The sequence below is a fragment of the Kiloniellales bacterium genome, assembly GCA_030066685.1.
In the GTDB taxonomy this organism is placed as follows: domain Bacteria; phylum Pseudomonadota; class Alphaproteobacteria; order Kiloniellales; family JAKSBE01; genus JAKSBE01.
Genome location: JASJBF010000003.1, coordinates 1 through 225,145, shown reverse-complemented (window position 1 = coordinate 225,145; position 225,145 = coordinate 1). Strand labels below are relative to the sequence as shown.

At 68.9% G+C, this 225,145-nt stretch carries 211 protein-coding genes, 1 tRNA gene, 2 pseudogenes and 1 riboswitch (1 of these 215 cut by a window edge); of the genes and pseudogenes, 118 read left to right on the top strand and 96 right to left on the bottom strand.

Annotated elements, in window-relative coordinates; genetic code table 11:
• On the top strand, positions 1-261 hold the end of the coding sequence (locus QNJ30_04815; protein ID MDJ0942758.1) for a helix-turn-helix domain-containing protein. It extends 678 nt beyond the left edge of the window; 261 of the gene's 939 nt are visible here — the last part of the coding sequence; the start codon falls outside the window, past its left edge; its stop codon occupies positions 259-261.
• A gap of 11 nt (positions 262-272) precedes the next feature.
• The gene (locus QNJ30_04810) at positions 273-683 is read left to right on the top strand and encodes a VOC family protein (protein ID MDJ0942757.1); all 411 of its coding nucleotides are present in this window, start codon (positions 273-275) and stop codon (positions 681-683) included.
• 28 nt (positions 684-711) lie between these two features.
• Here the strand turns inward: QNJ30_04810 and QNJ30_04805 are convergent, their stop codons facing one another.
• On the bottom strand, positions 712-1,533 hold the full coding sequence (locus QNJ30_04805; protein MDJ0942756.1) for an IclR family transcriptional regulator: 822 nt from the start codon (positions 1,531-1,533) through the stop codon (positions 712-714).
• 182 nt (positions 1,534-1,715) lie between these two features.
• On the opposite strand from QNJ30_04805, the gene gcl reads away from it, so the two are divergent.
• The 5 genes from gcl to QNJ30_04780 all read left to right on the top strand — a co-directional run bounded on the left by gcl (position 1,716) and on the right by QNJ30_04780 (position 7,629).
• Entirely contained in the window at positions 1,716-3,548 is a 1,833-nt protein-coding gene (gcl, locus tag QNJ30_04800; GenBank protein ID MDJ0942755.1) for a glyoxylate carboligase, read from the top strand.
• A 61-nt stretch (positions 3,549-3,609) separates the two neighbouring features.
• On the top strand, positions 3,610-4,407 hold the full coding sequence (gene hyi / locus QNJ30_04795; protein MDJ0942754.1) for a hydroxypyruvate isomerase: 798 nt from the start codon (positions 3,610-3,612) through the stop codon (positions 4,405-4,407).
• A 29-nt stretch (positions 4,408-4,436) separates the two neighbouring features.
• Positions 4,437-5,339, top strand: a complete 903-nt coding sequence (locus tag QNJ30_04790; protein MDJ0942753.1) for a 2-hydroxy-3-oxopropionate reductase — start codon at positions 4,437-4,439, stop codon at positions 5,337-5,339.
• Between the two features lie 72 nt (positions 5,340-5,411).
• Positions 5,412-6,311 carry a LysR substrate-binding domain-containing protein gene (locus tag QNJ30_04785; GenBank protein ID MDJ0942752.1) on the top strand — a complete coding sequence of 300 codons (900 nt, stop codon included), beginning with the start codon at positions 5,412-5,414 and terminating at the stop codon, positions 6,309-6,311.
• A gap of 289 nt (positions 6,312-6,600) precedes the next feature.
• Positions 6,601-7,629, top strand: coding sequence for a hypothetical protein (locus QNJ30_04780; protein MDJ0942751.1), 1,029 nt, complete (start codon positions 6,601-6,603; stop codon positions 7,627-7,629).
• A 61-nt stretch (positions 7,630-7,690) separates the two neighbouring features.
• On the opposite strand, the gene QNJ30_04775 is transcribed toward QNJ30_04780, so the two are convergent.
• The 6 genes from QNJ30_04775 to QNJ30_04750 form a co-directional block, all read right to left on the bottom strand.
• Positions 7,691-9,148, bottom strand: a complete 1,458-nt coding sequence (locus tag QNJ30_04775; GenBank protein ID MDJ0942750.1) for a methyl-accepting chemotaxis protein — start codon at positions 9,146-9,148, stop codon at positions 7,691-7,693.
• On the bottom strand, positions 9,145-9,537 hold the full coding sequence (locus QNJ30_04770) for a hypothetical protein (GenBank protein ID MDJ0942749.1): 393 nt from the start codon (positions 9,535-9,537) through the stop codon (positions 9,145-9,147). Before QNJ30_04770 ends, QNJ30_04775 begins: the two co-directional genes overlap by 4 nt.
• Positions 9,538-9,623: 86 nt before the next feature.
• Positions 9,624-10,646: a D-cysteine desulfhydrase family protein gene (locus QNJ30_04765; GenBank protein ID MDJ0942748.1), complete on the bottom strand. Its 1,023-nt coding sequence runs from the start codon at positions 10,644-10,646 to the stop codon at positions 9,624-9,626.
• Between the two features lies 1 nt (position 10,647).
• Positions 10,648-12,885 (bottom strand): TRAP transporter fused permease subunit, encoded by a 2,238-nt coding sequence (locus QNJ30_04760; protein MDJ0942747.1) that lies wholly within the window; start codon positions 12,883-12,885, stop codon positions 10,648-10,650.
• A 79-nt stretch (positions 12,886-12,964) separates the two neighbouring features.
• Positions 12,965-13,978 (bottom strand): TAXI family TRAP transporter solute-binding subunit, encoded by a 1,014-nt coding sequence (locus QNJ30_04755; GenBank protein MDJ0942746.1) that lies wholly within the window; start codon positions 13,976-13,978, stop codon positions 12,965-12,967.
• 264 nt (positions 13,979-14,242) lie between these two features.
• Positions 14,243-14,839, bottom strand: coding sequence for a hypothetical protein (locus QNJ30_04750; protein ID MDJ0942745.1), 597 nt, complete (start codon positions 14,837-14,839; stop codon positions 14,243-14,245).
• 162 nt (positions 14,840-15,001) lie between these two features.
• Here QNJ30_04750 and QNJ30_04745 point away from each other — a divergent pair, with 162 nt between their 5' ends.
• The 3 genes and pseudogenes from QNJ30_04745 (at position 15,002) to QNJ30_04735 (ending at position 18,136) form a co-directional block, all read left to right on the top strand.
• Positions 15,002-15,268, top strand: a complete 267-nt coding sequence (locus QNJ30_04745; GenBank protein MDJ0942744.1) for a hypothetical protein — start codon at positions 15,002-15,004, stop codon at positions 15,266-15,268.
• 86 nt (positions 15,269-15,354) lie between these two features.
• A pseudogene (locus tag QNJ30_04740) lies at positions 15,355-15,918 on the top strand (TRAP transporter large permease subunit).
• 16 nt (positions 15,919-15,934) lie between these two features.
• Positions 15,935-18,136, top strand: a complete 2,202-nt coding sequence (locus QNJ30_04735; protein ID MDJ0942743.1) for a N,N-dimethylformamidase large subunit — start codon at positions 15,935-15,937, stop codon at positions 18,134-18,136.
• 21 nt (positions 18,137-18,157) lie between these two features.
• Here the strand turns inward: QNJ30_04735 and QNJ30_04730 are convergent, their stop codons facing one another.
• The 3 genes from QNJ30_04730 to QNJ30_04720 form a co-directional block, all read right to left on the bottom strand.
• Positions 18,158-19,324 carry a glycerate kinase gene (locus QNJ30_04730; protein MDJ0942742.1) on the bottom strand — a complete coding sequence of 389 codons (1,167 nt, stop codon included), beginning with the start codon at positions 19,322-19,324 and terminating at the stop codon, positions 18,158-18,160.
• A 212-nt stretch (positions 19,325-19,536) separates the two neighbouring features.
• A complete protein-coding gene (locus QNJ30_04725) occupies positions 19,537-20,313 on the bottom strand; it encodes a hypothetical protein (GenBank protein MDJ0942741.1) in 777 nt (258 codons plus the stop codon).
• Positions 20,313-20,834 carry an RNA polymerase sigma factor gene (locus tag QNJ30_04720; GenBank protein ID MDJ0942740.1) on the bottom strand — a complete coding sequence of 174 codons (522 nt, stop codon included), beginning with the start codon at positions 20,832-20,834 and terminating at the stop codon, positions 20,313-20,315. Before QNJ30_04720 ends, QNJ30_04725 begins: the two co-directional genes overlap by 1 nt.
• A gap of 187 nt (positions 20,835-21,021) precedes the next feature.
• On the opposite strand from QNJ30_04720, the gene QNJ30_04715 reads away from it, so the two are divergent.
• From QNJ30_04715 to QNJ30_04700, 4 genes are all read left to right on the top strand, one after another.
• On the top strand, positions 21,022-22,845 hold the full coding sequence (locus QNJ30_04715) for a hypothetical protein (GenBank protein MDJ0942739.1): 1,824 nt from the start codon (positions 21,022-21,024) through the stop codon (positions 22,843-22,845).
• Between the two features lie 102 nt (positions 22,846-22,947).
• Entirely contained in the window at positions 22,948-24,483 is a 1,536-nt protein-coding gene (locus QNJ30_04710; GenBank protein ID MDJ0942738.1) for a S8 family serine peptidase, read from the top strand.
• Between the two features lie 499 nt (positions 24,484-24,982).
• Positions 24,983-26,419 (top strand): aldehyde dehydrogenase family protein, encoded by a 1,437-nt coding sequence (locus tag QNJ30_04705; GenBank protein MDJ0942737.1) that lies wholly within the window; start codon positions 24,983-24,985, stop codon positions 26,417-26,419.
• Entirely contained in the window at positions 26,416-27,969 is a 1,554-nt protein-coding gene (locus QNJ30_04700; protein ID MDJ0942736.1) for an AMP-binding protein, read from the top strand. The genes QNJ30_04705 and QNJ30_04700 overlap by 4 nt, the downstream gene beginning before the upstream one ends.
• Before the next feature lie 75 nt (positions 27,970-28,044).
• On the opposite strand, the gene QNJ30_04695 is transcribed toward QNJ30_04700, so the two are convergent.
• The 3 genes from QNJ30_04695 to QNJ30_04685 form a co-directional block, all read right to left on the bottom strand.
• Positions 28,045-30,672: a response regulator gene (locus QNJ30_04695; protein MDJ0942735.1), complete on the bottom strand. Its 2,628-nt coding sequence runs from the start codon at positions 30,670-30,672 to the stop codon at positions 28,045-28,047.
• 57 nt (positions 30,673-30,729) lie between these two features.
• A complete protein-coding gene (locus QNJ30_04690; GenBank protein MDJ0942734.1) occupies positions 30,730-32,454 on the bottom strand; it encodes an ATP-binding protein in 1,725 nt (574 codons plus the stop codon).
• Positions 32,455-32,825: 371 nt separating this feature from the next.
• Positions 32,826-33,686: a type IV pili methyl-accepting chemotaxis transducer N-terminal domain-containing protein gene (locus QNJ30_04685; protein ID MDJ0942733.1), complete on the bottom strand. Its 861-nt coding sequence runs from the start codon at positions 33,684-33,686 to the stop codon at positions 32,826-32,828.
• A gap of 401 nt (positions 33,687-34,087) precedes the next feature.
• Between QNJ30_04685 and QNJ30_04680 the strand changes: the two genes are divergently transcribed.
• The 10 genes from QNJ30_04680 to QNJ30_04635 all read left to right on the top strand — a co-directional run bounded on the left by QNJ30_04680 (position 34,088) and on the right by QNJ30_04635 (position 43,922).
• Positions 34,088-34,855, top strand: a complete 768-nt coding sequence (locus tag QNJ30_04680; GenBank protein ID MDJ0942732.1) for a protein-L-isoaspartate(D-aspartate) O-methyltransferase — start codon at positions 34,088-34,090, stop codon at positions 34,853-34,855.
• Positions 34,856-34,925: 70 nt separating this feature from the next.
• Positions 34,926-35,711: an SDR family oxidoreductase gene (locus QNJ30_04675; GenBank protein ID MDJ0942731.1), complete on the top strand. Its 786-nt coding sequence runs from the start codon at positions 34,926-34,928 to the stop codon at positions 35,709-35,711.
• Complete coding sequence (locus QNJ30_04670) at positions 35,708-36,130, top strand: dihydroneopterin aldolase (GenBank protein MDJ0942730.1); 423 nt, start codon at positions 35,708-35,710, stop codon at positions 36,128-36,130. Before QNJ30_04675 ends, QNJ30_04670 begins: the two co-directional genes overlap by 4 nt.
• Before the next feature lie 523 nt (positions 36,131-36,653).
• The gene (gene uvrC / locus QNJ30_04665) at positions 36,654-38,549 is read left to right on the top strand and encodes an excinuclease ABC subunit UvrC (protein MDJ0942729.1); all 1,896 of its coding nucleotides are present in this window, start codon (positions 36,654-36,656) and stop codon (positions 38,547-38,549) included.
• A gap of 92 nt (positions 38,550-38,641) precedes the next feature.
• On the top strand, positions 38,642-39,199 hold the full coding sequence (pgsA, locus tag QNJ30_04660) for a CDP-diacylglycerol--glycerol-3-phosphate 3-phosphatidyltransferase (protein ID MDJ0942728.1): 558 nt from the start codon (positions 38,642-38,644) through the stop codon (positions 39,197-39,199).
• A gap of 124 nt (positions 39,200-39,323) precedes the next feature.
• Positions 39,324-39,833 (top strand): molybdopterin-guanine dinucleotide biosynthesis protein B, encoded by a 510-nt coding sequence (gene mobB, locus QNJ30_04655; GenBank protein ID MDJ0942727.1) that lies wholly within the window; start codon positions 39,324-39,326, stop codon positions 39,831-39,833.
• 10 nt (positions 39,834-39,843) lie between these two features.
• Positions 39,844-41,097: a molybdopterin molybdotransferase MoeA gene (locus QNJ30_04650; protein ID MDJ0942726.1), complete on the top strand. Its 1,254-nt coding sequence runs from the start codon at positions 39,844-39,846 to the stop codon at positions 41,095-41,097.
• Positions 41,097-41,348 carry a molybdopterin converting factor subunit 1 gene (gene moaD / locus QNJ30_04645; protein MDJ0942725.1) on the top strand — a complete coding sequence of 84 codons (252 nt, stop codon included), beginning with the start codon at positions 41,097-41,099 and terminating at the stop codon, positions 41,346-41,348. Before QNJ30_04650 ends, moaD begins: the two co-directional genes overlap by 1 nt.
• A 4-nt stretch (positions 41,349-41,352) precedes the next feature.
• Positions 41,353-41,823 (top strand): molybdopterin synthase catalytic subunit MoaE, encoded by a 471-nt coding sequence (gene moaE / locus QNJ30_04640; GenBank protein ID MDJ0942724.1) that lies wholly within the window; start codon positions 41,353-41,355, stop codon positions 41,821-41,823.
• Between the two features lie 365 nt (positions 41,824-42,188).
• Positions 42,189-43,922, top strand: coding sequence for an EAL domain-containing protein (locus QNJ30_04635; GenBank protein MDJ0942723.1), 1,734 nt, complete (start codon positions 42,189-42,191; stop codon positions 43,920-43,922).
• Positions 43,923-43,985: 63 nt separating this feature from the next.
• Here the strand turns inward: QNJ30_04635 and QNJ30_04630 are convergent, their stop codons facing one another.
• A complete protein-coding gene (locus QNJ30_04630) occupies positions 43,986-44,882 on the bottom strand; it encodes a branched-chain amino acid aminotransferase (protein MDJ0942722.1) in 897 nt (298 codons plus the stop codon).
• A 154-nt stretch (positions 44,883-45,036) separates the two neighbouring features.
• On the opposite strand from QNJ30_04630, the gene QNJ30_04625 reads away from it, so the two are divergent.
• From QNJ30_04625 to QNJ30_04600, 6 genes are all read left to right on the top strand, one after another.
• Positions 45,037-45,570, top strand: a complete 534-nt coding sequence (locus tag QNJ30_04625; GenBank protein ID MDJ0942721.1) for a MarR family transcriptional regulator — start codon at positions 45,037-45,039, stop codon at positions 45,568-45,570.
• Positions 45,571-45,651: 81 nt separating this feature from the next.
• Complete coding sequence (locus QNJ30_04620) at positions 45,652-46,338, top strand: response regulator (GenBank protein MDJ0942720.1); 687 nt, start codon at positions 45,652-45,654, stop codon at positions 46,336-46,338.
• A gap of 1 nt (position 46,339) precedes the next feature.
• The gene (locus QNJ30_04615; GenBank protein ID MDJ0942719.1) at positions 46,340-47,686 is read left to right on the top strand and encodes an ATP-binding protein; all 1,347 of its coding nucleotides are present in this window, start codon (positions 46,340-46,342) and stop codon (positions 47,684-47,686) included.
• A 118-nt stretch (positions 47,687-47,804) separates the two neighbouring features.
• A complete protein-coding gene (locus QNJ30_04610; protein ID MDJ0942718.1) occupies positions 47,805-48,401 on the top strand; it encodes a LysE family translocator in 597 nt (198 codons plus the stop codon).
• Positions 48,402-48,485: 84 nt separating this feature from the next.
• Positions 48,486-49,292, top strand: a complete 807-nt coding sequence (locus tag QNJ30_04605; protein ID MDJ0942717.1) for an N-acyl homoserine lactonase family protein — start codon at positions 48,486-48,488, stop codon at positions 49,290-49,292.
• Complete coding sequence (locus QNJ30_04600; GenBank protein ID MDJ0942716.1) at positions 49,289-50,203, top strand: NAD(P)-dependent oxidoreductase; 915 nt, start codon at positions 49,289-49,291, stop codon at positions 50,201-50,203. Before QNJ30_04605 ends, QNJ30_04600 begins: the two co-directional genes overlap by 4 nt.
• Positions 50,204-50,218: 15 nt before the next feature.
• On the opposite strand, the gene QNJ30_04595 is transcribed toward QNJ30_04600, so the two are convergent.
• The 7 genes from QNJ30_04595 to QNJ30_04565 form a co-directional block, all read right to left on the bottom strand.
• Positions 50,219-50,572, bottom strand: coding sequence for a tRNA-binding protein (locus tag QNJ30_04595; protein MDJ0942715.1), 354 nt, complete (start codon positions 50,570-50,572; stop codon positions 50,219-50,221).
• 133 nt (positions 50,573-50,705) lie between these two features.
• Complete coding sequence (phaP, locus tag QNJ30_04590; GenBank protein MDJ0942714.1) at positions 50,706-51,179, bottom strand: TIGR01841 family phasin; 474 nt, start codon at positions 51,177-51,179, stop codon at positions 50,706-50,708.
• 126 nt (positions 51,180-51,305) lie between these two features.
• A complete protein-coding gene (locus tag QNJ30_04585; GenBank protein MDJ0942713.1) occupies positions 51,306-52,019 on the bottom strand; it encodes a helix-turn-helix domain-containing protein in 714 nt (237 codons plus the stop codon).
• Positions 52,020-52,122: 103 nt separating this feature from the next.
• Positions 52,123-52,614, bottom strand: coding sequence for a YbaK/EbsC family protein (locus QNJ30_04580; GenBank protein ID MDJ0942712.1), 492 nt, complete (start codon positions 52,612-52,614; stop codon positions 52,123-52,125).
• Positions 52,615-52,616: 2 nt separating this feature from the next.
• Entirely contained in the window at positions 52,617-53,435 is an 819-nt protein-coding gene (gene proC / locus QNJ30_04575) for a pyrroline-5-carboxylate reductase (GenBank protein ID MDJ0942711.1), read from the bottom strand.
• A 1-nt stretch (position 53,436) separates the two neighbouring features.
• A complete protein-coding gene (locus QNJ30_04570; protein ID MDJ0942710.1) occupies positions 53,437-53,943 on the bottom strand; it encodes a YbjN domain-containing protein in 507 nt (168 codons plus the stop codon).
• Between the two features lie 334 nt (positions 53,944-54,277).
• Positions 54,278-54,583 carry an accessory factor UbiK family protein gene (locus QNJ30_04565; GenBank protein ID MDJ0942709.1) on the bottom strand — a complete coding sequence of 102 codons (306 nt, stop codon included), beginning with the start codon at positions 54,581-54,583 and terminating at the stop codon, positions 54,278-54,280.
• 254 nt (positions 54,584-54,837) lie between these two features.
• On the opposite strand from QNJ30_04565, the gene lgt reads away from it, so the two are divergent.
• From lgt to ychF, 9 genes are all read left to right on the top strand, one after another.
• On the top strand, positions 54,838-55,701 hold the full coding sequence (gene lgt, locus QNJ30_04560) for a prolipoprotein diacylglyceryl transferase (GenBank protein MDJ0942708.1): 864 nt from the start codon (positions 54,838-54,840) through the stop codon (positions 55,699-55,701).
• Positions 55,673-56,761: an SAM-dependent methyltransferase gene (locus QNJ30_04555; GenBank protein ID MDJ0942707.1), complete on the top strand. Its 1,089-nt coding sequence runs from the start codon at positions 55,673-55,675 to the stop codon at positions 56,759-56,761. The genes lgt and QNJ30_04555 overlap by 29 nt, the downstream gene beginning before the upstream one ends.
• Positions 56,762-56,821: 60 nt before the next feature.
• The gene (pgeF, locus tag QNJ30_04550; protein MDJ0942706.1) at positions 56,822-57,589 is read left to right on the top strand and encodes a peptidoglycan editing factor PgeF; all 768 of its coding nucleotides are present in this window, start codon (positions 56,822-56,824) and stop codon (positions 57,587-57,589) included.
• A gap of 20 nt (positions 57,590-57,609) precedes the next feature.
• On the top strand, positions 57,610-58,761 hold the full coding sequence (locus QNJ30_04545; GenBank protein ID MDJ0942705.1) for a Xaa-Pro peptidase family protein: 1,152 nt from the start codon (positions 57,610-57,612) through the stop codon (positions 58,759-58,761).
• Between the two features lie 95 nt (positions 58,762-58,856).
• Entirely contained in the window at positions 58,857-59,768 is a 912-nt protein-coding gene (locus QNJ30_04540) for a hypothetical protein (GenBank protein MDJ0942704.1), read from the top strand.
• Positions 59,769-59,938: 170 nt separating this feature from the next.
• Complete coding sequence (locus QNJ30_04535; protein ID MDJ0942703.1) at positions 59,939-60,871, top strand: ribose-phosphate pyrophosphokinase; 933 nt, start codon at positions 59,939-59,941, stop codon at positions 60,869-60,871.
• Between the two features lie 119 nt (positions 60,872-60,990).
• Entirely contained in the window at positions 60,991-61,674 is a 684-nt protein-coding gene (locus QNJ30_04530) for a 50S ribosomal protein L25/general stress protein Ctc (protein ID MDJ0942702.1), read from the top strand.
• Between the two features lie 24 nt (positions 61,675-61,698).
• Positions 61,699-62,358: an aminoacyl-tRNA hydrolase gene (gene pth / locus QNJ30_04525; GenBank protein ID MDJ0942701.1), complete on the top strand. Its 660-nt coding sequence runs from the start codon at positions 61,699-61,701 to the stop codon at positions 62,356-62,358.
• A complete protein-coding gene (gene ychF / locus QNJ30_04520; GenBank protein MDJ0942700.1) occupies positions 62,348-63,442 on the top strand; it encodes a redox-regulated ATPase YchF in 1,095 nt (364 codons plus the stop codon). The genes pth and ychF overlap by 11 nt, the downstream gene beginning before the upstream one ends.
• A 130-nt stretch (positions 63,443-63,572) precedes the next feature.
• Here ychF and QNJ30_04515 read toward each other — a convergent pair whose 3' ends face one another.
• The 7 genes from QNJ30_04515 to QNJ30_04485 all read right to left on the bottom strand — a co-directional run bounded on the left by QNJ30_04515 (position 63,573) and on the right by QNJ30_04485 (position 69,732).
• Positions 63,573-64,925, bottom strand: a complete 1,353-nt coding sequence (locus QNJ30_04515; protein MDJ0942699.1) for a hypothetical protein — start codon at positions 64,923-64,925, stop codon at positions 63,573-63,575.
• A gap of 128 nt (positions 64,926-65,053) precedes the next feature.
• Positions 65,054-66,496 carry a hypothetical protein gene (locus QNJ30_04510; GenBank protein ID MDJ0942698.1) on the bottom strand — a complete coding sequence of 481 codons (1,443 nt, stop codon included), beginning with the start codon at positions 66,494-66,496 and terminating at the stop codon, positions 65,054-65,056.
• Positions 66,497-66,684: 188 nt separating this feature from the next.
• Positions 66,685-67,110, bottom strand: coding sequence for a DUF2852 domain-containing protein (locus QNJ30_04505; protein ID MDJ0942697.1), 426 nt, complete (start codon positions 67,108-67,110; stop codon positions 66,685-66,687).
• 99 nt (positions 67,111-67,209) lie between these two features.
• On the bottom strand, positions 67,210-67,845 hold the full coding sequence (locus tag QNJ30_04500) for a TetR/AcrR family transcriptional regulator (GenBank protein MDJ0942696.1): 636 nt from the start codon (positions 67,843-67,845) through the stop codon (positions 67,210-67,212).
• Positions 67,846-67,896: 51 nt separating this feature from the next.
• Positions 67,897-68,298 carry a DUF2177 family protein gene (locus tag QNJ30_04495; protein MDJ0942695.1) on the bottom strand — a complete coding sequence of 134 codons (402 nt, stop codon included), beginning with the start codon at positions 68,296-68,298 and terminating at the stop codon, positions 67,897-67,899.
• Between the two features lie 97 nt (positions 68,299-68,395).
• Positions 68,396-69,133, bottom strand: coding sequence for an SDR family oxidoreductase (locus QNJ30_04490; protein ID MDJ0942694.1), 738 nt, complete (start codon positions 69,131-69,133; stop codon positions 68,396-68,398).
• A gap of 44 nt (positions 69,134-69,177) precedes the next feature.
• Complete coding sequence (locus QNJ30_04485; GenBank protein ID MDJ0942693.1) at positions 69,178-69,732, bottom strand: hypothetical protein; 555 nt, start codon at positions 69,730-69,732, stop codon at positions 69,178-69,180.
• Between the two features lie 338 nt (positions 69,733-70,070).
• On the opposite strand from QNJ30_04485, the gene QNJ30_04480 reads away from it, so the two are divergent.
• Complete coding sequence (locus tag QNJ30_04480) at positions 70,071-70,856, top strand: hypothetical protein (protein MDJ0942692.1); 786 nt, start codon at positions 70,071-70,073, stop codon at positions 70,854-70,856.
• Positions 70,857-70,891: 35 nt separating this feature from the next.
• On the opposite strand, the gene QNJ30_04475 is transcribed toward QNJ30_04480, so the two are convergent.
• Together QNJ30_04475 and QNJ30_04470 are read right to left on the bottom strand one after the other, a co-directional pair.
• On the bottom strand, positions 70,892-73,819 hold the full coding sequence (locus tag QNJ30_04475) for a M28 family peptidase (GenBank protein ID MDJ0942691.1): 2,928 nt from the start codon (positions 73,817-73,819) through the stop codon (positions 70,892-70,894).
• A gap of 2 nt (positions 73,820-73,821) precedes the next feature.
• A complete protein-coding gene (locus tag QNJ30_04470) occupies positions 73,822-73,986 on the bottom strand; it encodes a hypothetical protein (GenBank protein ID MDJ0942690.1) in 165 nt (54 codons plus the stop codon).
• 177 nt (positions 73,987-74,163) lie between these two features.
• On the opposite strand from QNJ30_04470, the gene QNJ30_04465 reads away from it, so the two are divergent.
• Positions 74,164-74,844 (top strand): dienelactone hydrolase family protein, encoded by a 681-nt coding sequence (locus QNJ30_04465; GenBank protein ID MDJ0942689.1) that lies wholly within the window; start codon positions 74,164-74,166, stop codon positions 74,842-74,844.
• A gap of 97 nt (positions 74,845-74,941) precedes the next feature.
• Complete coding sequence (locus tag QNJ30_04460) at positions 74,942-76,090, top strand: PQQ-dependent sugar dehydrogenase (GenBank protein MDJ0942688.1); 1,149 nt, start codon at positions 74,942-74,944, stop codon at positions 76,088-76,090.
• 178 nt (positions 76,091-76,268) lie between these two features.
• Here the strand turns inward: QNJ30_04460 and QNJ30_04455 are convergent, their stop codons facing one another.
• The 4 genes from QNJ30_04455 to QNJ30_04440 all read right to left on the bottom strand — a co-directional run bounded on the left by QNJ30_04455 (position 76,269) and on the right by QNJ30_04440 (position 80,998).
• The gene (locus tag QNJ30_04455; protein MDJ0942687.1) at positions 76,269-78,326 is read right to left on the bottom strand and encodes an NAD(P)/FAD-dependent oxidoreductase; all 2,058 of its coding nucleotides are present in this window, start codon (positions 78,324-78,326) and stop codon (positions 76,269-76,271) included.
• A 462-nt stretch (positions 78,327-78,788) separates the two neighbouring features.
• Positions 78,789-79,505 carry a haloacid dehalogenase type II gene (locus tag QNJ30_04450; GenBank protein ID MDJ0942686.1) on the bottom strand — a complete coding sequence of 239 codons (717 nt, stop codon included), beginning with the start codon at positions 79,503-79,505 and terminating at the stop codon, positions 78,789-78,791.
• A gap of 67 nt (positions 79,506-79,572) precedes the next feature.
• Positions 79,573-80,361: an AraC family transcriptional regulator gene (locus tag QNJ30_04445; GenBank protein MDJ0942685.1), complete on the bottom strand. Its 789-nt coding sequence runs from the start codon at positions 80,359-80,361 to the stop codon at positions 79,573-79,575.
• A gap of 145 nt (positions 80,362-80,506) precedes the next feature.
• Positions 80,507-80,998 carry a DUF695 domain-containing protein gene (locus QNJ30_04440; protein ID MDJ0942684.1) on the bottom strand — a complete coding sequence of 164 codons (492 nt, stop codon included), beginning with the start codon at positions 80,996-80,998 and terminating at the stop codon, positions 80,507-80,509.
• Positions 80,999-81,220: 222 nt separating this feature from the next.
• On the opposite strand from QNJ30_04440, the gene QNJ30_04435 reads away from it, so the two are divergent.
• Together QNJ30_04435 and QNJ30_04430 are read left to right on the top strand one after the other, a co-directional pair.
• Positions 81,221-81,637, top strand: a complete 417-nt coding sequence (locus QNJ30_04435; protein ID MDJ0942683.1) for a RidA family protein — start codon at positions 81,221-81,223, stop codon at positions 81,635-81,637.
• Between the two features lie 10 nt (positions 81,638-81,647).
• The gene (locus QNJ30_04430; GenBank protein ID MDJ0942682.1) at positions 81,648-82,139 is read left to right on the top strand and encodes a pyridoxamine 5'-phosphate oxidase family protein; all 492 of its coding nucleotides are present in this window, start codon (positions 81,648-81,650) and stop codon (positions 82,137-82,139) included.
• A gap of 72 nt (positions 82,140-82,211) precedes the next feature.
• On the opposite strand, the gene QNJ30_04425 is transcribed toward QNJ30_04430, so the two are convergent.
• The 4 genes from QNJ30_04425 to QNJ30_04410 all read right to left on the bottom strand — a co-directional run bounded on the left by QNJ30_04425 (position 82,212) and on the right by QNJ30_04410 (position 84,122).
• Positions 82,212-82,736 carry a hypothetical protein gene (locus QNJ30_04425; GenBank protein MDJ0942681.1) on the bottom strand — a complete coding sequence of 175 codons (525 nt, stop codon included), beginning with the start codon at positions 82,734-82,736 and terminating at the stop codon, positions 82,212-82,214.
• Complete coding sequence (locus QNJ30_04420; GenBank protein MDJ0942680.1) at positions 82,733-83,362, bottom strand: pyridoxamine 5'-phosphate oxidase family protein; 630 nt, start codon at positions 83,360-83,362, stop codon at positions 82,733-82,735. Before QNJ30_04420 ends, QNJ30_04425 begins: the two co-directional genes overlap by 4 nt.
• The gene (locus QNJ30_04415) at positions 83,359-83,508 is read right to left on the bottom strand and encodes a hypothetical protein (protein ID MDJ0942679.1); all 150 of its coding nucleotides are present in this window, start codon (positions 83,506-83,508) and stop codon (positions 83,359-83,361) included. Before QNJ30_04415 ends, QNJ30_04420 begins: the two co-directional genes overlap by 4 nt.
• A 62-nt stretch (positions 83,509-83,570) precedes the next feature.
• Positions 83,571-84,122 (bottom strand): carboxymuconolactone decarboxylase family protein, encoded by a 552-nt coding sequence (locus QNJ30_04410; protein MDJ0942678.1) that lies wholly within the window; start codon positions 84,120-84,122, stop codon positions 83,571-83,573.
• Between the two features lie 265 nt (positions 84,123-84,387).
• Here QNJ30_04410 and QNJ30_04405 point away from each other — a divergent pair, with 265 nt between their 5' ends.
• From QNJ30_04405 to QNJ30_04395, 3 genes are all read left to right on the top strand, one after another.
• On the top strand, positions 84,388-84,951 hold the full coding sequence (locus QNJ30_04405; protein MDJ0942677.1) for a TetR family transcriptional regulator: 564 nt from the start codon (positions 84,388-84,390) through the stop codon (positions 84,949-84,951).
• A 189-nt stretch (positions 84,952-85,140) separates the two neighbouring features.
• The gene (locus QNJ30_04400; GenBank protein ID MDJ0942676.1) at positions 85,141-86,391 is read left to right on the top strand and encodes an aconitase X catalytic domain-containing protein; all 1,251 of its coding nucleotides are present in this window, start codon (positions 85,141-85,143) and stop codon (positions 86,389-86,391) included.
• The gene (locus QNJ30_04395; protein ID MDJ0942675.1) at positions 86,388-86,831 is read left to right on the top strand and encodes a DUF126 domain-containing protein; all 444 of its coding nucleotides are present in this window, start codon (positions 86,388-86,390) and stop codon (positions 86,829-86,831) included. Before QNJ30_04400 ends, QNJ30_04395 begins: the two co-directional genes overlap by 4 nt.
• Here QNJ30_04395 and QNJ30_04390 read toward each other — a convergent pair.
• The 9 genes from QNJ30_04390 to petA form a co-directional block, all read right to left on the bottom strand.
• A complete protein-coding gene (locus tag QNJ30_04390; protein MDJ0942674.1) occupies positions 86,758-87,396 on the bottom strand; it encodes a hypothetical protein in 639 nt (212 codons plus the stop codon). The two genes, QNJ30_04395 and QNJ30_04390, sit on opposite strands and share 74 nt — an antisense overlap.
• Positions 87,393-88,508, bottom strand: a complete 1,116-nt coding sequence (locus QNJ30_04385; GenBank protein ID MDJ0942673.1) for a hypothetical protein — start codon at positions 88,506-88,508, stop codon at positions 87,393-87,395. The genes QNJ30_04390 and QNJ30_04385 overlap by 4 nt, the downstream gene beginning before the upstream one ends.
• Before the next feature lie 96 nt (positions 88,509-88,604).
• Complete coding sequence (locus tag QNJ30_04380) at positions 88,605-88,895, bottom strand: hypothetical protein (protein ID MDJ0942672.1); 291 nt, start codon at positions 88,893-88,895, stop codon at positions 88,605-88,607.
• An 83-nt stretch (positions 88,896-88,978) separates the two neighbouring features.
• Positions 88,979-89,815 carry a VOC family protein gene (locus QNJ30_04375; protein MDJ0942671.1) on the bottom strand — a complete coding sequence of 279 codons (837 nt, stop codon included), beginning with the start codon at positions 89,813-89,815 and terminating at the stop codon, positions 88,979-88,981.
• A gap of 16 nt (positions 89,816-89,831) precedes the next feature.
• The gene (locus QNJ30_04370; GenBank protein ID MDJ0942670.1) at positions 89,832-92,015 is read right to left on the bottom strand and encodes a bifunctional aldolase/short-chain dehydrogenase; all 2,184 of its coding nucleotides are present in this window, start codon (positions 92,013-92,015) and stop codon (positions 89,832-89,834) included.
• A 25-nt stretch (positions 92,016-92,040) separates the two neighbouring features.
• On the bottom strand, positions 92,041-92,955 hold the full coding sequence (locus QNJ30_04365; GenBank protein MDJ0942669.1) for an S-methyl-5'-thioadenosine phosphorylase: 915 nt from the start codon (positions 92,953-92,955) through the stop codon (positions 92,041-92,043).
• Between the two features lie 165 nt (positions 92,956-93,120).
• On the bottom strand, positions 93,121-93,882 hold the full coding sequence (locus QNJ30_04360) for a cytochrome c1 (GenBank protein ID MDJ0942668.1): 762 nt from the start codon (positions 93,880-93,882) through the stop codon (positions 93,121-93,123).
• On the bottom strand, positions 93,882-95,180 hold the full coding sequence (locus QNJ30_04355; GenBank protein ID MDJ0942667.1) for a cytochrome b N-terminal domain-containing protein: 1,299 nt from the start codon (positions 95,178-95,180) through the stop codon (positions 93,882-93,884). Before QNJ30_04355 ends, QNJ30_04360 begins: the two co-directional genes overlap by 1 nt.
• 15 nt (positions 95,181-95,195) lie before the next feature.
• Positions 95,196-95,744: a ubiquinol-cytochrome c reductase iron-sulfur subunit gene (gene petA, locus QNJ30_04350; protein ID MDJ0942666.1), complete on the bottom strand. Its 549-nt coding sequence runs from the start codon at positions 95,742-95,744 to the stop codon at positions 95,196-95,198.
• 244 nt (positions 95,745-95,988) lie between these two features.
• On the opposite strand from petA, the gene QNJ30_04345 reads away from it, so the two are divergent.
• A complete protein-coding gene (locus tag QNJ30_04345) occupies positions 95,989-96,447 on the top strand; it encodes a TrmH family RNA methyltransferase (protein ID MDJ0942665.1) in 459 nt (152 codons plus the stop codon).
• Positions 96,444-97,310 (top strand): oxygen-dependent coproporphyrinogen oxidase, encoded by an 867-nt coding sequence (gene hemF, locus QNJ30_04340; protein MDJ0942664.1) that lies wholly within the window; start codon positions 96,444-96,446, stop codon positions 97,308-97,310. The genes QNJ30_04345 and hemF overlap by 4 nt, the downstream gene beginning before the upstream one ends.
• A 9-nt stretch (positions 97,311-97,319) precedes the next feature.
• Here hemF and QNJ30_04335 read toward each other — a convergent pair whose 3' ends face one another.
• Complete coding sequence (locus tag QNJ30_04335; protein MDJ0942663.1) at positions 97,320-99,272, bottom strand: PAS domain S-box protein; 1,953 nt, start codon at positions 99,270-99,272, stop codon at positions 97,320-97,322.
• A gap of 164 nt (positions 99,273-99,436) precedes the next feature.
• On the opposite strand from QNJ30_04335, the gene QNJ30_04330 reads away from it, so the two are divergent.
• A complete protein-coding gene (locus QNJ30_04330; protein MDJ0942662.1) occupies positions 99,437-99,733 on the top strand; it encodes a cupin domain-containing protein in 297 nt (98 codons plus the stop codon).
• 262 nt (positions 99,734-99,995) lie between these two features.
• Here the strand turns inward: QNJ30_04330 and QNJ30_04325 are convergent, their stop codons facing one another.
• A complete protein-coding gene (locus QNJ30_04325) occupies positions 99,996-100,346 on the bottom strand; it encodes a RidA family protein (GenBank protein ID MDJ0942661.1) in 351 nt (116 codons plus the stop codon).
• A gap of 198 nt (positions 100,347-100,544) precedes the next feature.
• On the opposite strand from QNJ30_04325, the gene QNJ30_04320 reads away from it, so the two are divergent.
• Complete coding sequence (locus tag QNJ30_04320; GenBank protein ID MDJ0942660.1) at positions 100,545-102,191, top strand: polyphosphate kinase; 1,647 nt, start codon at positions 100,545-100,547, stop codon at positions 102,189-102,191.
• 240 nt (positions 102,192-102,431) lie between these two features.
• Here QNJ30_04320 and QNJ30_04315 read toward each other — a convergent pair whose 3' ends face one another.
• Genes QNJ30_04315 through QNJ30_04300 form a run of 4 tightly spaced genes read right to left on the bottom strand, consistent with a single transcriptional unit; the run spans position 102,432 to position 105,234 of the window.
• Entirely contained in the window at positions 102,432-103,724 is a 1,293-nt protein-coding gene (locus tag QNJ30_04315; GenBank protein MDJ0942659.1) for a CCA tRNA nucleotidyltransferase, read from the bottom strand.
• Between the two features lie 18 nt (positions 103,725-103,742).
• Positions 103,743-104,027 carry a hypothetical protein gene (locus QNJ30_04310; protein MDJ0942658.1) on the bottom strand — a complete coding sequence of 95 codons (285 nt, stop codon included), beginning with the start codon at positions 104,025-104,027 and terminating at the stop codon, positions 103,743-103,745.
• Complete coding sequence (locus QNJ30_04305; protein ID MDJ0942657.1) at positions 104,024-104,707, bottom strand: CoA pyrophosphatase; 684 nt, start codon at positions 104,705-104,707, stop codon at positions 104,024-104,026. Before QNJ30_04305 ends, QNJ30_04310 begins: the two co-directional genes overlap by 4 nt.
• Positions 104,659-105,234, bottom strand: coding sequence for a DUF1285 domain-containing protein (locus tag QNJ30_04300; GenBank protein MDJ0942656.1), 576 nt, complete (start codon positions 105,232-105,234; stop codon positions 104,659-104,661). Before QNJ30_04300 ends, QNJ30_04305 begins: the two co-directional genes overlap by 49 nt.
• Before the next feature lie 33 nt (positions 105,235-105,267).
• Here QNJ30_04300 and QNJ30_04295 point away from each other — a divergent pair, with 33 nt between their 5' ends.
• From QNJ30_04295 to QNJ30_04275, 5 genes are read left to right on the top strand one after another with little or no spacing between them, the layout of a single operon-like run.
• Positions 105,268-106,284 (top strand): MoxR family ATPase, encoded by a 1,017-nt coding sequence (locus tag QNJ30_04295; GenBank protein ID MDJ0942655.1) that lies wholly within the window; start codon positions 105,268-105,270, stop codon positions 106,282-106,284.
• A 25-nt stretch (positions 106,285-106,309) separates the two neighbouring features.
• Positions 106,310-107,191, top strand: coding sequence for a DUF58 domain-containing protein (locus QNJ30_04290; protein MDJ0942654.1), 882 nt, complete (start codon positions 106,310-106,312; stop codon positions 107,189-107,191).
• Between the two features lie 4 nt (positions 107,192-107,195).
• Positions 107,196-109,934, top strand: a complete 2,739-nt coding sequence (locus QNJ30_04285) for a DUF4159 domain-containing protein (protein ID MDJ0942653.1) — start codon at positions 107,196-107,198, stop codon at positions 109,932-109,934.
• Positions 109,931-112,018, top strand: a complete 2,088-nt coding sequence (locus tag QNJ30_04280) for a hypothetical protein (GenBank protein MDJ0942652.1) — start codon at positions 109,931-109,933, stop codon at positions 112,016-112,018. The genes QNJ30_04285 and QNJ30_04280 overlap by 4 nt, the downstream gene beginning before the upstream one ends.
• A 30-nt stretch (positions 112,019-112,048) precedes the next feature.
• Positions 112,049-112,339 carry a DUF3303 family protein gene (locus QNJ30_04275; GenBank protein ID MDJ0942651.1) on the top strand — a complete coding sequence of 97 codons (291 nt, stop codon included), beginning with the start codon at positions 112,049-112,051 and terminating at the stop codon, positions 112,337-112,339.
• A gap of 27 nt (positions 112,340-112,366) precedes the next feature.
• On the opposite strand, the gene QNJ30_04270 is transcribed toward QNJ30_04275, so the two are convergent.
• The 3 genes from QNJ30_04270 to QNJ30_04260 form a co-directional block, all read right to left on the bottom strand.
• Entirely contained in the window at positions 112,367-113,599 is a 1,233-nt protein-coding gene (locus tag QNJ30_04270) for a crosslink repair DNA glycosylase YcaQ family protein (GenBank protein MDJ0942650.1), read from the bottom strand.
• 142 nt (positions 113,600-113,741) lie between these two features.
• A complete protein-coding gene (locus QNJ30_04265; protein MDJ0942649.1) occupies positions 113,742-114,296 on the bottom strand; it encodes an RNA 2'-phosphotransferase in 555 nt (184 codons plus the stop codon).
• Positions 114,297-114,298: 2 nt separating this feature from the next.
• Positions 114,299-115,174 (bottom strand): LysR family transcriptional regulator, encoded by an 876-nt coding sequence (locus QNJ30_04260; protein ID MDJ0942648.1) that lies wholly within the window; start codon positions 115,172-115,174, stop codon positions 114,299-114,301.
• A gap of 125 nt (positions 115,175-115,299) precedes the next feature.
• Between QNJ30_04260 and QNJ30_04255 the strand changes: the two genes are divergently transcribed.
• Both QNJ30_04255 and QNJ30_04250 read left to right on the top strand, forming a co-directional pair.
• The gene (locus QNJ30_04255) at positions 115,300-115,827 is read left to right on the top strand and encodes a hypothetical protein (GenBank protein MDJ0942647.1); all 528 of its coding nucleotides are present in this window, start codon (positions 115,300-115,302) and stop codon (positions 115,825-115,827) included.
• Positions 115,828-115,961: 134 nt separating this feature from the next.
• Positions 115,962-116,270: a hypothetical protein gene (locus tag QNJ30_04250; GenBank protein ID MDJ0942646.1), complete on the top strand. Its 309-nt coding sequence runs from the start codon at positions 115,962-115,964 to the stop codon at positions 116,268-116,270.
• Here the strand turns inward: QNJ30_04250 and QNJ30_04245 are convergent.
• The gene (locus tag QNJ30_04245) at positions 116,231-116,974 is read right to left on the bottom strand and encodes a helix-turn-helix domain-containing protein (protein ID MDJ0942645.1); all 744 of its coding nucleotides are present in this window, start codon (positions 116,972-116,974) and stop codon (positions 116,231-116,233) included. The two genes, QNJ30_04250 and QNJ30_04245, sit on opposite strands and share 40 nt — an antisense overlap.
• A 92-nt stretch (positions 116,975-117,066) precedes the next feature.
• Between QNJ30_04245 and QNJ30_04240 the strand changes: the two genes are divergently transcribed.
• From QNJ30_04240 to QNJ30_04230, 3 genes and pseudogenes are all read left to right on the top strand, one after another.
• Entirely contained in the window at positions 117,067-117,903 is an 837-nt protein-coding gene (locus QNJ30_04240) for an isocitrate lyase/phosphoenolpyruvate mutase family protein (GenBank protein MDJ0942644.1), read from the top strand.
• 108 nt (positions 117,904-118,011) lie between these two features.
• A pseudogene (locus QNJ30_04235) lies at positions 118,012-118,269 on the top strand (NADH-quinone oxidoreductase subunit B).
• Positions 118,270-118,535: 266 nt separating this feature from the next.
• Positions 118,536-119,162: a hypothetical protein gene (locus QNJ30_04230; protein ID MDJ0942643.1), complete on the top strand. Its 627-nt coding sequence runs from the start codon at positions 118,536-118,538 to the stop codon at positions 119,160-119,162.
• A gap of 125 nt (positions 119,163-119,287) precedes the next feature.
• Here QNJ30_04230 and QNJ30_04225 read toward each other — a convergent pair whose 3' ends face one another.
• The gene (locus QNJ30_04225) at positions 119,288-119,818 is read right to left on the bottom strand and encodes an N-acetyltransferase (GenBank protein MDJ0942642.1); all 531 of its coding nucleotides are present in this window, start codon (positions 119,816-119,818) and stop codon (positions 119,288-119,290) included.
• A 481-nt stretch (positions 119,819-120,299) separates the two neighbouring features.
• Between QNJ30_04225 and QNJ30_04220 the strand changes: the two genes are divergently transcribed.
• The 6 genes from QNJ30_04220 to QNJ30_04195 all read left to right on the top strand — a co-directional run bounded on the left by QNJ30_04220 (position 120,300) and on the right by QNJ30_04195 (position 127,731).
• Entirely contained in the window at positions 120,300-122,672 is a 2,373-nt protein-coding gene (locus QNJ30_04220; protein MDJ0942641.1) for a PAS domain S-box protein, read from the top strand.
• Between the two features lie 572 nt (positions 122,673-123,244).
• On the top strand, positions 123,245-123,625 hold the full coding sequence (locus tag QNJ30_04215; protein ID MDJ0942640.1) for a hypothetical protein: 381 nt from the start codon (positions 123,245-123,247) through the stop codon (positions 123,623-123,625).
• Positions 123,626-123,656: 31 nt separating this feature from the next.
• On the top strand, positions 123,657-125,213 hold the full coding sequence (locus QNJ30_04210; GenBank protein ID MDJ0942639.1) for an FAD-binding protein: 1,557 nt from the start codon (positions 123,657-123,659) through the stop codon (positions 125,211-125,213).
• 98 nt (positions 125,214-125,311) lie between these two features.
• Positions 125,312-125,902: an ankyrin repeat domain-containing protein gene (locus QNJ30_04205; GenBank protein ID MDJ0942638.1), complete on the top strand. Its 591-nt coding sequence runs from the start codon at positions 125,312-125,314 to the stop codon at positions 125,900-125,902.
• A gap of 64 nt (positions 125,903-125,966) precedes the next feature.
• Entirely contained in the window at positions 125,967-126,488 is a 522-nt protein-coding gene (locus tag QNJ30_04200; protein ID MDJ0942637.1) for a YHS domain-containing (seleno)protein, read from the top strand.
• A 124-nt stretch (positions 126,489-126,612) separates the two neighbouring features.
• Entirely contained in the window at positions 126,613-127,731 is a 1,119-nt protein-coding gene (locus QNJ30_04195; GenBank protein MDJ0942636.1) for a mandelate racemase/muconate lactonizing enzyme family protein, read from the top strand.
• An 83-nt stretch (positions 127,732-127,814) separates the two neighbouring features.
• Here QNJ30_04195 and QNJ30_04190 read toward each other — a convergent pair whose 3' ends face one another.
• Both QNJ30_04190 and QNJ30_04185 read right to left on the bottom strand, forming a co-directional pair.
• Complete coding sequence (locus tag QNJ30_04190; GenBank protein MDJ0942635.1) at positions 127,815-130,070, bottom strand: adenylate/guanylate cyclase domain-containing protein; 2,256 nt, start codon at positions 130,068-130,070, stop codon at positions 127,815-127,817.
• Between the two features lie 393 nt (positions 130,071-130,463).
• Positions 130,464-131,987 carry a phospholipase D-like domain-containing protein gene (locus tag QNJ30_04185; GenBank protein ID MDJ0942634.1) on the bottom strand — a complete coding sequence of 508 codons (1,524 nt, stop codon included), beginning with the start codon at positions 131,985-131,987 and terminating at the stop codon, positions 130,464-130,466.
• Between the two features lie 64 nt (positions 131,988-132,051).
• On the opposite strand from QNJ30_04185, the gene QNJ30_04180 reads away from it, so the two are divergent.
• The gene (locus QNJ30_04180; GenBank protein MDJ0942633.1) at positions 132,052-133,320 is read left to right on the top strand and encodes a hypothetical protein; all 1,269 of its coding nucleotides are present in this window, start codon (positions 132,052-132,054) and stop codon (positions 133,318-133,320) included.
• Between the two features lie 184 nt (positions 133,321-133,504).
• Here QNJ30_04180 and QNJ30_04175 read toward each other — a convergent pair whose 3' ends face one another.
• Complete coding sequence (locus QNJ30_04175) at positions 133,505-134,701, bottom strand: MFS transporter (protein ID MDJ0942632.1); 1,197 nt, start codon at positions 134,699-134,701, stop codon at positions 133,505-133,507.
• Between the two features lie 48 nt (positions 134,702-134,749).
• Here QNJ30_04175 and QNJ30_04170 point away from each other — a divergent pair, with 48 nt between their 5' ends.
• Together QNJ30_04170 and QNJ30_04165 are read left to right on the top strand one after the other, a co-directional pair.
• Positions 134,750-135,280 carry an Lrp/AsnC family transcriptional regulator gene (locus QNJ30_04170; GenBank protein ID MDJ0942631.1) on the top strand — a complete coding sequence of 177 codons (531 nt, stop codon included), beginning with the start codon at positions 134,750-134,752 and terminating at the stop codon, positions 135,278-135,280.
• An 81-nt stretch (positions 135,281-135,361) separates the two neighbouring features.
• On the top strand, positions 135,362-135,757 hold the full coding sequence (locus QNJ30_04165) for a cupin domain-containing protein (GenBank protein MDJ0942630.1): 396 nt from the start codon (positions 135,362-135,364) through the stop codon (positions 135,755-135,757).
• Positions 135,758-135,902: 145 nt separating this feature from the next.
• On the opposite strand, the gene QNJ30_04160 is transcribed toward QNJ30_04165, so the two are convergent.
• Positions 135,903-137,342, bottom strand: coding sequence for a hypothetical protein (locus QNJ30_04160; GenBank protein ID MDJ0942629.1), 1,440 nt, complete (start codon positions 137,340-137,342; stop codon positions 135,903-135,905).
• 212 nt (positions 137,343-137,554) lie between these two features.
• Here QNJ30_04160 and QNJ30_04155 point away from each other — a divergent pair, with 212 nt between their 5' ends.
• Entirely contained in the window at positions 137,555-138,490 is a 936-nt protein-coding gene (locus QNJ30_04155; protein MDJ0942628.1) for a L,D-transpeptidase family protein, read from the top strand.
• Positions 138,491-138,498: 8 nt separating this feature from the next.
• Here QNJ30_04155 and QNJ30_04150 read toward each other — a convergent pair whose 3' ends face one another.
• Complete coding sequence (locus QNJ30_04150; GenBank protein MDJ0942627.1) at positions 138,499-138,777, bottom strand: Lpp/OprI family alanine-zipper lipoprotein; 279 nt, start codon at positions 138,775-138,777, stop codon at positions 138,499-138,501.
• 274 nt (positions 138,778-139,051) lie between these two features.
• On the opposite strand from QNJ30_04150, the gene QNJ30_04145 reads away from it, so the two are divergent.
• Positions 139,052-141,994 carry a hypothetical protein gene (locus tag QNJ30_04145; GenBank protein MDJ0942626.1) on the top strand — a complete coding sequence of 981 codons (2,943 nt, stop codon included), beginning with the start codon at positions 139,052-139,054 and terminating at the stop codon, positions 141,992-141,994.
• 28 nt (positions 141,995-142,022) lie between these two features.
• Here the strand turns inward: QNJ30_04145 and QNJ30_04140 are convergent, their stop codons facing one another.
• Entirely contained in the window at positions 142,023-142,976 is a 954-nt protein-coding gene (locus QNJ30_04140; GenBank protein ID MDJ0942625.1) for a DMT family transporter, read from the bottom strand.
• On the bottom strand, positions 142,973-143,890 hold the full coding sequence (locus QNJ30_04135; protein MDJ0942624.1) for a LysR family transcriptional regulator: 918 nt from the start codon (positions 143,888-143,890) through the stop codon (positions 142,973-142,975). Before QNJ30_04135 ends, QNJ30_04140 begins: the two co-directional genes overlap by 4 nt.
• A 134-nt stretch (positions 143,891-144,024) precedes the next feature.
• Here QNJ30_04135 and QNJ30_04130 point away from each other — a divergent pair, with 134 nt between their 5' ends.
• From QNJ30_04130 to QNJ30_04120, 3 genes are all read left to right on the top strand, one after another.
• Positions 144,025-144,738, top strand: coding sequence for a pirin family protein (locus QNJ30_04130; protein MDJ0942623.1), 714 nt, complete (start codon positions 144,025-144,027; stop codon positions 144,736-144,738).
• 170 nt (positions 144,739-144,908) lie between these two features.
• The gene (locus QNJ30_04125; GenBank protein ID MDJ0942622.1) at positions 144,909-145,388 is read left to right on the top strand and encodes a DoxX family protein; all 480 of its coding nucleotides are present in this window, start codon (positions 144,909-144,911) and stop codon (positions 145,386-145,388) included.
• 36 nt (positions 145,389-145,424) lie between these two features.
• Positions 145,425-145,769: a DOPA 4,5-dioxygenase family protein gene (locus tag QNJ30_04120; GenBank protein ID MDJ0942621.1), complete on the top strand. Its 345-nt coding sequence runs from the start codon at positions 145,425-145,427 to the stop codon at positions 145,767-145,769.
• Positions 145,770-145,882: 113 nt separating this feature from the next.
• Here the strand turns inward: QNJ30_04120 and QNJ30_04115 are convergent, their stop codons facing one another.
• Entirely contained in the window at positions 145,883-147,190 is a 1,308-nt protein-coding gene (locus QNJ30_04115; protein ID MDJ0942620.1) for an MFS transporter, read from the bottom strand.
• A 125-nt stretch (positions 147,191-147,315) separates the two neighbouring features.
• Here QNJ30_04115 and QNJ30_04110 point away from each other — a divergent pair, with 125 nt between their 5' ends.
• Both QNJ30_04110 and QNJ30_04105 read left to right on the top strand, forming a co-directional pair.
• Complete coding sequence (locus QNJ30_04110) at positions 147,316-148,278, top strand: glutathione S-transferase family protein (GenBank protein ID MDJ0942619.1); 963 nt, start codon at positions 147,316-147,318, stop codon at positions 148,276-148,278.
• A gap of 151 nt (positions 148,279-148,429) precedes the next feature.
• Positions 148,430-150,994, top strand: a complete 2,565-nt coding sequence (locus QNJ30_04105; GenBank protein ID MDJ0942618.1) for a mechanosensitive ion channel — start codon at positions 148,430-148,432, stop codon at positions 150,992-150,994.
• Here QNJ30_04105 and QNJ30_04100 read toward each other — a convergent pair.
• Together QNJ30_04100 and QNJ30_04095 are read right to left on the bottom strand one after the other, a co-directional pair.
• The gene (locus tag QNJ30_04100; GenBank protein ID MDJ0942617.1) at positions 150,991-151,536 is read right to left on the bottom strand and encodes a DUF924 family protein; all 546 of its coding nucleotides are present in this window, start codon (positions 151,534-151,536) and stop codon (positions 150,991-150,993) included. The two genes, QNJ30_04105 and QNJ30_04100, sit on opposite strands and share 4 nt — an antisense overlap.
• 500 nt (positions 151,537-152,036) lie before the next feature.
• Positions 152,037-152,639: a TetR/AcrR family transcriptional regulator gene (locus tag QNJ30_04095; GenBank protein ID MDJ0942616.1), complete on the bottom strand. Its 603-nt coding sequence runs from the start codon at positions 152,637-152,639 to the stop codon at positions 152,037-152,039.
• A gap of 148 nt (positions 152,640-152,787) precedes the next feature.
• On the opposite strand from QNJ30_04095, the gene QNJ30_04090 reads away from it, so the two are divergent.
• A complete protein-coding gene (locus QNJ30_04090) occupies positions 152,788-153,672 on the top strand; it encodes a sterol desaturase family protein (GenBank protein ID MDJ0942615.1) in 885 nt (294 codons plus the stop codon).
• Positions 153,673-153,695: 23 nt separating this feature from the next.
• On the opposite strand, the gene QNJ30_04085 is transcribed toward QNJ30_04090, so the two are convergent.
• The 4 genes from QNJ30_04085 to QNJ30_04070 form a co-directional block, all read right to left on the bottom strand.
• Positions 153,696-153,769 (bottom strand) — tRNA-Gln (locus QNJ30_04085).
• 78 nt (positions 153,770-153,847) lie between these two features.
• Entirely contained in the window at positions 153,848-154,741 is an 894-nt protein-coding gene (locus QNJ30_04080; GenBank protein ID MDJ0942614.1) for a 4-(cytidine 5'-diphospho)-2-C-methyl-D-erythritol kinase, read from the bottom strand.
• A 7-nt stretch (positions 154,742-154,748) separates the two neighbouring features.
• On the bottom strand, positions 154,749-156,530 hold the full coding sequence (locus tag QNJ30_04075; protein MDJ0942613.1) for a tetratricopeptide repeat protein: 1,782 nt from the start codon (positions 156,528-156,530) through the stop codon (positions 154,749-154,751).
• A gap of 149 nt (positions 156,531-156,679) precedes the next feature.
• Entirely contained in the window at positions 156,680-158,332 is a 1,653-nt protein-coding gene (locus QNJ30_04070; GenBank protein MDJ0942612.1) for an electron transfer flavoprotein-ubiquinone oxidoreductase, read from the bottom strand.
• A gap of 253 nt (positions 158,333-158,585) precedes the next feature.
• Between QNJ30_04070 and QNJ30_04065 the strand changes: the two genes are divergently transcribed.
• The 4 genes from QNJ30_04065 (at position 158,586) to moaB (ending at position 162,816) form a co-directional block, all read left to right on the top strand.
• A complete protein-coding gene (locus tag QNJ30_04065) occupies positions 158,586-159,146 on the top strand; it encodes a hypothetical protein (GenBank protein MDJ0942611.1) in 561 nt (186 codons plus the stop codon).
• A gap of 171 nt (positions 159,147-159,317) precedes the next feature.
• Complete coding sequence (locus QNJ30_04060) at positions 159,318-160,196, top strand: uracil-DNA glycosylase (protein ID MDJ0942610.1); 879 nt, start codon at positions 159,318-159,320, stop codon at positions 160,194-160,196.
• A gap of 108 nt (positions 160,197-160,304) precedes the next feature.
• Positions 160,305-162,287, top strand: coding sequence for a lytic transglycosylase domain-containing protein (locus tag QNJ30_04055; GenBank protein ID MDJ0942609.1), 1,983 nt, complete (start codon positions 160,305-160,307; stop codon positions 162,285-162,287).
• The gene (gene moaB / locus QNJ30_04050) at positions 162,271-162,816 is read left to right on the top strand and encodes a molybdenum cofactor biosynthesis protein B (GenBank protein ID MDJ0942608.1); all 546 of its coding nucleotides are present in this window, start codon (positions 162,271-162,273) and stop codon (positions 162,814-162,816) included. Before QNJ30_04055 ends, moaB begins: the two co-directional genes overlap by 17 nt.
• Here moaB and QNJ30_04045 read toward each other — a convergent pair.
• The 4 genes from QNJ30_04045 to QNJ30_04030 form a co-directional block, all read right to left on the bottom strand.
• Positions 162,788-163,438, bottom strand: coding sequence for a TIGR04282 family arsenosugar biosynthesis glycosyltransferase (locus QNJ30_04045; protein ID MDJ0942607.1), 651 nt, complete (start codon positions 163,436-163,438; stop codon positions 162,788-162,790). The two genes, moaB and QNJ30_04045, sit on opposite strands and share 29 nt — an antisense overlap.
• 10 nt (positions 163,439-163,448) lie before the next feature.
• On the bottom strand, positions 163,449-164,138 hold the full coding sequence (locus QNJ30_04040) for a glycosyl transferase family 2 (protein MDJ0942606.1): 690 nt from the start codon (positions 164,136-164,138) through the stop codon (positions 163,449-163,451).
• Positions 164,139-164,189: 51 nt separating this feature from the next.
• Complete coding sequence (locus QNJ30_04035) at positions 164,190-164,657, bottom strand: VOC family protein (GenBank protein MDJ0942605.1); 468 nt, start codon at positions 164,655-164,657, stop codon at positions 164,190-164,192.
• 94 nt (positions 164,658-164,751) lie between these two features.
• Positions 164,752-165,084: a hypothetical protein gene (locus tag QNJ30_04030; protein MDJ0942604.1), complete on the bottom strand. Its 333-nt coding sequence runs from the start codon at positions 165,082-165,084 to the stop codon at positions 164,752-164,754.
• A gap of 233 nt (positions 165,085-165,317) precedes the next feature.
• On the opposite strand from QNJ30_04030, the gene QNJ30_04025 reads away from it, so the two are divergent.
• A complete protein-coding gene (locus tag QNJ30_04025) occupies positions 165,318-165,959 on the top strand; it encodes a LysE family transporter (GenBank protein ID MDJ0942603.1) in 642 nt (213 codons plus the stop codon).
• On the opposite strand, the gene QNJ30_04020 is transcribed toward QNJ30_04025, so the two are convergent.
• The gene (locus QNJ30_04020; protein ID MDJ0942602.1) at positions 165,956-168,286 is read right to left on the bottom strand and encodes a mechanosensitive ion channel family protein; all 2,331 of its coding nucleotides are present in this window, start codon (positions 168,284-168,286) and stop codon (positions 165,956-165,958) included. The two genes, QNJ30_04025 and QNJ30_04020, sit on opposite strands and share 4 nt — an antisense overlap.
• Positions 168,287-168,450: 164 nt before the next feature.
• On the opposite strand from QNJ30_04020, the gene QNJ30_04015 reads away from it, so the two are divergent.
• From QNJ30_04015 to QNJ30_03985, 7 genes are all read left to right on the top strand, one after another.
• Positions 168,451-169,539 carry a phosphotransferase gene (locus QNJ30_04015; protein MDJ0942601.1) on the top strand — a complete coding sequence of 363 codons (1,089 nt, stop codon included), beginning with the start codon at positions 168,451-168,453 and terminating at the stop codon, positions 169,537-169,539.
• Positions 169,540-169,579: 40 nt separating this feature from the next.
• Positions 169,580-169,987: a hypothetical protein gene (locus QNJ30_04010; GenBank protein MDJ0942600.1), complete on the top strand. Its 408-nt coding sequence runs from the start codon at positions 169,580-169,582 to the stop codon at positions 169,985-169,987.
• Between the two features lie 106 nt (positions 169,988-170,093).
• Positions 170,094-171,197, top strand: a complete 1,104-nt coding sequence (locus QNJ30_04005) for a PA0069 family radical SAM protein (GenBank protein ID MDJ0942599.1) — start codon at positions 170,094-170,096, stop codon at positions 171,195-171,197.
• Between the two features lie 152 nt (positions 171,198-171,349).
• Positions 171,350-171,637, top strand: a complete 288-nt coding sequence (locus tag QNJ30_04000) for a GIY-YIG nuclease family protein (GenBank protein ID MDJ0942598.1) — start codon at positions 171,350-171,352, stop codon at positions 171,635-171,637.
• Positions 171,638-171,927: 290 nt separating this feature from the next.
• Positions 171,928-173,358 (top strand): cation:proton antiporter, encoded by a 1,431-nt coding sequence (locus tag QNJ30_03995; GenBank protein ID MDJ0942597.1) that lies wholly within the window; start codon positions 171,928-171,930, stop codon positions 173,356-173,358.
• The gene (locus tag QNJ30_03990) at positions 173,358-173,993 is read left to right on the top strand and encodes a ribonuclease HII (GenBank protein ID MDJ0942596.1); all 636 of its coding nucleotides are present in this window, start codon (positions 173,358-173,360) and stop codon (positions 173,991-173,993) included. The genes QNJ30_03995 and QNJ30_03990 overlap by 1 nt, the downstream gene beginning before the upstream one ends.
• Before the next feature lie 111 nt (positions 173,994-174,104).
• Positions 174,105-175,172: a site-specific DNA-methyltransferase gene (locus tag QNJ30_03985; protein ID MDJ0942595.1), complete on the top strand. Its 1,068-nt coding sequence runs from the start codon at positions 174,105-174,107 to the stop codon at positions 175,170-175,172.
• Here the strand turns inward: QNJ30_03985 and QNJ30_03980 are convergent.
• Positions 175,165-176,523 (bottom strand): adenylate/guanylate cyclase domain-containing protein, encoded by a 1,359-nt coding sequence (locus QNJ30_03980; protein MDJ0942594.1) that lies wholly within the window; start codon positions 176,521-176,523, stop codon positions 175,165-175,167. The genes QNJ30_03985 and QNJ30_03980 overlap by 8 nt on opposite strands.
• A 163-nt stretch (positions 176,524-176,686) precedes the next feature.
• Here QNJ30_03980 and QNJ30_03975 point away from each other — a divergent pair, with 163 nt between their 5' ends.
• Both QNJ30_03975 and QNJ30_03970 read left to right on the top strand, forming a co-directional pair.
• Positions 176,687-178,000: an ammonium transporter gene (locus QNJ30_03975; protein MDJ0942593.1), complete on the top strand. Its 1,314-nt coding sequence runs from the start codon at positions 176,687-176,689 to the stop codon at positions 177,998-178,000.
• Positions 178,001-178,026: 26 nt separating this feature from the next.
• On the top strand, positions 178,027-178,365 hold the full coding sequence (locus QNJ30_03970; protein ID MDJ0942592.1) for a P-II family nitrogen regulator: 339 nt from the start codon (positions 178,027-178,029) through the stop codon (positions 178,363-178,365).
• Positions 178,366-178,413: 48 nt separating this feature from the next.
• Here the strand turns inward: QNJ30_03970 and QNJ30_03965 are convergent, their stop codons facing one another.
• Positions 178,414-179,754, bottom strand: coding sequence for a hypothetical protein (locus tag QNJ30_03965; GenBank protein ID MDJ0942591.1), 1,341 nt, complete (start codon positions 179,752-179,754; stop codon positions 178,414-178,416).
• A 320-nt stretch (positions 179,755-180,074) separates the two neighbouring features.
• On the opposite strand from QNJ30_03965, the gene QNJ30_03960 reads away from it, so the two are divergent.
• The gene (locus QNJ30_03960; protein ID MDJ0942590.1) at positions 180,075-181,577 is read left to right on the top strand and encodes a peroxidase family protein; all 1,503 of its coding nucleotides are present in this window, start codon (positions 180,075-180,077) and stop codon (positions 181,575-181,577) included.
• 97 nt (positions 181,578-181,674) lie between these two features.
• On the opposite strand, the gene QNJ30_03955 is transcribed toward QNJ30_03960, so the two are convergent.
• On the bottom strand, positions 181,675-182,484 hold the full coding sequence (locus tag QNJ30_03955) for a hypothetical protein (GenBank protein ID MDJ0942589.1): 810 nt from the start codon (positions 182,482-182,484) through the stop codon (positions 181,675-181,677).
• 39 nt (positions 182,485-182,523) lie between these two features.
• Entirely contained in the window at positions 182,524-183,588 is a 1,065-nt protein-coding gene (mutY, locus tag QNJ30_03950; protein ID MDJ0942588.1) for an A/G-specific adenine glycosylase, read from the bottom strand.
• Positions 183,589-183,643: 55 nt separating this feature from the next.
• Here mutY and QNJ30_03945 point away from each other — a divergent pair, with 55 nt between their 5' ends.
• The 10 genes from QNJ30_03945 (at position 183,644) to QNJ30_03900 (ending at position 192,460) form a co-directional block, all read left to right on the top strand.
• The gene (locus tag QNJ30_03945) at positions 183,644-184,168 is read left to right on the top strand and encodes a DUF721 domain-containing protein (GenBank protein MDJ0942587.1); all 525 of its coding nucleotides are present in this window, start codon (positions 183,644-183,646) and stop codon (positions 184,166-184,168) included.
• A gap of 124 nt (positions 184,169-184,292) precedes the next feature.
• Positions 184,293-184,940 (top strand): DsbA family protein, encoded by a 648-nt coding sequence (locus QNJ30_03940; protein ID MDJ0942586.1) that lies wholly within the window; start codon positions 184,293-184,295, stop codon positions 184,938-184,940.
• 44 nt (positions 184,941-184,984) lie between these two features.
• Positions 184,985-188,449 (top strand): chromosome segregation protein SMC, encoded by a 3,465-nt coding sequence (gene smc, locus QNJ30_03935; GenBank protein MDJ0942585.1) that lies wholly within the window; start codon positions 184,985-184,987, stop codon positions 188,447-188,449.
• 170 nt (positions 188,450-188,619) lie between these two features.
• Entirely contained in the window at positions 188,620-188,967 is a 348-nt protein-coding gene (locus QNJ30_03930) for an AtpZ/AtpI family protein (protein ID MDJ0942584.1), read from the top strand.
• Positions 188,968-188,988: 21 nt separating this feature from the next.
• Positions 188,989-189,780, top strand: a complete 792-nt coding sequence (locus QNJ30_03925; protein ID MDJ0942583.1) for a F0F1 ATP synthase subunit A — start codon at positions 188,989-188,991, stop codon at positions 189,778-189,780.
• A 47-nt stretch (positions 189,781-189,827) separates the two neighbouring features.
• Complete coding sequence (locus tag QNJ30_03920; GenBank protein MDJ0942582.1) at positions 189,828-190,055, top strand: F0F1 ATP synthase subunit C; 228 nt, start codon at positions 189,828-189,830, stop codon at positions 190,053-190,055.
• A gap of 22 nt (positions 190,056-190,077) precedes the next feature.
• On the top strand, positions 190,078-190,563 hold the full coding sequence (locus QNJ30_03915; protein ID MDJ0942581.1) for a hypothetical protein: 486 nt from the start codon (positions 190,078-190,080) through the stop codon (positions 190,561-190,563).
• Positions 190,564-190,567: 4 nt separating this feature from the next.
• The gene (locus QNJ30_03910; GenBank protein MDJ0942580.1) at positions 190,568-191,050 is read left to right on the top strand and encodes a F0F1 ATP synthase subunit B; all 483 of its coding nucleotides are present in this window, start codon (positions 190,568-190,570) and stop codon (positions 191,048-191,050) included.
• 429 nt (positions 191,051-191,479) lie between these two features.
• Complete coding sequence (locus tag QNJ30_03905) at positions 191,480-191,764, top strand: hypothetical protein (GenBank protein ID MDJ0942579.1); 285 nt, start codon at positions 191,480-191,482, stop codon at positions 191,762-191,764.
• 210 nt (positions 191,765-191,974) lie between these two features.
• On the top strand, positions 191,975-192,460 hold the full coding sequence (locus QNJ30_03900) for a hypothetical protein (protein MDJ0942578.1): 486 nt from the start codon (positions 191,975-191,977) through the stop codon (positions 192,458-192,460).
• Between the two features lie 16 nt (positions 192,461-192,476).
• Here QNJ30_03900 and QNJ30_03895 read toward each other — a convergent pair whose 3' ends face one another.
• From QNJ30_03895 to gcvT (QNJ30_03860), 8 genes are all read right to left on the bottom strand, one after another.
• Positions 192,477-193,085 (bottom strand): methyltransferase domain-containing protein, encoded by a 609-nt coding sequence (locus QNJ30_03895; protein ID MDJ0942577.1) that lies wholly within the window; start codon positions 193,083-193,085, stop codon positions 192,477-192,479.
• A 360-nt stretch (positions 193,086-193,445) separates the two neighbouring features.
• Entirely contained in the window at positions 193,446-193,583 is a 138-nt protein-coding gene (locus QNJ30_03890; GenBank protein ID MDJ0942576.1) for a hypothetical protein, read from the bottom strand.
• Between the two features lie 100 nt (positions 193,584-193,683).
• Positions 193,684-194,325 (bottom strand): YcxB family protein, encoded by a 642-nt coding sequence (locus QNJ30_03885; GenBank protein MDJ0942575.1) that lies wholly within the window; start codon positions 194,323-194,325, stop codon positions 193,684-193,686.
• Entirely contained in the window at positions 194,322-194,912 is a 591-nt protein-coding gene (locus tag QNJ30_03880; protein MDJ0942574.1) for a YcxB family protein, read from the bottom strand. The genes QNJ30_03885 and QNJ30_03880 overlap by 4 nt, the downstream gene beginning before the upstream one ends.
• A 160-nt stretch (positions 194,913-195,072) precedes the next feature.
• Positions 195,073-195,414 (bottom strand): hypothetical protein, encoded by a 342-nt coding sequence (locus QNJ30_03875; protein MDJ0942573.1) that lies wholly within the window; start codon positions 195,412-195,414, stop codon positions 195,073-195,075.
• 305 nt (positions 195,415-195,719) lie between these two features.
• Positions 195,720-198,629, bottom strand: coding sequence for an aminomethyl-transferring glycine dehydrogenase (gene gcvP / locus QNJ30_03870; GenBank protein ID MDJ0942572.1), 2,910 nt, complete (start codon positions 198,627-198,629; stop codon positions 195,720-195,722).
• Positions 198,630-198,859: 230 nt separating this feature from the next.
• The gene (gcvH, locus tag QNJ30_03865) at positions 198,860-199,234 is read right to left on the bottom strand and encodes a glycine cleavage system protein GcvH (protein MDJ0942571.1); all 375 of its coding nucleotides are present in this window, start codon (positions 199,232-199,234) and stop codon (positions 198,860-198,862) included.
• Between the two features lie 22 nt (positions 199,235-199,256).
• Entirely contained in the window at positions 199,257-200,381 is a 1,125-nt protein-coding gene (gcvT, locus tag QNJ30_03860) for a glycine cleavage system aminomethyltransferase GcvT (protein ID MDJ0942570.1), read from the bottom strand.
• A gap of 167 nt (positions 200,382-200,548) precedes the next feature.
• Positions 200,549-200,646, bottom strand: a riboswitch (glycine riboswitch).
• Between the two features lie 204 nt (positions 200,647-200,850).
• On the opposite strand from gcvT (QNJ30_03860), the gene QNJ30_03855 reads away from it, so the two are divergent.
• From QNJ30_03855 to QNJ30_03835, 5 genes are all read left to right on the top strand, one after another.
• Positions 200,851-201,678 carry a methyltransferase domain-containing protein gene (locus QNJ30_03855; protein MDJ0942569.1) on the top strand — a complete coding sequence of 276 codons (828 nt, stop codon included), beginning with the start codon at positions 200,851-200,853 and terminating at the stop codon, positions 201,676-201,678.
• Between the two features lie 114 nt (positions 201,679-201,792).
• Positions 201,793-202,245 carry a DUF2141 domain-containing protein gene (locus tag QNJ30_03850; protein ID MDJ0942568.1) on the top strand — a complete coding sequence of 151 codons (453 nt, stop codon included), beginning with the start codon at positions 201,793-201,795 and terminating at the stop codon, positions 202,243-202,245.
• The gene (locus QNJ30_03845; GenBank protein MDJ0942567.1) at positions 202,242-203,078 is read left to right on the top strand and encodes an SDR family NAD(P)-dependent oxidoreductase; all 837 of its coding nucleotides are present in this window, start codon (positions 202,242-202,244) and stop codon (positions 203,076-203,078) included. The genes QNJ30_03850 and QNJ30_03845 overlap by 4 nt, the downstream gene beginning before the upstream one ends.
• A gap of 10 nt (positions 203,079-203,088) precedes the next feature.
• Positions 203,089-203,571, top strand: a complete 483-nt coding sequence (locus QNJ30_03840) for an antibiotic biosynthesis monooxygenase (GenBank protein MDJ0942566.1) — start codon at positions 203,089-203,091, stop codon at positions 203,569-203,571.
• A gap of 55 nt (positions 203,572-203,626) precedes the next feature.
• A complete protein-coding gene (locus tag QNJ30_03835; protein ID MDJ0942565.1) occupies positions 203,627-204,244 on the top strand; it encodes a TetR/AcrR family transcriptional regulator in 618 nt (205 codons plus the stop codon).
• 10 nt (positions 204,245-204,254) lie between these two features.
• On the opposite strand, the gene QNJ30_03830 is transcribed toward QNJ30_03835, so the two are convergent.
• Positions 204,255-205,517 carry an MFS transporter gene (locus tag QNJ30_03830; GenBank protein MDJ0942564.1) on the bottom strand — a complete coding sequence of 421 codons (1,263 nt, stop codon included), beginning with the start codon at positions 205,515-205,517 and terminating at the stop codon, positions 204,255-204,257.
• 110 nt (positions 205,518-205,627) lie between these two features.
• Between QNJ30_03830 and QNJ30_03825 the strand changes: the two genes are divergently transcribed.
• Positions 205,628-206,485 carry a helix-turn-helix transcriptional regulator gene (locus QNJ30_03825; protein MDJ0942563.1) on the top strand — a complete coding sequence of 286 codons (858 nt, stop codon included), beginning with the start codon at positions 205,628-205,630 and terminating at the stop codon, positions 206,483-206,485.
• On the opposite strand, the gene QNJ30_03820 is transcribed toward QNJ30_03825, so the two are convergent.
• Complete coding sequence (locus QNJ30_03820) at positions 206,462-207,445, bottom strand: LysR family transcriptional regulator (protein MDJ0942562.1); 984 nt, start codon at positions 207,443-207,445, stop codon at positions 206,462-206,464. The two genes, QNJ30_03825 and QNJ30_03820, sit on opposite strands and share 24 nt — an antisense overlap.
• Before the next feature lie 23 nt (positions 207,446-207,468).
• Between QNJ30_03820 and QNJ30_03815 the strand changes: the two genes are divergently transcribed.
• Positions 207,469-208,248, top strand: coding sequence for an NAD(P)H-dependent oxidoreductase (locus QNJ30_03815; GenBank protein ID MDJ0942561.1), 780 nt, complete (start codon positions 207,469-207,471; stop codon positions 208,246-208,248).
• Between the two features lie 145 nt (positions 208,249-208,393).
• Here QNJ30_03815 and QNJ30_03810 read toward each other — a convergent pair whose 3' ends face one another.
• The 4 genes from QNJ30_03810 to QNJ30_03795 form a co-directional block, all read right to left on the bottom strand.
• Complete coding sequence (locus QNJ30_03810; GenBank protein MDJ0942560.1) at positions 208,394-210,562, bottom strand: PBP1A family penicillin-binding protein; 2,169 nt, start codon at positions 210,560-210,562, stop codon at positions 208,394-208,396.
• Between the two features lie 188 nt (positions 210,563-210,750).
• Positions 210,751-211,731, bottom strand: a complete 981-nt coding sequence (locus QNJ30_03805; GenBank protein MDJ0942559.1) for a hypothetical protein — start codon at positions 211,729-211,731, stop codon at positions 210,751-210,753.
• 431 nt (positions 211,732-212,162) lie between these two features.
• Complete coding sequence (locus tag QNJ30_03800; GenBank protein ID MDJ0942558.1) at positions 212,163-212,708, bottom strand: hypothetical protein; 546 nt, start codon at positions 212,706-212,708, stop codon at positions 212,163-212,165.
• Between the two features lie 25 nt (positions 212,709-212,733).
• On the bottom strand, positions 212,734-212,973 hold the full coding sequence (locus QNJ30_03795) for a CDGSH iron-sulfur domain-containing protein (protein ID MDJ0942557.1): 240 nt from the start codon (positions 212,971-212,973) through the stop codon (positions 212,734-212,736).
• 130 nt (positions 212,974-213,103) lie between these two features.
• On the opposite strand from QNJ30_03795, the gene ispH reads away from it, so the two are divergent.
• From ispH to gcvT (QNJ30_03760), 7 genes are all read left to right on the top strand, one after another.
• Entirely contained in the window at positions 213,104-214,072 is a 969-nt protein-coding gene (ispH, locus tag QNJ30_03790; protein MDJ0942556.1) for a 4-hydroxy-3-methylbut-2-enyl diphosphate reductase, read from the top strand.
• A gap of 59 nt (positions 214,073-214,131) precedes the next feature.
• On the top strand, positions 214,132-215,094 hold the full coding sequence (locus QNJ30_03785) for a homoserine kinase (protein ID MDJ0942555.1): 963 nt from the start codon (positions 214,132-214,134) through the stop codon (positions 215,092-215,094).
• Between the two features lie 14 nt (positions 215,095-215,108).
• Positions 215,109-215,555, top strand: coding sequence for a ribonuclease HI (gene rnhA / locus QNJ30_03780; protein ID MDJ0942554.1), 447 nt, complete (start codon positions 215,109-215,111; stop codon positions 215,553-215,555).
• 374 nt (positions 215,556-215,929) lie between these two features.
• A complete protein-coding gene (gene egtB, locus QNJ30_03775; GenBank protein MDJ0942553.1) occupies positions 215,930-217,228 on the top strand; it encodes an ergothioneine biosynthesis protein EgtB in 1,299 nt (432 codons plus the stop codon).
• Positions 217,228-218,208: an L-histidine N(alpha)-methyltransferase gene (gene egtD / locus QNJ30_03770; protein ID MDJ0942552.1), complete on the top strand. Its 981-nt coding sequence runs from the start codon at positions 217,228-217,230 to the stop codon at positions 218,206-218,208. The genes egtB and egtD overlap by 1 nt, the downstream gene beginning before the upstream one ends.
• A gap of 108 nt (positions 218,209-218,316) precedes the next feature.
• Positions 218,317-218,871 carry a nucleoside deaminase gene (locus tag QNJ30_03765; GenBank protein ID MDJ0942551.1) on the top strand — a complete coding sequence of 185 codons (555 nt, stop codon included), beginning with the start codon at positions 218,317-218,319 and terminating at the stop codon, positions 218,869-218,871.
• 187 nt (positions 218,872-219,058) lie between these two features.
• Positions 219,059-221,725: a glycine cleavage system aminomethyltransferase GcvT gene (gene gcvT / locus QNJ30_03760; GenBank protein MDJ0942550.1), complete on the top strand. Its 2,667-nt coding sequence runs from the start codon at positions 219,059-219,061 to the stop codon at positions 221,723-221,725.
• A 19-nt stretch (positions 221,726-221,744) separates the two neighbouring features.
• Here gcvT (QNJ30_03760) and QNJ30_03755 read toward each other — a convergent pair whose 3' ends face one another.
• Positions 221,745-223,481, bottom strand: a complete 1,737-nt coding sequence (locus QNJ30_03755) for an HDOD domain-containing protein (protein ID MDJ0942549.1) — start codon at positions 223,479-223,481, stop codon at positions 221,745-221,747.
• 267 nt (positions 223,482-223,748) lie between these two features.
• Here QNJ30_03755 and QNJ30_03750 point away from each other — a divergent pair.
• Positions 223,749-225,145 (top strand): PAS domain S-box protein (locus QNJ30_03750; GenBank protein ID MDJ0942548.1); only part of this gene is annotated, 1,397 nt, incomplete at its 3' end.

Below are 225,145 nucleotides of genomic sequence, written 5' to 3'. Positions count from 1 at the left end.
GTGCTGCGCTTCGAATGCGCCTTGCGGACGCTGCGCGCCGGCCGGGCGCCGTCCTTGGCCGCCCTTGCGGCAGACTGCGGCTATGCCGATCAGGCGCACTTCAACAGGGACTTCCGCGCCTTCGCCGGTGAAAGCCCCAGGGCCCTCCTCGCGCGCTGCCTTACCGACGGCACCGGCATCCTGGCCGATCGGAGATGGGCCGGGTCGGTAACAGAAGTTCAAGACCGCCCCCCGCGGCAGCGTGCAAGCTCAAGGCGATGAAGGAGGCCACGATGAGCAGCACCATCATTCCCACCCTGCGCTACCGGAACGCCCCGCAGATGATCGACTGGCTGTGCGAGACCTTCGGCTTCGCCCGGCACCTGGTCGTCGAGGACGGTGCCGGCGGCATCGCCCACGCCCAGCTCACCCTGGGCGCCGGTATGATCATGCTGGGTTCGGCGCGCGATGACGCCTTCGGCGAGTTCCAGCGAACGCCCGCTGCGCTCGGCGCAACCACCCAGAGCCCCTACGTCGTCGTGCCGGATGCCGACGCGGTCTACGAAAAGGCCAGGGCCGCCGGGGCCGAGATCGTCATGGAGATCCGGGACGAGGACTACGGCGGGCGCCACTTTTCCTGCCGTGATTCCGAAGGCCACCTTTGGAACTTCGGCAGCTACGATCCCTGGGCGAAGGGCAACTGACGGCTCAGGCCCTCGCTCTCGCGCCGCTTTAGCTTCGCTCGGGCGCCCGTCCGCCAATCGATTCGGTGATTTCGGCTGCCGCGGCCACCACGGCACGGCCCAGCGCGTCCAGGCGGTCGTCGGGGATGCGCACGCTGGGCCCGGAGACCGATACGCCCGCGATGGGTTCGCCGTACTCGTCGTGGATGGCGGCGGCGATGCAGCGCATGCCCAGGGTGTGCTCTTGATCGTCGAGAGACCAGCCGCGCTGCCGGATCGCCGCCAGTTCCTCCAGGAAGCCCTGGAGGCTGGTGATGGTGCTGCCGGTGAAGCGGGCCAGCTCGCGGTCCCGGAACAGGGCCCTAACCTCCTCATCGGGACACGAGGCCAGGATCGCCTTGCCCAGGCCCGAGGCGTGGATCGGCCCGCGCCGGCCCGGGCGGAAGAAGGCCCGCATCGGCGAGTGGCTTTCGAACTGCGAGATGAAGACCACCTCCGCGCCGTCGGCGATGCCCAGGTTGACCGTCTCCTCAGTGTCTTCCATCAGGCTGCGCATCACCGCCCGCCCCATGGTCACGACCTTGCGGTTGCGCAGGAACGCGGAGCCGACCCGGAAGGCGCCGACGCCGATCCGCCAGCTGCCCTGCTCGCGGTCGTGATCGGCGAAGCCGCGGCCCTCGAGGGTGGTCAGGAGGCGGTGCGCGGTCGAGGGTGCCATCTCCGCCTTCTGCGCCAGCTCGGTCAGGGTCAGGCCGTCGGCGTCGGCCAGCAGCTCCAGGAGCGAGAGCGCCCGGTCCAGGGCCTGAACCGAGCCCGCCGGCTCGCTGCCGCGCGGCCGGCCGCGCGGCCGGCTCGGCGCTTCCTTCGTCACAATGGCCAAGATTCTGCCCTCGCTTCAGCTGCCGGAATGCCTGCGCGACCAATGCCTTGCCCGGTCACGCCAAAGGATTATCCCACTATATGGAATATTTTTCCATATTTCCTTGACTCTTTCCATATCCCGATATATTTTCCCATCATACGGAAATCAACGGCCCGACAGGGAGGTGTGTCATGGCACGGATGAGAGCGATCGACGCGGCGGTCCGCGTTCTCCAGAAGGAGGGGGTCACCCGCGCCTTCGGCGTCCCCGGCGCGGCGATCAACCCGCTCTATTCGGCGCTGAAGGCCCAGAGGGCGATCGATCACATCATCGCCCGGCACGTCGAAGGCGCCTCGCACATGGCCGAGGGCTACACCCGCGCCAAGCCGGGCAACATCGGCGTCTGCATCGGCACCTCCGGCCCAGCCGGGACCGACATGATCACCGGGCTCTACTCGGCCGCGGCGGATTCCATCCCGATCCTCTGCATCACGGGCCAGGCGCCGCGCGCCAAGCTGCACAAGGAGGACTTCCAGGCGGTCGACATCGAATCCATCGCCAAGCCCGTGACCAAGTGGGCGGTCACCGTACAGGAGCCAGCGCTGGTGCCGCGGGTCTTCCAGCAGGCCTTCCACGTCATGCGCTCCGGCCGGCCCGGCCCGGTGCTGATCGACCTGCCGCTCGACGTCCAGCTGGCCGAGATCGAGTTCGACGACGAGACCTACGAGCCCCTGCCCGTCTACAAGCCCTCGGCGAGCCGGCGCCAGATCGAGAAGGCGCTGGGCATGATCAACGAGGCCGAACGGCCGCTGATCGTCGCCGGCGGCGGGGTCATCAACGCCGATGCCTCGGATCTGCTGGTCGAGTTCGCCGAGGTCACCGGCATCCCGGTGATCCCGACCCTCATGGGATGGGGCGCGATTCCCGACGATCATCCCCTGATGGCCGGCATGGTCGGCCTACAGACCAGCCACCGCTACGGCAACGCGACCTTTCTCAGGTCGGACTTCGTGCTCGGCATCGGCAACCGCTGGGCCAACCGACACACCGGCTCGGTCGAGGTCTATACCAAGGGCCGCAAGTTCGTGCACGTCGACATCGAGCCGACCCAGATCGGCCGGGTCTTCGGCCCCGACTACGGCATCGTCTCCGACGCCAAGGCGGCGCTGGCGCTCTTCATCGAGGTCGCCAAGGAATGGAAGGCTGAAGGCAAGCTCAAGGACCGCAGCGAATGGGCCGGACGATGCGAGCATCGCAAGCACCACATGCTGCGCAAGACCCACTACGATCAGGTGCCGCTGAAGCCGCAGCGGGTCTACGAGGAGATGAACACCGCCTTCGGCCGCGACACCTGCTACGTCAGCACCATCGGACTGTCGCAAATCGCCGCCGCCCAGTTCCTCCACGTCTACGGGGCGCGGAACTGGATCAACTGCGGCCAGGCCGGCCCGCTCGGCTGGACCATCCCGGCCGCCCTGGGCGTGCGCGCCGCCGATCCGGAGCGCGAGATCGTCGCCATCTCGGGTGACTACGACTTCCAGTTCATGATCGAGGAGCTGGCGGTCGGCGCCCAGTTCAAGCTGCCTTACCTGCACGTCGTGGTGAACAACTCCTACCTTGGCCTGATCCGTCAGGCGCAGCGCAACTTCGATATGGACTTCCAGGTCCAGCTCGCCTTCGACAACATCAACAACCCAGAGCTGGAGGGCTATGGCGTCGACCACGTCGCGGTCGCCGAGGGTCTGGGCTGCAAGGCGATCCGGGTGCGCAGCCCCAACGAGTTCCAGGAAGCCTTCGCGACCGCCCGCGAGCTCATGGCCGAGCACCAGGTGCCGGTGGTCATCGAGTTCATCCTGGAGCGGGTCACCAACATCTCCATGGGCACCGAGATCGACAAGGTGACCGAGTTTGAGGAGATCCTTTGCCTGGACCCGACCCTGGCCATGAACGACATCCCCGAGACCCCCGCCGAGGTCGGCCTGGACGAGGTCGAGGCCAAGCAGGACGAGCTCGAGCCGGCTTGAGGATTGACACTGGCCCCGGGCCCGCAAGAAGCTGATCGCCCAGCAGAGGAGGAAGAGGCAGATGCCCAAGTTCGCGGCCAACCTGTCGATGATGTTCAACGAGGTCGATTTCCTCGACCGCTTCGCCGCCGCCGCCGAGGCCGGCTTCACCGGGGTCGAGTACCTTTTCCCTTACGCCTGGGACAAGGCGGAGCTGGCCGAGCGGCTGTCCCAGGCCGATGTGAAACAGGTGCTGTTCAACATGCCGCCGGGCGATTGGGACGCCGGCGAGCGGGGCATCGCCATCCTGCCCGAACGCGTGGCCGAGTTCCGCGCCGGCGTCGAGACCGCCATCGACTATGCCAAGGCGCTGGGCTGCGAACAGCTCCACTGCATGGCCGGCCTCGCCCCGGAGGGTGTCGATCCGGCCGTCCTGCGCAAGACCTACGTCGAGAACCTACGCTTTGCGGCGGACAGGACCGGCGGGGCCGGTATCAGGCTGCTGATCGAGGCGATCAACACCCGGGACATCCCCGGCTTCTACCTCAACACATCGCGCCAGGCATTGGAAATCATCGAAGAGGTCGGTGCGGACAACCTCTTTTTCCAGTACGACATCTATCACATGCAGATCATGGAGGGCGACCTGGCCCCGACCATCGAGGCCAACCTGGACAAGATCGCGCACCTGCAGCTGGCCGACACGCCGGGCCGCCACGAGCCGGGCACTGGGGAGATCAACTATCCCTTCCTTTTCGGTCACCTGGACCGGATCGGCTATGCCGGTTGGATCGGCTGCGAGTACAAGCCTGCGGCCACCACCGTCGAGGGGCTCGGCTGGTTCGCGCCCTACAAGAACAACGGCCAGGCTGTGGCCTGAGCCCGGCGACAGGAAAGGGATAAGGAAACATGGCGAAGATCGGATTCATCGGGCTCGGCATCATGGGCCGGCCCATGGCAGGGCACCTGATGGATGGCGGGCACGAGGTGGTCACGGCGAGCCATCGGACTCCGCCGGCGCAGGAGCTGCTCGACAAGGGCTTGGCCCTGGTCGATTCGGCCAAGGAAGTCGCGGCCGCGGCAGAGGTCATCATCATCATGGTCCCGGACACGCCGCAGGTCGACGCCGTGCTCTTCGGCGAGCAGGGCGTCGCCGAGGGCCTGTCGAGCGGCAAGATGGTGATCGACATGAGCTCGATCTCGCCGATCGCGACTAAGGACTTTGCAGCAAGGATCGAGGCCCTTGGCTGCGACTACCTCGACGCCCCGGTCTCCGGCGGCGAGGTCGGCGCCAAGGCGGCCTCGCTGACCATCATGGTTGGCGGCAAGCCAGAGGCCTTCGAGCGCGCCACCCCGATCTTCGAGCTGATGGGCAAGAACATCACCCTGGTCGGCGGCAGCGGGGTCGGCCAGACCACCAAGGTCGCCAACCAGATCGTCGTCGCGCTGACCATCGAGGCGGTAGCCGAGGCCATGGTCTTCGCCTCCAAGGCCGGCGCCGACCCGGCCAAGGTGCGCCAGGCCCTGATGGGCGGGCTCGCCTCCTCGCGGATCCTCGAGGTCCACGGCGAGCGCATGTACAAGCGCACCTTCGACCCGGGCTTCCGCATCGAGCTGCACCAGAAGGACCTGAACCTGGCGCTCCAGGGCGCCAAGTCCCTGGGGGTCAGCCTGCCCAACACTGCCAACGCCCAGGAGCTCTTCAACGCCTGCGCGGCCAACGGCGGCGCCGGCTGGGACCACTCCGCCATCGTCCGGGCCCTGGAGATCCTGGCCAACCACGAGGTCGCCTCGGACAGCGACGGCGGCTGACCGGCGCCGCGGCGGGGCCGCTCACGGCCCCGTCAATTCCCGCGGGCTCGGGCCTGCTCTATACCTGCAGGCATGCGCCGCCTGCCGCCTCTCAACACCCTGCGCGCCTTCGAGGCCGCCGCCCGTCACTTAAGCTTCAAGCGGGCCGCGGCGGAGCTGGCGGTGACGCCAACCGCGGTCAGCCACCAGATCCGCCTGCTGGAGCAGATCTGCGGCCAATCGCTGTTCCGGCGCCGGCCCCGGCCGATCGCCCTCACCACTGCCGGCGCTCGCCTCTACCCTGTGCTGCGCGACGGCTTCGACGCCTTCGCCGCGGCCCTGCAGGAGGTCGAGGCGGACGCCGTCGCACCGCCGCTTCGGGTCTCAGCGACTACCGCCTTCGCCAGCCGGCTGCTGGTCCCGAGGCTGGCCGACTGGCGGCAGAAGCATCCGAAGATCGAGCTCGACCTCCACAGCTCCGAGGCGCTGGTCGATCTCCACGGCGGCGCGGCCGACGTCGCCCTGCGTTATGCCGCGGCGCCCTGCCCCGGCCTGATCTGGCAGGAGCTCTTCCAGGACGGCTTCCTGCCGATGGCCAGCCCGGCCTTGCTGGAGAGCCACGGCCCGCTGGCACGGCCGTCGGGCCTCGCCGGCCTTCCTTTGCTGCACTACACCTGGATGAGGAGCGCCCCCGAAGAGCCGACCGGGGAGAAGTGGATCGCCCTGGCGCGACACCGCGATCCCGGCGTCTCAAGCCTCGATTCGAGCGCCGGTCTCCGCTTCAGCGCCGAGGCCAACGCCATCGAGGCCGCGGTCGGCGGCCAGGGCGTCGCGCTCCTAAGCCGGGTGTTGCTGTCGCGCGAGCTGGAGGACGGGCGCCTGATCGCACCCTTCGCCATCGCCCTGCCGGGGCTTCGCTACTTCGCCGTCCATCTGCCGAAGGCACCGCGGCTCGCGGCCATCCAAAGCTTCATCGACTGGCTGAAGACCTAATACCAATGAGCGTCGGCGCCGACGGGCGGGACATCACAATCCTGCGAGCGCCGGGTCGCGGCGGCGACCGATCCCTTCGGCGGCGTCGAGCGTCCTTCGAGCGCAGAGTTCCGGCTCGCCTGGCCGCGGACCCGGTGGACCGGCCCGGCGCCGCCGTGGTGAAGCTCAGCTCATCTGGGAGCTGAGGAATCGCCCTTTGCGATTTGCCAGGGCGCAGCGCAGATCACGGCCAGCCGGCGCCGCAGAGCGGCCGCCGGGTCCATGAACCGGGAGACCTGGAGATCCGAAAATGACTCGAGCCCTGACCCTACCCACCGCCTTCGCCGCTGGCGCCCTGGTCCTGACGTCGAGCCTCGCGACGGCCGACGCCGGCAACGGCCTCCGCCTGTCGGAGGCGCCCCGCCCCGCCGTCTCCGTCGAGGTGCCGGCGCTCTACCCGGAGGGCATCGAAGCCAACCCGCTCACCGGCAACTTCCTGCTCGGCTCGATCCGGCAGGGCACAGTCTACGAGGTCAGCCCCGAGGGCGAGGCCCGCAAGCTGGTCGAAGACCGGCGGCTGAAGTCGGTGGTCGGCATCCGCGTCGACCCGGCGCGGGGCCGCCTGCTGGTCAACAGCTCCGACTACGGCGTCGCGGAACGCAGCCGCCCGGAGGACAAGCTTGCCGCCGTGGCCCTGGGCATTTACGACCTGAAGAGCGGCGCTCCGCTTCATTTCATCGAGCTGTCGCAGCTGCGGCCCGGCGAGAAGAAGTTCGCCAACGACCTGACCCTGGATGCGGCCGGCAACGCCTACGTCACCGACAGCCTGGCCGCCGCGATCTACAAGGTGACCCCCGAGGGCGAGGCCGAGGTCTTCCTGGCGAACGACCGCTTTCGCGGCGAGGGCTTCAACCTGAACGGCATCGTCACCCATCCGGACGGCTACCTGCTGGTCGCCAAGAAGAGCGAAGGCCTGCTCTTCAAGGTGCCGCTGGACGACCCGGAGGCCTTCACGGAGGTCAAGCTGCCGCGTGCCTTCGTCGGGACCGACGGCCTGGTGCTGGCCAAGCCGGAGGAGCTGGTGGTGATCACCAACCAGGCCTCCGGCATCGCCTCCGACACCGTCTTCACTCTGAAGAGCGAGGACGCCTGGGCCTCGGCCGAAGTCACCGGCTCGCTCGCGACCGGCGACGTCTATGCGACCACAGGCGTCGTCAAGGACGGACGCGTCTTCGTCAACTACGGGCGCCTCAACACCCTGCCCGCGTCACTCAAGTCGCCGGAGACCAGCCCGCTGCTCGAGCGCTTCGAGATTCGCGAGATCGGCGAGGTCCGCTGACCCGCCGCAGCCGCTTGGCCGCTGCGGCCGGCAAGGTTACGGATCGCGACCGGGGCCACGGTCAAGAGGTGCGGACCTGGGTCAGGAAGTCGGCGACCTCGCCGTTGAGGCCCTCGACGTCCCGATGGACACTGTCGGCCGCATCGGCGATGTCCTGGGCCGCGGCCTCCGTCGTCGCGACGCTGTCGCCGAGCGCCTTGACCTCGCGACCGGCTTGCCTGGTCCTCTCCGCGGCGAGGTTCGTGCTTCGCTCGATCTCGCGCACCGCGGCCGACTGCTCGTCGACCGCCACGGCGATCGTGGTCGAGACCTCGCGCATCTCCTCGATCGTCGTCACGATTTCGCCGATCGCCCTTGCAGCGCCCGAGGAGACAGACTGCATGTTGGTGATCTCCTGCGAGATCTCGTCCGTGGCCTTGGCGGTCTGGTTGGCCAGCGACTTGACCTCCGAGGCGACCACGGCGAAGCCCTTGCCGGCCTCGCCGGCGCGGGCCGCCTCGATCGTCGCGTTCAGGGCCAGAAGGTTGGTCTGTTCGGCGATCTCGGAGATGAGCCCGGTGACCTGGCCGATCTTCTCGGCGGCGGCAACCAGGTCGTGAACCGTCGCGTCGGTCGTCTCCGCCGTCCGCACCGCCGCCTCCGAGACCTTGCGGGAATGCGCCATCTGCTTGGCAATCTCGGCGATCGAGGCGCTGAGCTCCAGGGTGGCGGAGGCGACCGTCTCCGTGTTGCCGGTCGCCTCGTCCGTGCACACGCCCGCCGTCTCGCTCTGGGCCCGGGACCGCTGGGCCGACTCCGACATGCCCTTGGCCCGCTGCCTGAGCTGTGCGACCCGCTGCGTGATCGCGGCCACCGCCTGCCCGACCTCGCCTTCGAGGTTCTCGGCCAGGGTCGCCAGGCTGCGCCGCTTGTCCTCGGCGGCCCGGCGCTCGGCCTGCTGTTGCTCTTCGCCGAGACGGGCGGTCTCCCGCTCGGCCCGGCGCGCCGTCTCGACCGCCGCCTCGGATTCGCAGAAGGCCGCGACCAGCTTGCTGGACAACCAGATCAGCGTCGCCGCCTCGAGGACCACGATGACGGCATGGAGTACGACCCGGAAGATGTCGGCGCCGCCCGGGAAGACCGCCGCCGGCAGCAGGAAGTTCAGGACCAGGTGATGCAGTGCCACCGTGGCCGTGGCCAGGGCGATCGCCCGCCAATCGCAGAAGGCCGCAAGGATCGCGAGGCAGGCGAAGAAATACATATGGACGTCGATTTGCCAAGGGTGCCCACGGAAGAGGTAGACCAGCAAGCCCACGGCCAGCATCAGGGCGACGGCGGCGACGTAGCGGCTCTGCTGGCCGCCCCGGTCGAATCGCCAGGCCGCGAAGGTCGCCCCGGCGAGCGCGGCCGCACCGAGGGTCGGGAGCATCCAGTCGACGCCCAGAAGCAGGGCGACGCCGGCAACGATGAAAACGTGGAGGCCGATGAAGACCGCCATGTAGCCGGCGACGCTGCGCCGTATCTGGTCCAGGATTGTCATCTCTTACGGTCCTGTGTTTCTTCGTCCGGCGGCGGCACCTTGAAAAGGAGCGTACAGGCGCCCGCAAGGATCGGGTCCAGGACGAGCCAAGCGCCGTGCCGACGGAGTTCCGCATAGGTGGTCTCGCGGTCGAAGCTGACCACCACCAGGTTGCCGAGCCCGCCGCCGCGCACCACGCGCGCTTCCATGGCCGCCACCGCCGCCATGATCTCGGTCGAGCTCGCCTGCGGTGAGAAGACCAAGGCCAGTTGCCCGCGCCAATCCTTGGGCGCGGCCGTGAGCCCGGCCAGGAAAAGGATCCCAAGCGCCAGGACCCCGGCGGCCGGCACCAAGCTACGCCGGCAGGCCGAATGCGGGTCGCGGGCGCGCCGTACCGTCGAAGCCCTCATGGCGCGGAATATAACTATTAGGAATTAACCGAAAATAACTATCCGACGAAAACAGCTTGCCGGACCGTTCGGCCGCCGAGCCGTCCTCAGCCAGCGCCGCCGAAGTCCTCCTGGTAGGCGAAGAGCGCCGGCGTGCCACCGGTGTGGACGAAGAGCAGTCTGGCGCCCTCTGCCAGAGCTTCCGCCCGCCGCAGCAGCCCGGCCAGGGTCCGACCGGTGTAGACGGGATCCAGCAGCAGGCCTTCCCGCCGCGCCGCCAGGTCGACCGCCTCGCGCACCGCGGGATTGAGCCGGCCGTAGCCGGGCGCCAGGTCGCGGTCGTCGACCAGGACATCGGCGTCCGCCACAGGGTTCGGCGCTTCGATCAACTCGGCGATCTCCCGGCAGCGCCTGACGATGCGCGGGTGCTGCAGCCCAGCGGCACGGCGCACGCAGATGCCGGTGACCGGAAGGTCACAGCCCAAGGCGCGCAGCCCGAAGAGCAGGCCGGCGTGGGTGTGGCCGCTGCCCGAGGCGACCACGATCTCGTCGAAGCCGAGCCCCGCCGCCCCGCACTGCGCCAGCAGCTCCTGCGCCGCCGCGACGTAGCCCAGGGCGCCCAGCGGCGGATGCCCGGGCGCGAGCGGGATCACGTAGGGGCGCCGGCCCTCGGCCTTCAGCGCCTCTGCGATCTCCTTGATTCGGCGGTCGGCGCCGGCTTCGTCCTCTCCGTCGGGATAGTGATGGATCACGGCCCCGAAGAGCCGATCCAGCAGGGCGTTGCCCGAGCGGCGGTAGGTCTCGCCCTTGCCCGGCACCCGGTCCTCCAGCTGGACCTCGCAGGCCAGGCCCAGCTTGCAGGCCGCCGCCGCGGCCAGGCGTACGAAATTGGACTGCACGGCCCCGGTGATCAGGACCGTGTCGGCCCGCTGCGCCAGGGCCTCGCCCAGGTAGAACTCGAGCTGGCGGACCTTGTTGCCGCCCAAGGCCAGGCCCGTGCAGTCGTCGCGCTTGACGAAGAGCCGCCGTCCGATGCTCGCGCTCAAGTTGGGCAGTGGCTCCAGCGGGGTCGGCAGATGCCCGAGCGCGGCGCGGGGAAAGCTGTCCAGCCTGCCGAGCGGCGCGCCCACCTCAGTCGGCCGCCGCCGCTTCCGGCGCCGCGCGGCGCAGGGCCAGGACCTGAAGCAGCACCACGGGGGCCGCGACCAGCAGGGCCAGGAGGTCGGAGTTCAGGCTGGGCGCAACCAAGAAGAGCCCGGCCACCCCCATGACGATACGGCCGACCGCGCCCATGTTGGTCAGGAAGAAGCCGGTCACTGCGGTGGCGATGGCGAAGATCCCGAAGGCGCAGGTCAGGGCGACCTGCAGGAAGCTGACCAGGGTGAAGTGCTCGGGCAGCACGATCAGCATGGTCGGCGCGTAGACGAAGACCATGGGCACCATCAGCTTGCCGATGCCCAGGGTGAAGGCCGAGATGCCGGTGCGGAAGGGATTGGCCCCGGCGATGCCGGCGGCGGCATAGGCCGAGGCGCAGACCGGCGGCGTGATCTCGGAGATGACCCCGTAGTAGAGAACGAACATGTGCGAGGCCAGGGCGGGCACGCCGAGCTGCGCCAGGGCCGGCTGCGCGACCGAGGCCAGCATGATGTAGAGCGCCGTCGTCGGCAGGCCGGCGCCCATCAGGATGCAGGCCATGGCGACCAGGACCAGCGACAGGAAGAGCTGGATCGACTCCAGGGAGAAGGCCTCGCTGGGGATCAGGGAAAAGAGCGGCGCCACGGCCTCGGCCATCTCCTTGGCGCCGTTGGTGACCATGAAGCCGAGGCGGAAGCCGATGCCGGTGGTGTTGATCACGCCGACCACGATGCCGACGGCGGCAGCCGCGGCGCCGACGGCGAGGGCGTACTGCACGCCGACGTTCATGCTCGCGGTCAGCTCGCGGAAGGACTGCCGCGGCCGCTTGTTGAGCACGCCGATCACGATGCAGGCGATCAGCAGCGCGCAGAGCAACGGCGAGAAGACCCCGCTCAGGGTCTTCCAGAGCACGAAGGCCAGCGCCGCCCCAGGGATGGCCAGGGTCAGCGGCCGGTCGAGGCTGGTGAAGCCGACGATGATGCAGAGCGTGATCCCGGTGAAGGCCGCCATATAGGGCGTGTAGCCGCTGAACAGGACGTAGATCAGCGCGACCAGCGGCAGCACCGTCGGCCAGCCCTCGCGCCAGACCTGCTTGAACATAGGCAGCTTGTCCGGGCTGTAGCCCTTGAGGCCCAGGCGCTTGGCCTGGAAGTGGACGATCGAGATCACGCCGACGTAGTGCATGAGGGCCGGCACCACCGCCGCCGCCACGATCTGGGTGTAGGGCATCTCCAGGAACTCGGCCATGATGAAGGCGGCCGCGCCCATGATCGGCGGCGTGATCTGGCCGCCGGCGCTGGCCGCCGCCTCGACCCCGCCGGCGAAGTGCCCGGGATAGCCCAGGCGCTTCATGTTGGGGATGGTCAGCGAGCCGGTCGAGACCGTGTTGGCGATGGAGGAGCCGGAGATGGTCCCGAAGAAGGCCGAGGAGATGACGCTGACCTTGGCCGGCCCGCCGGTGTAGCGCCCAGCCAGGATCATGGCGTTGTCGATGAAGAACTGGCCCAGGCCCATGCGCTGGGCAATCACCCCGAAAAGCACGAAGTGGAAGACGATGGTCGAGACCACCCAGAGGGTGACCCCGAAGATGCCTTCCTGGGGGAAGTACATGTTGTTGATGAACTGCCGCCAGTCGACCCCGGGATGCTTGAGAATCTGGACCGGCAGGTGCGGCCCCAGCAGGGCGTAGGCGACAAAGACCAGGATGATCAGCGGCAGCACGATGCCGAGGGCCCGGCGAGCGATCTCGAGGACCAGCACCACCAGGATGGTGCCGAAGAAGATGTCCGAGGCCGCGGGATCGCCCTGGCGCAGCGCCTGCTCGTTGAGCTGGAAGCGCCAGCCCAGGACCTCGAAGTCCAGGCCATACCAGGAGAAGCCGAGGTAGAGCGCGGCCAGAACGCCGAGGACGGCGAAGAGCCAGTCGTAGAGCGGCACGTTGCCGGGCCGCCAGAAGCTGCGCGGCTTCAGGTCCTTGGCGCCCTGGAGGGCCAGGATCGGGAAGCCGGTGAAGATCAGGATGAAGAGCCCGGCCAGGTGCAGCCCCATGTGCCAGAAGTCGACCGGCAGGCCGAAGCCCGCAGTCAAGTAGTGGTAGAGGGCATAGACGATCGAGAGGATGAAGAGCGCCTTGCCCAGCAGCGGTCCGCGGGCCCGCAAAGCGAGGCCGCTGTCATAGCGCCGCTCCAGCTTCTCAGCCGCCGCGACGTCGAGTTTTTCGCTGCTGTCCGCCATCTCAGCCGAGCGGCGCAGGAAGAGCGGGCCGGCGGCGGAGCCCGCCGCCGGCCGCGCGAGTCCTGCGGCCGCCTGCGGCCTACTTCAGCAGGCCGGCCTCCTTGTAGAACCTTTCGGCGCCCGGATGCAGCGGCACCTCCAGCCCGGCGATGCCCTTAAGGGCGGTCTCCGGCCGGATCACCTTGCCCTTGGCATGACCGTTGTCCAGGAGCTTGCGCGAATTGTCGTTCCACAGCGCCTTGGTGATCTCGTAGATCAGGTCGTCGGACTGCTCCGCCGAGGTCACCAGGATGCCCTGCACCGCCACGGTGTTGACGTCGTAGCCGATGCCCTCGTAGGTACCGGCCGCGATCTTGGAGGGGACGTAGTAGGGCAGGATCTTGTTGACCGCCTTCACCTCTTCGTCCGAGAAGGAGTAGAGGTCCATGCCCTTGGTCGTGGAAAGCTGCACCATGGCCGCGACCGGCGTGCCGGCGGCATAGAAGTAGGCGTCGAGCTGTCCGTCGGCGATGCGCTCGGCGCTCTGCGAGTTGTTGAGCTCGGCCTCTTCGATGTCGTCCCGGGTGATGCCCTGGTCGTTCAGGATCATCATGACCGCGATCTGGGTGCCGGAGCCGGCCTGGGCGATGCCGACCCGCTTGCCCTTGAGGTCCTTGAGCGAGGCGAGCTTGCCGCCCTTGGGCAGCACCAAGTGCATGTCCTCGGGGAAGAGGTTGGCGATGACCCGCAGGTTGCCCTTCTTCTTGCCCTCGAACTTGCCGACGCCGTGATAGGCCTGGAAGAGCGTGGCCGCGCCGGTAAGCCCGGCTTCCATCTGGCCGGCCTCGATCGCCGTGACGTTGTGCGCCGAGGCGTTGGTCGACTGGGCGATGGCGACCAGGCCCGGCACACCGCAGCTGCCGCCCTTGTCGCAGGGCCGCGAGCCCGGCGGGTTGGAGATGGCGTTGGCGATCACGCCGCCGATCGGGAAGTAGGTCCCGCCGGCGCTGCCGGTGCCGATCCGCCAGAAGATCATGTCTTGGGCCTGCGCCGCGGCGCCGGCCAGCAGGGTGCCGACGGCGGCGGCCGCGAAAAGTTTGCTGTTGAGCTTCATTGCTTGCCTCCCAGTCCTGCGATCGTTCTTGTTGATTGCGCTTCCGCCCAGGATCGCGGACGACATCGCGAGATCCCAGCAGCCGCCCGCTGCGGGCGGCCCGTCGCGGCAGGGTTGGCCGCAACGATCGCCGGCGCCGAAGAGAGCGACCGCCGGACAGTATGTTGGGCCGAAGGTCTCGTTGAAAGAGGTTTTGATCGCTCGCGCCGATCGAGGACGCTCGGCCCGGGGGCCCGATCCGTCATGGAGCCGCCGGAATCCGCCCTATTGAGGGTCCGGGCCGCGCCAGGCTAGTTCGTGCGAGCCGTCTGTTTCGAAGCGGTAGACCTCGCCCTCCCAGGCACCGAAGTCGATCCAGACCCCCTCGGTGATCCGTCCGAACTGCCTGTGGCCTTCGCTGGTCGTGAAGTTCTGCGTCTGGGCGGAGGCGAAGAGCCGCACCCCTGCGCCGACGGACAGCTGGCTGCACATGCGACGGCCGCTCTCGGTCTCCGCAGCGGCGCAGCCGAGCACCCTGATCTTGTCCAAGACGCAGCCCCGGATCGTCTGGCCGAAGCGCAGGGCGTTGCCCTCGTGGATGTACTCCGAGCCGATCTCCAGTGCCGTGTCCGTGCCGCTGGGATCGTCGGTGACCCGCACGCCATGGGCCATGAGCGTCAGCACCGGAAAGGGATCCCGGCCGTAGCGGCCGGTCCTGATGTGCGTCATCACCGCCTCGGGCGCCGTGGCCAGGTCGCGGATGCGCCGGGTGACGGTGGAAAGGGGCGTGCGCGCATCGGTTCCGATGATCGCGACCCCCTCGCGCGGAAAGACGCGGCCGACCAGGCGGGCATCGTGGACGATGACGTGGCTGCAGCTCATGCCGGCCAGCTTATACCAAGGAGCGGCAGGCAGGCCGATTGATTCAAGTCAGCGCCTCTGCGCTCGCGAAGCGCTAGGTTTCCGCTCATGGCCGACATCTTCTGCCGCCTTGCCCCGAGGCCGGGCTCGAGTCGCTGCCCGGCGCACTTCGAAAGGACCGCCATGAACCACCGCCACCGCAAGGTCTTGCACGCCCTCTTCGCGCATCCGATCAGCGCCAACCTCCACTTTCGGGACATCGAGAGCGTGTTTAAGGAACTCGGCGGAGAGCTCGGCCATTCCGGCAGCGGGCGGCTCAGCGTGCGCCTCGCCGGCCACAGCGCGGCCTTTCATGCCAGCGGCCACAGCGTGCCCAAGGAAGAAGTGATCCAGATCCGGAAGTTCCTGGAGACCTGCGGGATCGATCCCGCCCGCGACTATCCGCTTTGAGCTCTGCCCAGGGCTTGCGGCCGTGAAGCGGCCGGCGGACGGGCGACGTAGTCCGTGACGAAGTCGATGAAGCGGCGGCCGGGGTCGCGGTCTTCTACGGCCTGATCGTGGGCCTCTTCGTCTACCGCAAGCTCACCTTCCGCCGCGTCGCCGAGGCCCTGCGCTTCACCGCGATCACCATCGGCACCGTGCTCTTCATCCTCGGCTCGACCAAGGCCTTCGGCCAGCTGGTGACCATCTTCGACATCCCGCAGGCGATCCTCGAGCTCTTCGCGACCGCCGCGGCCTACCCCTGGCTGGTGATGCTCCTGATCGGGATCTTCTACATCTTCATCGGGATGTGGCTGGAATCGATCCCCCAGATCATCATCTTCACCGCGGTCTTCCTGCCCCTGGTGTCGAGCCTGGGGATCGACCCGATACTCTTCGGGATCTTCACGGTGATGACCTGCGAGGTCGGCTTCCTGACCCCGCCCATCGGCGCCAACCTCTTCGTCGCCGCCAGGATCACCAACATCTCGATCGAGGACATCTCGGTCGGGGTCCTGCCCTTGCTGGTCCCCTACGTTTTCATGATCCTGCTCTTGGCGTTCTTTTCGGATTGGGTGCTCTATTTGCCCAACCTGGTCTACGGCGTCAGGGCCTTTTGAGGGAGCGCGCCCGGTCATGATCCCGCTCATCGGCTACGCCGACCGGCTTTCCGCCCGTCCCGGCGAAACAATCGGCTTCAAGGTCTCCAGCGCCGGGCCGGAAGACTACGAGGCCCGCCTTGTCCGGGTCTTCAACGCCGATCCCAACCCGGCCGGACCCGGACTCCTGGAAGAGCCGGTCGCGGCGGCCTTCGACGGCCGCTACCCCTCGCGGCTGCAGCCGCTCCGGCTCGGCTCCTACGCCCGGATCGCCGAGCCGACGCCGCTGGACGGCCTCGGCGGCTTCCACTTGACGGCGCAGGTCTGGCCGACCCTGCCCGAGGCCGGGCGGCAGGCGATCCTCGCCCGCTTCGACGCGGCGACCGGCCGCGGCTTCGCCCTGCTCCTCGAGCCGGGCTTGGGCGCGACGCTCCGGATCGGCCTCGGTGCTGGGAATATCACGACCCTGTCGGCGGGCCGGCCGATGAAAGCGCGGAGCTGGTACCGGGTCTGGGCCGGCTTCGATGCGCAGACCGGGCAGCTTCGGATCGGCCAGGCACCCTCGGGTCCGGCCGCCCGCTTCGAGGGCCAGGCCAGCGCCGCGCTTCGCCTCGAGGCGCCGCCCGAGCTCGCCGGGGCCGGCGACCTGCTGATCGCAGCCCTGGACGGCGATCCGCCCTCGGACCACTTCAACGGCAAGATCGAGGCCCCGGCCATCTACGGCCGGACATCCGCCGAGGATCCCAGCGCCGGCGCAACGCCGACCCCGACCGCGGAGCCGGTCGCGCGCTGGGACTTCGCGCTCGACACCCAGACGACGCGGATCGTCGACCTCGGCCGCCACGGCCTGCACGGCGAGCTGGTCAACCTGCCGGCCCGCGCCATGACCGGATCGACCTGGCGCGGCGCCGAGCACTGCTGGCGCCACGCGCCGGAGGACTACGGGGCGATCCATTTCCATGCGGACGACGTCTACGACGCCGGCTGGGAGACCGACTTCTCTTTCACCCTGCCGGCGGCGCTGCCGAGCGGCGTCTATGCGGTCCGCCTGGCCTGCGGCGGCGAAGAGGACACGATCCCTTTCTTCGTCTGCCCGCCCAAGGGCCGGACCACGGCGCGGCTCTGCCTGGTCGTCCCGACCTTCACCTACGCGATCTACGGCAACCACGCCCGCCTGGACTTCTCCGACGCCTGGCGCGAGCGGGCGGCCGAGTGGTCGGCCTATCCTCACAACCCGGCCGACCATCCCGAGTACGGGCTGTCGACCTACAACGTCCACGCCGACGGCAGCGGCATCTGCCACGCCTCGCACCTGCGGCCGCTGATGACCCTGAAGCAGGGCTTCCTGACCTTCGCCGAGCCGGAGGGGCGCTCTGGGCTGCGCCACTACCAGGCGGACTGCCACCTCGTCGCCTGGCTGCGGGCCAAGGGCCTCGACTGCGACATCCTGACCGACCTCGAGCTGCACAAGGAGGGCGCCGAGGTCCTGCGCCCTTACAAGGCTGTGCTGACCGGAACCCATCCCGAGTACCACACCGCGGAGACCCTCGACGCCCTGGAGGGCTACCGCGACGGCGGCGGCCGTCTGGCCTATCTCGGCGGCAACGGCTTCTACTGGCGGATCGCGCTGCACCGGGCGCTGCCGGGCGCTATCGAGATCCGCCGCGGCGAAGGCGGCATCCGGGCCTGGGCGGCCGAGCCGGGCGAGTACTACAACGCCTTCGACGGCGCCTATGGCGGATTGTGGCGGCGCAACGGCCGGCCGCCGCAACGGCTTGCCGGGGTCGGCTTCTCGGCCCAGGGCACCTTCGAGGGCAGCCACTACCGGCGCCGGCCGGCCTCCTACGAAGCGGACTTCGCCTGGGTCTTCGCCGGAATCGACGACGAGGTCCTCGGCGACTTCGGGCTCTGCGGCGGCGGCGCGGCGGGCTTCGAGCTGGATCGCGTCGACCGGCGCCTGGGCAGCCCCGAAGGCACGGTCGTCCTGGCCAGCTCCGAGGGTCACAGCGGCAATTTCGTCCTGGTGCCCGAAGAGATCCTGACCCACAGGGCCAACTGGCCCGGCGAGGCGGCCGAGGACCTGATCCGCGCCGACATGACCTACGTCGAGCTGCCCGGCGGCGGCGCCGTCTTCTCGGTCGGCTCGATCACCTTCTGCGGCAGCCTGCTGTGCAACAGGGCCGAGAACAACATCTCGAGGCTCTTGGAGAATGTCTTGAAAAGATTCCTCAAAGACTGAGCGTTCGACGCTGGGACGGTCCTAGAGGCCGGCGCCGGGCGCCTTGCCCTCCCGCGCGAAGCGACCCGTCCGAGCCAGGCGCATCGCCTCTTCGGCCGCGCGCACCAGGCACTTGGACGAGATCATGCCGGCTCGGCCGTTTTCGGACCGGAGCGGCTCGACGCGCAGAAAGAGGTCGGCCGCCAAACCCGGTCCGTCACGGACTTCGGGCGCGGCGCCGAGCGCGAAGACCGGAACGCCTTGCAGCTTGGCCTCCCGCGAGACCTTGGCGAGCGCCGAGGCCTCGGGAGACCGCGGCGAGGCTTCGCCGTCGACCAGGAGCACCAGGTCGGTCGACTCCAGCGATTTCTTGAGCCCCAGGTAGTCGGACAGCACGTCGAAGACAGGGCGCAGGCTGGCCCCCAAGAGGGCCTGAAGCGTGGCGCCCAAGCCGCCTGCGGCACCGCTGCCGGCGACGTGACCGACCTCGCCGCCGGAGGCGCGGGCGAGCGCCGAGGCTAGAACGGCGAAGGCGTCTTCAAGGCGAGCCGCCGAAGCCTCGTCGACGGAGGCGAGATTCCGGGCCACGCCCCCAGGGCCGAGCAGGACGCTCCGCCAGTCGACCGCCGCATCGATCCGGACGTCGCCGAGACGCGGGTCACGGCGGCTGTCATCGATCCGCGCGAGACGTCGGAGCTCATCCACGCCATCGCCGATCTCCTCGTCTTCGCCGTCGAGAAAGCGGAAGCCCAGGGCCCTGGCCATGCCGACACCGCCGTCCAGGAGCAGGGTATCGCCGCAGCCGAGCAGGATCCGCTCGGCGCCGGCGCTGAGGGCGATCTGAATGAGCTGTCCGACCCCGAAGCTGCTACCGGGCCCGGGCGCGCGTTCCCCGGGAGCCAGGAGGCTCGTTCCTGCCGCGGCCGCCGCTTCGATCGCCACCGTCCGCGGCCGCTCGTCCGTCAGCAGGCCGAAGAACGACCGCAGGGGCGCACCCCAGGGGCCGGTGATGGTGGCCGGGTGCATGGCGCCGCCGGTGGCGTCGACCAGGGCCGCCGTGAACCCTTCCCCACCCTCCACAAAGGGCAGCTTGACCGCTTCAACGTCCGGCTCGACACGGCGCAGACCGGCGACCACGGCGTTGGCGGCCTCGCGCACCGTCAGCTCGCGCCGGAACCCGGCCACGGCGATCATGATCTTGAAACCCATCACTTCGCTCCGTTCGGGCCAACCTGCCCGTCTCTTGGCTCGCATGCCGACACAACGAAGCCGGAGCGTGGTTATTCCCGGGCAGCCTCTCGAAAAGTTTAGGCAATGTGCGCTTTTCAGCCGGACTCGCGCGAAGCCCCCCTCGCCCTTGGCAAGGGGGGCTTTCGTTTCGTCGGAAGGCCTCGGGAGCGGCGCTAGGCCCGGCCGCCCGCTCAGCGCCAAGCCTTCTCCAGAAGGCGCGCTTCCTCGTCCGGCGACAGCGGTTGCCCGGCTCCGATCGAGTCGAGGACAGCTTCGACGGTCTTGGCCTCCGGCCCCTTGACCGGCCTGAAGACATCGCCGTCTCGCACCGACTCGACCGCGACCTCGGCGGCGCCTTCCATGGTCCAGATGCCGCCGCCGTCGCGACAGGCGATCCCGACTTCGGCCGGGAGGTCGGTCAGGTCGGCGGGAAGCATCTCGACCTCGCGGCAGGGGCGCCCGGCGGCATCCCGGAAGGTGAGGACCGTCACCATCTTCTGCCCGCCGCTTCCGAGGGTCAGAGCGTCGCCACTGGCGCGGGTCTCGAGCACCTGGTGCAGGACGCTGTCCTGCGGCACCGGCCCGAGGGCGAGGTAGGAATTGCCCTGCAGGCCCGAACCGGGCCCCAGAACCCAGGAGCCGATCCCGATGCCGACGGCCAGCGCGATCGAGGCCGCAATCGAGAGGCCGCCCCATTCGCGCCAGACACTGCGGCCCTCCCGGCGCCGGCCCAGCGAAACGACGTTGCTGTCCGCGCCCAGGATGGTGTCGATCAGCGCCTGAGGCGGGGCCTCCTTCATCGGCGCGTCGTAGGCCTCGGCCAGAAGCTCCGCGGAGCGCCGCATGCGCTCGACGAGGTCGCGCAGCTCCGGGCTCTCGGCCAAGCGGGCCTCGACCGCCTCACGGGACTCCGCGTCGAGCGTGCCGTCAGCGTAGGCCATCAGGACTTCGTCGTTGATCTCGGTCATCACAGCGATCCTCCGGAAGTCGCCGCCCGCGGGGCCTCGATCGCGTCGGCCAAGCGCCGGCGGGCCCGGGACAGGCGGCTCATGACGGTTCCAATAGGGATTCCCAGGCTCTCGGCCGCCTGCCTGTAGCTGAGGCCGTCGACCACGACCAGGCCGAGCAGGACGCGCTGGTCTTCGGGCAGGCCACCCATCGCCTCACGCACCTTGTCCAGGGCGACCCGTGCCATGGTGCGCTCCTCGATGGGGTCCGTCGCCACCGCCTGATCCAGCGCGTCGGGATCGGCCACGGTTCGTCGCACCGGCGCCGAGCGGACGTGATCGAGCCAGGTCGTCTGAATGATCCGGAACATCCAGCTGTCCAGACGCGTTCCCGGCTTGAACTGGTCGAGACGGCTGAGAGCCTTGACGCAAGCGGTCTGAACCATGTCGTCGGCCTCCTCCATAGAACCTGTCAACGAGTAGGCGAAGCGCCTGAGCCGAGGCAGCAGCTCGACCATCTCGCGCCTGACATCGTCACTCATACCTTCGCCCCTCCGTCTGCATGCGAGGACAACGGGCAGGCCGTGACCCTATTCCGCCCACATTCTGACATTTTTTCCCTTCGCCGCCGCGCCCAGAGGCCCCTGAAAATAGGAGGGAATAGTTCCGCCGCCAGCACCGTTATGCCAAGCACACGCCAAACCCGCTCACGAGCAAAGGACGCCAGTCATGAGAGAGCCGAACCCCAGTTCTACGCTTCAAAGGTTGTTGTCAACCACAGCCCTGGCGCTGTGCCTGACCCTTGCCTTGCCGGCCGGGCCGGAACTCGAGACGCCCGGCAAGCTCGCTTGGGCGGACGACAACGACGACGGCGGCAACGACAGTGACGATGGCGGCGACGACAACGATGGCGACGACGACGGGGGTGATGACGGCGGTGATGACGGCGGTGACGACGGCGGCGACGACGGGGGCGATGGCGGCGACGACGGGGGCGATGGCGGCGACGACGGGGACGATGGCGGCGACGACGGGGACGATGGCGGCGACGACGGCGGTGACGACAATGACGAGGCAGCCGGGCTGAATGACAACGACCTCGACGACGACGAAGACGTCAAGCTCGAGCCCAACGCCGGCGAGGCGCTGGCCGCGGGCATAGAGAACGCCTTCGCGGAGGCTTTCGACGGTCTGGTATCGCTGTTCTCGGAGTCCGAGGACGACGACCTCGGGACTGACCTCGCGGAGGCCGAGGCGGACGAGGGCCAGGCCGCAGCGTCGGACGAGGACGAGGCGGAGGAGGACGTTCCGGCCGGCGCCGAGGCGCGCGATGGCGAGAACGCCGAAGACGACAGTTCCGCCGACGATTTGGGCAGCGGCGATCTTCAGGTCGTCGAAGCGGCGGCGCCGGACGACGCGGCGACCGGAACCGAGGAGTTCGAGGCGGATGGCGGAGAGGCGCAAGCCGAGCAAGCCTTGAGCGGCAACACTTCGGCCACCGTGAAGATCACGGAGGCGCCGCCCGAGGATGGCGAGGCGATCGCCGTCGACGAGGGCGCGAATCAGGCCGAGAGCGAGGCCAACGTGGACGTCGCCACCCCGGGCCAAAAGCCCGCGCAGGTGGTGGCCGCCGGGCTCGCCCCCACCAAGGGCGATACGGAAGCCGAGGGGCCCGGCGCGGCGGCGGAGGCCGAAGATGCCGCGGCCGAGCCATCCGAGACCGCGCTGCAGGAACCGGCCGGCCAGGGCGCCGAAGCGGCCACGGCCGGGCCGACCGAAGGCGAAGGTGCCGACACGGCGCCCGAGGCGGCAGCGGCCACGCCCGCCGTAGCGGCAGCGCCGGAAACCGCCGACGCCGAGACGCAAACCGAGGAGCCCTCGGCCGAGGCCGCCGCGACCGCAGAGGCCGATCCCGAGAAGGACGACGTCGGGGTAGCGACCGCGCAAACGGCTGCGGAGGTCCCGGTCGCCAAAGCGGAGGCCGCAGCTACGGCGGGCGACGCGGCGGAGACCGTCGCATCCGGAGACGATCCTCAGGCGCCGGAAGCGGCCGACGTGAGCGCAACGGCGGCCCCAACCGAGGCGCCCGAAACCCCGACGGCAGAGAACGCGGCCGCCGAGACCGAAGCCGCCGAGACCGAAGCCGACGGCGACACCGCGGAAGCGATCTCGGCCGAGGCCGAGCCGGCCGAGAGCGAGGATCCCGGCCCGGCCCAGGAGGTCGCCGCGGTCCCAGCCGGCACGGAGGCCTCCGCAAAAACGCAGCCCGCAGGAGCCCTGTCGGAGATCGAGCAGCCCGGAAGCGAAGCCCCCGACGAAGCTCTCGACGAGACCCCCGGCTCGGCGCCGGAAACGGCCGAGGCCGAGGCGCTCGCAGAGTCGGCCGCCGAGCCGTCCGAGACGCAGGAAGCGGCCGTCGAGGCCGACGGAAGCCTCGACGCGGCTGCCGCGGAGCCCGAAGAGCAGAGCTTCGGCGCCCGTCTCCAGGCGGCGATCTCCAGAACGATAGACCGGGTCGTCGCCCTCTTCTCCAGTTCGGAAGAAGAGCGCTAGACTGAGGATCGGTCGAAGACCGAGACTCCACCGAGGCGAAGCTTGGCCCCTCGCCCCAGCCGGGGCGGGGGGCCGCTCCCAAGAGCGCCGGGGACGAGAGCCATGAATCAGCTGAAACGAAAGCGACGCAGCGGCATCTTTCAGGCGCTGGCCATCGTCCTGCTGCTGTCGCTCGCCGCCGCCGGCCCGAGCCTGCTGATCTCGCTGCACGTCGTTGCGGACGACGGGGACGGGGACGGCGACGGCGACGGTGACGGCGGCGATAGCGACGGCGGCGATGGCGACGGCGGGGACAGCGACGGCGGGGACAGCGATGGCGGCGATGACGGCGGCGGTGACGATGGCGGTGACGACGGCGGCGATGACGGCGGCGACGATGGCGGCGACGACGGTGAAGACGGCGACGACGGCAGCGACGGCGACGACGACGGTGGTGACGACGACGATGGCGGCGACGACGACGACGGCGACGACGATGGCGACGATGACGATGGCGACGATGACGGCGACGACGACGATGTATCTTCCTTCGGCACCACAGGGGACGATCCGGCCGGAAGCCGTGACTTCGAGCTGCGCGAAATCGTCGCCCTGGACCTCGACGCCGTCGCGATCCGCGATCTTGAGAGGTTGGGCTTCGGCGTCATCGAAGGCGCGGACCTGACCGCCCTGACCGGGCGCATAGACCGCCTCAGGCTCCCTCCGGGACTCAGCGAGACGCAGGCGCTGCAGCTCGCCGAGCAGACTGCACCGGCGGCCAGCTTCGACCTCAACACCCTGTACAGCCCGCGGAACCAGCCGAGCTGCGACAGCAACTGCCTGGCGCAGGAATTGATGAGCTGGAACCGCGCGGCCGCCAAGTGCGGCGAGGGCCTGCGCGTCGGCATGATCGACACGGCGGTCGCGCCGGAACATCCCTCCTTACGCGAGACCGGCCTAACGGCGCGCAGCTTTCGCGGCCGCGACCGCCGCCCCTCTGCCGCCGAGCACGGAACCGCCGTCGCCAGCCTGCTGGTCGGCGACCCGAACGGCGGCGTCCCCGGCCTCCTGCCGCAGGCCCTGCTGTTCGCCGCGGACGCCTTCCACGCCCGCGAAGACGGCGACCGGGCAGATACCCTCGATCTGGTCCGCGCCCTGGACTGGCTGCTCGCCGAGGAGGTCACGGTGGTCAACATGAGCTTCTCCGGCGGCGGCAACAAGCTGCTCGCCACGGCGATCGAGGAAAGCGCCCGGCGAGGCGTCATCCTGGTCGGTGCGGCCGGCGAGCAGCACGACGGCAAGGCCGAGAGCTTCCCGGCGGCCTACGAGGCGGTCGTCGCGGTGACCGCGGTCGACAGCCGCCTGCGCCCCTACCGGGCCGCGGCCCGGGGTCCCTACCTGGCCTTCGCCGCGCCGGGCGTCGAGGTGCCCTTGGCCAAGGCCGGCGGCGGCACGGTCTCCCAGACCGGCACCTCCTTCGCCGCGCCCTTCGTCAGCGCGGCCTTCGCGCTGCTGCGCGGCGCCGACCGCAAGGGCGACAGCGAGGCGGCCCACGCCCTGCTCCGCGCCAGCGCGCGCGACCTGGGACCGCCGGGCCGGGATCCGATCTTCGGCTGGGGCTTGGTGCGCCTGCCGGACTCCCTGAGCTGCGGCGGCTGACGCCTCGGGCAGCGCCGAAAGAGAGAAATCGCGGAGCTCCAAAGAGCCGGTCCGGGACCCATCGGGCCACAATGAAGCGGGGCCGCACCGCCAGATCCTCTCCCCCCGGACGGATCTGCGGCGCGGCCCCCCATGCCCCCGGTGTCGCAAGGGTTGGTCAGGCAGGCCCTTGGTGTGGCTCGCCGCCCACACTTCGGTGGACGGAAACCGGAAGTCTGCAGGCGGATGCGCGCTGCGATCCGCCGGAGCCAGGAAAGCAGCTGGCTGCAACCGCGGCGGTGAGTTTTGCCACAGCCAAGCGATCTTTGCCGCAGTGACACGCGACGGCTTGTCACTTCACAATGCCGCGAACGCGCCTTTGCCGAGCGATTTCGGGTGAAACACGCTAGACTCGGGCTGCGGTCACCCCAGGCCAACGGTCCGGTCGCCAGCCGGGCACGTCGGGCCGTCGGGCCCGCTCCAAGGGACCTCACCTTCGACGGCTTGGCCGGAGGACGCAATGGCGGAGCGTGACGCCGAGAGGCCGGGGGCCGGCCCAGACGACACCGCGGTCGAGGACGTGGTCACCCGCGCCCGGCGGGCCCAGCAGGGCTTTGCGGCGGACGCGGATCAGCGGCGGCTCGACCGGGCCGCCAAGGCCGCCGCCTGGGCCGTGATGGAGCCGGCCCGCAACCGCGAGCTCGCGGAGCTGGCCGTCGCGACCACGGGCCTCGGCAAGGTCGAGGACAAGGTCCGCAAGAACCACCGCAAGACCCTCGGCCTGCTGCGCGACCTCCAGGGCCTGCCGACCTGCGGGGTGATCCGCGAGATTCCCGAGCGCGGCTTGACCGAGATCGCCCGGCCGATCGGGGTGGTCGGCGCCGTGGTGCCCTCGACCAACCCGGTCGCGACGCCGGTCAACAACGTTGTCAACGCGCTCAAATGCGGCAACGCCATGGTGCTGGCCCCGAGCCCCAAGGGAACCGAGGTCTGCGCACGGCTGCTCGGCTACATTCGGGCCGAGCTGGAAAAGGCCGGACTCCCGCACGACCTGGTCCAGATGCTGCCGCCGCCGGCGAGCAAGGCCAAGAGCCAGCGCCTGATGGAGGCCGCCGACCTGGTGATCGTCACCGGCTCCCAGGCCAACGTGCGCGCGGCCTACCGCTCGGGCACGCCGGCCATCGGGGTCGGCGCCGGCAACGCCACGGTCATCGTCGACGAGACCGCCGATCTCGCGGCCGCGGCCGCCGGCATCGCGGCTTCCAAGACCTTCGACAACGCGACCTCCTGCTCCTCGGAGAACGCCGTCATCGTGCACGACGCGGTGCGCGCACCCTTCCTGGAGGCGCTGGCAGCGGAGGGCGGCGCCCTGCTGGACGCGGCGGAGCGCCGGAGGCTGGTCGCCGCGCTCTGGCCGGAGGGCGGCAGGCTGAGCCACAAGCTGCTGGCCAAGGACATCGACGCCGTGATCCGCGAGGCCGGACTGAGCCGCCTGGACCCGGCGGCGACCCGCTTCGTGGTCGCCGAGGAGCGCACGGTGGGCCCGGAGAACCCGATGTCCGGAGAGAAGCTGTCCCTGGCTCTGGCGCTCTACGGCGCCGCGGACTTCGCGGCCGCCAAGGCGCTGGCCGGGAAGATCCTGGCTCACCAGGGCAGCGGCCACTCGCTCGGGCTCTACAGCGCGAAGGCGGAGCGGGCCCTCGAGCTCGGCCTCGAGCTGCCGACCTGCCGGGTGATCGTCAACCAGGCCCATTGCTTCGCGACCGGTGGCGCCTTCGACAACGGCCTGCCCTTCTCGCTCTCCATGGGTTGCGGCAGCTGGGGCGGCAACTCGATCGACGAGAACCTGAACTGGCGCCATTTCCTCAACATCACCCGCGTGGTCCGCCGCATCCCGGCGGAGGAACCGGCGCTGGAGGACATCTTCGGCGACTACTGGCGCGAGGTCGGGCGGTGAGCCAGGGGCCGGGCGCCGCGGCCACACTGCGCGCCTTGCTCGATTTCAGGGCCACGGAGAGCCCGGACGCCTGCTTCCTCGTGTGTCCGGAGAGCGAGCGGCGGGTCGGCTTCGCCGATCTGCGCGATGCCGCCGCCGACACCGCCCGGCGCCTGGCCGCCCTGGGCGTCTTGCCCGGCGAGAGCGTCGCCTTCGCCCTCGACAACGGCTACGCCGCCGTGGTCGCGGTCCTGGGCTGCCTCTACGGCGGCTATCGCACGACCCCGGTCAACCTGGTCGCCGGCCCGGGGACGCTGCGCTTCGTTCTGGCCCATTCGGAGGCGCGGGTGGTTCTGCTCGGCGCCGCGCAGGAAGCCCTGATCCGGTCGGCATTGGCCGGCGCCTCGAACCCGCCGCGGCTGGTTCCCTGCGATCCCGACCGGGGACCGCTCTGGCCCGGGGCGCTGCCGGCGGGCCCCCTGCCGCCGGCACCGGAGGCCGGAGCCGACGGCCTGCTGATCTACACCTCGGGAACGACCGGCCGGCCCAAGGGCGTGTTGCTGACCCAGCGCAGCCTCCTGGCCGGGGGGCGCAACGTCGCCGAAGCGCATGGCCTGAGCGCGACCGACCGGGCGCTCTGCGTCTTGCCGCTCTACCACATCAACGGCCTCTCGGTGACCGTGATGGGGCCGCTGGTCTCGGGCGGCTCGGTGGTGATGCCTCGGCGTTTCTCCACGACCCAATTCTGGGTGCAGGCCTGCGCGCAGGACTGCACCTGGGTCAGCCTAGTGCCGACCCTGATCGCCTATCTGCTCAGCCAGCCCGAGGCCGAGAATCCGCCGCGAGAAAAGCTGGCGCGGCTGCGCTTCGCGCGCTCGGCCTCGGCCCCTTTGGCGCCGGAGATGCAGGCCGCCTTCGAAAGCCGCTTCGGCCTGCCGGTGATCGAGACCCTGGGCCTGACCGAGACCGCGGCCCAGGTGCTCTCGAACCCCTTGCCGCCCGGCCGCCGCCAGCCCGGCTCGCCCGGACGCGCCTGGGGGAACGAGGTGCGAATCGTCGATTCGCAGCTGCGCGACCTGCCGCCGGGTTCGTCGGGCGAGATCCTGGTCAGGGGGGCCAACGTCATGAAGGGCTACTTCAAGGACCCGGCGGCCAGCGCCGAGGCGCTGACCGAGGACGGCTGGCTGAGGACGGGGGATCAGGGCCGCGTGGACGAAGCCGGTTACGTCTTTGTCACCGGCCGGCTGAAAGAGCTGATCATCAAGGGCGGCGAGAACATCGCCCCGAGGGAGATCGACGAGGCGCTGATCGCCCAGCCGGCGGTCCTGGAAGCCGCCGCCTTCGGCCGCCCCTGCCAGGACTACGGTCAGAGGGTCGAGGCCTGCGTCACCCTGAAGCCTGGAGCCGCGGCCTCCGAGGCCGAGCTGATTGCCGGCTGCGTCGCGCGGGTCGGACACTTCAAGGCGCCGGACCGCGTGCATGTCCTGGCTGAGCTGCCGAAGGGCCCCTCCGGCAAGATCCAGCGGCTCAAGCTCCTGTCCCTGGTCGCCGACGCGGCAGAGGTCTCGTGAGACTCCGGTCCCAAACGCCGGAGGCGCCGACAGGCTCTGCCGGCGCCTCCGCGCGTCGTCGGTCGTGTCGGGTCGTCAGGCGACCTGGCCCTCGGCCTCCGGCTGGGCCTGGACATCGTCCCGCGGCTGGGTGATCCGGGAGGCGGGCAGGGTCACGCTGGCGATGAAGGGCTGGCCGTTGCCGCCGTGCAGCCGCAGCGCCCCGTCGTGGGCCTTGGCCAGGGCCGCGGCCAGCGGCAGGCGCATCGGGTTGCGGTTGCCCTCGGCCTTGATCTTCCCCACCACCTCGGAGGCGCCGAAGGGCTGGAGCAGCTTCGTCAGGTCCTCGGCATCGAGTTCGACCTCGGCTCCCTTGACGATCATAAGCAGCCCGCCGTCGTCGGCAGGCTTGAGGCCAAGCAGCAGCTCTTCCTCTCCGCCCATGTCGCTCGCCTGGGCGAGCATGTTGACCAGCATCTCCAGGATCTGATGCTCGCGGCCCCAGATGACCGGCCGGTCTGCGGGCAGGCTGACCGCGATCTTCGGCGCGTCTTCCCCGTAGAGCTTCTGGATCTCCTCGACCGCGTGCTCCGCGATCCCGCAGATGTCGAGCCGCTGCTCCTTGCCGTCGCTCCGGCCGGAGCTGGCCTGGACGTAGGCGTTCGAGCATTCGATCAGGTCGTAGAGGCGGCCGACCTGATCGCGCACCATCTTGGCCGGCGAGCCATCCTCGTCGTCGGTGGCGCTGTCGTCGGCCATGACCAGCGGCGAGATTCGGTTGTTCACCTCGTCGACCAGCTGGCGCAACTCTTCGCTATAGCGGGCGAAGAAGGTGGTTGCCTCCTGGCTTTGCTGGTCGGCCACGTTCTTGGCGTCTTGCAGCTCCTCGAAGGCGGCCTGGAGGCGCTGCCGAAGGTCGAACTTGCCCAGGCAGCGGTCGAGGACGGCAAAAAGCTTGTCCAGCGCCAGCGGCTTGGTCAGATAGTCGAAGGCGCCGGAACGCAGGGCCGTGATCGCCGATTCCTTGTCGGCGTTGCCAGTGATCACGACGCAATAAATCTCCGGACGATACTCCTTGAGGTAAGGAATCAGATCCAGACCGTTGGTCCGGCCAAGACGGATGTCCAGCAGCGCCACCTGGGCGTCGAAGGTCTGAATGATCTGCTGGGCTTCCTGCTCATTCTTCGCGGTCTCGACCTCGTAACCGGTCGCTCGCAGCACCTCGGCGATGCCCTCGACCAGGTCGACGTCGTCATCGACCGCCAGGATGCGGCCGGTCCGCTGGTGCGCCTTGAAGCCGCCGGCCGGCGGCTGCTCCGGCGCCGGGACCCCGGCCGAAGCGGGCGTCTCCGCCTGGGCGACCGGCACGGGAGCCTCGACAGGGGCAGAGGCAGGTGCAGGAGCGGGGAGGGGCGCAACGGAGGGGGCCTCCGTCGCCGGAGCCGCTACGCCCTCGTCCTCCGCCGGGACCGGCGACTCGGGCCCGTCGGGCTCGTGCGACGGCGACATCTCGGGTGCGGCCGCCTCCGGCTCGGCCATCGGCGGCACGCCATAGGGCTCGGCCGGGGCCGAAGCCACCGGCTCTTCCTCGGCGAGCATGAAGGGCTCGGCCTCCTGGCCCGCGTCCGGCGCGGACAGAGGTTCGGCCTGTGCCGGCGCCTCGAACATGGCCGGCTCCGCCTCGGCGTCCGTCTGCGGCTCTGCCGCGTCGCCGGCTCCGACCGCCGCCATCGGCGCCTCGGGTTCAGCCATGGGATCCATCGGCAGACCTATGGGCGCGTCCATCGGCGCTTCGAGCTGCGCCGGACCGTCGGCCGGCGATTCGGCCAGGCCTTGCTCGTCCGCCATCAGGGCTTCGTCCGCGGCGGAGGCCTCCGGCGTGTAGCCGCTGCGCTCGATGTTGAAGCGCGGCCGGTCCTCGGAGCGCTCCGGCTTGGCCATGAACAGGTCCTCGGCCGTATCCTGCTGCGGCTGCGGCTCGACATCGAGCCCATGGGACATCTGGTCCAGATGCTGCAGCAGCGAGACGGTGTCGAAGGGCTTGGTCAGGATCCCCGTGACCTCCATCGACCGGAAAGCGTCCAGAGCCTCGGCGTTCTCCGTGGCCTGGCCGGTAACGATGACCGTCGGGATGTCGTGGCCGCGGTTGCGAAGCTGGAGATAGACCTCCAGACCGCTGATGACCGGCAGCTTGAGGTCGAGCACCAGGTAGTCGACGCCGCCGCTCATCACGGTCTTCAGGGCCTCGCCGCCGGTCCGGGCGACGCAGACCTTGTAGCCGTCGTCCATCAGCACGTCCTTGATCGCGCCGCTGAACTCGGGATCGTCGTCGGCGATGAGGACCATGCCCTTGGAGTGGATTCGGTCCATGGCTTCCAGCACGTCGTCGATGTTGATCGGCTTGTGCAGGATGCCGCAGGCGCCCTCCTGGACCGCCTGGTCGAGCAGCTGCTCGACGCTGTAGCCGGTCATCATGATGACCTTGGCCGCCGGGCGGATCTTGCGGATCTCCATGAAGCTCTCGACGCCGTTCATGCCCGGCATCATCACGTCCATGAAGGAGATGTCGAACTCCTTCTCACGGAAGATGCGGATCGCCTGCTGGCCGTTGTAGGCGACCTCGACCTCGTGTCCCTTCATCCGAAGGACGTCGGCGAGGCCGTCGGCGATGTCCTTGTGATCGTCGACGACAAAGATCCGGAGGGGCTTTGTCTGGGTGCTCATCATCCAGCCCTTTCGTGTTCGTAACGCTCTTTGCTCCAGGAACCGCCGCGCCGACGTCTAGGCGGCCTGCTCCTGGACCTGCTTGATCGGCATCCAGAGACGCACCTGCGTGCCGCTGCCCTGGGTGCTGGTGACTTCGACGCCACCGCCGTGCTGTTCCATGATCTGCTTGACGGTTGGTAAGCCGAGGCCGACGGCGCCGCTCTTGGTGCTGAACAGCGGCTCGAAGACCTGGGACAGGGTTTCCGGCGCAATGCCGGGTCCGTTGTCCAAGACGAGGATCTCGAAGTGGTCCTCGCCAGCCCGCGTCCTGATCTCGATCGCCCCCGCCGGCTCGCCGCCCTCGGCTGCCTCGACCATGGCCTCGTGGGCGTTGTTCACGAGGTTGGTCAGCGCCCGGCGCAGGCGGTCCTGGTCGAAGGCGGTGACCAGACCGCTCGTGCCCGACAGCAGCTTGACGCTGATCGCGGGCGGCAGGTCCTGCTCGCCGAGGAACGCCTGAAGCCATTCGTCGAGCGGCTGGTTCTCGAGTTTCAGCGCGGTCGAACGGGTGTAGTCCAGCAGCTCGTTGATGATGTTGTCACAGCGGCTGACGCTGCGGTCCACGCGCTCCAGAGCGCTCTCGACTCCCAGGTCGTGGCCCTCGGTCCGGCCGCGGACCAGGTAGATGGCGGTGCGGATCGCCCCCAGGGGATTGCGCAGCTCGTGGCTGACCGTCGCGGTCAAGTGGCCGATCGCCGCCAGGCGCTCCTGGCGCATCAATTCGGACTGCGCCGCCTGCAGCTCTGCGGTGCGTTGCTCGACACGGCGTTCCAGGTCCTGGTTCAGCTCGAGGATATCGGCGTTGGCGCGTTGCAGCTCGGCGGTCCGTTCCTGGATCCGCTGTTCCAAGGTCTCGTTCATTCTGGCCATGCCATCGTTCGCTGCATGGACCTGATCGATCACCTTCGACAACTGCGCCGTGCGCTCCTCGACCCGTTGCTCCAGCTCCTGGTTCAAACGGGCTATGTTCTCGTTGACCTGCGACAGCTTGTCGTTGGCCGCATTCAGTTCCAGGGTGCGCTCCTCGACCCGGCGCTCGAGCTGGGCGTTAAGCTGGGCAACCTCAGCCTCGGCCTGGGCCAGCGACTGGTGAGCGCGCTGCAGATTGTCGATCTGGCTGTTGCGTTCCCTGATGTCCTGTCGGACGAAGACGCCAAGGACCAAGGTGATCAGGACCAAGCCGACCAGGAGCGCCTTTTCGCCGTTGTCCAGGAAAGCCTTGATGCCGTTCCGGATCTCGGTGAAGTCGGCTTCGATCTCGACCGCCCCCTGGAAGATGCCGTTCTTCATGAAGGGCTGGTAGATCCGGCCCAGGGAACGGTTGCGCCCGGCAGCATCGACGCTGTCCATGAGAATCGTGACGGGCTGGCCGCGACGAACATCGCGCAGGAAGAAGTCGGTGTCGAAGGTCAGTCCCAGGTCCTGGGGCCGGGCCGCCAGAGCGACCACGCCGTCCTGATCGAACATGCGGAAGTTCTGAACCTGATCGCTGCCGGTGATGAAGGCGATCACCTGCTCGTCGCGGGCGGAGACAGATCCCTGGTTCAGCAGAGCGTCGACGTCGTCGATATGGCTGTTCAGGTAGTCGCCCCAGAAGGCCGCCTGGTGGTCGGCCTGGCTCTGCAAGAGCTGCTGGATCAAGAACTGCTCGCCGCGGCTCAGGCCGATCGCCGCAAGAACGCCGACGACGATGAAAAGCACCGCCAGCCTGACGTCCTTCAATCTGAGCTTAGCGAACATGGCCCGGACTTTCTCGATCGCGACGCGGAAGCGGCCTTGCGGCAGGTCCCATATGAAACGGGAGGCGACCTCCGGGAGCCCTCGCCTTCCAACGCCTTGCGCCCGAAAAGTCATCCACGTGAATTACCCGACTAAAAGTAAAGTTAGTGTTTATTCGAAAACAAAATGCTAAACAGAAAGTTGCCAACAGGACCATCTGCCTGCTCTTTCATACAGCTACAAAGTTGATTTTTGGTTGTTGGCAAAGGGTACAGTAATCTTAACCGTGGAATCTGCCCCTCCGGCCCCGTGGCGGGGCCGGGCGCGGAGGATCGGAGGCAGATGCCGAGGGGCGCGGATCTGCCGAGGAGACCGGGGGCCGTCGACCGGATCTAGAGGGCCTCGAAGAGCTGGGTGGCGCTGTCGATGGTCTCCAGCAGCGTGAGGTTGAGATCGGAAATCTGTCCGAGCTGGCCATCGTTGACCTGCTCCCCGTTCGCCACGCCCTCGACGATCGGCACCACGTCGGTCCAGATCTGCATGGCTTTCTGCAGCTCGATCCGAATCGCCGGCGTCGGCGCCTGGCGCAGTCTGAGCTGCAGGTCTCCGTCCAGGAGGCCCTTGAGGACGCGGTCGAAGTGGCTGCTGCTGCGCGCCAGCGCCTTGCGGTTCTTCTCGACCGAATGACCGTAGGCCACCAGCAAGAACTCCTTCGCCAGCTTCTGCGACAGCATGCTCTGGCGGGTCGAATAGTCGATCGCCAGAAGATTGATCGAGAACACGACCATGCCCTTCTGCGCCTCCTGGCGGAGCGCCTTCACCAATTCGTCGACGACGCTGTACAGGGGCTCGGTCATCTCCGCCACGGCAACCACTTCCTCGGCGGTCATCTCGTCGCCCGCCACGCCCCGGGCCAGCAACTGATTGACCGAGGCCCATATCTGCTCGACACGGTCTACGTGCCTGATCAGCTCAGGGTCGGACAGCGCCTTGAGGCCGAGTTCGGCGTCGCCGTTCCTCAGGCCTTGAGAGATCCGCCCGAACATGGCGTGGCTGTCCTGCAGGCGCTGCAGATTGGTCTCTTTGTCGATGCCCATGGCGACGAGGATCGCTTCCTTGCCGATCTGCTGGGCCAGCGTTCGCTGGTGGCCGGCCATGTTGACGGCCTTCTCGAAGTCGATCCTGCCTTTCGCCAGTGACGTGCTTGTGCCGGCCACAGCCGTTAAGGCGAGGATAGCGGTGAGCAGGGTCAAAGCGAGAAGGCGGAACTTCCCATTCCGCGTGAGCTCAAACAACATGGTGTCCGTCCCCGTAGCGTCGACGGGCGGACCGGAGCAGAAACGGCAGTCGTCAGTCGGGCTCAGCGGTGGCGAACTCCGGATGGAGCCGCCGCTGGGACGCCAGTCCTTGCGATGAGCCTCGGAACTGCCGCACTTCCGGCTCGCCTCAAGTGCCTCTGTTGATAGCCTAATCTATATGAAGCGACTATTAATAAGTGTATTTATTTGTAACAAATATTTACCTTGCTTTACATCCGGTCTTTACTTGCGAATTGGGCGCGAGCTCCCTGGAACGGGCCGTTCCGCCACGGCGGGACTCCCCTGGTGGCCCGGCCTATGGCAAAGACCCGGTCCTATGCCTTAGAGTCCGTGACATGAAAACCGCCGCCATACGCACCCTCGCGGCCGCCAGTCTCGGCTACGCCTTGGCACTGGGCCTGGGGCCGGCCACGGTCGCCATGGCCGAGGAGCCAGTCGATGCCGACCACCAGCGCCAGGAGATGGTCCGAATTATCGAGGCCGAGACCCGCGCGACCGCTCCCGAGACCGGCATATCCCAACTTCACCCGAAGGTGCTCGAGGCCATGGCGCGGGTGCCGCGCCACGCCTTCCTGCCCGACGAGCTGCGTCCCTTCGCCTATCTGCCGACACCCCTGCCGGTCACCGAGGACCAGAACATCGCCGCCCCCTTCCTGGTCGCCCTGATGACCCACCTTGCGGACATTCAACCGGACGACCGGGTCTTCGAGACCGGGACCGGTGCGGGCTACCACGCCGCCGTCCTGGCCGAGCTGGCCTCCGAGGTCTTCAGCGTGGAGGTGATCGAGTTCCTGGCGCGGCGCGCGGACGGCATTCTCGAGGACCTCGGCTACGGCCGCGTTCAGGTCCGTGCCGGCGACGGCTATTACGGCTGGTCGGAGGCCGCACCCTTCGACGTCATCATCGTCAAGGAGGCCCTGAACCACCTCCCGGACCCCCTGCTCCGGCAGCTGCGGCCCGGAGGCCGCATGATCGTCCCGCTCGGTCCCCTCGACAGAAGCCAGGTCCTCACCCTGGTCGAGAAATCCAGCGAGGGACGGCTGCGGTCCCGCGGAATTCTGGCCGTGAAGTTCTCGCCACTGCAGGGCGGGGAGCGCTTGTAGCCCGCTCCTGCAACGGGCGCCGACGCGGAGCCGCTTGCCGCAGCGCCCGACCTTCTGCCATCTTGCAGCAATGACGGCATCGGAACTTCCTCGACATCCCGACAGCTACCCGCGGGCGGCCCTCGTCACCGGCGGCGCGCAAAGGATCGGTCTGGCGATCTGTCGGAGTCTGGCGGCAGACGGCTGGGCCTTGGCCGTGCACCACAATCGATCCGAGGCGGCGGCCCAAGCCTTGGTTGCGGAGATCGAGGCCGCCGGAGGGCGCGCCACCGCCCTGGCGGCCGATCTGGCCGAGGAGGCGGAGACTGCAGACCTGGTGCCGCGCGCGGTCCGGGCCCTCGGACCGTTGGGCCTGCTGGTCAACAACGCCGCGGTCTACGAGTCCGACCGCATCGGTTCTGCGACGCGCGCCAACTGGGACTTCCACATGGAGATCAACCTGCGCGCACCCTTCCGTCTGACCCAGGCCTTCGCCGACGCGCTGCCGGAGGACGCCGGCGGCTTGGTGATCAACATCCTGGACGAACGAGTCCTCAACCTGACCCCGAACTTCGCGACCTATACCCTGTCGAAGAGCGGGCTCTGGACCCTCACGCGCTCGCTCGCCCTCGCCCTGGCGCCCAGGATCCGGATCAACGGCATCGGCCCGGGCTACGCCATGCCCGAACGCGGCCAGAGCCAAGAGAGCTTCGAGCGCGCCGCGGCCAAGATGCCGCTCGGCCGCGGCACCGATCCCGAGGAAATCTGCACGGCGCTGCAGTTCCTGATCGCCGCCAAGTCGGTCACCGGCCAGATGATCGCGCTCGACGGCGGACAGCACCTGGGCTGGATGGTTCCCGGAATTTCTTCCTCATGAGTCAAAGCAAGAACGGCGCGTCGCTCGAAGCGCCGGCTGAGCCGCAGGCCCGGGCCGGCGGCCAGCGCATCTTCATCCGGGACCTGCAGCTGCCGTGCCGTATCGGCCTCACCAAGGCGGAACGGCGCAACCGTCAGCGTCTGGCGATCAACCTCGACATGGAGATCGAGCCGCGGCGGGTGAAGAAGGACCGGATCACCGAAGTCGTCGACTATACCGAGATCGTGGCCGAGGTCCGGCGCCTTTCCCTGGAGAGCGAGTTCCGTCTCCTGGAATCCCTCGCGGAACGGCTGGCGCAGGCCTGCTTCGTGCACCCGCGCATCCTCGCCGTCCGGGTCCGCATCGAGAAGCTGGATCTGGTTTCCGAGGCGGCCGGGGTCGGGATCGAGATCGAAAGGCGCCATCCCGCCAAGGGCTAGTGTGGTGGATCCTAAGTTCGTTGTATCTAGGATCCACCACACTAGAGCTTAGGGAAGGCTGGCTATGCCCCCCGGCGTCATCGCGTATAGCCTGTGGTTAAGCCGAAGTGAACAGCCGAAAGTAGAGAAGTTGTGCACAGCCGACAGTCGGCTTTCGGGAGCGAGTCAAAAAAAGGGGTGAAAAGCGTCCTGTAACAGAACGTTAAGACTTGACAGCCCTAAAATCCAGAAGAGTCAATTGCTTACCTGAAATGCCCAAAAAATGTGCAATTCGTTGAAAGGCTTGGTTTAGCTGGGAAGCGCTAGGCTGCCCAACAACTTAGGCACAGTTTTATCCACAGTTTCCGTGGATGGCTGTTCCGGGGGTGGCGGGAACCGTGCCCGGACGGACGCCGCCGCCCTTCGGCGGATACCGCGAGGGGCCGTTGACGCCTTCGACGACGCTTGCCAGAACAGGATTGTGGCCGGTTTGAAAGCACAGCGACGGATCAAGGACCCCACGGCGGGCGGCAAGCGCGCCGCCATGGGGCCTGACGAGGAGCCTTTGGCAGAGGACCTCGGCGGCGAGGCGCAATCCCTGGGCCGCGGGATCGAAGCCATCTCGGCCGCGGTCAAGACCCTGCCGAACGGTCCCGGCGTCTATCGCATGCTTGATCGCCGCGGCAAGGCGCTCTACGTCGGCAAGGCGCGCAACCTCAAAAAGCGCGTAACCACCTACACCCAGATCAACAAACTGCCCTACCGGCTGCAGCGCATGGTCGCCGAGACCGCCCTCCTGGAGGTCGTGACGACCGACAGCGAGGTCGAGGCGCTGCTGCTGGAGAGCAACCTGATCAAGCGGCTGATGCCGCGCTACAACGTCCTGCTGCGCGACGACAAGTCCTTCCCCTACATCCTGATCACCGGCGACAACCAGGTGCCGCAGATCACCAAGCACCGGGGCGCCCACAACCGGCCCGGCGCCTATTTCGGCCCCTTCGCCTCGGCGGGCGCGGTCAATCGCACCATCACCGCGCTGGAAAAGGCTTTCCTGCTGCGATCCTGCTCCGATGCCGTCTACGCGGCCCGCAGCCGGCCCTGCCTGATGTTCCAGATCAAGCGTTGCGCCGCGCCCTGCGTGGGCCGCATCGGGCCCGAGGACTACGGGCGGCTGGTCGCCCAGGCCAAGGACTTCCTCACCGGGCGCAGCCGCGAGGTGCAGACCAAGCTCGCGGCCGAGATGCAGGAGGCCTCGGACCGGTTGGACTTCGAGAGCGCGGCCCTGATCCGCGATCGGATCCGGGCGCTGTCCCACATCCAGTCGCACCAGGACATCAACGTGCCCGGAGTCGACGACGCCGACGTCATCGCCGCCCGCCAGGAGGCCGGCCGGACCTGCGTCCAGGTCTTCTTCTTCCGGGCCGGCCGCAACTACGGCAACCGCGCCTATTTCCCCAGCCACGACCGCAAGCTGGGCCTCGAGGCCGTGCTGTCGTCCTTCGTCGCCCAGTTCTACGACAACAAGCCGACGCCCCCGCTGGTCCTCCTGAGCCACGCACCGGACGACCGGCCACTCCTCGCCGAGGCGCTGAGCCAGCGCGCGGACCGAAAGGTGAGCCTGCTGGTGCCGCAGCGCGGGGCCAAGCGCAAGCTGATCGAGCACGCCCTGAGCAACGCCCGCGACGCCCTGGACCGACGCCTGGCGGAGAGCGCCAGCCAGCGCGAGCTGCTCGAGAAGCTGGCCGCGACCCTGAGCCTGGAGGCCCTGCCGGAGCGGATCGAGGTCTACGACAACAGCCACCTCGGCGGGACCAAGCCCTACGGCGCGATGATCGTCGCCGGCACCGAGGGCCTGATCAAGGCGAGCTACCGCAAGTTCCGGATCAAAGACGATCCGGTGCCGGGCGACGACTACGCCATGATGCGCGAGGTCCTGCGCCGGCGTTTCGAGCGCGCGATGAAGGAGGACCCGGACCGCAGCGGCGCGCTGTGGCCCGACCTGGTGATCCTGGACGGCGGCCGGGGCCAGCTCAACGCCGGGTGTGAGGTCTTTGCTGACCTCGGGGTCACCGACGTCGCCCTGGTCGCCGTCGCCAAGGGACCGGAGCGCAACGCCGGGCGCGAGCGGATCTTCCTTCCGGAGCAGCCGCCCCTGCTGCTGGAGCCGCGAGATCCTGTGCTCTACTTCATCCAGCGCCTGCGCGACGAGGCCCATCGCTTCGCCATCGGCAGCCATCGGGCCGGACGCGCCAAGGCGATCAGCCAGTCGCCCCTTGACGAGATCCCCGGCATCGGCGCCAAGCGCAAGAAGGCGCTGCTGCTGCATTTCGGCTCGGCGAAGGCAGTGTCCCGGGCCGGACTGGCCGATCTCGAGGCGGTCTCGGGGATCTCCGCCGCGGTGGCGCGACGAATCTACGATTTCTTCAGGAATTCCTCCTGACGGTTACGCCAGAGCCCTGGCTTTGTGCTAGAAGAACGCCAGGGGATGGCAAGCGAACCGAAACTTGAGGAGCAAAGGCGCAGGATAAGGCCATGACCAGCCTGCCGAACATGCTGACCCTGTCGCGGATCGGCATCATCCCGCTTCTGATCCTGCTGTTCTACCTGGACCGGCCGCTGGCCTCCTGGGGCGCGCTCGCGCTCTTCGCGATCGCCGGGATCACCGACTACTTCGACGGCTACTTCGCCCGGCACCGCAAGCAGGTCTCGGCCTTCGGGCGCTTCCTCGATCCGATCGCCGACAAGCTGCTGGTCGCCGCGGTGCTGCTGATGCTGGTCGCCACGCAGCGGGTCGAGGGGCTGGTGGTGCTGCCGGCCCTGGTCATCCTCTGCCGCGAGATCCTGGTCTCGGGCCTGCGCGAATACCTCGCCGAGATCAAGGTCTCGGTGCCGGTCAGCCGCCTCGCCAAGTGGAAGACCGGGATCCAGATGCTCGCCCTGGGCTTTCTTATCGTCGGCACCGACGGCCCCGATGTCCTGCCGACTCAGGCCATCGGCGAGTGGGGCCTCTGGATCGCCGCCGCCCTGACCCTGATCACCGGCTACGATTACCTGCGCCACGGCCTGAAGCACATGCCATTGGAAGACTAGGGCACCGGCCAGGCGGCCGCGCCGACGCCTCCGCATCTCGCGGAACCCGGCGCGCGGCGATTGACACCCGGGCCCCGCCTGGCCTTCTCTGAGGGCCGGATCTCGGTCGGTTCGGGAGTTTGGCATGAAGGTCTTCGGCCTGGCGGGCTGGAGCGGCAGCGGCAAGACCACCCTGGTGGTGCGCCTGATTCCGGCGCTGGTCCGGCGCGGCCTGCGGGTCTCGACCATGAAGCACGCCCACCATACTTTCGACGTCGACAAGCCTGGAAAGGATTCCTATGAACATCGGGCGGCGGGGGCCAGCGAGGTTTTGGTCACCTCGGGCCGGCGCTGGGCCCTGATGCACGAGTTGCGCGAGGCGCCCGAGCCCAGCGTCGATGAGCTGATCGGCCACATGACCGCGGTCGACCTGCTGCTGATCGAGGGCTTCAAGCGCCAGAGCCACGACAAGCTGGAGGTCCACCGGCCCGCCCTCGGCAAGCCCCTGCTCTGCACCGGGGACCCGCACATCGTCGCGGTGGCCAGCGATGCGCACCTGCCGGAGGCCGGCCGGCCGCTGCTGAACCTGAACGACGTCGAGGCGATCGCGGACTTCGTGATCCGCCATTGCGGCCTGGCCGGATCCGGCACCTGAGGGGAAAGGCATGGCCCAGTTGAGCGACGATTGCTTCGCCCACGGCGACCGGCTGATGACCACGGCCGAGGCGCTGGCGCTGCTGGCCAAGAAGGCCGGCGCGGTGACCGCGCCGCGCCGGCTGCCTCTGGGCGAGGCCCTGGGCCGGATCCTGGCCGAGGACATCTTCGCCAGCCACGACCTGCCGCCCACGGACAACTCGGCCGTCGACGGTTATGCGGTCCACTTCGACGACCTAAAGGCCGAGGCCGAGACCCGGCTGCCGATCGCCGGGCGGATCACCGCGGGTCATCCGCCCGAGGCACCTCTGGCCCGCGGCCGGGCGGCGCGGATCTTCACCGGGGCCCAGATGCCGCCCGGCCCCGACACCGTGATGATGCAGGAGGACTGCCGCGAGGAGGACGGCACGGTGGTCATCCGTCCGGGCATCAAGCCGGGCGCCAACCGGCGGCTGCGCGGCGAGGACTTCAAGGCCGGTGACCGGGTCCTGGCCATGGGCGCGCGCCTGCGGGCACAGGATCTCGGCCAGGCGGCGGCGGCCGGACGCCGGGAGGTCCTGGTCTACGCGCCGCTACGTGTGGCGCTGTTCTCGACCGGCGACGAGCTGCGCGAGCCGGGCGCTGCCCTCGACCCCGGGGCCATCTACGACTCCAATCGCTTTGCGTTGCTCGGCCTGCTCAAGGGCCTGGGCTGCGAGGTCCGGGACCTCGGCATACTCGAGGACCGCCCCGCCGTGGTCGAGGCGGCCCTCGCCGAGGCGGCGGCCGACCACGATCTCCTCATCACCTCCGGCGGCGTCTCGGTCGGCGAGGAAGACCACGTCAAGCGGGCGGTCGAGGCGCTGGGCCACCTGCACCTCTGGCGCCTGGCGATCAAGCCGGGCCGCCCGATCGCCTTCGGCCAGGTCGGGCAGGTGCCCTTCGTCGGGCTGCCCGGCAACCCGGTCGCCGTGATGGTCACCTTCATGAACGTGGTCCGGCCCATGGTCCTGCGCCTGATGGGGGCCAGCGAGGTCGCGCCGCGCCGCTTCCCGGTCCGCGCCGGCTTCCACCACCGCAAGAAGAAGGCCCGCCGGGAATGGCTGCGGGTGCGCCTCGAGGCCGACGGCGCGGGCGGCTGGGTGGCGCGGAAGTTCCCGCGGGAGGGTGCGGGGATCCTGTCCTCCATGGTAGAGTCGCACGGTCTGGTCGAGCTGCCCGAGGACTTGACGGATCTCGCCCCCGGAGACAGCGTCGAGTTCCTGCCGTTCAACGAGGTGTCGTGATGAAGCTGTTGTATTTCGCCTGGCTCAAGACCAGGACGGGGGTCGGCGAGGAGGAGGTCTCGCCCCCGCCCGAGGTCACCACGGTCCGGGAGCTGCTCGACTGGATCAGGTCGCGCGGCGGCGGCTATGCCGAGGCCCTCTCGGACCTCTCGGTCATCAAGGTCGCGATCAACCAGGAGTTCGCCCGTCCGGACGACCCGGTGTCCCCGGGCGACGAGGTCGCACTGTTCCCGCCGGTGACCGGGGGCTGAGGCCATGATCCGGGTCCAGCGCGAAGACTTCGATCTGGGCGCCGAACTGGCCGCCCTGACCGCCGGCAACCCCAAGGTCGGCGGCCTGGCGGTCTTCGTCGGCCTGGTCCGCGACCTCTCCAGCGGCAGCGAGGTCGGAGCGATGACCCTGGAGCACTATCCCGGGATGACGGAGCGGATGCTGGCAGAGATCGAGGCCGAGGCCCGGGATCGCTGGCCCCTGGAGGCCAGCCTGGTGGTCCACCGCTACGGCCGTCTGGAGCCGGGAGACCAGATCGTCCTGGTCGCGACCGCAAGCGCCCACCGGGAAGCCGCCTTCGAGGCCTGCCAATTCCTGATCGACTGGCTGAAGACCAAGGCGCCCTTCTGGAAGCTGGAGGAGACCGCCGAAGGCAGCCGGTGGGTCGAAGCCCGGGACAGCGACGACCGGGCGGCGCGGCGCTGGGCGGCACCAAAGACCGATGCGGCGGAATAGGGCCTCGCACCATCGTGACCTCGGCGAATTGCCGCAGATCCTTGAGTCTTCACGGGATTCAAGGATTGGTAAGCTCCTTACTATAGCAATAGCTTTAACCCCAAGGTGGTGCCTCTGAGGGCGGCACCGGCGGGCTTTGTTTGGAGGCGGATGATCGCCGCCGGACCTCGGGGGGAGGGCCCGCGCCTTACACGGCCGCAGCGTCTCCCCGACACCGCCGGCCTTCCTTCGCCGCACGAGACGAGGACAGCGATGCCTGGCACTTCCAGGTTCAGAGCCCATCCGGCCGGGCCAAGCCGACGCGGCGCGCCGGCGCGCCCCGGACTTCGCGTGCCCTCTTGCCGGCCTTGGTGGGCGTGCCGGACATGACCGCGCAGACCATCGATGTCCTGCTGATCGAGGACAATCCTGCGGACGCCCGTCTGCTTGAGGTTGCCCTGGAGGGCAGCCGGTTCCAGACCCACAAGGCCCGGAACCTGGAAAGCGCGCTCAACCACCTCTTCGCCTCTCCGGTCGACGTGGTGCTCTCGGACCTGTCGCTGCCCGATGCCTCGGGGCTCGAGTGCATCCATCTCCTGACGGCGGCGGCGCCGACCGTCCCGATCGTCGTGGTCACCGGATCCAAGGACGAGGAGACCGGCCTGTCGGCGCTGCGCGCGGGCGCCCAGGACTACATCTTCAAGGACCACGCCAAGGGCGCGCTCTTGCCGCGCGCCCTGCGCTACGCGATCGAGCGCAAGCAGGCCGAGCAGCGGATGATCGAGCTGGCCCAGCAGGACTCGCTCACCGGCCTGGCCAACCGGGTCCAGTTCCGAGCCTTTCTCGACAAGGCGGTGGCGCGGGCGGCGCGCCAAGACCGCTCGGTCGCCCTGATGTTCGTCGACCTCGACCGCTTCAAGATGGTGAACGACACCCACGGCCAAGAGACCGGCGATCAGGTCCTCAAGACAGTCGCCGAGCGCCTGAACGAGTGCTTGCGGAAGAGCGATCTGGCGGCGCGGTTCGGCGCCGACGAGTTCGCCATCGTTATGGAATCCCTCGAAAGCCCGCAGACCGTCAGCGCCGCAGCCCAGCGGATCCTGGACGCCGTGTCCCAGCCCTTCGACCTGGGCGCCAAGCAGATCCATGCAACCACCAGCATCGGCATCGCGATCTATCCGTCGGACGCGGAGACCCCGGAAAGCCTGATGTCGAGTGCCCACACCGCGATGGCCCAGGCCAAGGAGCGCGGCAAGAACACCTGTCAGTTCTACACCCGTGAGATGCACCTGCGCGCGCGCAAGCAGCTCGAGCTCGAGCGGACCCTGCGGGGCGCTTTGGAGCGGCGCGAGTTCCTGCTCCACTACCAGCCGCAGGTCGACATGCGCCAAGGCCGGATCATCGGCTTCGAGGCCCTGCTGCGTTGGCAGCACCCCGAACGCGGGCTGGTGCCGCCGGGCGAATTCATCGATTTCTGCGAGGAGTCGGGCCTCATCGTACCCTTGGGCAAATGGGTGCTGCGCAGCGCCTGCGAGCAGCAGCGACGCTGGCAGGCGCTCGGTCAAAGGCCCGTGCACATCGCGTTCAACGTCTCGGCGCGCCAGCTTCAGGACAGCGACCTGGTCCAGGCCTTCAAGGAAATCATCCAGGACACCGGGGCCGATCCTCAACTGCTAGACGTCGAGCTGACTGAGAGCGCCATGCTTAAGGATCCGGAGTCGGTCGGCCGGCTTCTGCAGGGCTTCGCGGACATGGGCATGGGTATCGCGCTCGACGACTTCGGCACAGGCTATTCGTCGCTGAACCACTTGCGGCGCTTTCCGGTGACGACCATCAAGATCGACCGCGCCTTCGTCGCCAACCTCGCCGCGTCCCAGGACGACGCCGCAATCGTCAGCGCCATCGTCGGCATGGGCCGCAGCCTGCGGCTGAACACCCTGGCCGAGGGCATCGAGACCTCCGAGCAGCTCGCCTTCCTGCGGCAGCTCAACTGCGACTTCATGCAGGGCTACTACTTCAGCAAGCCGCTGCCGGTCGAAGCGATCACCAGCGACCTCTTCGAGCGCAACCTCTACGACCTAGAGCCGGCACCGGCGGCCTCGGTCGCCGGCGGCGACTGACGCCGCCAGGCAGCCGGGGCCCGCGAGGGATCCTGAGCACGTCTCATAGAAAAAGCGAAGGGATCAGACGGCGGCCAGCGCCGGCTCGCGCCGGTTGACCAGGTCGTCGTAAGCCATCAAAAGCTCGCGCGTGATCTCTCCGACCTGGAAACGATAAGGCCCGACCTCCCGGACCGGGGTCACTTCGACCGCAGTGCCGGTCAGGAAGAGCTCCTGAGTCCGGGCCAGCTCCTCGGGCAGGATCGTCCGCTCGACCACCTCATAGCCCCGCGCCTGCGCCAGCTCGATCACCGTGCGCCGGGTGATCCCGTCCAGGAAGCAGTCCGGCGTCGGCGTGTGCAGCACCCCGTCCTGGACCAGGAAGACGTTCGCCCCCGTGGCCTCGGCGAGCCGGCCGCGGTAGTCCAGCATCAGGGCGTCGTCGTAGCCGCGCGCCTCGGCATCGTGCTTGGACAGCGTGCAGATCATGTAGAGCCCGGCTGCCTTGGCGTGCACCGGCGCGGTCTCCGGGGCCGGGCGCCGGTAGAGGGCGAAGTCCATGCGGATGCCCTCGAGGCGCGCCTCCGGGGTGAAGTAGGCCGGCCATTCCCAGGCCGCCACCGCGACGTGGATTCGGGACTTCTGGGCCGAGACGCCCATCATCTCGCTGCCGCGCCAGGCGATCGGGCGCACGTAGCCGTCGCGGATCCGGTTCGCCGCGATGACCTGCATGGTCGCCGCATTGATCTCGGCGACGCTGTAGGGCAGCTTCATGTCCATGAGCTCGGCGGAGTTACGCAGGCGCTCGTGGTGCTCGGTCATCTTGAAGACCTCGCCGCCGTAGACGCGCTCGCCTTCGAAGACGCTGCTGCCATAGTGCAAAGCGTGGGTCAGGAGGTGCTGTTTGCAGTCACGCCATGGCACCAGCTCGCCGTCGAGCCAGATCACCCCGTCACGGTCGTCGAAAGGTTGCATGGACATTGCTCTTGAGCCTCGCTACCACTGGCCTGGCGCAGAGATACGGCGGCGTCCTTCGCCCGGTTCCGTCACAATCTGAGCCCTCGACCGAGGTTATGGTTACTTTCTGTCAAACTCACGATCGAAAACGTAACATTCTTATCCCATATATGTCAACATGGCTGACATAAAAACCGGATTCAACCCACTTTTCCTTCGGGAAGAAGAGCTTCGCCAGGCGATGGAGCTGCTGTTCTTCGCCTACCGGGACTTCACCGGTGAGCCGGATCAGATCCTGGCCGAGTACGGCTTCGGGCGGGCCCATCACCGGGTGATCTATTTCATCGGCCGGCATCCCGCGATCACCGTGAGCGAGCTCCTGGCGATCCTGCGCATCACCAAGCAGTCGCTGTCGCGGGTCCTCGGCCAGCTGGTGCGCGAGGGCTTCGTGGTCCAGCGCCCGGGCGTGCGCGACCGGCGGCAACGCCTGCTGGAGCTGACCGAAAAGGGCTGGGAGCTGGAGCAGCGGCTGAGCGAGCGGCAGCGGAGCAGAATCGCCCGGGCCTATCGCGAAGCCGGGGTCGAGGCCGTCGAGGGCTTCCGCCAGGTCCTGCTGGGCATGATCGACGCACCGGACCGCAAACGCTTCGAGCGGCAGGGCGAGAAGCCGCCCAGCTCGACGCGCGGCCAGATGAAGGTGGGCTCGGATTGAGCCGGGTTCCCGCGTCACGGCCGCGCGGCATCACGCGGCCAAACCCTAGGCGACCCCGGGAGGCAATCCTATAATCGCGCCATGCAGGACGAGGCTCCCCACATCCTGGTCGTCGACGACGACGACCGCCTGCGCAACCTCCTGCGACGCTATCTGACTGAGCAGGGTTTCCGCGTCACCACTGCCGGCGATGTCGCGGCGGCACGGAACAAGCTGCGCGCCTTGGCCTTCGACCTCCTTGTCCTGGACATCATGATGCCGGGCGAGAGCGGCCTGGACCTGACCCGGTCCCTGCGCCGCGAGAGCAACGTGCCGATCCTGTTGCTCACCGCGATGGGCGAGAGCGTCGACCGGATCGACGGCCTGGAGTCCGGAGCCGACGACTACCTGACCAAGCCCTTCGAGCCGCGCGAGCTCGTGCTGAGGATCAAGGCGGTGCTGCGCCGCGTGCCCCAGGACAGTGAGGCGCTCCAGAAAGAGATTCACTTCGGCGGCTACTCCTTCGACCTGGAGCGCGAGGAGCTGCGTCGGGGCGAGGCTCTCGTGCGCCTGACCGCGGCCGAGACCGGGCTGCTCCTGGCCCTGGCCCGGCGGCCCGGGGTTCCGGTCAGCCGGGACGACCTGACGGCGGGCGAGGCCGCGCCCGGCGGCACCCGTGCCGTCGACGTGCAGATGACCCGCCTGCGCCGCAAGATCGAATCCAACCCACGCTTCCCGCGCTACCTGCAGACGGTGCGCGGCACCGGCTACGTCCTGGTTCCCGACTGAGATGGCCCTCTCCGGCACCACAGCCCCGCGCCGCTTCTGGCTCAAGCGCCTGTTCCTGCCCCGCTCCCTCTTGGGTCGGGTCCTGCTGATCATGGTCACGCCGGTGATCCTGATGCAGGCGATCACGGTCTGGGTCTTCTACGACCGCCACTGGGACACCATCACCCGGCGCCTGGCGCTGGGCATCGCCGGGGACATCGTGACCGCGGTCGAGTTGCTGCAACGCAGCGAGACCCAGGATCAGATCGAGGACGTGTTTCGCCTGGCCCGCTGGTCGATGAAGCTCGATCTGGCCCTCCTGGGCGACCGGCCCCTGCCGACGCCCCCAGAGCCCTGGGTGATTTCGCTGCTGGACCGCAAGCTGACCTGGGCACTGGAGGACCGCCTCTCCTATCCCTTCGCGGTCGACAGCGACGCCGGCCCCGACTTGGTCGAGATCCACGTCAAGCTGGCCGACGACCTGCTGCGGGTCCGGGTCGACCGCGGCCGGCTGTTCAGCTCCACCACCTACCTCTTCATCGCCTGGATGATCGGCACCTCGGTGCTGCTGTTCGGCGTCGCGATCGTCTTCATGCGCGGCGAGGTCCATCCGATCCGGCGCCTGGCCCTGGCGGCCGACAGCTTCGGCAAGGGCCGCGACGTCCCCAACTTCCGTCCCGAGGGCGCCAAGGAGGTTCGCCTCGCCGCCGCCGCCTTCCTGCAGATGCGCGCCCGGATCAAGCGGCAGATGCGCCAGCGCACCGAGATGCTGGCCGGGGTCAGCCACGACCTGCGGACCCCGATCACCCGCATGAAACTGGAGCTGGCGATGCTAGGCGACAGCCCCGAGGCCGAGAACCTGACCTCCGACCTGGTCGAGATGGAGCGCATGGTCGAGGGCTACCTCGCCTTCGCCCGCGGCGAAGGCACCGAGGAGGCCCGGGAGACCGATCTTTCGGAGCTGCTGCGCGACATCGTCGCCCAGGCCCAGCGCGCCGGCAGCCGGATCGAGACCGAGATCACCGACGGTCTGGTCCTGCCCTTGCGGCCCGAAGCGATGCGCCGCTGCTTCAGCAACCTGATCAACAACGCACAGCGCTACGCCGAAAAGGTGAGGGTCTCCGCCGCGCCCGGGTTCCAGGCGATCGAGATAACCATCGACGACGATGGCCCGGGGATCCCCGAGGCCGAGCGCGAGGATGTCTTCAAGCCCTTCTACAGGCGGGAGGCTTCGCGCAACCCGACGACCGGCGGCGTCGGCCTCGGCCTGACCATCGCCCGCGACGTGGTGCGCAGCCATGGCGGCGAGCTGAGCCTGGGCGACAGCGAGCTCGGCGGCCTGCGCGCCTACGTCCGCCTGCCGGTCTGATACCAAGAAGCGTCGATAGTGACTCATTTGACTGGGGCCAGGGCCGCAGGATCGTTCAAGACCCTGGCCGGCCGATCCGCTGGCATAGCGGGTCGAGGTCCCAGCCCGGACGAGGCCCATGACGCCCGAGCAAGCCTTCGCCTTTATCGTCTTCGCCTTCGTCGCCGCCGTCACGCCGGGGCCCAGCAACGTGCTCCTGACCGCGACCGGCGCCAACGTCGGCCTGCTGCGCGGCCTGCCCTGTCTCTTCGGGGTCGCGCTGGGCATGGGCCTGATGATGTCGATCGTGGCCTTCGGACTGGGGGGCCTGGTGCTCGGCTCGCCGCAGGTCCTGCAGGCCCTGAACTGGGTCGGTGCCGCCTTCCTGCTTTGGCTATCGTGGCGGATCGCGTCCGCCAAGGGCGGCACCGCCGGAGCCGAGCAGAGACCTGTCGGATTTCTCGGTGCCGCGGGGTTTCAATGGGTCAATCCGAAGTCCTGGCTGGTCAGCGCCAGCGCCGCCGGCACCTACCTGCAGGCCGAGGCCGGCAGCGCCCTGATCCAGGCCTTGTCCTTCGGCACGCTTTTCGTCCTCGCGGCCCTGCCCAGCTGCCTCGCCTGGCTCGCCTTCGGCGTCGTGATGCAACGCTTCCTGCGCTCCGAGCGGGCCTTCCGGACATTCAACCTGGTCATGGGCGCGCTGCTCGCCGGATCGGTGGTGATGATCCTTTGGTGACCGGAGGATTTCTTCTCTGGCCGCCGGCCGCGCCGAGCCCCTAGTCTGGGTCAGGGAAAGCAAGGATGCAGGGGAGGATCGGCCTTGTCGGATCAGGATGTCTACGAAGTCTTCGCGTTGAAGTACGCCGAGCGCAGCGACCGCACGCGCAACGAATCTTTCGTCTTCGCGGATGCGCACGACGCGCCGCACCCCATCGACTACTACATCTGGGTCGCGCGCAGCGAGGATCGCCTGCTGGTGATCGACACCGGCTTCGATCCCGAGGAGGCGGCGCGGCGCGACCGCAAGCTCACCCGGAGGCCGCGCGAGGCGCTGGCCTTGCTGGACATCGACGCGGCAACGGTCAGTGACGTGATCGTCACGCACATGCATTACGACCATGCCGGCTCGCTCGCGGACTTCCCCGCCGCCCGCTTCCACCTGCAGCGGGACGAGATGGCCTATGTAACCGGTCCCTGCATGTGCCACGACGATCTGAAGCATCCCTTCACCGTCGACCACGTCTGCGAGATGGTCCGCAACGTCTATTCGGGCCGTGTCGCCTTCGCCGAAGGCGACGCCGAGATCGCTCCCAACCTCAGCGTCCACAAGATCGGCGGCCATACCGCCGGCCTGCAATGCGTGCGGGTCCTGACCCGCCGGGGCTGGGTGGTGCTGGCCTCCGACGCCTCGCACTTCTACGAGAACTTCGAGCGGCGCAAGCTCTTCCCGATCGTGCTCGACGCCGAGGCCATGATCCGCGGCTTCGAGCGCCTGGAAGAGCTGGCCGAGAGCCGTGATCACGTCGTCCCCGGCCACGATCCCCTGGTCGCGCAGCGCTATCCGGCCCTGGACGACCGCTTCGACGGCCGGATCCACCGGCTCGACGTCGCGCCGGCCGCGCGATGACCGCGGCCCGGCGCATCGGCTTCGTCGGCCTCGGCAACATGGGCGCGCCCATGGCGCGGCGCCTCGCACAGGGCGGCTTCAGCGTCCTGGCCTACGATATCCGCGACGGGATCGCGGAGTCGCTCTGCCAGGCGGAACCCGGGATCGAGGCGGCCATCGCCCCGGGCGCGCTCGGCGAGCTCTGCGAGACCGTGATCACCATGCTCCCCGACGCCTCGGCGGTGCGCCAGGCCGTGCTCGGCGGGTCCGATCGTGCCGGGCTGGCCCGGTACCTGGCCCGCGGCAGCGTCGTCGTCGACATGAGCTCTTCCGCGCCCGCCGCCACCGTCGCGCTGGGCGAAGCCCTACAGGCCCTGGGACTCTACCTGGTCGACGCCCCCGTCTCCGGCGGCGTGCCCCGCGCCACGGACGGCAGCTTGACGATCATGGCCGGCGGCACGGCCGAGCACATCGACAAGCTCGCACCTGTCTTCGCCTGCCTGGGCCGGGTGCAGCGGACCGGGGCCTTGGGCTCGGGCCATGCCATGAAGGCGCTCAACAACTACGTCTCCGCGGCCGGCCTGCTCGCCGTCTGCGAGGCGCTGATCGTCGCCCGGCGCTTCGGCCTGGATCCAAAGGTCGCCAACGACGTGCTGAACTCCTCGACCGGGCGGAACAACACGACCGACCGCAAGGTCGAGCCCTTCATGCTGAGCCGGTCCTTCGACTCCGGCTTCTCCCTCGCCCTGCTGCGCAAGGATGTCGGCATGGCGCAGGATCTCGCCGCCGGGTTGGAGCTGGACGCGCCCTGGCTGCAAGCCTGCCAAGGCTTGCTGGACGAGGCCGCCGCGGCCCTGGGCGAGTCCGCGGACCACACCGAGGCCTTCGTCTTCCTGGAGCGCCGCCTGGCCGGCGAGGCGGAGTCGCCCTGACCGGTCGGAGCCCGGTCAGAACAGCTTGCCGCCGTCGGGGACCTTCAGGTCGGGCGCGATCATGACCACGGCGCCCTGGGCGTCGGGAAAGCCCAGGACCAGGATCTCGGACATGAACTTGCCGATCTGCTTGGGTGGGAAGTTGACGACGGCGGCCACCTGCCGTCCCGGCAGCTCTTCGATCCGGTAGTGATCGGTGATCTGGGCCGAGGTCTTCTTGGTGCCGAGCTCGGGGCCGAAGTCGACCCAGAGCTTGATCGCCGGACGCCGTGCCTCGGGAAAGGGCTCGGCCCGAACGATCGTGCCGACCCGGATGTCGACCCGTGCGAAGTCCTCGAAGCCGATCCGGTCGTCGTCCCTGTCGTCCATCCCGCCCTCCCCTCACAGGCGGGGGGACGCTAGCACCGCGCCTGAAGTCGGGGCAAGGCACCACGCCGCAAACGGAAAAGGCCGCCTCCGAGGAGGCGGCCCGATCCCGAGAAACGCGTTTGCGTTCGAAGCGTTACTTCTTCTTCGCGGTCGCGCCGTTCATCGCGGCCTTGTACTCGTCCAGGGCGGCGGTGATCCGGCTGTTGACCAGATCCAGGGCCTCCTGGTTCGCCTTGGTCGCGATCTCGCTGAGCTCGCGGACGTTGGCGAGCAGGTGCTCGTAGCCTTCCTTGGCGAGCTCGGCCTGCTTGGCCATGCGCTGCTCCGGCGCGGCCTCGGCCAGCTCCTTGATCGCCTTGAGAGTCTCGTCGACCGCCTCGCGGACGATCTCGGTCTGGCGCTGGGCAATGGCCTGGCCGCCCTCGTAGGCGACCCGGTTGAAGGCGGTCACCGCTTCGACGGTCTTGCGCTGGCTGTCGGCCATCGCCTTGGCGTCGAAGCCGGGAAGCTTGAACATGTCAGCCATCTTGCCGGCATCCATGAACTTGGACATGTCGGCGTACTTGGTGAAGTCGGTGTCGAAAAGATTGAAGGTGTTCTGAGCCATGGGTTGTCCCCTACAAGGCCTGCAATGCTGCAGCGCACAAAAATGAACCTGGACAAGATATATGTGCGAGCCGCCGCTCGGGTCAAGAACTTTTTTTGTGCAGCGCACAAAAAAGCTGAAGCACAGCTATTCTGCGGTTTTTGGATCGCCGATGTTGCGGCGCGGCAGCCGCCGCAGCAGGCCTTCCAGGCGCCTGAGGTAGCCGTCCAGGGCGGCCATAGTCCTGGCGAGATCGAGGGAGTCGTCGCGCAGCCAGGTGCGTAGCGTCGCGAGATAGAGCAGGGTCAGTCCTTTGGTCCGGGCCAGGCCCCTGAGCCCGTCGGCTTCCAGGCCCGCCGCCTCCAGCATCCAGGTCATGGAGCGCTGCAGCGCCGCCAGGCCGGCCAGGGCCCCGGCCGGGTCCCGGGTCTGGGCCAGCAGGATCGAGGCCAGCGCCTTGCGATGGGGCTGCAGGGCATCGAATCGGCGCATCAGTATGTCGAAGACCCGATCGCGGGCGCTGCCCTCTTCTTCCTCCACCGCCCCCTCCGACAGGACAAGGGCATCGGTCCGGCGCAGGAAGGCTTCGAGGATCGCCTGCTTCGAGGCGGCGCAGCGGTAGGCCTCGGCCAGGGGCAGCCCTGAAGCCTCTGCGATCTCTCGCAACGAGATCTCGTGCCAGGGCCGTTCGGCCGCAAGCGCCAGGGCGGCGTCGACCATGCGATCCTGCGGCGCCGGCTCGGCCTTGGCGGCGCCGTTGGCCTTGGCCCCGCCTTTGGACGGGCCTTTGGGCGCGGCCTTGGCGGCCGCCGACTTGGACCTGGCGGCCTTGGGCTTGGAGTTCTTCGGGGTCTCGGCCATGGCGGCGATCCTTATCGCGCGGGACTGTGCCTATTCCAAGGCCCAGAAGGAACCAGAGCCCGGGCCTCCCCGTCAATGCCCGCTCGCCGATACTTACGCGCGCTCAGTCTTGGCGGATCTCGGCGACCGGCCCGCCGGTCAGGGCTTCCAGGTCCCGCGGCGCGAGCTCGAAGACCGCGTTGGGCGCGCCGGCGGCCGCCCAGATCCGGTCGTGGGCCAGGAGATCGCGGTCGATCACGACCAGGGGCGGCTCCTTGTGGGCCACCGGCGCGACACCGCCGATGGCGAAGCCGGTACGCGCCCGGACGAAGTCGGCGTCGGCGCGGGCGATCTTCTCGCCCAGGACCGCGGCGACCTTGCCGGTGTCGACCCGGTTGTCGCCGCTGGCGATCACCAGGACCGGCCGGTCGCTCTCGCGGCCCCGGAAGACCAGCGATTTGGCGATCTGCCCGACGCTGCAGCCGATCGCCGCCGCGGCCTCGGCCGAGGTCCGCGTGCTCTCGGGGAAGGTCGTCACCGCGGTCTCGAGGCCCTTGGCCGCCAGGGCCTCCTGGACCCGGCGCAGCGAGCCCTTGGGCGGAGGCGTCTCGGGCATGGTCAGGCGCCCAGCTCGCGGCCGCGCCGCGCCGCCGCGGCGACCGCCCGCTTCATCAGTTCCGGCAGGCCGCCCTCGGCCATCAGGACCTCGAGCGCCGCCGCCGTGGTGCCGCCCGGGCTGGTGACGTTGCGGCGCAGCTGCGCGGCCGTCTCCTCGGACTGCCGGGCCAGCTCGCCCGCGCCGGCGACCGTGGCCTGCGCCAGCTGGGTCGCGAGCTCGCGCGGCAAGCCGGCTTCGACGCCGGCCTCGGCGAGGGATTCGATCATCAGGAAGACGTAGGCCGGGCCGCTGCCGGAGACGCCGGTGACCGCGTCCATCAGGGCCTCGTCCTCGATCCAGGCGACCTCGCCGACCGCGGCCATCAGCGCGCCGGCGACGACTTTCTGGGCATCGTCGACCCGGGCGTTGGCGCAGAGCACCGACATGCCCCGGCCGACCGCCGCCGGCGTGTTGGGCATGACCCGGATCACCGCGGCTTCGTCCCCGAGCGCGGCCTCGAAGGCCCCGAGGGTGGTCCCGGCCGCGATTGACAGGACGGCCGTCCCCGGCGCCGCGAAGCGCCGGCAGTCCGGCAGGATCGCGTCCATCATCTGCGGTTTGACCGCCAGCACCACGAAGGCCGGCTGCAACGCGGCCTCGACCTGGTCCAGACCGGCCACGGCCTCGACCCCCAGCGCGGCCACGTCGTTGCGCGCCTCGGCGCCGGGCTCGACCACGGTAACCACAGACGGATCGAGCCCGCGCTCGACCCAGCCGCACAGCAGGGCGCCACCCATCTTGCCGCAGCCGACGAGCAGAAGCCGGCCGTCGAGTTCCATGTCAGGCCTCGCCGTGGGTATCCATGATCGCCGTCGCGATGGCGTCGGCGACGCTGCGTCCACCCCAGACGACCAGCTGCAGGGCCGGATAAAAACGCTCGCACTCCATGGCCGCCGTGTCCATCAGGTCTTCCAGCTGCTCGGCGCTGGCCCCGAAGGTGCCGCGCAGCGGCAGGGTGTGGCGGAAGAGCGGCGCCCCTTCCTCGGCGCCCAGCTCGAAGTGTCCGATCCAGAGCCGCTCGTTGACCGCGCCCATCAGCTCGTGGACCCGGGCCCGGTGCAACGGCGGCACGCGGGTATCGAGGAAGGAGGAGAAATGCACCGACTGCGAGGCCTCGTCCCAGAGGAAGCAGAGCTGGTAGCTGCACCAGCGCCCGCTGACCTCGACCGCCAGCTCGATGTCGTTGCTCCGGGTGAAGGGCCAGTCATTGGAGAGGACTAGCTCTTCCAGGATATCGATCGGGTTGCCGGGCAGCCGGCGCTCCCGCACCAGGGTCTTGATGGTCATTGGCAGCCTGTCCTTGCTCCCGCGCAGGACCCCTCGCCGAGTCGCGAGGCCCCACTAAATGTGGCGGACCGAAACCCCCGAACCACGAAATCTAGGGTGCCAAAAGGCCGGGAGCCTGGCAAGAGCGGATCTGGCCCCGCACAGGGCCCGGCGCCAGAAAGCTGTGGCTATGTGTCGAGGGCCGCGCGTCTACATTCTCGGAACCAGGGGCGCTCGGTCGGCCGCGGGCAACCAGATCAAACTGCGCTCAATTGGAATCAATTGAGCGCAGATAATTTGGTCTATTCCATATAGATAGAGCAGCTTATCTGCGTTCGAATGAACGCGGGCTGCTCTAGTCGGCGGACTTGGGCGCCTTCGGCTTGGCCGCTTTGCCCTTCGCTGCCTCGGCCTTGCCGGCGAGTTGACCCTCCAGGGCCACGAGGCGCGCCTCCAGCGCCTCCTGCTCGGCGCGCGCCTTGGCGGCCATGGCCTTGACCGCGTCGAACTCCTCGCGGGTCACCAGATCCATCTGGCCGAGGACCCGCTCCAGGCGCTGGCGGACCTGCGCCTCGACCTCCTCGCGCACGCCCGAGAGGGTGCCCATCGCGCTGGTCGCCACCTTGGCCAGATCGTCGAGAAGCCTGTTCTGTGACTGCACGGGTCCACTCCCTTGTCGCTGCGCCCGATCGCCCCACGGCAGCGACATCAAACGCCAAAGCGGCGGCGCCGGCAAGCACCGCCCGACAGAACGGCCAGGCCGACGCCGCACCGCGGGCGCCGAGATATCACAGGCTCGTGCAGGCGGCCCGGCGGCGGCCGCCCTTGCCCCCCGCCAGCGCGGGCTCTACAACAAGCCCCAGAAAGGCAAGCCAAGGCCATGACAGCTCGACATCGACAGGCGCGCAGCCGGCGATGACCGCATCCCTCCCCCTGCTCGCCCTGAGCTTCCCGGAGATCGATCCGGTCCTGATTCAGATCGGGCCGATCGCGATCCGCTGGTACGCGCTGGCCTATATCGCCGGCTTGTTCCTCGGCTGGCGCTACTGCCTGCGACTGGGCACGCGCTATTCGCCGGCCAAGCTCGGCCCGGACTTCTTCGACGACCTGCTGCTCTGGGCCACCCTCGGCGTGGTGCTGGGCGGCCGAATCGGCTACGTGCTGTTCTACAAGCCGATGTACTTCCTGACCGATCCGATCCAGATCGTGAAGGTCTGGGAAGGCGGCATGAGCTTCCACGGCGGCCTGCTCGGCGTGACCTTGGCGATCGTGCTCTTCGCCCGCCGTCGCCAGGTCGACATGATCGCGGTCGGAGACGTGGTCGCCGCAGCCACCCCCATCGGCCTGTTCTTCGGGCGCCTGGCGAACTTCATCAACGGCGAGCTCTTCGGCCGGGTCACGGACGCACCCTGGGGCATGGTCTTCCCGCAGGGAGGGCCCGAGCCGCGCCATCCGAGCCAGCTCTACGAGGCCGTCCTCGAGGGCCTGGTCCTTTTCGTCGTGCTCTACGTTCTGGTTCGCCTGGGCGGCCTGCGCCACAGGGGCATGATGATCGGCATCTTCCTGAGCGGCTATGGGCTGTCGCGCTTCCTGGTCGAGTTCGTCCGCGAGCCGGACGCCCATCTCGGCGTGCTGTTCCAGTTCGTCACCATGGGCCAGATCCTTTCGCTGCCAATGATCCTGCTGGGGGGCTTCGTGATCTTCTGGTCGCTGCGCGCCGGCCGCAGCGACTCCGCCGCCAGCGCCCAGCATGAGCGAGCTGGCAGCCCGTCTTCTTAAGCGGATCGCGCGCCAGGGGCCGATCACCCTCGCCGAGTACCTGGCCGAGGCCCTGACCCACCCGCGTCAGGGCTACTACATGACCGGCGACCCCTTCGGCGCGCGCGGCGACTTCGTCACCGCGCCGGAGATCAGCCAGATGTTCGGCGAGCTGATCGGCCTGTGGTGCGCCGAGACCTGGCAGCGCCTCGGCGCACCGGAGGCGCTGACCCTGGTCGAGCTCGGCCCCGGCCGCGGTACCTTGCTGGCCGACCTGCTCCGGGCCGCCAAGGTGGTGCCGGGCTTCCGCGAGGCCCTGGATCTGCACATCGTCGAGGTCAGCCCGACCCTGCGCGAACTTCAGGCACGCAGCCTTGCGGGCGTCGCGACTGCCTGGCACGAGTCGCTCGCCGAAGTGCCGCAGGGCCGGCCCCTGCTGGTCATCGCCAACGAGTTCTTCGACGCCCTGCCGATCCGCCAGTTCGAGCGCACGCCGGAGGGCTGGCGCGAGCGCCTGGTCGGCCTGGCACCCGAGGGCGATGCCCTGGCCTTCGGCCTCTCGCCGCCAGCACCCTACGCCGAGGCCCTGCTGCCCGACGCGCTGCGCGATGCCACGCCCGGCGCCGTGGCCGAGGTTTCGCCCGCGGCCCTCTCCCTGACCGCCGAGATCGGCCGGCGCCTCGCCGAAGACGGCGGCGCCGCCTTGATCGTCGACTACGGCCATGCGGCGCCCGACGGCCGCCCGACCCTCCAGGCGCTGCGCCGGCATGCGCGCGAGGACGTCCTGGCTTCGCCGGGCCAGGCCGACCTGACCGCCCACGTCGACTTCGGCGCCCTGGCTCGTGCCGCCCGCGCGGCCGGCGCGGAAGCCTGGGGACCGACCCCGCAGGGCGCCTTCCTCGAGGCCCTTGGCATCGCGACCCGTGCCGAGCGCCTGGCCGCCGGCGCCAGCCCCGAGCAGGCGGCCGAGATCCGAACGGCGCTGCATCGCCTGACCGCGCCGGAGGAGATGGGCACGCTCTTCAAGGTCCTCGTCCTGAGCGCACCCGGCCTCGGCCCCCTTGCCGGCTGCGCAGCTTAGGTCTATCCAGTCTCCACCGGAGCCGCCGCGCCAAGCGGCGCTCAGCCGAAGAGACGGACCATGCTGACGCTCGGACCACTCAACGACCTCCAGGGCGTGCGCCACGCCTTCTTCGGCCGCGAAGGCGGGGTCAGCACCGGCCTCTACGCTTCGCTTAACTGCGGCCAGGGCTCCCAGGACGACAAGACCAAGATCGACCGCAACCGGGCCCGGGCGATGGAAATGCTCGACCTGCCCGCTGAGCGCCTGGTCACGCTCTACCAGATCCATTCCCCCGAGGTGGTCGAGGTCGAGACGCCTTGGGCCGACGACGCCCGGCCCCGGGCCGATGCCCTGGTGACCGCGAAGCCCGGCCTGGCCCTGGGCGTGATCACTGCCGACTGCGCGCCGGTGCTGCTCGCCGATGACGGGGCCCGGGTCGTCGGCGCCGCCCATGCCGGCTGGCGCGGCGCGCTGGGCGGCGTGCTCGAGGCCGTCGTCGCGGCCATGGAACGCCTGGGCGCAAGGCGCGAGGCGATCCACGCCGGGATCGGCCCCTGTATCGGCAAGGCCTCCTACGAGGTCGGAGCCGAGTTCCCCGAGCCTTTCCTGGACCAGGACCCCTCCAACATGGACTTCTTCCTACCGGCCCCGCGGGAGGGGCATTTCCTCTTCGACCTCAAGGGCTATGCAACCCGCCGCCTCGGGCGCCTGGGCCTGAAGAGCGTCCAGGCCCTGCCCTGCGACACCCTGGTCGAGGAGGAGCGCTTCTTCAGCTATCGCCGCGCCTGCCTGCGCGGCGAGCCGGACTACGGCCGCGAGCTCTCCGCCATCGCCCTCGAAGCCTGAGCCACGAAAGGCGCGACGTCATGCCCCTGCACTTCCCGCCCGAGGACTACGCCGAACGCCGCCGCCGGGTCTGCGCCGACCTGGCAGAGGCGGGGCTGCAGGGCTTGCTGATGTTCCGGCAGGAGAGCATGTACTACCTGACCGGCTACGACACCTTCGGCTACGTCTTCTTCCAATGCCTCTACCTGGGCGCCGACGGCCGCCTGGTCCTGCTGACCCGCGCGCCCGACCTGCGCCAGGCGCAGCACACCTCGACCATCGAGGACGTCCGGATCTGGGTCGACGGTCCAGAGGCCGAGCCGGCGCGCGACCTGCGAGCCATCCTGGAGGCCGAGGGCTGCGCCGGGAAAAGGCTCGGGGTCGAGTACGAGGCCTATGGCCTGACCGCCGCCAACGGCAGGCGCCTGGAGGCGGCCCTGGAAGGTTTCGCGACCCTGGAGGACGCCTCGCTGCTGGTCAGCCGCCACCGCGCCGTCAAGAGCGCGGCCGAGGTCGCCTACGTTCGGCGCGCCGCCGAGCTGGCCGACGACGCCTACGACGCCGCGGTCGAGACCGCCGGGGCCGGCGCCTTCGAGGGCGACATCCTGGCCGCCATGCAGGGCGCGATCTTCCGCGGCGGCGGCGACTATCCCGGCAACGAGTTCATCATCGGCTCCGGTCCCGAGGCCCTGCTCTGCCGCTATTTCAGCGGCCGCCGCAACCTGGACGCAGAGGACCAGCTGACCCTGGAATGGGCCGGCGCCTATCGCCACTACCACGCCGCCATGATGCGGACCTTCCGCGTCGGCAAGGCGCCGGCGCGGCAGGCCGAGATGTACGACGTGGCCCGCGAGGCCCTGCTGGCGGTGGAGGCCGAGCTCAAGCCCGGGCGGACCTTCGGCGACGCCTTCGACGCCCACGCCCGGACCCTGGACGCCGCCGGCTACCAGGCGCACCGCCTCAACGCCTGCGGCTATTCCCTGGGCAGCTGCTTCTCGCCGAACTGGATGGACTGGCCCATGCTCTACCACGGCAATCCGATTGAGATTGCCCCGGGAATGACCATTTTCGTCCATATCATCGTCTTCGACAGCGAGCGCGGCCTCGCCGCCAGCGTCGGGCGGACCAGCCTGGTCATCGAGTCCGGATCCGAGAGCCTGTCGCGCGCCCCGCTCGACCTCGTCACCTTGTGAGGGAATGAACGGGAGAACTGCACCTTGCCCTACCTGGCAATCTTCATGATCGCGTTGCTCCTCGGCCTGCTTGCGACCTGCGTGATCATGTAGCGATGCCGACGCGGCGGTGGAGACTCGCAACCCTATGCCTCCTGGCGGCCCTGCTGGCTGCCGCCTGCGGCCCGGTGCCGCGCCCCTTCCGACCGGACAGCAGCGGCCAGGGTGAAGACGACCTGCTCCTGCTGCGCAACGGCGGCAGCTTGAAGGTGCTCCCTTTGCAGCAGGGCGGCCCCGGCGGGCCCGACACGCCCGGCGCGCCCGCCGCCCCCCGCGCAATGGCGGAGTACCTGGCCGCCGCCCTGCGCGCCGATGGCTTCGCGGCCACGACCCGGGCGGAGCAACCGACCCAGTTCACCCTGCGCGGCCGCGGCGTCGTGCAACCCCTGCCGGGCGGCCGCGAGGAAGTCCTGACCCTCTGGGAGCTGGTCGATGCCGGCGGCAAGCGGCTGGGCCAGCGGGGCGCGCGCAGCGAACTGGCTGCCGGCGCCTGGCGGCGCGCCGAGCCACAGGCCATGAAGCAGGTGGCCCGGCAGGCCTCCCGGACCCTGCTCTCCCTGGTCCGCGATCCGGAGCCGACGGAGGGCGACGGCCTGACCCTGGCCGAAGACCGGGTCCTGCTGGCCCCGATCGAGGACGCGCCGGGGGATTCCGGCCGCCTGCTGCCCAAGGCCCTGCTGGCGGCGCTGCGCCGCCTGGAGCCGGAGCTCCTCGCCAACCGCGGCGGGCCGGCCGTGATCATCGTCGGGGAAGTCGGGCTGGGGGACCCCGTGCAAGGCTGGCAGAGCGTCGCCGTGACCTGGCGGGTCCTGGAGGCGGTCACCGGCGAAGAGCTGGGCCGCGTCGATCAGCGCAACCAAGTCCCGGCCGGCAGCCTGGACCGGAGCTGGGCCGGGGTGGTCCTGCCGATCGCCGAGGGCGCCGCCGCCGGGATCGCCGACCTGCTGGCCAAGGCGAAGAAAAGCTGAGGCTTTCCTGGCGCCCGAAGGAATCTCGCCGGATATGATGACAGGACGTTTACAGGGCGGGGGGCTGTTGATAAGGTCCCGCCGCCCGGCCAGCGGGGGTCCCTTCGAGCAGGGGCGTGGAGTCGGGCGAGCGAGGAAAGCGTCTACATCTGCCTAGCCAGGGCTGCGGAATGAAAATCCTGACGGGGAACAGCAACCGGCCCTTGGCAGAGGCCATTTCGGCATACCTGAACCTGCCTCTGACCAAGGCCAGCGTTCGACGATTCTCCGACCTGGAGGTCTTCGTCGAGATCCAGGAGAACGTCCGCGGCGAGGACGTCTACGTTATCCAGTCGACCTCCTACCCGGCCAACGACAACATGATGGAGCTGCTGGTCGCGATTGACGCGCTGAAGCGCGGCTCCGCGAACCGGATCACCGCCGTGATTCCCTACTACGGCTATGCACGACAGGACCGCAAGTCCGGACCGCGGACGCCGATCTCGGCCAAGCTGGTGGCCAACCTGATCACGGTGGCCGGCGCCGACCGGGTCCTGACCCTGGACCTGCACGCCGGGCAGATCCAGGGCTTCTTCGACATCCCGACCGACAACCTCTACGGCGCCCCGGTCTTCACCAAGGACATCGTCGAGCGCTTCGACGGCGAGCCGCTGACCATCGTCTCGCCCGACGTCGGCGGCGTGATCCGGGCCCGGGCCATCGCCAAGCGCCTTGACGCCGATCTGGCGATCATAGACAAACGCCGCGAACGGGCCGGCGTCTCCGAGGTGATGAACATCATCGGCGATGTCGACAACCGGGTCTGCATCCTGGTCGACGACATCGTTGATTCGGCCGGCACCCTCTGCAACGCAGCCGAGGCGCTGATGGAGGCCGGGGCCAAGGCGGTCTCCGCCTACGTCACCCACGGCGTGCTGTCCGGCGGCGCGGTCGCGCGGGTCAGCGCCTCGCCCTTGCAGGAGCTGGTCACGACCGACAGCATTCAGGCGACCGAGGCGGTCCGGGTGGCGCAGAACATGCGGCAGATCTCGATTGCGCCGCTGCTCGGCGAGGCCATGGCCCGCATCGCCGAGGCGCGCTCGGTTTCGAGCCTGTTCAACTAGAGACGTCCGAGCCAGTTCGGACGCAGATTCGAGTTTCGGTGCCGGCACCCCTGGAGGCCGGGCCAAGATACGGCGGGGCGATGGCGATCGCCTGCCGAGAAGACGAGGAGTGAAAGCAGATGAGCGAAACCATCGCACTGCCCGCGGAGCTGCGGGAGCGGGTCGGGAAGGGGGCCGCCCGTGCCGTGCGTCGCGCCGGACGCGTGCCGGCCGTGATCTACGGCGACCGCAAGGACCCCCTGACGATCAGCCTGGACCCCCGCGACGTCGACCGGGAGCTCCACAGGCCCGGCTTCTTCGCCACCCTCTTCGACGTCGAGGTCGGCGGCAAGAAACACCGGGTCCTGCCCCGCGACGTACAGCTCGACCCGGTCTCCGATCGCACGGTCCACGTCGACTTCCTCAGGGTCGCGCAGGACACCGAGGTCACCGTCAACGTCCCGGTGAACTTCATGAACGACGAGGAGTCGCCGGGCCTGAAGCGCGGCGGGGTGCTCAACATCGTGCGCCACGAGATCGAGTTCAGCTGCCGCGCCGACGCCATCCCGCAGCAGATCGATCTCGACCTCACCGGGCTGGAGATCGGCGATTCCGTGCACATCAGCATGATCCGGCTGCCCGAGGGCGTGACCCCGACCATCACCGACCGTGACTTCACCATCGCCACGGTGGCCGCGCCCAGCGCGGTCAAGGCCGAGGCCGCCGAGGAGCAGGCCGCGGCCGCCGAAGGCGAGGAAGGCGAAGTGCCGGAAGGCGAGGAGCCCGCGGCCGAGGGCGAGAGCGAGGAGCCCAAGGAGGAGTAGTCCGCTCTTCCCGGACGCACGCCCATGCTGCTCCTGGTCGGTCTCGGCAATCCGGGCCCGAAGCACGCCTGGAACCGCCACAACATCGGATTCCTGGCGGTGGACGAGATCGTCCGCCGCCACGGATTCGGTCCCTGGCGCGCGCGCTTCCAGGGCCGGGTCTCCGAGGGCCGCATGGGCACCGAGAAGATCCTGGTCCTCAAGCCCGAGACCTACATGAACGAGTCCGGCCGCGCGGTCGGCGAGGCGCTGCGCTTCTACAAGCTGGAGCCGGACGAGATCTTCGTCTTCTACGACGAGATCGACCTGGCGCCCGCCAAGCTGCGGGTCAAGCTGGGCGGCGGCACCGCGGGCCACAACGGCCTGCGCAGCCTCAACGCCCACATCGGCCCCGACTTCTGGCGGATCCGCCTGGGCGTCGGCCATCCCGGCCGCAAGGAGCTGGTCCACCGCCACGTGCTCTCGGACTTCGCCAAGGCGGAATGGCCGGCCATGGAGAAGCTGATCGACGCGGTCGCGGCGGAGCTGCCCAAGCTGCTGGGCGGCGACGAGGGCAGCTTCATGTCCCGCGTCGCCCACCTCACCGCGCCGCCCAAGCCGAAGCCCAAGCCCGAAAAGACGGAGGGCAAGGCCGAGGAGGGCAAGCCGCGCTCCGAGGAATCGGAGGCGGCCGATGGGCTTTAACTGCGGCATCGTCGGCCTGCCCAACGTCGGCAAGTCGACCCTGTTCAACGCCCTGACCGAGACCACCGCGGCCGAGGCGGCGAACTATCCCTTCTGCACCATCGAGCCCAACGTCGGCCGGGTCCCCCTGCCCGACCCGCGGCTCGACAAGATCGCCGCCATCGCCAAGCCGGCCGAGGTCATCCCGACCTTTCTGGAGTTCGTTGACATCGCCGGGCTGGTCAAGGGCGCGTCGAAGGGCGAGGGCCTGGGCAACCAGTTCCTGGGCAAGATCCGCGAGGTGGACGCCATCGTCCAGGTGCTGCGCTGCTTCGAGGGCGATGTCACCCACGTCGACGGCTCGGTCGATCCGATCCGCGACGCCGAGACCGTCGAGACCGAGCTAATGCTGGCCGACCTGGAGAGCGTCGAGCGCCAGACCGAGGCGGCGACCAAGAAGGCCCGCGGCGGCGACAAGGAGGCCAAGCGGCGCCTCGAGGTCCTGGAGCTGGCCGCCGCCGCCCTGCGCGACGGCAAGCCCGCGCGCAAGATCGCGATGACGGCAGAGCAACGGCCGGTCTTCCGCCAGCTCCAGCTGCTGACCGCCAAGCCGCTGCTCTACGTCGCCAACGTCGACGAGGGCTCGGCCGCCGAGGGCAACGATCTCTCGGCCCGGGTCGCCGACTACGCCGCGAAGGAAGGTGCGGGCTGCGTCGTCATCTCGGCCGCCATCGAGGCCGAGGTCGCGGCGCTGGACAAGGCCGAGCGTCAGGATTTTCTCGAGTCCCTCGGCTTGGCGGAGACCGGCCTGGCCCGGGTCACCCGCGCCGGCTACGCCCTGCTCGATCTGATCACCTTCTTCACCGCCGGGCCCAAGGAGGCCCGAGCCTGGACTGTGCGCCGCGGCGCCAAAGCGCCGGAGGCCGCCGGGGTGATCCACAGCGACTTCGAGAAGGGCTTCATCCGCGCCGAGACCATCGCCTACGACGATTTTCTCGCCTGCAACGGCGAGCAGGGCGCCAAGGAAGCCGGCAAGCTGCGCCTGGAAGGCCGCGACTACGTCGTCCAGGACGGCGACGTCTTCCACTTCCGGTTCAACGTGTGAACACGACAAGCCAAGCGGGCCGGATCAGTTGGCGCGGCAACGCCCTGTAAAGAACGACTCACCACTACATGAAGGGCGCCAGCGTAAATCCGTCAGGCGTCCATGGCCGCTCGCTCCGGAATGGCGCGTACTAGGGCCGTGGTTCCTCGAGCCGCGCCAAGATCTTGTAACCCACCACTCTCATGCCACCGAGAAGTTCGGCTTCTGTCACCAGAGTGTCTAGAGACCGATAGGATAACACTTCAGGCGGTACTATTTCCCAACAATCGGGACGCATTTCGGTTCCTTCCCAGAACAAGAAGGCGTCTTGAAGAATTCGGTTCCACTTGCGACGGGCATGCACCGAAAACTCCCAGGGAGCAGAGGCTTGGTAGTCGAACAAAATGCTCGGATACTGCCGCGCGATCGACACCTCCTCGACGAGGATCTTCTCTCGATCCGTCGAGCCACCTTTGCATTGATAGAGAACTCTACGGTCACTGGTAGCAGCTTCTGGAAAGCTCTTGGCGGCCTCCATGAACCACACTCCACACAGTCCAGTCATGTTCGATTCGAGCAGCACAAATCGGACGCGGGCGCCAATCGGTAGATCCCCCACCCAGGGCTCTCTGGCGAAGCTAAACTCCGCACGGAACGGAAAGAGAATTCGGGAGTCATCGAGGCTCCGCAGTTGCGGGATAGCGCCATCGATCGCTATGCACCTGGAATCTAAAGGCAGTCGAAAGCGCTGCATATCCCGTACTACGGGATCAAAGTACTCATCAGCGAGATCGTCGGGATTCGGAGCAGACCACTTACGTTTGAGGAGCAGTTCTTCCGCCTCCGACAGGATTCTCATATCCCTCCAGCGAGAGAGGTCCAGATCCTTTGATTTTCTGATGCTGACTGGATCCAAAAAGACCCAAGGAGATGGAGGAGCCGCATCCGTAGGCATCAGATTGGAAAGCGGCAAAATCGACTTCCTACCTGTGGCCTCAAGCTTCCTCAGCCAATGGGGCAATCCGAGGCCAGCCGTACATACGCGCAGAAACTCTGGCCGCCAAGTGCCATTGCACCAGCCACCAAGAAGTCCGACCACGCCCTTCTTTTGCGGCCTTCGCCGGCGCGGGCTACCCGACGAGTCCTCTGAGAATTCTTCGAGGATCCCCGGCCAGCACCAGATTGCGTCCAGGATGCAGTCATCGACCCGAACCCAGGTGCCGTAGGGCGGGTGGAGTTTGTTGCTGTTGCTTTCCTTCCGCCAAAGCGCGGCCGAAGCCAGGTAGTCCACCACGATATACCCCTGCTCCGGCATCCAGCAGGCCAGAACTGGAAACTCCAGGTCATCGTGCAAGTAGTCGAGCCTGATCCAGCGCTGACCGGGCCGCTTGCCGCGAACGCAGACCTCCTCGCCCATGCGCACCCGCTCGGCGCTTTCTCGGTTGATCAGCGTCGGACGGTCGCTGGCGTCGTAGTCCCACCAGCCGATGGCTGTGCCGTACATCGGGGCCTCTTCTCCCGACAAAGTCCATCGGATCGGTAAGGATTCCGTTGCCTGAAGGCTACGTATGGCTCGCCCAAGACAGTGACGCCGTCCGTTTCAGGCCTGACGTTTCCGGCTCGCAGCGCTGGCTACAGGAAGCGGGCGAACTTGAAACCTTCCCGTGTCCATGGCCGCTCGCTCCGGAATTGGGCGTACCAGGGCCGCGGTTCCTCGAGCCGCGCCAGGATCTCGTAGCCCAGCCTCATGCCGCCGAGGAGGTCCGGCCTGATCCTCACCGCCGCCGGCGGTCGATAGGACAGGATTTCCGGGTTGATGGATCCCCAATACGCCGGACGCTCCTCGGTTCCCTGCCAAAACAAATAGGCGTCCTGCAACAACCGCGCGACCCGTCGCCGCGCGTAGGCAGAGAGGCTCCACGGGCCAGGCGTTTGATAGGTAAAGCGCTGTTCCCGGTCGCTCCAAGCGACTTCGACATGATCGAGGAATCGAAACTCATGCGCCTCCGCGTTGAGGCGCATGGGTGAGGCGATCCGCCCAAGGGCCCTGATCTCTTCAGCGTGGACTGCTCTTTCCTTCTCGTCGGAAGGAATCCGGCCGTCGAGGTTTCTGTATTCTATACTGGCTTCCCTTCGCTTGCTGTCGAACGCGTCCGGATCTGATCGCGACAGGCCCCAGCCGCAGAACACGCCGGTGAGCCCAGGCTCCAAAAGTAGGAAGCTTATCCCGCCCCACGTAGGTTCCAGGGCTTCCCGTCCGAAGGAGATGCGCGCAGCCACCGGAAACAGCACCCGGGTTCCGTCCGCCGACCGCATCTGAGGAACCACACCCTTGATCGCCACACTCCTTGCACCCGTCGGAAGCTGATAGCCTTCCCTGCCGTGGAGCAGAAGGGGTCCATCTTCGCGCAGCAGCGGCTCGCCCTCGAAGTGCGTGTACCCGAGTCTCTCATGTTCGCGGGGGTCGGCCGCATCGACGTAGACCCAGGGCGAAGGCGCAGGTTCCTCCAGGCCTGTGAGACGGGTCAGGGGAATCCTTATCTTCGGATCCAAAGTGCCATGTTTGCGGTCGAGTCCGTACTCACTGACAGTGTCGCGGAGATTTGAGTTGCTTCCGAGCGACACGCGCCGGAGCCCTCGGTGCCATGAACCGTTGCACCACCCACCGATCAAGGCCACGACCCCCGGGCGGCGACCGGGATAGCGTCGGGTATCTGGACAAAGTTGGGCAAGAACGCCCGGCCAGCACCAGATTGCGTCCAGGAGGCAGTCGTCGACCCGGACCCAGGTCCCATAGGGTGGATGGCGGAGCTTGCTGTTGCGCGCTTTCCGCCAGAGCGCGGCAGAGGCCAGGTAGTCCACCACGATGTAGCCCCGCTCCGGCATCCAACAGACCAGCACTGGGAATTCCAGGTCGTCGTGCAGGTAGTCGAGCCGGGCCCAACGTTGACCGAGCCGCTTGCCGCTGAACAGGACCCTTCTTCCCAGGCGCACCCGCTCGCCGCTGTAACGGTTGATCATCGTCGGACGGCCGCCGGCGTCGTAGTCCCAACAGCCGATGGCTTCGCTGTCCATGTAGCGCCTCCTCACCCGCAGGTTGTGCCGGATTGGTGAGGATTTCCTTAGCCGCGCGGCCGGGCTCTATTGCTTGTGGCGCCGCGTCAAGGCCGATGCAGGCTTCCTGAGTTTCGGAACAGCTCCAGAAACGACCAGCGCCGGGCATAGCCGCCCGGCGCCGGCAAGTCTTTCGGTCTTGGCAGAACTCAGCCCTGAGGCTGGGGGGCCGGGCCTTCAGGGGCCTCGGGTGGGGTGTCGGGGCGGCGCTTGCGTTCGGCCATGAACTGGTCGAACTCGGCCTTGTCCTTGGCGTGGCGCAGACGCTCGAGGAACTCGAAGAACTCCTTCTGCTCCTCCTCGAGTCGGCGGAGCGTCTCCTCGCGGTACTCGTCGAAGGCGCTGTTGCCGCTGGATTCGGCCTGACGGCCGGCGAACCAGTCCTGGTTCGGCCTGCGCCCGTTACGATTGTGCCAGCGGCCCGGGCCGCGGTTCGTCCAACATGCCATGCGTCCACTCCAGAACAGATAGATCAGCAACGCCAGGCCCAGGGGCCAAAAGATGATGAAGGCCAGGACCGTCACAGCGATCCAGGCGGGCTTTCCGTAGTCGTCCAATTTCGCTGCAAGTTCCATCGGACCCTCATGTAAATGTTTTTTACATTCACATAATTGGGCCCGGACTCGCAGGATGTCAAGGACCGCTGACGGATTTTTGGGGATAAGTCGACTGACCTAATCCCGGCCGAGGCCGAGCCCCTCCAGGTAGATCAGGAGGCCGGCCTCCAGCAGGTCCTCCGGCGCCATGGGCAGCTTGCGCCGGCCGGCGTCGCCGCGGGCGAAAAGCGCGGCGATGCCGTGGGCCAGGGACCAGAGGTGCAGGCTGACCATGGCGGCCGGCGGGCGGCCCGCCTCGGGCAGGGTCCCGCAGAGCGCCTCGGCGGCCTGGCGCAGGATCGCCTGGGCCTGCTCGGCGGCCCGGGCCAGCTCCGGATCCAGGTCTGGCGGCAGCTGGGATTCGAACATGGCCACGAAGGAGGCCGGCTCGGACCGGGCGAAGTCCAGGTAGGCCCGGCCGAGGTTCTCGAAGGCCTTGCGCGGTTCGGGCTTGCCGTTGTCCCAGGCCCGGACCAGCGCGACGGTGAAGGCCTCGAAGCCGCGCCGCGCGACCTCGGCGAGCAGGGCCTCGCGATCGCGGAAGTGGCGGTAGGGCGCCGCCGGGCTGACCCCGGCCGCCCGCGCCGCCTCGGCGAAGGTGAAGCCGGCGGGCCCCTTCTCGGCGATCAGCTCCAGCGCCGCCGCGACCAGCGCCTCGCGCAGGTTGCCGTGGTGATAGCCGCGCCGCTCCCGGCCCCGTTTCGACCAAGCCATGTGAAGAGCTTTTACATCATTGCCCCGGCAAAGCCAGCGCGGAAACGCCGGTCAGGAGAAGCGCCGGGTGATCAGGAAGCCGAGCGTCGCGGTCGAGCCGGTCAGGACGGCGCCCCAGACCATGTCGACCAGGACGACCGAAAGCGGCCAGCCGGGCAGGATCGCCAGGTTGGTCAGCTCGAAGGTCGCATAGGCGATCAGGCCGAAGAGCGCGCCTCGGAAGGCCGCCGTCGTCCAGGCGCCGGTCTCGAGGGCCGGCGCGATCGCGAAGACCACGATGCCGACCACGTAGAGCAGGTAGAAGGCGACCGCGGCCTCGACCCTGACCGGCCCGGTCATGAAGGGCGCGAGGCGCTCGGCGTAGAAGTCCGCGGCGATCCACCCGAACCAGGGCAAATCGATCACCAGGAACACGACCAGGGCCGCAGCATAGGCGATCAGGTTGCGACGCAAGGTGGCGCCTCCGGGTTCACGCGGGCCGGGATCGCGGCCCGACGCCGGATGCCGGCGTGCGGCCAGGCGTTCGAAGGGCCGCATCGGACGGCGCCCCTCATGCCCAGCCGCCGGCTACCGGCGCAACGTGCCCGGTCATGAAGCCGGCTTTTTCGGAGAGCAGGAAGGCGACGACGTCGGAAACCTCCTCCGGCTTGCCGATCCGGCCCAAGGGGATCTGCGCGACGATCTTCGCCATCGCCGCCTCGTCGCTCAGCAGCGCTTCCGAGAAGTAGGAGGGGCTCTTGACGAAGTTCGGCGCCACGGCGTTGATCGCGACGCCGCAGCGCGCCAGCTCGCGAGACAGGGTCAGGACCATGGCGTTCTGCGCGCCTCGGGCGGTGACGTACATCCCGTAGTTCGGCAGGCCCCGGTAGGGCGCGGCAGAGGTCGCAACCACGATCCGCCCCCCGCCCTGGCGCTTCATCTGCGGCACCGCCGCGCCGATCAGGCGGAAGGGCTCGACCACCATGGCCTCCAGCCCGGCGCGCATGTCCGCCGGATCGGCCTCCTCGACCTTGGCCCGGATCGCCGGAAAGCCGTCGTTCGGGACCAGCCCGTCGAGGCGCCCCCGTTCGGCGACGACCTCTTCGACCAAGGCCTTCGCGTCGTTCTCAGCCAAGGTGGCGACCCCGGGATGAGCCGCCGCGAAGTCTGCCTGCCGCGCCGGATCGGCGAAGCCCGGATCCTGGGCGATCACGATCGCGCCCTCCGCGCGGCAGCTGTCGCAGACCGCGGCCCCGACGAACTCGGTGGCCTTGGTGACCAGCACAACCTTGTTCTCGAGAATTCCCACGTAGAGCCTCCTCCCCCAAGAGGTCGGGTCCAGTCGGGCCGACTTCAATCCACCTTAACCACGCGGTCCCCGACCGCCACCCGGCCGTCCTCCACGACCCGGGCGTAGACCCCGCGCAGGCGCAGCGCACGTCCCTTCGGCCCGTTGACGAAGACCACGGCGGACTGGCCGAAGCGCTCGGCGAACTTCTTGCAGCCGCCGTGGTGGACCTCGGTGATCTCGATGGTCGCGCTGCCGATCTGCAGGCGCTGGCCCGGCGGCAGGTTCTCGGGGCTCAGATCCAGGTCGATGAAGAGGTTGTCGCCGGCCAAGGGCCAGCGCGCGCGCTCCCCCGCGACCAGGGCGATGCAGCGGGCGTTCATGATACAGACCTGGACGTCGGGATGGGGCCGGCCCGCCTCGGTCGACATCCAGCAGCCCGCGGCCCAGTGATCGCCGTGGACGCCGCCCTCCAGACTGATCTCGCAGCTTTCCAGGTCCAGGCGCTCGCCCGACGCCGGGCGGACCACGATGGCCTCCAGCACGCCGTCGTCCTTTGGCGACTCGAGGATCCGGGGGAGCCCGGCCTGCAGCTCGGCACGCGTGAGATGTTCGGTCATGACGAACCTCAACAAATCGGCCCCGACGGGACCGCTGACGGGTCGCGCAACGATCGCAGTCTAGAGGAACCCGGCAGCGCCTTGAACCGGGATACGCGGATTTCCACCAGGTGGCTGGTCTCCGACATCTGGAGCGGTACCACGAGGCTTTGCCCAACAAGGCTCCTGGCGCGCAGAACTGCAATTGAGTGCGCGGCTTTCAGATCAAGACTCCGCCGCCTGCCCGATGCTAAGGCAGTTTCTCTGGTCGCAATAAGTCTCGTGGTCTGGCCATTTGACCCAGTAACTCGCAAGGAATAAGCTTATATCGCCTGGCGTACTTAACTAGGAGAAGGTCTATGTGTGCGCGACAGGCAAAGGCGTGCGGACCGCGCGTCTTTACATATGGTTTTCTGGCAATTCTGCTCGCTGCTGCTGGCCCTGCCGCGGCAGACGATGACGAAGATGACGACGACTTCGGCATAAGAATTGCCTCGATCCTCAGCAAACCCGGCGGTCAGACCTATGGCCGTTGGGCCGTCGAGTGGTGGCAATGGGGGCTGGGCGTACCGGCAGCAGCCAATCCAATCGCGGACGAGACAGGGGCGAACTGTGCCCAGCGCCAGGTGGACGACACCTGGTTCCTCGCCGGATCCTTCGGAACCGACCCAATCGTTCGAGAGTGCACCGTACCCAAAGGAAAGGCGCTTTTCTTCCCCCTCATAAACAACGCCCTCTTTGCCTTCTTGAACGACCCGCCGGAAGAACGCACTGAAGAGTTCCTAAGGGCGCAAGCGAAATGCACGGAGCCACTCGTAGGCTTTGCAGAGATCGACAATGTGAAACTGACTGCGCGCCAGCTCCGCCGGTTCACGACCGGCCCGTCCGGCAGTCAATCGCCCCTGTTTAACGTTCAGTTGCCCCCAGGAAACGTCGCCGGCGCAGGCGAAGACGATATACCCGAGTTGGTGTTGAGCCCTTCGGCGGAAGACGGCTTCTACCTTTACATCGAACCGCTCTCGCCGGGCGAACACAGGATCCGTTGGTTTGTCAAAGGCTGCAGGCCGGGTCGTCTGCAGGACATCACCTATCACCTGACCGTCGCAGCATCGGACAGCGATCACGACGACGACGATGATGACTGAACTCAGAGGGAAACGTCGGATCCCTCGGTCGCGGCCTACTCCCGCGCGCCCGGCGTGATGCTGAGCTCGACCCGCTTGCCGTCGCGGAGCACCACGAAGGCGGCCGGCTCGCCGACCTTGAGCGCGTCGAGGGCGGAGGCGTAGTCGTAGATGTTGGCGATGGCCTGGCCGGCCATCTCGACCACGATGTCGCCGTCCTCCAACCCGCCGGCCTCCGCCGGGCCGCCCTTCGCGACCCCGGAGATCCGCGTGCCCTTGCCGTCGCCCTCGGTATAGTCGGGGATCGTGCCCAGGTAGACCCGCGAGGTCCGGCGGCGCGGCGAGCCGCCCTCCTGGCGGACGTAGTCCGGTGCCGCCTCGGCGGCGGCGAGGCCGCGCGCGACTAGGGCCATGAAGCGCGCGACCTTCTGAAGGCCCTCGTAGTTGAGCGTATCCGCGGTGTCGCGCGGCGTGCTGTATTCGCCGTGCGGCCCGGTGAAGGCGTTCAGCACCGGCACCCCGGCCAGGTAGAAGGCGGTGGCGTCGGTGGCCAGGAAGGCGCTGTCGCTGGTCGAGATGCTGAGCCCGACCGGCGCGTTGCGGCGCTCGATCTCGCGCGGCCAGACTGAGCTGGAGCCGACGCCCTGCAGGATCAGCGGGCCGTCCAGGCGGCCGATCATGTCCATGTTGAGATAGGCGGCGACCTTGCCGCTGACCTCCTTGTCCTTTCCCTTCAGGCTGCGAACGTAGTGGCTGGAGCCGAGCAGACCGAGCTCCTCGCCCGACCAGGCGGCGAAGACGACGTCGCGGGTCAGGGCCAGCTTGCCGCGGGCCTTGAGGTCGCTCAGGTACTCGGCGATCTCCAGTAGGGCGGCCACGCCCGAGGCGTTGTCGTCGGCACCGTAGTGGACCTGCCCGGCCTCCTCCGGCCGCGCCAGGGACTTGCCCTCGACGCCCCGGCCCAGGTGGTCGACGTGGGCGCCGATCACGACGGCCGACTCTCTCGAGGCTTCGCCCCCGGCAGCCAGCCGGGCCAGCACGTTGCGGCCCTGCCGGGTCTCCGGCACCAGGTCGATCTCGGCGGCGATCCGGACGCCGGGCAGGGCAAAGCCCTCGACGGCCTCGCCTGCGTCCAGTGTCTTCTGGACCTGACCCAGCGTCTTGTCGGCGGAAGCGAGCAGCGCCGCGGCCAGATCGTCGGTGACGGAAACCGCTGCCAAAGTTGCCCCCGCCGCCGCCGCCTCGAAGGACAACGGCACCAGTTGCGCCTTGACCTTGGCCCGCGGCCCGCTGGCCACGATGATGCCGCGCGCGCCCTTGCGCCGCGCGACCGCGGCCTTGTAGCTCAGCTCGGCGTAGCGGTAGAGCTGCTGGCGCCGGTCCTGGTCGATGTCCTCCGGCATATAGCGCAGGACCAGGACCCACTTGTCCTTCACCTCCAGCTCCCCGTAGGAATCGTAGGCCTTCCGCCCGGCCTCCGCCGGGGCGACGATGCCGTAGCCGGCAAAGACCACCTCCGCCGCCGCCGCCGCCTTGCCGCTCGCCGAGAGGCCCAGCGGGCGCCAGTCCTCGTCCAGCACGGCGGCACTCTCGACGCCCTCGAGCGTCAGTCGGTTCCCGGCGCCGAGCTTGACCGCGGCCGTGAAGTCGAAGGCCTGGAAGTAGCCGCCGCCGTCGCCGGCCGGCGCCAGGCCCAGGGTCTCGAAGGCCGCGGCGACGTAGGCGGTGGCCTTGCGCTCCCCGGCGGTGCCGGTCAGACGGCCCTCGAAATCCTCGGAGGCCAGGATCCCGACGTGGCCGCGCAGGTCTTCGGCATCGACCGCCGCTTTGGTCGCCGGGACCGAAGGCACCTCCACCGGCGCCTCGCTTCGCTGGCCGGCGGCGTCCAGGCCGAGCAGCTTGCGCGCCTCGGCGTCGTTCCAGGAGGCCATGAAGATCTGCGGCTTCTTGTCGCCGGTTCGGCTGCTCGACCAGGACAGCCGGGTGCCGTCCGGCGAGAAGACCGGCAGGCCGTCGAAGCCCTCGCTGTGGGTGACCCGGACCGGCTCGCCCCTGCCCTCGGCGTCGACCAGGTAGAGCTCGAAGTTGCGGAAGCCCTGGACGCTGGTCGCGAAGATCACGTAGTCGCCGGAGGGATGGAAATAGGGCGCCCAGGACATGGCGCCCAGCCGGGTGATGGCCTTTTCGCCCGTGCCGTCGACGTTCATGACGTGGACCTCGGCGCTGCCGCCGTCCTTGGTGAAGCGGCGCCAGACGATCTTCTTGCCGTCCTGGCTGAAGAAGGGCCCGCCGTCGTAGCCCGGCTGGTCGGTCAGCCGCCGCAACTCCGAGCCGTCGGCCTTCATGATGTAGAGCTCCATGAAGTAGGAGGCGTCCTTTTTCAGGATCTCCTGCTCCTCGGCGCTCAGCTCGGTCTCGTAGGCGTGGCGGTTTGAGGCGAAGAGGATGTGCTCGCCGTCGGGCGACCAGGAGCCTTCGGCGTCATAGCCCAGGGCCTCGGTCAGATTGACCGCTTCGCCGCCCTCGGTCGACACCTCGAAGATGTCGTAGTACTCGTCGAAGCTCCAGGAGTAGCTGCGGGTCTTGCCGGCCGCGCGCTTCTCCAGCTCCGCCTTTTGCTTTTCGCGCGCCGCCGGGTCGAGGTGGCTGGAGGCGAAGAGCAGCTTCTCTCCCGAAGGATGAATCCAGGCGCAGGTGGTCTTGCCCACCCCCGGCGACACCCGCCGGGTGTCGCCGGTCTCCAGGTCCATCAGGTAGATCTGGTAGAAGGGGTTCTCCGGCTCGCGCTCGCTCTGGAAGATCAGCTGGGTGCCGTCGCTGCTGAAGTAGCCCTCGCCGGCCCGGCGGCCCTCGAAAGTCAGCTGCCGGACGTCGCTCAGCAAGCGTGCCTCTTCGGGATCGGCGGCCAAGCTGGGGCCGGAGGTGTGGGGCAGCACGGCCAGCACAGCCGCGGCGAGAATACTGTGTCTTAGATCCGAACCCATCGTCACCCTTTGCCCAATTCCATGCCGTGCACTTTCGCCGTTTCGATTCCCGGCACGTGGTACACTTCCTTGTCGTAGCCGGGCTTGACCCGGCTATCCATGGCGCCCTTTGCTCGATGGATGCCCGGATCAAGTCCGGGCATGACAGCTAGTTCGAGTGTCGCCATCGCGCAAGCCTTGGCAGTTGCGAACGCCTCGCAACATCCAGTATGGCAGATGTGGCAAGCGGCGGTCATCCGGCGCAAGGCCTTGTCACAGATTTTTCCCGCCGGAGGCCACGGCGCCTGGCACGGCACCCGCCGCCGTCGTAGAAAGGCGCGCAGGACAGAGGAGGAGACGGCGGGATGAGCGACGACGTGCGAGGCAGGATGATCGAGCTGACGGCAGGCGACGGCCATCGCCTGAGCGCCTACCGGGCCAGGCCCGCGGGCGTGCCCAAGGCCGGCCTGGTCATCGTGCAGGAGATCTTCGGTGTCAACCGGCACATCCGCGCGGTGACCGAGGGCTTCGCCCGCGACGGCTATATGGCCGTCGCCCCGGCGCTCTTCGACCGGCGCGAGCGCGGTCTGGAGCTGGGCTACGAGGCCGAGGACGTCGCCCACGGCCGCGAGCTCAAGGCCGCGACCTCCTGGGAGGAGGCGGCCGAGGACACTGCCGCCGCCATCGCCGTCGCGGCCGAGGCCGGCAAGGTCGGCGTCGTCGGCTACTGCTGGGGCGGCTCGATCGCCTGGCTCGCGGCCTGCCGCCTGCCGGTGGCCGCCGCGGTCGGCTACTACGGCGGCCAGGTCCGCGAGCTGAGCGGTGAGACGCCGCGCTGCCCGGTCATGCTGCACTTCGGCGAGCAGGACTCGGCGATCCCGCTGGAGGACGTCGAGGCGGTCCGCAGCCGGCACCCAAAGGTGCCGATCCACCTCTACCCGGCCGGCCACGGCTTCAACTGCGATCTGCGCGGCAGCTACCACGCCGAGAGCGCCGCCCTGGCCCAGGAGCGCAGCCTGGCCTTCCTGGCCGAGCACCTGGGCTGACCCGGGCCCGACCCCGGGCGTACTTCCGCCCTGGCCAGCGCCGCCAAAGATCCCCATATCCCGCCCAACACGGCGACGACATCAGGGAGTTTCGGCCATGCGGCACGCCAGCATCAGACCTAGGACCCTTGCGGCCGGGCTCTCGCTCGCGGCGCTCTTCTTGCTTTCGGTCACCTTCGTGGCCCGGGCTGCCGAGACCCAGGACAGCGAGCGCCATGCCTTCAAGCTGGTCGAGGTGGCCGGCGGGCTCGACAGCCCCTGGGGCCTGGCCTTCCTGCCGGAGGGCGACATCCTGGTGACCGAGAAGCCCGGGCGTCTGCGCCTGATCCGCGACGGCATGCTGCGCCCCGAGCCCATCGAGGGCCTGCCGGAGATCGAGGAGGTCGGCCAGGGCGGCCTGCTCGACATCGCCCTGCATCCGGACTTTGCCGAGAACCGCATCCTCTACATCTCCTACGCCGGCAAGCAGGGCGGCCACTACGGCACCGAGGTCGCGCGCCTGCGCTTCGTTGAGGACCGCCTGGAGGGCCTCGACGTGCTCCTAGTGCTCCAGCCCAAGAGCGGCGGCGGCCGCCACTTCGGCTCGCGCCTGGTCTTCGACCGCCAGGGCCTGCTCTATGTCACCTCCGGCGACCGGGGCGATCCGGACAAGGCCCAGGACCGCGGCAACATGTACGGCTCGGTCCTGCGCATTCGCGACGACGGCGAGGTGCCCGAGGACAACCCCTTCGTCGGCCAGGCCGGCGTACGGCCGGAGATCTATTCCTACGGCCACCGCAATCCCCAGGGCATGACCCGGCGCCCGGGTACCGACCAGATCTGGGCGGTCGAGCACGGCCCGCGCGGCGGCGACGAACTGAACCTGGTTCGCGCCGGGGTCAACTACGGCTGGCCGGTCATTACCTACGGCCGCAGCTACGCCGGCTTCTCGATCGGCGAAGGCAGCGAGAAGGAGGGCATGGCCCAACCCGCCAAGTACTGGGTCCCCTCGATCTCGCCCTCGGGCCTGACCTTCTACGACGGCGCGGCCTTCCCCCAGTGGCGGGGCAACCTTTTCCTCGGCGCGCTCTCCGGCGAGATCCTGGTGCGCCTGGAGCTCGACGGCGACAGGGTCGCCCACGAGGAACGCCTGCTCGAGGACTTCGGCGAGCGCATCCGCGACGTTCGCCAGGGCCCCGACGGCTTCCTCTACATCCTGACCGACAGCGGCGACGGCCAGCTGCTCCGCCTCGAGCCGGCGGGGTGAGCGGGCGGCAGTCGCAATGCCCGGAGGATTGATATCCGACTGTCATCGCCGGAGCGCGTACGCGCGGCGCTTCGCGCGATCCGGCGATCCATCGAGCAAGCGGCACCATGGATGCCCGGATCAAGTCCGGGCATGACATCAGGTCTGGTGCTGGCGACTGAGCTTACCCGCACCCGCCTCACCCCTCGCTGCCGGTGATCAGGCGGGTGCCGCGGCGGAAGGTCAGGTAGGCCCAGAACCACTCCAGCATGACCGACATGCGGTTGCGGGTGCCGATCAGAAAGAAGACGTGGACCAGGCCCCAGAACCACCAGGCCAGGGCGCCCTTGAGCCGGAAGCGGCCGAAGTCGACCACGGCGGCCTGGCGCCCGATGGTGGCCAGGCTGCCCTGGTGCTGGTAGCGGAAGGGCGGCGGCGCCGCGCGCCCGACGATACGGTTGTGGATCACGCGAGCCACGTAGGCCCCGCCCTGCTTGGCCGCCGGCGCCAGGCCCGGCACCGGGTCGCCGTTCCAGGCGGTGCTGAGGCAGGTGTCGCCGATCACGAAAACCTCGGGCGCGCCCGGCACCGAGAGGTCCGGCCCGACCACCACCCGGCCGGCCCGGTCGTGCTCGGCGCCGAGCCACTTGTGCGCGGCCGAGGCGATGACTCCGGCGCCCCAGACCACGGTGCGGGCCGCAATCCGCTCGCCGCCGGCGACCACGCCGGTCTCGTCGATCTCCTCGACCCGGGTGCCGACCCGGACCTCGACGCCGAGGTCCTCCAGCGCCCGCCTGCTGTACTCCGAGAGGCTCTCGGTGAAGGCACCCAGGGGCCGCGGCCCGCCCTCGACCAGGATCACCCGCGCCCGGGTCGGGTCGGCGCGGCGGAAGTCGCCGGCCATGCCGTGGTGGGCCAGCTCGACCAGGGCGCCGGCGATCTCGACCCCGGTCGGGCCGCCGCCGATGACCACGAAGGTCAACCAGGCGGCCCGCTCCTCCGGGTCGTCGCAGTCCTCGGCCCGCTCGAAGGCCAGGAGGATGCGGCGCCGGATCGAGGTCGCGTCGTCGATCTTCTTGAGGCCGGGGGCCAGGGGCTCCCAGGCGTCCTTGCCGAAATAGCTGTGCCGGGCGCCGGTCGCCAGGATCAGGTAGTCGTAAGGCACCTCCCGCTCGCCGATCAGCACCCGCCGCGCGGCGCGGTCGACGCCGGTGACCCGGCCGAGCAACACCCGCACGTTGGCCTGGTCGCGGAAGACCGCGCGCACCGGCATGGCGATGTCGGCCGGCGAGAGCCCGGCCGTGGCGACCTGGTAGAGCAGCGGCTGGAAGAGGTGGTAGTTGCGGCGGTCGATCAGGGTCACCCGGCAGGGCGACTGCCGGAAGGCCTTGGCCGCCGCCAGGCCGCCGAACCCGGCGCCGACGATGACCACGTGGGGCAGCCGAGAGTCGTCCCAGTCCGGCGGGGCAAAGAGATGCGGATAGCGCGCGGCGACTCGCCCGGCGATCCAGCCGTCGAGGGTCAGACGCCCGCCGCCGCGGAAGGCCAAGACCGCGAGCAGCAGGATCGGGCCCGCCGCTGCCAGCCCGCCCAGCGCCAGCAGCGTCAGGCCGGCGGCCAGGGCGGCCACGCGGGTCAGGAAACCAAGCGCGAGCAGGGCCGCGACGACGTAGATCAGGCCCTGCAGAGCGGCCGGCCCGATCTCGATGCGCCAGCCGCTGAGCAGGAAGAAACGCCAGCCGCCGAGATCGCTGCCCAGGATCGCGAGCAGGATCAGCGCCGCGAGCAGGCGCATGAGGAGCAGCAGGACCGGCTCGCCCAGCTCGGCAAGCCGACGGCCCCAGCCGCTGACCCGGTCGACGCCGGGCAGCGCGATGCTGCGCGCGCCGGCGGCGAAGGCCCAGTCGAGGGAGATGTAGGAGGCGCCGGCGACGGTCAGCCAGACCAGGAGGGCGATCTCGGCCGCGTGGCCGGCGAAGCCGATCGCGGCGGTGACGCAATACCAGATGGTGACGGCGGCGACCGGCTGGGTCAGAAAGCCGAAGGCGAGCAGGAGGCCCAGCAGCGGCCCCACGGGCATCATCATGTCGACGGGAAAGAGGCGGAAGCCGAACCATAGCCGGATCGCCAGATCGAGCAGCGGCCAGATCGTCATGAGCGACAGGCCCTTCAGGACCTGGGACCAGCGAACCGTGTTGCAGACGATGGCCGGCGGCTCGGCGATCGCCGCGGCGGCCTGTGTGCGCGCGCTGTCCATTGTTCCTCCCCGAGACTCGGTCGTGCGAGCGACCGCTACGCTATCACTGCGGCCCCGCTCGGGCCACGCGACGGATCCGCGGGCACTGCGCCCCTTCGCACCAAGCCAAGTGGGCGAGCCGCTGCGAAAGGGCGAGACACGTTTTCGCTCGAATATCTCCCGACGATGTCACGGCGCCGTGAGACTTCACGCGCCTTCTGCTCGGCTCACCGAATGAAGATGGCGGAGACTCTCCAGTCTGCCGAAAAGCAGCGGCGCTGGAGCGTTCTGCGCGGGCTTGACCTGCATGGCGCAGCCGGGCGCCCGGCATCGACTATGGATCACCGGGTCAAGCCCGGTGATGACAGCTAGCACTGAATTTATTTTCCGGGCACTGTCGTGCCCGGACTTGATCCGGGCATCCATGGCCCCCTCCGCGGGGTCGAGCCACGCAGCACCCGCTTCGGCCCACCGCCCTCACGCCTATGCTTCCGCCTCACGCGCCGCGGCGAGCTCGGCCATGGAATTGAAGCGGAAGTCGATCCGGGGCATCTCGCCGGGGTCCATGGTGGCGCCGAAGCCCTCCTGGTCGTGGCGGCGGTAGATCCAGCAGGACTTGAGGCCGTGCCTGTTCGCCGGGGCGTGGTCGTGGAACAGGCTCTCCGCCGTGTGCAGGACGTCGGCCTTGCCGAGGCCGAGGGTCGCGAGCTTGTCCAGCATGTAGTCGAAGTTGCCGTCCGCGGGCTTGTAGGACCCGATGTCCTCGGCCGTGTAGATGGCGTCGAACTCGACGCCGAGCTTGGCGTTGCTGGCGGCGAAGCTCTCGTTGTCGACGTTCGACAGGATGACCAGCTTGTAGTGCCGCTTGAGACTGCGCAGCGCCTCGGCGCTGTCCGGGAAGGCCGGCCAGTCCTTCACCGACCGGCCATAGGCGAGGCAGTCCGCCCAGGGCAGGGCGACGCCCCACTCCTCGGCCAGGCGGCGGCAGACCACGGCCAGGAGGTCGCGGTAGCGCATGCCGGGGGTCTGGCGCTGCTGCGCGGATTCGTGGCGGGCGTGGGCCTCCAGGATCTCGTCCCGGGTCAACGGCCGCCCTACGCGCTCGGTCAAGGGCTCGAGCGCGGCGACCATGCCGCTCTCCCAGTCGATCAGGGTGCCGTAGCAGTCGAAGGTCAGGACCTTGAAGTCGCTCAGTCGCATGGCGGTCTCTCCTCGTTTCGAGACCAGACTTATCCCACCGCGCCGCGGCCTGTCTTGACCCCGCCGCTCAGATTTTTGACCCAGGCCCTCGGCGCCGGCGGCTGTGGTCCCGCCGATAGCGCGCCGGTGTGACGCCGGCCTCCCGCCGCAGCGCTCGGGTCAGCGCGCTCTGCTCCGAATAGCCGCAGTCCAGCGCGATCTCGGCGATCGGCTTCCGGGTCGTGGCGAGCAAGGCCTTGGCGCGCTCCAGGCGCAGGCGTCCCAGGTAGCGCATGGGGGAGCTGCCGTGCCAGGCGCCGAAGTGACGGTGCAAGGTCGCAGGGCTGACTCCGGCAACCGCTGCGATCTCGTCCGTGGTCAGCGGCGAATCGTAGCGCCGATGGAGGAAGGCGGTGGCCCGCCGCAGTGCCTGCGGCGCCCCAGTCTCCGCACCGCGCGCGCAATGGGTCAGGCCCTGCAGGATCAGTTTGCCCAAACTCGACCGAAAGGCCGCGGGCGCGAGCGCGTCCTGCGGTCGCGAGCGCGCGAAGAGCAGCAGCCCTTGCAGGCCCTCGTCGAGACCCAGGAAGGGCGCATCTGCGGCCAGGTCCCAGAGCTCCGCCGCCGCCGCGCAGCCCCGCGCCGGCACGTCCAGGATCAGGAAGCGGTTGTCGCCGCGCGCCCGGAAGGCGTGCTCCCGCCCTGCCGTGATCACCGCGGCCGTGGTCTCGTCGACGGCCGCGCCGGCAATGTCGGTCTCCATCTCGAGCCGGCCCTCGAGCGGCAGCACAATCTGGTGATGGGGATGACGGTGGACCTCCTGCGCCGGCGCATAGGACCGCAGGCTGAGCCGGCTTTCTGCCGCCGATGTCGACATGGCGCATCTCTCCGAATCGCAAGCGGGTGCAGAGGCGTGCCCCGCCATACTAACGGCCTGCGCGGCGGCCGGAAATGCCGCCGCGTCGCGGGCGCGGCCCCTGCCGTGGCTGTCGATCGGACAGGTGGCCCGGCAGGCGTCGGGTTCAGCTGTCGTGGCCCTTCGCGATCGGAAACAGCTTGAAGAAGGGCGCGGCCCCCTCCCAGTTCGGATCGGCCTCCATCCTGTACTCCCAGGGGCGCGGCCTGGACGGATCCTTGATCAAGACCTGCAAGGCCTCGTGGGCGATCTCGGGGTCGTGGACGTAATAGTCCAGCTCGCACTGCTCGTTCCAGGTGCTCCGCGCCAGGAAGAGGACGTTCGCAGCCCCCTGATCCGTCGTCGCGTCGAGGAGCGTGGCTTCGATCTTCTCGGCCAGATCCAGCAGCACATCACTTTCCGCCCGGGACGGCATGCCGTTCTCGGCGATGTCCTTCGCCTCGATGCGGACCATCAGATGCCAGGGAAAAACATCGAAGGCTGTGAAGGCGAGCAAGGCTTCGTTGACCACGACCACGTCGGGGAGCCCCTGCCGGACGGCATTGAACAGGGTGTAGATCGGCTCGGGCGGCTTTAGCCGGACGGTCTTCTCGGTCATCATATTCGCCTCTATTCCGCCGCCACGGCGTGCACAACGCCTCCGACGGCTGCCCCGTCCTAAAGGAAACAGGTTAACAAAGCGGCAGGCGGCCCGAAGGCCCGGGTGAGCCGGCCCGGGAAGGCCCCGGCCAGTCCGGCGCGTCACCGCTCAAAGCCCCTGGCGCGACGTTCCGCCAAGTGTGATCCTGGCGGGGATCTTCGCCTGCAGGAGGAGCCCGATATGTCCAAGACCGTCACCTACCTGAACCCGCCGGGCGCGCCGGCGCCGCTGGGCCTTTACAGCAACGTCGCGATCGCCGAGCCCGGGCGGCTTGCCTTCATCGCCGGCCAGGTCGCGGTCGATGCCGCAGGCGAGATCGTCGGACCGCACGACGTCGCGGCCCAGACCCCGGTGGTGCTGGACAACATCGGTCTGATCCTCGCGGACCTCGGTATCGGCTTCTCGGAGGTGCTGGAGTTCACCACCTACATCGTCGGCCCGGAGTCGCGCGAGCCCTGGCTCGCCGCCCGCACGGCGGCCTACGATCGCCTCTTCCCGGAGGGTAACTACCCGGCCAACACTTTGCTGATCATCGGCGGCTTGGCCCGGCCCGAGCTGATGGTCGAGGTCTCCGCCGTCGCGCGCCTGCCGGGGTGAGGCCGGGTCCGTGGACACCGAGGCGCTGCTGCGCATCGCCCGCGAGACCATCGGCAAGGTGACCTATTGCTTCGCGGTCACCGTGGCGGATGGGCAGACGGAGGCCAATGCGCGGGTCATCCAGCCGAGCGCGCTGCGCGAGGACTGGAGCGTCGGCTTCATGACCAACCGGCGCTGCCGCAAGGTCGCGGAAATCGAGCGTTCCGGCCGTCTGACCCTGGCCTACCAGTACGATCCCGAGGCCGCCTACGTCGCGTTGCTCGGCCGGCCGGAGATCATCGACGACGTCAAGGTGAAGCGCTCGGTCTGGCGCGACGAAAGCTACCGCTGGCACCCGGGCGGACCGGAGGATCCGGACGTGGTCCTGGTCGAGCTGGCCACCGACCGCATCGAGCTCTGGAACCTGAAGCGCGGGGTCGCGCCGGCGCCCGAGGGGTTGAACTCGGTGGTCCTAAAGCGCGACGGCGACGGCTGGACCTACGGCGAGACCTGGCCGCCATAGCGGCGCACCCGCCGGCGTTGAAGCCACTTGGCCTTGGTCCGGGTTTCGCGCTTCCCATGGCGCCTTTGCCGGCTAGGCGGAAGAGAGCCAGGGGTGCGTCTTCAGGACGTTGCGTATCCTGGCCCTCACCGAGGCGGCCTCGTCCCGCTGGCCGAGCCGCAGGCGTTCGGCAACCTCGTCCCTGAGATCGGCGAATTGTGCCGCCAGCTCCGCCAGCGCGGTGTACGACCAGGCGCGGACGAACTTGTTCTCGTCCCGCAGGCTGCGCCCGAGCAGGCGATGCAGGTCCTCCTTGCAGCCCTCGGGAACCTGCACGACCGGCAGGATCTGGAGAAGATGCAGCCTTGCTTCCCAGTCAGCGACCTGATCGAGCAGGTCCAAGAGGGCTTCGACCTCCGGCTCGGAGAAGGCAGCGCCGCCCTCCTGGAGCCGCTTCAGCAACCATGTGGCCGCCGCCTGCAGCAGAGGATCGTCGCGCCGGGCAAGGCCGATGAGCTCCCGGATGACCTGCGGATCCGGGGAGAGCCGCGCGGCGAGGTCTTCCAGCGGGGCGATGTGCTTGCCGTCGAAGGCCGCAATCTCGTCGAGGAGAGTCATGGCGTCTCGGCCGGACTCCCGGTCCCCTTCAGCCGGGCGACCTCGGCCTCCAGCTCCAGGATGCGGGCCTTGAGCTTGCCGATGCCCGGGGCCAGGTCCTCTTCGGTAAAGCGCGGGGTGATGTGCTGGGGACAGTTGACGTCCCAGGCCTCGACGGTGAAGAGGATCGCGCGCTCGGGCTTGCCCGGATAGTCCGAATCGGCCAGGCGCTCCAGCAGGAAGGGATCGTCCTCCACCACCTTGGCCCGGCCCCAGACCTTCACCCTGCGCCGGTTCGCATAGTCCATCAGGAAGAGCTGCGCACGGTCGTTCTCCGAGAGGTTGCCGAGGGAGATGTACTGGCGGTTGCCGCCGAAGTCGGCGAAGCCCAGGGTCTCCTCGTCGATCACCCGGAGGAAGCCCTTGGGGCCGCCGCGGTGCTGGATGTAGGGCTGGCCCTCGGCGCTGGCGGTCGCCAGATAGAAGGAATCGCGCTGGGCGAGGAAGCCGGCCAGGTCGGGGGTGACGGCCGTCTTCCAGCCGTCCTTCTCCTCCATCCGGGCGTAACCGGCGCGCGAGCCCAGCCTCTCCTGCATCGCCTTGACGGCAGGGCTGAAGGCGACGTCGCTGCTGTAGGTCCGGGTCATGCGCAGGCGCCCTCCGTGCCGTCCTCGGCAGCGTGCGAGGGGTCCCGCACCTGGCCGTAGTTCTCGTAGCTGCCGAGCAGCTCGATGAGCGCGGCGGTCTCAGCCGCGGCCCGGCTTCGCTGGGATCTCGAAGTGGCTCTTTGCATGATCCGTCTCCTGGCCGCGCCGCCGCCCGGCAGGTTCCGGACGGCGACTGCGGCAGTCTAGCCTATGCCGCCTGGGGCGCGGCGACCTCCACGACCGGGAAGTCGACCTCGGTCCGGGCGACGTGGTTGAAGTAGTTGGTAAAGATGTTGAGCGCGACGGTCGCGACGATCTCGCCGATGGTGGCGTCGTCGGCCCCGGCGGCGCGCACCGCGGCGATGTCGTCGTCGCTCACCCAGCCCTTCTTGTCCACCAGGGCGATGGCGAAGGCGAGGATGGCCGCGGTCTCGGGGTCCTCGGCCGCGCCAGCCAGGTTGCGTGCCGCCTCGGCCTCGCTCAGACCCAGGCCCTTGCCGATCGCGGTGTGGGCCGAGGCGCAGTATTCGCAGGCGTTGGCGCCGGCCACGGCCAGGGCGATCTGCTCGCGCTGCCGGGCGCTCAGGCCCGTGCCGCCGAGGTTCTGGCTGAAGCCGAGGTAGCTTTCCAGAACCGCCGGCGAGGCGGCCATGGTGCGGAAGAGGTTGGGCACCACGCCCAGCTTCTTCTGGACGCCGTCCAGCAGGACCTTGGCCTTGCCTTCGGCGGCGGCGGGATCGATGGGGGTCAGGCGCGGCATAGGGACTCTCCTTTTCGTCTCTGTCGCTTTGAAACCTTGAACTGCGTCGGGCCGGCGGGCGCGACACTGCTCTGATCCTTGATATAGACAGACCTGTCTGTTTTACAAGAGGCGACTGACAAGAGATGTGCGCTGGAACCAGGTTCCTTGATTTTCCGGCAAAAAGTCCGCATCTATGGGACATGGATAGAGCAAGGAACAGCAGACAGGGCAGTCCAACGGGCAAAGGAGCAGACCGTCCTGTCCAGACGGTCGGGGTAGCACCATGACCGCGACCCGCCGCGACCACCTGGTCGACACCGCGGCCAGGCTCTTCGCCCGCCACGGCTTCCACGCCACCGGCATCGACCGCATCCTGGCCGAGGCCGGGGTCGCCAAGATGACCCTCTACAAGCACTTCCGGTCCAAGGACGAGCTGATCCTGGCCGCGCTCCGGCGCCGCGACGAGGAGTTTCGCAACTGGTTCCGGCGCAAGGTCGAGGCCAAGGGCGCGACGCCGCGGGCGCGGCTGCTGGCGGTCTTCGACGCGCTCGAGGCCTGGTTCGGGCACCCAGACTTCGCCGGCTGCACCTTCGTCGCCGCGGCCGCCGAGTTCCACCCGGCCGAGGACCCGATCCACGCCGCCGCCGCCGAGCACAAGCGCCTGCTGCTGGCCTTTCTGCGCGACCTGGCCGCCGAGGCCGGCGCCCGCGATCCCGAGACCCTGGCCCGGGAGCTCGGCCTGCTCATGGAGGGCGCCACCGCCCTCGCCCACGTCTGCGGCGAAAAGGACCTCACCGCCGCCCGCCACGCCGCCAGGCTGCTGATCGACGAGGCGCTCGCGGCCTAGATCAAGATCGGCTCAGATTGAACCAATCTGAGCCGTGAATCTTGATCTATTTTAACAAGTTAGAGCATGATTCGCGTGTCACACCACGTCGGTGCGACACGATCATGCTCCAGGCCTTCGCCGGGCTTTCGTCCGGACCTCGTGCTTGCGCTAGACTGCGCCGGTGACAACGGCACCGGGAGCCATGCCATGACCCTCGCCCTCACCGAGGCCGAGCGCGAGACCGCGAAGCGCGACGACGCCGCCGGCCTGGCGCTGCGGGTGGTGGCGGAGGCGGCACGTCTGCTCGGCGCCGAGCGGCTGATCCCGATCGCCTCGGCGCATATCGACGGCTGCCTTTACCACGGCGATGCCGGGGTCGCCTTCGCCGAGCGGCTGGTCGCGGGCGGCGGCCTGGTCGCGGTGCCGACCACCCTCAACGTCGGCGCCCTCGACCTGCTGCACCCCGATCGGGTGCGGGCGGCGCCCGCGCGACAGGCCGCGGCGCGGCGCCAGATGGCGGCCTACGGCGCGCTCGGCTGCCGGCCGACCTGGACCTGCGCGCCCTACCAGGCCGGGCACCGGCCGGCCGCGGGCGAGGACGTCGCCTGGGGCGAAAGCAACGCCGTGGCCTTCTGCAACTCGGTGCTGGGCGCCCGGACCAACCGCTACGGCGACCTGCTCGACATCTGCTGCGCCCTGGCCGGCCGGGCGCCGGACTGCGGCCTGCACCGGCCGGAGAACCGCCGCGCCACGGTCCTGATCGAGACGGGCGGCATCTCTGCGGCTCTGAAGGACAGCGAGGTCTTCTATCCAGTGCTGGGCGCCTGGCTGGGCGCCGAGGTCGGCGGGGCCGTCCCGGTGATCGCGGGCCTGCCGGCGGGCCTGAGCGAGGACCGGCTGAAGGCCCTGGGCGCGGCCGCGGCCTCGACCGGCGCGGTCGGTCTGTTCCACGTCGCCGGCGTGACTCCGGAGGCGCCCAGCGTCGAGGCCGCCCTCGGCGGCCAGGCACCCGAGCGCCGGATCGCGCTCACCCCCCAGGCCCTGCGCCGGGCCCGCGACCGGCTCTCGACCTCGCTCGCCGAGACGGTCGACGCCGTCGCCCTGGGCTCGCCGCACTTCTCCTACGAGGAGTTCGGCCGCCTGGAAGCCGTCCTGAAGGGCCGGGAGATCAGACTGCCCTTCTATGTCTGCACCGGCCGCCACGCGGTCGAGCGCCTGGAGTCCGAGGGTCGGCTGCGGCCTCTGGAGGAGGCCGGGGTCACCTTGGTCACCGACACCTGCGTGGTGGTGACGCCGATCCTGCCGCGCGACGGCGGCGTGCTAATGACCAACTCCGGCAAGTTCGCCCACTACGCGCCGGGCACCATCGGCTACGGCGTGGTCTATGGCAGCCTGGAGGACTGCGTCGCCACGGCGGCCGACGGCCGGGTCACCCGGGACGAGAGCCTCTGGCAATGACGGCGGACGCGCTTCACGGAGAGGTCCTGCTGCCGGGTGCCGCGGAAGGCGCGGTCCTCAAGCTCGACCGGCCGATCAGCTTCTGGGGCGGCGTCGATCCGGAGAGCGGCCGGATCAGCGATCCGCGCCATCCTCAGCATGGCGAGGCGGTCGGCGGACGGGTCCTGGTGATTCCCGAGACCATCGGCTCCTCCTCCGGCTCCGCCGTGATGCTGGAGCTGATCGCCCGCGGCCTGGCACCGGCCGCCGTGATCCTGGGCAAGCCCGACGCGATCCTGATCCTGGGAGTCGTGGTTGCCTTGGAAATGGGCTACCGCAATCCGCCGCCGGCCGTTCTGCTGCCGCCGGCGGACCAGGCGGCCCTGGTCACCGGACAGGCCTGCCGGATCGGGCCGGAGGGATCGATCGAGACCGGCCCCGCTCCGGCCGGGTCGGCGTGACCTCGACCCGGCAGCAGCGCTCGAAGCGGTTATAGGCCCGGTCGAAGTCGCGGCCGCCGTCGAACTCCAGGATCAGGTCGACCCAGGCGTAGCTGGCCCCGAAGCGCGCGCAGAGGGCGCGGACCCGCCCAGCGCTGAAGGCGGCGCCCCGGGTCTTTAGATAGCGCTCGATCTTGGCCGGATCCCGGTCAGTCGCCAGGGCAAGCACCGGCCAAGCAAGGCCCAGCACGCGGCTGGTGGCGAGCGGCAGGTGGCTGGCCGCCAGCACCCGGTGGCCACGGCCCAACAGCCGGACCAGCCCGCCCAGATCGCGAAGCCCCCTGCATTCGTCGACAACCACCAGCTCCGTCGAGCGGTCCAGGCGCCGCCAATCGATGGCAGGGCCGGTAATGTGGCTGCAGGGCCGCCCTCGGAACGCCGGATGCGCCTGCAGCAGCCAAGCGATGGCCGTCGACTTGCCGCTGCCGCTGACGCCGTGCAGCGCGAGCAGGCGGACATCCGAGAGGTCCCGGGCCAAGAGGCCCAGATGGTCGTCAAAGCGGCCGCTCTGCGCCAAGCCGGTCATGCGCTCAGGAAATCCTTGTAGGCCAGGACTTGCGTGGGCCCGACCAGCTCCTGGTCAACGAAGTCCGCATGCAGGAGCTGGACCTCCCAGCGCAGATCAACCCCGTGGCTGCCGCCCAGCATCGCCGGCGGGTAGAGCGCAGCGAACATCGGGTCGAAGCGGAGGCGATCCTTGAAATAGTCGCCGATTGGGTACTTGGCGGGAATTCGGCTGACCGTCTTCTCATAGAGCACCACGCCGCGCACCGGCTCCTGGAAGGACACCGTCACCGTTTCCGTGCCGCGCCGCTCCCGGTACTTGCCGCATTCCAGGTTGCAGGCCACGATTCGCAGGGTCACGTCCTCCAGTGGCACCCGCGAACGCCCGCCGACCAGCTCGGAGACACGGTAGTCGATGCCGCGCTCGATCCGCGCCGGCAGCTCGGCCAGGCGGAACTGCATGTACTTGCGGAGCTGGCGTCGCATCAGGAACCAGATCCCGGCGCCCAGCGCGCCGCTGGCCATCAGCGCCTTCACCAGAGGGCTTTCGGAGTCACCGTCGCCGTCATAGTGGGAATAGAGCCAGGTCGCGGCCTCCGCCGAAGCCTGGTCGTGAAGGCCGATCAGGGCGTTGACCAGCATCGCCAGGCCGCCGACGGTGGCCATGCCCAGGGTCAAGGCCTGGTTCTGCGGCGGGATCGCTTTCAGGTTGGCGAAGAAGCGGAAGGCGTCGCCCGGCTCGATGATTTCCCCGGCATCGGTGTTGAGCTGCGGCTTCCCGCCGATCCGGATCAGCTGCTCCTCGGAGACCTTGGTGTCGAAGAGCAGGCCGTCGTCGACCCGCACCCGGGTGTGCAGCCGCAGGTCGACGTGCTTGCCTACGTAGCTGTAGAAGCGGAGCCTGTCGGCCGGGATGCGAAACTCGGTCTCGCCGCCGTGGACCCGAAACGCCTCGCTGTGCAGCGTCTCGCTGCTGTCGATCCCGCTGCTGCGCTTGACCTCGACCTCGGCGACCAGGCTGAACTCGGCGTCGTGGCCGAGCAGCTCCGGGTCGTTGACGCGCACTCTGCAGACGATGGGCGCCGCGCTGTCGGTCTCGTCCTGCACGAGCTCCATGTCGATGGCTGCGGCCATGTGTTCCCTCCGTCCTGGCGGCCTGGGAATGGAAGACGTCGAACCCCGAAGTCGAAAGGAACCTCGACAGACGGTGAGTCGAACCCGGCCTGACGGTCAGCCTTCAGGCGGTACCAGGGCGATCTGGAAGTCGGCGTAGCGCTTCTTGAGCGCCATCCGGAGGGTGATCAAGACGGCGAGCCCGTAGATCGCCATTGCGGCGACCTGGCCGACCAGATCGATGGTGCGAAGATCCAGGCCCATTGCGCCCATGACGAAGCCCAGGGCCCAGCCCAGGACCAGGACCGCGAGGGTCCCGATGATCGCGGCCCGCCAGATAACCAGCCACCAGACTACCAGCACCCGGCCCCAGGTGGCCTCCAGGTCTCGACCGACATGGTTCGACACGGCTTGCCCCCGCTTGTGATTCCCCGATCCCAGGCCTATAGCACGAAGCTCGTCGGCGCGGCCCGGAAGATTTGCGGCCGGGGCTAGCCCTCGTCGAAGCTGAGCGCGACCCCGTTGCCGGCCTCCGGGGCAAGCAGGACCGAGTTGCCCGCGTCCTCGAAGGGTATGCCCGCTTCGGAAAGACAGGCCCGGACCGCCGCCACCGCGCCGACCTCGATGCCCAGATGGGCGATGAAGGGCGGCTCGGCCGGCGCCTCGAAGTCCAGAACGTCGGGGCGCAGGAATTGCAGCGGGACGCCGCCGAAAAGCAGGTCCGCCGCCGCCGGCTTGACCAGGAAGACGTCGACGTCCCGGCCCCAGATCTCGGCATAGGCCTGGGCCGTGACGGCGGGGTCCTCGACCGCGACCGTGACCCGGCGGATCCCCAGCGCCGTGTTTGGGTGCGCCGTCCATTGCGGCTGCCAGACCAGGTCGCGGGTCAGGTGCTGGCAGAGGAAGGCCTTGAGGCCGGGCGTCGCTTCCGGCGGCAGGTGGACCAGGCTGAAGGCCGGCAGGGCATCGCCCTCGGGCAGCTCGAGGATCCGCTTCAGGTCCTTGGGGCCGTCGATCGCGATGCCGCGGGCGGTCAGCTCGGCGGCGGCGGCGACCGCGTCCTCGGTCGCGAAGGCCAGCCCCAGGACGCCTTCGCGCGCCTCGAGAAAGCGGTCAAGGTCGTTGGTGAACTGGCCGGGGTCGACGATGCCCAGCAGCTCGATGTAGTCGCGCTGGAACATGATGCAGTAGTTGGCGGTGCCCCAGCCGATGTGCCGGCCGCGCGGGGTCACCGTGAACCCAAGCCGCGTCCAGGTCGCGTGGGCGGCCTCGAGGTCGCGCACACCGATCAGCGCGTGGTCGATCCCTGTGATGGGGCCCTGGCTCAAGGTTCGTTCCGGGCGCCTAGCGCAGGGCGGAGGCGATGTTGCCGCCGTCGACGTTGACGACGGCGGCGGTCGTCTTGTCCGCGAGGGCCAGATCGACGAAGACCCGGGCGACGTCGTCGGCATGAACCTCGCGATGCAGGAGGTTGTCGCGCAGGAGCTCCTCCGAGCTGACCCCGCGGGCCAGGGCGCGCTTGGCGATGGTCTCCTCGGTCAGGACACCGCTGCGCACGCCCTCGGCACTGACCGCGTTGGCCCGGATGCCGTCGACCCCGTAGTCGACCGCGAACTGGCGGACCAGGGCCAGCGTCGCCGCGTTGGGCAGTCCGTAGGGGCCGGCGCCGGCGCTGGGGCTAATCGCCTGGCGCGAGGTGTTGAACAGGAGCGCGCCGCCGGTGCCCTGCTGCAGCATGATGCCGACCGCCGCCTTGGCCGCCCGGTAGTGGGCGAAGAAGTTCAGTTCGAAAGACTGCCTGAGCTCGGCCTCCTCGACCTCGCCGATGCGGCCCTGCCAGGTCTTGCCGGCGTTGGAGACTAGGATGTCAAGACCGCCGAAGGTCTCGCAGACCCGCTCGAAAGCCTGCGCCAGGGCGGTCTCGTCAGTCACGTCGCAGCGGATCGCGAGGGCCCGGATCGCCTGGGCGAAGGAGCGCATGCCGTCGAGATCGAGGTCGACCAATGCGACCTCGGCGCCCTGGGCGTGGAAGGCCCGCGCCGTGGCGCGGCCGATCGCCCCGGCGCCGCCGGTCACGACCGCGACCTGGCCGGCCAGCGGCTGCGCCTCGCCTTCCCAGCGTGCGGCGCCCGCGCCCAGGGCGTACTCGGCATCGAAGATCTCGGCCTCGTCCAGGCTCTCGTAGCGGCCGAGCGACTCGGCGCCGGCGACCGTGCCGATCGTGGCCTCCATCAGGTCGGCCGTCGCCGCCGCGGCCGCGGCGTCCGGACCGGCGGCGAAGAAGCCGAGCCCGCGCACCAGGGCGATCCGCGGCAGGGGATCGTGCAGCCGCTCGCCGCTGGTCAGCCGCTCAGCATGGCGCCGGAAGTAGCTGCGGTAGTCGGCGGCATAGTCCTCGATCGCGCGCCGGGCCGCCGAGGCGAAGGCGGCGCGGCGGCCGAGCTCCGGCGCCGGCAGGATAACCGGCCAGGGCTTGGTATGAGGCAGGTTCTGCGGCGTCGTCGGGCCGGCCAGGGCGTAGCGGGACAGCTCGATCCCGTTGACGAAGTCGCGGATCACCTCGTCGCTGCGAAAGGTCAGGACGCAGCGCCGGTAGCGGTCGCCGACCCCCTCCGAGAGGGCCAGGGCGCCGCGCAGGATCGGTGCGATCTCGGCCGGCTCGGCCAGGCGGCGCGGCAGCTCGACCGGGGCGAAGACCCGTCGCTTGCCCTTGCGCAGCCGCCGCTCCGCCAGGTCGACCAGGCTGACCATGCGCTCGTAGGACTCGCGGGCGTCGTCACCGAAGGTCACAATGCCGTGCTTGACCAGGATCAGGCCCTCGACCTCCGGAACGGCGTCGAAGGCGGCCTTGGCCGCCTTGGCCAGCTCGAAACCGGGCGGCGCGTAGGGCACCACGGCCAGGGCCTCGCCGAAGACCTCGCGGCAGAGCGCCTCGCCTTCGGCCTGGTCGGTCAGGGCCAGGACGGCACTGGCATGGCAGTGATCGACGTAACGCTGCGGCAGGAAGGCGTGCATCAGGGTTTCGACCGGAGTCTCCGGCGCCTCGGGCTCCAGCAGGTTGCGCCGCTGGATCCTGGCTTGGTCCTCGCCCGCCAGTTCCTGCAGGCGCTCCAGGGCGCGCAGCGGCTCGAGGCGCAGGGCCGGCAGGCCGGCGACCGTGATTTCGGCCATGTCGACGCCCCGGCCCTGGACGCAGAGCACGTCGACCGATTCGCCGGTAACGTCCTTGATCCGGGTCTTGACCGAGGTGCTGCCGTCCTCGCCCTGCACCACCAGCCGGCGCTCGGCGCCGATCAGGCGGGTCGCGTAGACGCGAAAGGCGAGGTCGGCGGCGACGCCCCGCTCGCCGAGTTCGCGGACCAGCGCCTGCGCGTCGTCGTCTTTCCAGCTGCTTTCGGCGCCCCGGCCCTTGCCGAGCCAGGGCTTTTCGCGCCCGGGCCTGTCGCTCCGGGCCTTCTCGGGCGCCGGCTCGCCGAGCCGCACAGGCCCGAGCTTCAGGGGTCCGCGGCCCTTGCCTTCGACGCTCACGTCCGGGACCTCGCCTGGCAGGTCGTCAAGAGGCGTCTCCCGCGCCCCCGGCGGGCGCGAGGACGCGGCCGGCGACCGCGGACAGCCGGGCCATCTGCTCGGCCGAGCGGGCCTGCGGCTGGGTGATCAAGGCGGCGTCCAGGGCCCGCTGGCAGCCCTTCTCGCAGGGCGCGTCGCGGTCCCGCAGCCGCGGCGCGGTCGCGCGCACCAGGCTGCGCGCCTTGCCGGCGTTTTCGAGCAGGACCTTGACTACCTGCTCGACGCTGACGTGGTCGTGGTCGTCGTGCCAGCAGTCGTAGTCGGTGACCATGGCGACCGTCGCGTAGCAGATCTCGGCCTCGCGCGCGAGCTTGGCCTCGGGCATGTTGGTCATGCCGATCACGTCGCAGCCCCAGGACCGGTAGAGCTCGGATTCCGCCCGGGTCGAGAACTGCGGGCCTTCCATGACCATGTAAGTGCCGCCGCGATGGCGGGGAATCCCGAGACTGGCCGCCGCGGCTTCGAGGTGGTCGCCGAGGCGGCCACAGACCGGCTCCGCCATGGAGACGTGGGCCACCATGCCCTCGCCGAAGAAGCTCTTCTCGCGGGCGAAGGTGCGGTCGATGAACTGGTCGACGATCACGAAGGTGCCCGGCGCTAGGTCCTCGCGCAGCGATCCCACGGCGCTGATCGAGACGATCTCGGTGACGCCGCTGCGCTTCAGGGCATCGATGTTGGCCCGGAAGTTGAGCCCCGAGGGCGGCAGCCGGTGGCCGCGGCCGTGGCGCGGCAGGAAAACGATCCTTTGGCCGTCGAGCTCGCCGAACAGCAGTTCGTCCGAAGGCGCCCCGAAGGGGCTTTCGACCCGGCGCCATTCGGTCTTCTCGAGACCTTCGATGTCATAGACTCCGCTGCCGCCGATCACGCCCAGGACCGCCGGCACCCCTGCTTGCTCTGCCATCACCCACCACGCATAGCCAGGAAGACCAATCCTTTACGCCAGCCCGGCGGGTTTTCCAAGTCCGGGCAATCCATCAGGGACCGCCGCCTCACCCACCGGCCCGACGACGAAGGGGCCGCGGCGACAGGCCGCGACCCCCTGGAAAACCGCCTGATCCGGCGAGATTCAGTGAAGATCCGACCAGATCTTCTTCTTGGCCGCGTAGAGGATGCCGGTCAGGACCAATAGGAACAGAATCACAGTGACGCCCATGCTCTTGCGGGTCTCGAGATTGGGCTCGGCGGTCCACATCAGGAACGCGGTGACGTCCTCGGCCATCTGCTCCACCGTCGCCGGGGTGCCGTCGGCGTATTCGATCAGATCCTCATAAAGCGGCGCCGGCATGGCGATCTGATGGCCGGGAAAGTAGGCGTTGTAGTACATCCCATCCATCAGTTCGACGCCGGCCGGCGGCTCCTCCGGATAGCCGATAAGGAGCGCGTAGCTATAGTCCGCCCCCCCCTTGCGCGCCTTGGTCATCAGCGAGAGGTCCGGCGGATAGGCACCGTTGTTGGCGGCCCGTGCGGCCTGCTCGTTGGGGAAAGGCAGGGGGTAACGGTCGGCCGGGATCGCCGCCCGCTCGAACATCTCGCCGTCATCGTTCGGGCCGTCCATCACCGTGTATTCCGCGGCCAGGGCTTTGACCTCGTCAGGGGTGTAGCCCAGGTCCAAGAGATTGCGGAAGGCGATGTACTTGATCGAATGGCAGGACGCGCAGACTTCGCGGTAAACCTGGAAGCCCCGCTGCAACTGGGCCCGGTCGAAAGTGCCGAACAGGCCGGAAAAGCTCCAGCTATGCGAGGGGATCGCAACCCCTTCCGCCGCCTGGGCGGCGCCGGAACCAAAGCCAAGCAGCGCGGTCAGGCCGAGGGCAAAGAGTCTCTTCATCAGGCCTTCTCCATCGGCTTGGCGGCGGCGCCGGCGACCATGCCGCCGCCCGACAGGACCGGTTGGCTTATCGACACCGGCAGAGGCCGGGGCCGTTCGAAGATCCCGAGCAACGGCAGAACTACCAGGAAATGAGCGAAATAGTAGGCCGTTGCCACCTGCCCGATGATCACGAAGGGCACGCCGTGGAAGGTCGCATCGGGCGAGTTTGCCCCGACCCAGCCGAGCACGAAGCAATCCAGCACCAGGATCCAGAAGAACCACTTGTAGTAGGGCCGGAAGGCGCTGCTGCGTACCGGCGACCGATCCAGCCAAGGCAGGAAGAAGAGGATCAGGATCGAGCCGAACATCAGGATGACACCGCCGAGCTTGGCCGGGATGATCCAGAGGAAGTCAAAGGTGACCGCGCGAAGGATCGCGTAGAAGGGCAGGAAGTACCATTCGGGCACGATATGCGCCGGCGTCGAGAGCGGGTTGGCCTCGATGTAGTTCTCGGGCTCGCCCATGGCGTCCGGAGCGAAGAAGATCACCGCCGCCAAAAGGGTCAGGAAGACGCCGAGCCCAAAGAGATCCTTTACCGTGTAGTAGGGATGGAAGGGAATGCTGTCCTGCGGACCCTTGGTGTCGATGCCCAGTGGGTTGTTCGAGCCGAAGCGGTGCAGCGCCCAGATGTGCAGGATCACGACCCCGACGATCAGGAAGGGGAAGAGATAGTGCAGCGAGAAGAAGCGGTTAAGGGTCGCGTTGTCGACCGCCGGGCCGCCCCAGAGCCAGGTCGTGATGGCATCGCCGACGATCGGGATCGCGGTGAAGAAGTTGGTGATCACCGTGGCGCCCCAGAAGCTCATCTGGCCCCAAGGCAGCACGTAGCCCATGAAGGCGGTGGCCATCATCAGCAGCAGGATTACCAGGCCCAGCATCCAGAGCAGCTCTCGCGGCGCCTTGTAGGAGCCGTAGTAGAGCCCGCGGAACACGTGGATATAGACCACGATGAAGAAGAAGAAGCTGGTGTTCACGTGGATGTCGCGGATCAGCCAACCGAAGTTGACGTCACGGTCGATCCTCTGGACCGAGTCGAAGGCGTAGTCCACGTGCGGGGTATACTGCATCGCCAAGGTGATGCCGCTGACGATCATGATCACCAGCGCAATGCCCGCCAGCGAGCCAAAGTTCCACCAGTAGCTGAGGTTCCTCGGCGAGGGATAAGAGCTTCCCAGGGAATGGTCCAGGAAGGAGAAAATCGGCAACCGGTATTCGATCCACCGGAGTACCGGGTTCTTGAGCTGCAGGCCACTCACGGTTCTAAAGCTCCCTTAACCGATCTTGATCGTGGTGTCGTCCAGGAAGACGTAAGGCGGCACCGGCAAGTTGGTCGGCGCGGGCCCCTTGCGGATACGGCCCGAGGTGTCGTAGTGCGAGCCGTGACAGGGGCAGAGCCAGCCGCCAAATTCACCGCGCGGATCGCCGGCCCGTTGGCCCTTGGGCACGCAGCCCAAGTGGGTGCAGACCCCGACCATGACCAGCCACTCCGGCTTCTCGACCCTGTCGTCGTCGGTTTCGGGGTCGATCATCTCGCCCGGCTCCGCCGCCTTCGCCGCCTCTATTTCGTCCTGTGTACGATGCCGAATGAAGATCGGTTTGCCCTGCCACATCACGGTGATGGCCTGGCCCTCGGCGATCGGTGAGATGTCGACTTCGACCTCGGCCAGCGCCAGAACGTCGGCCGACGGATTCATCGAATCCAGAAAAGGCCAGACGACCGCGGCCGTGCCGACCGCCCCCATCCCGCCAGCGAGCAGGTAGAGGAAATCGCGCCGCGTTTCGCCCTCTCCGCCGTGTGGCGGTTTCGCGGTCTCTGCCATGTCTACTGATCCCTCCAAAAATACAGTGGTCCGGGTTCCGAAAACCGGTTGTTCCTTCTTGGCCGCCAAAGCCGGGCGTCGCCGATAGAACCTTCAGTCTCTATACGCCTGAACCGCCACGGCGGACGCCATCCCGCCCGCGTAACGCAGGCCTTGCCCCGCGGCAGGCATATAGAGGAAATTCCCGGAGAAAGCAAAACCTCAAAGCCCCCTCGAAGGCCCTCCTCGCCCGGATGCCAAGAGCTTGCGCCTAGTCCTCTTCCAGCCCGACATTCCCCAAAACGCCGGCGCGTTGATGCGCCTTGCGGCCTGCCTCGGCGTCGCCGTCGACATCATAGAGCCCTGCGGCTTCGCGCTTTCGGATCGGCGCATGAAGCGTGCCGGCCTCGACTATCTCGACCTCGCCGGCGTGATCCGGCACCGCTCCTGGGCCGCCTATCGCGAGGCGGCAGCCGGGCGGTTGCTCCTGCTGACCACCGGAGGCGACGTCCGCCATTGCGATTTTCTTTACAAACCCTGTGACAGTCTTATGGTCGGCCGCGAAAGTGCCGGCGTTCCACAAGAGGTGCACGACGCCTGCGACGCCCGGCTGCGAATTCCGATGAGGTCCGGCCTCCGCTCGCTCAACGTGGCCACGGCAGCGGCTCTGGCGCTGGGAGAAGCACTGCGCCAGACCGGACTCTTTCCCGAAGGAGAGGCATGAACGACGTCACGACAAGCGAGCAGCAGCGCCGCGCAGCCGCCTGGTTCGAAGAGCTGCGCGATTCGATCTGCGCCGAGTTCGAGAAGATCGAGGACGAGCTAATCGGCGACAACGCCACCCGCTTCGCCCACATGCGCCCCGGGCGCTTCAAGCGCAGCGAATGGCAGCGCGAAGGCGGCGGCGGCGGCGTCATGTCGGTCATGCGCGGCCGGGTCTTCGAAAAGGTCGGGGTCAACGTCTCCACAGTCTGGGGACGCTTCTCGCCGGAGTTCGCCAAGCAGATCCCCGGCGCCGCCGAGGATCCGCGCTTCTGGGCCAGCGGCATCAGCCTGGTCGCCCACCTGCAGTCGCCCCTGGTGCCGGCGGTGCACATGAACACCCGCCACATCGTCACCACCAAGTCCTGGTTCGGCGGCGGTGCCGACCTGACGCCAATGTTCCCCGAGGACCAGGACACTGCGGACTTCCACGCGGCCCTCAAGGAGACCTGCGACCGCCACGGCGCCGACTACTACGAGCGCTTCAAAAAGTGGTGCGACGAGTACTTCTACTTGAAGCACCGCGATGAGCCGCGCGGCGTCGGCGGGATCTTCTACGACAACCTGGAGAGCGGCGACTGGGAGGGCGATTTCGCCTACACCCAGGACGTCGGCCGCTGCTTCCTGGACATCTATCCCAAGATCGTGCGCCGCCACATGGGCCGGCCCTGGAACGAGAAGCAGCGCGAGCACCAGCTGCAACGCCGTGGCCGCTACGTCGAGTTCAATCTGCTCTATGACCGCGGCACCAAGTTCGGCCTGATGACCGGCGGCAACGTCGAGGCGATCCTCATGAGCCTGCCGCCCAACGTCGCCTGGCCTTGAGCTCGCGGCTCAGGGCGGGGCCGGCTTCGCGCCGGGACGCGCGGTGAGGCGCGCCGCTGGCAGCCGGAGCGTGACCACCGTGCCCGCGGAAGGGGCGCTCTCGATCTCGAGGCTTCCGCCGTGCATCTCGACCAGGGCCTTCGACAGCGGCAGTCCCAGCCCTGTGCCGTTGAAGTCCCGGGCCAAAGAGCCGTCGATCTGGCCGAAACGCGCCAAGGCCCGCGGAATGTCGGCGGCGGCCATGCCAATCCCGTCGTCGGCGACCCGGATGACGAAGCCCTGCACCGGATCGGCGGTCGCGGTCACCGTCACCTTGCCGCCTTCGGACGTGAACTTGAAGGCATTGGACAGCAGGTTGATCATCACCTGCTTCAGCCGCCTTTCGTCCCCGCGCAGCCAGGGCAGGTCGTCCGGCACGTTCAGGCCGACCGAGATCTCCTGGGCCGGCAGGCGGTCGCCGGCGAGCTGGAGGCTGGCGCGGATGAGCTCGCCGAGCTCCAGCGGCTCCTCGTTCAAGGTCAGGTTGCCGGCCTCCAGGCGCGACATGTCGAGAACGTCTGAGATCAGTGCCAGCAGGTGGCTGCCGGCATCGAGGATCTGCCGGGCGTGGCCGCTGTAGGCCGGGTTGCCGAGCGGCCCCAGCTTTTCCTTCTCGATCAGCTCAGCGAAGCCGAGGATCACGTTGAGCGGCGTGCGCAGCTCGTGGCTCATGTTGGCCAGGAACTCCGACTTGGCCCGGCTGGCGCGCTCGGCGTCCTGCTTCGCCGCCAGCAGCGTCTGCTCGGCCTGTTTGCGCTCGGTGATGTCCTCGATGATCGCGAAGAAGACCGGCGGCGCCTCACGGCGCGAAAGCTGAAGCTTGACCTCCACGTCGTAGGTCGAGCCGTCCTTGCGCCGGTGCCGGGTCTGAAATACGAGGTAATCCAACGTCCTGTCCAGCAGGGGGGCGATCAGGGCGGCAAAGCGCGCCTCGGTGAACTCGGGCTTCAGGTCCAGTGGCGTGAGGCCGGACAGCTCCTCCATGGAATAGCCCAAGTTTTCGCGCGCCCCGCGGTTGACCTGGAGGAAGCGGAGGCTGCGGCTGTCGAAGACGTAGATCTCGTTGCGGCTGTCCTCGACGATGCGCCCCAGGCGCGCGCTCAGCGCCTCGGCCCGCTTCAGGCCGGTGATGTCCTGAAGGACGCCGGTATGGCCGTTGGCCCGACCCTCCGCATCGTAGGTCAACTCACCAATCTCGACCACGTGGCGGATCTCGCCGTCGGGGCGGACGACCCGGTATTCGACTTCGTAGTCCCGCGGCTGGGCCGAGACCTCTTCGAAGAGAGCCGCGATCCGGCCCCGGTCTTCCGGATGCAGGAAGCGATTGAAGTCGGCCTGGCGCTTGGGCGCCGATTCCGGCGGCAGGCCGAGGATCTCCGTGTACTGCCTGGACACGTAGATCATGCCGCGTGCACCGAGGGACCAGCGCCAATAGCCGATCTTCGCGACTTGCTGGGCTTTGGCCAGGCGCCGCTCGCTTTCGCGCAGCGCCGATTCGACCGCCTTGGCTTCGGTGATGTCGTTGCCGCTGAGAATCACCAGCGCGGCAGGATCCGCAGGATCCGCGGTCCAGGTCCGTGACCACTCGATCAGCCGCTCGGCCCCGTCCCGGGCCCGACAAAGCACGGTCTGGGGCGGGCCCCGCCGCTCGGTCTCGGCCGCGCCGCAGGCCGCCTGCATCGCCTCGGCCTCCAGCGGCGCCAGCAGGAGCGTCCAGAAGGCCTGGCCGAGGATCTCGCCGCGGGTGTAGCCGATCGCCGCCTGGCAGGCCCGGTTGACCGCCACGACGCGGCCGTCCCGGTCGAGGACCGCGACCAGGCAGCCGATGGCGTCTAGCCAGGCCTGATCGGGGGCTGCGTGCGGGGCAGCCGGGCCCGTCGGGGCACCGGCGTCGTCTATATTGAGGGCTCTCGACTCGGACATTCTGTCGGTCGCTGCGAAGGGCTGCACGCTATGCGTTTGACTCTGGGCCGAGTTGCTTAACAAAGCTGTAACGCCTCGGCGGCGGCCCGTTGCATTCACTTGGCCCGCGGCGGCCGGGCAGGCTACGCTCGATCCGAATCGTCCCTCGTGTGGTGGAGGCGCCCATGACCCGCCCGGCCGCGGTTCCGGAGCTGCAGATCGACGACGGCGTGGTCCGGGTCACCCGGTGGCGCTTTGCGCCCGGGGCCGAGACGGGCTGGCACCGTCACGGCTATGCCTACGTCGTCGTGCCCATGACCACGGGGGTCCTGACCATCGACACCGGTGCCGGCCTGGTCAGCGCGGAGCTGACCGCCGGCGTCGCCTACAACCGGCCGGCCGGGGTCGAGCACAACGTGATCAACGACAACGGCTTCGACTTTGCCTTCGTCGAGGTCGAGCTACTGGAGAAGGCCGGCTGACGCCTCCGGGCTGCCGCGCGGCTGTCCTCGGATAGATGACTCGGATCCGCTCGCAGTCGAGCGGCATGTCCTCTGACGGCTCCCGGCCGAAGCTGGCACAGACCGCGGCGTAGTGATGCCAGCACCGGCGGCGCCGGGCCGCGCCCGCCGGCGCGTCCGGCGATTCCAGGGAGGCGGAGCGGAAGGCCTCGGTCTCGGGGCTCAGGTCGGCCACGGAGACAGGCGTCCTCGAGGGATCGGCGAAAGGCGGAGTCCCGATTGCTTAGAGCGCCGCCGTCACCATGATCTCGACGGTGTACTTCGGGCTGGCGAGGCGGCTCTCGACACAGGCCCGGCAAGGCGTGTTGCCCGGCGAGACCCAGGCATCCCAGACCTCGTTCATCTCGTTGAAGGTCGCGATGTCGGACAGCCAGATGTTGGCGGTCAGCAGCTTCGACTTGTCGGTTCCGGCCGCGGCCAGCAGGCGGTCGATGCTGGCCAGGATGTCCCGGGTCTGCTCGGCGACCGAGGCACCCGGCGCGTTCTGAGCCACCTGGCCGGCCGTGTAGACCACCTCGCCGTGGACGACGGCTTGGCTCATGCGGTCGCCCACCTCGATGCGCTTGATCGCCATGCGTTCCTCCCTTGCGTCGGCGCTCGCTCTGAGACCGCAGAAGCTAGGTCAGATCCGGCCTGCTGGAAACCACTTCCGGCGCAAAGGCCCTGCCATAGCCACCCCGAGGGTGCTACATTTGCACAAAAGAAATTGGGATTGGGCGTTCACCTTCAGAGGCCGATCGGCCTCATCGCCGAATCCCTGGGAGGTGGCGGAATGTTCGAGACGGCCGAGCTTGGCCGCAAGGTCGCGAAGCGTGACTTCAAGCGCCTGGCGCCGCCGTTGCGCGAAGAGCTGCTGGAGCTCCAGGAGCGCCTGCGCCGCGGCCGGGACTTCCAGGTCATCCTGCTGTTCTCCGGCGTCGATGGCGGCGGCAAGGGCGAGACGGTCGGCCTGCTAAACGAATGGATGGACCCGCGCTGGCTGATGACGCGGGCCTACGACGAGCCGAGGGACGCCGAGCGCGAACGCCCGGAGTTCTGGCGCTACTGGCGCGACCTGCCGCCGGCCGGACGGATCGGCATGTTTCTCAGCGCCTGGTACCACGCGACCCTGCTGGACCGGGTCTACAACGGCATCGACGATGCCGCCTTCGTCCGGCGCCTCGACCGCATCATCGCCTTCGAGCATGCGCTCGCTCGGAACGGCGCCCTGATTCTGAAGTTCTGGATGCACCTCAGCGCGAGCGCCCAGGAGGCCCGGCTGAAGAGCCTGGAGCACGACCCCCTGACCAAGGCCCGTGTCACGCCTTGCGACTGGGAGAACTGGCGCAACTATCCGAAGTTCATCGCGGCGGCCGAACCGCTGATCACCCGGACCAACCGGGGCATGGCGCCTTGGTCCATCGTGGAGGGGGCCGATCCCTTTTACCGCGGCCTGACCGTAGCGACGATCCTGCGCGATGCCTTGGCGCAGCGGCTGTCGGAAAGCGCGCAACAGGCGTTGCCCGCGAAGCCGGCGAAGAGCAAGAAGAAGACTGGGAAGAACAAGAAGAAGAATGGGAAGAACGGCAATCTGGGCCAGGCCCCGAAGGCCGAGGCGCGGCGGCCCGGACCGGCCGAATCGATCACGGTCCTGAGCGGCCTCGATATGACCCGGAAGCTGGACAAGGCGACCTATCAGCAGACGCTGCCCGAGCTTCAGGCGCAGCTGCATCGGTTGCACATTCGGGCCAAGGAACAAGGGGTCTCAAGCATCCTGGTCTTCGAGGGGATGGACGCCGCCGGCAAGGGCGGCGCGATCCGCCGCATCCAGGAGGGGCTGGAGCCGCGCAACTACCAGGTCCACGGCATCGCGGCGCCGACCGAGGAGGAGCTGGCACAGCACTACCTCTGGCGTTTCTGGCGGCACCTGTCGCCGGCCGGACGGGTCACGATCTTCGACCGCTCATGGTACGGCCGGGTGCTGGTCGAGCGGATCGAGGGCTTTGCCACGGAAGATGAGTGGCGCCGCGCCTACGCCGAGATCAATGACTTCGAGAGCCAGCTGATCGAGCACGGAATCGTTCTGATCAAGTACTGGATGCACATCACCAGAAAAGAGCAGTTGGCCCGCTTCAAGCTGCGCGAGAAGACCCCGCACAAGCGCTGGAAGCTGACCGAGGAGGATTGGCGCAACCGCGCCAAGTGGGAGCTCTACGAAGCGGCGGTGAACGACATGGTCCAGTACACCTCGACCAGCGCCGCGCCCTGGCACCTGGTCGAGGGCAACGACAAGCTCTTTGCCCGCGTCAAGGTGGTGGAGATCTTCTGCAAGCGCCTCGCGGCCGCGCTCGACGCGCCCACACGAGGCCAGCGAGCATCGGCCCGTACTCCCGCACCGGCCAGGCCACCGACCGCCAAGGCGCGGCCGGCGGCCGAGTAGACGGCGCAGTGTTCAGGCCTGCCGACGACGCAAGACGCAGGGCCGTGCGCCGAGCCGTCGAGTTCGTCGAAGCGCTCTTCCCGCTGGCTCTTTTCGGGATGCTGCTGGTCATTCTGGCAGCTCTGGTCCAGGCATTTTCCTAACGGCGCGAGAGCACGATGGCATCAGGTCGATTCGACGTCATGCTGTCGTGCTCTGAACTCCCGGAATGGAGCGGGATGATTTGAAGCCCAATGGACCTTAACTCCTCTCACTCTGGCCTCGCAGCGCCCTGGCCTTCCGCAGGCAGGCCGCCCGTGCAGGCCGGAAGTCCTCCTCGATCCACCAGGCCTCGACCCGGTCCAGGAGTTCGCCGACCTCGGGGCCGTGCGGGATGCCGAGCGCCAGGAGGTCGCGGCCCTTGAGCGGAAACCGCGGCGCCTGCCAGGCCCGGGCCTCGAATAGCGCGCGTTCCAAGGTCGCGGGCGCGGGCGCCTTGCCGGCCGCGCGGCGGCGCGAGTAGTCGAGCAGGACGACGTCGCGGAGATTCTCCGGGCCCAGGCGATAGAGCAGGCGACGCAAGGCCCGGCCGCCATCGTCGATGCCGTGATCGAAAACCGCCGCGTCGACCTTGAGGTAGTCCTCGCCCTCGGCCAGCAGGACCAGGCGGTCGCGCTCGACGTTGGACAGCCGGAGCCGTTCGGCGACCGCCAGGGCCGCGCTGCGCTCGGGCCGCAACAGCGCGGCCAGGCGCCGGATCGCGTCCGGCGGACCTTCGTCCTCGGCGGTCGCCGGCTCGACCGCGATCAGGGCCGTCAGGACCGCCGTCCCGAGCTCCTCCGGCAGGACCGCGTCCAGGACCTTGCGGGCAATCATGATTTCCAGGACCGGCACGGGGTCCCCGGCACGCAGGGTCTTCAGCAGCTCGTCGCGGACCCGCTCGCCGGAAAGCCGCCGGAGCTCCGGCGCCAGGGCCTCGGCGATGTCCAGGATCGCCGGGTCGGCCGGAACCTTGCCGTAGAGCGCCTGGAAGCGGAAGAAGCGCAGCAGGCGGAGGTAGTCCTCCTCGATCCGGGCCCGGGCGTCGCCGACGAAGCGTATGCGGCCGGCGCGCAGGTCGTCGAGCCCGCCGAAATAGTCGAAAAGCTGCCCGCCGGGCCGACAGGACAGCGCGTTGATGGTCAGGTCGCGGCGCGCGGCATCGGCCTGCCAATCGTCGGTGAAGGCGACCCGGGCATGACGGCCATAGGTCTCGACGTCGACCCGCAGAGTCGTGACCTCGAAGGGCTTGTGGTCGGCGACCGCGGTCACGGTGCCGTGGTCGATGCCGGTCGGCACCGCCTTGAGGCCGGCGGCCTCGAGCAGGCGGACCACCGCCTCCGGCGGGTCCGGGGTGGCGATGTCGACGTCGGCGACCGGTATGCCGAGCAGGGCGTTGCGCACGCAGCCGCCGACGAAGCGGACCTCGGTGCCCTCTGCCTCCAGTGCCGCGATTACCGCCCGTGCGGCGGGGTCGGACATCCAGGGCTGAGGCGGCAGCTGGGCCGGCGTCATCGCGGCCTCGCGTCGGGTTCAGCGATTCGAGCCGTAGTCGGAGGGGAAGGCGGTGGGCGGACGGGGTTCAAGACCGGGCCTGTCGGGTCGGCTGAGAATCTCGGGATCGATATAGAAGCGGAAAACCAGCAGCGAGACCACCATCAGCGCCAGGCCCGAGCCGAACAGCCAGACCACCGGCCTCAGCTTTCTGTCGTCGCGGCGCAGGTCGCGCCCGGTCTGCTTCGCGACGTACAGGTAGAGGCCGTAGATCACGAAGGGCAGGACCAGCGGCACGACGACGGTGAGGAGCCGCTGGATCATGTCGCGCCCAGGACCTCGGCCAGGTTGGACAGCATCCCCGCGGTCGCGCCCCAGATGAAGCGCTCTCCGTAGGGATAGGCGAAAAAGTGCCGTTCGCGGCCCTGATAGACCCGGCTGTGACGTTGTCGGTTGCTCGATTGCAAGAAGAAGGCCAAGGGCACCTCGAAGGCATCGGCGACTTCGAAGCTGTCCAGGGTCAGGTCCAAAGGCGGCGGCACCAGGCCGACAACCGGAGTCACCTCGAAACCGGTCCGGGTCACGTAGGTGTCGATCCGCCCGATCACGCGCACGAGGCCGGGATGGAGGCCGACCTCCTCGCCCGCCTCCCGCAGGGCGGCGGCCTCGGCGTCGGCGTCCCCGGGATCGATGCGGCCGCCGGGAAAGCTGATCTGTCCGGCGTGGTCGTGCAAGTGGTCGGTCCGCTGGGTCAGAAGCACGGTCAAATCGCCGTCGTGGGCGACGATCGGGACCAGCACCGCCGCCGGGGTCAGCGCCTGTTTCGGGTCGAAGAAGTCCGGGTTGAGATCGTGATCGCCGCGCGGCAAGGCCGTCGACCCGTCCGGGCCCGGAGGCGAGCGGCGGCGTCCTGGCGCCGGCTGGGCGGCGAGGCGTCGGGCGATCGCTTCGGCGGTCAATCCGGCGGCAGGTCGCCCAAAGGAAAGAAAGCGTTCTGGCTCCATAGGCCCAAGATGTCTTTGCCGTCTTGCTTTTTCGTTTCCGCGCGGTCGACGAGTTCATAGAAGACCGGGCGCAGGATCAGCGCTTCAAGGCGGTCCCGTATCAAGATATAGGGGCTGGGCTCGCCGCTGTCAGGTCGGGTTTCCACCCGAATCGGATGTTCCGGCCCCGCGGTCACCCAGTGGTCGAGGTTGGTCCGGAACCGCAGTTCCTGATCTCTTCCGCTGCCGGTCACGTAGAGTTCAACAGCGGTAAAGGGGGCGTCGTCGACCTGAATCGGGCCGCGCTCGGCCGGGGTGACCAGCCAAAAGCTGCCGTCATCTTCTCGCCTCAAAACCGTGGAAAACAGCTTGACCAAGGGCTTACGCTGGATCGGCGAACCTTGGTGATACCAGGTTCCGTCGCGCGCGATGCGCAGGCCGTAGACGCGCGGTGGCCCGGGGTTTCTCGGCCCTCCCGGCTGGCCAGAACCCTCCGGAGTGTCTATGTTTTCAGGCAGCTTGCCGGGTTTTGAAACCGGGTCCGGCATCGTCCGCACTCCCGTCGACCAGAGGAGACCCGTGTGAACGCGACCAAGACCGCGCCGACATCCGAAGCCGCCGGCCAGAAGCTCGCCGAAGAGATCGAAGCCCTCGGCGAGCGCATGCAGCTGGTCCGCAGAAGCATCGGCCGGGTGATTTTCGGCCAAGAGCAGGTCATCGATCAAACCCTAATCACCCTCCTGGCCGGCGGCCATGCGCTCCTGATCGGCGTGCCGGGCCTGGCCAAGACCCGCCTGGTCGAGACCCTGGGCACGGTCCTGGGCCTGGAGGACAAGCGGGTGCAGTGCACGCCCGACCTCATGCCCGCCGACATCCTCGGCGCCGAGGTCCTGGAAGAGCGCGAAGGCGGCCAGCGGGCCTTCCGCTTCATACCCGGCCCGGTGTTCTGCCAGCTGCTGATGGCCGACGAGATCAACCGCGCCAGCCCGCGGACCCAGTCGGCCCTGCTGCAGGCGATGCAGGAGCACAAGGTCACGGTCGCCGGCTCGCCGCACGACCTGCCGTCGCCCTTCCACGTCCTGGCGACCCAGAACCCGCTGGAGCAGGAAGGCACCTATCCCCTGCCGGAAGCCCAGCTGGACCGCTTCTTCATGCAGATCGAGGTCGGCCATCCGGATATCGACGCCGAGCGGCAGATGCTGATCGCGACCACCGGACCCGAGCGGTCCGAGGCAGAGGCGGTGATGACCGGCGAGGAGCTGATCGCCGCCCAGCACCTGGTGCGCCGGGTCCCGGTCGGCGAAAGCGTCGTCGAGACGATCCTGGCCCTGGTCCGCTCGGGCCGTCCCGAGACCTCAGACATCCCCGAGGTCGTCAAGCAGGTCTCCTGGGGGCCGGGTCCCCGGGTCAGCCAGTCCCTGATGCTGGCGGTCCGCGCGCGGGCGGTGCTCGAGGGACGCCTGGCGCCCTCGGTCGACGACGTCCTGGCCCTGGCGCCTGCGGTGCTGCGCCATCGCATGGCGCTGAACTTCGCGGCCCGCGCCGACGGGGTCTCGGTGGACGACGTGATCCTCCGGCTCGCGGCTCCGCACCGGTGAGCCCGAACAGCCCACGGCGAGCCTGATGCTCCAGCGCGCACTCCGCCGACGACAGCGGGCCGAAGCCCTGGCGGCGAATCTGCCGCCGCTGCTGGTCGAGGCCGAGCGGGTCGCCGCCACCGTGGCCCAGGGCGTCCACGGCCGGCGCCGGGTTGGCCAGGGTGAGACCTTCTGGCAGTTCCGCCATTACGAGCCGGGCGACCAGCCGCAGCTCATCGACTGGCGGCAGTCGGCCAAGTCCGATCAGGTCTTCGTGCGCGAGCTGGAGTGGGAGGCGGCGCAGTCGGTCTGGCTGTGGTGCGACACCTCCGCCTCCATGGACTGGACCTCCGGCGACGACCACGGCTCGAAGCGCCGGCGCGCGGAGTTGCTGGCGCTGGCCCTGGTCGTGCTGCTGGTCCGCGGCGGCGAGCGGGTTGCCCTGCTCGGCTCGGGCCTGCCGCCGACCACCGGCCGCGGCACCGTGACCCGGATGGCCCTGCAGCTCGAGCACCTGGAGACCAAGGACAGCAGCCTGCCGCCGAACCAGACCCTGCCCCGCTTCGCCCAGGTGGTGATGCTCAGCGACTTCCTGGCCCCGCTCGGCGATATCGACCGCAGCGTCCGGCGCCTGGCCGAAAGCGGCGTCCGGGGCCACCTGATCCAGATCCTCGACCCGGCCGAGGAGTCCCTGCCCTACGAGGGTCGCGTGCTGTTCCAAGGACTGGAGGGCGAGGACCCCTGGCTGCTGTCGCGGACCGAAAGCGTGCGCGGCGACTACCAGAACCGGCTGCAGCGGCAGTTCGACGGCCTCGATGCCATCGCCCGCAGCATCGGCTGGACCTACACCCGCCACCGCAGCGACGCCTCCGCCCAGGCCGTGCTGCTCACACTCTATGCGGCCCTGACCGCAAACAAGGCGCTCTAGGGCGATGCTGGAACTCGGCCCTCTGGCCTTCGCCCAGCCCTGGCTGCTCGTGGCCCTGGGTGCCCTGCCCCTGCTCTGGTGGCTGCTGCGCCTCACGCCGCCGTCGCCGCGACGCATAGCCTTCCCGGCCCTGCGCCTGCTGACCGGCCTTCGGCCGCCGGAGGAGACCCCGGCCCGGACGCCGCCCTGGCTGGTCGCCCTGCGCCTGCTGATCGCCGCCCTGATCATCCTCGGCCTGGCGCAGCCCCTGCTGAACCCAAACCGGCCGCTCGCCGGCACCGGCCCCCTGGTGCTGATCATCGACGACGGCTGGGCGGCGGCGCGGAACTGGCCGCAGCGGCGCGATACCATCAACGGCCTGATCGACCAGGCCGAGCGCGACGGCCGCTCGCTGGTCGTGCTGACCACCGCGCCCAAAGGGCCGGACTCGCAGGTTGCCGTCAGTGAAGCGCTGAACCCGGCGGCGGCCAGGCGCCTGTTGCAGGGCCTCGCGCCGCAGCCCTGGCCGATCGATCGCAGCGCCGCGCTGGCCGCCCTCGACGCCCTGACCTTCGAAGCCTCCGCCCCCGTGGTCTGGCTCTCGGACGGCCTGAACCACGGCGAGAGCGACGCCGATCTGCGCGCCTTCATGGGCCGGCTGCGCGCCATCGGCCCGGTCCGTGTCTATCAGGACGAGCCGTTGGGCCTGGCCCGGCGCCTCGGCACCCCGCAGCTCGACGCCGGCAGCGTCAGTGTCGAGGTCGAGCGGGCGGCGACCGAGGGCGAAGATCTGGCGGTGGTCCGCGCCCTGGCCGAGGACGGCCGCCTGCTGGGCCGCGCCGAAGCCCGCTTCGCGCCGGGCGAAGCAAGCGCGCGCGTCCGCTTCGAGTTGCCGACCGAGCTGCGCAACGAGATCGCCCGCATCAAGATCGAGGCCGAGGAGACGGCGGCCGCGGTCTTCCTGGTCGACGAGCGTTGGCGCCGGCGCCCGGTCGGCTTGGTCGCCGCCGGCCCGGAGGCCGTCCGACCGCTGCTCGGCGAGATCTATTACCTGGAGCGTGCCCTGGCGCCCTATACCGAGGTCCAGAAGGGCAGCGTCGGCGAGCTTCTGCGCCGAGGCGTCGCGGTCCTGACCCTGGCGGACGCCGGACGGCTGCCGGCCGAGGAAGCCGAGGCGCTGTCGATCTGGATCGAGCAGGGCGGCACCCTGCTGCGCTTCGCCGGTCCACGGCTGGCCCAGCAGGGCGACGGAACCCTGCTGCCGGTGCGCCTGCGCCTGGGCGACCGCACCCTGAGCGGGGCCATGACCTGGAGCCGCCCGGCACGGCTGGCGCCCTTCCACCGCGGCAGCCCCTTCGCCGGGCTCGAGCTGCCCGCGGACGTGGTGGTCGAGCGTCAGGTCCTGGCCGAGCCGGCCCTTGACCTGCCCGAGAAGACCTGGGCCCGGCTCGAGGACGGCACGCCGCTGGTCACCGCCGAGCGGCGCGGCGAGGGCTGGCTGATCCTGATCCACACCAGCGCCAACACCGACTGGTCCAACCTGGCGCTCTCCGGCCTCTTCATCGAGATGCTGCGCAAGATCGTCGCGGTCAGCCAGGGCGTCGCCGGCGTCAGCGCTGAGGAGGCTTTGCCGCCCCTGGAGGCGCTCGATGGCTTCGGTCTGCTCGGCAGGCCGCCGGCGACGGCGGTCGCGCTGGACGCCGAGACTCTCGAGGCCGGCCGCATCGACGCCCGCCATCCGCCGGGCATCTACGGCCGCGACAGCCTGCGCCGCGCCTATAACCTGGCCGATCAGGTCGGACCCTTGGCCGGCCTTGGCCCGAGTATAGACGGCCAGGCCGTGCAGTCCTTCGCCGGCCGCAGCGAGACCGTGCTGCTGCCCTGGCTTCTGGCCGCCGCCCTCGCCCTGGCGTTGCTCGACATGATCATCGCCCTGGCTCTGCGCGGCCTCCTGATCCCGGCCCGGCTCGGCCGCAGCGCCGCGGTCCTGGTCGTGGCGGCCGCCGCCAGCACCCTCGCGGCCCCGCCCACGCAGGCCCAGGGTAGCGACGACGCCTTCGCCCTGAAGGCGACCACCGACACGCGCCTGGCCTACGTGCGCACCGGCGTCCCTGCGATCGACGAGGTTAGCCACGCCGGCCTGATCGGTCTTTCGCGGGTGCTCAACCGGCGCACCGCGGTCGAGGCGGCGGAGCCCGTCGGCGTGCGCCTGGGCCGCGACGAGCTGGCCTTCTTCCCGCTGCTCTACTGGCCTGTGACCCGCGAGCAGCGCGCCCTCGACGGCGCCGCGGCGGCGGCCGTCAACGCCTTCCTCAAGAACGGCGGCACCATCCTCTTCGACTTGCGGCGGCCCGAGGCCGCGACGCAGGGACTCGGCCGGCCCGCCACGGCGCTGCAGACGCTGACCCGTGACATCCAGGTCCCGGCATTGATCCCGGTTTCGCCCGACCACGTCCTGACCAAGGCCTTCTACCTGATGCAGGACTTCCCGGGCCGCTTCGCCGGCGGCACCCTGTGGATCGAGTCCGCCGAGGGCCGGGTCAACGACGGCGTCTCCTCGGTGATCATCGGCGCCAACGACTGGGCCGGGGCCTGGGCGATCGACGAGCAGGGCCGGCCGCTGTTTCCCGCGGTACCCGGGGGCGAGCGGCAGCGCGAGATGGCCTTCCGCTTCGGCGTCAACCTGGTCATGTACGCCCTGACCGGCAACTACAAGACCGACCAGGTTCACGTGCCCTATATCCTGGAGCGCCTGGGACAATGACCAGCGGCCTCTCGATCATCTGGGCGCCGGCCCTGCCCTGGCCGGTCATCGCGGCTCTGGCCGCTGCCGCCGCCGTGGTGGTCGCCCTGGCCTTGCTGCGCGGCGCTAAGGGCGCCCTGCTGCGCGCCGCCTTCCTGACCGTGCTGCTGCTCGCCCTGGCCAATCCCAGCCTGGTCAACGAAGTGCGCCAGCCCCTGGAGGACATCGCGCTGGTCGTGGTCGACGAGAGCGCCAGCCAGACCGTCGGCCGGCGGCCCGAGCAGACCGCGGAGGCCGTCGCCCACATCGAGGAGCGCCTGGAGGCGCTGGGCGAGACCCAGGTCAGGGTCGTGCGCAGCGGCCAGGGCGCGGCCGGTCAGCTGGAGGACGGCACGCGGCTCTTCGCGACCCTGGAGCGCGAGCTGGCCAACGTGCCCCGGGGCCAGGTCTCGGGCGTCATCGTGGTCGGCGACGGCCGTATCCACGACGCCCCGGAGTCCCTGGCGGCGCTCGGGATCGACGCGCCCCTACACCTGCTGCGCAGCGGCGAGGCCGAGGAAGGCGACCGCCGCCTGGTGCTCGACAGCGTACCCAGCTACGGGATCGTCGGGCGCCAGCTGACCATGACCCTGAAGGTCGAGGATCTACCGGGCGGCGGCGCGCCGCGTCTGGCCCGCCTGACCCTGCGCCGCGACGGCGGTCCGGCCCAGGAGCTCATGGTCCCGGTCGGCGAAGAGCAGGAAGTCAGCTTCGAGCTCGACCGCCGCGGCCCCTCGGTCCTGGAGCTCGAGGTCGAGGCCGGTCCGCAGGAACTGTCCCTGCTCAACAACCGTGCCGCCGTGGTGGTCAACGGCGTGCGCGAGCGCCTGCGGGTGCTGCTGGTCTCCGGCGAGCCGCACGCCGGCGAGCGCGCCTGGCGCAGCCTGCTCAAGTCCGACCCCTCGGTCGACCTCGTGCACTTCACCATCCTGCGGCCGCCGGAAAAGCAGGACGGGACACCGATCCGCGAGCTGTCGCTGATCGCCTTCCCGACCCGTGAGCTGTTCTCGGTCAAGCTGGACGAGTTCGACCTGATCGTCTTCGACCGCTACCGCCGGCGCGGGGTGTTGCCGCGGATCTACCTGGACAACATCGCCCAGTACGTGGAAGGCGGCGGCGCCCTGCTGGAAGCCGTCGGCCCGACCTTCTCGACACCGCTGTCGTTGTTCCGCACGCCCTTGGGCCGCATCCTGCCGGGCGTGCCGACCGGGCAGAACATCGAGCAGGGATTCACGCCGCGGGTCACAGACATCGGTCTGCGACATCCGGTCACAGCGGACCTGCCGGGCGCCGGCGACCCGGTTGCCGGCGAGGAGCCGCGCTGGGGCCGCTGGTTCCGCCAGATCGAGGTGACGCCGCAGCGCGGCGTGGTCGCCATGTCAGGCGTCGGCGACCGGCCGCTGCTGATCCTCGACCGCTTCGGCGAAGGCCGCGTCGGCCAGCTGATGAGCGACCACATCTGGCTCTGGGCGCGAGGCTTCGAGGGCGGCGGGCCGCAGGCCGAGCTGATGCGCCGCACCGCGCACTGGCTGATGAAGGAGCCCGACCTCGAAGAGGAGGACCTGCGCGCCAGCATCACCGACGGCCGCCTGCTGATCGAGCGCCGCTCGCTCTCGACCGAGCCCGTCTCCGTCGAGATCACCGCGCCCTCGGGCGAGACCGGCGAGCTGCTGCTGGAGCCGGGCGACGACGGCCGGGCGACCGCCAGCGCGCCGGCCGAGGAGCTCGGCCTCTATCGCGTCTCCGACGGGCAGCACACGGCACTGGCGGCCTCTGGCGCGGTCAACCCGCTGGAGTTCGCCGACCTGCGCGCGACCGGCGAGATTCTCGCCCCGCTGGCCGAGGAGAGCGGCGGGACCGTCGTGAACATCGCCGAGGACGGCCTGCCGGAGCTGCGCAAGGTCAAGTCGGGACGCGACCGCCACGGGCGCGGCTGGATCGGCCTGCAGGGCAGCAAGAGCTACGTCGTCACGGGCGTCGACCAGGTCCCCCTGATCTCGCCCCTGCTGTTTCTCCTCCTGGCCCTCGCCACCCTCGGCTTCGCCTGGCTGCGCGAGGGCAAGTAGCCGGCCGGTGCAGGGCCGGGGGACCACGTCATGCTCTTCATGGTGATCGAGCGGTTTCGCGGACGGGATGCCAGGGCGGTCTACCGCCGGTTTCGCGAGCAGGGCCGCATGGCCCCCGAGGGCCTGACCTACGTCGGCAGCTGGATCGAGGCGAACTTCGACCGCTGCTTCCAGCTCATGGAGTGCGAGGACGCGTGCCTGCTCCAGCAGTGGGTCGCGAGTTGGGGCGAGCTGATCGACTTCGAGATCGTCCCGGTGGTCCCCAGCAAGGAGACCAGCGACTGGCTGCTGCCCCTGCTGGACAACGAGGAGGGCGCCTGAGCGCCCGCCGCCGGGCCGCCTCCCGCATCACGGCGTGGTCGAGGCGAGCCAGCGCGCCGGGTCGACATCGAGGCTTTCGGCACCGACGAAGCGCTGGATGCGCCTGAGCTCCGCGACCAAGCGGTCGGCGCGTCCCCGGGTCATCTTGAGTCCGGGCTCCAGCCAGAGGCGGGTGACCCGCAGGGCGCCGTCGGCCTGGCGGTCGTGCTTCATGTCGAGCCGGCCGATGAAACGCGCGCCCTCGAGCAACGGAAAGACGTAGTAGCCGTAGCGCCGTTTCGCGGCCGGCACGAAGACCTCGATCCGGTAGTGAAAGCCGAAGAGCCGCTCCAGGCGCGCCCGGTCGCGGATCACCGGATCGAAGGGGTTGAGCGCGCGGACCCGCGGCGGCGGCTCCGGCAGGTCCCCAAGCCGGTCGAGAACCGCGACCGGCACGAAGGCCGGCCGCGGCGTGCCGCCCCCGGCCGGCTCGACCGCCACCTGGACGATCGAGCGGCCCAGTTCCCGCAGGCACCAGGCCTTGGCCTCGGCGGGGCTGAGGCTGCCCCAGAAGGCCGCCAGCTCGCCCCAGGTCGCGAAGCGCAGGCGCTCCAGCGCGCTGCGGCACTTCCAGTCGACGAAGGCCTCCTGGTCGGGCCGCGCCGCCAGGTGCTGCCGCGGGATCACCCTTTCCGGCAGGTCGTAGACTTTCTGGAAGGCCTCGCGCCGGGCGACGGCCAGGGCGCCGGTGCGCCAGAGGTATTCCAGGGCGGTCTTCTCCGGATGCCAGTCCCACCAGCCGCCGCTGTTCTTCCGGCCGTCCGCGCCGAAGTCGCGGGCCATCAGCGGACCTTCGCGGGCGATGCGCGTCAGGACCCGCTCGAAACAGCCCTCGAAGCCGGCGCGGCGGACCTTCTGCCAGCGCTCGGCGAGCCGCGCCCGCTCGCGCTCGAAGCGCGGCCGCCAGAAGGGATAGAAGCGGCTGGGAATGACCGCGGCGTCGTGGGTCCAGTTCTCGAAGAGTGCCGCTTCGCGCTCCAGCAGGCGGGCCAGGAGCGGCTGGCGGTAGGTCTGGTTGCGGCTGAAGAGGATGTGGTGGTGGGCGCGCTCGACCGTGTTGATGCTGTCGACCTGGACATAGCCCAGGTCCTCGACCAGCCGCAGCAGCCCCGCACGATCCAGCTTGCGCATCGGATCCGCCGCGAGGCCCTGGCCCTCCAGCCACAGACGCCGCGCCGCAGGGTTGGAGATGACGGGAAGCGCAGCGGAGGAGGTCGGCATGAGGCTCCGGAGTCATCGGCCGTGAAAGCGGCGAGGATAGATCGCCCGAGGACTTCGCGGCCAGCCCTCGTACCCGCCGCGGCCGATAACTCCTGACAGATGGCTGTCAGCGGACGCCAAGAAGCGTGACTCAGCACGGTCGCTATTCCTTCGGCAGGCGCAGATAGCTGGCCGGGATCGGGTCGGAGAGCCAGACCTGGTCGTTGCCGCGATAGAAGGCCAGGCCTTCGGCGTGCGCGTCCCTGGCCCGAACCTCGATGATCACCGGGGTCTTGCTGCGGCGTTCGGCGACGAGGGTCGCCGTCTCAGGGTCCGGAGAGAGGTGTACGTAATGGCGCCGCATCGGCTTCAGGCCTTGCGTGCGAATCCTGGGCAGCGCTTCGGGGGTCGTGCCGTGGTAGAGCAGCGCCGGCGGAACGACGGGGTTTCCTTCAATCTTCTCTGGAAGCGAATGTCCATAGCGCGCGCGGATGCGCTCGCCCCTGATTTCGTAGCGCTGCTTAGTCGCCGCAGCGACCATGGCCCGGATCTCCGCGGCGGCGAGATCGCGCCACTCCGGGCGACTACCAGCCAGCGCCCGTGCCAAGGTTTCCAGCTCGATCCAGCCATTCCTGTCCAGCTCCAAGCCATAGAGGTCCGGTCTATGCCGCAGGGCATGCGCGACCAGACGGCTCAAGCGTTGGGAACGCTGGGACAAAATCAAGGCCTCGCTTCGACGCCCCGACGCCAGGCGTCGCTGTTGGTTAGCAAACGCCGTTTCAGTTCGGCCACTCCCTCATGGGGCTGGCTGCCGGCCCGCTGCAGCACCTGATAGCGAACCCTCGGGAGTTCGTCCAAGGGCCTTGCAACCAGCCCGGGCGGAAGGCGGCAGCAGCCGTTGACGATCGCGAGACCGATGCCCAGGCCGACAAAATGCAGCATCAGCTCCCAGCCCCCCGCCTCGACCGCGACCCGCCAAGACACCTCGGTGTCCGCCAGCATCTGGTTGAGCATCACGCGGTGGGGCCGGCCCTGCGGCGGCACGACCAGCGCTTCACCCTTCAGATCGGAGAGCCGCAGACTTTGCTTACCGGCGAGGCGGTGGTCACGGGGGAGCACAAGAACCTGCTCCACAGCGACAAGCTCCTCCGCCGCGATCCCGTCGGGCACTGCATCGAGCGTGGTCACGCCCAGATGGACCTCGCCGGTTTGCAGGAGCTGAACCGTGCGGTCCCGGTCGCCGGTGATCAGCTTGAGCGGCCAGGGCGCCTGCCCCGAGAACTCAGAGATCGCCGGACCCAGGAGGTAAAGGTAGGCGCCTGTCCCGGCGCAAAGCACCACCGGCGCCCTCGAGACCCCCGTTTTCAGCTCTTCTACGAAGGCGAGGGAACGCTCGCGCTCTTCGCGCGCGTAGGCCGCGACCCTTTCGCCGGCCGGCGTGAGAACCAAGTTGCGGCCGAGCTTTCGATAGAGCGGCTGGCCGAGCCAGTCGGCCAGCTTGGAGATCTTCACATGCAGCGCCGGCTGCGAGATGTGCAGCCCCTCCGCCGCACGGGTGAAGTTCATGCTCTCGCTGAACGCGAGGAAGGCCTGCAACCAGTCCGATCGCATGCCGCCGATCCCGTCTCCCGAGCTTCAAGAGTAGAGATATAATCACATATTATAGTACATATATATTTAATAGTTCTAGTATATCCCCGACGGCCTTAAACCCTGCGGCCATGAACAAGCAGCGAAAAAGTGAGCCGGGAATCGGCATCGACATCGGCCGGGTGATCATGGCGCCGGTCGTGGGCGGCAGGGCCGACACCTCTTTCCTGAGTGGCGGTCTGGAAAAGGCTCTGGCGACGCCGCCCAGCCCGGGCGCCTTCGACGGTGTGCGGAGCCTTGTGTCGGCCTTTGCCGGACGAGCCTGGCTGATCTCCAAAGCCGGTCCCAAGGTGCAGCATAAGACCAAGCAATGGCTGAGGCACTGGGACTTCTACGATGAGACGGGGCTGCCGCGGTCCCATCTCCGCTTCTGCCTGCAGCGCTCGCAGAAGGCCCTGCACTGCCGGCAGCTCAGGCTCACGCATTTCATCGACGACCGTCTGGACGTCCTGGAGCATCTGCGCGACCTCGTGCCGAACCTCTACCTCTTCGGCGAGCAGCCAGATCTCGACGAGATCCCGGACTGGGTCAACCCGACCACCGACTGGCGCGAGGCGACGGAGACCGTGCTCGAGCAGCTGGCGCGCGACCACCACTGAACATCCGCAAGTGATTCAATCTTCACACCGATTCGGTGCGGAGCGGTCACGCTCCGGCCTTGGGCTCAGAGGGGATTTGCGAGAATAATGAAGCCTCCGGACACAATCCCTGGACAGGGGGAGGCAGGACGCCCGTGTTCGTCTTTTATCTCGACCAATGCAACACCGCGCTCTGGAAGGTCTTGTTCCTGGGCTCCTGGGCCGTGGCCATGATCCTCTGCTACTGGACGGTGCTGCGTCTGCTGAGCATACCGGGCGACCGCCGGGCGCTGCGGCGCAGCGGGCTGGCCGGCCCGGCCTTCGAACGGCTGAAGCCGAAGGTCTCGCGCCGGGCGCTGCAATTCCTCGCCAGCCTGGCCGCCGCGGTCGGCCTGCTGCTGTTCTACGTTTCCTTCTACCGGACCTACGTCTGCACGCCGGACTCGGTTTTCTGGACCGGGTGAAGGCCCGCCGCCCGGGCCGCGAAGTCGAAGCCAAGCAGGTCGCGGAAGGCGGCTTGCCCGGCCGGGGTCACGAAGACCCGGCGGCCCTCCTTGGCGCGGCGGATCCAGCGCCGCTTCAGCGCGACCTGGGCGAAGCCGGCGCCCAGCGAGCCCGCCAGATGCGGGCGGCGCTCGCTCCAGTCCAGGCACTGCCGGGCAAAGGTCCGGCGCAGCCGCCGGAGGCTCTCGGGCTCGATCCCAAGTTCGCGGAAGAAGGCCTCGCCCGCCGCGCTGACCTCGAAATCCTGCTCGGCGAGCACGAGGACGCCCCTGGCCTGCATGGCCTCGGTCAGACCGGTGCCCAGGGCGCCCGCCAGATGGTCGTAGCAGAAGCGCGCCGCCCGGGTCTCCTCCACCTCCCGTGAGCGGCGCCGTGGCGGCACCGGCTGCTGCGGCACGATCAGGGCCAGCAGCTCCAGGGCCTCGGCCACGGCGGCGCCGGCCAGGCGGTAGTATCGGTGCCGGCCCTGCTTCTCGACGACCACCAGCTTGGCGTCGGCCAGCTTGGCCAGGTGGCTGGAGGTGGTCTGGGGCGAGACCCCGGCGTGATAGGCCAGCTCGCTGGCCGTCAGGGCGCGGCCGTCCATCAGGGCGCCCAGGATGTTGGCCCGCGCCGGCACGCCGATCAGCGCGGCGGCGATGGCGGTGGAAGGCTCTGCAATCATATTTCGATGATAAACGAATCGTTTCCGCATGACAAGGCGCCGGGGCCGGCGGACACTGTGGTAACAGACGATGCAACGACGGAGACAGGGACGTGACCATCACCCAGGCCGCCAAGGCCGAGACCTTCCGCAGGCTCCACGAGACACCGGAGGCCTTCATCCTGCCCAACGCCTGGGACGCGGGCAGCGCCAAGCTGCTGGCCGCCGCCGGCTTCCCGGCCCTGGCCAGCACCAGCGCGGGCATCGCCTACGCCCTGGGCCGACCCGACGCCAGCAGCGCGCTGAGCCGCGAGGAGAACCTCGCCGCCATCGCCGCCATCGCGGCAGCCGTCGACCTGCCGGTCAGCGCCGACCTCGAGGCCGGCTACGGCCGGGCGCCCGAGGCGGCGGCCGAGACCATCCGCCTCTCGGCCGAGGCCGGCGCGGTCGGCGGCAGCATCGAGGACGTCGCCTACGAGCCCGAGCCCCGGCTGCTCGACGCCGGCCTAGCCGCCGAGCGCATCGCCGCCGCCGCCGAGGCCGCTGCGGGCACAGGCTTCGCCTACACTCTGACCGCGCGCTGCGAGGCCTTCTTGCTCGGCCATCCAGACCCCCTGGCCGAATCGGTCCGCCGCCTCAACCTCTTCCGCGAGGCCGGCGCCCATTGCCTCTACGCGCCGGGGGTCAAGGACCTGGATTCCATCGCCGTCCTGGCGCGCGAAGTGACGGGCCCGCTCAACGTCGTCATGGGCCTGGCCGGCGCGCCGCTGTCCCTGGCCCGTTTGGCCGCCGTCGGGGTCAGGCGGGTGAGCGTCGGCGGCTGCCTGATGCGCACGGCCCAGGGCGCGCTGCGCCGTGCCGCGGAGGAGATGCGCGACCGGGGAACCTTCGGTTTCGCCGCGGGGGCGATCGCCGACGACGAACTGATCGAGTTCTTCTCCCGAGCCTGAGCCGAAGTGGAGGGCAGGACCCATGAGCCTTGAGACCTGACTGACCTTCGTCGTGATCTGGACCGCGGTCGGCCTGCCGCCCGGGCCCAACGCCGTGGCCCGCGTCGCCGCCTTGGCACGGTGCCCCGGTCCAGCCCGCGGCAGGCCGACGTAATGATCGTCGGCGGCACCTTGACCAACGAGATCGCACCGGCCCTGCGCCGCCTCTGCGACCAGTCGGCGGAACCGCTCCGGGTGATCGCCAAGGGCTCCTGCGCCAACGGCGGCGGCTACGACCACGACTCGATGGTGCGCGGCTGCGACCGGATCACCCCGATCGACGTCCATGTGCCCGGCTGCCCGCCCGCGGCCGAGGCCCTGCCCTAAGGACTCCTCCAGCCGAAGACGAAGACCGAACGCGAGGACAGCCTCTCACGCAAGTGACCCAGGGTGCTTCGATCCTTCGGATAATGATCCAGGACCACTGGAGCTGCGGTAGAAACAAATGTCCATACCCTGCTAATCCCGGCGGGTTGAGTCAGCCAGCGTTCCCTGCCACCGTCTTGCCACGCGCGGTCGCTGGAATTTCGGCGTAGACTGCGTGTTAGCATCAGGGCACGGAATTGAGGAAGGCGTCAGGAAGGGAAGGGACTTTGCGCCGAGCCGGCGTCGTTGCGCTTGTCGTCCTATCGGCCGCGGCCTGTAGTACGCCGCCGCAGGAGGAGTACTATACCGCCGAGTCCAGCACCCTCTACGAGGTGACTGCGGGGCGGGTGGTGACCACGCGACCGGTCGACATCCAGGAACGCAACAGCGGCATCGGCTACACCGTCGGCGGTCTTGCCGGCGGCTTCAGCGGTGGCCTGGCGCTCGGCGGGCAGCTGGGGCCTGCCGGCTCCCTGCTCGGCGGCGTGGTCGGTGCCGCCATCGGCTTCATCGTCGAAGAGGCCATCAACGGCGGCGACGGCATCGAGTACCTGATCGCGCTGGAGGACGGCCGCACCGTCACCGTCGTCCAGTTCCAGGAGGAGGACGAGGAGGTCCTCGCCCCCGGCGTCGACGTCTACATCCAGCACGGCTGGAACTCCACCCGCGTGGTCGCGCGCAGCGGAGAAGTCGGTCCGCTGCCTTTCGGCGCCTGGAAGAACCCTGACGAGCTGCCGCCGGGCGTCGAACTGCCGCAGGAGGGCATCGAGATCAAGCGCAAGCGGACCGGGACCTATTCGGACCTCGACCGTCCGAACCCGGCGCAAAAGCGCAGGCGGGTCATCGGCTTCTGAACGCTGGCGCACGATGATATGAGGTCGAGTCGACCTCATGTCTGAATCGTGCTCCGGACCTTCGAAACAGAGCGGGATGATTTGAAGCCCGTTCGACTTCAAATCATCCCGCTCTAAGGCCGTGGTCAGGCGGCGTCCCCGGCCTGCGACCTCCCCGGCGTCGCGGACAGGGCTTCCACGGCGCCCCGCCGCCCCTCGAGGGCGCCCGGCGTCAGCTCCAGAACCTGGAAGCGTGCCGGCTCGACCGGCCCCGGCATCACCAGCCCGGCCGCCACCGCGGATCGGAAGCCGAAAGGGGCATAGTAGGCCGGATCGCCCACGACGATGCACACGCGATGATCGAGCCGCCGGGCCTCGGCCAGGGCGTGGCGCAGCAGCCGGCGGCCGATGCCCCGGCCCTGCAGCCGCGGGTCGACCGCCAGGGGTCCCAGCAGGATCGCCGCTTTCGAGGCCACCAGGATCGGCCAAAAGCGCAGCGAAGCGAGCAAGGCCTTGTCGGAATCGAGGGCGATCAGACAAAGCTCGGCCAGGGGCTCGACGCCTTCGCGCAGCCGGTAGGTGGTCCGCCGGTGCCGCTCTGCACCGAAGGTCAAATCGAGCAAAGGTTCGATCAGCCGCTGGTCTTCTCGCCGTTCCGGAAGGATCTGGATCTGCATCGCGTCATCTCGCTTCGGAAGCCTGCCGCGACCCCCGAGGCCGCGCGGCTTGGATTCGGAAAGGGAACTTCGACGGCCCGGGCCGTCGTCCCTGATGATCTGACGCTGGTCGTCTTGAATCGAAGCCGAGCGCGAGGCAGCAGACGAACGGACGGGTCCTAAGCGCCCAAGGCGCAGGATCCTCGTCGTCGTCGCAAACGGCTGACTTCGCCCATGGGAAGGCGCCCTCGCCCGTTATCAACTCGGCTTGCTTCCGATAGCACAGGCTGGTCCCGGCTGCCAATGGCCTTGCCGCCGAGGGATTGCGCAGCGCCGATTTCGCAGCAAAATCAAGTAAAAAAGTAGATATAGGAAGTTTTGGCCATTAAGTTTATATAAATTGGCATAATATAGCCTAAGTCCCTCCATCCAGAACGGGTGGCTTATTTGAGGAATTCTTTCATCCTCCGGCACCCCAGGTGAGACAGAAGCCATAGCCGGCATGCGGTTCAAAGAACAGCTCCAGAGCAGGCTGCGCCTCGTTTCGGGTTGCCGCCTCTGCCTCAGGATCACGGTGATCGTCTGCTTCAGCATCTTCGCCATCGAGGCGGCGATCCTGGTGCCTTCGTACCTGCGGTTGCACGGCCAGCTTTACGAGCGACTCGCGGCAGAGGGCGTGCGGGCCCTGGCCTTCAGCCTCCAGGGACACGACCACCATTCCCTGAAGGAGCTCTTCGAGAACAGGGCCGAAGTCCTCGGCGATGCCAAGATCCTAGGCGCCACGCTCTATGCCGCGGACGGCGGGCGCCTCCTCAGCTTCGGCGATCCGCCCTCTCTCGCCCCGCCGGACCTGAACCTGGAGCAGACAGAAAGGGGATCGCGGATCCACGGCGTGCGCTACGAGATTCTCCTGCCTCAGGGCGCCGAGGGTCTGCCCTACACCGCGGTCCTGCACCTGGACGCGCGCGGGGTCTCGGAGGAGCTTCATGCCTTCGTCCTGCGCATCGGCGGCCTGGTGTTGATCATCTCCGGCTTCGTCTCGGTGGTCACCGTGCTGGCCCATCGGCGCCTGGTCGTCGCGCCGCTGCTGGAGATCCGCGAAAGGATGCGGACGGCGCACGAGGACCCGGAGCATCCCGAAGACCACAAGCTGGACCTCGGCCGGGACGACGAGATCGGAGAGCTGGTCGGCAGCCTCAACATCCTGCTGGAGCGCCTGGCCGAGGTGCGGCGCAGCGACGCGCGGCAAATCGAACAGCGCTTCGAGGACTTCGCCAACGCCAGCTCGGACTGGTTCTGGGAGATGGACGAGAACCTCCGCTTCTCGCACTTCTCGGACCGCTTTACCGAAGTGACCGGCGTGCCGGAGGAGAAACTGCTGGGCAAGACCCGCGAGGAGACCGGCATCCCCGGCGTAGACCCCGAGGCCTGGGACCGGCATCTCGCCGACTTGGCCGCCCACCGCGACTTCCGGGACTTCCAGCATCCGCGACGGCTCCCCGACGGCAGCGTCGTGCACCTTTCGATCAACGGCAAGGCGATCTTCGACGAGCAGGGACGCTTTCGCGGCTATCGCGGCAGCGGCCGCGACATCACCCGTCAGATCGAGGCCCAGCGCGAGCTGAAGGACAGCCAGGCCGCCCTGGCCGAGGCTCAGGCCCTGGCCAAGATCGGCAACTGGCACTGGTCGATCACCGAGGACAGGCTGATCTCCTGCTCCTCGGAGTACGCGCGAATTCACGGCGTCGAGCCCGATGAGATCCACGCCCTGATGGATGATCAGCTGGAGCGGGTGATCCACCCCGGCGACCGCGAACGCGTCGCCGAGGCCTTTGCCCGCTTCGACAGTGAAGGCTGCGACTTCGAGATCGACTACCGCATCGTGCGACCGGACCGCGAGATCCGCCATGTCCTCGAGATCGGCCGGGCAATCCGGGACGCCAACGGCCGGGCCGTCGAGCAAAGCGGCGTGGTCCAGGACATCACCGAACGCAAGCAGGCGGAGGAAGCCGTCCGCCGGGCTCGCGACGACCTGGAGATCAGGGTCGAAGAACGGACCCGGGAGCTGAAGGACCGAGAGGCCGCGCTTCTGCTCGCCAAGGAGCAGGCCGAAATCGCCAACCGCGCCAAGTCCGAGTTCCTGGCCAACATGAGCCACGAGCTGCGCACGCCCCTGAGCGCGATCATCGGCTTTGCCGAGATCCTGCTGGACGAACGGCTGCGGCCCGACGATCCGGCCCAGGCCGAGGACTACGTCAAGGACATCCACGGCTCCGGCCAGCATCTGCTGAACCTGATCAACGATATCCTGGACTTGTCCAAGATCGAGGCCGGCAACGCCCGGCTCAACGAGACCGAGATCGACCTGCACTCCACCGTCGCCAGCTGCCTGCGGCTGATGGCACCGCGCGCGCTGAGCGGCGAGCTGGAGATGACCAGCAAGCTGTCCGAACCGCCGCTGCCGCTGCTCTATGCCGACCCGCGCATGGTGAAGCAGATCCTGACCAACCTGCTGTCAAACGCGGTCAAGTTCACGCCGCCGGGCGGGCGGATCGAGGTTTCGGCCTGGCTCGACCGCGACGGTGCCTATTTCCTCCAGGTCACCGACAGCGGCATCGGCATTGCCGCCGACGACATCCCCAAGGCCCTGGCCCGCTTCGAGCAGATCGAGGGGCAGCACAGCCGGCGCTTCGACGGCACGGGTCTCGGCCTGCCCTTGACCAAGGCGCTGGTCGAGCTGCACGGCGGCAGCTTCTGGCTGGAAAGCGAAGTCGGCGACGGCACCACGGTCCGGATTCGCTTCCCGGAAACCCGCACAATTCAGTCGTCGAGAGCGCTCCAGGTGATCGACGGCGGCCAAAAGGCCGCCGGTTGAGGGCCGGCGCCCGCGAGCTCCGAGAAAAACCTGCGCCGAGCCTGACTCATACCAAGGGGCGTAGATAGTGACTCATTTGACCGGGTTTGCTTGCCCGCCCGTCAGGCGCGCTTCACGCAGCGGTGCGGGGTACCGTAGGCGGAGCGCAACGCAGCGGGCGTTCAAGCAAACCCGGCCTGCGGTGGCGCGCGGCGGGCCGCCGCGCGCCATCAAATGGGTCGCCCCTTGGTATCAGGCAGGCTGGACCATCCTTGTGAAGCAGATCGGAAGACCTGCGCCCGATTGAGGCCGCTCGGGCGGCATGCGAGCTGGTCCCAAAGGCCGACGCGCCGGCGCCCGAGCCCTTCGCCTAGCCGATTTCGGCAATCGGTGTTGCAAATGCCACATCCAGATCGCGGCGCGCAGGGCAGATTGCCGCCCTGGCTGTCCATGGCGGCGCCCGGAAGACGACTCCGGTGCCGGGTGGTAGCCTTTCCGAATCGGGCGACCACGCCGGAACGAGGTCTTTCGAGCGAAGCGAAACCGCAGCGCGCCACCGGATCCTCCGGCGCGCCCAGACCCGGAGAGCGAAGATGCATGACGACACCACCGCCGTCCGTAGACGCCTCTGCCCGCGCGCCGTCCTGCTGGCGGGCCTGCTGGGCCTGGCATCCTGTGCGCAGTACCAGATCACGGTCCCGGACTCCGACCCGATTCAGCTGGAGGGGCAGGAGGCGCCCTATGTCTCCCGCACCATGCATGCCTACTTCTGGGGCAACATCATGGATCCGCAGGTCCTGGCCGCCGAATGTCAGGGCAACGGAATCAACGACGTCTTCGTCGAACGCAACTACGCCTACGACCTGGCGAGCGTCCTGAGCCTCGGGATCTGGTCCCCGCTGGACCTCCGCTTCCGCTGCAAGGCGCCACCGCCACGCAGCGGCGCCTTCCCCGAGTCCACGACCACGCAGTAGCGCTTGCCCCGCAAAGGAAAGGACGAGACCCATGCCGAACGAACGACGCTTCTTCAGGCAGCGGCCGAAGGAAACCGGCCGGCACCAGTCCTTCGAGCAGGACCTCGACGGCGAATACGCCTTTCGCCTCGACCAGGGCGGCCAGTCCATGCTGGACACCTACAAGGCGGCGACCGAGGAGCTGCAGGCGATCATCAAGGACTGCGTCGACGAGGGGAAGACCCTGCGCGCCCGCGGCAGCCTCTGGTCGCTCAGCCCGGTGGCGGTCACCGACGGCCGCCTGATCGACACCACGGCCCTGCGCCTGGCCTTCACCTTCTCGCCAAACCAGACCGATCCGGCCTACGGCGGCGACGCCGCGAAGCTGCGCTTCATCCAATGCGGCAACTCGATCTCGGTGCTGAACAACCTGCTCTTCGCCGACCGCCTGTCGCTCCCGGCCTCCGGCTCCAACAACGGCCAGACCATCGCCGGCGCACTCTCGACGAACACCCACGGCGGCGCATACCGCTTCGGCGCCCTGGCCGAGATGGTCGTCGGCCTACACTTGGTGGTCGGGCCCAACAAGCACGTCTACCTGGAGCGGCAGTCGAAGCCGGTGATGAAGGCGGACTTCGCCCGGCAGATCGAGGCCGACTTCATCCAAGACGACACCCTGTTCAACGCGGCCCTGATCAGCTTCGGCTCCTTCGGCGTGATTCACGGCCTAATGATCGAGGCGCGGGAGCTCTTTATCCTCAACGCCGTGCGCTATCGCGCGCCCTACGACGACACGCTGAAGACGGCGCTGACCAACGCCGACCCGACGCTGCTGCCGCTGCCACCGGAGGCCGCCGGCGTGCCGACCGGCACGCCCTACCACTTCGAGGTCTTCTACAATCCCAATGAAGGCACGCCGCCCGACGAGGCCATCGTCCTGGTGATGTACGAGGAGCCCTGGACCGAGGCCTACAATCCGCCGGTCTGGGACGGCGGCGAGTCGGGGATGGGCGCCTCGGGCCTCGACGTCATGGGTGCGCTGATCGACATCATCCCTTCGCCGCTGAACAAGCTCGTGGTGCCGATCCTGAACGCCCAGGTGGACGACGAGTTCGCGCCCTACGTCAAGAAGGGCATCATCCGCGACCTCTTCCGCGGCGAGAAGGTCCTCGGCAAGACCCTGGCCTGCGCCATGGGCATGCCGGCGGACCGCGCCGTCGAGGCCCAGGAGATCGCCTTCAAGGTCTACAAGGACGGGGACGACGTGCTGCCGGTGATCGTCTCTCACCGCTTCGTCAAGGGCACCGATGCGCTGCTCGGCTTCACCCGCTTCGATCCCACCGCGGTCTTCGAGATCGACGGTCTTAACCTGCCGAGCGTGCGCGGCTACCTCGAGAAGGTCTGGGAGAAGCTGGATGCGGCCGGGATCCCCTTCACGATGCACTGGGGCAAGTTCAACACGCATCTCAACCCGGCCCGGGTCCGTCAACGCTACGGCGATGCCGCGGTCGACCAGTGGATCGGCGCCCGCGAGGCCCTGCTGGAGAACGCCGAGGTGCGGAAGGTCTTCGCCAACGATTTCCTGACCCGAATGGGACTGGCGACCTAGTGCGACCTGCTTTGGAGAAGCCTGGTTTCAGGTGTGAAAAATTTCACTTGAGATTCTTCGCCATCGCGACTAGGGCTGAATAAGGGGGAGTTAAAGAAATGCGGCACCTGTGCACCATGATGGTCGCAGTGCTTTTCGCCATCGCGACCGCCCAGGCCGGTCCTCTGCACGAGGCGGCCCGGAACGGCGATGCGGAGGCGGCCAAGCGGGCCGTCGACGCGGGCGCCGAACTGGAAGAAGCCGATGCCAGCGGCGAGCCGCCGCTCCTGATCGCGGCCCTCGCGGGCAAGAAAGAGGTCGTGCGTCTGCTGCTGGACGCCGGCGCGAACGTCAACGCCGCCAACAAGGGCGGCCTGACCGCCTTGCACGCCGCGTCCTACGGCGGCCACGCGGCGGTCGTGCGGCTTCTGATCGCGCGCGGCGCCCTCGTGAACGATTCGAAGAACTTCTACCGGATGTCGCCGCTGCACGCCGCGGCCGAGGAGGGCCACGCCGAGGTGGTCGCCCTGCTCCTCGACGCGGGCGCGGAGATCGAGGCCAAGGAGAGGAACGGCTATACGCCTCTGACCCAGGCCGGCTGGCGGGAGTACTGGGACGCAGCCGAGCTGCTGATGAAGGCCGGGGCGACCTGCCAGCCAGCCGATCTGGTCGGCGACTGGCTGCACCAGGAATGCAGCAAGCGGCAATAGCCTTACAAGGCACTGACGGCCGGCGGACCGCCCCGAAGCGGCGCCGGCAACGGGAGATCGAAAGATGACGAGAACGACGACCACCAGGAAGGCGGGTCTGGCGGCCCTGGCCGCCTTCGCGGCCCTGACCGCCTTCGGCCAGCCGGGAACCGCCGGCGACGCCAAGCGCGATGCCTTCATCAACACCGGCTATTTCGGCGACGTCGCCATCAAGGGCTACGATGCCGTGGCCTACTTCACCGAGCAGCGGGCGATCAAGGGCTCGCCGACGCACGCCCACCGCTGGCTGGGCGCGACCTGGCACTTCGCCAGCGCCGAGCACCGCGACCTCTTCGCCGCCGAGCCGGTGAAGTACGCGCCGCAGTACGGTGGCTACTGCGCCGACGGCGTGTCCTTCGGGACCATCACCACCAATATCGACCCCGAGGCCTGGCGGATCATCGGCGGCAAGCTCTACCTGAGCTACGACCCCGGCGCCGCCGGCGGCCTGGAGGAGAACCCGTCCAAGGTGACCAGCTCCCAGAAGTACTGGCCCGAGGTCCGGCGCACCCTCATGTCCGAGAAGCAAACCCAGGCTTGGCAATAGGACCGCGGCCGAGCTCGGGACTCTGCCTGGCGGCGATCAAGCCCGTCCAACGGCGCTTGGTCGCCCGCCAGGCAGATCGCGGCCGGCAGCGGGCCAGACGGGCGGCCTCGGGGCGGCCGGGCCCTTGAAGATCGCCGCCATCAAGACCTATCTGCTCGGCCCGACCGACAGCCCCGACGGGGCGGCCCGGGTCAAGTCCTTCCTCTTCGTCAAGCTCGAAACGGATGCGGGGCTCGAGGCCTGGGGCGAGGCCTACGCTCTGGCCGGCCGCGAGCGCGCCGTCGAGGAAATGATCCTCGCCCTGGCGGAGACCCTCCTCGGCCGAGAGGCGCCGAGCCCTCGTTGCTTCCGCTCCGACGCGCTGCTCCGTTTCGCCGACAAGCGGGCCGGCATCGACTTCTACTGCGCCGTGAGCGCCCTCGAGCTCGCGCTCTGGGACCTCGCCGGCAAGCACCTCGGCGCGCCGGTCCACCGGCTGCTCGGCGGCGCCCTGAGGGACCGGATCCCGCTCTACGCCAACACCTGGAGCGAGCACGCGACCTCGATCGACTTCGTCGTCGGGCGCGCCCGGCAGATGGTCGAGGCGGGCTACAGGGCGGTGAAGGTCTATCCCCTGCAATTCGCCGGCCTGGATCGGGCCGAGGCCTGCCTTCAGGCGGTCAGGCAGGCTCTCGGACAGGAGATCGCGGTGATGGTCGATCTCAATGCCCTCGACGATCCGCACATCGCCCTCCAGGCGGCGCGGCGCTTCGAGCCTTACGATCCTTTCTGGTTCGAGGAGCCGGTCTCCTCGGACGACCTCGAGACGCTGGCCGACATCCGCGCCCGGGCGAGCCTGCGGATCGTCTCCGGCGAGCGCCACGGCGGCAAGTTTAGGTTCCGGGAGATGCTGGAGAAGCGCGCCGCCGACGTCCTCAACCCCGACATTGCCGGCTGCGGCGGCATCCTCGAGCTGCTCGAGATCGCGGCCATGGCCGAGGCCTTCTCCGTCGCGGTCTCGCCGCACAACTACAACAGCACGACGGTCGCCATGGCCGCCATGCTCCACGCCGCCGCCCTCCTGCCCAACCTGCTGACCGCCGAGATCTATCCGGACTTCCTGGCCCGCGGTGCGGCGTTCGCCGAGACCGACTTCGAGATCAGGGACGGCGAAGCCACCTTGCCGCAATCGCCGGGACTGGGCGTGACCCTCGACGAGGAGGCCCTGATCGCCTTGACCGGCGGGGCCAGGGCGAGACCCTAGAGCACGATGGCATGAGGTCGAATCGACCTCATGTCTGAATCGTGCTCTAAACTGTTGAAAGAGAGCGGACAGTCCTGACCGCCTCAGCGGCAGCAGTCCTCGACGTTGAAGTACTCCAGCGCGTGCGGGCTCACGTGGGCGTAGTCGGCCCGCGGGCGATCCTCCGCCTCGTCGCTTGCGGGCGATGGGTTCCGGTAGACGTAGCCGCAGGTCTCGCGATCCAGGAAGTGGCCCTCGAAACGCTGGCACAGCCGGTCGCCGCGGATCCGTGCCGTGCCGGTCATGGAACTGTTTGGGCTGCGGTAGGCGATGTTGCCGGCCTTGTCGAAGAACTGCAGGAAGTCGGTGCCGTTGTGCTGCCGACCGATCCAGGTCCGGCCGGTGGTAACCTCGCGTAGTTCGGCGGCGCCGAGGCGATCCGCCTCGCTGCCCTCGAAGCCGAAGGGCCAGGTGGTGATCCCGGCCTTGCGCAGGCCCTCGAGATGGTGGTCTAGGTCGTCCTGGCGCCAGTAGCCGTAGAGGCTGCGGTAGTGCTCCAGGTTGGTCTCCGGAAATAGCTTCTTCAGGCTTGCGACTTCCTGTTTCGCCATCGCCGCTTCCCCGGCGTAGGCGTGGGCGGCGGCCAAGTACTCGCGCGCCGGTTCCGCCATCGGCAGGCCGTCACGCGCTGTCTCCAGCAACGGCAGGGCGCGTTCGTAGTCCTCGGCGATGTAGGAGACCACGCCCGCCAGCAGCCGGAAGCTGGGCGGCGGCGCGGGTTCCAGCCGCAGCGCCTTGTCGAGCCCGGCGAGCGCCTCTGCCCGCGCTCCGACGTGGGCCAGGACCAGGCTGGCGTTGCCCAGGATCTCCGCGTGGTTGGGCTCGATCGCGACCGCACTGCGGGCCGAGGCCTGGGCCTCGACGGGGCGGCCGTCGACCAGCTGCAGCAGGGCGAGCACGATGTGGGCGCGGGCGCTGTCCGGGTCCAGGCGCAGCGCCTGGCCGGCGGCGTCATAGGCGATCTTTCGGGCGACCGCACCGGACCACAGGAAGGTGTAATGGTTGCGCCAGACGTCGACCGCAATGCGCGCGATGCCGGCGTGGGCCTCGGCGAAGTCCGGGTCCAGGTCGATGGCCCGCTGGTAGTAGGACAAGGCCCGGCGGTAGGTCTCGACGTCGCTGTAGTAGAAGCCCTCCTGCTCGGCCCGCAGGTAGTAGTCGTAGGCCTCCAGGCTGTCGGTCGGGATCCGGGCCAGCTTTTCCTTCTCGCCTTCGGTCAGCTGGATCGCCAGGGCGGCGATGATCTTCTCGATCAGATCGTCCTGGAGGGCGAAGAGGTCGGCGTAGTCGCGGTCGTAGCGCTCGGCCCAGAGCGACAGGCCCGAGAGCGCGTCGATCAGCTTGACGTTGACCCGGAGTCGTGGCCCGGCACGACGCAGCGAGCCCTCCAGCACGTAGCGCACGCCCAGCTCCGCCGCCACGTCCTGAATCTTGCCGGCGGTGTTCTGGATCGCGAAGACCGAATGCCGGGCGATGACAAAGAGCCCCGAGACCTTGGACAGCTCGGTGATCAGATCGTCGGTCAGGCCGGCGGCGAAGTGGTCTTGCTCGGTCTCGCCGCTGACGTTGATGAAGGGCAGCACCGCGATCGATGGCCTGTCTGGCAGCGGATAGGCGAAGCGCCGGCCTTCCGCTTCCGGCGCGGCCTGCCAGGGTTGCCACCACAGGAGGCCGCCGGCCGCGGCGAGCAGCAGTGCCAGAACCGCCGCTGCGGCCCCGAGCCGGCTGCGCCGCCGCCGCGGCGCGCTGGGCTGGACGACCGGCGTGGCCAGCGCGGCCGCCCGCTGGTCCAGGACCACCCGGTAAACGCTGACCGGCTCGGCGATGTTCTTGACCTGCTTCTCGCCGAGAGGCTCGAAGCCGAGGTCGAGCTTGCCCTTGACCTGGTCGAATACGGTCTGGGAAATGCAGATGCCGCCAGGATCGGCCAGGCCTTCGAGCCGCGCCGTCAGGTTGACGCCGGAGCCGTAGATGTCCTCTTCTTCGACGATAACATCGCCGATGTGGATCCCGATCCGGTAGCGGAACTGCTTGTCCTCGGGAATCCCGGCATTGCGGTCGCCCAGGGCGAGCTGCACCTCGACCGCGAAGGCCACGGCGTCGACCACGCTGACGAACTCCATGAGCGCACCGTCGCCGGTCAGCTTGATGATCCGGCCCCGGTACTGCGCCACCTTGGGATTGAAGAGCTCACGACGATGCCGACGATAGGCGGCCAGGGTGCCCGCCTCGTCCTCGTTCATGAGTCGGGAATAGCCGACCATGTCGGCGGCGAGGATCGCCGCCAGTCGCCGTTCCATTCTCCATCTCCCCAGGGAAGAATAGCCGCCGAAGGCCACCAAAGCTATGCGCCGCCAAGCATGGCTGGGATGTGATATTGGTCACACTCGTACGCTTCGTCAGGCGGCCACGGCCGAGACGGCGCAAAGCGCGGAGCCGAGCGCGCAGCCCCGGAAAGGCACGAGCCGCAAGGCCGCATCGGCGCCCTCGCGCTCCGCTGCGGGCCAGCTCCCGCCGGCTGGAGCCCCAATCCGAACCCGCGCCGGGCCATCGGCTTTGCGTTGGTGAAGCCCTGTGGAAGCGCACAAGCGGGATGATTTGAAGTCGAACGGGCTTCGGATCCGAATCCCGCTTCACTTCAAACCTTGAGAGCATGGTGATGGGAGGCCGATTCGACCTCCCAACATCTTGCCCTAGCCGGAGACGCTCCAAGCCAAGAGCACACTGGCCAGCAGTGCGACCAGACAGATCACCAGCGCCACTAAGCCACGCCACCGGGGCCGCGCCTGACCACCGAACATGTCGCCAACAAAGTCCTCAGGCTGCAGCGGCCGCTCCCGATCTGCGATCTCCCGCAGCGCCTGAGAGACGTCGTCATCGAATTCGGCCTCGTCTCTGATTGGCCGAAGCCTGCGCTCATCACCACCGAGCCTGTCGACGATATGCAAAAGGGAAGCTTGCCGCTTCCATTCGTCAGCGACTTGCCGCGCTTCGACGCCCAGGTGTTCGGCAACCAGTCGGTCGCGAATACCGGCGATCGCCTTGCGTTGTGTGTCGTCTATGGCCTCGATGGCGACATCGCACTCGGAATCCAGGCCCATCGATCGGTTGTTGATGTTCGCGGAGCCAATTCGCAGCAGGCTGTCGTCGACGATCATGACCTTGGCGTGGACGTAGACCGGTATCTCTCGGCCCTCTTGCCGGACGATCGGGAACAAGGCCCGCAGCCGCTCGCCGAAGCCCTCGGTCTCAAGCGTCTGCAGGAACGCGGCCCGACCCGCACCCATGCTCTTCGCCTCCAGCCATCCGGCCGAGCGGTGCGGCCCGACGATCACCACTTCCAGATCCGGCACTTCCGACATCCGCTCGCAAATCGCCCGGGCGACGGCCTCCGAAGTCAGGTACTGGTTCTCGATGTAGATCGATCGCTCCGCCAGGCTGATGGCCCTCAGAAAAAGGGCCTCGACCTCGCGAACCTCGCCATAGCCGTCCGACTTCGGCCGGGTCCGGGCGACCCCCAGGTAGACAGCTCGAAACTCGGCGGCCACGCCTTCGGGCCAGGCATCCCTCGAAGCGTCTGGTGGCGCCGCCGCCTCGCCGGTCGCCAGCCGCCAGCGATCGCGAACCAACTCACCCATCGCCGCCGCCGCCTCGCCGTCGAACATGGCCTGGACATCGTGCACAGGGTCGAAGCCCCGACCATCCGGATCGACCCGCGCCGGATCGCCGGGGCAGTGCGCCGGCGTGTCCCATCGCTTGGTCGTCAGATCGATCCCGCCCACGAAGGCCAAAGAGTCGTCGATCACGACGACCTTCTGATGATGGCTGGCGCCTGCAGGCAGGCAGCCGTCGAGACAAACCCGTATCCGGTCCGGGGTCGTCCAATCCAACTTGAGGCGGGGCAGCGGCTCGCGGTCCAGAGCGTAGAGCAAGGCGTAGTCCCAAAGCAGGACATGCACGTTGAGATCCGGCCGCTGCGACACGGCGTGGGTCAGCAGAGGACCCAAGAGACGTTGTTCCTCCGCCAATTCGTTCCCGAGTCGAGGGGCAAGGTCGACCCGACTGTCGATGTCCCAACCGACGATGAAGACGGATCGCCGCGCGTCCAGGATGGCGGCGCGCAGAGCCGCGAAGTAAGCTTCGCCATCGATCAGAACCGCTACGCGCTCGGCCCTCGCAATCCGCCAGCAGGTTGATCCTTCGCGCAGGAAGTCCAAGGTCGGTGCCCGGCCAGGTCCAGGAAAGATGCAGAGCGAGTTGAAGACAGCGGTCTACGAGGCCTTGACCATCGAAGACGAGGGCCGGGTTTGCAAGGACATTCCCGAATCCGCCTGCGCGGCGCAGCCTGAGAACTTCCTGAAACATGTCCTAGCCTTGGCCGCCACCAAGACCGGAGACGGCCTCGCTGATCCGAAGTTGGTGCTTTCTTGGCTGTTGTCGGCTTTGGGCGCGCCGGCCTATCTGATCGGGCTCCTGGTGCCGCTGCGCGAAGCCGGAGCTCTGCTGCCTCAACTCTTCATCGCCGCCGCGATCCGCGCCCGGGTCAAGCGTAAATGGGTCTGGGCCGCGGGTAGCCTGGTTCAGGGTTTTTCGGTGCTTGGCATGGCGGCGGTGGCGTTCACGCTCGATGGTGCCGCGGCGGGCTGGGCCATCGTCGGCCTCGTCGCGATTTCCGCCCTCGCGCGCAGCGCCTGCTCGGTCAGCTACAAGGACGTGCTCGGAAAAACCGTTTCCAAGGCCACGCGCGGCAGCGCCACGGGCACCGCCGGCTCGCTGGCCGCGGCGCTGGTTCTGCTGTTCGGAGTCCTGCTGAGCCTGGGCTTTCTCGAGAAATCGGTTCCGGTCATCGCCGCGGTGCTCTGTGTGGCCGCCGGCCTCTGGCTGCTTGCCGCGGCCGTCTTTTCGAGCCTGGCCGAGGCGCCCGGCGCAAGCGAAGGGGGCGGCAACCCGCTCGGCGTCGCCCTGAGCCAGGCCGCGCTGCTCCGCGAGGATCCACAGCTCGTCCGCTTCATCACCACCCGCGGCATGCTGATCGCCACGGCCCTGGCACCGCCGTACATGCTCACGCTGGCTGGTCAAGTCGGCGGCGCGGAGCTTGGCGCGCTCGGGCCCTTCGTCGTGGCCTCCGCCGTCGCCGGAGTCTCGAGCAGCTTCATCTGGGGCCGCCTGTCCGACGCCTCGAGCCGTAGGGTCTTGATGCGGGCCGCGGCCTTGGCCGCGCTGGCTCTGGGCATGAGTGCAGCGCTCGGCTTCCTCGCCGGATCCCGGGTCGACAGCCCCGAGCTGCTGGTGCTCTTCTTCCTCGTGATGGTCGCCCATCAGGGCGTGCGCCTCGGCCGTTCGACGCACATCGTCGATATGGCCGATCCGAACAGCCGTGCCGCCTACACGGCCTTGTCAAACACCATTGTCGGCGTTCTGCTCGTCATCGGCGGCGTGTTCGGCGTGATCGCCCAAGTGGCCGGCGAGGCCGTGGTCCTGGCGTTCTTCGCCCTGTCTTGCGTGGCTGCCATCTTCACGGCCAGAGGTCTGAGGGAAGTCCAGGACTGAGCAGCGGTTCCTGCGGCACGGCCCGAGGGAAGAACCCCCGAAACCCCTCCAGCCCCTGGCGCCAGGACCCCGCGTCGAAGGAGTCCCGTCCTTGCGGATCGTCTGTAGACGCCGGCCGCAGGGGCAGTCGCCTTTCCAGACTTCGCTCGTCGGAAAGAAGCGCGCCTCCTGTCACCCCCCGATCCTACGTGTTCTTCCCTCGCCTCGATTCCATCGCTCCGCCCGTCGTCAGCAGCGCCGCGACGAGGCAGAGTCCGGCCGCGATCCAGGCCAGGGACGCAAATCCGGCGTGGCTGTAAAGCGGGCCGAAGCCCAGGGTGCCGAGGAAGACGCAAAGGTAGGTGACGGCGGAGTTGAGCCCGAGGATCGTGCCGCGGCGCGCGGGATCGACGGCGGTCAAGCGCAGGATCAGGAGATTCAGGCCGAAGTGGTTGAGCAGGCCCCAAAGCAGTGCGATCGCGACGATGGCGAGGTAGTTGCCGCTGCCCAGGGCCAGGGCGGCATAGACCGCGGCGATGCCCAGATAGGCGCAGGGCATGGCCCGGCCCGGGCCGACCCAGTCGATGACGCGGTCGAGCAGCGCCGCGGCGCCGAAGCCGATACCATAGGCCAGAGGCACCGCCGCGTTGGCGCTGGTCGCCAGCCCGAGGCCCTCGTGCAGGTGGGCGCCGATGTAGCCGTAGACCCCGTAGAAGGCGATCATGTAGGCGGCGCAGACCAGGAGCAGCCGGACCACGCCCGGCAGGGCCAGGGCCTGCAGGGGCGAAGGTGCCGGGACCCCGGACCCGCCGGCCTCCCGGTCGGGACTGACCAGCAGCGCCAGCAGGCCGAGCAGGGCCGCGCCCACCAGGAAGGCGTAGACCAGGCGCCAATGCACGAGGTCCGCGATCACGGCCGAAAGCGAGACGCCGGCGACCAGGCTCAAGGTCCAACCGGTCAAGACGACGCCGAGGGTCGCGCTTTCCCGCCCCGGCGGCGCAACCTCGGCCGCCAGGGCGTAGATCGCCGGCAGGGCGACCCCGGCGCCGAGCCCGGCCAGGACCTGGCCGGCGACCAGGGCAGCCGCGTTGGGCGCCGAGGCGCTGACGCCGAAGGCCAGGGCCAGGACGGCCAGGGCCTGGACCAGGACCCGCCGGCTGCCGATCCGGTCGATGGCGCGCGCCAAGAAGACGGCGGCGAAGGCGGTGCCCAGGCCGTAGGCCGCCGTGGCGGCCATGACCGCCGGCACCGCCACGCCGAAGGAGGCGGCGACCTCGGCCGCGATCGGGCTCAAGGCCAGGGAGTTGGCGCCGATTACCGCGATACCCGCGGTCAGGACGAAGACCACCGGAGGCGTACGCGGAAGGGTCGACGGTCCGATTTCTTGATTCTGATTCGACATTATGTGATTATCGCCGAACAAAATTACGTATAAAGGCGAATTTTCAATATGAGTCAAAAAACAGATGAGCTTCGGCGCGGCCGCAGCCCCAGGCCCGGAGTCGATGCCCTGGACCGAAAGCTGTTAGGCCTGCTGACCGAGGACGCGACGCTCAGCTACGCCGAGCTGGGCGCCCGGGTCGGGCTCTCGCCGCCGGCGGTGCACGAGCGGGTCAAACGACTGCGCCGCGACGGCACCATTAGGCGCACGGCCGCCCTGATCGACCCGGCGCCCCTGGGCAAGACCCTGCTGGCCTTCGTCCACGTCGACACCCGCGGCTGGGGCAAGAGCCCGGAGCTCCTGGCCGTCGGCGAGTTCCCCGAGGTCGAGGAGCTGCACTCCGTGGCCGGCGACACCTGCATGCTGCTCAAGGTCCGGACCCGGGACACCCACGCGCTGGAGGCCCTGCTCGCCCACATCTATGCCGTGCCGGGGGTCAAGAGCACGCGCAGCTACATCGCCCTCTCGACCTACCTGGAGCGCCCGGTCCAGGCCGAGGTCACCACCGAGTGGCCGCAACCGGCGGCGGCCGGCGGCTGACCGCGCCCGCCCCCTTGGCGCGGCCGAAGGCCGCGCCATATCTAGGGATCAGGCAGTCACTTGGACCGGAGAAAAAGCACGATGGTCAAAGCGGTCGACATCCACGGCGAGCTGGCGAAGCTTACGATGCTGCGCGGACGGCGGCCGGACACCCCCGGCGACCAGACGGCCGCCGCCTTCGCCACCCTGGCGGCCTTCCGCGAAGGCGGAATCTTCGCCGGCAGCTTCCAGGGCGACAGCGCCTGGGAACGGCACACCCAGGGCGACGAGCTGGTCCAGATCCTGGACGGCGCGGCGACCCTGACCGTGCTCACCGGCGAGGGGCCGCAGGTGCTGGAGATGAAGGCCGGCATGCTCGCGGTGGTGCCGCAGAACTGCTGGCACCGCTTCTCGGCGCCCGAGGGCGTGAGCCTGATGACCGCGACGCCGCAGCCGACCGACCACTCGACGGCCGAGGACCCGCGGCAGGACGGATGACTCCGCAGAAACGCCTGGTCCGCCTCTTCTACGACGAGATGTGGAACAAGGCCGACAAGAGTCGGATTCCGAGAATCTTCCATCCCGGCTTCAACTTCCGAGGCTCCCTGGGACCGGTGCTGGTCGGGCACGGGCAGTTCGGCGGCTACGTCGACGAGGTCGTCGCGGCGCTGCCGGACTTCCACTGCGAGATCCTGGAAATGACCGAGGAGGCCGAGCGGGTGGTCGCCAGGATGCGCTTCTCGGGAACCCACCAGGGCAGCCTGCTCGGGGTGCCGCCGAGCGGCCGCCGCATCGCTTGGGACGGCAGCGCGCACTTCCGCTTCAGGGACGGCCTGGTCGAGGACCTCTGGGTCCTGGGCGACGTCCACGGCCTGCTGCGGGAGCTGCGCGGCTGCCAGGAGAGCTGACCCGCCGCCGCCGAGAACCCGCCTCGAACACCCCTCGCCGCCCCTGGAGATGATCGGCCGGCCAGGCCGAAGCGGTTCATCGCAGGGGCGCGGCCCTCAGAGCGTTCATCGCCTGCTGCGAACGGGACAGCCGACGGACCCGGCCCTGGGCCCGCGCCACATGCTCGGCCCAGTCCTTGGTAGGAGTAGTTGCGATCCGCGTCGCCGGCCCTGGCCTGCAGCTGGTCGGCATAGCGCTGGGTCAGGGTGTAGAACTGCCAGGCGACGCGGTAGTTCTCCTGCTGTTCGGCGCAGGCTCCCAGGTTGAAGGCGATGGCCGGATCGCGCTGCCCGGCGTCGACCATCTTGCGCCAAATGGCGCAGCCCGCCTCCAAGCGCTGATCATCCACCAGCTCGACGGCCGTGGCGAAGCGCTCCGCCGGTCCCTCGTCGAGGCTGTCGGGTTCGTCCAGGAACTGCACCACGAAGGTCTCGATGTAGGGAGCGATGTCGCGATAGATCCGTCTGGTGATTTTGTCCAGCATCTCGCGGCGCAGCTCCTCGGCTTCGTCCCGGATCTTGGCCTCCAGGATCTCGACGCCGTAAGGCGACACACTGGAATAGGTGACGCACTCGCTCCGGGTCTCCTGTTCCTGCCGGACGCCGGGGTCGTAGATGCGCCGGCCACTGGCCGTCTCCAAAGCCAGGACCTTGTACTTCAGCACAAAGGAGACATTGGCACAGCGCCGGGTCTTGCTGCGCTTTTCCGCGCATTTCATCTTCTTCTTCTTGTTCTTGTAGACGTAGCGGGTGCAGTAGCTGATTGTCACCGGCGTCTTGAGGTCGTCATCCCGAAGCAGGGTGATTCGTCCGAGGAGCACGGCGCCAGTTCCGAGTTTCTTCGCCAGGTTCAGGGGTTCGCTGATTCCCGCCTCGTCGGTATGGCGGTCGCCGTCGTCCCCCAGCGCGATCGGTCCCGTTATGTGAAAGAGCCGTTCGCCGTCGATCCGGACAGCGGACATATGCTTGACCAGGCTCCGGCTCACCGTCCCGCCCTCCTCGCCGGTGAACTCGATGAACGCGAGCGACCGCCGCTTGGCGATCTCCAGGTTCTCCGGTGCGACTTGCCGCTGGTTCGCGATCGTTGTGGGGATGCTGCAGGCCGCCAGCGACAGGGCCAAAAGGCCCAGGGTCAAGGTAGGAACGAGACGGCACGAGAACCTGTTCCGCGAAGCGGGCATGGAGGCGGCCTTTCCGATGGATCGGGGGGTTTTGCAAGCTATACGCGAATCTCCCTTAAGCGCCTGTAAACCCTGTGACGGGTCCCGGAGGCGCGGGAATTGTGAAGTCGACCGAAAGACCCCAACTGTAATCTGGGCAAGCGGGGACAACATCCGGCGTGCGTACGATGGAGCCAAAGGGAAAAGCCTGGCCGAGACCTTTCGACTGTGCCTGCCTGGCCGCTCTGCTGCTGGCCGCGATTGCCGCGCCGGCCCAGGGCCAGGACGCAGGGGCCGACCCTCGTCACGGCGATGTTCTGGGCCAGCTTCGGTCGCACGAAGTGCGGAAGGACGAGACCCTGATCGACATCGCCCTCAGGGAGGGATTGGGCTTCATCGAGTTGCGGGCGGCGAACCCGGGCGTCGACCCCTGGCTGCCCAAGGTCGGCGAGGCCCTGGTCCTACCGACGGCGCACCTGCTGCCGGAGGCGCCCCGGCGCGGCATCGTCGTCAATCTGGCGGAGCAGCGGCTCTATCACTTCCCGCCCGCTGGCAAGCCCGCGAGCTTTCCGGTCGGCACCGGGCGCGCCGGCTGCGAAACCCCGACCGGAGAGACCCGGATCGTCCGCAAGCGCGAGCGGCCGACCTGGGTGCCGCCGGCCTCGATCCGTGCCGAGCGGCCCGACCTGCCGGCGGCCGTGCCTCCCGGCCCGTGGAACCCGCTGGGCGACCACGCGCTGGACCTCGCTTGGGAGAGCCTGGTCATTCACGGCACCAACCAGCCCCTGGGCATCGGGCGGCGGGTCTCGCACGGCTGCCTGCGCCTCTATCCCGCGGATATCGCCGCCCTCTTCGAGGCGGTCGAGGTCGGCACCGAGGTCCGGATCATCGACCAGCCGGTCAAGTTCGGCTGGTCCGGCGGCGCCCTCTACCTAGAGGTCCACCCGACCCAGACCCAGGCCGACGAACTGGAAGCCTCCGGCCGCTTCGCGCCGGAGCCGGTCTTCGGGCTGGACGCCAAGCTGCTCCGCGCCGCGGGCAAGGCCGCCGTCCGGCTGGACTGGGAGACGATCGAGACCGTCGCGCGCGAACGGCGCGGCATCCCGGTCCGCATCACCCGCTGAGGTAGCGCCTACTTCCGCAGCGACTCCTGCAAGACCCGGTCGGCCTTCTGGCTGGCCGCCCTGGCCTCCCGGCTGGCGGACTGCGAGGCGGCGGCGGCCTCGGCGGCCGACTGTGCCGCCGCAGCGGCATCCGCCCGTGCGGCCGCAGTCAGCTCCTTGAGCTCACGGATCTCCGCGCGCAGCTCGCTGCGAAGCTGGTCGAGATCCTGGTTTGTCGCGCAACCGGCGGTGAGCACGAGCGGCAAGGCCAGCACCGCCATCCCGATGGTCTTCGTCCTGCAGAGCATATCGGGTCCTCCTCTCCTGGCGCCCCGCCGCGCGGCGGGGCAGCTTTCTGGTGGCCATGGTTAAGCCAAGTCCCCGGCAGTTCGTTGATCCCCGTCAAGAAATCCAAGGGAATGGCGGCGCGGACGACCCGAAAGAAAACAATCGATTTAACCACCGATAAAAATCTCACCTTAATCTCTCTCGGTCAGGATTCCTGCCATGTCGGGGAGTCCTTTCGGAGGATGCCGAAGGGATTGAAAGGAATTATTTCCTTCCAAACGAAGGACGCGGGACATGGCGACGGCAGATCACACCCCGGTCCCGGACCGGGACGACGAGGCGGCCCTCCTGGACGCGCGGAGCCAGGGCAGCAAAGAGCAGGAGCGCGAGGTCTGGGACCAGCCCGGCGCCGGTCCCGCCGTGGAGGAATCGGACGCCAGCCTGCCGAACATCCACCACGGCAGCGGCATCGTGATGGAAGAGCCGGACCTGCCGACAACCTTCGAGGAGTCACCGGAAGCCCCGGCGCCGGCGCAGCCGGAGGCCTCCCCGCAGGTCGCCCCGGAACCGGGCCGCCCGAGGGTCGAGAGAGTGCCGGAGGCCGAGCCACAGCGGCCGCTCGATCCGACTTCCTCGGAGCTGGACAGCCTGGGCCGGCGCCAAGGCGGCGGGCTCCGGCCGATCCCCCTTGAGGAGCTGGAAGCGACCGAGCGCGCCACCAATCCTGCCGAGGCGCCGAGCTTTCCGGCTGCCCGAGCTCCCCTGCCCGCCCCCCTCGAAAGGTCGCCGACGGGACAACCGGAACCGGAATTGGAACCGGAACCGGACCGCGCTCCGCAGGCCGCGCCGCCGCCGCGCCAGGCGACCACGCTGGTCGGGACCCCCGGCAACGATGTCCTCAGCGCCGCCGGCGCAGCGGCGCCCTACGACATCTACGGCCTCGACGGCAACGACCGGCTCTACGGCGGCGACGCCGATGACCTGATCTTCGGCACGGGGGGCGCCGACCGGCTCTACGGCAACGCCGGGGCCGATGGCCTGGACGGCGGCGCGGGCAACGACCGACTCTACGGCCAGGACGGCGACGACAGCCTGGCCGGCGGCGCCGGCAATGACCGGCTGATCGGCGGTGCCGGGACCGACCAGCTGCGCGGCGGCGCCGGCAACGATCGGCTCTACGTCGACGCCTTGGACGGCGTCATCGACGGCGGCGCCGGCAACGACCGCGTCGATGTCCAGGGCAGCGCCGGGGTCTCCCTGGATATGGCTGCGGCCAGCATCGAGACCGCGGTCGGCAACGCCGGCGACGACTCCTTCGACGCCAGCGGCATGACCTCGGCCGCGCGCCTCTACGGCCGCGGCGGCAACGACAGCTTGCGCGGCGGCGCCGGCAACGACCGGATCTACGGCGACGCGGGCGCCGACGGCCTGACCGGCGGTGCGGGCAACGACCGGGCCTACGGCGGAACCGGCGACGACAGCTTGGCCGGAAACGCAGGCAACGACCTGCTCTACGGACAGGACGGCGCGGACAGCCTGGACGGCGGCGCCGGCAACGACCGGCTGGTCGGCGGCGCCGGGGCCGACCAGCTGCGCGGCGGCGCCGGCAACGATCGTCTCTATATCGACGCACAGGACAGCGTCGTCGACGGCGGCGCCGGCAACGACCGGGCAGACGTCCAGGGCAGCGCCGGCGTGACCCTGGACATGACCGCGGCCAGCATCGAGACCGCCGTCGGCAACGCCGGCAACGATTCTTTCGACGCCGGCGGCATGACCGCGGCCGCACGCCTCTACGGCCGCGGCGGCAACGACGCCCTGACCGGCGGCCTCAGGAACGACCAGATCTACGGCGACTCGGGCGATGACAACCTGAGTGGCGGCGCCGGCAACGATCGGCTGGTCGGCGGTGCCGGAGCGGATGTCCTTCTGGGCGGCGCCGGCAACGACCGGCTCTACGTCGATGCCCAGGACAGCGTCGTCGACGGCGGGACCGGCAACGACCGGGCCGACGTCCAGGGCAGTGCTGGCGTGACCCTCGGCATGACCGCGGCCAGCGTCGAGACCGCGGTCGGCAATGCCGGCAACGACAGCTTTGACGCCAGCGGGATGACCACAACGGCCCGGCTCTACGGCCGCGGCGGCGACGACGCCCTGACCGGCGGTCTCGGCAACGACCAGATCTACGGCGACGCGGGCGACGACAACCTGTCGGGCGGTGACGGCAACGATCGGCTGGTCGGCGGCGCCGGGGCCGACGTCCTGCTCGGCGGCGCCGGCAACGACCGGCTCTACGTCGACGCCCAGGACAGCGTCGTCGACGGCGGGACCGGCAACGACCGGGTCGACGTCCAGGGCAGCGCCGGCGTGACCCTCGACATGACCGCGGCCAGCATCGAGACCGCGGTCGGCAACGCCGGCGACGATGCTTTCGACGCCGGTGGGATGAACCAGACCGTGCGCCTATACGGCCGCGGCGGCGACGACGGCCTTACCGGCGGAGACGGCAACGATCTGATCTATGGCCAGGCCGGGGCCGACAGCCTGACCGGCGGCGCCGGCAACGACCGGCTGGTCGGCGGCGCCGGTGCCGACCAGCTCCGCGGGGGCGACGGCAACGACCGCCTCTACATCGACGCCGAGGACAGCGTCGTCGACGGCGGCGCCGGCAGCGACCGGGTCGACGTCCAGGGCAGCGGCGCCGTCAGCCTGGATCTCGCGGCGGCCGGCATCGAGACCGCCGTGGGCAATGCGGGCAACGACAGCTTCGACGCCGGCGGCATGACGGCGGCCGCGAACCTCTACGGCCGCGGCGGCGACGACGCCCTGACCGGCGGCGCCGGCAACGACCGGCTCTATGGCGACGACGGCAGCGACAGCCTCGTCGGCGGCGCGGGCAATGACCGGCTGAGCGGCGGCGGCGGCGACGACGTGCTGAGCGGCGGCGAAGGCAACGACCGGGCCTGGGGCGGGCTCGGCAGCGACCTCTTCATCTTCGGCGCCAACGCCGGCACCGACAACGTCGCGGGCGGCGCCGGATGGTCCGACGGGATCCGCCTGAACGACGTGACCGGGGACCACACCCAGGGCGACTGGACCCTGATCCTGCACGGCGGCGCCACGATCGAGAGCCAGGATGCGAACAGCCTGACGCTTTCTCCCGACGCCTCGGGCCGGATCACCCATGCCGACGGCAGCACCCTCGAGTTCACGGAGATCGAAACCATCGAGTGGTAGCCGGCCCGGCCGCGACCGGTGACGGCGGTCAGCGCCGCCGCAGGCGCAGCAGGACGCCCGGCGCCCAGGGCCGTCCGGCCATCGCCTCGACCAGGCCGGCGCCGAGGATCAGCAGGCAGCCGGCCGCCTCGCGGGCGCCGAAGGGCTCGGCGGTCAGGAGCGCGGCGGAGACCGCGGCGGTGACGATCTCGAGCAGCAGCAGGATCGCGACCCGGCCGGGGTCGATCCGCCCGGCGCCCCAGAGCACCAGCCAGAGCGCCGGCAGCAGCCAAAGCGCCCCGACCGCTGCCGCCAGCGGCAAGGCCTCGACGGCCAGCGCAGGTCCGCCAAGCGCACCGCCGCCAGCGTGAAAGACCGTCAGGGCCCAGGCGACCAGGGCGGCGCCCAGGACGGTGGCGAAGGACTGGGGCACGGAGTTGCCCGCCCCCGCCTTTCGGATGATGGTGGTCGCGACCGCGAAGCTGATGCCGGCGGCGATCGCGATCCAATCGGCCTCGCCGCGCGGCAGGTGCAGGCCCTGGTCGAGGAAACCCAGCACGGTCGCCGCGCCGGAGAGGCCGAGCGCGATCGAGAGCCCGCGGCGCAGGGTGATCCGCTCACCCAGGAAGACCGCGGCCAGGATCGTCGCCCAGACCGGCGCGAGGTAGAACAGCAGGGTCACCCGGACGACCTCGCCGACCAGGAGGGCGTGGTTCCAGAAGGCCAGGGCCGCACCGCAGGTGATCCCGGCCGCCGCCAGGGTGCCGGCGTTCTGCCGCAGGCGCCGCAACCCCGGCAGCATGAAGGGCAACAGGGCCACGGCGCCGAAGCCGTAGACCGCGACGCTGACCCAGTTCCCGTTCAGGCCGAGCTGCTCGAGGCCCCGCACAGGAATCCACCACAGGCCCCAGAGCAGCGAGGCCAGGGCCACGGCGCCCTGCGGCAGCAGCAGGCCGCCGGCCGGGCCGGGGAGCGAGGTCGAGCCTGCGGGACCCTCGCTCATGCGATGCCCGCGTCCCAGTAGGGCCGGCCGGCGCAGCGCGTGACCAGGTCGTCGATGAAGACCCGGACCTTGGGCAGAAGGTTGCGGCCCGGTGGGCAGATCACGTGGACCGCGCCCTCCTCGTCGGCCCAGCCCGGCAGAACCCGCGCCAGCCGGCCGTCGCGCAGGGCGTCGCCGCAGATGAAGGTCGGCAGGAAGGCGATGCCCGCCCCACCGACCGCCGCCGCCAGCAGCGCCTCGCCGTTGTTCGCGCGCAGGCGTCCCGCCACCTTGACCTCCCGCTTGCCGTCGGGGCCGCTCAGGCGCCAGAGCGCGCCCTCCGCCTGATAGGCATAGATCAGGCAGTCCTGCGCCGCCAGATCTTCCGGCCGCTGCGGCGGACCCCGGCGCGCCAGGTAGTCGGGCGACGCAGCCAGGATCCGGCGGCTGGGCGCCAGACGGCGGCTGACCAGCGCCGAGTCCGCCAGCTTGCGGATCCGGACGCCGACGTCGAAGCCCTCCTCGATCAGATCGACGATGCGGTCGTTCAGGGTCACCTCGACCCGCAGCTCCGGATAGCGGCGCAGGAAGTCCGGCAGGCCCGGCAGGAGGTGCAGGGTGCCGAAGGAGACCGGCGCGTTGACGTAGAGCGTGCCCCGGGGCGCCTCGGCCAGGAAGGAAACCGCCTGCTCGGCCTGCTCGGCCTCAGCCACCATCTGCCGGCAGCCCTGGTAGAAGGCCGCGCCGGCCTCGGTCAGCGAGAGCTGCCGGGTCGAGCGGTTGAGCAGACGCAGGCCCAGGCGGTCCTCCAGACGGCCGATCTGCTTGGACACCGTCGACTTGGTCATGCCGAGCTCGCGCGCCGCCCGGGTGAAGCTTTTGAGCTCGACGACCCGCGCGAAGATCGCCATACCGGTCAGATGTTCCAGCGCCATCGTTTCTTTCAGGAAACAGTGAGTTGACTTTGTAGCCTATTATGATTGATCGCGAAACAAATTATATGGACGGCAATCGCAAGCACTGCGGGGCCGGCCGAAGACCCGGCCCCGGACCCTGAAGGAGACCAAGGATGATCGAAGTCAGACCTTTCAACGCGCTCGGCCGCTTCGACAACGACTGGCTCGCGGCGCGCTACCACTTCAGCTTCGCCGGCTACCACGATCCCTCGCGGATGGGCCTGGGACCGCTCAGGGTCTGGAACGACGACACGATCCAGCCCGGCACCGGCTTCGACCTGCACGGCCACCGCGACATGGAAATCATCACCTATGTCCGCAAGGGCGCGATCAGCCACCGGGACCACTTGGGCAACGAGGGCCGCACCGAGGCCGGGGACGTCCAGGTCATGTCGGCCGGGACCGGGATCTGGCACGCCGAGCACAACCTAGAGGACGACACGACTCAGATCTTCCAGATCTGGATCGAGCCGGCGACGGCGGGAGTCCGGCCGCGCTGGGAGGCCAGGCGCTTCCCCAAGGCGGACCGCGCCGGCGAGCTGGTCGCCCTCGCCTCGGGCCGCCCCGAGGACACGACCGCCGATCCGGAGGGCCCGCTGCCGATCCACCAGGACGCGGCGATCCTCGGTGCGACCCTCAAGGCCGGGCAAAGCGTGACCCACGCCATGCAGCGGGGCCGCAAGGCCTACCTGGTCCCAGCGAGCGGCCGGATCGAGGTCGACGGTAAGACCGCCGAGGCCCGTGACGGCGTCGCGATCTCGCAGGTCGAGGCGGTCACCATCACCGCCCTGAAGGACAGTGAGATCCTGCTCGCCGACCTGGCCTGAACCCGGAGCGGTGGCCCCTCACCCTCCCACCGCCTCACGGCGCTGGGCCCCTCCCTCTCCCGGTGGGAGAGGGATGCGGAGGTTTGGCGAGGCAGACAGCCGAGCTTAGCCGGAGCTGGGTGATGGGAAGGCTCCGAAGACGCAAAGACACCGAGTAAAGGAGACCCCCCATGTCCACGACCGATACCCAGACTCGGGGCGCGCCGCGCCCGATCATCCCGGCGGTCGCGCCGCTGACCCGGGCCCTGGCGCCCTACGGCTATCCGCTGATCCGCTTCGCGGCCGGCCTCTTCGTCGTGCCCCACGGCGCGCAGAAGCTCTTCGGCTGGTTCGGCGGCGATATCAATGCGACGGCCGCCTTCTTCAGTCAGATCGGCCTCGAGCCGGCCCTGCCGCTGGCCTATCTGACCGGCGCGGTGGAGTTCTTCGGCGGCTTGTTTCTCGCCCTCGGCCTTCTGACTCGTCCGGCGGCCGCGGCCATCGCGATCCTGATGGCAGTCGCCGCCTTCAAGGTCCACCTGGCCAACGGTTTCTTCTGGACCAACGGCGGCTACGAGTATCCCCTGCTCTGGGGCATCATCGCCCTGGCCTGCGCCTTCCACGGCGGCGGCAAGCTGTCGCTCGACCGGGCCATCGGGCGGGAGTTCTGAGCCCGCTCAGGCCGGCAAGAGGAAAGGACCGAGACCATGACCGACAAGGACGCAGGCAGCATCACCGGCTATCACGCCCACGTCTACTTCGACGCCGGAACGCGCGACGAAGCACGCGCGGTCCGCGAGGCCGTCGAGGCCCGCTTTCCGGTCGCGATGGGCCGCTGGCACGAGAAGACGGTCGGGCCGCATCCCCGCTGGAGCTACCAGATCGCCTTCGCCCCCGAGGTCTTCCCCGAGATCGTGCCCTGGCTGGCGCTCAACCGCCTGGGCCTGACCGTCTTCGTCCATCCGGAAAGCGGCGACGACCTGGCCGACCACCGGGACCACGCCATCTGGCTCGGCCCCAGCGCAACCCTCGACCTCAGCATCTTCGGATGACACCCTTCTCTTCTGTCATGCCCGGGCTTGACCCGGGCATCCATCTCGCCGCGCCGCCATGGATCAGCGGATCAAGTCCGATGATGACAGAGAACGTGAAGGGGCGAGCAACCTCACTCCAGGTGCTCGCTGCCGGTCACGTCCCGCGGCGTGCGCAGGAACAGCAGGGCGACGATCGCCGCGATGACCGGGTAGAGCGCCAGCAGGCGCAGGGTCAGCTCGGCGCTGCCGGCGAAGTCGAAGGCCAGACCCACGGGCAGCGGCCCGAGCGAGGCGCCGACCACGCCGATCATCTGGCCGGTGCCCTGGATCGCGCCCAGGTGCAGGCGGCCGAAGTAGCGCGGCCAGAGGTAGCCGAACATGGTCATGGAGAAGGCGTTGTTGAGCCCGAAGACCAGGGCGTAGAGCACCGCGCTCACCCAGTCGGTGACGAAGGTGATGCCGACCAGCCCGGCCGCGGTGATCAGCAGGCCCAGGGCGAAGACCACACGGGTGCGCAGGCGGTCGAAGAGCCGGCCGACCAGCGGCATGGTCGCCACCATGGTCACGGCCGAGACCGGAAAGACCCGGGCCGCCAGCTCGCTGGAGAGGCCCTGCGCGGTCATGATCGAAACCTGATAGAAGTGCAGGGTCGTGACCAGCATGGCGATGGCGAACCAGCCGAAGGAGACGATGTAGAAGGCCGGCTGGCGCAGGGCCTGCTGCAGGGTCAGGCCGGTGATCTCCTCCGCCGGCTCGGCCTCGGTGGCCGCCACGCCACGGCCCGAACCGTCGGGCCGCAGGCCGAGCGGCTCCGGCTTGTCGTGGATCAGCAGCAGGACCGGCGGCAGCATCAGCAGCCAGGTGAGGAGCCCGAGCACGACCCAGGCCTGGCGCCAGCCGATCGCCTCGACCAGGGCCTCCGAGAGCGGTGGATGGATCGCCATGGAGATGCCGAAGCCCAGGGCCATGAGGCTCATGGCCAGGCCGCGGCTGCGGCTGAACCACTGGGAGACCAGGTTGGCGCAGCCAAGCATCAGCGAGCCCTGGCCCAGAAAGCGCAGCAGTCCGAAGCCGACCGCCAGCCAGAGGAAGTTGGCGGCGGCGCCGAAGAAGGCGCAAGCCAGGCCGAGCAGGACCACGATGACGCCGAGCATGCGCCGCGGACCGTAGCGGTCGATGAAGCGGCCCATCTGCGGCAGCAGGAAGGCGGCGGCCAGGGTCGCCAGGCCGTAGGCGCTGGCGATGGAGGCGCTCGAGATGCCGAGGTCCTCGCCGATCGGCCCGACGAAGACCGAGAAGGTGTGGGACTGCCCGGGCCCCGAGGCGAGGATGCCGAGACTCGCCGCGCCGACGATGACCCAGCCGTAGAAGAACCGCCGGTTGATGCCGGAGACGATCGTCTCCCTGACGCCCTGGACCAAGTTTCCGCCCCCAAGCACGGCGGCCTTCGGCGCCGCTCGCGTTATTCTCGACGGGCGGTCATAGCACGGCGTCGGCGCCTTGGCATCCGGGAGGATCACCTGGGCCGCAAGGTTTTGTGACCAACGCGAAAGGAAACGGAACGATGGGCAAGCTGGTCGAAGGCATCTGGCGCGACGAGTGGTACGACACCAAGACGAGCGGGGGCCGCTTTCGGCGCAGCGACAGCGCCTTCCGCGACTGGGTGACCGCGGACGGCGGTTCCGGCTTCAAGGCGGAGCCGGGACGCTACCACCTCTACGTCTCCCTGGCCTGCCCCTGGGCGCACCGGACCCTGATCTTCCGGCGGCTCAAGCGCCTGGAGGAGGTGATTTCGGTCGACGTCGTGCATTGGCACATGGCCGAGAACGGCTGGAGCTTTGGCAACGAGGACGGCGACGACGCGGTGACCGGCGACCGGGTCCTGGGCAAGGACTTCCTGCACCAGGTCTACACCGCGGCCAAGGCCGACTATACGGGCCGGGTCACGGTGCCCGTGCTCTGGGACAAGCAGCGCGGCACCATCGTCAGCAACGAGTCCTCGGAGATCATCCGCATGCTGAATGCGGCCTTCGACCAATGGGGCGACGGGGAGGTCGACTTCTACCCCGAGGCCCTGCGCGCCGAGATCGATGCAGTCAACGAGCCGATCTACCACCGGGTCAACAACGGCGTCTACAAGGCCGGCTTCGCGACCACCCAGGCCGCCTACGACCAGGCCTTCGCCGAGCTTTTCGAGACCCTGGACGAGCTGGAGGCGCGGCTCGGCCGCCAACGCTACCTGGTCGGCGATCGCATCACCGAGGCCGATTGGCGGCTCTTCACGACCCTCCTGCGCTTCGATCCGGTCTACCACGGCCACTTCAAGTGCAATCTGCGGCGCCTGGTCGACTATCCCAACCTCTGGGCCTACACCCGGGAGCTCTACCAGGTCCCCGGCATCGCCGAGACCGTCAACCTGCACCACATCGTGCAGCACTACTACGCCAGCCACTTGAGCGTGAACCCGACCGGCATCGTCCCCCGGGGCCCGGAGATCGACTTCATGGCGCCGCACGGACGGGGCTGAGGCGGCTTCCAAACGCCCAAGGTGCCAAGGCGGGCCGTGCGAATCCCCTAGCTCGCCCTCCGGTCTTGCTCTATGTCATGATCCCATGAAGCCAGACGGCGCCGCGCGCCGCCGGCGACGGGGAGCGGAGGAAGGTTTGGGGGTCTGAGGGATGCCCGGAGCAAACGCTCTCGCCGAGACTCTCTCTGCGCCCGCACGGCGCCGCAGCCTAGCCGTCGCGGGTCTGGCCTTCCTTGCGCTTCTGGCCCTGCTGGCCGCCGGCCTGGGCTCGGCTCCGGCCCGCGCCCAGACGACCGAGGGCGCGGCCGAGGGGACGATCGAGGCGCCGTCCTTCGAGGATCGGCTTAAGGCCTGGAACCAGGCCCTGGCGACCGCCGAGGCCGAGAGCAGGGGCCCGACGCTCTCCGAACCCCGCGCCAACGAGATCCGGGCGGACCTGGGCCAGCTGCGCGCGGCGGCCAGTATTGCCATAGCCGAGGCGGAAACGGAACTCTCGCGGATCGAGACACGGCTCGCGGCCCTGGGCCCGGCGCCGGCGGAGGGCGAGCCGCCCGAGGCGGAGGCCATCGCCGATCAGCGCAAAGCCTTCCGCCAGGAGATCGCCGAGCTCGATGCGCAGGTCAAGGAGAGCGAACTCGTCATCACCAAGGCGAATCAGCTGGACGGCCGAATCAGTGCCCTGCTTCGGGCCCAGACCGTCCGCCAGCTGTCCAGGCGGGTTCGCCTGCCCTTGGACCCCGACATCCTCACCGCCGCCTTGCCCGAGGGCTTGGCGGTCCTTCGTCAAATGGCCGCCGCACCCGCCGTGTGGTGGGAAACCCTGAGCCTCGAGGAGCGCAGCGATTTCCTGTTCTACCGGATGCTGCTTCTGGGCGGATTTGTGGCGATCGGTTTCGGCGCCGCGCTCCGGTACTTCCTGCTGCGCTGGCTTAGGCGCGATCCGGCCGAGACGGCGCCGAGCTACACCCGCCGCCTTTTCGCGGCCATCGGCAAGGGCCTGGCGGACGGCGCGATCCCCGCGGTTATCCTGGCGGCCTTCCTGTACCGGAGTTCCAGCCCGGACAGCCTGCTGACCGGCCTGCTCGGCGACATGGCCCAAAGCCTGTTCCTGGCCCTGATCATCCTGGTGCTGGCCGCGGCCTTGCCGCGGGCCGTGCTGGCGCCCGACCTGCCGGCCTGGCGGTTGTTGCCACTGCTGCCGGAGAACGCGCGGCGAATCAACCACCGCATCACCTTGCTGGCCGCCGTATTCGCCGTCGATCTCTTCTTCCTGTGGTCGACCGAATCCCTGCCGATCTCGCTGGAGCTGGAGTCGCTCTACAGCTTTATCACCACCACCTTCGAGGCCATCGTCGCCCTGACCCTGCTGCGCAGCTCGCTCTGGCGTTACGCACCGGAGGCCGGCGACGAGCGCGCCGAAGAGGAACCCAGCGAGATGCCGGCGCGCCGGCGCCGGGCCTGGATGATCGCCCGGCGCCTGGCCGCGCTGATCGCCTTGGCCAGCATCGCGGCCTCGGTGCTCGGCTACGCCGACCTGGGCAGCTACCTGATCAACAACCTGATCTTCAGCGCCGGGATGCTGGGCTGCATCTTCCTGCTGCGGGGCCTGGGCCGGGAGCTGATCGGGGTGGGACTGCGCACCAGCGTGATCCGCGAGGCGCTCGAGCTGAGGCACCAGACCCGCAGCCTTCTGAAGTTCTGGTTCCGCTTCGCCCTCGACATCACCGCCTGGGGCTTCGGCCTCGGTCTCGGCCTCCTGATCTGGGGCGTGCCGAGGGACGACCTCTGGAACTGGGTCGTCGCCCTGTTCGCAGGGTTCAGGATCGGCAACGTCAGGATCTCCCTGGGCGAGATCGTGACCGCAGCCATCGTCTTCCTGGTTGTGGTGGCCATCACCCGGATGCTGCAGCGGACCCTGAACGAGAAGGTCTTCCCGCGCACGCGCTTCGACATGGGCGTGCGCAACTCGCTCTCCATGGCCCTGGGCTACGTCGGCTTCGCCGTGGCGGCCTTGATCGGCATCCAGGCTCTGGGACTCGATCTCTCCAACCTGGCGATCATCGCCGGCGCGCTTTCGGTCGGCATCGGCTTCGGCCTGCAGGCCATCGTCAACAACTTCGTCTCGGGCCTGATCCTGCTGGTCGAACGGCCGGTCAAGGTCGGCGACTGGGTGATCATCGGCGGCTACGAAGGCACGGTGAAGCGGATCTCGGTCCGCGCGACCGAGATCGAGACCTTCGACCGGCAGTCCGTCATCATCCCGAACTCGGAGCTGATCTCCAGCGCGGTCGGCAACTGGACCCACAAGAACCGGCTGTGCCGGGTCATGATCGATATCGGCGTGGCCTACGGGTCGGACACGACGAAGGTGCGCGAGGTCCTGCTGCGCTGCGCCGCCGAGCATCACCAGGTGCTGAAGCAGCCGGCGCCCTACGTGGTGTTCCGGAACTTCGGCGACTCCTCCCTGGACTTCCAGCTCCGCTGCTTCCTGAGCGACGTCGACTATTTCCTCCGGGTCCCCAGCGACCTGCGCTTCGCCATCGATGAGGCCTTTCGGGAGGAAGGCATCGAGATCCCCTTCCCGCAGCGCGACCTGCACGTCAAATCCATCGGCGAGCTGCCGAAGGCCCTGGCCGAGCCCGAGGCGCCGGCACAGCAGACGCGGCCGCGGCCGGTCGCCGCCGTCCGGCAGGTGCCGAAGGGCGAGGGCACCTAAAAGCCGGATCCCGCTTCCTCCAGGAAGCCCTTTTCCTCCGCCGTCGACTCCCGCCCCAAGGCCGCGTTGCGGTGCGGGAAACGACCGAAGCGGGCGATGATGTCGCGGTGCCGCCGGGCGTAGTCGGCCCAGTCCGGATTGTCGGTCAGTTCCTCGACCAGGCGGCAGCAGTCCTCCTGGTCGGTCAGCGCCTCGCTGTGCTCCAGCGGCAGGTAGAGGAACAGCCGCTGGGCCTGGTCGAGCTCCCGGTCGAAACCTGCCTCCAGCGCGCGCCGGGTGACGGCGCGGGCTGCGGCGTCGCCGTCGAAGGCACGGCCGTCGCCGCGGTAGAGATTGCGCGGCACCTGGTCGAGCAGCAGAACCAGGGCGACGGCACCCTCCGGAGTCTCGGCCCAGTGGTCGAGCTCGCCGCGGGCCGCCGCCTCGGCGGCCCGGCCAAGCCGCGCCTTCACCTCGGCGTCGAAGGCGGGGTCGCTGACGAACCAGCGCGCGGCCATGCCGGGCGCGAACCAGAAGCCGAGCACGTCGGAAATCGAGGTCATGGGCGTCGGTCCTTCACGGCCTGGGGGCGGCCGGCAGGATGGCACAGAAGGCTCGCGAAGGGGAGCTTCCGGCGGCCCGAAGCGCGCATGGCGGGCCGCTGGCGGCCGCGGCACCCGATTCCGGCACTTTTGCTCGACCTCGGGCCGGCACCAGCAAGCACATGACGATTCCTCGCGATCAGCCGGGCCTGGCTCGCCCCAAATTTGGAACCAAGTATATAAATAATTGCAATATGTTATTCTATTTATCTTGAAAATCATCTTAAGATCAGGCCCATCACAGTCACGCGGCGGGTACCATTTAGAAATCCTCTAAAGTCACCCACGGGTACCGAATTAGAGTGATTCCAAACAAGAATGCCGGGCCTGGAAGCGGGCTCGAAGCCCCTGATTTCGAGAGCGAGGCCAGGGCGCTTGAGGGTCCTCGACCGGCGTCGCGCCTGCCCCTCGGACAGCCTCCCCTGCCCGCCGGCGAGACCTTGGAGACGACCCCGGCAGGGTCACCCCGGGACCTCCAGGAATCGGCGGATCAGGGTCCGGAGCGTCGGCAAGAGGGTTTGCGGATCGTGCGCGGGATCGAGAATCGAACGCGCGCAGAGGCCGTCCATGAGGGCGATCAGGACCTCGGCGGCGGGGCCCGTGGCGAGGCCGGGATCGATCACCGCCTCGGTCTGGCCGGCCTCGAGCGCGGCGACGACGCCGGCCTTCATCTCGGCGAGGTTGCGGGCGAAGCCTTCGGCGACCCGGGGGTTGCGCGCCGCCTCGGCCAGGACCTCGACCGCCAGGCGGCCCGCGTCCGGATCGGCATAGGCCAGGAGTACCGCTTCGACCACCGCCTGCAGGCCGGCGACCGGATCGCGGCTCTCGGCCAGGGCCGCGAGCAGCGCCGCGTTCTCTTCCCGCTCCGCTTCGGCGATGGCCTCGATGATGGCGTCCTTGCTGTCGAAGTAGCGGTAGAGGGCACCGGGGCTCATCCCGGCCGCGGCGCAGATCTCCTGCATGCCGGTCTGATGGAAGCCGCGCCGGACGAAGCAGCCGGCCGCGGCCTGCAGGATCTCGTCGCGCCGCGCCTCGAAGCGGGCCTGGTCACGGGTTCGCGCCAAGACGACCTCTCTCCATTTCTTCGCCGCCGGAGACGAATAATGAGAATGATCGTTCACATTTTAATTGACCGCAAGCCCGACCTTGCCCAGTTAATAATGAGAACGATCATTCTCGTTATTGCCTGCGGATTGGGGGAAGGAGCGGCGCATGGAGGAAGCCCTGGGCGCAATCGAGACCGCGATCTTCGGGGTCGGAGACCTGCTGGCGGTCTTCGCGCTCGTCCTGCTTCTGGTCGAGCTGCTCTGGCTCTGGCGGCGGCGTCGGCTCGGCAAGGAGCGCTGGCTCGAGATGCTGGCCAGCTACAGTACGCTGGTGCCGTCGATCGCCGCAGAGCTCCTGCTGGCGGCGTCCTGGCTCGCGGTCTATCTCGGTGTCCAGGCCCTGGTGCCCTGGCAGATCCCAACCACCTTGTGGAGCGCGGTCCTGGCGGTGATCCTGGTCGACCTCGCCTACTACTGGGAGCACCGGCTGTCGCACGAGATCCGCCTGCTCTGGGCCCTGGCCCACTCGGTGCACCATTCCTCGCCGCACTTCAACCAGGCCACCGCCTACCGGATCTCCTTTGTGGACCAGTTCATCTCGCCGGTTTTCTACCTGCCGATCGTGACCCTGGGCTTCAATCCCCTGCTGGTCCTGGCGGCCTTCGTTCTCATCCTCAGCTACCAGACCTGGCTGCACACCGAGATGATCGGGCGCCTGGGCTGGCTGGACCGCGTCTTCAACACGCCCTCGAACCACCGGGTCCACCACGGCGCCGACGCCGGCTGCCTGGACCGCAACTACGGCGCCGTGCTGATGATCTGGGACCGGATCTTCGGCACCTACCGGGCGGAGGCGGAGACCCCGGTCTACGGCCTGACCAGGCCGCTGAACTCCAAGAACCCGTTCAAGGTCCATTTCTACGAGGCTGGGATCCTGTTTCGCGACCTGCGCGCGGCGGAATCCCTGGTCGAGGCTCTGGGCCTGCTGTTCCGCCGCCCGGGCTGGCGGCCGCCACAGCGGCGCGCGGAGAGCCGGGCAACCACCCGGTGATCCGAAGCGGAAATCGAGAGGAGTGGCTGGGGCGCCAGGATTCGAACCTGGGATCGCGGGACCAAAACCCGCTGCCTTACCACTTGGCTACGCCCCAAGTAGCTTTGCAGACGGCGCGGACCTTACGTCCGGGCTGCGCCTTTCGCAAGGTCGCAGGCCAGGTGTTGCCGGCCGATCAGTCCGCGACCGGCGCCGCGGCGACCCACCAGTCCGCATGAGCCGAGGACAGCGCCGCGGCGGCCTCTGCCGCCTGATCCGCCTCCGCGAAGATCCCGAAGCAGGTCGCGCCGCTACCTGAGAGGCGGGCCAGGCGACAGGTCTCCAGGGACTGCAGGGCAGCGAGCACGTCACCGACCTTTGGCGCCAAGGCGATCGCCGGACGCTCCAGGTCGTTGCAGCTCCAATACAGCACGTCCAGAACGTCGTCGAGATCGCGCGGCGGATCACCCCAGACGGCAGCCGCTTCGGAAAAGGCCCCACGGCGCGTGTTGAAGACCTTCGCGGTTGACAACGGTACGCCGGGGTTGACTAGCACCACCCAGAAGGGCGGCAGCGGCGGCGCCGGGGTCAGGTCCTCGCCGATGCCGCGGGCGAAGACCGGGCGGCTTTCCAGGCAGGGCGGCACGTCGGCGCCGAGTTCCAGGGCCAGCGCCCGCAGCTTCGCTTCTGAAACCTCCTGGTTCCAGAGCCGGATCAGGCCCCTCAAGGTCGCCGCGGCGTCGGCCGAGCCGCCGCCGATCCCGGCCGCAACCGGCAGATTTTTCGTCAGACGCAGGCGCGCGCCCCGGCCGCCGCCGACCAGCGTGCCCAAGGCTCGGGCGGCACGCAGCACCAGATTGTCCGGACCTTCCGCGCCGAGAGCGGCGGCGAAGGGCCCCTCGACCTCGAGCGACAGCTCGGCCGCGCGCCCAAGGGAGAGCTCGTCCCCGAGATCGGGAAAGACCATCAGGCTGTCGAGCTCGTGATAGCCGTCCAGGCGCTTGCCGGTGACGTGAAGATAGAGGTTGACCTTGGCCCGGGCGCGCAGGCGCAGTTCCGGGGCGCGCGCGCCCAGCGTCCCGCCCGCCATGCCGCGGTCAGATGTTCTGCTTGTCGGCGTTGTGCAGGCCGATGTCGAGCTTGCTCTCGATCGTCGGCACCAGCTCGGCCTCGGGCTCGAAGCTCAGCGCCCGGCGCCACTGGAAGCGTGCCTCGGACCTGCGGCCCACCTTCCAGTAGGCGTCGCCCAGGTGATCGTTGATCACCGGGTCGTGCGGCCGCAGCTCCACGGCGCGCTCGAGGTACTTGACCGCGTTCTCGTACTCGCCGATTCGGTAGTAGACCCAGCCCAGGCTGTCGACGATGTAGCCGTCGTCGGGCCGAAGCTCGACCGCACGGTTGAGCATGCCCTTGGCCTGATCGAGGTTCATCTCCTTCTCGACCCAGGAATAGGCCAGATAATTCATCACGTAGGGCTGCTCGGGCTCGAACTCCAGGGCCTTGAGGAAGTCGGCCTCGGCGCGCTCCCATTTGTCGGTCCGCTCCAGCGCGATGCCGCGAAAGTAAAGCACGGACCAGTGCCGGGCCTTGGGTTCGCCGATCCGCTCCAGCGCCCGGTCGTAGGCCGTGACCGCCTCCTCGAAGCGCTCCTGGGTGCGCAGGAGGTTGCCCATGTAGTAAAGCGGCTCGAAATGCGCGGGCTTGCGGGCCGCCAGGTCGTCGAAGCGCGCCACCGCGTCGTCGATCCGCTCCTGCCGCCCGAACTCCTCCGCGATCCGCAGCTGCACGGACCAGTAGTAGGGCGAGTCCTCGCCGACCCTCTCGTAGGCGGCGATCACCTCGTCGCCGCGCTCCTGCTGCTGAAGGATCTCGCCCTTCAGGACCTGGGCGGCGTCGAACTTGGGCCGCAGCCGCAGCGCCAGATGGGTGTAGATCAGCGCCATGTCCTCGGAACGCTCCTGCCCCAGCAGGCTTCCGAGGTTGAAGAGGGACTCCGCCAAGCCGGCGGCGGGATCGGCAACCTCGGCCGCGGGGCGGTCGCCTTCGGCCAAACGGGCCAGCATGGGATCGAAGAAGGTCGTCTCGGGGCTTCGCGACAGCACCTCGCGGTAGGCTTCCTCGGCCTTCTCCGGTCGGCCCAGCCGCTCGTAGGCGTTGCCGGCCAGGACCGCGAGCCGGAGCCAGGGGCGTCCGGACTCCGTCCGCGCCTCGTCGTAGTCCGCCTCGGCCGCCCCGGTGTCGCCGGCGACGTCCAGCAGCAGCGCCATCTGCAGATGATAGATGGCCTTGAAGCCGTTGACCTGGGCCAGCGCGTTGATCCGTTCGAGGGCCTTCTGCTTGTTTCCGTCGCCCAGGGCGATCCAGGCGCCCACGACGCTGGAGACCACCTGCGCCAGGCCGTCGCCGGGCATCGCCGCGACCTGTGCCTCGGCGTCCGGATAGTCGCCGCGCAGCATGGCATCGACGGCGAGCACCAGGCGGGCGGTCGCGTGGTCCGGCCGGATCTCGATCAGGCGCTTGGCCAGATCGACGGCCTCCACCTCCCGACCGTCGCCGGCCGCGAGCGCAAAGGCCCGGGCCAGGATCTGCAAGTTCTCCGGATCGAGCTCCAGCGCGCGCAGCATGAAGTCGGCCGCCAGCGACAGGTCCCGCTGCCGGTCCGCGTGCCGCCCCGCCAGGTAGTGGCCGTAGGGCGAACGTGCCAGCCTGTATCCCCCGGTGTCCGCACCCTCGGCGGCGGCCAGCAGAACGGGCTGGCCGGCCGGCTTGCCGACCTCGGCGGTCTCGGGCTGGGATCCGCAGGAAGCAAGAAGGCCCGCCGCGAAGACGGGCACTACGATCGGCGTCCACTTTCTGCGGCCCGGCCTCAGATCGGTCATCCTCGGCACCATGTCGCTCCGGATCGTTTGGCTGATGCCCGCCGGCCAAGCGCCGGTCCAGGCATCATGAGTTTACATGACCCAGTGAGCCTTCGACAACTGCCGCGCAAGCCTGCTCTTAGGGAAAGCATCAGGAAAACACGCCCGGCTCACATGTTCGGATAGTTCGGTCCGCCCGTGCCTTCGGGCGTGACCCAGTTGATGTTCTGGGTCGGGTCCTTGATATCGCAGGTTTTGCAGTGCACGCAGTTCTGGGCGTTGATCTGCAGCCGGGGGTTGCCGCCATCGTCGTCGCGCAGGATCTCGTAGACCCCGGCCGGGCAGTAGCGCTGTTCCGGGGCGTCGTAAAGGGCGAGATTGTGGTCGACGGCAACGGCGGGGTCCTTCAGCTGCAGGTGGACTGGCTGGTCCTCCTCATGATTCGTATTGGAAAGGTAAACAGATGATAAACGATCGAAGGTAATGACGCCGTCCGGCTTGGGATAGTCGATTTTCGGCATGTCCTTGGCCGGTTTCAGGCTCTCGTGATCCGGCTTTGTATGGCGCAGGGTCCAGGGCGCCTTGCCGCGCAGGACCTTGAGGTCGAAGCCGCCGTAGAGCATCCCGCCGATCAGGCCCCACTTGGCGAAGGAGGGGCGGAAATTCCGGGCCCGGTGCAGCTCTTCGTGGACCCAGGAGGCCTCGAACTTCCTCGGATAGGCCGACAGCTCGGCCGCGGCGCCCTCATCGGCCTGCAGGGCTTCGGCAGCGGCTTCGGCGGCCAGCATGCCGGTCTTCATGGCGTTGTGGCTGCCCTTGATCCTGGGGACGTTGAGGAAGCCGGCCGAGCAGCCGATCAGGGCGCCGCCCGGGAAGACCAGCTTGGGAATGGCCTGCAGGCCGCCCTCGTTCAGCGCCCGGGCGCCGTAGGCCAGGCGCTTGGCGCCTTCCAGCATCGGCCGGATCGCCGGATGGGTCTTGAAGCGCTGGAACTCCTGGAAGGGCGAGAGGTGCGGGTTCTCGTAGTCGAGGCCGACGACGTAGCCGACGTAGGCCTGGCCATCCTCCAGGTGATAGATGAAGGAGCCGCCCCAGGTCTTGTCGTCCATCGGCCAGCCGGCGCTGTGGATCACCAGGCCCTGCTGGTGCTGGGCGGGATCGAGCTGCCAGAGCTCTTTGATGCCGAGGCCGTAGGTCTGGGGATCGACGCCCTCGCGCAGATTGAAGTGCGCCATCAGCTGCTTCGAAAGGGAGCCGCGGCAGCCCTCGCCGAAGAAGGTGTACTTGCCGTGCAGCTCCATGCCCGGCTCGAAGCTGTCCTTTGGCTGGCCGTCGCGGCCGACGCCCAGGACGCCGGTGGCGACGCCCTTGACCCGACCGTCCTCGTGGAACAACACCTCGGCCGCGGGAAAGCCTGGATAGATCTCCGCGCCCAGGGCCTCGGCCTGCTCCGCGAGCCAACGGCAGACGTTACCCAGCGAGACGATGTAGTTGCCTTTGTTGTGCATCTGCCCCGGCAGGGCCCAGATCGGCACCGAGAAGGCGCCCTTCTCGCGCAGCATCAGGAACTTCTCGGCCGTCACCGGGCTGTTCAGCGGCGCGCCCTTGTCCTTCCAGTCCGGGATCAGCTCGTTCAGCGCCCGGGGATCGAGCACCGCGCCCGAGAGGATGTGGGCGCCGACCTCGGAGCCCTTCTCCAAAACGCAGACGCTGATCTCGCGCCCGCTTTCGGCGCTCAGCTGGCGCAGGCGGATCGCCGCGGCCAGACCCGCCGGTCCGGCGCCGACGATCACCACGTCGTATTCCATCGCCTCTCGTTCCATCGGCCCGATCTCCCCAGTTGAACGACGGCACCCGGCAGCGGGTCCGCCGTTTTCCGGTCTTTCCCTGCACCCCGCCCCGCGGTATAGCCGAACGCCCGCGGGTCGCCAAGCCGCGCCGCTAGGCGCACCGCTCTAAACCGAGGCTTCACTCCGCGGCCGTTAGATGGCCGTTTCCCGAGGCTCGGGCCTCGCGATCCCGCCCGGGGCGACGGCGGCCGGAGGACAGGGCGCTCGGGGACGGCAGGGAAGAGCCATGCTACTGGACCGTATGATAAAGGAACTGATCGTCCGCCAGGCCCTGGTGGACGTCCATCGCGAGCATCTGAGCGACGGCTACGTCAGCGGCGCGCTCATCGAGGTGTCCTACAGCTACCTCTACCTCCGGCGCTTCGACGACGAGGGCCGCTACGACGGCTTGTCGGTGCTGCGCAAGGACGACATCACGCGGCTGGCCTGGGGCGGCAAGGAGCGCGAGGCGATCACCCGCCTGATCCGGCGCAGCGGCCAGTCGCCCGAAAGGCCCAAGATCGAGCTCGACTCCTTCCAGACGGTGATCCGAACCCTGGACGCCCACTTCGGTCACGCCGTGCTCTACACGGAGGAACTGGACAGCGACCTGGCCGCCGCCGGAGAGGTCGAGGAGATGGACGAGGAGACCGCGGTGCTGCGACTCTACGGCCCGAAGGAAAGCCTGGACCGCCCGCACAGCCTGCTGCACCTCGCCGACGTTACCCGGGTCGAGGCCGACACCACGCACCTGCGCAACCTGATCGCCCTCCACGACAAGCCCTCGCTTCGGGTCGAGACCTCGTGACCGGCCGTCGCGGCGCTTTCGCCGCGGCCAGAAGCAAGCTATCTAGGAGACCGGTGCCGGGATCTTGCGCGCGACCCGGACCTGCGTGCAGGCCGAGGCGCCCCAGCTGGTGGCAAGGCAGCCGTATTACCGTCGCTTTCGCGGAAACGAACCGGGAGCTATCCTTCGCCGATGTCGCAGTCATCCCGCCATAGGGACGCCGCCCTCGCCGCCCTCGCCTGGCAAGTCGAAGCCGGTGCGGACGAGGCGATCGGCGCGGCGGCGATCGACCGCTTCGCACGCTCGGCCGCGGCGGCAGAGGCGATGCGCCGGGGGAAGGCGCAGGCGGAAGCCGAGACCGCGCCGCGCCGCGAGCCGGCACGGGCACCCGACGGCCAGCAGGGCTTCTGGGAGGCAGCCCCGGCCGAGCTGCGCTCGGGCAGCGACGCCGTCGCGGCCGCCCGCCGGCTGGCCGCCGCCGCCCGCAACGTCGAGGAGTTGCGCGCCGCCCTTGTGGACTTCGACGGCTGTCCCCTGAAGCAGACCGCGACCAAGCTCGTCTTCGCCGACGGCAATCCGCAGGCCCGCTATATGATCGTCGGCGAGGCGCCGGGCCCGCAGGAGGATCGCCAGGGCATCCCCTTCGTCGGCCCGAGCGGCAAGCTTCTCGACGCCATGCTGGCCGCGATCGGCCTGGACCGGGATAGCGTCTACATCACCAACATGCTGTTCTGGCGGCCGCCGGGGAACCGCACCCCGACCGCCGCCGAGATCGCCACCTGCCTGCCCTTCACCGAGCGGCACATCGAGCTGGTGGCGCCTGACTACCTGATGCTGGTCGGCGGGTCCTCGGCCAAGTCCCTGCTGGGCCGTAGCGAGGGCGTCCTCAAGCTGCGCGGCCGCTGGTTCCACTACCAATCCCCGGGGATGCCGCGGCCGATCCCGGCCCTGGCGACGCTGCATCAGGCCTATCTTCTGCGCCAGCCGGCCCAGAAGCGCCTGGCTTGGCGCGATTTCCTCAGCTTCCGTGCGGCCTTTACCAGTGGCAGCGACCCGGCCGCCAGAGCGTGATCCATTTCGTTAACCGGATGTTATCGAGAACAATTGATAAAGAGGCCCGAGGCATTGGTTGCGGCAGCATTAACCAGAGTCAATTACCGCGCCCGAGGGGAGAGCTTAGTGAGATTCAGGCAGGTCCACCGGCTTCTCGTCGCCGCCGCCGTCGCGGCACCCGTCTTCGTCGCCCTCGCCCCGACGGCCCAGGCCGCGTCGCCGGACCCGGTTCCGGCCGCCCCCCGGATCGAGACGGGCCAGGTCGAAAATGGCCAAGTCGAGAATGGCCAAGTCGAGAATGGCAAGGCCGAGCCCGGCCGGGTCGAGACCGCCGAGGCCCAGGTCCAGACGGCCGAGGCCCCGGCCACGCTCGCGGCGCCGGGCGGCTTCGGCGAGAACGGCCTGCCGCTGGTCCTCTCGGCCGCTGACGCCGAGCGCTACCGCAAGATCTTCTTCCTCCAGCGCAACGGCAAATGGAAGGCTGCGGACAAGCAGATCGCGGCCCTGACCGACCGCCGGCTGATGGGCCACGTGCTGTACCAGCGCTTCATGCACCCCCGCCTCTACCGCGCGAAGTACAGCGAGCTGAAGCTGTGGATGGACCGCTATGCCGACCATCCCGACGCCGCACGCGTCTATCGCCTGGCCCTGAAGCGCCGGCCCAAGAACTACCGCCGCCCGCAGCGCCCGGTGTCGCCGAGCCGCTCGCTGCTGAGCCCGATCCGCAAGGTCGGAACCAGCGAGTACATGTCGCCGCGCAAGCGCAGCGCCAAGACCGGCCGCAAGGTCCGGCGGATCCAGCGCCAGGTCCGCCGCAACATCTACCGGACCCGCCTGTCGGCGACCGAGAAGCTGCTGCGCCAGAAGAGCACGCAGCGCCTTCTCGACCAGGTCGAGCTGGACGACGCCTACGCCCAGGTGGCGGCCGCCTGGTTCTACTACGGCAAGCCCAAGAAGGCCTTCGACCTGGCCGATCCGGCGGCCCGCCGCTCCGGCGGCGAGATCCCGATCGCCCATTGGACCGCCGGGCTGGCGGCCTGGCGCCTGCGCGACTTCGCCGCCGCCGCGCACCATTTCGAGGCCCTTGCGGAGTCGGACAGGGTATCGGCCTGGAACAAGTCCTCGGGCGCCTATTGGGCGGCCCGGGCGCACCTGCGGCTGCGCCAGCCGGCCGAGATGAGCCGCTGGCTGGCCCTGGCCGCCGACTACCCACGCACCTTCTACGGCCTGCTGGCGCGCCGCGCCCTGGGCATCGAGGCCAGCTTCGACTTCACGCCGCCGCGCTTCACCCCGGCAATGGTCGAGAGCCTGATGGCGCGGCCGGCCGGCGCCCGCGCCCTGGCCCTGGTCCAGGTCGGCCGGCGCGACATGGCGCAGCGCGAGCTGCTGCGGATGCGGGACTGGAACGAGCCGGAGACCGTCGACGCCCTGCTGGCCGTGGCTGACAGGGCCGGCCTGCCGGCGCTCGCGCTGAAGCTGGCGCGCCGCCTGGACCAGGGGGCCGGCCAGGCGACCTGGAACGGCACCTCCCTGGATGTCGCCCTCTATCCCCTGCCGCCCTGGGAGCCGCGCAAGGGCTTCCGGGTCGACCGCGCCCTGGTCTACGCCTTCATGCGCCAGGAATCGGCCTTCAAAACCCGGGCCAAGAGCCCGGACGGGGCCCGCGGCCTGATGCAGCTGATGCCGCGCACCGCCAGCTTCATCGGCCGCGATCGCAGCCTGCAGCGCCGCTCCGGGCGCGACCGGCTGTTCGATCCCGAGCTGAACATCGAGCTGGGCCAGAAGTACCTCGCCCACCTGCTGGACAACGCCCGGGTCGGCGGCAACCTCTTCCGCCTGACCGCGGCCTACAACGGCGGCCCCGGCAACCTGGGCCGCTGGCAGAAGCGGATGAGCTACGACAACGATCCGCTGCTGTTCATCGAAAGCCTGCCCGCCCGCGAGACCCGCCTTTTCATCGAGCGGGTCCTGACCAATCTATGGATATACAGGGAGCGCCTCGGCCAGCCCGCACCGTCGCTGGACGCCCTGGCGGCCGGCGACTGGCCGAGCTATAAGGCGCTCGACGGGAGTGCGAACGGGGTGGCACAGAATGGCAAACATCGATGACCGCAGGCCCTTCCAAGCGGTCAACATCGCGGTCCTGACGGTCTCCGACAGCAGGACCCTCGAGGACGACAAGTCCGGACGGACCCTGCAGGAGCTGATCGAGGCCGACGGCCACAAGGTGGTACGCCGCGAGATCCTGCGCGACGAGCAGGCCGCGCTCGAGGCCAAGCTGCGCGCCCTGGCGGCCGATCCCGAGGTCGACGTGGTGATCTCGACCGGCGGCACCGGGGTGACCGGACGCGACGTGACGCCGGAGGCCTTCGCCGCGGTGATCGAGAAGGAGATCCAGGGCTTCGGCGAGCTGTTCCGCTGGATCAGCTTCCAGAAGGTCGGCACCTCGACGATCCAGAGCCGGGCCATCGGCGGCGTCGCCGACGGCACCTACCTCTTCGCCCTGCCCGGCTCGCCCTCGGCCTGCCGGGACGGCTGGCAGGAGATCCTGCGCTACCAGCTCGACATCCGGCACCGGCCCTGCAACCTCGCGGAGCTCATGCCGCGGCTCAAGGAGCACCTCGACGCGGCGGAGTGACCAGCCGCGTCCAGGCTGCCGGATCGATCCGCGCCAGGTCGGCGGCGGTGTCGACGTCTTGAAGTTCGTCCAGAAGCACCACGCGACCGGCCATCTTCGCGCGGGTGTCCGCCAGGGCCTGCGGCCCGCCCCAACGCACGCCGGCGAAGGACAAACGCAGGGCCGGCCGGCGCCGCGCGCCGATCAGCCAGTAGCCGCCGTCGGCCGCCGGCCCGAGCACGAAGTCGGCCCGCCCCAGGGCCCGGAAGGCGGCGGCAACGCGCGTCGGGTCGATGCCCGGAATGTCGCTACCGAGGATGACCACCGGCCCGGGCGGCAGCCAGCGCAGCACCCGGCCCATCCGCGCCCCGAGGTCGCCTGCCCCCTGGGCGAGCAAGGGCCCGCGATGGCGCCAAACGGCGCCCGTGTCCCGCGCGGCCGGATCGGGCGTCACCGCGAGCCAGGTAGTCCAGCGCGGATCGCCCAACAGCCGGCGCAGCAGGACACGGGTGTTGAGGCGGTGGAAACGAAGAGCGACGAGCGCGCCCAAATCCTTTGCCAGCCGCCGCTTGACCCGCCCCAGGCGCGGGGCGCGGGCGAAGATCACCAGGTGCCGGGCGGGTTTTCTCCGGGCGGACGACAAGGCGCGGTGCCTAGCCGTAGAGCCGGCGCAGGGTCGCCGGCGGCACGCCGAGGAAGTAGAGCGTCAGGACCGAGAGGTTGCGCAGGGGCCTGAGCCACCAGCCGTCGCGGCGGTAGCGGTCGGCCGAGGTCACCGCGCGGCCCTCCAGGATAATCAGGCGCCGCCGGCCGATCCGCCGCACCAGATCGACGTCCTCCATCAGGACGAGCGGCCGGAAGCCGCCGACCTCTTCGTAGAGCTTGCGCGAAATCAGCAGCCCCTGGTCGCCGTAGGGCAGGCCCAGCCGGCGGCTGCGCCAGTTGGCCAGGGCCGCGATGAACCTCGCCGCGCCGTGCGAGGCGTCGAAGGCGAGTCGGAAGGCAGCGGCCCGCTCACCGCCCGGCGTTCCGGACACAAAGGCCTTCGCCTGGGCCGCCCAGCCCGCGCCGAGCCGGGTGTCCGCATGCAGGAACAGCAGCCAGGGTGCATCGCAGGCCTGCGCGCCCGCCGCCAGTTGCTGGCCGCGTCCGGCAGCGGCGGCGATCACCCGCGCTGCCTCGCCGAAGCGCTGCCGCAATTCGGGGTCGCCGTCGCCGCTGACCAGGACCACCTCGCCGACCAGACCTGCCGCCCGCCTCTCTTCCAGGGCGGCCAGGGTCGCCGCCAACGCCGGCGGCGCGCCCAGCACGGGGATCACGATGTCGAGTTTCGCAACCGCCATGCCCGCGTGATAGCACAGCCCTCCAGACGAAGTGACCCCAAAGGCTAACCCCTATCGGTCGCCGGCGGGATCGGGAGCCATGCCCTTCTTGGCGAGCTCATCCAAGGCTTTTTCGGATTTCTCGAGATGCGCCAGGCCCATGCCGCGCAGGACCTCGGGGGCCTTGGTGAACTGGATGTTCCGGTAGCCGACGATCTCGATCCGGTTGCCCCAGGGATCGAGGAAGTCGAGGAAGGGGCCGGGCAGGATCTCGACCCCCATCTCGTCGAGCTGCGCCCGCACCGCCTCCTTGTCGTCGACCACCAGCCCGAGGTGGCGGGCGTCGTCCGGGGCCTGGCGGCGGCCCTTTGAGAAATTAACGAACTGGTCGCCGAAATAGATGAAGGCCATGGTCTCGCTCCGGCTCTGCAGCTCGAAGTCCAGGAAACGGCCGTAGAACTCGAGCGCCTCGCCAATGTCGCCGACCTCCAGCGCCACGTGGTTGAATCCGATCGCGCGGGCCTTCTTCTCACCTGCCATGGCTCTCGACCTCTTCTTTTCGCAAAGATCACCGGTGTACCGAAGCATGTGGTGCCTTCGGACCGCAGGCCAAGGAAAGAAACCGGCGGGGGCGCTAATCCGCCGGCTCGCCATAGGCGCTGAAGCGGGCGAACCAGCCGTCTTCCGAGAAGAGCTCGCCCTGGAGGCCGTCACTGATCTCCGCGACGTTCTTGCCGTCGACCATGACCCGGACCTCGTTCTCGAAGTCGGCGGTTTCCTGCAAGGCGAATAGGAAGTCGTGCAGCCCGCCGTCGACACAGTCGATCACGCAGTTCCGAACGATGTCCCGTTGCGCCGCGCTCAAGGACGCGAGGTCGTTCTGCAGCTCTTGATCGCGCGGCGCCTTGAAGTGCCCGCGCGCCAAGAGATCGTATCGGTCGATGGCTCTGTCTCTGAACTTCCTCATAAGAAAGGAGCCGAACGTGTCGAGCGGGTCACGATCCATGTTGCAGCGCCTCCGGCAATAAGAACCCGGCCCCACAGTGCGGCATCAGCGGAAACACGCGAAGCCCGGATGTTGGCCCATGCGGGCAATCGGATCGCTCCAATCCCGACGGCAAGCCTCCTGACAAGCCTCTGTCGGGAGGCCTCTGCTATACAGACCGCTGCTACCGAAGACGCCACCTGGAAAGCGAGCGCATGGCCGAGCTGTCGACCTACCTGCCCGGAATCTTTCTGGCCTATTCGGCCTTCCTGCTGTCCATCATGAGCCCCGGCCCGAACGTCCTGGCGATCCTGGGGACCTCGATGAGCGCCGGACGGCGCGCCGGTTTGGGCTTGGCGGGCGGCGTCGCCGCCGGATCCTGCTGCTGGGCCCTGCTGACGGCGGCCGGCCTCTCCGCCCTGCTCGCCTCCTACGCCGCGGCGCTGACGGTCATTAAGGTCGTGGGCGGCCTCTACCTGCTGTGGCTCGCCTACAAATCGTTCCGCGCCGCAGCCTCTGCCCACGACATTGCCGCGACGACGCTGTCCGGCGGCCGGCGCGGCCCCTTCGGCTATTTCCTGCGCGGCCTGGCGATCCAGATGACCAACCCCAAGGCCGCCCTGGCCTGGATCGCGATCATCTCCCTCGGCCTCCAGCCCGACGCGCCGCTCTGGGTCGCCTTCGTCATCGTGGCAGGCACCGGCCTTCTGTCGCTGCTGATCCACTGCCTCTACGCCCTGGCCTTCTCAACGACCGCCATGCTGCGGCTCTACGGCAAGGCGCGACGGGCGATTCAGGCGGCCCTCTGCGCATTCTTCGGCCTCGCAGGGCTCAAGCTGCTCAGCAGCCGGCTCTAGCGGGTATCCCCGGCGCCGGCGGCGGCAGCCTGCTGGCGTTCGGCCTCGTCGTCCAGGATCCGGCGGGCGGCCGCGGCGGCGGCTTCCTTGGTCTTGCCGTTCTCGGCGTCGCCGCTCACGTGGACGGTGACCTCGCGGCTGGCGAAGGTGATGCCCTCCCGCGCGAAGGCGGCGCGAATCCGGTGCAGCAGCTCGCGGCGTAGGACGAACTGTTCCCCAGGCTTGGCCATGAACTTCACCCGCAGGATCATCGCCGAGTCGTCCATCTGCAGGACGCCCTGGGACTTCGGCGGATCCAGCAGCATCGGGCCCAGATCCGGGTCCTCGGACATCTCCAGGCCGATCTGCTTGACGATCTTCTTCACCTTCACGGGATCGGTGTCGTAGGTCAGCCGCATCGGCAGCTTCATGATCACCCAGTCGCGCGAGTAGTTGGTCAGGGTCCGGATCTCCCCGAAGGGAATGGTGTTCAACGGCCCGCGATGGTGGCGCAGGCGCAGGCTGCGGACCGAGATCTTCTCCACCGTGCCCTTGGCGGCGCCGACGTCGATGTATTCGCCCATGCGGAAGGCGTCGTCGATCAGGAAAAAGGCGCCGGAGACGATGTCCCGTACCAGGGTCTGGGCGCCGAAGCCGATGGCGATGCCGACCACGCCGGCGCCGGCCAGCAGCGGGCCGATGTCGACCCCGAGGCCCGAGAGCGCGGTCATGACCGCCATGACCGCGATGGTGGCGAAGGCGAAGGAGCGCAGCAGCGGCAGCAGGGTCGCCGTCCGGGTCGCGCCGGCGCCGCCGCCCTCGCCGCCGGGGGCCGCGTGCTCGCCCGGTTCGCCGCCGCCTTCGGCCTCAAGGCGGCTGTCGATCATGGCGCTGACCAGCTGCCAGATGACGTAGCCGACCAGGGCCGTGACGCCGACGTTGATCGTCGCCGCGACCAGCCAGCCGCCGATCCCGATGCCCTCGAGAGCCTCGACGTGGAAGCCCCAGAGCGACAGGAAGACCGCCGCGGCGCCGACCACGATCAGGACCCGTATGGCGCGCCTCAAGGCGGCGCAGACGGCGCTGTCGGCGCCGTAGCGCGCGGAGAGGAAGCGCCCGATCATGATGTCCAGCGCCGGCGCGGCGACGAAGAGCAGTAGGCTGATCAGCCCGGTGTTGGTGTTGTTGGTCTGCTCGCCCTGCAGCAGGAGCTGTCCCATGGCGAGACCGAAGACCAGCAGCATGTAGGCGCTGGCCAGGTAATGCCAGCTGTCGGCCAGCAGGCGGCGCAGGTAGCTCCAGCCGCCGGATTCCTCGGAGTCGCCGCGGATCAGGGCGGCAACGTCTTTGCGGATGGTCCACAGCCCAACGATAAGCAGCAAGATGAAGACCGTCCCCACCATCATCACCAGGAACAGGTGCATCGTCGGCGGCGCCCCGTAGATCGCCAGGAGGGCGCAGGTGAGGAACCCGAAGTTCCAGATCAACGCCAACGCAAGCATGAAGCGACGGACCCGCAGAGTCGGCCGGTCCTCAAGAGGCAGGAGCCGGTAGACCCGCCACTTGAACGGCAGGAAGAACTCCGTCATCGCCATGACGAACAGCGTGCCGGCGGTGGCGGAGACGAAGGTGCCGAGGAAGAAGCGGGCCGCCTCGTCGCCGTGCCAGAAGGTGAAGACCACGACGATCGCCGCCACATAGAAGATGACCACGCCGGAGAGCTCCAACAGCAACCAGACGATGGCATCCCCGATGACGGCGAGGGAGGCGTAAGCGCCGATGTCGGCACTTCGTGCCGCGAGCTTTTCCTGGTGCTTGCCGACGAAGCGGCGCCAGAAGAAGCGTGCCGCGAAGCCGAGACCGAGGACGACCAGCAGCCCGAGCAGCGTGATTAGGATCCCGCCGCTGCCTTCCAGCCGGGTCGCGACCAGGGTCAGCATGGAGGGCGCCTCGGGGGCCTGCGCGAGTACCTCGGCGAGGCGGCCCTGCAAGGTCCCACCCACGTCCTCGATACCCATCAGCATGCCGAGGGAGCCCGCGTCGGCGCCCTCCGCTTCGGGCTTGGCGGCCTTGTCGAGCTGCTCGATGAGGATGGCGCGGACCTGCTCGTCGGAAAGCCCGGCGACCAGCCCCCGAACCTGCGCCGGCGTCAGCTCTTCCGGCAGCGCGACCTCCTCGGCGGCCGGCGTCTCCTCGCCGGCGGTCTGGCCGATGAAGGCCTGGGCATGGGCGGCGCCGGGCGCCCAGGCGGCGGCGAGGATCACGATAATCAGGCCGAGCGGCAGAAGACGCCGGCCCGAGGCCAAGAGTCCCGTCCGGCGGGACGACCCGCTCCGAATTCCAGGCATCGATCGCTCCATCCGCTCCCCTGCCGCGGCCTCCCGAGGGCTCGAGGGACCGCTTCGCCGAGGACTATAACCCAAAATGCAGCGCGCACCGAAAGGCCCGGGATCCGCCCTCGCCGGGCGCGGGACGAATTGACTCCCGCAGGCTTTTGCCCTTTATCGCCGCCATGGCCGACTTGCCCGCACTCCATGCCGCCCTGGTCCGGCTGCCCGGCTTCGCCGCGGTCGCGCCGGCGGACCTCGTGCCGCTGCAGGACAAAGGCCTGGCGCACGACCACATCCGCGTCGCCGGGCGCGGCCTGCTGCTGCGGGTGCCCAAGCAGAGCCAGTTCGGCCTCTCGGCCGAGGTCAACCTGCGCTACCAGGCCACCTGCTTCGAGCGCGCCAGCCGCAGCGGCCAGGCGCCGAAGCTGCACGGCCTACTGCCGCCGAGCGCGGCGCTACCCATGGGCGCGCTGCTGGTCGAGGAGATCGCCGGCCGGCCGCCGAGCCTGCCCCGGGACCTGCCGGCCCTGGCCGCCTGCATGGCGCGGGTGCATTCCCTGCCGCTGCCGCCGCCCGAGCAGCGGCCGCCGCTGGAGGACCATCGCGACCCGGTGGCCGGGGCGATGCAAGAGATCGAAGCTCAGGCCCGCTTTCTCGACGAGGCCGGCCTAAGCGCGCAGGCCCGCGCCGAGATCGAGGACGAGCTGGCCTGGGCCCGCGGCTTCCGAGCCGAGGTCGCGGGACGGCCGCAGCCCATCACCCTGGTGCTAACCGACACCCACCCCGGCAACTTCCTGATCGAGGGAAGTCCGGACGGCGAGGCCAAGGCGGTGATCGTCGACCTGGAGAAGGCGCTCTACGGTTCGCCCGGCATCGATCTCGCCCACGCCACGGTCTACTCCTCGACCACCTGGGACCTGGAGGTCTACGCCGAGCTTTCCATCGACGAGGTCGCGGTCTTCTACCGCCACTACCTGGAGATCGCCGCCCCGGATCTGGCCGCCGCGCTCGGGCCCTGGCTCGTGCCGCTGCGCCGCTTGCTCTTCCTGCGCGCTATCACCTGGTGCGCGAAGTGGCGGGTCCTGCACCGCCGCGACCGCGCCGCCGATAAGCATGCCGCCGAAAACGCCGAGGATTGGTCGGCCGAGAACACCGACGCCGCGACCATCGCCCACGTCGCCGGCCGGGTCGACGACTACCTCTCGGCTGCCACGCTGCAACGCATGCGCGGCGAATGGCGGAGCCGTCCGGGGCTGGAGAAGCTGATTTAGGTTATGGCGAAAGCCCGGGGTCTGGCACACTCCTTGGACCATGACCCTGATCTTCACCGTCACCTTTCCACGCGCCCATCCCAACGCCATCCGGCAGGCGGTCGAGGCGGCCAGGGACGTTGCCGGCACGCAGGTCTCGGATCCCAAGCCGGAATGGCTGTCCGCGACCTCGCCGCCTGTGGTCGAGCTGACGGAGGCCCAGGATCTGCTCAGCGATGAAGTTGATGGCGAGGACGGGACCTGGAACTTCAGCGCCGAGGGCCGGGCGCGCATCGCTCGCGCCCTGGAGGTCCTCTGCGAAGCGGCGCACGACCTGATGCTGGTCCGGGCCGCCCGGGCGGACGACCCGGCGCTCCGGACCGAGCCGCTGACCATCGACGCGCTGTCCCGGCTGGTCCTGGACAACCGGCTTGGCCGCCAGACCATCTACGAGGTGCGCCGGCACTGAGTTCGCTCGCGGCGAAAGGCGTGCCGCCTGCCAAGGCGCCTTGCGGGCGAAGAAATCCGAGACAATTGTTCTTGTTTTGTTCCTTTTCTTGAGCTAGCCTCGAAACATGGACGAGCGGCTGCCGGATCGCCCGAAGAAGGGCCGCGGCGCCGTCTCCAACCCCGACAACCGCTACGAGTCCACCGGCCGGATCGCGGTCGACGACGGCTGGGCCTCGGCGGCCGGCGGCGCGGAGGGGGCGGAGGCGGAAGCGCCGCTGCGCACCGTCGTCCTGGCCGACAGCTCCAAGAGCGTGATCGCGCGCAACGACTCCCCCGACGTGCCCTTCGACAAGTCGGTCAACCCCTACCGGGGCTGCGAGCACGGCTGCGTCTACTGCTTCGCCCGCCCGACCCACGCCTACCTCGGCATGTCGCCGGGCCTCGACTTCGAGACCCGGATCATGGCCAAGCACGAGGTCGCCGCCCTGCTCGAGAAGGAGCTCGCCAAGCCCTCCTACAAGCCGCAGCCCATCGCGCTGGGCACCAACACCGATCCCTACCAGCCGGTCGAGCGGCGCCTGGCCCTGACCCGGCAGATCCTCGAGGTGCTGTGGCGGGCGCGCAACCCGGTGACCATCGTCACCAAGTCCGACCTGGTGGTCCGCGACCTCGACATCCTGGGGCCCATGGCCGCCGCCGGCCTGGCCAAGGTCTGCGTCTCGGTGACGACGCTGGAGCGCGGGCTCGCCCGGGTGATGGAGCCGCGCGCGCCCGCCCCGGTCAAGCGCCTGGCGGCGATCCGCAAGCTCGCCGGGGCCGGGGTGCCGAGCGGGGTCATGGCGGCGCCGATGATCCCGGCCCTCAACGACAGCGAGCTGGAGGCGATCCTCGAGGCCGGTGCGGCGGCCGGGGCTAAGCTCGCCGGCTACGTCCTGCTGCGCCTGCCGCTGGAGCTCAAGGAGCTCTTCGAGGAATGGCTGGAGGCGCATTTCCCCGAGCGCAAGGAGCGGGTGCTCAACCAATTGCGCGCGGCCCGCGGCGGCCGGCTCTACGAATCCCGATGGGGCGAGCGCATGCGCGGCAAGGGCGTCGAGGCCGAGCTGCTGGCCCGCCGCTTCGACCTCGCCGCCAAGCGCCTCGGCCTCGATCATCAGCGCGAGGACTGGCGTCTCGACAGCAGCCAGTTCCTCCGCCCGCAGCCCAAGAGCGCCCAGCTGACGCTGTTCTGACGCGCTAAACGGCGCCGCTTCTCCGCTGTCATCACCGGGCTCGACCCGGTGATCCATGGTCGAGGCGGGAGAACAAGCGGATCCATGGATGCCCGGGTCAAGCCCGGGCATGACAGCTGGGGGCTGGCAGGAGAGGGAAAACAAAGTCGGATATGCCCTACTACGTCTACATCCTGGCCAGCCGTCGCAACGGCACGCTCTACACCGGCGTGACGAACAACCTAATACGGCGCGGCTACGAGCACAGGGAAGGCATAGGCAGCCGCTTCGCGCGCAGGTACGGCGTCAGACTCCTGGTGCACTTCGAGGTCTTCCAGGACGTCAGACAAGCCATTCGGCGAGAGAAGGCAATCAAGAGCTGGCCGCGGGCCTGGAAGATCGACCTGATCGAGAAAGACAACCCAACTTGGCGCGATCTGTATCCGGAGATTGCGATCTAGGCCACCCTTCCCCTGTCATCACCGGGCTTGACCCGGTGATCCATGTTTGAGGGCGGGCGCCATGCGGCACCATGGATGCCCGGGTCAAGCCCGGGCATGACAGCCGGGGGGTTTGCAGCATCGCGAAACAGGACGTCAGGTGGCTTGTATGAGCGGATCGTCGCAGTTCCAAGCCCGCTGTGACTTCCGCCACCGCGCCGCCACATTCCTTGTGGAGACTGGCGAATCACGACACTCTTGGGAGCGGGGATCGACGGTCCCTTCACGCCTCCCGTGCTAAGGTAACCGCCATGGACGGCCTCGGCGCGATCCAGGACATTCAGGAGCAGATCCAGCATCACTACCAGCTGACCAACATCGCGGTGGTGGTGCTGGCGGCGCTGGGCTGCGGGCTGCTGATGCTGCGTCTGCGGCAGCCGGCCCTGGTCGGCTACATCCTGGCTGGCGCCATCCTCGGCCCCAGCGGTTTCGCCCTGGTCGACAACCGTGAGACCATCGCGCTCTTCGCCGAGCTCGGCGTCCTGATGCTGCTCTTCCTGATCGGCATGGAGCTCTCGCTGCGCGGCTTCCGCGAGGTCTGGAAGATCGCCCTGACCACGACCCTGCTGCAGATCGTCGTCGGCCTGATGGCCATGACCGCGCTCTCGGCGGCGACCGGCTGGAGCGCGCAGCTGACCATCCTGCTCGGCTTCGCGGTGGCGCTGTCCTCGACCGCGGTCGCGATCAAGATGCTGGAGGACATCGGCGAGCTCAGGACCCGGGTTGGCCAGATCACCGTCGGCGTGCTGATCGCCCAGGACCTCGCGGTGGTGCCGATGATGCTGATCGTCGGCTCCTTCGGTTCCAGCGACGCGCCGGCCGTCGAGGCGGTCCTCAAGGTTGGCCTTTCTGTCGGCTTCTTGGCGCTGCTGATCTTCTACCTGAGCCGGCGCAAGCGCATCCAGCTGCCCTTCACCCGGCTGGTCGGCAAGAGCGCCGACCTGACGCCGCTGGCCGGCCTCGCCTTCTGCTTCGGCGCCTCGACGATCTCCGGCCTGCTCGGCCTGTCGGCGGCCTACGGGGCCTTCCTGGCCGGCCTGGTGATCGGCAACTCAACCGCCCGCAAGGGCATGCTGCGCCACAGCCAGCCGATCCAGGCCATCCTTCTTATGGTCTTCTTCCTGTCGATCGGCCTGCTGATCGACCTGCGCTTCGTCTGGGACAACCTGACCACCTTCCTGGTCATCATCGTCTTCGTCGCCGTCCTGAAGACCGCGCTCAACATCGGCCTGCTGCGGGCCCTGGGCGAGCCCTGGCACCGCGCCTACCTCTCCGGCGTCTTGCTGGCCCAAATGGGCGAGTTCTCCTTCATCCTCGCCGCCCTCGGGCTCAGCGTCGGCGCGATCTCCTGGGAGAACCACCGCTTCCTGGTCTCGATCACCGCCCTGTCCCTGGTCACCGCGCCCTTCTGGCTGACCCTGGCCCGGCGCCTCAACCGCATCGCCCTGCTGCGGGTCACCTCGGGCAAGGAGATCCTGCGCCTGACCCTCGGCTCGGAGCTGCGCCTGGTCATCAAGTCGGCGCTCCAGGCGGAGAACAGTCTGGCCGCGATCTGGACCGCCGCCGGCAACTGGATCCGGCGCAAGCGAAAGGCGCCGCCGGAGGCCGCCCTGCGGCAGGTGGCGGCGGAGGGCGGCGAGGCGGTCCCCGCCCTCGCCAAGCCGGAGCGCAAGCCCGAGTGATGCCCGACTACGCCCTGGAGTCCCGCCTCGGCGCCCTGCACGGCGGCCGCGTCGCCGGCATCGACGAGGCCGGCCGCGGGCCCTGGGCCGGTCCGGTGGTGGCCGCGGCGGTAGTCTTGGACCGCGACGCCCTGCCGCCGGCGCTGCTCGCACGGCTGGACGACTCCAAGGCCCTGAAGCCGGCCGAGCGCGAGGCGATCCACGACGCACTGGAGGCCGAGGCTGAGCTGGGAAAGGTCTGGATCGGCCGCGGCCAGGCCGAGGTCGAGGAGATCGACCGGCTGAACATCTTGGCGGCGACCATGGCCGCCATGGCCCGGGCGCTCGCGGCGCTGACGCCGGCGCCGGCGGCGGCCCTGGTCGACGGCAACCGCCTGCCCGCGCTCGCCTGCCCGGCCGAGGCCGTGGTCAAGGGCGACGGCCGCAGCCTGTCGATCGCCGCCGCCTCGATCGTCGCCAAGGTCACCCGCGACCGCGAGATGGCGGCCCTGGCCCGGCGCTTCCCCGGCTACGGCTGGGAGCGCAACCGGGGCTACGGCACCGCCGAGCACCAAGCGGCGCTGGCCAGCCTGGGCGTGACCCCGGCCCACCGCCGCACTTTCCGGCCAATACGGGAATTGCTTTCAGGCGGCTAGCCTCTATTTTTCGACTCGACTCCGGGAATTCCAGCGTAACAGCTTGAATCTTGACGCGGAGTCGCGCTTGACTCAGGATGCCCGCTGCCTCGCAAGGGGGAACCTGGCGTCATGCAAAGCAACGTGATCCGCGTCGGCGACTGCGTCGAGCTGATGGGCGGCCTGCCCGAGTCCTCGGTCCACATGGTCTTCGCCGACCCGCCCTACAACCTGCAGCTCACCGGCGAGCTGACCCGGCCCAACCAGACCCGGGTCGACGGCGTCGACGAGGCCTGGGACCGCTTCGACGACCTGGCGGCCTACGACGCCTTCACTGAGGCCTGGCTGGCCGCGGCGCGGCGGGTACTGCGCGACGACGGCTCGCTCTGGGTCATCGGCAGCTACCACAACATCTTCCGGGTCGGGACGGTCCTCCAGGACCTGGGCTACTGGATCCTGAACGACGTGATCTGGCGCAAGTCCAACCCCATGCCCAACTTCCGCGGCCGGCGCTTCACCAACGCCCACGAGACACTGATCTGGGCGGCCAAGGACAAGGACGCCCGCTACACCTTCAACTACCAGGCCATGAAGGCGCTGAACGACGACCTGCAGATGCGCAGCGACTGGTACATCCCGATCTGCACCGGCGGCGAGCGGCTCAAAGACGAGGCGGGCCGCAAGGCCCACGCCACCCAGAAGCCCGAGGCCCTGCTGCACCGGGTGATCCTGGCCGCGACCCGGCCGGGCGAGATCGTGCTCGACCCCTTCTTCGGCAGCGGCACGACGGGCGCGGTGGCCAAGCGCCTGGGTCGGCGCTGGATCGGCCTGGAGCGCGAGCCGGACTACGCTCGCCTGGCCGAGGACCGCATCGCCAAGGTGCCGCCGCCGGGCGACCCGGCCCTGGTCGAGATCGCCAACAAGCGCGAGGAGAAGCGCATCCCCTTCGGCTGGCTGGTCGAGCGCGGCCTTCTGGAGCCGGGGACCGTGCTCTACGGCCCGCGCAAGCGCTGGAGCGCCCGGGTGCGCGCCGACGGCACCCTGATCGCCGCCGACTGCAAGGGCTCGATCCACCAGGTCGGCGCCCAGGTCCAGGGCGCCCCGGCCTGCAACGGCTGGACCTTCTGGTCGATCGACGTCGAGGGCAAGCTGGTACCGATCGACGTCCTGCGCCAGAAGTTGAGGGCGGAGCTCAGCTAGCCGCCTCGGACTTCACCGGCTCGACCGGCCCGGGCGCGAAGGCCCGGACCGCTTCGCTGCGGCCGCGGATCGGGACCTCGCCGACCTCGCGGAGTACAGCCGCCGGACAGGCGGCGCGGGTCTCGGCGCAGACCAGGAGCCGGGTGCCGAGCTCCTTGTTCTTCGCCTCCAGACGCTGGGCCAGGTTCACCGTGTCGCCGTAGACCGTGTAGGTCTGGCGGCCGCCGCCGCCGACGCTGCCGGCGGCGACCGGGCCGGTCGCGATGCCGACCCGGATCTTCAAGGTCTCCCCTTCGAAACGTTCCTGCGCCGCCAAGGCCAGCAGGGCCTCGCCGGCGGCCAGGGCCCGGGCGGCGTAGTCCGGCTGCGGCAACGGCAGGTTGAAGGCGGCCAGGACCGCGTCGCCGATGAAGCTGATCACCACACCGCCTTCGGCGCCGATGGTCTTGGCCACGGCGTCGAAATAGGCATTGAGCACGGCGATGACCCGCTCCGGATTCTGGCCCTCGGCGAAGCTGGTGAAGCCCTCGATGTCGACGAAGAGCACGCTCGCGACCCGCGTCTGGGCGGCCAGGGTGCCGCCGTCCGAAAGCAGGGCCCCGGCGACCTCGCCGGGCACGTAGCGGCCGAAGACCTGCTGGACCCGGGCCCGCTGCCGCTCGGCCCGGGCATGGCTGCGCACGACCTCGCGGGCGCGCTTGACCGCCACCGCCAGCACCGCCGCCGTCAACAGGACGAAGACCGTCTCGGTGATCCGGTTGCCGTAGCCGACGAAGTCCGGATCGAGGAAGACGTCCAGATAGGCCTGGGCGCTGGGGCTGGGCGGCAGGTCGCCCCAGGACACGGTGCGCGCCATGCCGCTGACGATCCAGGCGAAGGCCGACCAGAGCGCGACCACGGTCGCGCCGCCGGCCCAGAGCACCAGGCCCGGCGTGAGCGACAGCGTCGCGACGCCGAGTACCAGGAAGAGGTAATAGACCCCATAGGCGCGCAGGGCGATGATCTGCGGCACCTCGCCACCCATCGAGAGCGGCATGAAGGCCGCCATCAAGCCCAGGGCCGCGATGTCGGCGGTCAGGAAGGCGTAGCGGTGCCACGGCCGGTCGAGGCGGCTGCCGATCAGCCGCAACTGCAGCAGGCCCAAGCCCAGAAAGCCGGCCAGCACCAGGAGCGCATAGAGGTTCCCGGGATAGTTGCCGGCGATCCCGAACCAGGCGGCGATCGGTAGCAGGGCCAGGTTCCGGCCTCTGATGCCGATCTTCAGGCCGCTGCGCTCGGCGGCGGCAAGCTCCACCTCGACGTCGTCGAGCGCGTCCGAAACGGCGGTCGGCGGAGAGTCGGCGGTCGCCATGTCGGCAGCTTAGCGCAATCCCGGCTCAAGGGGACCTCGAGACGCGTCTTGCCTCGCCCCTTGCAGACTCGGGCCGCGCCGTGGAATACCCTTCGCTCAAGAATCAAGAGCCGTCCCGGTCCCAATAAAGCAAAGGGCGGCCGACAGAGGGGGAGGCGACTCGATGCGACAACCTGGCTCGCGCCGCGCGATCGCGGCGTTCTTCGTTCTTGCCAGCAGCCTCGGCGGCGGCAGCGCCGCCTGGGCCCAGGACGGCGGTCTCAGCGGCGGCGACACCGCCTGGATCCTGACCGCGACCGCCCTGGTGCTCTTCATGACCTTGCCCGGCCTGGCCCTGTTCTACGCCGGGCTGGTGCACGCGCGGAACGTGCTCTCGGTGCTGATGCACTGCTTCACGGTCTGCTGCCTGGCCTCGGTGCTCTGGCTCTTGGTCGTCTACAGCCTGGCCTTCGACGACGGCGGCGCGGCCAATGCGATCATCGGCGGCCTGGGCAAGGCCATGCTGGCCGGGGTCGGAACCAACAGCCTCTCGGGCACGATCCCCGAGACCGTGTTCTTCATGTTCCAGATGACCTTTGCGATCATCACCCCGGCATTGATCGTCGGTGCCTACCCGGAACGGGTCACCTTCCCGGCGGTCTGCCTCTTCAGCGCGGCCTGGTTGATCCTGGTCTACGCCCCGACGGCGCACTGGGTCTGGGGCGGCGGCTGGCTCGCCGACCTCGGGGTGATGGACTTCGCCGGCGGCATCGTGGTCCACGTCACCGCCGGTGTCTCGGCCCTGGTCTTCGCCAAGATGCTGGGCGGCCGGCGCGGCTTCCCCGGTGAGATGAAGCCGCCGCACAGCCCGGGCCTGACCATGGTCGGCGCGGCCATGCTCTGGGTCGGCTGGTTCGGCTTCAATGCCGGCTCGGCCCTGGCCGCCGACGGCAACGCCGGCATGGCCATGGCGGTGACCCACATCTCCGCCGCAGTCGCCTCTCTGACCTGGGCCGCCACCGAGTGGGTCAAGTACGGCAAGCCCAGCCTGATCGGTATCGTCACCGGCATGGTCGCGGGCCTGGCCTCGATCACCCCGGCCTCCGGCTTCGTCGGACCCTTAGGCGCGCTGATCATCGGCGTCCTCTCGGGGCTCATCTGCCAGTGGTTCGTCACCTTCATCAAGATGAAGCTCAGGATCGACGATTCCCTCGACGTCTTCGCCGTGCACGGCATCGGCGGCGCGCTCGGCACCCTGCTCGCCGCCTTCCTGGCGACCGAGGCCTTCGGCGGCCTGGGCCTGGCCGACGGCGTCTCCGCGACCGGGCAGTTCGGCGTGCAGCTGCTGGGCGTGGTCGCGGTGGCCCTCTGGTCGGCGGTCGCCAGCTTCGTCATCCTGAAGCTCGTCGCCGCAGTCACGCCGCTGCGGGTCAGCGACCAGGACGAGCTGGAGGGCCTAGACATCGTCGCCCACGGCGAGAGCGGCTACGAGCTCTAAGCCGGCGCGGAACGAGGAGAAGAGCGATGAAGTTCATCATGGCCGTAATCCGGCCGCACCGTCTGGAGGCCGTGCGCGAGGCCCTGACCGCGCTGGACGTTCACGGGCTGACCGCAAGCGACGTCAAGGGCTACGGACGCCAGAAAGGCCACACCGAGATCTACCGCGGTGCCGAGTACACCATCAATTTCGTGCCCAAGGTGAAGATTGAGGTCGCGGTCACCGACGAGATGGTCGAGCGCGCCTTGGATGCCATCTGCGAGGCGGCTGAGACCGGCAAGGTCGGCGACGGCAAGATCTTTGTCACCGACCTCGGCCAGGTCGTCAGGATTCGGACCCGCGACCGCGACGACGCGGCGCTTTGACGCTGGCGGGGCCGGGGCCGGAGAGTGCCCCCGGCCCCCGCGGTTCCCTCACCGGCTTCGGCGGACGGTCTTCGAGCAGATGGTCCTGTTGCCGGCCACGTCGGTGATGGTCAGCCAAAGGCGGGCGGTCCGCCTCGAGTTGACGATGCTGGCCTGGAACATCACCGGATCGGTGGTGCCGACGGTAAAGCTCGGGACGCTCACGCTGACGTTGGAGGCCCTCGTCACCCGGATCTCGGCGAGACCGCTCTCCAGGTCCTGAACCGTCGCGTCGATGACGCCGGCGCCGGCCACCAGCTCGCAGCTCGGCGCCGTGTCGTCCGGCGCCATGCCGCCGCCGGCCTCGCAGAAGTGCCAGTCCAGTAGGGACGCCGCGTCGGTCGCGACGACCAGGGTCGGCGCGGTCGGCACGGTCACCGGCACGGCGGCGAAGGCGCCGGCGGCGTCGGTCGTCGCGTTGTTGCCCGCACCTTGCGGGGCCAGGCTCGAATCCAGAACGTCGATGTCGACGTTGCTGAAAGGCGAGAATCCGGCGCCGGCAACACCGATGAAGTCGCCGCATTCGGGCGGATCCACAGTGATGGCGGGCAGGTCGCAGTCACCGTCGCACTTGCTCTGGCCGTTTTCGATCACGTCGAGCGACCCGGCCTCGCCTAGCTTCCAGCCGCGGCCGATCAGCCCGTTCCGGAGCTCCGTGGCCGTCACGACGCCGTCGGGCTCGCTGTCCGCGGCCCCCTCTCCGGCCAGCTCGGCGATGTCTTCCGAGAAGGTCTGGACGAAGTCGTCGAAGGGCGCGTTGAAGGGACAGGTGGTCGAGGTCCCGATCACCGCCACCTCCGCCGATCCGCCGAGGTCGTCGGCGAAGCTGCCGCCGAAGCAGCTGTCCAGGATGATAGTCCGCAGGACCCCCGGTTCGAAGCCGTCGAGCAGGTCCGCCAGATCGGTGGCGCTGATCTCGACGCCGTTGGTCAGCCGGAAGCTGTCGACGTTGCCGCGACCGCTCAAATAGATGGTGACGGCGTCCCCCGGCAGCGCCGAAGCCTTGGCGCCGTTGATCGCGCCTTCCACGAGGAACAACGGCGGTCTGACCAGCGAAGTGCTGTTCAGGGACTTGTGGTTCTGGCTCTGCTCCAGGTCCGCGCGCAGCGCGTTCAAGTCTTCGGTCAGCGCGCTGTCTTCCTCGGCGCTATCGCCGCTGCCGACGATGTAGATCCGATGGAAAGGCGTATTGCCGTCGGCGACCACGGGCTCCGCCCGGGCGCCGAAGGCCGCCACGCTCGAAATGGCCAAGGCCAGGACGAAGGCCCGGAACCCGCCGCCGCGCCTGGAATGCCGAAGGACCGCCGTCGCGCACGCGCCGGACAGCGTCGAACTCGTCGATGTGTACATGGTTCCCCCCAAATATCGTGCACGGCGCGGAAACCTCCGAAGGCCCAGGAATCGCCGCCACGAAACACTGCTACCAGACCGACATCGTAAGCCGATTTCCCGTAAGGATTTGTGACACAGATCACGTCGGCGACGCCGACTCGGTCCAGCCAACCGCAGCCTTCCAGGCAGCGCGCATCCTAGTACTTTGGTGATAATTGCCACTGCCGAAAGCCGTCATTTGTGGCGAGTCCTCCGGGCTGCCCGCGTCCCAGAGGAACTCGGGCGCAGGGCGCAGTCCCAGCCACCGACTCACTGCCAACACGGCGAAAGGATCAGCCATGTCGCACGCCAGCGGTTCCAAGCTCGACGTCGTCGCGCCCCGGTCGCGGTTCTATCACGGGCCCTTCGGCCGGCTTTGCCCGGATCTTCCGGCCTGGTCTCCGCCCGGAAACTCCGACGCCGAAGTCGAAGCACATCTCCTCGACATCGCCCGAAATGAGATGATCGAGGCACCGGACGAAGATCCTGGCGAGATCGCCGAGGATCCGGAACGGGTCAAGGCCCTGGATCAGGAGTTCGGATCCGATCTGCCCGCGGGCTACACCTACTTCGGCCAGTTCGTCGACCACGACATCACCTTCGATCCCGCCTCCTCGCTGATGCGCCAGAACGATCCCAACGGCTTGCTCAACCACCGCACGCCGCGCCTGGACCTGGACAACATCTACGGCCGCGGACCGGCCGACAGCCCCTATCTCTACGACCAGGACAACGAGGGCAGGCTGCTGATCGGCCAGGTCCCCTACTCGCAGCTCCCCGACCTGCCGCGCAATTCCCAAGGCCGCGCCCTGATCGGCGACATGCGCAACGACGAGAACGCGATGATCTCGCAGCTTCAGCTGGCCTTTCTTCTGGCGCACAACAAGCTGGTTGAGCGCGCCAAGGATCAGGGCGCGAAAGATCCCTTCGAGGCGGCGCGCGGCACGCTGCGCAAGCTCTATCAGCACATCGTCTGGCACGACTTCCTCGCGCGCATCTCGGACCCGGAGGTTCACGGGGCCGCGCTGTCCCTCGAGACGACGGCCGACGGCCGAAAGAAATGGAGCCTCGGCCTGGACGACGTCTACAACTGGAAGCACGACCCCTTCATGCCGGTGGAGTTCTCGGTCGCGGCCTATCGCTTCGGCCATTCGCTGGTCCGCAACGCCTACCAGACGAACCACACGCACCGGAAGGAGGACGAGTTCACGCCGATCTTCGACAACACGGGCGAGACGGAGGACCCGGATGACCTGCGGGGCTTCCGTCCCATGACCGAGAAGAACTCCATCCAGTGGGATCTGTTTCTCGAAATGGAGTCCTGCAGCAAGGGCGCCCCGCAGCGGGCCCGGCGGATCGACACCAAGCTCTCCAACGCCCTGGCGGCCCTGCACGAAGACGAAGCGGGATCACCGCTTAACGTCCTGGCCTTCCGCAATCTCCTGCGCGGCTGGCGATTCGGGCTTCCGGCCGGAACGGAGGTGGCCAGGAAGTGGTGCGCGGCAGCGGCCCAGGTCGAGGCGGACCACGATTCCCTGTGGTTTTACATCCTGAAGGAGGCGGAGGAGGCTGGCGGACAGAAGCTCGGCCGGGTCGGCTCGACCATCGTCTGCGCGACCTTCGCCGGTCTCCTGAAGGGCGAGCCGACCTCCTGGTTCAACCTCGATCCCTGCTGGACGCCGGACGCGGATCCGCTGCTCGACAGCGACGACAACGTGGATCCGGGCGACTGGACGCTCGCCTCCATCATCAGGCTTTCGGGCCTGCCCGCGTCGAAGGGCGACTTCGGTCCCAAGGACTGAAGCGCGCTCCGGCGGGGGGCGCCGAGGGCTTCCGGAACCGAGCGGGCGGCCTCAGGCCTCGCGGCCGCCCGTCCCCCGGCCTACGACGGCGCAGAGGTCAGGCGATCTCCAGGCGAACCGCCGGCAGGCGATCGAAGCCGGCCTCGATCCGTGTCCCCGCCTCGGGATAGATGGTCTTAACGACGCTGCCCAGGGTGACCACCTGATCCGCGCGCAGGGGCGTGCCGCGGGCGGCGGCGTGCTCGGCCAGCCAAGCGAGGGCGTTCAGCGGATGGCCGAGGATCGCGGCACCGGTCCCGGTCCTGGCCGGCGGCGAACCGTCGAATCCGAATCCGCCGGACAGTGCCGCGAGATCGCCGAGGTCTTCCGGCGGACGTTCGGCGCCAAGCACGCAACCGACCGAGAAAAAGTCGTCGGCGACCAGGCTCGGCGTCGCGACGGCGGCGAAGTCGCGAAAGCGGTGATCGACGATCTCCACCGAGGTCATCACCCCGCCGACCGCAGCGGCGACGCTCTCCCGGGTCTGGCCGCCGTCCCGCGCGCCGAGATCCGCCGAGAGCCGGACCGCGATCTCGCACTCCAGGCCGAGCTGAAAGAAATTGGAGGCCGTCAGCACGGCCCGCTCCGCGTGAGTGGTCGCCCGGTAGAGCGTCCCGGCGCAGGGATGATCGATCTTCAGGTAGTCCTGCATCACCGGCGTGGTACAGCCGATCTTCCAGCCGACCGCCGGCCCCAGGCCGCGCGCTTCCAGCATCGGCCGCAGGGCCTCCTGGATCGCATAGGCCTCGTCCAGGGTCCCCGGCCGACAGGCCTCCGGCAGGTCCTCGAGCTGGGCGCTGCGACCGGCACCGCCGACCCGGAGATCGGCGAGGACTTCTGCGGCGGCTCGGATTGCGGCGGGTGTCATGATGGGTCCTTGGACGGCTGCGCGGCGCATCCCGTTCGACTATACCCCGCCCTTGAGGGCGTGCTGGACGATCTTGCGCATGACGCTGGGCAGGGCCTGCTCGCCCAGGCGGTCGAGCGGGCACCAGAGGCCGTCATCGACCGGGTCCTCGGCGGCGGCACGTCCGGCCCAGACCGCGACCTCGAAGTGGAAGTGGGTGAAGGTGTGGCGCACCCGGCCCGGCAGTTCCTGCCAGGCCGCCGGCAGCGGCGCCTGGACCAGGGCCTCGGATTCGGCCCAGTCCGCGGCGCGCCACTCGGTCGAGGGCACCTCCATCATGCCGCCGAGCAGGCCGGTCTCGGCGCGCCGTCTCAGCAGCACCTTGCCCGAGGGCGCCAGGGTCCAGAAGGCGACCGCGCGGCGGGTCGGCCGCTCGGCCTTGGGCGCGCGACGCGGCAGCGCATCCTGCAGGCCCGCCGCCCGCGCCGCGCAGGCCGCCTCCAAGGGGCAGGCCAGGCAGCGCGGCCGCCGGGGCAGGCAGACCGTCGCGCCCAGGTCCATCAGGGCCTGGGCGAAGTCGCCCGGGCGCCGGTCCGGGGTCAGGGTCTCGGCGCGCCGGCGCAGCTCGGCCTTGGCCCGCGGCAGGGGCGTTTCGACCGCGAAGAGCCGGGCGGTGACCCGCTCGACGTTGCCGTCGACCGGCGTCGCCTTGCGGTCGAAGGCGATGGCCGCGATCGCCGCCGCGGTGTAGGGACCGATTCCCGGCAGCGCACGCAGCGCCGCCTCGTCCTCTGGAAAGCGGCCGCCGTGCTCTTCGGTCACCACCTTGGCGCAGCGGTGCAGGTTGCGCGCCCGGGCATAGTACCCGAGGCCGGCCCAGGCGGTCAGCACCGAGTCCAGGTCGGCGGCCGCCAGGTCCCGGATTCGCGGCCAACGCGCGAGGAAGTCGCGGAAGTAGGGCTGGACCGCCGCGACCGTGGTCTGCTGCAGCATGATCTCGGACAGCCAGACCCGGTAGGGATCCGGGGTCTCGCCGGGCCTCGCCCGCCAGGGCAAGCGCCGGGCGTGGCGGTCGTACCAGGCGAGGAGCTCTGCGGCGAGGGATTCGCGGCTGGCGGCGGTCATGACACCTTCTATAGTGAAGCCGATCCGGGGAGGAAAGGAGCGCCGCGATTCGGTCATGACCAAGGACCGCGACGACCGGCAGGGCCAGCGCCGCCGCGGCGGCCTGCGGCCCCTTGCGGCGACCCTGCCGAAGGTGACCCGCAAGGCCCTGGGCCGCCGCGGTCTCGCCGAGGGCAGCCTGATCGCCGAGTGGCCGGAGATCGTCGGAGAGACCCTGGCGGCGCGCTGCCTGCCCCTGAAGCTGAGCTTCGCCGACCCGAAGCGCCGCGCGGAGGGCACCTTGACCTTGCAGGTCGAAAGCGCCTGGACCCTAGAGCTGCAACACCTGGCGCCGCAGCTGATCGAGCGGATCAACCAGACCCTGGGCTACGCCGCGGTCTCGCGCCTGGCCTTTCGCCAGGGGCCGCTGCCGCAGCGCAGGACGTCAGAGAGGCCGCCCCAGGCGCTACCTCAGGACCCGCCGGTGCAGGCCGGAGAGGGCCCGGAGGCGGCCGAACTCAGCGCCGCGATCGACGACGAGGGCCTGCGCGGCGCCCTCGAAGGGCTCGGCCGGGCGCTCAGGAAACGCAAGCAGACGTGAAGGCCAAGGCCTTGCCATAATTGACCCTTAGGCCCCACATAGAGGTGTGGAAAACAGGGCCAAAACACGGCTTGTGCCGCGGCGCTGCCACGACTAGCATCCACAACATCTGGTAGGGGTTAACATGGAACGTCGGCATATCCTGATTTCGGGCACGGCTTTGGCGGTTCTCGCCGCTGGTGGCGGGCTGGGCTTGCTGTGGCGCGACGGCCAGGCCGAGGACGCCTTGGTGGCCGACGAGAAGGGGGTCTTCGCCGGGGACCGGATTCTCGGCGACCCGAAGGCGCCTGTCACGATCATCGAGTACTCCTCGCTGACCTGCCCGCACTGCGCCGCCTTCCATGCCGAGACCTTGCCGACGATCAAGAAGAACTGGATCGAAGCGGGCAAGGCGCGCCTGGTCTACCGCCACTTCCCCTTCGACGCGCTGGGCACCTATGCGGCGCTGGCGGCGAACTGCGTCGAGGGCGACCGCCACTTCGCCTTCATCGACATCCTGTTCCGCAACCAGGCGCGCTGGACCCGGGCCCAGGACCCGCGAGCAGCGCTCTCGCAAATGGCAGCCATGGCCGGCATCGACAAGGCCAGCCTGGACGCCTGCGTGCAGGACGAGGCAGCGCTGGCCAAGATCCAGAAGCTGCGTAAGTACGGCAGCGAGGAATACGGCATCAACTCAACGCCGTCCTTCATCATCAACGGCAAGAAGCTGGTCGGCAACCAGGGCCTCGAGAAGTTCGAGCAGGCCCTGAAGGATGCCGGCTCGCAATCCTGACGTCGCGCGGCGCCGTCGGCTGAGCAGGGGAAGCACGGGTCGGCTTGGTACAGTTCTCGAAGCTCAAGATCGCGGGGTTCAAGTCCTTCGTCGATCCCACGGAACTCTGGATCGAACGGGGCCTGACCGGAATCGTCGGACCGAACGGCTGCGGCAAGTCGAACCTCGTCGAGGCCCTGCGCTGGGTCATGGGCGAAGGTTCGGCCAAGCGCATGCGCGGCAGCGGCATGGAGGACATGATCTTCTCGGGCAGCGCCAGCCGGCCGTCGCGCAACATCGCCGAGGTGCAGCTCTTCCTCGACAACCGCGACCGCACCGCCCCGGCGCAGTTCAACGACCACGAGGAGCTCGAGGTCCAGCGCCGCATCGAGCGGGACCACGGCTCGACCTACCGGGTCAACGGCCGCGAGGTGCGGGCCCGCGACGTCCAGCTGCTCTTCGCCGATTCGGCGACCGGCGCCCACTCCCCCGCCCTGGTCAGCCAGGGCCGGATCGGCGCCATCGTCAACGCCAAGCCCTCGGAACGGCGCATGCTGCTGGAGGAGGCGGCCGGGATCTCCGGCCTGCACAGCCGGCGCCACGAGGCCGAGCTGCGCCTGCGCGCGGCGGAGACCAACCTTGAGCGGCTGGACGACGTCATCAGCGCCCTTGAAGGCCAACTTCAGGGCTTGAAGAAGCAGGCCCGCCAGGCCCGGCGCTTCCGCAGCCTCTCCGATCACATCCGGCGCCACGAGGCGATGCTGCTGCACCTCGAGGCCGAGGCGGCGCGGCAACGCCTGGCCGAGGCGCGCGAACGCCTGGCCGAGGACGAGGCTGCGGTCGGCAGGAGCACGGAAGTCGCGGCCGAGCGCGCCAAAGCCCAGGCCGATACCGCGGCCTCACTGCCTGAGCGGCGCCAGGCAGAGGCCGAGGCGGCCGCCGCCCTGCAGCGCCTGGTCGTCGAGCGCGACGCCCTTGAGCGCGAGGCCCAGCGCTTGGCCGAGGCCAAGGCGCAGGCCACACAGCGCCTCGCCCAGGTCATGGCCGACCGGGGACGGGACGAAGGCATCGCCGCCGACGCCCAGTCCGCAATCGCCCGCCTGGAGGAGGAGCAGACCAACCTGCGAGGCGAGGCCTCGGGCGAAGCGGAAGCCCTGACCGGGGCCGAGGCCCTGAGGGACGAAGCCGCCGGACGCCTGGAGGTTAAGGAATCGGATCTGTCGGACCTTTCCGGCGCGATCGCCGGCGCCGAGGCCCACGCCGGTGCGCTGCGCCGGCGCCTCGGCGAGCTGGCGCAGCGGCGCGAGCGCCTGGAACGGCAGCTCGAGGACACCCGCAAGGAGAAAGCCGGGTTGGAGTCGGCGTCGCGAGACCTGAGCGAGCTCGCAGCGGCCGAGACTGCACTGAAGTCCGCCGAGGCCGCCTTCGAGGTCGCGCGCGACGGGCAGGACAGCAAGGAAGAAGCGGTGGCCGCCGCCCGCGAGGCCGAAACCGAAGCGCGCAGCCGCTTGCAGGCGGCCGAAGCCGCGCTCGGCAAGCTTCAGGCCGAGGCCGCCGCGCTCGCCGGGCTGCTACAGTCGGCGCCGGAGGGCGATCATCCGCCCCTGGTCGAGAAGGTCGAGGTCGACAGCGGACTGGAAACCGCCCTGGGCGCCGCCCTCGGCGACGACCTCTCGGCGTCGGACCAAGCCGCTGCGCCGCTCTACTGGTCGACGCTGCCCGCGCTAGAAGGGGCGCCCTCCCTTCCGGAGAACGCTCGGAGCCTGGCCGAATTCGTCCGCGGCCCCGCGGCGCTGGCGCGCCGGCTCGCGCAGATCGGCGTGGTCGTGGACGCCGCGGAGGGTGAGCGCCTGCAGCCGAAGCTGGCCTGTGGCCAGCGCCTGGTGACCCGCGACGGGGCTCTCTGGCGCTGGGACGGCCTGCGCAAGGCGGCCGGCACGCCGGTCTCCGCCGCCACCCAGCTGCGCCATCGCAATCGCTTGGCGGAGATCGAATCGGAGCTGCCAGAGGCCGAGGCTCGGGAGGCCGAGGCGCGCGCCGCCTCCGAAGCGGCGCGCGAGGCCGCCAAGGCGGCCATCGAAGCCGAGCGCCAGGCCCGCGACGAGCAGCGCGCCGCGCTCTCGGTCCTGAACGAGGCGCGCCAGGGACACGGCCGCTTGACCGACGAGGCGGCCGGCGCCAAGGCGCGCCTGGCGGCGCTGCTGGAGGCGGTCGAGATGCTGACCGCCGATGCCGCGGAGACGGCGGCGGAGCACGACCGCTGTGCGGAAGAGATCGCCGGGTTGCCCGACCAGGAGATCGAGCGCAGCAAGCTGGAGGCCAGGAAGGCCGCGGTCGCCGAGCTGCGCGCCGAGCTGGCCGAGCGCCAGGCCGAGCTGGCGCGGCTGAAGCGCGAATCCGAGGACCGCCGCCGGCGCCTGGCACAGATCACCGAGGACATCGCCTCCTGGCGGCAGCGCGCGGAGGCCGCGGACCGGCATCTGGCCGAGCTGGACCAGAGGCGCGAGCACCTGGAGCGCGAACTCGAAGACCTGGAGGCGCGGCCCAAAGAGATGGACGAACGCCGCGGGGCATTGGCCGAGCAGATCGAGGCGGCCGAGGCGAACCGCCGGAGCGCCGCCGATTCGCTGGCCGAGGGCGAGACCGATCAGGCCGAGGCCGACCGCGCGCTGAAGGCGGCCGAAGGCGAGCTGGCGACCGCACGCGAGAACCGGATCCGCGCCGAGGGCGGTGTCGAGCAGGCCGATGCCAGCCTGCAGGCCATCGCCCAGCGGGTCCGCGAGCGGCTCGAGTGCAGCCTGGACAGGGTGCTCGAAGCCGCCGAGGTCGATCCCGGCCAGGAGCTGCCGCCCAAGGACGAGGTCGCGGCCAAGCTCGAGCGCTACACGAGGGAGCGCGACAACATGGGCCCGGTCAACCTGCGCGCCGAGGCCGAGGCCGAGGAGCTGACCGAGCGGATCGAAGGCCTGCAGAGCGAGCGCGAGGACCTGCTGGCGGCCATCGCCCGCCTGCGCCAGGGCATCGCCAGCCTGAACCGCGAAGGCCGCGAGCGCCTGCTGGCCGCCTTCAAGCTGGTCGACCAACACTTCTCGGAGCTCTTCGTCCGCCTATTCGGCGGCGGCCGCGCGCACCTGAAGCTGGTCGAATCCGACGACCCGCTGGAAGCCGGGCTGGAGATCATGGCCAGCCCGCCGGGCAAGCGCCTCCAGGTCATGTCGCTCCTGTCCGGCGGCGAGCAGGCCCTGACCGCCTTGTCGCTGCTGTTCGGCGTCTTCCTGACCAATCCGGCACCGATATGCGTGCTGGACGAGGTCGACGCACCGCTGGACGACGCCAACGTCGATCGGTTCTGCCACCTGATCGACGAGCTTTCCGCAAAGGATATCTCCCGCTTCCTGATCATCACCCATCACCGCATGACCATGGCGCGGATGCACCGGCTCTACGGCGTCACCATGGCCGAGCGTGGCGTCTCCAAGCTGGTCTCGGTCGATCTGGAAGCGGCCGAGACTCTGCGCGAATCCGCCTGACGTCCGAGCAATCACCCTGCGCCCCACAAGTGCCGCGACAGGCAGGGATTTCGCGCCTCATCCGGCTTGACTCACTCCAGGGCCATTCGTAAGGTCCGCGCGCCGTTCCGGAGCAGCGAAGTCCGGAGACGGGGTCGGGCATAGGGATCGGAGGGGGCAGGCGCTGCACCATGACCGAACCCGAGAAACCCACCTCTCTTGAAGACTTCGACGCCCGGCTTCAAGCAGCGCGCGACAAGCGCGATTCGGCGCAAGGCCGGCATCGCGATCAGCCGCGCAGCGGCATGGGGCTGGCTTTCCGGCTCGGCATCGAAATGGTCTCGGCGCTCGCGGTTGGCGTCGGGATCGGTTGGCTGCTCGACGAGTGGCTCGGCACGCGGCCCTGGCTGATGATCCTGTTCTTTTTTCTTGGATCGGCCGCCGGGATCCTCAACGTGATCCGCGTCGCCTCGGGCCAGGGTTCGGCGGTGGGCTACAAGAAGCCGGGGAACGGGGATCAAACCCCTTCCGACGGATAGCAGGCAGGGAAAGAGGAACGGATGGCGGCAAGTGGCGCAGAGGGCGGCTTCGATCCGCTGCACCAGTTCGAGATCTCGCCCCTGATCGGCGAACGCGCGCCCTGCCAGGGCGCGGACGGCGTCATCGAGGGCTGCTACGAGAGCCTCCCCTTCTATAGCTTCACCAACTCCTCCACCTACATGGTGGCGGGCCTGGTGCTGGTGGTGATGATCCTTTCCTTCGGCCTGCGCCGCGGCGCCATGGTGCCGGGCCGTTGGCAATCCCTGGCCGAGGTCGCCTACGAGTTCATCGCCAACATGATCCGGGACAACGTCGGCACAGAGGGGCGCAAGTACTTCCCCTTCATCTTCACGCTCTTCATGTTCGTGCTGGCCGGCAACTTCATCGGCTTGGTGCCCTACACCTTCACCTACACCAGCCACATCGTCGTGACCTTCACGATGGCGGCCTTTGTGTTCATCGCCGTGACGATGATCGGCTTCGTCAAGCACGGTGTGAAGTTCTTCGGCATCTTCCTGCCTGCCGGCGTGCCGGTCGCCATGGCGCCACTGCTCATCCCGATCGAGCTGCTGTCCTACCTGACCCGACCGGTGAGCCTGGCCCTGCGGCTTTTCGCCAACATGACCGCCGGCCACACGATGCTGAAGGTCTTCGCCAGCTTCATCCCGCAGCTCGGTATCGTGGGCGGCATCGTGCCGCTGGCGCTGGTCACCGGACTGACCGGCCTCGAGTTCATCATCGCGTTCCTTCAAGCCTACGTCTTCACCATCCTCAGCTGCGTCTATCTGAACGACGCACTGCACCTGCACTGAGGACCGCAACCCAACAACTCCGTTACAAGACCAAGGAGACCCGTTAGATGGAAGCCGAAGCAGCGAAGCTCATTGGTGCCGGATTGGCCGTCGTAGGCCTGGGCGGCGTTGGTGCCGGTATCGGCAATATCTTCTCGTCGATGATCCAGGCGGGCGCGCGCAATCCCTCGGCAGTTCCCTCGCTGACCACCTTCATGTGGATCGGCTTCGCGCTGGTCGAGGCGGTGGCGCTCTACGCCCTGCTGATCGCGCTGCTCCTGCTTTTCGTGTTCTGAGCCGGCAAGCGGAGGCGAAGACGTGCCGCAGTTCGATTTCGGAACCTTTGCCAGCCAGATCTTCTGGCTGGTGGTGGTCTTCACGCTCCTCTTTCTGATTCTCTCACGCAGCGTTCTGCCCAAGGTCTCAGGGATTCTGGAACAGCGTCAGCGCCGCCTGGACGACGACATCGCCAAGGCGGGTTCGCTGCGCAAGGAGGCCGAGGCCGTCCTGGCGGACTACGAGAGAACCCGGGCCGAGGCCGAGGCGCGCGCGCAGGCCGCCATGCGAGCGGTCCTCGACGAGACCGCGGCCGATGTTTCCAGGTCGCACGGCGACATGGACCGCAAGAACGCGAAGTTGATCGCCGAGGCCGAGGCGCGCATCGCCCAGGCCCGCAAGGACGCGACCGCTGGCATCCATCAGGCAGCGGCCGAAGTTGCCAGTGCCGCGACCGAGCGCCTGATCGGCGTCAAGCCGGACGACAAGGCCAGTGCCGCGGCGGTCACGCAGGTCGCGGGAGGCTGAGGTCATGTTTTCCGACCCGACTTTCTGGACCGCCGTCGCCTTCGCGATCATCATGCTCGCCATCGGTGGCCGGGCCTTTCGCTTTGTCACCAGCAGTCTGGACAAGCGGGCCGAGGAGATCCGCCGCCAGCTGGACGAGGCCGAGGCCCTGCGCGTCGAGGCGCAGAAGATGCTGGCGGACCACAAGCGCAAGCAGCGCGACGCCGAGAAAGAAGCCGAGGAGATGTTGGCCCACGCGCGGGCCGAGTCCCAGCGCATGCGTGAGAAGGCGCAGCAGGACCTGGAGGCCGACCTCAAGCAGCGCGAGCAAGTGGCACTGGACAAGATCGCCCAGGCCGAGGCCAACGCGTTGAAGGACATCCGGGGTCAGGCGGTCGAGCTGGCGGTCGCGGCCACGGCCAAGCTGCTCAGCGAGAACCTGGACAAGGCCACCGCCGACGACCTGGTCCAATCCGCCATCGACGGCCTCGACGAAAGGCTGCAGTAACTCACCGCCATGCCCCTATCCGGCGGCGGCCGAGGTTCCGCTCGCCGCCGAAGTAGCCATGCTCGGCTTCGCCGTCGCGGTAATGTCGATCGCAGGGCGCCGCGATCCGGACCTTCTCCCAGCGCCGATCGTGGCCGGCCTTGCGATGGTTTAGGTGCTCGGACTTCGCCGGCGGCTGCAGGACCCGGCCACAGCATCGACGGCATAGCGCGGCACGTTGCAGCACCGGAGCGGGCGCCCCATCTAGAGATGATGGGAGGCGCCCGCTTCTCAGGTCGGGCGGGCCCCAAGGGCAAGAATAGAGAAAGGACCAGGCATATGCCTCGCCGAAACCGTGGGTCCGCAGTGCTTATCGCCGTCCTGATCCCGACCCTGCTTGCCGGAGCGTCCGCCCAAGCCGGTGACGCGGCGGCGGAGCGTACGGAACGGGTGGAACGGAGGGAGCTGCGGCTCGAAAGACTGAGGGATACGCCCCCCAAGGCCGTGCCGCAGGGACCCAGGCTGCAGACGGCGCCAACGCTCCGAAACCGGGAGACGGCACCGCTGGACCCGGTCTCGAAGAACCGTGCCCAGCGCTACGAGTCCAACACCCGCGCCGTGATCCAGCGCCTGGACCGCAACAGCTACCGTGCCGGTCCGCGGGCGACCGACCGTCTGCGCGGCGCACGCCAGGACCTGTCCCGCTTCAACCGCCGCGCCGGCCGGCGACGCTGACCCGAATTGGTCGGGCCGCTGCCGTCTGGCGCCGGACAGGGTGGTCCTGGGGGCGAGAGCACGATTCAGATATGAGGTTGAAGCAACCTCATATCTGAATCGTGCTCTAAACTGTTGAAGTAGAGTGGGATTCAGACATGAAGCCGGATTGGCTTAATGTCATCCCGCTCTAGCAACGACCTGGGCGACCCTGCCGAGGGAGCGTTGATCATGAAGGGCTTCTGCCGCTGCGCCCTGCTCGTTCTGCTGCTCGCCGGCTGCGGCGAGGACCAGGGCCCGCAGGTCGAGTTCGTCGGCGGCGGCTTCATCCTGAACTATCGCCAAGCCGAGATGACCTATGGCTTCGTCGCCCGCATCAAGGGCGAGCCCCCGGAGGGCAGCGTCCTGGAAGCCGTCTTCGAGGACCCGGCCGGCGGCCCGCCGATCGTGATCCGCCAGAAGGTGCTGCCGACGCGGCGCAGCTACACCTTCGAGACGCGACCGGTCGAGGCTGTGCGCAAGGATCGGGACTATCAGGTCGAGCTTCGACTCCTGGCCCCCGTAGAATCCGGCGAGAGGGTCATCGCCCAGGAGAGCCGCAGCTATCGATCCCAGCTCGACGCGGAGATCCTGCCCGAGCAGCCTCTCGCGGTCGGTCCGGGCTACCACCGGCCCGATGGCAGCGTGCCGACCCCGGAGTCGCAAGAACGTCGGTGACCGGGCCGGCGCGATCTCAGGACAGGGGGCGATAGGCCCAGACCGAGGCCGGCGGCAGATTCAGCAAGGTGAAGGCCAGCCGCTCGCCGGCCAAGCCAAGCTCGGCCTCGGGCAGCGGCGAAGTCAGACGGTGGGTGTAGAGGAAAAAGGGCCGTCCGGGCGGCAGCAGTGCGCGCATCATGCCGACCAGCTCGCCTTGCTGAGCCGCCGTCAGGAGCGAGACCGGCAGGCCGCAGACCACCGCCGCGATCCGCCCCTGCGCCTGCCGCGGCAAGGCCTGCGGGAGGGTCATAGCGTCGTGTTCGATCACCGTCACCCCAGGGAAGCTGTGGCGCAGGAAGGCCGCCATCTCGGGATCGATCTCGACCGCGATCAGCCGCTCCGGCGCCACGCCCGAGGCAAGAAGGGCGCGCGTCACCGGACCGGTGCCGGCCCCCAGCTCGACGACGTAGTGGTCCGGCTCTCTCGGCAGCTGCTCGGCGACGAGCCGGCTGAGGGCCGAGGACGATTCCAGAATCGAGGCCAAGCGAAAGGGATGCGCCAGGAAGCGCCGAAAGAATAGCCAAGCCGGCGACCGCCGTCGCTCGTGCACGCGCGCGATCGAGCTGCGCTGCTCAGCCGTCATGCTCTCCCTCGCCTCGGTCGTCGCGGCCCGCGTTCGGCCTCCCGGCCGACTTCGGGCCCTGCGAGCGACAGCCTCCGGCCTTGCCGCTCGCCAGGTCATCGAGCTTTAACCATAGCAAGCGGCGGGGCCGCCGTCAGGTGCTCTTGGAAAATTGCCGCAGGGGCCAGCAAACGCAGCCAAGCCGGGCTGCGCAGACGCCGAAACGTGATGGCTGGAGAGCTCCGTTGAAGCGGTCAAGCGGTCTCCAGGAGCGGCCACCGCGCGAATCAGGGCGCAAAGGTCACCGCCCCACCTCACCGGCTCTGCGGTGGGCCCCCCATTTTTGCGCCCGCGGTGGCAGGCGCCTCCGCTTTACCGACCTCAGCCGCCGTAGGGCAGCCAGAACAGGGCCAGCAGCATGACGATGGCGAGGCTGACGGCCAAGCCGATACCCCTCTGCACGACACGCCGATAACCGTTGTCCCGTCGGCTCTCCACTACCGACCTATAGGTATCCACTGCGCCAGTCCTTTCGCCGCCTCCCCGCGGCTTTCGAGTCAGTTGGTCTGAACACAGGACTTTCCCCGTGACTGATAGTAGCGCAGATCCAGCCTCCGCGTTAAGCCCCGAGGATTGGCCCCGGAGAACCGGGCCCGCTGGCCCCTCGATCTCGGGCGGTGGCGATGCAGCGCTCGGCGAAGGCGCAGAAGGCCTCCACCCGGGCTTCCGTGGCGAAGGCGCGCCGCGGGATCGCGACACCCAGTCCGGGAGCCACCATCAGCAGGACGAACCGCCGGGTCCGCTCCAGGCCGATGAAGGCCGGCCAACGGTAGTGCGTGCGGCGTGCCGCGAACTCGACCGACAGGCCGTCGGAGTCGGCGACGAACCGCTGCGCGCCCCAATTGACACCTTCGTGGCCGGCCCGAATCGCCTTCTCGCGACCCCAGAAGCGGCCGATCTGGCTCCAGGCCTGGTCCAGGATCAGCCAGGTCAGAAAGATCCCGGCGAGGCCGTCGACGACTCCGAAGTGCTGTGTCAGGGCCCTGGGCCCGCCATGAGAGAGCGCCTCGAAGACCCGCAGTAGCCAGGCGATCCAGATATAGCCGAGCAGCGGGACGAGGATGACCGTGAGCAGGGGATGGCTCAGGAAGTGCAGCGTCACGTCCCGGCGCCGGTTCGCGATCCGGGCGCAGGCTTCCAGCGCGGCCAAGCGCTCCCGCGCGGTCAGCTCGAAGGCGAGCTCGAAGCGATCGCCGGTCAAGGGCTCCCTCCGATCCGCGGCCCGGCCAGGGCCTTGAAGGCCTCGAGCTCGGCCTCGCCGCCCAAAGCCGGCTTGGGCAGGATGACTGCGGAACCGGCGTCGACCATGAGGAAAAGACTGCGCTCGGACTCCGAGAGTTGCCGAAAGGCCGTCCAGGCATAGGTCGAGCGTACCAGGCTCGAGGCGACCACGAGGCCGCGCTCATCGGCCTCGAAAGACACCTCGCCGATGTTCACGCCCTCGCGCAGCATCTCGCGGACCATCTCGGCATCCTGCGGCTGGGCCCGCAAGCGGGCCCAAAGCCGGCCGGAGCTGGGCAGCAGGATGGCGGCCAGGGACAACAAGAGGAAGCCGACGATGGTCAGCGCGATGAGATAGGGCTGCCGAAGCACCTCCCGGGCACCGTCGTCCCGGAAGGCTTCACCCAGCACCCAAAGGAAGCTGAGGCCGGCAAAGGCGACGAAGAAACCGGAGAGAAGCAGCAGCAGGCTGCCCGCCTGGGCCCGCCACCAAATCCGCCGGCGCCCCGCCAGGAAACCGACCAGGTCCTGATGGTCCCGCGCGGAAACGACGCCGGAAAATCGCATTTGGTCCCCGCCTGCCCTTCGACAGCTCCTGTCTGGCAGCGCTTCGTAAAGGCCCGGTAAAGCTCAAGCGCTTTTCGCGACGCCGCAGGCGTGCGGCGCCGCCGCGCCTCGGGTCAGGCAAGGATTGGCTGTAGGCTTCGGCCGCCGGGGCCGGCGGTGGTCAGCCCAGGTCGTCCTCCGCCGCCTTCAGGGCTTCGAGATCGTCCAGGGCGGATTGCAGAAGGCCGAACCAGTGGCGGCGGTCGGTTTCGTTGCGCTCATGTCGAAGGACCACGCGCAGCTTGACCGCCACGCCGCCGGGCGTGCTGGCCCGGGTCTTGGTGATGTCCTTCTCGGCGTCCTCGATGCGTCGTGCGATGGGGTCGTAGACGTGCTCCTGGAAGCCGCACTGATAGGCGGCGTCGAAGGCGTCGGTAGCCAAGCGCCACACCGCTTCCAGGTTCTCGAGCCGGCTATCGTCCGGGGATGGCGCCGCGCGTGCCAGGCGGGTATCGGATTTCATTCTTGGTCCACTAGTTCCGTATGGCTTACCAGGCCGTTCACCCCTTTCTCGGTCGAGAGCTGGTAACGCGAACTAGGACGCGCCCGGCGGCCCCACGAAGGGACCTCTGTCTTTCCGGACTCTCAACAGCGTCGAACTTGCGATGGCGTCGGTGTTAAGCCGCTTGTCGGTCACGGGTCGCCAGCGCAATCGCGAAGAGTGCCGAAAAGCGCTAGCAGGATCAATAGACTTTGCCACTTAAGATCGCGGCCGCCCCACCGCAAGCCGCTCGGACCGTCATATACCTGCGAAATTGCAGGTTGCATCTACTCTGCCGCAGCCTGGTAGGCCTCGATCGGCGGGCAAGAGCAGACCAGGTGGCGGTCGCCGGCGACGTTGTCGACCCGGCCGACCGGCGGCCAGAACTTGTCCTCGCGCGATCCCGGCAGCGGGAAGAAGGCCGCCTCCTGGTCGTAGGGATAAGGCCAGTCGCCGCCCAGGAGATGGTGGCCGTGCGGCGCGTTCCTCAAGAGATTGTTCTCCGCGTCGGCCTTGCCGGCCTCGACCTCGGCGATCTCCTGGCGGATCCGGATCATGGCATCGCAGAAGCGGTCGAGCTCGGCCTTGGACTCGGACTCGGTCGGCTCGATCATCATGGTCTCCGGCACCGGCCAGGACATGGTCGGGGCGTGGAAGCCGTAGTCGACCAGCCGCTTGGCAACGTCCTCGACGCCGATGCCCGAAGCATCCTTGATGTCGCGCAGGTCGATGATGCACTCGTGCGCGACCAGGCCGTCCTTGCCCGTGTAGAGCACCGGGAAGTGCGGCGCCAGCCGGTGGGCGACGTAGTTGGCGTTGAGAATCGCGACCTGGGTCGCCCGCTTCAGGCCCTCGGGGCCCATCATCGCGATGTAGGCCCAGGAGATCGGCAGGATCGAGGCCGAGCCCCAGGGCGCCGCCGAGACCGTGCCGATGGTGCCCTTCTTGCCCTTTGCCGGGTTGACGCCTTCGACCAGGGGATGGTCCGGCAGGAAGGGCGCCAGGTGCTTGACGCAGCCGATCGGCCCCATGCCCGGTCCGCCACCGCCGTGCGGGATGCAGAAGGTCTTGTGCAGGTTCATGTGCATCACGTCGGCGCCGAAACGGCCCGGCTTGGCGACCCCGACCAGGGCGTTGAGGTTAGCGCCGTCCATGTAGACCTGGCCGCCGTGGTCGTGGATGATCTGGCAAATCTCGACGATGGCCTCCTCGAAGACCCCGTGGGTCGAGGGATAGGTGATCATCAGGGCGGCGAGGGCGTCCTTGTGCTCCGCCGCCTTGGCCTTGAGGTCGTCGAGATCGATGTTGCCCTGGTCGTCGGCGGCGACGACCACGACCTTGAAGCCGGCCATGATTGCCGAGGCCGGATTGGTGCCGTGGGCGGAGTTGGGGATCAGGCAGACGTCCCGGTGCCCCTGCTTGCGGCTCTCGTGGTACTTGCGGATCGTCAGCAGGCCGGCGTACTCGCCCTGGGAGCCGGCGTTGGGCTGCAGCGATACGGCGTCGAAGCCGGTCAACTCGCAGAGCTTCTCCTCGAGGTCCTTGAACAAGGCGCGATAACCGGCCGCCTGCTCCAGCGGCGCGAAGGGATGCAGCCGCCCGAACTCCGGCCAGGAGATCGGAATCATCTCGGTGGTCGCGTTCAGCTTCATGGTGCAGGAGCCGAGCGGAATCATCGAACGGTCCAGGGCCACGTCCTTGCGCGCCAGGCGGCGCAGGTAGCGCAGCATCTCGGTCTCGGAGCGATAGCTGTTGAAGACCGGATGGGTCAGATAGTCGCTGCTGCGCTTCAACCCATCGGGCAGCGGGTCGGCGGCGACCATGTCGATCTCCATCACGCTGCTGACCGCGTCCTCCTTGCCGCCGGCAAAGGCTGACCAGATCGCCGCCACCGTCTCCCGCGTTGTCGTCTCGTCGCAGGCGATGGCGAAGCCTTCGCCCTCGACGCTGCGCAGGTTGATGCCGGCGGCGCGCAGCCGCTCGGCGATCTTCAGCGCCTCCCCCGGCGCCTTGACGACGAAAGTGTCGAAGAAGTGCTCGGTCTCGACCGTGAAGCCGAGACGGCGCAGGCCGTCGGCCAGGATCGACGCCAGGCGGTGCACGCGCTGGGCGATGCGCCGGATGCCTTCGGGCCCGTGGTAGACTGCGTAGAAGCCGGCGATGACCGCGAGCAGGACCTGCGCCGTGCAGATGTTGCTGGTCGCCTTCTCCCGTCGGATGTGCTGCTCGCGAGTCTGCAGCGCCATGCGCAGCGCTGGCCGGCCAGCGCTGTCCACCGAGACGCCGATGATCCGCCCCGGCGTCGAGCGCTTGTGCGCTTCCCGGGTCGCGAAGTAGGCGGCGTGCGGCCCGCCGTAGCCGAGCGGCACCCCGAAGCGCTGGGCCGAGCCGAGCACGACGTCGGCGCCCATCTCGCCCGGCGGGGTGACCAGGGCGAGGGACAGCAGGTCGGCGGCGACGATGGCGAAGGCCTTCTTCTCATGGGCGGCCTCGATCACCGGCCGGGGATCGCGCAGGGCGCCGTCAGCGCCGGGATACTGGACCAGCACGCCGAAGGCCTCGTGCGTGGCGAGCTGCGTCCAGGGATCGCCGACCACGACCTCGATGCCGAGGGCCGCGGCGCGGGTTTTGACCACCGCGATGGTCTGGGGCAAGCAGTCGGCGTCGACGAAGAAGACCGCGCCCTTGGACTTGGCAATGCGCCGGGCCATGGTCATGGCCTCGGCCGCCGCGGTCGCCTCGTCCAGCAGTGAGGCGTTGGCCAGCTCCATGCCCGTCAGGTCCATGATCATCTGCTGGTAGTTCAGCAGCGCCTCGAGGCGGCCCTGGCTGACCTCGGCCTGGTAGGGCGTGTAGGCGGTGTACCAGCCCGGGCTCTCCAGGACGTTGCGCAGGACCACGGGCGGCATGATGGTGTCGTGGTAGCCGAGGCCGATCATCGAGGTGGCGACCCGGTTCTGCTCGGCCATGGCGCGCAGCGCGGTCAGGGCCTCGGTCTCGCTCAGCGCCGCCGGCAGCGCCAGCGGGGTGGCGTCGCGGATCGAGGACGGGACGGTGTCCGCGACCAACTGGTCGAGCGATGTCAGATCCAGCGCGGCCAGCATCTCCGCGCAGTCTGCGTCGTCCGGACCGATGTGCCGGCGCGCGAAGTCCGCCTTGTCTTCCAAGTCCTCGAGGCTGGGCCTGATGTCGGTCATCTGCCTAAGCTCCTGCTTGTCCTGCGGCTGGTAGGGTGTCCCGATTCCGACCTGGTCGGCCGATACCAGCACTTCGCCCCTCACCCTCCCACCGCTTCGCGGCGGGGGGCGGAGCCCGGCGCTGCGCGCCCCTCTCCCCGAGGGAGAGGGTTGCACAGGCTTGGCGAGGCTTCGAGCCGAGCCTTAGCCGGAGCTGGGTGAGGGGCTGTTTCATCCGATTGGATCTCGTCTTAAAGCGTCTCGACGAAGGCCTTGTAAGCGGCCTCGTCCATCAACCCGTCGAGCTGGCTGCTGTCCGCAACGGTCATCTTGAAGAACCAGCCCTCGCCCTCGGGATCGCTGTTGACCTTGGCCGGATCGTCGGCCAGGGCGGCGTTGGCCTCGGTCACCTCGCCGTCGAGCGGGGCGTAGATCTCGCTGGCCGCCTTGACAGATTCCACCGTCGCCGCCTCCTTGCCCTTCTCCAGGGCGGTACCGGCCTCCGGCAGCTCGACGAAGACGACGTCGCCCAGCTGCTCCTGGGCGTAGTCGGTGATGCCGACGGTCGCGACCTCGCCGTCGAGGCGAATCCATTCGTGGTCGTCGGTGAAGCGCAGGTTGCTCATGATCGTCTCCCAGTTCTTGTCGTCAGCCTCGATAGTATCTGTGCGGCGCGAAGGGCAGCTTGGCGACCCGACAGGGCATCGCCCGGCCGCGCACCAGGGCGGTCACAACCGCGCCGGGGGCCGCCAGCCTGGTGTCGAGGTAGCCCATGGCGACCGGCGCCCCGACGCTGGGGCCGAAGCCGCCGCTGGTCACCCGGCCGACCGCCGCGCCCTCAGCGTCCTGCAGCGCCGCGCCCTCGCGCACCGGCACCCGGCCCTCGGGGCGGAGGCCGACCCGGCGCAGCGTCAGGCCTTCGGCGAGCTGGCGCCGGATGACCTCGGCGCCGGGGAAGCCGCCCTCCTCGCGACGGCGCTTCTGGATCGCCCAGGTCAGGCCGGCCTCGACCGGCGTGGTGGTCTCGTCGATATCCTGGCCGTAGAGGCAGAGCCCGGCTTCGAGACGCAGGGAATCCCGCGCGCCCAGACCGACCGGCCCGACTTCGGGCTCGGCCAGCAGCCGCTTGGCCAGGGCCTCGGCCGCCGCGCCGGGCACGGCGATCTCGTAGCCGTCCTCGCCGGTGTAGCCGGCGCGGCTGACCTGGCAGGGCGCTCCCTCCAGCTCGACCTCGATCCGGGTCATGAAGGCCATGCCGGCGACCTCGGGCGCAAGGCGGCCCAGCACCTCGGAGGCCGCCGGCCCCTGAAGGGCCAGCAGACCGGCCGTCTCGTCCATGCGGGCCTCGGCGCGGCCGGCCAGGCCGGCCCGAAGGTGGGCGAAGTCGGCCGCCTTGCAGGCGGCGTTGACCACCACGGAGAGACCGTCCTCGCTCCGCGTGATCATCAGGTCGTCGAGGATGCCGCCGGCGGCGTTGGTGAAGAAGCTGTAGCGGCTGCGTCCCGGCGACAGGTTCTGGACGTCGGCCGGGACCAGGGCCTCCAGGGCCGCGGCGGCATCCGCGCCGTCCCCCGCATCGGTGATCGTCACCTGGCCCATGTGGGAGACGTCGAAGAGGCCGGCGGCGCTGCGGACCTGCCGGTGCTCAGCCATGATACCGGCCGGATATTGCACCGGCAGGGCGTAGCCCGCGAAGGGCACCATGCGGCCGCCCAGCTCCAGGTGCAGCCCGTGGAGCGGTGTCCGCTTCAGCTCTTCGACGGTGACGCTCAAGATCCGGTCCTCCGACAGACGCGCAGCGGGCCGCTGCCTCGACGGCCTGCCTGCCCCCTCTGTCGTCGGACCTGAGAGATTTCACCGGCGGCCCGGTTCCGGGCCGTGATCCGGCTTTCACCCTTCGGTGAGGCAGCGCCTGCGGCCCTGCCTGCTTTCCAGAGTGCCTAACCCGAGCGGTCCCTGGGCCTGAGAGTTTCCGGGGCGGTTGCTCCTTCGGCGCCCGATCCGCCACTGCGGACCGGATCTCTCCCGCTCGGGATTAACGGCTATGTAAGCTTCAATCCCGGGCCGGCCTGGCGAGCCGGCCCGTTGCGGGAACCCTAGGCCCTGGGCGCGGAAAGTCAACCGGCGAGGTCGCGGACGGCGAAACGGCCCGCCTTCACGGCGTCACCGAGATTGGGGATTGCACCGCGGACTAAGGAGATCACCATGGCGGCATCTGCCAGACCTAAAGGGGAGACAGCGCATGTCCGGAGAGCCTGCCGTCGCGGGGCACTACACGCACGGCGCACTTCTGGCCGCCATCCGGGAGGGTCTCGAGGCCTTGGGCAAGACGCCCGAGACGGTCTCGGTCGAAGACCTCGCGCCGGTCGACGAGTTCCACATCGGCGGGCGCCAAGCCTCCGAGGACTTCCTGAGCCAGCTGCCGCTCGACGCCGAGGGCGAGGTGCTGGACGTCGGCTGCGGCCTCGGCGGGGCCTCGCGCTTCACGGCGAGCCGCTTCGGCTGCCGGGTGATCGGTATCGACCTGACCACGGAGTACGTCGAGACCGGCCGGACGCTCTGTGAATGGGTCGGCCTGGACGACCGAATCGCCCTGCACGAGGGCAGCGCCCTCGACATGCCCTTCGACGACGCGGGCTTCGACGCCGCCTACATGATGCACGTCGGCATGAACATCGCGGACAAGGAGAGCCTCTTCGCCGAGGTCTTCCGCGTGCTCAGGCCCGGCGCGACCTTCGGCGTCTACGACGTCATGCGCCTGGGCGAGGGCGAACTGGTCTTCCCGGTGCCCTGGGCGAGCACCGCCGAGACCAGCGCCGTCGCGGCGCCTGAAGCCTACAAGCGCGCGCTGGCGGCGGCCGGCTTCGCGGTCACCGCGGAGCGGAACCGGCGCGACTTCGCCCTCGACTTCTTCGCCGAGCTCAGGGCCAGGATCGCCGCCGCCGGAGGGCCGCCGCCCCTGGGCCTGCACGTCCTGATGGGCGCGAGCGGCGCGGAAAAGATCAAGAACATGGTCGAGAACATCGGCGCCGGCCGCATCGCCCCGGTCGAGATCATCGCCCGCAAGTAACGCCGTCGCCCGGAAGCCTTCGGGGACCGCCGAAGGGAACCTGCCCAAGCGAAATTGACACTGTCTACCTTCTCGGTTATCTTGGTTGACAATGTCAACTTAGGAGCTGAAGCCATGCCCCTCCCCGCCTTCGGCCGGGCCCTTGGCCCCATCATCGCAATCTCCGGACTAGTCTTCGCCACGGGCGCGCCAGTCCGCGCCGAAGCGATCACCGTCGTGGTCACCGGCATCGAGGCCGAGGGCGGCGAGATCGGCTGCGCCCTCTACCGCGGTCCCGAAGGCTTCCCGATGGACGACTCCCTGGCGACGGTGCAATGGCAGGCCGCCCGGCCCGGCGGCGTCGAATGCAGCTTCGACGGCCTGGCGCCGGGCGCCTACGCCGTCGCGGTGTCCCACGACTTCAACGGCAACCAGCGCACCGACACCAACTTCCTCGGCATCCCGACCGAGCCCTGGGGCGTGACCAACAACGTGCGCCCGATGCTGCGCGCGCCGCGCTTCGAGGAAGCCGCGGTCGAGCTGAGCCCGGGCGCGACGCTTCGGGTCCCGGTGGAGGTCGCGGAATGACCTCCTTGCAGGCCGCGCCCCGGCCACCGGCGGGCGGCAACGGCCTGCGTGGCCGCTACGGCCCCTGGGCCTTGGTCACCGGCGCCTCCGACGGCATCGGCCGGGAGATGGCCGCCTGTCTCGCGCAGGCCGGACTGGACCTGGTCCTGGTCGCGCGCCGGCGGCCGAAGCTGGAGCGAATCGCGGCCGAACTCGCCGCCCGGCACGGCATCGAGGCCCGGATCCTCGCCCTCGACCTCGGCGCGCCGGAATCCTTGGAGGCCGTCGCCGCGGCGACCGCCGAGCTCGAGGTCGGGCTGCTGGTCGCCTGCGCCGGATTCGGCACCTCGGGCGGCTTTCTCGAGTCCGACGGCGAGGCGGAGCTCGACATGGTCGACGTCAACTGCCGGGCCGTACTGGGGCTATGCAAAGCCTTCGCCCGGGACTTCGCAGCGCGGAAGCGCGGCGGCCTGATCCTGATGAGCTCGCTTCTCGCCTTCCAGGGGGTGCCGCTGGCCGCCAACTACGCGGCGACCAAGGCCTACGTCCAGACCCTGGCCGAGGGCCTGCACCTGGAGCTGGCGCCCCTGGGCATCGACGTCCTGGCCTGTGCGCCCGGGCCGATCCACAGCGGCTTCGCGGCCCGGGCCGGCATGAGGATGGGGATGGGTCAGAGACCGAAGGACATCGCCCAGGCCACCCTCGACGCGCTGGGCCGGCGGACCACGGTCCGCCCGGGCTGGCTGGCCAAGTGCCTGGAGGGCTCGATGGTTGGCCTGCCCCGCTGGGCCCGAACCCGGATCCTCGCGCAGGTCATGCGGGGCATGACCAAGCACCGCCTGCAGGGCGCGTGAGGGCCGTGACGTGGGCAGGTTCGCCGTGACCCTCGCGCTGCTCTCCGTCTTCGGCCTGGGCGGCTGCGCCATATCGACTCCGTTCCAGGGCCCCGGCTACGACCGCCGCGACGGCGTGACGGTCGACGGGGAAGGCCGGCTCGTGGTCGCCGTCACCAAGGCGGTGCTGCGCGACGACGGCGCGCGCCGCGCGACCTTCTGGGACTACGTCTTCGAGGTGGAAGCCAGCCTGCCGGAACGCCCCGGCTTCGTCGGCTATTCCCTGCGGCGGGAGCTGCTCGGCAAGCAGGCCTGGACCATGACCGTCTGGACCGATGAAGCCAGCCTCGCCGCCTTCGTCGAGAGCGACATTCACCAGGCGGCGATCCGCGAGGCCCTGGGCGCGCTGGCCTGCGCCCGCTTCGCCCGCCTGGAGGTCGCCCGCGACGAAGTTCCGGTCGCCTGGGACCGCGCCCTCGCGCTCTTCGAGGCCCAGGCGGCGCCCTGCGGCTGAGCCCGGTCCGGCGGCCCGCTCGACGGAACCGGGACGCCAGACTAGTCTGCCGCAGATGGCCGCGACCAGGAGCAAACCGGCGAATCTGCGCGAGGCCTGCCTCGACGAGGCCCTGGCGATCATCGAGGCCGAGGGCGTCGAAGCCCTGAGCCTGCGCGAGGTCGCCCGCCGCCTCGGGGTCTCGCACCAAGCGCCCTACAAGCACTTCCCGAGCCGGGATCACATCCTGGCGGAGATCGTCGCCCGAGCCTTCGAGTCCTTCGCCCGGCATCTCGACGCGCGGCCGCGCCGCGCCGATCCGCAGGACGATCTGGCCGGGATGTGCCGGGCCTACCTCGACTACGCCCGGGCCCATCCCCTGCAGTACCGCCTGATGTTCGGCGACCTGCTGCCCGACCTGAAGAAGCATCCCGACATGATGCGCCAGGCCAGGCACGCCTTCGCCCTGCTCAACGACTGCCTCACCCGGCTCTCGGCCCGGGCCGGCGCGCCGGCCTCGGAGTCCGCGGTCGCCCTCGACGCGCTCTTCGTATGGTCCGGCGTCCACGGCCTTGCCCGCATCCTCCAGTCCCGCGCCGCGCAGACCCTCGAGCTGCCCCCCGACGTGGTCGAGGCGGCGGCCGCGCACCTGGTCGCGCGCATCGGCCAGGCGCTGGAGCGGGACGAGGGCTGAGACGCCGCCCCTACTCGGCGGCGAGGGCGGCGGCCTCCGGCGTCGGAAGGCGTCTTGGAAGGGCCGCGACGGCCGCGAGCACCAAGAGGGCGGTGGCGGCCAGGATGCGAAACAGGGTATCGAAGCCCCAGGTGTCGTAGACGAAGGCAATCAGCGGCAGGGAGAGCGCCAGGACGGTGAAGCTCACCACGTACCGGGCGGCGTAGATGCGGGCTCTGAAGGGGCCGCTCGCCATCTTGCCGATCATGAAGTCGTTGATCGGGATCTGGCCGAAGGCGCCCAGCATGAAGCCCAGGGCCACGGCGAGCGCCAAACCGTCGGTCAACCCCGGCATGAGCGCGAAGAAGACCAGCTGCAGCGCCGCCACGGCGAGGAACACCGGCCGCGGGCCGACGCGGTCGAGCAAGCCGCCGACCACGAGCTGGGCGAGCGAGGCGACCGCGAAGACGACGAAGGCGAGCGCGCCGACCGCCGTCGCCACGTCGCCCTGGCCGGATGCGGCGGCGTCCTCGGTCCAGGCCGATAGCGCCCCCGCCAATCCCTGTAGGCGCTCGTCGAAGATCTTGGGCAGCGCGAAGGTGGTCGACTGGAAGATCAGGGATCCGAGGGCGGCGGTCAGGAACACGATCGCGGAAACCCGCAGCAGCAGAGCGCGGTAGGCGGCGGCCGCAGGCGCGCGACCGGCAGCGCCTTGCGCCTTCGGCTCTCTCCGCTCGTCGGACAGGCTGTCCCGGCGCAGACCGGCGTAGGCCAGCCCCACGGCGATCGAGAAGGCGCCGGGAACGAAGAACGCCATGCGCCACCCGCCATGGTCGATCAGGAAGCCGGTGATCAGGGCCGCGCAGGCGACGCCCAGGTTGCCCCAGACCCCGTTCACGGCGATCCGCATCCCGGTATCGCGCCACCTCAGGGTGACGATGGCGAGACCGACCGGGTGATAGATGGCCGCGAAGGCCCCGATCACGAAGAGGCCGAGGCCGATCTGCAGCGGGGTTTGGGCCAGGCCGGTGGCGATCGACGCCAGGCCGATGCCGAGGAAGAAGACGCACATCATGCCGTCGCGGCTCCACCTGTCGGCCAGCCAGCCGGCCGGCAGCGCGAAGACACCGAAGGCGAAGAATCCGGGCGTCGCGTAGACCAGAAGCTCGGCGTAGCCGACCTGCCATTCGCGATGCAGCGCCAGGGCCGCCACCGTCGCGAAGATCAAGGTGAAGAGGTGGTCCAGGAAGTGCCCGATGTTGAGCAGCAGGAAATATGCCCGGTCCCGGTTCATGACGGCCCCATCACTCGGCTTTGCAGGCCGACTTTGCCCTTGTCCGAAATACGATGTCATGCCAATTGTCGTCGCGAATCTGACAAATCGCACAGGGGGCCGCGAGGGCTATGGCCGGCCATACAAAACGGAGCACGGATCCCCGGGACTATCAGGACCTGCCCCAGGCCATCGGGGCGATGTCGAAGAACTTCGCCGACGGCGACGTCATCCCGCTCCACGCGCACGCGCGCGACCAGCTGCTCTATGCGATCCGCGGCGTCATGCGCCTGCGGACCGAGGCCGAGGCCTGGGTCGTGCCGCCGGAGGGCGCCGTCTACATCCCCGCCGGAACGCCCCACGCAGTCGGCATGCACGGCGACGTCGAGATGCGCACCCTCTACATCGACGCCTCGACGGGTCCCGAGCCGCGGCGCGCCCTCTGCGTAGTCGCGGTCTCGGCCCTGTTGCGGGAATTGATCCTCGCGCTCAGCGAGGAGCCGGTCGTTTACGAGGCGAACAGCCGCGGCGCCCTGCTCGCCCGCATGATCGAGCACGAGATCGCCCGGGCGCCGGAGCTGTCGCTCCACGTCCCGCTGCCGCGCGATGCGCGGCTGCAGCGGCTCTGCGCCGAGCTTCTCGCCGACCCCTCGGACCGCCGGACCCTGGAGGGCTGGTCGGCGGTCGCCGGCGCCTCGTCGCGCACCCTGGCCCGATTGTTCGCGCGCGAGCTCGGGATGAGCTTCAACCGCTGGCGCCAGCGCGTCCGCTTCCACGCTGCGCTCGAGGCCTTGTCCCGGGGCGAGCCGATTCCGCGCATCGCGGCCCGGCACGGCTACCGCAGCGCCAGCGCCTTCTCCGCCGCCTTCGCCAAGGTGATGGGCGCAACGCCCTCCAGGGTGTCGATCGAGCAACCGGTCCCGAGAGCGCTTTCGAGGTCCACTAGTTGCAAAGGCGGCCATCCGTCACGGCTGGCCGGCACGTCCTGAGAGCCACGCGCTGCGATCCTTCACCGCATTGGCCAAGAAACGCAAAAGCGCTTGGATGCGTGCCGTCCTGCGCAGATCCGGGTGCGTCAGGAGCCAGAGATCGGTCGACAGCGCGGGAATCGCCTCCCCGAAGCGCATCAGCCGCTGGTCGCCGTCGGCCAAGTAGCATGGCAGGACTGCGAGGCCGGCCCCGTCTCTGACCGCGGCAAACATTCCGAAAAGTGTATCCACGCGGTATTGGCAATTGTCGCCCAGCTCTTCATCGGCCATCCATCGTTCCAGCATCCGGTAGCCCATGCGCTCGTCCGGCCCCACCCATGACATGGAGCGTTTGTTCAGATCGCTTCCATTCTCCGGGATGCGATCCTTCCGGCCATAGATCGCCTGAGCAATGGTGCCGATCTTGCGCCCGAGAAGGGTCTCCGGAGGTGCGATAGAGGGACGGACCGCTACGTCAGCCTCACGTTTCGACAGGCTGAAGATCTCGTTCGAAACTGCGATCTCCAATGAGATATCTTGGTAGGCCTTGCGAAACTCGGAGAAGATCGGGGATAGCAGACCGACCAAAAGCGTATCGGTCGTGGTCACGCGCACCGTTCCTGACGGCCGAAGGTCCCGTCCCACAACGCGGCGTTCTACATCCAGAACCTCTGTCTGGATCCGCCGTGCCGCCGTTGCAACCTCTTCTCCAGCCAAGGTCGCCGCATAGCCGGCCCTCGATCGGTCGAACAGCTTGACGCCCAACCGTTTTTCGATCTCGCCCAGACGCCGATACACGGTCGAATGACTCAGTTCCAGCCTGCGCCCCGCCCCTGAAAGCGTGCCGGCCTCGACGACCGCAAGGACCAGCCAGAGATCATCCCAAACCAGCCGCCTGTTCATTCTTGCAAAGTAGATCGCCGTTTTTGGTAAATTACAGTTCTTCAGCGAACAGCCTATCCTGGTTGCCAGCAACTGCAAGTACCGTCGAGGAGCGCCAGGCTGTGCACATCCTGATCGTCCACTGCCATCCGGAACCGCTCTCTTTCAATTCCGCGCTCAAGGAATTGGCGGTTCACTCGCTGCGGCGCCTGGGCCATAGCGTCGAAGTCTCCGACCTCTACGGTGAGCGCTTCGACCCGGTCGAGAAGCCGGACCACTACAGGAATCGTGAAGACCCCGGCTGCTTTTCGGCACTCGCAGAACAATGCCATGCCAGCAAGACCGAGAGCTTGCCGGCAGAGGTGAAACGAGAAATCGCACGGCTGGAGCGGGCCGACCTCGTGGTGCTCCAGTTTCCCCTTTGGTGGCATTCGCAACCGGCCATGCTGAAGGGCTGGTTCGACAGAGTCTTTGTCAATGGGGGGCTCTATACCAGCACCATGCGCTACGACCGCGGATACTTCCGCGGCAAACGCGCCATCTGCTCGGTAACGACCGGTGCGCCCGCCGCGGTCATGGGGCCCGGCGGTCGCGGCGGCGACATCGACCAGCTTCTGTGGCCGATTCAATACTCGCTCCACTACATGGGATTTGCCGTGCTGCCGCCGTTTCTTGCGTTCGGAGTGCAGGGACACGGCTATGCCTATCAGGAGGAAGCCCGAGCCAATCAGCAGCTCGAGAGCTACAAGGCAGAATGGCGGCGGCGGCTGAAGGAACTTGAGCAGATCAAGCCGCTTTCCTTTCCCGGATGGGAAGATTGGGACGAAGGAGGTCAGCGGAAGCCGGATGGCGTACGAGATGAGCGCCCGGTTCCAGGCGGACCGACGGGCACTCCAGGTTAAACCCCTTCCCGCCGACTGCTCACTGGAGGGGTCGACTTCGGGCCCGAGTTCGGCCTGCCAAGGAAGGTCGTGCGAACGTCCAGTAAGGGTCGCTCACCGGCTTTGAACAAACGTCGGATCCTTCTCGGCCGTCAACGAAGAAGCCCTAGTCGAAGAGCGAGTTGATCGACTTTTCCAGGCGCTTGAAGAAGCGCTCCACGCCGGTCTTGCGCCGCTTGGTCTTGCGCGGCGCCGGCTCGGACCAGGAGCGGGGCTCCTCGGTGGCGGCGATGCGCTTGCGGGTCGCCGGCGGGGGGAGGAGGCCCTCGGCGTAGGCGCGGGAAGCGAAGTCGCGCCAGATCTGGGCCGGCAGGGCGCCGCCGGTGACGCCCTGCATCGGCGTCGCGTCGTCGTTGCCGGTCCAGACCCCGACCACCAGGTTCGCGGTGTAGCCGATGAACCAGGCGTCGCGGGAGTCCTGGCTGGTGCCGGTCTTGCCGGCGGCCGGCCAATCGAACTGCGCCGCCTTGCCGGTGCCCCACTCCACGGTGGCGCGCAGCATGCCGTCGATCGCGGTGGCGTCGCGCCGCGCGACCACCGGCGTCCCGCCGCCCTGCTGGCGGCGGTAGAGCGCGCGGCCGGAGGATTCCCGGATCTCCAGGATGCCCTGGGGGCGGACCGCGAAACCCTGGTTCGGCAGGGTCGCGTAGGCGCCGGTCAGCTCGAGCAGGCTCACCTCCGAGGTCCCGAGGGCGAGGCTGGGCGTGGCCTCCAGGCGGCTCGACAGGCCCAGGCGGCGGGCGGTCTCGACGACCTCCCGGCGGCCGGTCGACTCCGAGACCCGGACCGCCGCGGTGTTCAAGGAGCGGGCGAAGGCCTCCTCCAGGGTGACCGGACCGTGGAAGCGGCCGTCGTAGTTGCGCGGCGACCAGCCCTCGACCGTGATCGGCGCGTCCTCGATGCGCTGGCGCGGCGACATGCCACCCTCCAGCGCCGCCAGGAAGACGAAGAGCTTGAAGGCCGAGCCGGGCTGGCGCCGGGCCTGGGTCGCGCGGTTGAACTGGCTGGTGGCGTAGTCGCGGCCGCCGACCATGGCCAGCACGGCGCCGTCTGGGGTCATTGCGACCAGGGCCGCCTGGCCGACGTTGCGCGCCTCGCCCTCGGCCTCCAGGCGCCGGGCAACCACTGACTCGGCGAGGCGCTGCAGCCCCGGGTTCAGGGTGGTGCGCACCACCACGTCGCCGGAAAGTCCGCCGAGCAGCCCGCGGGCCTCGGCCTCGACCCAGTTGGCAAAGTAGCCCGCCCCCGCCGGCGCCTCGGGCAGGACCGCGAGCTCGGCCGGGGCGTCGCGCGCCTCGCGGTAGCGGGCGCCGTCGATGAAGCCGGCGTCCAGCATGGCCTCCAGGACCAGGCCGGCGCGGCGCCGGGCGGTCTCCAGGTCGCGGGTCGGAGCGAGCTGCGAAGGCGCCTTGACCAGTCCGGCGAGCATGGCCGCTTCGGCCAGGCTTAGCGCCTTGGCCGCCTTCCCGAAGTAGCGCCGGGCGGCGGCATCGGCCCCGTAGGCCCCGGCGCCGAAGTAGACCCGGTTGAGGTAGAGGGCGAGGATCCGGTCCTTGTCGAGGCGGCGTTCCATCCAGAGCGCCAGCATCAGTTCCTGGATCTTGCGTTCGAGGGTGCGCTCCGGCGACAGGAAGATCAGCTTGGCCAGCTGCTGGGTGATGGTGCTGCCGCCCTGGCGGATCTCGCCGGCCCGAAGGTTGATCAAGGCGGCCCGCAGCAGGCCCCGCAGGTCGACGCCGCCGTGGTCGTAGAAGCGGCGGTCCTCGATCGCCACCACGGCCTTGATCAGGTCGTCCGGCAACTCGTCGATGGTCAGGCGGTCGCCCTCGAAGCGGCCGCGGCTGGCGAAGGTCTCACCTTCCGCGGTCTTGAGCAGCAGGGAGAGCCCGCGCGAATCCTCGGCGAAGTCCTCCGGCAAGGGCAGGTTGAAGGCGTGGTAGCCGAGCAGGAGCAGGACCGCGAGGGCGCTGCCGAGGCCAGCGATGACCAGGTTCTTGACACCGGGGCGGCGGAAGCGGCGCGGCTGCCGGGAGGGCGGCGCCTCGGGGGCGGGGTCGACCGCGCCTTTCATCGGCCAGGGCGCGTCGCCGCGGCCGGAACGGCCTCGGAGCAGGCCGCGGCCGGCGGCCGCCAGGCGCGCGCTCAGGCGCCGGCAGGCCGGTCCGACCTCGAGCCCGCGCCAGAGGTCCAGAAGCCGCGCCCGGCCGAGTCTCTCGGCAAGGCCCTTGGCCAAGCCCTGGAGATCCAAACGCCCTTGGCGCTGCGGAACAGGCACCTTCGACATCCCCTCAAGCTGCGTGCCGATGCCGGGGGCCGGCGGCCCCCTTTGCGACGCCTCCCGAGAATCAAGGCGAAATCTGGCCGGAAAGAGGCAAGGACAGCGGCCCCGCCGCGGGAGGCCGCGGCGGGGCCTGTCCGGTCAGATCGGAGACCTGTCCCGGCCCTGACGCTGCGGGTCGCAGGCTACAGCGATCCCTCGATGACGAAGGCCACCGGAGTCACGCAGTCGCCCGGGATCAGGTACTTCACTTCGGACCCGCCGTCCCGCAGCTCGACCTGATGGGTATGAGTGTCGGCGAGCTGGTTCAGCGGCCAGCCGTCGCTGCCGTCCCAGTCGCTGGCACTGAGCGGCACCGGGAAGGGCGGGTTGTCGGGGTCGAAGGGACCGGCGATCTGGTTGCCGTTGAAGAAGGTCCGCTCGTTGGCCGCAAGGTTGTCGTTGCCGGCGCCGCGCTGGCCGTCGGCCCCGGCCAGGCTGAACAGCCCGGCGTAGTCCGGCCCGATTCCCGGATGGGCGAAGAAGAACGCCAGGTCCTGGCCGATCGAGGTCGTGCCGCTGAGGTCGTCGTAGATCGCCACGCCCCGCGGGTTCTCGGCGCTATTGTAGATCACGACCAGCCAGGCGCCCTCAAGGCGTCGATCCTGGGCCTCGGGATTACGCCAGGGGTTCTGTCCGGTGGTCGAGCTGTCCTCGTTGAAGACCGGCACCACCCGGTAGTCCTGGTTCGGATCGGCCTGCGGAACGAAGCGCGTGACGTCGGCCCGGTAGCTGTGGTTGCCGACGAGGCCCCAGCAGGGATCGGCGTTGTCGGCGACCTTCTGGCCCCGGACGTTGTTGCCGTTGAAGAGAATCGGCAGGGCGTCCCGGCCCTCGGCTTCCTGGTTGGAGAAGTTCCAATAAAGCAGCGCCCTGAGCACCCGACGGTCCTGCGGCACGCCCCGCAGGTGGATGGTCCCGGCAATCCTGTTGCGCAGGGCGACGCCGTTGATGACGTGCTCGGCCTCCTTGAACGCCAAGGTCGGCTCGAACTTGCGCTCGATGGCCTGCTCCAGCCGGAAGGCCCTCTCGTTCTGGGTCAGGAAGCCGCCTTCCTGGGCGGAGGCCGCCGTCGCCATGGGCAGGGCCAGGGCGGCGGCGATCACTGCGTGTTTCAATCGGTACATGGTTCACTCCTGTCTCTCTATGGCTGCCGCCGGTCACCTCGACCGGCGGCTCGGCACCCGGAACACCGCAGAGTCCGGGCGATCGCAGTCGGTTGCCGGATACCTTCCTAGGAGATCGGGAGGGGATCATTTTTCTAGCCATAGTCGCAACGACCAGGCCTCGTTATGGCTTCTCTCTAGCCCGCATCCGAGCGCATCGGGCGTGCGAATTCTCACCCCAGCGGGATAGATTCGATTAAAAATGTGTAATGTTTTTTGGATTCTGCGGGCCTACAGAGCGGCTGCGGCAGATTTTGCGGAGACCCCGAAAGTCCCGCATTCCCTGGGATGCAGCGGTCAGGCTCCCCGAAAAGCGGAACAAGGACTCATCTACTTATAAGGGAAATCCCCAGAGGCCCGCCGCGGCCCCGACGGAAAGGCCCAGAATGGCCTCAGCGCGAGGTGCGGCGATTGTACTCCACCTCGTCGCGCGACAGCACCAGGCCGATGTAGACGACATAGTCAGCACCGTTCTCACCTTCGCGCAGCGGAATGGTCGGGTCGATCTCGTCGATCTGCAGGATTTCGGTCCGGTTGCCCGGGAACTCCGCCGCCAGGTCGAACTCCTCGCGCGCCAGGATGTTCTGCTCCCGGTCGGCGACTGCGACGAAGTACCTGAACTCGACCTTGCGCGAGGTGTCCGCCGGCCCCCGGGTGGTCGCGAAGAGCAGGCGCAACCCGGCCTCGACCTCGTTGTCGCCGTAGGCACAGGCCACGTCGGCGTTCCTGATGGTCGTCTCGAAGACGACGTCGGTCAGGTCCCGGCCGCTGCCCTCGAAACGGGTCAGGCGCCCGGCGTCCTTGACCACCACCACGACCGGGCAGGGCGGCGGGCGGGTATCCTTGACGGTGCAGGCGGCGAGCAGGACGCCCGCCGCGCCCATGACGGCGAGGAGAACGCGCCGGCCGGTGGCCCGGGGACGTGGCTGTGGAGTCATCGCGGGTGGGCTGCCGGCTCGCTTGTCAGAGGGTGGAATGGGTGCCGTCGCAATAGGGCTGGCCCTTGGTCGCCTTGCAGCCGCAGAACCAGACCTCCTTGGTTTCCTCGGCCGTGAAGACCACTGGGGCGATGCCGGTTTCCTTGTGGCTTCCGTCGCAGAAGGGCTGTTTGGCGCTGCGCCCGCAGGCGCACCAGGCGTACTTCTTTCCGGCCTCGATCTGGGCCTGGTACGGCGCCTTCTGCGCCGGAATCGGATCTGCCATCCTCCCCTTCCTTCATCGGCCTTACTATATTAATGTCCGGGCGGATTACGCGGCACGGGCGCAGGCACTCTAAGCGTGCCCCGGGTCGAACACAAGAGCCCCCAAGGCCGCGGCCGAAACGAGGAAGATCATGGACAAACAGCCGCTTACCATCCTTCTCGCCAACCCGCGGGGCTTCTGTGCCGGGGTCGAGCGCGCCATCGAGATCGTCGAGCAGGCGATCCTGAAGTTCGGTGCGCCGGTCTACGTGCGCCACGAGATCGTCCACAACCGCTACGTCGTGGAGGCCCTGGAGGCCAAGGGCGCGATCTTTGTCGAGGAGCTGGACGAGGTGCCGGACGACGTGCCGGTGATTTTCTCAGCCCACGGCGTGCCGAAGTGCATCCCGGCCGAGGCCGAGCGGCGCCACCTCTTCTACGTCGACGCAACCTGCCCCCTGGTCAGCAAGGTGCACCGGGAGGCCGAGCGGCACCACAAGGTCGGCCACCATATCATCCTGATCGGCCACGCCGGCCATCCCGAGGTGATCGGCACCATGGGCCAGCTGCCCAACGGCTCGATCACCCTGGTCGAAAGCCCGCAGGACGCCGAAGTGGTCGAAGTGCCGGACCCCGAGAACCTGGCCTACATCACCCAGACCACCCTCTCGGTCGACGACACGGCCGAGGTGATCGAGGTCCTGCGCCGCCGCTTCCCGAAGATCCGCGAGCCGAAGAAGGAGGACATCTGCTACGCCACGACCAACCGGCAGCAGGCGGTCAAGGCGATCGCCGAAGGCTGCGACGCCATGCTGGTGGTCGGCGCGCCCAATTCCTCCAACTCCGCGCGCCTGGTCGAGGTCGCGACCAAGGCCGGCTGCTCCTACGCCGCCCTGGTCCAGCGCGCGGCGGACATCGACTGGTCGAGCCTCAAGCACATCAAGCGCCTGGGCATCACGGCCGGCGCCTCGGCCCCCGAGATCTTGGTCGAGGAGGTGGTCGGCGAGTGCCGCGCCCGCTTCGACGTGACGATCCAGGAGATCACCGTCACCCGCGAGCACGTGCAGTTCAAGCTGCCCCGGGTCCTGACCGAAACCTCGAAGCAGCGCGGGGCCGCCTGACCGCCACGGGCGGCCCGCCCGTGCGGCCCGAAATCCCCCGATGTGAACGCCCGGTTTGAATGGCCGTCTACACCGAAGTCTCCGACGAGGACCTCACGGCATTCCTGGCGGATTACGACCTGGGCGAGGTGACCGCCTTCAAGGGCATCGCCGAGGGCGTCGAGAATTCCAACTACCTGCTCCACACCACCGGCGGCAGCTTCATCCTGACCCTCTACGAGAAGCGGGTCGCGCCGGAGGACCTGCCCTACTTCCTCGGCCTGATGGAGCACCTGGCGGCCAGGGGCATCAACTGCCCGACCCCGGTCCCGGCCAAGGACGGCCAGGCCCTGCGCTCGCTCTGCGGCCGGCCTGCGGCCCTGATCTCCTTCCTCGAGGGCCTTTGGCCGAAGCGGATCCAGCCCTACCACTGCCGCGAGCTGGGCGCCGCCCTGGCGAAGCTGCACCTCGCCGGCGCCGATTTCGCCGGGCACCGGGCCAACAGCCTCTCCCTGCCCGGCTGGCGCCCCCTGCTCGAAAAGTGCCGGGCGCGGGCCCACGAGGTCCAGCCCGGCCTGGCCGACGACCTGGAGCGCGAGCTCTCCGCCCTCGAGACCGAATGGCCCACCGGGCTGCCCGAAGGCGTCATCCACGCCGACCTCTTCCCGGACAACGTCTTCTTCCTGGGCGAGAAGCTGACCGGTCTGATCGACTTCTACTTCGCCTGCAACGACTTCTTCGCCTACGACCTGGCGGTCTGCCTTAACGCCTGGTGCTTCGAACCCGACACCGCCTTCAACGTCACCAAGGCGCGCTTCATGCTGCAGGCTTATCGCCGGGTCCGGCCCTTCTCTGAGGCCGAGCTCGAGGCCCTGCCGCTGCTCGCCCGCGGCAGCGCCCTGCGCTTTCTGCTGACGCGGCTCTACGACTGGCTGAACCATCCCGAGGGCGCCCTGGTGGCGCCGAAAGATCCCCTGGAGTACCGGCGCAAGCTGCGCTTCCACCAGGAGGTCCGCGGCCCCGGCGCCTACGGACTTGACTGAAGGAGACACTGATCGTGTCGAGCGATACCGTCGAGATCTTCACCGATGGCGCCTGCAGCGGCAATCCGGGCCCGGGCGGCTGGGGTGCCATCCTGCGCTTCCGCGGCGAGCAGAAGGAGATGAACGGCGGCGAGCGCGAGACCACCAACAACCGGATGGAGCTGATGGCCGCCATCGCCGCCCTGGAGGCGCTGAAGCGGCCCTCTCGGGTCGAGATCACGACCGACAGCACCTACGTGAAGGACGGCATCACCCGCTGGATCCACGGCTGGAAGAAGAACGGCTGGAAGACCTCGGCCAAGAAGCCGGTCAAGAACCAGGACCTCTGGCAACGGCTCGACCAGGCCCTGGCGCCGCATCAGGTCGAATGGCACTGGGTCCGCGGCCATGTCGGCCACCCCGAGAACGAGCGAGCCGACGCCCTGGCCCGTCAGGCCGCCGCGCGCCAGATGATGTCCTGAGCCTGGCCGAAACGCCGTTGATCTTGCGCCACGGCCGTTGACTCCGGGCACGGCCGGGCCACCGGTGGCGCTGCCCTTCCAAGTCGCCCGACCGGCCGGACCGGCGCCCGCCCATCGCCAGGTCATACCTGGATTCGCGCCTCACAGGAGCGGGCCAAGCCGGGCCCGCTTCGCGACCGCGCAACGCGTGCAGACCGCCTCCGAAGCGTTTCCCGATGTCAACAAAGCCTTGGAAACACTCGCTTTGCGGGAAAGGAGCACGGCTATTCAAACCCTGCCGCTTGGCCTAGCATCCCGGGCCATCGCCCCGCGGAGCGACGGCGGCAGCCGCGCCGCGGAACCCGGCAACCACGGATCGCCTGGGACCACGACGCATGACGAAATCCTCCACCTCCCGTTCCGCCGCTCACCTCGTCACTGCCGAGGCCGAGCGGGCGCCTTTGATGACGCGCTTCCAGGCCCTGCGCCGGCGCAGCGAAGCGCTGACCGCAGGGCTGACGCCGGAAGACCAGGTCGTGCAGTCGATGGAAGACGCCAGCCCGGCGAAGTGGCACCTGGCGCACACCACCTGGTTCTTCGAAGAATTCATCCTGACCAAGTTCGCCGCGGACTACCGGGCCTTCGATCCCGACTACTTCTTCCTCTTCAACTCCTACTACGAGGGCGCCGGGCCCCGTCACGCCCGGCCGCGGCGCGGCCTGCTGACCCGGCCTTCGGTGGCCGAGGTCGTACGCTACCGCGATCACGTCACGTCCGCGGTGGAGACCCTGGCCGCCGAGGCAGACCCGAAGGCCTGGCAGACAATCGCGCCCCTGGTCGAGCTCGGCATCCACCACGAGCAGCAGCACCAGGAGCTCCTACTCACCGACCTGCTGCACGCCTTCTCCTGCAACCCCCTGAGGCCCGCCTACCGGCCCTATCGCCCGGCGGCGGTCGGCCGGGCGGCGGCGGCGTCCTGGATCGGCTTCGACGGCGGGCTCCACGAGATCGGCCACGAGGGCGAGGGCTTCCATTTCGACAACGAAGGCCCGCGCCACCGGGTCCTGCTGCGGTCCTACCGCCTCGCCGCGCGCGCGGTCAGCAACGGCGAGTGGCAGGCCTTCATCGAGGACGGCGGCTACGCGACGCCGACCTTGTGGCTGTCGGACGGCTGGGCGACGGTCCAGAGGGAAGGCTGGGAGGCGCCGGGCTACTGGGAGCGCCGCGACGGCGCCTGGCAGACCATGACCCTGGCCGGCCTGCGGCCGCTCGAGGCCGAGGCGCCGGTCTGCCACGTCAGCTTCTACGAAGCCGAGGCCTTCGCCCGCTGGGCCGGGAAGCGCCTGCCGAGCGAGGCGGAGTGGGAAGTCGCCGCGGCCGGGCTGCCGGTCGACGGCAACCTCGCCGGCGCGGACCTGATGCGCCCGCTGCCGGCACGGCAAGGCCATGGCCTGCGGCAGGTCTACGGCGACGTCTGGGAATGGACCCAAAGCCCCTATGCGCCCTACCCGGGCTACCGGCCGCCGGAAGGCACCGTCGGCGAGTACAACGGCAAGTTCATGTGCAACCAGTTCGTCCTGCGCGGCGGCTCTTGCGTGACCCCCGAGGGCCACGTCCGGGCGACCTACCGCAACTTCTTCTATCCGCATCAGCGCTGGCAGTTCACCGGCCTGCGCCTGGCGGAGGACGCCTGATGCGGAGCCGGACCGCCGAGATCGCGCCGTCGATGGAGTTCCACGACCTCGGCCACGAGGGCGAGGATTTCCGCGCCGCGGTGTTGGCCGGGCTCGGCCAGCCGCAGAAGCAGGTCCCGGCCAAGTTCTTCTACGACGCCCAGGGCTCCCGGCTCTTCGACCGGATCTGCGAGCTGGAGGCCTACTACCCGACCCGCACCGAGATCGGGCTGCTGCGGCGCCATGCCGGCGAGATCGCCGAGGCGGCCGGCCCCGAGGCCACCCTGGTCGAGTTCGGCAGCGGCTCGAGCCGCAAGGTCCGGATCCTGCTCGAGGCCCTGCAGGCGCCCGCCGCCTACGTGCCGATCGACATCTCGCGGGCGCACCTGATGGGCGCCGCCCAGGAGCTGGCCGAGGACTATCCCGGGCTGCCGGTGCACGCTGTCTGCGCCGACTACACCCGCGACTTCGCCCTGCCGCAGGCGGTGCCGGAGGACGCCCGGCTCGGCTTCTTCCCGGGCTCGACCCTGGGCAACTTCGCGCCGGCCGAGGCCGCCCGCTTCCTGCGGCGGATCGCCGGGCTGGTCGGCACCGGCGGCGGCCTTCTGATCGGCATCGACCTTCAGAAGGACGAGGCGATCCTGCACGCCGCCTACAACGACCCCGAGGGCGTGACCGCCGCCTTCAACCTCAACCTCCTGGCGCGGATGCGCCAAGAGCTGGGCGCCGAGCTGGACCTCGAGGGTTTCCGGCACGAGGCGCACTACAACCGGGCCCGGGGCTGCATCGAAATGCACTTGGTCAGTCGCCGGCGGCAGCGCATCGTTCTCGGCGACTGCAGCTTCGACCTCGAGCAGGGCGAGACCATCCACACCGAGGACTCGCGGAAATACAGCCTGGACGGCTTCCGCGCCCAGGCCCAGGCTGCCGGCTGGCGGCCCCTGGAGGCCTGGGTCGACGACCGCCGTCTGTTCAGCCTGCACTACCTAGTCGCCGCCTGAGCGCGCCGCGTCGCTTGCTGCGGGCCGGCCGGCCGGGCTTTACTGGACGGCCGTCAGAAGGAGGCCGTCCTGTCCGACAGCGCGCTCATCGACCGGCTGCTTCAAGTCGTGGAACGCGACATCCTGCCCAAGACCCGGGCCGGCGTCGCCGCCGGCAACAAGATCTTCGGCGCCGCCATCCTGCGGAAGTCCGACCTCACCCTGGTCGTCGCGGAGAGCAACAACGAGATCGAGAACCCCCTGTGGCACGGCGAGGTCCACGCCCTCAAGGCCTTCTACGAGCTGCCTCAGGCCGAGCGCCCCGCCACTCGCGACTGCCTCTTCCTGGCAACCCACGAGCCCTGCCCGCTCTGCCTCTCGGCCATCACCTGGAGCGGCTTCGACAACTTCCATCACCTCTTCAGCCACGAGGACACGCGGGACGCCTTCGCCATCCCCCACGACCTCCGGATCCTGAAGGAGGTCTTCCGCCTGGAGCCCGGCGGCTACGCCCGCAGCAACGCCTACTGGAGCGCCCACAGCCTCTCCGAGCTGATCGGCGATTGCGAGGCCGGCGTCCGGGCCGGCTTCGATGCGCGGATCGAGGCGCTGACCCGGACCTATGCCGAGCTGTCCGCGGCCTACCAGGACCGCAAGGCGGAGAACGACATCCCTCTCGGCTAGAGCGGGATGACACTAAGCCAATCCGGCTTCATGTCTGAATCCCGTTCTACTTCAATAGATTAGAGCACGATTCAGATATGAGGTTGCTTCAACCTCATATCATCGTGCTCTAGCCCTGGCGAGTCTGCGCCCTTGATGCGCCCCGACCGGAGGCGCTTTACTGGACGGATCGAAGAGGGAGGCTGCGATGTCGGAGGCAGGCCAGGACGGACTCAAGAGAACCGTACTTCACGACTGGCACGTCGGTGCCGGCGCCAAGATGATCGACTTCGGCGGCTGGGACATGCCCGTCCAGTACCCCAGCGGCATCATCCAGGAGCACCTGGCCACGCGCCGCCAGGCCGGTCTCTTCGACGTCTCCCACATGGGCCGCTTCCGGGTCACCGGACGGGGCGCCGAAGCCTTCCTGCTGCGGGTCCTGACCAACAACGCCCGCGCCCTGGCGCCGGGGCAGGCGCAGTACAGCTTCCTGGCCAACGAGACCGGCGGGGCGATCGACGACGCCTACCTCTACAAGCTGGACGAGGCCGACTTCCTGCTGGTCGTGAACGCCTCGAACCGGCCGAAGGACTGGGACTGGCTGCAAGCGCACAACAGCTTCGACGCCGAGCTCGAGGACATCAGCGAGCGCCTGGCGATGATCTCGCTGCAGGGACCGCGGTCCTCCGAGATCCTGGAGAAGGTGATCGGCGCCGGCGCACTGCCCGAGCACAAGCGCAACCGCCTGACGGTCACGCAGGCGGACGGCCACCAGATGATCGTGGCGCGGACCGGCTACACCGGCGAGGCCATGTGCTTCGAGCTTTTCGTCGACAGCGAACGCGTGCTGACGACCTGGGGCCAGCTGGTCGGTCACGGCGCGGTGCCCTGCGGCCTGGGATCCCGGGATTCGCTGCGCATGGAGGCGGGGCTGCCGCTCTACGGCCACGAGCTGGGCCTCGACCCAGAGGGCCAGGAGATCCCCATCTTCGCCAACGCCCTGGCCGCCTTCGCGGTGCGCCCCGAAGGTCTGGACGGTTACATCGGACAGGAGCAGCTGGAGCGGCAGCGCGACGAATTCGTGCGGATCAAGCGGGGAGAGCTGGACACGCCGGTCGAGCAGCGCTGCCTGAAACACTTGGTGCAGCCGATCGCCGTCTTCGGCGCCCGCCGGCCCCTGCGCGCCGGCTTCAAGGTCTTGTTGGAGGGCGCGCCCGTCGGCTTCGTCACCTCGGGCAGCAGCGTTCCCTACGCGCGCTTCAAGGGCGGCGGGGTCACGGCTGCACCCGCCGAGGACCACGAGCTCAGGCCGATCGGCCTGGCCTTGCTGCACTCGACCATCGCCTATCGGACCGACCGGCCGGTGGTCCTCGAGGTCGCGGACGCCCGGGGCAACAGCTTCGAGGCGGAGCTGGTCGAAAAGAACCTCTGGCCCCTGCCGCCCTACGGCCGGCCCTACACCGGCTTCACCGGTCCGCGCGCGATCCGGAGCCTGGAGGGCGCGGACGCCTCGGCCCTCGCCGCGCAGCTCGCCGAGGATGCGAAAGGCAACACCGAATGGCGGCGGCGCGAATGCATCAACCTGATCCCCTCGGAACAGACCGTCTCCGACTACGTCGACCGGCTGGTCTCCGCGGATCCCGCCGGCCGCTACAACGAGCACAACCGGGTGCCAGCGCTGGGCCCGGAGGCGCCGGACGTGCGCTACTACAAGGGCACTGGCTTCATCATGGAGAAGGAGGAGGAACTCAAGGCGGCGCTGCGCACCTTCTTCGACTGCGCGCGGGTCGAGCCCCGGGTGATCAGCGGGCAGATGGCGAATGACACGGTCTATGACGCCTTCCTGCAGTTCAAGAACCGGCATCGCCGGGGCGGACAGCCGCGCCGCCTCAACCGCGTCCTGGTCCACGACCTGAACAAGGGCGGGCACCTCAGCGCGCAGCCGACCGGCGCGCTGCGCAACTACGTCGCCCGGGACCCGGAGAGCGGGCAGCCGGCGGTGGAGCATTTCCCGATCCGGGACGACAACCCGCATCGCATCGACGTCGAGGCGACCAAACGCCTGATCGCCGAGACCCGGCCGGAGCTCCTGGTCTTCGGGCGCAGCGTCATCATCCACAAGGAGCCGGTCGAGGAGATCGCCGGCTTCGTCCACGACGAATGGGGCCGCGACAACCCGGAACGACCGCTGATCATGTACGACGGCGCCCACGTCCTGGGCCTGCTCGGGCCCTATTTTCAGGACCCGCTCGCCGAGGGCGCCGATGTCGTGACCGGCTCGACCCACAAGTCGTTCTTCGGGCCGCAACGCGGCGTCATTCTGAGCAACATCGGCCCCGGGCATCCATTCGAGGACTTCTGGCGCTACGTGGAATCGCGCACGTTCCCCGGGCACGTGAGCAACCACCATCTGGGCACGTTGCTGGGGCTGCTCGGCGCCACCTACGAGATGATGCAGTTCAAGGACGAGTACCCCCGACAAGTCGTGGCCAATGCGAAGGCTTTCGCCAGAGGGCTGGCGGCGGAGGGGCTGGTGCTCGAGGGCGACCCTGCTTGCGACTACACCGAGACGCATCAAGTGTTGCTGCGCGGCGCCCGCGCCAAGGGGGAGTATCTGGCGACGCTGCTGGAGACCAACCACGTCATTACCAATCCACAGGCCTACTACGACGACCCTAGCTTCGCCGCCGCCAGCGGCGTGCGGATGGGCGCGCAGGAGATGACGCGTTACGGGATGAAAGAGGATGACTTCGGCACGCTCGCCACGCTCCTCGCCGAGATCATCCGCGACGGTAGCCGGGAACCCGAAGGTCACTGGCGGTCGCAGGTCGGCGAACTGAGATCGGGCTTCGCCACCTTGCAGTACTGCTTCTAGGCGAAGGCGAATCGGGCGGTCAGGGCTCGAGCAGCAGAATCGTGATGTCGTCGTCGCTGAGCGAGTGGGTCCGGCCGAGCTCACCGATGACCCGGGCCAGTCGTTGTCGGGCCGGCACTTCGGACAAGTCGCGCAGCAGCTTGACGGTGTCGTCGTAGTTGTGGCGCGAGCCGTCCTTGGCCGGCGCCTCGATCAGGCCGTCGGAGAACAGATACATGCATCCCTCGCCGAGGCGCCGGGTCTCGGTGCGATAGTCACAACCGGGAACGATACCGAGCGGGGGCGCCTGGGCGGGCACCACGCTCGAGGCGCCGCGCGCATCGAACAGCAGCGCCGGCGGATGACCGGCGTTGACCAGCTCGACGGTGCGCTCGCCCGGATCGTAGAGCCCCGCCGCCATGGTAACGAACATACCGTGCACCGAGAGTTCGCACAGCTCCGCATTGATCAACGCCATCAGCTTGCGGGGCTCGTGCACGAGCTTGCCGAGACAGTGAAACAGGCTGCTCGTCTTCGCCATCAGCAGCGCGGCGTCCATGCCCTTGCCCGAGACGTCCGCGAGCGCGAAATAGTACCGCCCGTCGCGCAGCCGGAAGTAGTCGAAGAGATCGCCGGAGAGCTCTCGGGCCGGTGCGTTGATGCCGACGAAAGGGCAGCTAGCGCGTTTCTCCAGCGGCTCCGGCCGACTGGGCAGGGGTAAGAGGCTGCGCTGAATCACCCGCGCCTTGTCGAGCTCGCGTTGGATCCGCTCGGCCAGCGCGTCGCGCTCCGACAGGCTGTGCTGCAGTCGCCAGTTGAGCTCTTGGAACGTCAGATTCTCCTCCGCCAGAACCAGATTGGCCTCGCGCAGGACGTCGTCGAATCGGATGTCGCTCTTTATCTGCAGCCCGAACGCCGCCCCCGCCTGCTCGACGTTGTCGAGCGTGCTCGCCATCAGCTCGTCGCACGCCTCCTCCGACCAGCCCCATAGCCTGGACAGCACCTGGCGGGTACGCCGCATCGCCTGGGGCCGGTCCTCGGCGGTCGCGATACAAGCCAGCCAATCGGCGGAGTACGCCATGCGGCACATCCGAGAGCCGGCGTCCTCGGCACGGCGAGCACGATGGTGCCCGCCGAGCACTCGGGCCAAGTCCTCGGGGAGCTTCCAGGCGTGGACCAGCGCGTGGCCGACGTCGTCGTGGGTGGCGCCGAACGTGTCGCGCTCCAGCGCGTAACGCGAATCCGGATCGGCGCGCTGCATGGCATCCCACAGCGGGGCCGCGTCGGGGCGAGAGAAAACCATCGCCAGCAGGCCGATGTCGAGCAGCAAGCCGACGGTGAAGCATTCGTCCGGGCTCAGTCCGACTCGCTCACCGAGCAGCCGCGCCGCCACCGCCCGGTGCAGGGCCGCTTCCCAGAAGCGTGCGGTGTCGACGCCCTCGACTGCCCCGGAGCCGAGGGCATCTCGAATCGCGACGCAGAAGACGAGATTTCTCAGCGCGCGCTCGCCGAGAATCGATATACCTCGGCTCAGGGTTCGGATCTGCCCCCCGAATCCGAAGTAGGCGGAGTTGACGATGCGCAGTATCTCCGCGGCCAGCCCCGGATCGGTGCTCACGATCTCCGACAGCTTGCGACTGTCGGTGCTCTTCGAGGCACAGGCCTCGATTATCCGGATTGCCGCTTCCGGCGGGGATGGCAAGTCCGAGGGCCGGATGTCACCGAGCCGATCGGCTATCGACGGTTCCGCGACGGACAGCTCTGCGGCAGGATTCAAATTCCTGACCTCGCACCGGTCGGGCTACGGGGGCGCAACGAGTCCAACCAATGCGCCAGCTTGGTCTTGCCCATATCGGCCGGCGCGTCGGTTCACTTGACAACGGAGCGGCCACGTCGTGGAGTCTGCCCCGTTGCATGATAGCTGCCGCGAGTGCGCGCCGAAGCTGGGAACGGGTGGCGGTTTCGAAGCTCGCGCGGGCACGTCGCTGCGCCGCCCGAATGGGCCGAGGATTGGGACCGTGCGACCGGTTCGAGTGAGGACGCCATGACCGTGAATCGAGACGAGGCCGGAGTCGAGCACCGCGAGGCAGGCGTGCGAGGAGGACGCGGCCGGGCACCGGGGCTCGATACCGCGGACCCGGCCGACGGCGGTGTCGATCTGGCCGTGCATCGGCTGCGTGAAGCGATCGAGCGCCTGGCGGACGGGTTCGTGATCTTCGACGCCGAGGAACGGCTGGTCGTTTGCAATCGAAGATATCTCGAGATCTACCACCCGGCGAGCGCGCGATGGGGTCCGGGCACGCCGCTGCAAGCGGCCGCCCGCGATGCGGCCATCCACTGCGTGGGGCTCGAGGCCGAGGATGAGATCGAGGCCTGGGTTCAGGACCGAGTTCGATCTCACCGCAACCCACAAGGATGGACCGAGCAGGCGCTAAGGGGCGGGAGATGGATCCGCGTCGGTGAATTCCCGATGCCCAGCGGGGGCAGCGTCGGCGTCAGGACCGATATCACGGAGCTCAAACGGGCCCAGGAGCGGGCGCGGGAGAGCGAGATGCGCTTTCGGACGCTGATCGAAGGGTCGCTCCAGGGGGTCGTCGTGCATCGGCGCTGGAAGCCGCTGTATGCGAATCGGGCGAGTGCGGAGCTCCTCGGCTACGAGGGACCGGAGGAGATCCTGTTCCTGCCCTCGATGAGAACGGTGTTCGCGCCGTACGAGCACGAGCGGCTGAGTGGTTATGGTCAGGCGCGGCTCTCGGGCGACCCCGCACCGGACCAGTACGACGTGGACGTCGTGCGCAAGGACGGTTCGGTCATCACGGTGCGCAACCTCGCGCGCCGGATCCTCTGGGAGGGGGAGCCGGCGGTCCTGAGCACGCTGGTCGACGTGACCGAGCAGCGCCGCGCCGAGCAAGCGCTGCGCCAGAACGAGGAGAGCCTCAACGCGATCCTCAACAGCTTGCCGGTTGCGGTGAGCGTGAAGGACAAGCACGGGCGCTACATGTTGGTCAACCGGGCGTACGAGCGGCTCTACGGCATCGTCGGCGCGAGCGCCCGCGGCGAGCGGCCCGAAGACGTGCTCGTGGAGTCTCCGGCGCAGACCGAGACCCGGCGCGCCCACGAACGCGAGGTCATCGAGTCGGGCACCGTCATGGCTCGGGAGCAAGAGCTCGAGGACGGGGCCGGATCACGACGCAACGTGCTGATCGAGAAAACGCCCTTTCTCGACGCCACCGCCACCGTGGTTGGGGTATGCACCGCCATCACCGACGTAACCGAGCTCAAGCTCGCGCAACGCGAGCTGGCCCGGCACCGGGACCATCTCGAGGAGCTCGTGAGCGAGCGCACCCGAGAGCTGCGCAAGACGCACAACGAGCTGTTGCGCAGCGCACGGCTGGTCACCCTCGGCCAGCTCACCGCGACGGTGAGCCACGAGCTGCGCAA

Coding starts and splice junctions, on each gene's coding strand:
- QNJ30_04810 (MDJ0942757.1), top strand. CDS start 273: ATGAGCAGCACCATCATTCCCACCCTGCGCTACCGGAACGCCCCGCAG.
- gcl (MDJ0942755.1), top strand. CDS start 1,716: ATGGCACGGATGAGAGCGATCGACGCGGCGGTCCGCGTTCTCCAGAAG.
- hyi (MDJ0942754.1), top strand. CDS start 3,610: ATGCCCAAGTTCGCGGCCAACCTGTCGATGATGTTCAACGAGGTCGAT.
- QNJ30_04790 (MDJ0942753.1), top strand. CDS start 4,437: ATGGCGAAGATCGGATTCATCGGGCTCGGCATCATGGGCCGGCCCATG.
- QNJ30_04785 (MDJ0942752.1), top strand. CDS start 5,412: ATGCGCCGCCTGCCGCCTCTCAACACCCTGCGCGCCTTCGAGGCCGCC.
- QNJ30_04780 (MDJ0942751.1), top strand. CDS start 6,601: ATGACTCGAGCCCTGACCCTACCCACCGCCTTCGCCGCTGGCGCCCTG.
- QNJ30_04775 (MDJ0942750.1), bottom strand. CDS start 9,148: ATGACAATCCTGGACCAGATACGGCGCAGCGTCGCCGGCTACATGGCG.
- QNJ30_04770 (MDJ0942749.1), bottom strand. CDS start 9,537: ATGAGGGCTTCGACGGTACGGCGCGCCCGCGACCCGCATTCGGCCTGC.
- QNJ30_04760 (MDJ0942747.1), bottom strand. CDS start 12,885: ATGGCGGACAGCAGCGAAAAACTCGACGTCGCGGCGGCTGAGAAGCTG.
- QNJ30_04755 (MDJ0942746.1), bottom strand. CDS start 13,978: ATGAAGCTCAACAGCAAACTTTTCGCGGCCGCCGCCGTCGGCACCCTG.
- QNJ30_04750 (MDJ0942745.1), bottom strand. CDS start 14,839: ATGAGCTGCAGCCACGTCATCGTCCACGATGCCCGCCTGGTCGGCCGC.
- QNJ30_04745 (MDJ0942744.1), top strand. CDS start 15,002: ATGAACCACCGCCACCGCAAGGTCTTGCACGCCCTCTTCGCGCATCCG.
- QNJ30_04735 (MDJ0942743.1), top strand. CDS start 15,935: ATGATCCCGCTCATCGGCTACGCCGACCGGCTTTCCGCCCGTCCCGGC.
- QNJ30_04730 (MDJ0942742.1), bottom strand. CDS start 19,324: ATGGGTTTCAAGATCATGATCGCCGTGGCCGGGTTCCGGCGCGAGCTG.
- QNJ30_04725 (MDJ0942741.1), bottom strand. CDS start 20,313: ATGACCGAGATCAACGACGAAGTCCTGATGGCCTACGCTGACGGCACG.
- QNJ30_04720 (MDJ0942740.1), bottom strand. CDS start 20,834: ATGAGTGACGATGTCAGGCGCGAGATGGTCGAGCTGCTGCCTCGGCTC.
- QNJ30_04715 (MDJ0942739.1), top strand. CDS start 21,022: ATGAGAGAGCCGAACCCCAGTTCTACGCTTCAAAGGTTGTTGTCAACC.
- QNJ30_04710 (MDJ0942738.1), top strand. CDS start 22,948: ATGAATCAGCTGAAACGAAAGCGACGCAGCGGCATCTTTCAGGCGCTG.
- QNJ30_04705 (MDJ0942737.1), top strand. CDS start 24,983: ATGGCGGAGCGTGACGCCGAGAGGCCGGGGGCCGGCCCAGACGACACC.
- QNJ30_04695 (MDJ0942735.1), bottom strand. CDS start 30,672: ATGAGCACCCAGACAAAGCCCCTCCGGATCTTTGTCGTCGACGATCAC.
- QNJ30_04690 (MDJ0942734.1), bottom strand. CDS start 32,454: ATGTTCGCTAAGCTCAGATTGAAGGACGTCAGGCTGGCGGTGCTTTTC.
- QNJ30_04680 (MDJ0942732.1), top strand. CDS start 34,088: ATGAAAACCGCCGCCATACGCACCCTCGCGGCCGCCAGTCTCGGCTAC.
- QNJ30_04675 (MDJ0942731.1), top strand. CDS start 34,926: ATGACGGCATCGGAACTTCCTCGACATCCCGACAGCTACCCGCGGGCG.
- QNJ30_04670 (MDJ0942730.1), top strand. CDS start 35,708: ATGAGTCAAAGCAAGAACGGCGCGTCGCTCGAAGCGCCGGCTGAGCCG.
- uvrC (MDJ0942729.1), top strand. CDS start 36,654: ATGGGGCCTGACGAGGAGCCTTTGGCAGAGGACCTCGGCGGCGAGGCG.
- pgsA (MDJ0942728.1), top strand. CDS start 38,642: ATGACCAGCCTGCCGAACATGCTGACCCTGTCGCGGATCGGCATCATC.
- mobB (MDJ0942727.1), top strand. CDS start 39,324: ATGAAGGTCTTCGGCCTGGCGGGCTGGAGCGGCAGCGGCAAGACCACC.
- QNJ30_04650 (MDJ0942726.1), top strand. CDS start 39,844: ATGGCCCAGTTGAGCGACGATTGCTTCGCCCACGGCGACCGGCTGATG.
- moaD (MDJ0942725.1), top strand. CDS start 41,097: ATGAAGCTGTTGTATTTCGCCTGGCTCAAGACCAGGACGGGGGTCGGC.
- moaE (MDJ0942724.1), top strand. CDS start 41,353: ATGATCCGGGTCCAGCGCGAAGACTTCGATCTGGGCGCCGAACTGGCC.
- QNJ30_04635 (MDJ0942723.1), top strand. CDS start 42,189: ATGACCGCGCAGACCATCGATGTCCTGCTGATCGAGGACAATCCTGCG.
- QNJ30_04630 (MDJ0942722.1), bottom strand. CDS start 44,882: ATGTCCATGCAACCTTTCGACGACCGTGACGGGGTGATCTGGCTCGAC.
- QNJ30_04625 (MDJ0942721.1), top strand. CDS start 45,037: ATGGCTGACATAAAAACCGGATTCAACCCACTTTTCCTTCGGGAAGAA.
- QNJ30_04620 (MDJ0942720.1), top strand. CDS start 45,652: ATGCAGGACGAGGCTCCCCACATCCTGGTCGTCGACGACGACGACCGC.
- QNJ30_04615 (MDJ0942719.1), top strand. CDS start 46,340: ATGGCCCTCTCCGGCACCACAGCCCCGCGCCGCTTCTGGCTCAAGCGC.
- QNJ30_04610 (MDJ0942718.1), top strand. CDS start 47,805: ATGACGCCCGAGCAAGCCTTCGCCTTTATCGTCTTCGCCTTCGTCGCC.
- QNJ30_04600 (MDJ0942716.1), top strand. CDS start 49,289: ATGACCGCGGCCCGGCGCATCGGCTTCGTCGGCCTCGGCAACATGGGC.
- QNJ30_04595 (MDJ0942715.1), bottom strand. CDS start 50,572: ATGGACGACAGGGACGACGACCGGATCGGCTTCGAGGACTTCGCACGG.
- phaP (MDJ0942714.1), bottom strand. CDS start 51,179: ATGGCTCAGAACACCTTCAATCTTTTCGACACCGACTTCACCAAGTAC.
- QNJ30_04585 (MDJ0942713.1), bottom strand. CDS start 52,019: ATGGCCGAGACCCCGAAGAACTCCAAGCCCAAGGCCGCCAGGTCCAAG.
- QNJ30_04580 (MDJ0942712.1), bottom strand. CDS start 52,614: ATGCCCGAGACGCCTCCGCCCAAGGGCTCGCTGCGCCGGGTCCAGGAG.
- proC (MDJ0942711.1), bottom strand. CDS start 53,435: ATGGAACTCGACGGCCGGCTTCTGCTCGTCGGCTGCGGCAAGATGGGT.
- QNJ30_04570 (MDJ0942710.1), bottom strand. CDS start 53,943: ATGACCATCAAGACCCTGGTGCGGGAGCGCCGGCTGCCCGGCAACCCG.
- lgt (MDJ0942708.1), top strand. CDS start 54,838: ATGACCGCATCCCTCCCCCTGCTCGCCCTGAGCTTCCCGGAGATCGAT.
- QNJ30_04555 (MDJ0942707.1), top strand. CDS start 55,673: ATGAGCGAGCTGGCAGCCCGTCTTCTTAAGCGGATCGCGCGCCAGGGG.
- pgeF (MDJ0942706.1), top strand. CDS start 56,822: ATGCTGACGCTCGGACCACTCAACGACCTCCAGGGCGTGCGCCACGCC.
- QNJ30_04545 (MDJ0942705.1), top strand. CDS start 57,610: ATGCCCCTGCACTTCCCGCCCGAGGACTACGCCGAACGCCGCCGCCGG.
- QNJ30_04540 (MDJ0942704.1), top strand. CDS start 58,857: ATGCCGACGCGGCGGTGGAGACTCGCAACCCTATGCCTCCTGGCGGCC.
- QNJ30_04535 (MDJ0942703.1), top strand. CDS start 59,939: ATGAAAATCCTGACGGGGAACAGCAACCGGCCCTTGGCAGAGGCCATT.
- QNJ30_04530 (MDJ0942702.1), top strand. CDS start 60,991: ATGAGCGAAACCATCGCACTGCCCGCGGAGCTGCGGGAGCGGGTCGGG.
- pth (MDJ0942701.1), top strand. CDS start 61,699: ATGCTGCTCCTGGTCGGTCTCGGCAATCCGGGCCCGAAGCACGCCTGG.
- ychF (MDJ0942700.1), top strand. CDS start 62,348: ATGGGCTTTAACTGCGGCATCGTCGGCCTGCCCAACGTCGGCAAGTCG.
- QNJ30_04515 (MDJ0942699.1), bottom strand. CDS start 64,925: ATGTACGGCACAGCCATCGGCTGGTGGGACTACGACGCCAGCGACCGT.
- QNJ30_04510 (MDJ0942698.1), bottom strand. CDS start 66,496: ATGGACAGCGAAGCCATCGGCTGTTGGGACTACGACGCCGGCGGCCGT.
- QNJ30_04505 (MDJ0942697.1), bottom strand. CDS start 67,110: ATGGAACTTGCAGCGAAATTGGACGACTACGGAAAGCCCGCCTGGATC.
- QNJ30_04500 (MDJ0942696.1), bottom strand. CDS start 67,845: ATGGCTTGGTCGAAACGGGGCCGGGAGCGGCGCGGCTATCACCACGGC.
- QNJ30_04485 (MDJ0942693.1), bottom strand. CDS start 69,732: ATGACCGAACATCTCACGCGTGCCGAGCTGCAGGCCGGGCTCCCCCGG.
- QNJ30_04480 (MDJ0942692.1), top strand. CDS start 70,071: ATGTGTGCGCGACAGGCAAAGGCGTGCGGACCGCGCGTCTTTACATAT.
- QNJ30_04475 (MDJ0942691.1), bottom strand. CDS start 73,819: ATGGGTTCGGATCTAAGACACAGTATTCTCGCCGCGGCTGTGCTGGCC.
- QNJ30_04470 (MDJ0942690.1), bottom strand. CDS start 73,986: ATGGCGACACTCGAACTAGCTGTCATGCCCGGACTTGATCCGGGCATC.
- QNJ30_04465 (MDJ0942689.1), top strand. CDS start 74,164: ATGAGCGACGACGTGCGAGGCAGGATGATCGAGCTGACGGCAGGCGAC.
- QNJ30_04460 (MDJ0942688.1), top strand. CDS start 74,942: ATGCGGCACGCCAGCATCAGACCTAGGACCCTTGCGGCCGGGCTCTCG.
- QNJ30_04455 (MDJ0942687.1), bottom strand. CDS start 78,326: ATGGACAGCGCGCGCACACAGGCCGCCGCGGCGATCGCCGAGCCGCCG.
- QNJ30_04450 (MDJ0942686.1), bottom strand. CDS start 79,505: ATGCGACTGAGCGACTTCAAGGTCCTGACCTTCGACTGCTACGGCACC.
- QNJ30_04445 (MDJ0942685.1), bottom strand. CDS start 80,361: ATGTCGACATCGGCGGCAGAAAGCCGGCTCAGCCTGCGGTCCTATGCG.
- QNJ30_04440 (MDJ0942684.1), bottom strand. CDS start 80,998: ATGACCGAGAAGACCGTCCGGCTAAAGCCGCCCGAGCCGATCTACACC.
- QNJ30_04435 (MDJ0942683.1), top strand. CDS start 81,221: ATGTCCAAGACCGTCACCTACCTGAACCCGCCGGGCGCGCCGGCGCCG.
- QNJ30_04425 (MDJ0942681.1), bottom strand. CDS start 82,736: ATGACTCTCCTCGACGAGATTGCGGCCTTCGACGGCAAGCACATCGCC.
- QNJ30_04420 (MDJ0942680.1), bottom strand. CDS start 83,362: ATGACCCGGACCTACAGCAGCGACGTCGCCTTCAGCCCTGCCGTCAAG.
- QNJ30_04415 (MDJ0942679.1), bottom strand. CDS start 83,508: ATGCAAAGAGCCACTTCGAGATCCCAGCGAAGCCGGGCCGCGGCTGAG.
- QNJ30_04410 (MDJ0942678.1), bottom strand. CDS start 84,122: ATGCCGCGCCTGACCCCCATCGATCCCGCCGCCGCCGAAGGCAAGGCC.
- QNJ30_04405 (MDJ0942677.1), top strand. CDS start 84,388: ATGACCGCGACCCGCCGCGACCACCTGGTCGACACCGCGGCCAGGCTC.
- QNJ30_04400 (MDJ0942676.1), top strand. CDS start 85,141: ATGACCCTCGCCCTCACCGAGGCCGAGCGCGAGACCGCGAAGCGCGAC.
- QNJ30_04395 (MDJ0942675.1), top strand. CDS start 86,388: ATGACGGCGGACGCGCTTCACGGAGAGGTCCTGCTGCCGGGTGCCGCG.
- QNJ30_04390 (MDJ0942674.1), bottom strand. CDS start 87,396: ATGACCGGCTTGGCGCAGAGCGGCCGCTTTGACGACCATCTGGGCCTC.
- QNJ30_04385 (MDJ0942673.1), bottom strand. CDS start 88,508: ATGGCCGCAGCCATCGACATGGAGCTCGTGCAGGACGAGACCGACAGC.
- QNJ30_04365 (MDJ0942669.1), bottom strand. CDS start 92,955: ATGGCAGAGCAAGCAGGGGTGCCGGCGGTCCTGGGCGTGATCGGCGGC.
- QNJ30_04360 (MDJ0942668.1), bottom strand. CDS start 93,882: ATGAAGAGACTCTTTGCCCTCGGCCTGACCGCGCTGCTTGGCTTTGGT.
- petA (MDJ0942666.1), bottom strand. CDS start 95,744: ATGGCAGAGACCGCGAAACCGCCACACGGCGGAGAGGGCGAAACGCGG.
- hemF (MDJ0942664.1), top strand. CDS start 96,444: ATGAACGACGTCACGACAAGCGAGCAGCAGCGCCGCGCAGCCGCCTGG.
- QNJ30_04335 (MDJ0942663.1), bottom strand. CDS start 99,272: ATGTCCGAGTCGAGAGCCCTCAATATAGACGACGCCGGTGCCCCGACG.
- QNJ30_04330 (MDJ0942662.1), top strand. CDS start 99,437: ATGACCCGCCCGGCCGCGGTTCCGGAGCTGCAGATCGACGACGGCGTG.
- QNJ30_04325 (MDJ0942661.1), bottom strand. CDS start 100,346: ATGGCGATCAAGCGCATCGAGGTGGGCGACCGCATGAGCCAAGCCGTC.
- QNJ30_04320 (MDJ0942660.1), top strand. CDS start 100,545: ATGTTCGAGACGGCCGAGCTTGGCCGCAAGGTCGCGAAGCGTGACTTC.
- QNJ30_04315 (MDJ0942659.1), bottom strand. CDS start 103,724: ATGACGCCGGCCCAGCTGCCGCCTCAGCCCTGGATGTCCGACCCCGCC.
- QNJ30_04310 (MDJ0942658.1), bottom strand. CDS start 104,027: ATGATCCAGCGGCTCCTCACCGTCGTCGTGCCGCTGGTCCTGCCCTTC.
- QNJ30_04305 (MDJ0942657.1), bottom strand. CDS start 104,707: ATGGAGCCAGAACGCTTTCTTTCCTTTGGGCGACCTGCCGCCGGATTG.
- QNJ30_04300 (MDJ0942656.1), bottom strand. CDS start 105,234: ATGCCGGACCCGGTTTCAAAACCCGGCAAGCTGCCTGAAAACATAGAC.
- QNJ30_04290 (MDJ0942654.1), top strand. CDS start 106,310: ATGCTCCAGCGCGCACTCCGCCGACGACAGCGGGCCGAAGCCCTGGCG.
- QNJ30_04285 (MDJ0942653.1), top strand. CDS start 107,196: ATGCTGGAACTCGGCCCTCTGGCCTTCGCCCAGCCCTGGCTGCTCGTG.
- QNJ30_04280 (MDJ0942652.1), top strand. CDS start 109,931: ATGACCAGCGGCCTCTCGATCATCTGGGCGCCGGCCCTGCCCTGGCCG.
- QNJ30_04275 (MDJ0942651.1), top strand. CDS start 112,049: ATGCTCTTCATGGTGATCGAGCGGTTTCGCGGACGGGATGCCAGGGCG.
- QNJ30_04270 (MDJ0942650.1), bottom strand. CDS start 113,599: ATGCCGACCTCCTCCGCTGCGCTTCCCGTCATCTCCAACCCTGCGGCG.
- QNJ30_04255 (MDJ0942647.1), top strand. CDS start 115,300: ATGAACAAGCAGCGAAAAAGTGAGCCGGGAATCGGCATCGACATCGGC.
- QNJ30_04245 (MDJ0942645.1), bottom strand. CDS start 116,974: ATGATTGCAGAGCCTTCCACCGCCATCGCCGCCGCGCTGATCGGCGTG.
- QNJ30_04225 (MDJ0942642.1), bottom strand. CDS start 119,818: ATGCAGATCCAGATCCTTCCGGAACGGCGAGAAGACCAGCGGCTGATC.
- QNJ30_04220 (MDJ0942641.1), top strand. CDS start 120,300: ATGCGGTTCAAAGAACAGCTCCAGAGCAGGCTGCGCCTCGTTTCGGGT.
- QNJ30_04215 (MDJ0942640.1), top strand. CDS start 123,245: ATGCATGACGACACCACCGCCGTCCGTAGACGCCTCTGCCCGCGCGCC.
- QNJ30_04210 (MDJ0942639.1), top strand. CDS start 123,657: ATGCCGAACGAACGACGCTTCTTCAGGCAGCGGCCGAAGGAAACCGGC.
- QNJ30_04205 (MDJ0942638.1), top strand. CDS start 125,312: ATGCGGCACCTGTGCACCATGATGGTCGCAGTGCTTTTCGCCATCGCG.
- QNJ30_04200 (MDJ0942637.1), top strand. CDS start 125,967: ATGACGAGAACGACGACCACCAGGAAGGCGGGTCTGGCGGCCCTGGCC.
- QNJ30_04190 (MDJ0942635.1), bottom strand. CDS start 130,070: ATGGAACGGCGACTGGCGGCGATCCTCGCCGCCGACATGGTCGGCTAT.
- QNJ30_04175 (MDJ0942632.1), bottom strand. CDS start 134,701: ATGTCGAATCAGAATCAAGAAATCGGACCGTCGACCCTTCCGCGTACG.
- QNJ30_04170 (MDJ0942631.1), top strand. CDS start 134,750: ATGAGTCAAAAAACAGATGAGCTTCGGCGCGGCCGCAGCCCCAGGCCC.
- QNJ30_04165 (MDJ0942630.1), top strand. CDS start 135,362: ATGGTCAAAGCGGTCGACATCCACGGCGAGCTGGCGAAGCTTACGATG.
- QNJ30_04155 (MDJ0942628.1), top strand. CDS start 137,555: ATGGAGCCAAAGGGAAAAGCCTGGCCGAGACCTTTCGACTGTGCCTGC.
- QNJ30_04150 (MDJ0942627.1), bottom strand. CDS start 138,777: ATGCTCTGCAGGACGAAGACCATCGGGATGGCGGTGCTGGCCTTGCCG.
- QNJ30_04145 (MDJ0942626.1), top strand. CDS start 139,052: ATGGCGACGGCAGATCACACCCCGGTCCCGGACCGGGACGACGAGGCG.
- QNJ30_04140 (MDJ0942625.1), bottom strand. CDS start 142,976: ATGAGCGAGGGTCCCGCAGGCTCGACCTCGCTCCCCGGCCCGGCCGGC.
- QNJ30_04135 (MDJ0942624.1), bottom strand. CDS start 143,890: ATGGCGCTGGAACATCTGACCGGTATGGCGATCTTCGCGCGGGTCGTC.
- QNJ30_04130 (MDJ0942623.1), top strand. CDS start 144,025: ATGATCGAAGTCAGACCTTTCAACGCGCTCGGCCGCTTCGACAACGAC.
- QNJ30_04125 (MDJ0942622.1), top strand. CDS start 144,909: ATGTCCACGACCGATACCCAGACTCGGGGCGCGCCGCGCCCGATCATC.
- QNJ30_04120 (MDJ0942621.1), top strand. CDS start 145,425: ATGACCGACAAGGACGCAGGCAGCATCACCGGCTATCACGCCCACGTC.
- QNJ30_04110 (MDJ0942619.1), top strand. CDS start 147,316: ATGGGCAAGCTGGTCGAAGGCATCTGGCGCGACGAGTGGTACGACACC.
- QNJ30_04105 (MDJ0942618.1), top strand. CDS start 148,430: ATGCCCGGAGCAAACGCTCTCGCCGAGACTCTCTCTGCGCCCGCACGG.
- QNJ30_04100 (MDJ0942617.1), bottom strand. CDS start 151,536: ATGACCTCGATTTCCGACGTGCTCGGCTTCTGGTTCGCGCCCGGCATG.
- QNJ30_04090 (MDJ0942615.1), top strand. CDS start 152,788: ATGGAGGAAGCCCTGGGCGCAATCGAGACCGCGATCTTCGGGGTCGGA.
- QNJ30_04080 (MDJ0942614.1), bottom strand. CDS start 154,741: ATGGCGGGCGGGACGCTGGGCGCGCGCGCCCCGGAACTGCGCCTGCGC.
- QNJ30_04075 (MDJ0942613.1), bottom strand. CDS start 156,530: ATGACCGATCTGAGGCCGGGCCGCAGAAAGTGGACGCCGATCGTAGTG.
- QNJ30_04070 (MDJ0942612.1), bottom strand. CDS start 158,332: ATGGAACGAGAGGCGATGGAATACGACGTGGTGATCGTCGGCGCCGGA.
- QNJ30_04065 (MDJ0942611.1), top strand. CDS start 158,586: ATGCTACTGGACCGTATGATAAAGGAACTGATCGTCCGCCAGGCCCTG.
- QNJ30_04060 (MDJ0942610.1), top strand. CDS start 159,318: ATGTCGCAGTCATCCCGCCATAGGGACGCCGCCCTCGCCGCCCTCGCC.
- moaB (MDJ0942608.1), top strand. CDS start 162,271: ATGGCAAACATCGATGACCGCAGGCCCTTCCAAGCGGTCAACATCGCG.
- QNJ30_04040 (MDJ0942606.1), bottom strand. CDS start 164,138: ATGGCGGTTGCGAAACTCGACATCGTGATCCCCGTGCTGGGCGCGCCG.
- QNJ30_04035 (MDJ0942605.1), bottom strand. CDS start 164,657: ATGGCAGGTGAGAAGAAGGCCCGCGCGATCGGATTCAACCACGTGGCG.
- QNJ30_04030 (MDJ0942604.1), bottom strand. CDS start 165,084: ATGAGGAAGTTCAGAGACAGAGCCATCGACCGATACGATCTCTTGGCG.
- QNJ30_04025 (MDJ0942603.1), top strand. CDS start 165,318: ATGGCCGAGCTGTCGACCTACCTGCCCGGAATCTTTCTGGCCTATTCG.
- QNJ30_04020 (MDJ0942602.1), bottom strand. CDS start 168,286: ATGCCTGGAATTCGGAGCGGGTCGTCCCGCCGGACGGGACTCTTGGCC.
- QNJ30_04015 (MDJ0942601.1), top strand. CDS start 168,451: ATGGCCGACTTGCCCGCACTCCATGCCGCCCTGGTCCGGCTGCCCGGC.
- QNJ30_04010 (MDJ0942600.1), top strand. CDS start 169,580: ATGACCCTGATCTTCACCGTCACCTTTCCACGCGCCCATCCCAACGCC.
- QNJ30_04005 (MDJ0942599.1), top strand. CDS start 170,094: ATGGACGAGCGGCTGCCGGATCGCCCGAAGAAGGGCCGCGGCGCCGTC.
- QNJ30_04000 (MDJ0942598.1), top strand. CDS start 171,350: ATGCCCTACTACGTCTACATCCTGGCCAGCCGTCGCAACGGCACGCTC.
- QNJ30_03995 (MDJ0942597.1), top strand. CDS start 171,928: ATGGACGGCCTCGGCGCGATCCAGGACATTCAGGAGCAGATCCAGCAT.
- QNJ30_03990 (MDJ0942596.1), top strand. CDS start 173,358: ATGCCCGACTACGCCCTGGAGTCCCGCCTCGGCGCCCTGCACGGCGGC.
- QNJ30_03985 (MDJ0942595.1), top strand. CDS start 174,105: ATGCAAAGCAACGTGATCCGCGTCGGCGACTGCGTCGAGCTGATGGGC.
- QNJ30_03980 (MDJ0942594.1), bottom strand. CDS start 176,523: ATGGCGACCGCCGACTCTCCGCCGACCGCCGTTTCGGACGCGCTCGAC.
- QNJ30_03975 (MDJ0942593.1), top strand. CDS start 176,687: ATGCGACAACCTGGCTCGCGCCGCGCGATCGCGGCGTTCTTCGTTCTT.
- QNJ30_03970 (MDJ0942592.1), top strand. CDS start 178,027: ATGAAGTTCATCATGGCCGTAATCCGGCCGCACCGTCTGGAGGCCGTG.
- QNJ30_03965 (MDJ0942591.1), bottom strand. CDS start 179,754: ATGTACACATCGACGAGTTCGACGCTGTCCGGCGCGTGCGCGACGGCG.
- QNJ30_03960 (MDJ0942590.1), top strand. CDS start 180,075: ATGTCGCACGCCAGCGGTTCCAAGCTCGACGTCGTCGCGCCCCGGTCG.
- QNJ30_03955 (MDJ0942589.1), bottom strand. CDS start 182,484: ATGACACCCGCCGCAATCCGAGCCGCCGCAGAAGTCCTCGCCGATCTC.
- mutY (MDJ0942588.1), bottom strand. CDS start 183,588: ATGACCGCCGCCAGCCGCGAATCCCTCGCCGCAGAGCTCCTCGCCTGG.
- QNJ30_03945 (MDJ0942587.1), top strand. CDS start 183,644: ATGACCAAGGACCGCGACGACCGGCAGGGCCAGCGCCGCCGCGGCGGC.
- QNJ30_03940 (MDJ0942586.1), top strand. CDS start 184,293: ATGGAACGTCGGCATATCCTGATTTCGGGCACGGCTTTGGCGGTTCTC.
- QNJ30_03930 (MDJ0942584.1), top strand. CDS start 188,620: ATGACCGAACCCGAGAAACCCACCTCTCTTGAAGACTTCGACGCCCGG.
- QNJ30_03925 (MDJ0942583.1), top strand. CDS start 188,989: ATGGCGGCAAGTGGCGCAGAGGGCGGCTTCGATCCGCTGCACCAGTTC.
- QNJ30_03920 (MDJ0942582.1), top strand. CDS start 189,828: ATGGAAGCCGAAGCAGCGAAGCTCATTGGTGCCGGATTGGCCGTCGTA.
- QNJ30_03910 (MDJ0942580.1), top strand. CDS start 190,568: ATGTTTTCCGACCCGACTTTCTGGACCGCCGTCGCCTTCGCGATCATC.
- QNJ30_03900 (MDJ0942578.1), top strand. CDS start 191,975: ATGAAGGGCTTCTGCCGCTGCGCCCTGCTCGTTCTGCTGCTCGCCGGC.
- QNJ30_03895 (MDJ0942577.1), bottom strand. CDS start 193,085: ATGACGGCTGAGCAGCGCAGCTCGATCGCGCGCGTGCACGAGCGACGG.
- QNJ30_03880 (MDJ0942574.1), bottom strand. CDS start 194,912: ATGCGATTTTCCGGCGTCGTTTCCGCGCGGGACCATCAGGACCTGGTC.
- QNJ30_03875 (MDJ0942573.1), bottom strand. CDS start 195,414: ATGAAATCCGATACCCGCCTGGCACGCGCGGCGCCATCCCCGGACGAT.
- gcvP (MDJ0942572.1), bottom strand. CDS start 198,629: ATGACCGACATCAGGCCCAGCCTCGAGGACTTGGAAGACAAGGCGGAC.
- gcvH (MDJ0942571.1), bottom strand. CDS start 199,234: ATGAGCAACCTGCGCTTCACCGACGACCACGAATGGATTCGCCTCGAC.
- QNJ30_03855 (MDJ0942569.1), top strand. CDS start 200,851: ATGTCCGGAGAGCCTGCCGTCGCGGGGCACTACACGCACGGCGCACTT.
- QNJ30_03850 (MDJ0942568.1), top strand. CDS start 201,793: ATGCCCCTCCCCGCCTTCGGCCGGGCCCTTGGCCCCATCATCGCAATC.
- QNJ30_03845 (MDJ0942567.1), top strand. CDS start 202,242: ATGACCTCCTTGCAGGCCGCGCCCCGGCCACCGGCGGGCGGCAACGGC.
- QNJ30_03835 (MDJ0942565.1), top strand. CDS start 203,627: ATGGCCGCGACCAGGAGCAAACCGGCGAATCTGCGCGAGGCCTGCCTC.
- QNJ30_03830 (MDJ0942564.1), bottom strand. CDS start 205,517: ATGAACCGGGACCGGGCATATTTCCTGCTGCTCAACATCGGGCACTTC.
- QNJ30_03825 (MDJ0942563.1), top strand. CDS start 205,628: ATGGCCGGCCATACAAAACGGAGCACGGATCCCCGGGACTATCAGGAC.
- QNJ30_03805 (MDJ0942559.1), bottom strand. CDS start 211,731: ATGTACCGATTGAAACACGCAGTGATCGCCGCCGCCCTGGCCCTGCCC.
- QNJ30_03800 (MDJ0942558.1), bottom strand. CDS start 212,708: ATGACTCCACAGCCACGTCCCCGGGCCACCGGCCGGCGCGTTCTCCTC.
- QNJ30_03795 (MDJ0942557.1), bottom strand. CDS start 212,973: ATGGCAGATCCGATTCCGGCGCAGAAGGCGCCGTACCAGGCCCAGATC.
- ispH (MDJ0942556.1), top strand. CDS start 213,104: ATGGACAAACAGCCGCTTACCATCCTTCTCGCCAACCCGCGGGGCTTC.
- QNJ30_03785 (MDJ0942555.1), top strand. CDS start 214,132: ATGGCCGTCTACACCGAAGTCTCCGACGAGGACCTCACGGCATTCCTG.
- egtB (MDJ0942553.1), top strand. CDS start 215,930: ATGACGAAATCCTCCACCTCCCGTTCCGCCGCTCACCTCGTCACTGCC.
- egtD (MDJ0942552.1), top strand. CDS start 217,228: ATGCGGAGCCGGACCGCCGAGATCGCGCCGTCGATGGAGTTCCACGAC.
- gcvT (MDJ0942550.1), top strand. CDS start 219,059: ATGTCGGAGGCAGGCCAGGACGGACTCAAGAGAACCGTACTTCACGAC.